This window comes from Azonexus sp. (genome assembly GCF_041909095.1).
Taxonomy (GTDB): Bacteria; Pseudomonadota; Gammaproteobacteria; order Burkholderiales; family Rhodocyclaceae; genus Azonexus.
In genome coordinates, this window is sequence record NZ_JAYREB010000002.1 from 1 (window position 1) to 229,115 (window position 229,115).

General features: G+C 64.3%; 199 protein-coding genes, 9 tRNA genes, 1 pseudogene and 2 riboswitches (1 of these 211 running past the window's edge). Of the genes and pseudogenes, 135 read left to right on the forward strand and 74 right to left on the reverse strand.

The features are described from left to right. Positions 1–110: 110 nt before the first annotated feature. From ACE3OV_RS06840 to ACE3OV_RS06865, 6 genes are all read left to right on the forward strand, one after another. Entirely contained in the window at positions 111–12,611 is a 12,501-nt protein-coding gene (locus ACE3OV_RS06840) for a tandem-95 repeat protein (RefSeq protein ID WP_374326246.1), read from the forward strand. 167 nt (positions 12,612–12,778) lie between these two features. Then, entirely contained in the window at positions 12,779–14,449 is a 1,671-nt protein-coding gene (locus tag ACE3OV_RS06845) for a TolC family protein (protein ID WP_374326247.1), read from the forward strand. Positions 14,450–14,488: 39 nt separating this feature from the next. After that, entirely contained in the window at positions 14,489–16,294 is a 1,806-nt protein-coding gene (locus ACE3OV_RS06850; RefSeq protein ID WP_374326248.1) for an efflux RND transporter periplasmic adaptor subunit, read from the forward strand. Between the two features lie 11 nt (positions 16,295–16,305). Continuing rightward, positions 16,306–18,453, forward strand: coding sequence for a peptidase M50 (locus ACE3OV_RS06855; RefSeq protein ID WP_374326249.1), 2,148 nt, complete (start codon positions 16,306–16,308; stop codon positions 18,451–18,453). Then, positions 18,446–20,434 (forward strand): preprotein translocase subunit SecA, encoded by a 1,989-nt coding sequence (locus ACE3OV_RS06860; protein WP_374326250.1) that lies wholly within the window; start codon positions 18,446–18,448, stop codon positions 20,432–20,434. The genes ACE3OV_RS06855 and ACE3OV_RS06860 overlap by 8 nt, the downstream gene beginning before the upstream one ends. A gap of 25 nt (positions 20,435–20,459) precedes the next feature. Further along, entirely contained in the window at positions 20,460–20,648 is a 189-nt protein-coding gene (locus ACE3OV_RS06865; protein ID WP_374326498.1) for a hypothetical protein, read from the forward strand. Here the strand turns inward: ACE3OV_RS06865 and ACE3OV_RS06870 are convergent. From ACE3OV_RS06870 to ACE3OV_RS06890, 5 genes and pseudogenes are all read right to left on the reverse strand, one after another. After that, positions 20,640–20,804: pseudogene (locus tag ACE3OV_RS06870) on the reverse strand (DUF6538 domain-containing protein); the annotation flags it as partial. The gene ACE3OV_RS06865 and the pseudogene ACE3OV_RS06870 sit on opposite strands and share 9 nt — an antisense overlap. A 54-nt stretch (positions 20,805–20,858) precedes the next feature. Continuing rightward, positions 20,859–20,935, reverse strand: a tRNA-Asp gene (locus tag ACE3OV_RS06875). A gap of 141 nt (positions 20,936–21,076) precedes the next feature. Continuing rightward, positions 21,077–22,237, reverse strand: coding sequence for a M23 family metallopeptidase (locus ACE3OV_RS06880; RefSeq protein WP_374326251.1), 1,161 nt, complete (start codon positions 22,235–22,237; stop codon positions 21,077–21,079). Between the two features lie 293 nt (positions 22,238–22,530). Next, positions 22,531–22,606: transfer RNA gene (locus tag ACE3OV_RS06885), tRNA-Glu, on the reverse strand. A 27-nt stretch (positions 22,607–22,633) separates the two neighbouring features. Continuing rightward, a tRNA-Ala gene (locus tag ACE3OV_RS06890) sits at positions 22,634–22,709 on the reverse strand. A 301-nt stretch (positions 22,710–23,010) separates the two neighbouring features. Between ACE3OV_RS06890 and ACE3OV_RS06895 the strand changes: the two genes are divergently transcribed. Then, positions 23,011–24,114 (forward strand): sugar phosphate nucleotidyltransferase, encoded by a 1,104-nt coding sequence (locus ACE3OV_RS06895; RefSeq protein ID WP_374326252.1) that lies wholly within the window; start codon positions 23,011–23,013, stop codon positions 24,112–24,114. A 9-nt stretch (positions 24,115–24,123) separates the two neighbouring features. Here the strand turns inward: ACE3OV_RS06895 and parC are convergent, their stop codons facing one another. Next, positions 24,124–26,523 (reverse strand): DNA topoisomerase IV subunit A, encoded by a 2,400-nt coding sequence (gene parC, locus ACE3OV_RS06900; protein ID WP_374326253.1) that lies wholly within the window; start codon positions 26,521–26,523, stop codon positions 24,124–24,126. A gap of 150 nt (positions 26,524–26,673) precedes the next feature. On the opposite strand from parC, the gene ACE3OV_RS06905 reads away from it, so the two are divergent. Then, on the forward strand, positions 26,674–28,029 hold the full coding sequence (locus tag ACE3OV_RS06905; protein ID WP_374326254.1) for a sodium-dependent transporter: 1,356 nt from the start codon (positions 26,674–26,676) through the stop codon (positions 28,027–28,029). 10 nt (positions 28,030–28,039) lie between these two features. On the opposite strand, the gene ACE3OV_RS06910 is transcribed toward ACE3OV_RS06905, so the two are convergent. Together ACE3OV_RS06910 and ACE3OV_RS06915 are read right to left on the reverse strand one after the other, a co-directional pair. Then, positions 28,040–29,626 (reverse strand): diguanylate cyclase domain-containing protein, encoded by a 1,587-nt coding sequence (locus ACE3OV_RS06910; RefSeq protein ID WP_374326255.1) that lies wholly within the window; start codon positions 29,624–29,626, stop codon positions 28,040–28,042. After that, a complete protein-coding gene (locus tag ACE3OV_RS06915) occupies positions 29,623–29,946 on the reverse strand; it encodes a hypothetical protein (RefSeq protein WP_374326256.1) in 324 nt (107 codons plus the stop codon). Before ACE3OV_RS06915 ends, ACE3OV_RS06910 begins: the two co-directional genes overlap by 4 nt. Positions 29,947–30,124: 178 nt before the next feature. On the opposite strand from ACE3OV_RS06915, the gene ACE3OV_RS06920 reads away from it, so the two are divergent. Continuing rightward, entirely contained in the window at positions 30,125–30,613 is a 489-nt protein-coding gene (locus ACE3OV_RS06920; protein ID WP_374326257.1) for a tetratricopeptide repeat protein, read from the forward strand. 20 nt (positions 30,614–30,633) lie between these two features. Beyond that, on the forward strand, positions 30,634–31,467 hold the full coding sequence (locus ACE3OV_RS06925; RefSeq protein ID WP_374326258.1) for a hypothetical protein: 834 nt from the start codon (positions 30,634–30,636) through the stop codon (positions 31,465–31,467). Positions 31,468–31,522: 55 nt separating this feature from the next. On the opposite strand, the gene ACE3OV_RS06930 is transcribed toward ACE3OV_RS06925, so the two are convergent. Next, positions 31,523–33,439, reverse strand: a complete 1,917-nt coding sequence (locus tag ACE3OV_RS06930; protein WP_374326259.1) for a radical SAM protein — start codon at positions 33,437–33,439, stop codon at positions 31,523–31,525. Positions 33,440–33,644: 205 nt separating this feature from the next. Here ACE3OV_RS06930 and dinB point away from each other — a divergent pair, with 205 nt between their 5' ends. The 4 genes from dinB (at position 33,645) to ACE3OV_RS06950 (ending at position 37,093) form a co-directional block, all read left to right on the forward strand. Next, positions 33,645–34,793 carry a DNA polymerase IV gene (dinB, locus tag ACE3OV_RS06935; protein ID WP_374326260.1) on the forward strand — a complete coding sequence of 383 codons (1,149 nt, stop codon included), beginning with the start codon at positions 33,645–33,647 and terminating at the stop codon, positions 34,791–34,793. 53 nt (positions 34,794–34,846) lie between these two features. Continuing rightward, positions 34,847–35,716, forward strand: coding sequence for an EamA family transporter (locus ACE3OV_RS06940; RefSeq protein WP_374326261.1), 870 nt, complete (start codon positions 34,847–34,849; stop codon positions 35,714–35,716). Between the two features lie 85 nt (positions 35,717–35,801). Next, positions 35,802–36,899: a methyl-accepting chemotaxis protein gene (locus tag ACE3OV_RS06945; protein WP_374326262.1), complete on the forward strand. Its 1,098-nt coding sequence runs from the start codon at positions 35,802–35,804 to the stop codon at positions 36,897–36,899. Beyond that, positions 36,899–37,093, forward strand: coding sequence for a DUF3079 domain-containing protein (locus ACE3OV_RS06950; protein WP_374326263.1), 195 nt, complete (start codon positions 36,899–36,901; stop codon positions 37,091–37,093). The genes ACE3OV_RS06945 and ACE3OV_RS06950 overlap by 1 nt, the downstream gene beginning before the upstream one ends. On the opposite strand, the gene ACE3OV_RS06955 is transcribed toward ACE3OV_RS06950, so the two are convergent. The 5 genes from ACE3OV_RS06955 to ACE3OV_RS06975 all read right to left on the reverse strand — a co-directional run bounded on the left by ACE3OV_RS06955 (position 37,087) and on the right by ACE3OV_RS06975 (position 42,322). Then, entirely contained in the window at positions 37,087–38,124 is a 1,038-nt protein-coding gene (locus ACE3OV_RS06955) for a patatin-like phospholipase family protein (RefSeq protein ID WP_374326264.1), read from the reverse strand. The two genes, ACE3OV_RS06950 and ACE3OV_RS06955, sit on opposite strands and share 7 nt — an antisense overlap. A 41-nt stretch (positions 38,125–38,165) precedes the next feature. Further along, on the reverse strand, positions 38,166–38,432 hold the full coding sequence (locus tag ACE3OV_RS06960) for a biotin/lipoyl-containing protein (protein WP_374326265.1): 267 nt from the start codon (positions 38,430–38,432) through the stop codon (positions 38,166–38,168). Between the two features lie 11 nt (positions 38,433–38,443). Next, entirely contained in the window at positions 38,444–39,337 is an 894-nt protein-coding gene (locus ACE3OV_RS06965) for a patatin-like phospholipase family protein (protein WP_374326266.1), read from the reverse strand. A gap of 120 nt (positions 39,338–39,457) precedes the next feature. Continuing rightward, a complete protein-coding gene (gene parE / locus ACE3OV_RS06970; RefSeq protein WP_374326267.1) occupies positions 39,458–41,407 on the reverse strand; it encodes a DNA topoisomerase IV subunit B in 1,950 nt (649 codons plus the stop codon). Positions 41,408–41,494: 87 nt separating this feature from the next. Further along, positions 41,495–42,322 (reverse strand): hypothetical protein, encoded by an 828-nt coding sequence (locus ACE3OV_RS06975; RefSeq protein WP_374326268.1) that lies wholly within the window; start codon positions 42,320–42,322, stop codon positions 41,495–41,497. A 275-nt stretch (positions 42,323–42,597) separates the two neighbouring features. On the opposite strand from ACE3OV_RS06975, the gene ACE3OV_RS06980 reads away from it, so the two are divergent. Continuing rightward, the gene (locus ACE3OV_RS06980; protein WP_374326269.1) at positions 42,598–44,886 is read left to right on the forward strand and encodes an autotransporter domain-containing protein; all 2,289 of its coding nucleotides are present in this window, start codon (positions 42,598–42,600) and stop codon (positions 44,884–44,886) included. Between the two features lie 279 nt (positions 44,887–45,165). Here the strand turns inward: ACE3OV_RS06980 and ACE3OV_RS06985 are convergent, their stop codons facing one another. Both ACE3OV_RS06985 and ACE3OV_RS06990 read right to left on the reverse strand, forming a co-directional pair. Continuing rightward, positions 45,166–46,995, reverse strand: a complete 1,830-nt coding sequence (locus tag ACE3OV_RS06985; RefSeq protein ID WP_374326270.1) for an ATP-binding protein — start codon at positions 46,993–46,995, stop codon at positions 45,166–45,168. Between the two features lie 4 nt (positions 46,996–46,999). Next, complete coding sequence (locus tag ACE3OV_RS06990) at positions 47,000–48,208, reverse strand: hypothetical protein (RefSeq protein ID WP_374326271.1); 1,209 nt, start codon at positions 48,206–48,208, stop codon at positions 47,000–47,002. Between the two features lie 15 nt (positions 48,209–48,223). On the opposite strand from ACE3OV_RS06990, the gene ACE3OV_RS06995 reads away from it, so the two are divergent. Both ACE3OV_RS06995 and nfsB read left to right on the forward strand, forming a co-directional pair. Then, complete coding sequence (locus ACE3OV_RS06995; RefSeq protein WP_374326272.1) at positions 48,224–48,850, forward strand: LuxR C-terminal-related transcriptional regulator; 627 nt, start codon at positions 48,224–48,226, stop codon at positions 48,848–48,850. Positions 48,851–48,911: 61 nt separating this feature from the next. Further along, the gene (gene nfsB, locus ACE3OV_RS07000; protein WP_374326273.1) at positions 48,912–49,565 is read left to right on the forward strand and encodes an oxygen-insensitive NAD(P)H nitroreductase; all 654 of its coding nucleotides are present in this window, start codon (positions 48,912–48,914) and stop codon (positions 49,563–49,565) included. 3 nt (positions 49,566–49,568) lie between these two features. Here nfsB and ACE3OV_RS07005 read toward each other — a convergent pair whose 3' ends face one another. Then, on the reverse strand, positions 49,569–50,081 hold the full coding sequence (locus tag ACE3OV_RS07005) for a GNAT family N-acetyltransferase (protein ID WP_374326274.1): 513 nt from the start codon (positions 50,079–50,081) through the stop codon (positions 49,569–49,571). Between the two features lie 86 nt (positions 50,082–50,167). Between ACE3OV_RS07005 and ACE3OV_RS07010 the strand changes: the two genes are divergently transcribed. Further along, positions 50,168–51,205 carry a serine endopeptidase gene (locus ACE3OV_RS07010; RefSeq protein WP_374326275.1) on the forward strand — a complete coding sequence of 346 codons (1,038 nt, stop codon included), beginning with the start codon at positions 50,168–50,170 and terminating at the stop codon, positions 51,203–51,205. Here ACE3OV_RS07010 and chrA read toward each other — a convergent pair. After that, entirely contained in the window at positions 51,202–52,383 is a 1,182-nt protein-coding gene (chrA, locus tag ACE3OV_RS07015; RefSeq protein WP_374326276.1) for a chromate efflux transporter, read from the reverse strand. The two genes, ACE3OV_RS07010 and chrA, sit on opposite strands and share 4 nt — an antisense overlap. A gap of 118 nt (positions 52,384–52,501) precedes the next feature. On the opposite strand from chrA, the gene ACE3OV_RS07020 reads away from it, so the two are divergent. From ACE3OV_RS07020 to ACE3OV_RS07030, 3 genes are read left to right on the forward strand one after another with little or no spacing between them, the layout of a single operon-like run. Then, entirely contained in the window at positions 52,502–54,382 is a 1,881-nt protein-coding gene (locus tag ACE3OV_RS07020; RefSeq protein ID WP_374326277.1) for an AsmA family protein, read from the forward strand. A 43-nt stretch (positions 54,383–54,425) separates the two neighbouring features. Further along, positions 54,426–54,854 carry an acyl-CoA thioesterase gene (locus ACE3OV_RS07025; RefSeq protein ID WP_374326278.1) on the forward strand — a complete coding sequence of 143 codons (429 nt, stop codon included), beginning with the start codon at positions 54,426–54,428 and terminating at the stop codon, positions 54,852–54,854. After that, positions 54,851–55,735: a radical SAM protein gene (locus ACE3OV_RS07030; protein ID WP_374326279.1), complete on the forward strand. Its 885-nt coding sequence runs from the start codon at positions 54,851–54,853 to the stop codon at positions 55,733–55,735. Before ACE3OV_RS07025 ends, ACE3OV_RS07030 begins: the two co-directional genes overlap by 4 nt. A gap of 1 nt (position 55,736) precedes the next feature. On the opposite strand, the gene ACE3OV_RS07035 is transcribed toward ACE3OV_RS07030, so the two are convergent. Next, positions 55,737–56,945 (reverse strand): MFS transporter, encoded by a 1,209-nt coding sequence (locus tag ACE3OV_RS07035; protein ID WP_374326280.1) that lies wholly within the window; start codon positions 56,943–56,945, stop codon positions 55,737–55,739. Between the two features lie 89 nt (positions 56,946–57,034). On the opposite strand from ACE3OV_RS07035, the gene ACE3OV_RS07040 reads away from it, so the two are divergent. Both ACE3OV_RS07040 and ACE3OV_RS07045 read left to right on the forward strand, forming a co-directional pair. Beyond that, positions 57,035–57,844, forward strand: coding sequence for a helix-turn-helix domain-containing protein (locus ACE3OV_RS07040; protein ID WP_374326281.1), 810 nt, complete (start codon positions 57,035–57,037; stop codon positions 57,842–57,844). A gap of 1,129 nt (positions 57,845–58,973) precedes the next feature. After that, complete coding sequence (locus ACE3OV_RS07045) at positions 58,974–59,669, forward strand: UPF0149 family protein (protein WP_374326282.1); 696 nt, start codon at positions 58,974–58,976, stop codon at positions 59,667–59,669. 18 nt (positions 59,670–59,687) lie between these two features. Here ACE3OV_RS07045 and ACE3OV_RS07050 read toward each other — a convergent pair whose 3' ends face one another. From ACE3OV_RS07050 to ACE3OV_RS07075, 6 genes are all read right to left on the reverse strand, one after another. Next, a complete protein-coding gene (locus tag ACE3OV_RS07050; RefSeq protein ID WP_374326283.1) occupies positions 59,688–59,870 on the reverse strand; it encodes a hypothetical protein in 183 nt (60 codons plus the stop codon). Positions 59,871–59,939: 69 nt separating this feature from the next. Continuing rightward, complete coding sequence (locus ACE3OV_RS07055) at positions 59,940–60,965, reverse strand: cyclic nucleotide-binding domain-containing protein (RefSeq protein ID WP_374326284.1); 1,026 nt, start codon at positions 60,963–60,965, stop codon at positions 59,940–59,942. Between the two features lie 69 nt (positions 60,966–61,034). Then, the gene (locus ACE3OV_RS07060; RefSeq protein WP_374326285.1) at positions 61,035–61,973 is read right to left on the reverse strand and encodes a hypothetical protein; all 939 of its coding nucleotides are present in this window, start codon (positions 61,971–61,973) and stop codon (positions 61,035–61,037) included. Between the two features lie 83 nt (positions 61,974–62,056). Continuing rightward, positions 62,057–63,517, reverse strand: a complete 1,461-nt coding sequence (locus tag ACE3OV_RS07065) for a Do family serine endopeptidase (protein WP_374326286.1) — start codon at positions 63,515–63,517, stop codon at positions 62,057–62,059. 168 nt (positions 63,518–63,685) lie between these two features. Further along, positions 63,686–65,206 carry a fumarate hydratase gene (locus ACE3OV_RS07070; protein WP_374326287.1) on the reverse strand — a complete coding sequence of 507 codons (1,521 nt, stop codon included), beginning with the start codon at positions 65,204–65,206 and terminating at the stop codon, positions 63,686–63,688. A gap of 14 nt (positions 65,207–65,220) precedes the next feature. Continuing rightward, on the reverse strand, positions 65,221–65,769 hold the full coding sequence (locus tag ACE3OV_RS07075; protein ID WP_374326288.1) for a TIGR00645 family protein: 549 nt from the start codon (positions 65,767–65,769) through the stop codon (positions 65,221–65,223). A gap of 259 nt (positions 65,770–66,028) precedes the next feature. Here ACE3OV_RS07075 and acs point away from each other — a divergent pair, with 259 nt between their 5' ends. The 11 genes from acs (at position 66,029) to ACE3OV_RS07130 (ending at position 80,127) form a co-directional block, all read left to right on the forward strand. Continuing rightward, positions 66,029–67,993, forward strand: a complete 1,965-nt coding sequence (gene acs / locus ACE3OV_RS07080) for an acetate--CoA ligase (protein WP_374326289.1) — start codon at positions 66,029–66,031, stop codon at positions 67,991–67,993. Positions 67,994–68,326: 333 nt separating this feature from the next. After that, complete coding sequence (locus tag ACE3OV_RS07085) at positions 68,327–68,521, forward strand: hypothetical protein (protein ID WP_374326290.1); 195 nt, start codon at positions 68,327–68,329, stop codon at positions 68,519–68,521. Next, entirely contained in the window at positions 68,522–71,233 is a 2,712-nt protein-coding gene (locus ACE3OV_RS07090; RefSeq protein ID WP_374326291.1) for an ATP-binding protein, read from the forward strand. Positions 71,234–71,250: 17 nt separating this feature from the next. Beyond that, positions 71,251–71,622 carry a response regulator transcription factor gene (locus ACE3OV_RS07095; RefSeq protein WP_374326292.1) on the forward strand — a complete coding sequence of 124 codons (372 nt, stop codon included), beginning with the start codon at positions 71,251–71,253 and terminating at the stop codon, positions 71,620–71,622. Between the two features lie 70 nt (positions 71,623–71,692). Then, positions 71,693–73,846 carry an exonuclease domain-containing protein gene (locus tag ACE3OV_RS07100; protein ID WP_374326293.1) on the forward strand — a complete coding sequence of 718 codons (2,154 nt, stop codon included), beginning with the start codon at positions 71,693–71,695 and terminating at the stop codon, positions 73,844–73,846. Between the two features lies 1 nt (position 73,847). Beyond that, a complete protein-coding gene (locus ACE3OV_RS07105; RefSeq protein ID WP_374326294.1) occupies positions 73,848–74,891 on the forward strand; it encodes a DUF294 nucleotidyltransferase-like domain-containing protein in 1,044 nt (347 codons plus the stop codon). A gap of 62 nt (positions 74,892–74,953) precedes the next feature. Next, a complete protein-coding gene (locus tag ACE3OV_RS07110; RefSeq protein ID WP_374326295.1) occupies positions 74,954–76,897 on the forward strand; it encodes a DUF294 nucleotidyltransferase-like domain-containing protein in 1,944 nt (647 codons plus the stop codon). Between the two features lie 2 nt (positions 76,898–76,899). Next, entirely contained in the window at positions 76,900–77,562 is a 663-nt protein-coding gene (locus tag ACE3OV_RS07115; protein WP_374326296.1) for a hypothetical protein, read from the forward strand. 7 nt (positions 77,563–77,569) lie between these two features. Beyond that, positions 77,570–79,603, forward strand: a complete 2,034-nt coding sequence (locus tag ACE3OV_RS07120) for a sodium:solute symporter family protein (RefSeq protein ID WP_374326297.1) — start codon at positions 77,570–77,572, stop codon at positions 79,601–79,603. Then, positions 79,600–79,851 carry a sodium/substrate symporter small subunit gene (locus ACE3OV_RS07125; protein WP_374326298.1) on the forward strand — a complete coding sequence of 84 codons (252 nt, stop codon included), beginning with the start codon at positions 79,600–79,602 and terminating at the stop codon, positions 79,849–79,851. Before ACE3OV_RS07120 ends, ACE3OV_RS07125 begins: the two co-directional genes overlap by 4 nt. Before the next feature lie 3 nt (positions 79,852–79,854). Then, positions 79,855–80,127, forward strand: coding sequence for a hypothetical protein (locus tag ACE3OV_RS07130; RefSeq protein WP_374326299.1), 273 nt, complete (start codon positions 79,855–79,857; stop codon positions 80,125–80,127). Here the strand turns inward: ACE3OV_RS07130 and ACE3OV_RS07135 are convergent. From ACE3OV_RS07135 to ACE3OV_RS07180, 10 genes are all read right to left on the reverse strand, one after another. Beyond that, a complete protein-coding gene (locus tag ACE3OV_RS07135) occupies positions 80,119–80,427 on the reverse strand; it encodes a CZB domain-containing protein (protein WP_374326300.1) in 309 nt (102 codons plus the stop codon). The two genes, ACE3OV_RS07130 and ACE3OV_RS07135, sit on opposite strands and share 9 nt — an antisense overlap. Before the next feature lie 107 nt (positions 80,428–80,534). Further along, on the reverse strand, positions 80,535–80,705 hold the full coding sequence (locus tag ACE3OV_RS07140; RefSeq protein WP_374326301.1) for a hypothetical protein: 171 nt from the start codon (positions 80,703–80,705) through the stop codon (positions 80,535–80,537). Positions 80,706–80,858: 153 nt separating this feature from the next. Further along, the gene (locus ACE3OV_RS07145; RefSeq protein WP_374326302.1) at positions 80,859–81,251 is read right to left on the reverse strand and encodes a DUF6858 family protein; all 393 of its coding nucleotides are present in this window, start codon (positions 81,249–81,251) and stop codon (positions 80,859–80,861) included. 99 nt (positions 81,252–81,350) lie between these two features. Then, the gene (locus ACE3OV_RS07150; protein WP_374326303.1) at positions 81,351–81,746 is read right to left on the reverse strand and encodes a NifB/NifX family molybdenum-iron cluster-binding protein; all 396 of its coding nucleotides are present in this window, start codon (positions 81,744–81,746) and stop codon (positions 81,351–81,353) included. A gap of 8 nt (positions 81,747–81,754) precedes the next feature. Continuing rightward, the gene (locus ACE3OV_RS07155) at positions 81,755–82,060 is read right to left on the reverse strand and encodes a cyd operon YbgE family protein (RefSeq protein WP_374326304.1); all 306 of its coding nucleotides are present in this window, start codon (positions 82,058–82,060) and stop codon (positions 81,755–81,757) included. After that, the gene (cydX, locus tag ACE3OV_RS07160; protein WP_374326305.1) at positions 82,050–82,175 is read right to left on the reverse strand and encodes a cytochrome bd-I oxidase subunit CydX; all 126 of its coding nucleotides are present in this window, start codon (positions 82,173–82,175) and stop codon (positions 82,050–82,052) included. Before cydX ends, ACE3OV_RS07155 begins: the two co-directional genes overlap by 11 nt. Before the next feature lie 11 nt (positions 82,176–82,186). Further along, entirely contained in the window at positions 82,187–82,810 is a 624-nt protein-coding gene (gene petA, locus ACE3OV_RS07165; RefSeq protein WP_374326306.1) for a ubiquinol-cytochrome c reductase iron-sulfur subunit, read from the reverse strand. 10 nt (positions 82,811–82,820) lie between these two features. Beyond that, complete coding sequence (gene cydB / locus ACE3OV_RS07170; protein WP_374326307.1) at positions 82,821–83,963, reverse strand: cytochrome d ubiquinol oxidase subunit II; 1,143 nt, start codon at positions 83,961–83,963, stop codon at positions 82,821–82,823. Between the two features lie 9 nt (positions 83,964–83,972). After that, positions 83,973–85,541: a cytochrome ubiquinol oxidase subunit I gene (locus ACE3OV_RS07175; RefSeq protein ID WP_374326308.1), complete on the reverse strand. Its 1,569-nt coding sequence runs from the start codon at positions 85,539–85,541 to the stop codon at positions 83,973–83,975. Further along, entirely contained in the window at positions 85,531–85,704 is a 174-nt protein-coding gene (locus tag ACE3OV_RS07180; protein ID WP_374326309.1) for a hypothetical protein, read from the reverse strand. Before ACE3OV_RS07180 ends, ACE3OV_RS07175 begins: the two co-directional genes overlap by 11 nt. Before the next feature lie 217 nt (positions 85,705–85,921). On the opposite strand from ACE3OV_RS07180, the gene ACE3OV_RS07185 reads away from it, so the two are divergent. The 4 genes from ACE3OV_RS07185 (at position 85,922) to ACE3OV_RS07200 (ending at position 90,089) form a co-directional block, all read left to right on the forward strand. Then, positions 85,922–87,220: a sigma-54 interaction domain-containing protein gene (locus ACE3OV_RS07185; protein ID WP_374326310.1), complete on the forward strand. Its 1,299-nt coding sequence runs from the start codon at positions 85,922–85,924 to the stop codon at positions 87,218–87,220. A 105-nt stretch (positions 87,221–87,325) separates the two neighbouring features. After that, positions 87,326–87,889, forward strand: a complete 564-nt coding sequence (gene ahpC / locus ACE3OV_RS07190; RefSeq protein ID WP_374326311.1) for an alkyl hydroperoxide reductase subunit C — start codon at positions 87,326–87,328, stop codon at positions 87,887–87,889. Positions 87,890–87,983: 94 nt separating this feature from the next. Further along, entirely contained in the window at positions 87,984–89,540 is a 1,557-nt protein-coding gene (ahpF, locus tag ACE3OV_RS07195) for an alkyl hydroperoxide reductase subunit F (protein WP_374326312.1), read from the forward strand. Between the two features lie 78 nt (positions 89,541–89,618). Continuing rightward, complete coding sequence (locus ACE3OV_RS07200) at positions 89,619–90,089, forward strand: hypothetical protein (RefSeq protein ID WP_374326313.1); 471 nt, start codon at positions 89,619–89,621, stop codon at positions 90,087–90,089. Between the two features lie 75 nt (positions 90,090–90,164). Here ACE3OV_RS07200 and ACE3OV_RS07205 read toward each other — a convergent pair whose 3' ends face one another. Next, positions 90,165–90,785, reverse strand: a complete 621-nt coding sequence (locus ACE3OV_RS07205; protein WP_374326314.1) for a cytochrome b/b6 domain-containing protein — start codon at positions 90,783–90,785, stop codon at positions 90,165–90,167. After that, positions 90,782–92,440, reverse strand: coding sequence for a tetrathionate reductase family octaheme c-type cytochrome (locus tag ACE3OV_RS07210; RefSeq protein WP_374326315.1), 1,659 nt, complete (start codon positions 92,438–92,440; stop codon positions 90,782–90,784). The genes ACE3OV_RS07205 and ACE3OV_RS07210 overlap by 4 nt, the downstream gene beginning before the upstream one ends. 241 nt (positions 92,441–92,681) lie before the next feature. Between ACE3OV_RS07210 and ACE3OV_RS07215 the strand changes: the two genes are divergently transcribed. Together ACE3OV_RS07215 and ACE3OV_RS07220 are read left to right on the forward strand one after the other, a co-directional pair. Then, positions 92,682–92,915: a DUF3567 family protein gene (locus ACE3OV_RS07215; RefSeq protein ID WP_374326316.1), complete on the forward strand. Its 234-nt coding sequence runs from the start codon at positions 92,682–92,684 to the stop codon at positions 92,913–92,915. A 46-nt stretch (positions 92,916–92,961) separates the two neighbouring features. Beyond that, positions 92,962–93,171, forward strand: a complete 210-nt coding sequence (locus ACE3OV_RS07220; RefSeq protein WP_374326317.1) for a DUF3460 family protein — start codon at positions 92,962–92,964, stop codon at positions 93,169–93,171. 68 nt (positions 93,172–93,239) lie between these two features. Here the strand turns inward: ACE3OV_RS07220 and ACE3OV_RS07225 are convergent, their stop codons facing one another. Together ACE3OV_RS07225 and ACE3OV_RS07230 are read right to left on the reverse strand one after the other, a co-directional pair. Further along, positions 93,240–95,936 carry a GNAT family N-acetyltransferase gene (locus ACE3OV_RS07225; RefSeq protein ID WP_374326318.1) on the reverse strand — a complete coding sequence of 899 codons (2,697 nt, stop codon included), beginning with the start codon at positions 95,934–95,936 and terminating at the stop codon, positions 93,240–93,242. Between the two features lie 113 nt (positions 95,937–96,049). Then, on the reverse strand, positions 96,050–96,457 hold the full coding sequence (locus ACE3OV_RS07230) for an OsmC family protein (protein WP_374326319.1): 408 nt from the start codon (positions 96,455–96,457) through the stop codon (positions 96,050–96,052). A gap of 28 nt (positions 96,458–96,485) precedes the next feature. Here ACE3OV_RS07230 and ACE3OV_RS07235 point away from each other — a divergent pair, with 28 nt between their 5' ends. After that, the gene (locus ACE3OV_RS07235) at positions 96,486–96,998 is read left to right on the forward strand and encodes a class I SAM-dependent methyltransferase (RefSeq protein WP_374326320.1); all 513 of its coding nucleotides are present in this window, start codon (positions 96,486–96,488) and stop codon (positions 96,996–96,998) included. Here ACE3OV_RS07235 and ACE3OV_RS07240 read toward each other — a convergent pair. Then, positions 96,991–97,593: an arylesterase gene (locus ACE3OV_RS07240; protein ID WP_374326321.1), complete on the reverse strand. Its 603-nt coding sequence runs from the start codon at positions 97,591–97,593 to the stop codon at positions 96,991–96,993. The genes ACE3OV_RS07235 and ACE3OV_RS07240 overlap by 8 nt on opposite strands. On the opposite strand from ACE3OV_RS07240, the gene ACE3OV_RS07245 reads away from it, so the two are divergent. Further along, entirely contained in the window at positions 97,592–98,266 is a 675-nt protein-coding gene (locus tag ACE3OV_RS07245; RefSeq protein ID WP_374326322.1) for an ABC transporter ATP-binding protein, read from the forward strand. The two genes, ACE3OV_RS07240 and ACE3OV_RS07245, sit on opposite strands and share 2 nt — an antisense overlap. Here ACE3OV_RS07245 and hpnE read toward each other — a convergent pair. From hpnE to hpnC, 3 genes are read right to left on the reverse strand one after another with little or no spacing between them, the layout of a single operon-like run. Continuing rightward, complete coding sequence (hpnE, locus tag ACE3OV_RS07250; protein ID WP_374326323.1) at positions 98,242–99,462, reverse strand: hydroxysqualene dehydroxylase HpnE; 1,221 nt, start codon at positions 99,460–99,462, stop codon at positions 98,242–98,244. The genes ACE3OV_RS07245 and hpnE overlap by 25 nt on opposite strands. Before the next feature lie 4 nt (positions 99,463–99,466). Continuing rightward, positions 99,467–100,300, reverse strand: coding sequence for a presqualene diphosphate synthase HpnD (gene hpnD, locus ACE3OV_RS07255; RefSeq protein ID WP_374326324.1), 834 nt, complete (start codon positions 100,298–100,300; stop codon positions 99,467–99,469). Between the two features lie 4 nt (positions 100,301–100,304). Beyond that, the gene (gene hpnC / locus ACE3OV_RS07260) at positions 100,305–101,114 is read right to left on the reverse strand and encodes a squalene synthase HpnC (RefSeq protein WP_374326325.1); all 810 of its coding nucleotides are present in this window, start codon (positions 101,112–101,114) and stop codon (positions 100,305–100,307) included. A gap of 53 nt (positions 101,115–101,167) precedes the next feature. On the opposite strand from hpnC, the gene ACE3OV_RS07265 reads away from it, so the two are divergent. Then, positions 101,168–101,252, forward strand: a tRNA-Leu gene (locus ACE3OV_RS07265). A gap of 82 nt (positions 101,253–101,334) precedes the next feature. Further along, the gene (locus ACE3OV_RS07270; protein ID WP_374326326.1) at positions 101,335–102,681 is read left to right on the forward strand and encodes a cytochrome P450; all 1,347 of its coding nucleotides are present in this window, start codon (positions 101,335–101,337) and stop codon (positions 102,679–102,681) included. 10 nt (positions 102,682–102,691) lie between these two features. On the opposite strand, the gene ACE3OV_RS07275 is transcribed toward ACE3OV_RS07270, so the two are convergent. Beyond that, positions 102,692–103,462, reverse strand: a complete 771-nt coding sequence (locus ACE3OV_RS07275; RefSeq protein ID WP_374326327.1) for a hypothetical protein — start codon at positions 103,460–103,462, stop codon at positions 102,692–102,694. Positions 103,463–103,554: 92 nt separating this feature from the next. Further along, a complete protein-coding gene (locus ACE3OV_RS07280) occupies positions 103,555–103,755 on the reverse strand; it encodes a SlyX family protein (protein ID WP_374326328.1) in 201 nt (66 codons plus the stop codon). 227 nt (positions 103,756–103,982) lie between these two features. On the opposite strand from ACE3OV_RS07280, the gene ACE3OV_RS07285 reads away from it, so the two are divergent. The 15 genes from ACE3OV_RS07285 (at position 103,983) to rpoS (ending at position 115,445) form a co-directional block, all read left to right on the forward strand. Then, positions 103,983–104,059, forward strand: a tRNA-Val gene (locus tag ACE3OV_RS07285). 134 nt (positions 104,060–104,193) lie between these two features. Further along, complete coding sequence (gene thrS, locus ACE3OV_RS07290; RefSeq protein WP_374326329.1) at positions 104,194–106,113, forward strand: threonine--tRNA ligase; 1,920 nt, start codon at positions 104,194–104,196, stop codon at positions 106,111–106,113. A 25-nt stretch (positions 106,114–106,138) separates the two neighbouring features. After that, positions 106,139–106,660, forward strand: coding sequence for a translation initiation factor IF-3 (infC, locus tag ACE3OV_RS07295; RefSeq protein WP_374326491.1), 522 nt, complete (start codon positions 106,139–106,141; stop codon positions 106,658–106,660). A 90-nt stretch (positions 106,661–106,750) separates the two neighbouring features. Next, complete coding sequence (gene rpmI, locus ACE3OV_RS07300) at positions 106,751–106,948, forward strand: 50S ribosomal protein L35 (protein WP_028995804.1); 198 nt, start codon at positions 106,751–106,753, stop codon at positions 106,946–106,948. An 11-nt stretch (positions 106,949–106,959) separates the two neighbouring features. Continuing rightward, entirely contained in the window at positions 106,960–107,319 is a 360-nt protein-coding gene (gene rplT / locus ACE3OV_RS07305; protein ID WP_374326330.1) for a 50S ribosomal protein L20, read from the forward strand. A gap of 76 nt (positions 107,320–107,395) precedes the next feature. After that, a complete protein-coding gene (pheS, locus tag ACE3OV_RS07310; RefSeq protein ID WP_374326331.1) occupies positions 107,396–108,442 on the forward strand; it encodes a phenylalanine--tRNA ligase subunit alpha in 1,047 nt (348 codons plus the stop codon). Between the two features lie 22 nt (positions 108,443–108,464). Then, complete coding sequence (gene pheT, locus ACE3OV_RS07315) at positions 108,465–110,849, forward strand: phenylalanine--tRNA ligase subunit beta (protein WP_374326332.1); 2,385 nt, start codon at positions 108,465–108,467, stop codon at positions 110,847–110,849. A gap of 10 nt (positions 110,850–110,859) precedes the next feature. Next, complete coding sequence (locus ACE3OV_RS07320) at positions 110,860–111,168, forward strand: integration host factor subunit alpha (RefSeq protein WP_374326492.1); 309 nt, start codon at positions 110,860–110,862, stop codon at positions 111,166–111,168. Further along, the gene (locus ACE3OV_RS07325) at positions 111,152–111,532 is read left to right on the forward strand and encodes a MerR family transcriptional regulator (RefSeq protein ID WP_374326493.1); all 381 of its coding nucleotides are present in this window, start codon (positions 111,152–111,154) and stop codon (positions 111,530–111,532) included. Before ACE3OV_RS07320 ends, ACE3OV_RS07325 begins: the two co-directional genes overlap by 17 nt. 33 nt (positions 111,533–111,565) lie before the next feature. Then, positions 111,566–111,642 (forward strand) — tRNA-Pro (locus tag ACE3OV_RS07330). A gap of 249 nt (positions 111,643–111,891) precedes the next feature. Continuing rightward, positions 111,892–112,206, forward strand: coding sequence for an H-NS family nucleoid-associated regulatory protein (locus ACE3OV_RS07335; RefSeq protein ID WP_374326333.1), 315 nt, complete (start codon positions 111,892–111,894; stop codon positions 112,204–112,206). Next, the gene (surE, locus tag ACE3OV_RS07340) at positions 112,206–112,946 is read left to right on the forward strand and encodes a 5'/3'-nucleotidase SurE (protein ID WP_374326334.1); all 741 of its coding nucleotides are present in this window, start codon (positions 112,206–112,208) and stop codon (positions 112,944–112,946) included. Before ACE3OV_RS07335 ends, surE begins: the two co-directional genes overlap by 1 nt. A 26-nt stretch (positions 112,947–112,972) precedes the next feature. Further along, positions 112,973–113,605 (forward strand): protein-L-isoaspartate(D-aspartate) O-methyltransferase, encoded by a 633-nt coding sequence (locus ACE3OV_RS07345; RefSeq protein WP_374326335.1) that lies wholly within the window; start codon positions 112,973–112,975, stop codon positions 113,603–113,605. Continuing rightward, positions 113,602–114,510, forward strand: coding sequence for a peptidoglycan DD-metalloendopeptidase family protein (locus tag ACE3OV_RS07350; RefSeq protein WP_374326336.1), 909 nt, complete (start codon positions 113,602–113,604; stop codon positions 114,508–114,510). Before ACE3OV_RS07345 ends, ACE3OV_RS07350 begins: the two co-directional genes overlap by 4 nt. After that, positions 114,507–115,445, forward strand: coding sequence for an RNA polymerase sigma factor RpoS (rpoS, locus tag ACE3OV_RS07355; protein ID WP_374326337.1), 939 nt, complete (start codon positions 114,507–114,509; stop codon positions 115,443–115,445). The genes ACE3OV_RS07350 and rpoS overlap by 4 nt, the downstream gene beginning before the upstream one ends. Before the next feature lie 10 nt (positions 115,446–115,455). Here the strand turns inward: rpoS and mltB are convergent, their stop codons facing one another. Genes mltB through ACE3OV_RS07375 form a run of 4 tightly spaced genes read right to left on the reverse strand, consistent with a single transcriptional unit; the run spans position 115,456 to position 120,321 of the window. Next, complete coding sequence (gene mltB / locus ACE3OV_RS07360; RefSeq protein WP_374326338.1) at positions 115,456–116,475, reverse strand: lytic murein transglycosylase B; 1,020 nt, start codon at positions 116,473–116,475, stop codon at positions 115,456–115,458. Beyond that, entirely contained in the window at positions 116,472–118,418 is a 1,947-nt protein-coding gene (locus tag ACE3OV_RS07365) for a DUF3488 and DUF4129 domain-containing transglutaminase family protein (protein ID WP_374326339.1), read from the reverse strand. The genes mltB and ACE3OV_RS07365 overlap by 4 nt, the downstream gene beginning before the upstream one ends. Then, positions 118,415–119,368: a DUF58 domain-containing protein gene (locus ACE3OV_RS07370; protein WP_374326340.1), complete on the reverse strand. Its 954-nt coding sequence runs from the start codon at positions 119,366–119,368 to the stop codon at positions 118,415–118,417. The genes ACE3OV_RS07365 and ACE3OV_RS07370 overlap by 4 nt, the downstream gene beginning before the upstream one ends. 5 nt (positions 119,369–119,373) lie before the next feature. After that, positions 119,374–120,321, reverse strand: a complete 948-nt coding sequence (locus ACE3OV_RS07375) for an AAA family ATPase (RefSeq protein WP_374326341.1) — start codon at positions 120,319–120,321, stop codon at positions 119,374–119,376. A 124-nt stretch (positions 120,322–120,445) separates the two neighbouring features. Between ACE3OV_RS07375 and ACE3OV_RS07380 the strand changes: the two genes are divergently transcribed. The 12 genes from ACE3OV_RS07380 to ACE3OV_RS07435 all read left to right on the forward strand — a co-directional run bounded on the left by ACE3OV_RS07380 (position 120,446) and on the right by ACE3OV_RS07435 (position 130,429). After that, a complete protein-coding gene (locus tag ACE3OV_RS07380; protein ID WP_374326342.1) occupies positions 120,446–121,372 on the forward strand; it encodes a histone deacetylase family protein in 927 nt (308 codons plus the stop codon). Between the two features lie 80 nt (positions 121,373–121,452). Next, positions 121,453–122,673: an aspartate kinase gene (locus ACE3OV_RS07385; RefSeq protein ID WP_374326343.1), complete on the forward strand. Its 1,221-nt coding sequence runs from the start codon at positions 121,453–121,455 to the stop codon at positions 122,671–122,673. A gap of 57 nt (positions 122,674–122,730) precedes the next feature. After that, positions 122,731–122,823 (forward strand) — tRNA-Ser (locus tag ACE3OV_RS07390). A 249-nt stretch (positions 122,824–123,072) separates the two neighbouring features. Then, on the forward strand, positions 123,073–124,413 hold the full coding sequence (locus ACE3OV_RS07395; RefSeq protein WP_374326344.1) for a Na(+)-translocating NADH-quinone reductase subunit A: 1,341 nt from the start codon (positions 123,073–123,075) through the stop codon (positions 124,411–124,413). A 2-nt stretch (positions 124,414–124,415) separates the two neighbouring features. Next, on the forward strand, positions 124,416–125,633 hold the full coding sequence (locus ACE3OV_RS07400) for an NADH:ubiquinone reductase (Na(+)-transporting) subunit B (protein ID WP_374326345.1): 1,218 nt from the start codon (positions 124,416–124,418) through the stop codon (positions 125,631–125,633). Beyond that, positions 125,620–126,405 (forward strand): Na(+)-translocating NADH-quinone reductase subunit C, encoded by a 786-nt coding sequence (locus tag ACE3OV_RS07405; RefSeq protein ID WP_374326346.1) that lies wholly within the window; start codon positions 125,620–125,622, stop codon positions 126,403–126,405. Before ACE3OV_RS07400 ends, ACE3OV_RS07405 begins: the two co-directional genes overlap by 14 nt. 2 nt (positions 126,406–126,407) lie before the next feature. Next, positions 126,408–127,079: an NADH:ubiquinone reductase (Na(+)-transporting) subunit D gene (locus ACE3OV_RS07410; RefSeq protein ID WP_374326347.1), complete on the forward strand. Its 672-nt coding sequence runs from the start codon at positions 126,408–126,410 to the stop codon at positions 127,077–127,079. Position 127,080: 1 nt separating this feature from the next. Continuing rightward, entirely contained in the window at positions 127,081–127,689 is a 609-nt protein-coding gene (gene nqrE, locus ACE3OV_RS07415; protein WP_374326348.1) for an NADH:ubiquinone reductase (Na(+)-transporting) subunit E, read from the forward strand. A 10-nt stretch (positions 127,690–127,699) separates the two neighbouring features. After that, positions 127,700–128,926 (forward strand): NADH:ubiquinone reductase (Na(+)-transporting) subunit F, encoded by a 1,227-nt coding sequence (gene nqrF / locus ACE3OV_RS07420; RefSeq protein WP_374326349.1) that lies wholly within the window; start codon positions 127,700–127,702, stop codon positions 128,924–128,926. An 18-nt stretch (positions 128,927–128,944) separates the two neighbouring features. Beyond that, positions 128,945–129,175: a (Na+)-NQR maturation NqrM gene (gene nqrM, locus ACE3OV_RS07425; protein ID WP_374326350.1), complete on the forward strand. Its 231-nt coding sequence runs from the start codon at positions 128,945–128,947 to the stop codon at positions 129,173–129,175. 8 nt (positions 129,176–129,183) lie between these two features. Then, positions 129,184–129,549: a CBS domain-containing protein gene (locus tag ACE3OV_RS07430; RefSeq protein ID WP_374326351.1), complete on the forward strand. Its 366-nt coding sequence runs from the start codon at positions 129,184–129,186 to the stop codon at positions 129,547–129,549. Positions 129,550–129,553: 4 nt separating this feature from the next. Then, complete coding sequence (locus ACE3OV_RS07435) at positions 129,554–130,429, forward strand: arginase (protein WP_374326352.1); 876 nt, start codon at positions 129,554–129,556, stop codon at positions 130,427–130,429. Positions 130,430–130,433: 4 nt separating this feature from the next. Here ACE3OV_RS07435 and ACE3OV_RS07440 read toward each other — a convergent pair whose 3' ends face one another. The 4 genes from ACE3OV_RS07440 to ACE3OV_RS07455 all read right to left on the reverse strand — a co-directional run bounded on the left by ACE3OV_RS07440 (position 130,434) and on the right by ACE3OV_RS07455 (position 133,203). Continuing rightward, a complete protein-coding gene (locus ACE3OV_RS07440) occupies positions 130,434–131,921 on the reverse strand; it encodes an esterase/lipase family protein (protein WP_374326353.1) in 1,488 nt (495 codons plus the stop codon). A 24-nt stretch (positions 131,922–131,945) separates the two neighbouring features. After that, the gene (locus tag ACE3OV_RS07445) at positions 131,946–132,275 is read right to left on the reverse strand and encodes a hypothetical protein (RefSeq protein ID WP_374326354.1); all 330 of its coding nucleotides are present in this window, start codon (positions 132,273–132,275) and stop codon (positions 131,946–131,948) included. 14 nt (positions 132,276–132,289) lie between these two features. Beyond that, positions 132,290–132,742, reverse strand: a complete 453-nt coding sequence (locus tag ACE3OV_RS07450) for a hypothetical protein (protein WP_374326355.1) — start codon at positions 132,740–132,742, stop codon at positions 132,290–132,292. An 86-nt stretch (positions 132,743–132,828) separates the two neighbouring features. Then, entirely contained in the window at positions 132,829–133,203 is a 375-nt protein-coding gene (locus ACE3OV_RS07455) for a hypothetical protein (RefSeq protein ID WP_374326356.1), read from the reverse strand. 138 nt (positions 133,204–133,341) lie between these two features. Here ACE3OV_RS07455 and ACE3OV_RS07460 point away from each other — a divergent pair, with 138 nt between their 5' ends. Next, positions 133,342–133,545: a hypothetical protein gene (locus ACE3OV_RS07460; protein ID WP_374326357.1), complete on the forward strand. Its 204-nt coding sequence runs from the start codon at positions 133,342–133,344 to the stop codon at positions 133,543–133,545. A gap of 6 nt (positions 133,546–133,551) precedes the next feature. Here ACE3OV_RS07460 and ACE3OV_RS07465 read toward each other — a convergent pair whose 3' ends face one another. Beyond that, on the reverse strand, positions 133,552–134,088 hold the full coding sequence (locus ACE3OV_RS07465; RefSeq protein WP_374326358.1) for a DUF2946 family protein: 537 nt from the start codon (positions 134,086–134,088) through the stop codon (positions 133,552–133,554). A gap of 226 nt (positions 134,089–134,314) precedes the next feature. Here ACE3OV_RS07465 and ACE3OV_RS07470 point away from each other — a divergent pair, with 226 nt between their 5' ends. The 3 genes from ACE3OV_RS07470 to ACE3OV_RS07480 are packed head-to-tail and all read left to right on the forward strand — an operon-like array spanning position 134,315 to position 136,064. Further along, positions 134,315–134,992, forward strand: coding sequence for a CsgG/HfaB family protein (locus ACE3OV_RS07470; RefSeq protein WP_374326359.1), 678 nt, complete (start codon positions 134,315–134,317; stop codon positions 134,990–134,992). A 29-nt stretch (positions 134,993–135,021) separates the two neighbouring features. After that, complete coding sequence (locus ACE3OV_RS07475) at positions 135,022–135,387, forward strand: DUF4810 domain-containing protein (protein ID WP_374326360.1); 366 nt, start codon at positions 135,022–135,024, stop codon at positions 135,385–135,387. Then, positions 135,384–136,064 (forward strand): DUF799 domain-containing protein, encoded by a 681-nt coding sequence (locus ACE3OV_RS07480; protein WP_374326361.1) that lies wholly within the window; start codon positions 135,384–135,386, stop codon positions 136,062–136,064. The genes ACE3OV_RS07475 and ACE3OV_RS07480 overlap by 4 nt, the downstream gene beginning before the upstream one ends. A gap of 65 nt (positions 136,065–136,129) precedes the next feature. Here ACE3OV_RS07480 and gcvP read toward each other — a convergent pair whose 3' ends face one another. From gcvP to gcvT, 3 genes are read right to left on the reverse strand one after another with little or no spacing between them, the layout of a single operon-like run. Next, on the reverse strand, positions 136,130–139,021 hold the full coding sequence (gene gcvP, locus ACE3OV_RS07485; protein WP_374326362.1) for an aminomethyl-transferring glycine dehydrogenase: 2,892 nt from the start codon (positions 139,019–139,021) through the stop codon (positions 136,130–136,132). A 12-nt stretch (positions 139,022–139,033) separates the two neighbouring features. Then, positions 139,034–139,420, reverse strand: a complete 387-nt coding sequence (gene gcvH, locus ACE3OV_RS07490; protein ID WP_374326363.1) for a glycine cleavage system protein GcvH — start codon at positions 139,418–139,420, stop codon at positions 139,034–139,036. 22 nt (positions 139,421–139,442) lie between these two features. Next, positions 139,443–140,534, reverse strand: coding sequence for a glycine cleavage system aminomethyltransferase GcvT (gcvT, locus tag ACE3OV_RS07495; protein WP_374326364.1), 1,092 nt, complete (start codon positions 140,532–140,534; stop codon positions 139,443–139,445). 77 nt (positions 140,535–140,611) lie between these two features. Further along, positions 140,612–140,701, reverse strand: a riboswitch (glycine riboswitch). A 7-nt stretch (positions 140,702–140,708) separates the two neighbouring features. After that, positions 140,709–140,797, reverse strand: a riboswitch (glycine riboswitch). A 110-nt stretch (positions 140,798–140,907) separates the two neighbouring features. Here gcvT and ACE3OV_RS07500 point away from each other — a divergent pair. The 14 genes from ACE3OV_RS07500 to pnp all read left to right on the forward strand — a co-directional run bounded on the left by ACE3OV_RS07500 (position 140,908) and on the right by pnp (position 155,485). Then, positions 140,908–141,747 carry a 3',5'-nucleoside bisphosphate phosphatase gene (locus tag ACE3OV_RS07500; protein WP_374326365.1) on the forward strand — a complete coding sequence of 280 codons (840 nt, stop codon included), beginning with the start codon at positions 140,908–140,910 and terminating at the stop codon, positions 141,745–141,747. Between the two features lie 3 nt (positions 141,748–141,750). Beyond that, complete coding sequence (locus ACE3OV_RS07505; protein WP_374326366.1) at positions 141,751–142,377, forward strand: L-threonylcarbamoyladenylate synthase; 627 nt, start codon at positions 141,751–141,753, stop codon at positions 142,375–142,377. A gap of 11 nt (positions 142,378–142,388) precedes the next feature. After that, positions 142,389–143,036 (forward strand): site-2 protease family protein, encoded by a 648-nt coding sequence (locus tag ACE3OV_RS07510; RefSeq protein WP_374326494.1) that lies wholly within the window; start codon positions 142,389–142,391, stop codon positions 143,034–143,036. Between the two features lie 12 nt (positions 143,037–143,048). Then, a complete protein-coding gene (locus tag ACE3OV_RS07515) occupies positions 143,049–144,251 on the forward strand; it encodes a tryptophan--tRNA ligase (RefSeq protein ID WP_374326367.1) in 1,203 nt (400 codons plus the stop codon). A gap of 43 nt (positions 144,252–144,294) precedes the next feature. Beyond that, positions 144,295–145,164: a ScpA family protein gene (locus ACE3OV_RS07520; RefSeq protein WP_374326368.1), complete on the forward strand. Its 870-nt coding sequence runs from the start codon at positions 144,295–144,297 to the stop codon at positions 145,162–145,164. Next, positions 145,133–145,678: an SMC-Scp complex subunit ScpB gene (gene scpB / locus ACE3OV_RS07525; protein WP_374326369.1), complete on the forward strand. Its 546-nt coding sequence runs from the start codon at positions 145,133–145,135 to the stop codon at positions 145,676–145,678. The genes ACE3OV_RS07520 and scpB overlap by 32 nt, the downstream gene beginning before the upstream one ends. After that, entirely contained in the window at positions 145,665–146,678 is a 1,014-nt protein-coding gene (gene rluB, locus ACE3OV_RS07530; protein WP_374326370.1) for a 23S rRNA pseudouridine(2605) synthase RluB, read from the forward strand. Before scpB ends, rluB begins: the two co-directional genes overlap by 14 nt. A 150-nt stretch (positions 146,679–146,828) precedes the next feature. Then, positions 146,829–147,269, forward strand: coding sequence for a ribosome maturation factor RimP (gene rimP, locus ACE3OV_RS07535; protein WP_374326371.1), 441 nt, complete (start codon positions 146,829–146,831; stop codon positions 147,267–147,269). Between the two features lie 21 nt (positions 147,270–147,290). Then, entirely contained in the window at positions 147,291–148,763 is a 1,473-nt protein-coding gene (gene nusA / locus ACE3OV_RS07540) for a transcription termination factor NusA (RefSeq protein ID WP_374326372.1), read from the forward strand. A gap of 17 nt (positions 148,764–148,780) precedes the next feature. Then, positions 148,781–151,555 (forward strand): translation initiation factor IF-2, encoded by a 2,775-nt coding sequence (gene infB, locus ACE3OV_RS07545; RefSeq protein ID WP_374326373.1) that lies wholly within the window; start codon positions 148,781–148,783, stop codon positions 151,553–151,555. Further along, positions 151,555–151,935: a 30S ribosome-binding factor RbfA gene (gene rbfA, locus ACE3OV_RS07550; RefSeq protein WP_374326374.1), complete on the forward strand. Its 381-nt coding sequence runs from the start codon at positions 151,555–151,557 to the stop codon at positions 151,933–151,935. Before infB ends, rbfA begins: the two co-directional genes overlap by 1 nt. A 7-nt stretch (positions 151,936–151,942) precedes the next feature. Continuing rightward, positions 151,943–152,848 (forward strand): tRNA pseudouridine(55) synthase TruB, encoded by a 906-nt coding sequence (gene truB / locus ACE3OV_RS07555; RefSeq protein ID WP_374326375.1) that lies wholly within the window; start codon positions 151,943–151,945, stop codon positions 152,846–152,848. Positions 152,849–152,952: 104 nt separating this feature from the next. Continuing rightward, positions 152,953–153,222: a 30S ribosomal protein S15 gene (gene rpsO / locus ACE3OV_RS07560; RefSeq protein ID WP_028995750.1), complete on the forward strand. Its 270-nt coding sequence runs from the start codon at positions 152,953–152,955 to the stop codon at positions 153,220–153,222. Between the two features lie 136 nt (positions 153,223–153,358). Then, on the forward strand, positions 153,359–155,485 hold the full coding sequence (pnp, locus tag ACE3OV_RS07565) for a polyribonucleotide nucleotidyltransferase (protein WP_374326376.1): 2,127 nt from the start codon (positions 153,359–153,361) through the stop codon (positions 155,483–155,485). Between the two features lie 158 nt (positions 155,486–155,643). Here the strand turns inward: pnp and dksA are convergent, their stop codons facing one another. Further along, the gene (dksA, locus tag ACE3OV_RS07570; protein WP_374326377.1) at positions 155,644–156,069 is read right to left on the reverse strand and encodes an RNA polymerase-binding protein DksA; all 426 of its coding nucleotides are present in this window, start codon (positions 156,067–156,069) and stop codon (positions 155,644–155,646) included. 165 nt (positions 156,070–156,234) lie between these two features. On the opposite strand from dksA, the gene ACE3OV_RS07575 reads away from it, so the two are divergent. The 5 genes from ACE3OV_RS07575 (at position 156,235) to ACE3OV_RS07595 (ending at position 162,398) form a co-directional block, all read left to right on the forward strand. Next, a tRNA-Pro gene (locus ACE3OV_RS07575) sits at positions 156,235–156,311 on the forward strand. A 22-nt stretch (positions 156,312–156,333) separates the two neighbouring features. Then, positions 156,334–156,410 (forward strand) — tRNA-Arg (locus ACE3OV_RS07580). Positions 156,411–156,513: 103 nt separating this feature from the next. Further along, on the forward strand, positions 156,514–159,111 hold the full coding sequence (locus ACE3OV_RS07585) for an ATP-binding protein (protein ID WP_374326378.1): 2,598 nt from the start codon (positions 156,514–156,516) through the stop codon (positions 159,109–159,111). A gap of 27 nt (positions 159,112–159,138) precedes the next feature. Further along, entirely contained in the window at positions 159,139–160,146 is a 1,008-nt protein-coding gene (gene galE / locus ACE3OV_RS07590; RefSeq protein WP_374326379.1) for a UDP-glucose 4-epimerase GalE, read from the forward strand. A 170-nt stretch (positions 160,147–160,316) separates the two neighbouring features. After that, positions 160,317–162,398, forward strand: a complete 2,082-nt coding sequence (locus ACE3OV_RS07595) for a putative bifunctional diguanylate cyclase/phosphodiesterase (protein WP_374326380.1) — start codon at positions 160,317–160,319, stop codon at positions 162,396–162,398. 4 nt (positions 162,399–162,402) lie between these two features. Here ACE3OV_RS07595 and ACE3OV_RS07600 read toward each other — a convergent pair whose 3' ends face one another. Further along, the gene (locus ACE3OV_RS07600; RefSeq protein WP_374326381.1) at positions 162,403–162,774 is read right to left on the reverse strand and encodes an Mth938-like domain-containing protein; all 372 of its coding nucleotides are present in this window, start codon (positions 162,772–162,774) and stop codon (positions 162,403–162,405) included. Between the two features lie 71 nt (positions 162,775–162,845). Between ACE3OV_RS07600 and ACE3OV_RS07605 the strand changes: the two genes are divergently transcribed. From ACE3OV_RS07605 to ACE3OV_RS07630, 6 genes are all read left to right on the forward strand, one after another. Next, a complete protein-coding gene (locus ACE3OV_RS07605) occupies positions 162,846–164,093 on the forward strand; it encodes a pyridoxal phosphate-dependent aminotransferase (RefSeq protein WP_374326382.1) in 1,248 nt (415 codons plus the stop codon). Positions 164,094–164,096: 3 nt separating this feature from the next. Then, a complete protein-coding gene (locus ACE3OV_RS07610; protein ID WP_374326383.1) occupies positions 164,097–165,407 on the forward strand; it encodes a homoserine dehydrogenase in 1,311 nt (436 codons plus the stop codon). A 143-nt stretch (positions 165,408–165,550) separates the two neighbouring features. Then, positions 165,551–165,823, forward strand: coding sequence for a DUF2249 domain-containing protein (locus ACE3OV_RS07615; protein ID WP_374326384.1), 273 nt, complete (start codon positions 165,551–165,553; stop codon positions 165,821–165,823). After that, positions 165,820–166,944, forward strand: a complete 1,125-nt coding sequence (locus ACE3OV_RS07620; RefSeq protein ID WP_374326385.1) for a hypothetical protein — start codon at positions 165,820–165,822, stop codon at positions 166,942–166,944. The genes ACE3OV_RS07615 and ACE3OV_RS07620 overlap by 4 nt, the downstream gene beginning before the upstream one ends. Before the next feature lie 36 nt (positions 166,945–166,980). Beyond that, on the forward strand, positions 166,981–168,408 hold the full coding sequence (gene thrC / locus ACE3OV_RS07625; RefSeq protein WP_374326386.1) for a threonine synthase: 1,428 nt from the start codon (positions 166,981–166,983) through the stop codon (positions 168,406–168,408). Next, positions 168,405–169,028: a cyclopropane-fatty-acyl-phospholipid synthase family protein gene (locus tag ACE3OV_RS07630; RefSeq protein ID WP_374326387.1), complete on the forward strand. Its 624-nt coding sequence runs from the start codon at positions 168,405–168,407 to the stop codon at positions 169,026–169,028. Before thrC ends, ACE3OV_RS07630 begins: the two co-directional genes overlap by 4 nt. Positions 169,029–169,037: 9 nt before the next feature. On the opposite strand, the gene nadC is transcribed toward ACE3OV_RS07630, so the two are convergent. After that, complete coding sequence (gene nadC, locus ACE3OV_RS07635) at positions 169,038–169,901, reverse strand: carboxylating nicotinate-nucleotide diphosphorylase (RefSeq protein ID WP_374326388.1); 864 nt, start codon at positions 169,899–169,901, stop codon at positions 169,038–169,040. 125 nt (positions 169,902–170,026) lie between these two features. On the opposite strand from nadC, the gene ACE3OV_RS07640 reads away from it, so the two are divergent. After that, positions 170,027–170,254, forward strand: a complete 228-nt coding sequence (locus tag ACE3OV_RS07640; protein ID WP_374326389.1) for a DUF2789 domain-containing protein — start codon at positions 170,027–170,029, stop codon at positions 170,252–170,254. A 16-nt stretch (positions 170,255–170,270) separates the two neighbouring features. Here the strand turns inward: ACE3OV_RS07640 and ACE3OV_RS07645 are convergent, their stop codons facing one another. From ACE3OV_RS07645 to ACE3OV_RS07660, 4 genes are all read right to left on the reverse strand, one after another. Then, on the reverse strand, positions 170,271–172,466 hold the full coding sequence (locus tag ACE3OV_RS07645; protein ID WP_374326390.1) for a phospholipase D-like domain-containing protein: 2,196 nt from the start codon (positions 172,464–172,466) through the stop codon (positions 170,271–170,273). A 103-nt stretch (positions 172,467–172,569) separates the two neighbouring features. Next, the gene (locus tag ACE3OV_RS07650) at positions 172,570–174,057 is read right to left on the reverse strand and encodes an NAD(P)H-hydrate dehydratase (RefSeq protein WP_374326391.1); all 1,488 of its coding nucleotides are present in this window, start codon (positions 174,055–174,057) and stop codon (positions 172,570–172,572) included. A 60-nt stretch (positions 174,058–174,117) separates the two neighbouring features. Further along, positions 174,118–175,023: a histone deacetylase gene (locus tag ACE3OV_RS07655; protein WP_374326392.1), complete on the reverse strand. Its 906-nt coding sequence runs from the start codon at positions 175,021–175,023 to the stop codon at positions 174,118–174,120. A 16-nt stretch (positions 175,024–175,039) separates the two neighbouring features. Then, a complete protein-coding gene (locus ACE3OV_RS07660; protein WP_374326393.1) occupies positions 175,040–175,894 on the reverse strand; it encodes a tetratricopeptide repeat protein in 855 nt (284 codons plus the stop codon). Positions 175,895–176,020: 126 nt separating this feature from the next. On the opposite strand from ACE3OV_RS07660, the gene ACE3OV_RS07665 reads away from it, so the two are divergent. From ACE3OV_RS07665 to ACE3OV_RS07690, 6 genes are all read left to right on the forward strand, one after another. Continuing rightward, positions 176,021–177,661: a CTP synthase gene (locus tag ACE3OV_RS07665; RefSeq protein WP_374326394.1), complete on the forward strand. Its 1,641-nt coding sequence runs from the start codon at positions 176,021–176,023 to the stop codon at positions 177,659–177,661. Further along, the gene (kdsA, locus tag ACE3OV_RS07670; RefSeq protein ID WP_374326395.1) at positions 177,658–178,497 is read left to right on the forward strand and encodes a 3-deoxy-8-phosphooctulonate synthase; all 840 of its coding nucleotides are present in this window, start codon (positions 177,658–177,660) and stop codon (positions 178,495–178,497) included. The genes ACE3OV_RS07665 and kdsA overlap by 4 nt, the downstream gene beginning before the upstream one ends. A 49-nt stretch (positions 178,498–178,546) precedes the next feature. Continuing rightward, positions 178,547–179,830 (forward strand): phosphopyruvate hydratase, encoded by a 1,284-nt coding sequence (eno, locus tag ACE3OV_RS07675; RefSeq protein ID WP_374326396.1) that lies wholly within the window; start codon positions 178,547–178,549, stop codon positions 179,828–179,830. A 6-nt stretch (positions 179,831–179,836) separates the two neighbouring features. Then, complete coding sequence (gene ftsB / locus ACE3OV_RS07680; protein WP_374326397.1) at positions 179,837–180,148, forward strand: cell division protein FtsB; 312 nt, start codon at positions 179,837–179,839, stop codon at positions 180,146–180,148. 70 nt (positions 180,149–180,218) lie between these two features. Next, entirely contained in the window at positions 180,219–180,689 is a 471-nt protein-coding gene (locus ACE3OV_RS07685) for a peroxiredoxin (protein WP_374326495.1), read from the forward strand. Continuing rightward, positions 180,686–181,186 (forward strand): peptidylprolyl isomerase, encoded by a 501-nt coding sequence (locus ACE3OV_RS07690; RefSeq protein WP_374326398.1) that lies wholly within the window; start codon positions 180,686–180,688, stop codon positions 181,184–181,186. Before ACE3OV_RS07685 ends, ACE3OV_RS07690 begins: the two co-directional genes overlap by 4 nt. A 24-nt stretch (positions 181,187–181,210) precedes the next feature. Here ACE3OV_RS07690 and ACE3OV_RS07695 read toward each other — a convergent pair whose 3' ends face one another. Both ACE3OV_RS07695 and mutS read right to left on the reverse strand, forming a co-directional pair. Further along, complete coding sequence (locus ACE3OV_RS07695; RefSeq protein ID WP_374326399.1) at positions 181,211–182,158, reverse strand: metallophosphoesterase; 948 nt, start codon at positions 182,156–182,158, stop codon at positions 181,211–181,213. Beyond that, positions 182,155–184,731, reverse strand: a complete 2,577-nt coding sequence (gene mutS / locus ACE3OV_RS07700) for a DNA mismatch repair protein MutS (protein ID WP_374326400.1) — start codon at positions 184,729–184,731, stop codon at positions 182,155–182,157. Before mutS ends, ACE3OV_RS07695 begins: the two co-directional genes overlap by 4 nt. Before the next feature lie 148 nt (positions 184,732–184,879). On the opposite strand from mutS, the gene ACE3OV_RS07705 reads away from it, so the two are divergent. Continuing rightward, a complete protein-coding gene (locus tag ACE3OV_RS07705; RefSeq protein ID WP_374326401.1) occupies positions 184,880–188,020 on the forward strand; it encodes a DUF3427 domain-containing protein in 3,141 nt (1,046 codons plus the stop codon). 99 nt (positions 188,021–188,119) lie between these two features. Here ACE3OV_RS07705 and ACE3OV_RS07710 read toward each other — a convergent pair whose 3' ends face one another. Both ACE3OV_RS07710 and lplT read right to left on the reverse strand, forming a co-directional pair. Further along, entirely contained in the window at positions 188,120–188,488 is a 369-nt protein-coding gene (locus tag ACE3OV_RS07710) for a cupin domain-containing protein (RefSeq protein ID WP_374326402.1), read from the reverse strand. A 61-nt stretch (positions 188,489–188,549) separates the two neighbouring features. After that, entirely contained in the window at positions 188,550–189,812 is a 1,263-nt protein-coding gene (gene lplT, locus ACE3OV_RS07715) for a lysophospholipid transporter LplT (protein WP_374326403.1), read from the reverse strand. Between the two features lie 342 nt (positions 189,813–190,154). On the opposite strand from lplT, the gene ACE3OV_RS07720 reads away from it, so the two are divergent. From ACE3OV_RS07720 to ACE3OV_RS07830, 23 genes are all read left to right on the forward strand, one after another. Next, positions 190,155–191,144, forward strand: a complete 990-nt coding sequence (locus ACE3OV_RS07720) for an ImpA family type VI secretion system protein (protein WP_374326404.1) — start codon at positions 190,155–190,157, stop codon at positions 191,142–191,144. Positions 191,145–191,175: 31 nt separating this feature from the next. Continuing rightward, on the forward strand, positions 191,176–191,742 hold the full coding sequence (tssB, locus tag ACE3OV_RS07725) for a type VI secretion system contractile sheath small subunit (protein WP_374326405.1): 567 nt from the start codon (positions 191,176–191,178) through the stop codon (positions 191,740–191,742). A 17-nt stretch (positions 191,743–191,759) separates the two neighbouring features. Next, positions 191,760–193,265 carry a type VI secretion system contractile sheath large subunit gene (gene tssC, locus ACE3OV_RS07730; RefSeq protein ID WP_374326406.1) on the forward strand — a complete coding sequence of 502 codons (1,506 nt, stop codon included), beginning with the start codon at positions 191,760–191,762 and terminating at the stop codon, positions 193,263–193,265. A gap of 80 nt (positions 193,266–193,345) precedes the next feature. Then, the gene (locus tag ACE3OV_RS07735; protein WP_374326407.1) at positions 193,346–193,870 is read left to right on the forward strand and encodes an Hcp family type VI secretion system effector; all 525 of its coding nucleotides are present in this window, start codon (positions 193,346–193,348) and stop codon (positions 193,868–193,870) included. 55 nt (positions 193,871–193,925) lie between these two features. Next, on the forward strand, positions 193,926–194,396 hold the full coding sequence (locus ACE3OV_RS07740) for a GPW/gp25 family protein (RefSeq protein ID WP_374326408.1): 471 nt from the start codon (positions 193,926–193,928) through the stop codon (positions 194,394–194,396). After that, positions 194,393–196,243, forward strand: coding sequence for a type VI secretion system baseplate subunit TssF (tssF, locus tag ACE3OV_RS07745; protein ID WP_374326409.1), 1,851 nt, complete (start codon positions 194,393–194,395; stop codon positions 196,241–196,243). The genes ACE3OV_RS07740 and tssF overlap by 4 nt, the downstream gene beginning before the upstream one ends. Beyond that, positions 196,243–197,310: a type VI secretion system baseplate subunit TssG gene (locus tag ACE3OV_RS07750; protein ID WP_374326410.1), complete on the forward strand. Its 1,068-nt coding sequence runs from the start codon at positions 196,243–196,245 to the stop codon at positions 197,308–197,310. Before tssF ends, ACE3OV_RS07750 begins: the two co-directional genes overlap by 1 nt. Positions 197,311–197,323: 13 nt before the next feature. Next, positions 197,324–199,984 (forward strand): type VI secretion system ATPase TssH, encoded by a 2,661-nt coding sequence (tssH, locus tag ACE3OV_RS07755; RefSeq protein ID WP_374326411.1) that lies wholly within the window; start codon positions 197,324–197,326, stop codon positions 199,982–199,984. After that, on the forward strand, positions 199,975–202,179 hold the full coding sequence (gene tssI, locus ACE3OV_RS07760; RefSeq protein ID WP_374326412.1) for a type VI secretion system tip protein TssI/VgrG: 2,205 nt from the start codon (positions 199,975–199,977) through the stop codon (positions 202,177–202,179). The genes tssH and tssI overlap by 10 nt, the downstream gene beginning before the upstream one ends. 23 nt (positions 202,180–202,202) lie before the next feature. Then, positions 202,203–204,464, forward strand: a complete 2,262-nt coding sequence (locus ACE3OV_RS07765) for a DUF2169 domain-containing protein (protein ID WP_374326413.1) — start codon at positions 202,203–202,205, stop codon at positions 204,462–204,464. After that, positions 204,464–205,552, forward strand: coding sequence for a pentapeptide repeat-containing protein (locus ACE3OV_RS07770; protein ID WP_374326414.1), 1,089 nt, complete (start codon positions 204,464–204,466; stop codon positions 205,550–205,552). Before ACE3OV_RS07765 ends, ACE3OV_RS07770 begins: the two co-directional genes overlap by 1 nt. 14 nt (positions 205,553–205,566) lie before the next feature. Then, positions 205,567–206,115 carry a DUF3540 domain-containing protein gene (locus ACE3OV_RS07775; protein WP_374326415.1) on the forward strand — a complete coding sequence of 183 codons (549 nt, stop codon included), beginning with the start codon at positions 205,567–205,569 and terminating at the stop codon, positions 206,113–206,115. Positions 206,116–206,181: 66 nt separating this feature from the next. Continuing rightward, the gene (locus ACE3OV_RS07780; RefSeq protein ID WP_374326416.1) at positions 206,182–206,565 is read left to right on the forward strand and encodes a DUF4150 domain-containing protein; all 384 of its coding nucleotides are present in this window, start codon (positions 206,182–206,184) and stop codon (positions 206,563–206,565) included. Between the two features lie 4 nt (positions 206,566–206,569). Further along, positions 206,570–207,097 (forward strand): hypothetical protein, encoded by a 528-nt coding sequence (locus ACE3OV_RS07785; protein WP_374326417.1) that lies wholly within the window; start codon positions 206,570–206,572, stop codon positions 207,095–207,097. A gap of 14 nt (positions 207,098–207,111) precedes the next feature. Further along, on the forward strand, positions 207,112–208,473 hold the full coding sequence (gene tssK, locus ACE3OV_RS07790; protein ID WP_374326418.1) for a type VI secretion system baseplate subunit TssK: 1,362 nt from the start codon (positions 207,112–207,114) through the stop codon (positions 208,471–208,473). Further along, entirely contained in the window at positions 208,470–209,909 is a 1,440-nt protein-coding gene (gene icmH / locus ACE3OV_RS07795) for a type IVB secretion system protein IcmH/DotU (protein WP_374326419.1), read from the forward strand. The genes tssK and icmH overlap by 4 nt, the downstream gene beginning before the upstream one ends. Positions 209,910–210,018: 109 nt before the next feature. Continuing rightward, positions 210,019–213,489, forward strand: coding sequence for a type VI secretion system membrane subunit TssM (gene tssM / locus ACE3OV_RS07800; RefSeq protein WP_374326420.1), 3,471 nt, complete (start codon positions 210,019–210,021; stop codon positions 213,487–213,489). 74 nt (positions 213,490–213,563) lie between these two features. Further along, a complete protein-coding gene (locus tag ACE3OV_RS07805) occupies positions 213,564–213,920 on the forward strand; it encodes a DUF6277 family protein (RefSeq protein ID WP_374326421.1) in 357 nt (118 codons plus the stop codon). Positions 213,921–214,008: 88 nt separating this feature from the next. Then, complete coding sequence (secB, locus tag ACE3OV_RS07810) at positions 214,009–214,473, forward strand: protein-export chaperone SecB (protein WP_374326422.1); 465 nt, start codon at positions 214,009–214,011, stop codon at positions 214,471–214,473. Positions 214,474–214,583: 110 nt separating this feature from the next. After that, complete coding sequence (locus ACE3OV_RS07815; protein WP_374326423.1) at positions 214,584–215,486, forward strand: LysR family transcriptional regulator; 903 nt, start codon at positions 214,584–214,586, stop codon at positions 215,484–215,486. After that, positions 215,483–216,577, forward strand: coding sequence for an alanine racemase (gene alr, locus ACE3OV_RS07820; protein WP_374326424.1), 1,095 nt, complete (start codon positions 215,483–215,485; stop codon positions 216,575–216,577). Before ACE3OV_RS07815 ends, alr begins: the two co-directional genes overlap by 4 nt. Continuing rightward, positions 216,578–217,936 (forward strand): DNA repair protein RadA, encoded by a 1,359-nt coding sequence (gene radA, locus ACE3OV_RS07825; protein ID WP_374326425.1) that lies wholly within the window; start codon positions 216,578–216,580, stop codon positions 217,934–217,936. Further along, positions 217,933–220,413: an ABC transporter permease gene (locus ACE3OV_RS07830; RefSeq protein WP_374326426.1), complete on the forward strand. Its 2,481-nt coding sequence runs from the start codon at positions 217,933–217,935 to the stop codon at positions 220,411–220,413. The genes radA and ACE3OV_RS07830 overlap by 4 nt, the downstream gene beginning before the upstream one ends. Here the strand turns inward: ACE3OV_RS07830 and ACE3OV_RS07835 are convergent. Further along, positions 220,401–220,823, reverse strand: a complete 423-nt coding sequence (locus ACE3OV_RS07835) for an ATP-binding protein (RefSeq protein WP_374326427.1) — start codon at positions 220,821–220,823, stop codon at positions 220,401–220,403. The genes ACE3OV_RS07830 and ACE3OV_RS07835 overlap by 13 nt on opposite strands. Before the next feature lie 20 nt (positions 220,824–220,843). Here ACE3OV_RS07835 and ACE3OV_RS07840 point away from each other — a divergent pair, with 20 nt between their 5' ends. Together ACE3OV_RS07840 and ACE3OV_RS07845 are read left to right on the forward strand one after the other, a co-directional pair. Continuing rightward, on the forward strand, positions 220,844–221,302 hold the full coding sequence (locus ACE3OV_RS07840) for a FecR domain-containing protein (protein WP_374326428.1): 459 nt from the start codon (positions 220,844–220,846) through the stop codon (positions 221,300–221,302). Continuing rightward, on the forward strand, positions 221,295–221,876 hold the full coding sequence (locus ACE3OV_RS07845) for an OmpA family protein (protein ID WP_374326429.1): 582 nt from the start codon (positions 221,295–221,297) through the stop codon (positions 221,874–221,876). The genes ACE3OV_RS07840 and ACE3OV_RS07845 overlap by 8 nt, the downstream gene beginning before the upstream one ends. On the opposite strand, the gene ACE3OV_RS07850 is transcribed toward ACE3OV_RS07845, so the two are convergent. Genes ACE3OV_RS07850 through ACE3OV_RS07860 form a run of 3 tightly spaced genes read right to left on the reverse strand, consistent with a single transcriptional unit; the run spans position 221,863 to position 225,295 of the window. Further along, the gene (locus ACE3OV_RS07850) at positions 221,863–223,989 is read right to left on the reverse strand and encodes a CHASE2 domain-containing protein (RefSeq protein ID WP_374326430.1); all 2,127 of its coding nucleotides are present in this window, start codon (positions 223,987–223,989) and stop codon (positions 221,863–221,865) included. The two genes, ACE3OV_RS07845 and ACE3OV_RS07850, sit on opposite strands and share 14 nt — an antisense overlap. Further along, positions 223,986–224,948, reverse strand: coding sequence for an MBL fold metallo-hydrolase (locus ACE3OV_RS07855; RefSeq protein WP_374326431.1), 963 nt, complete (start codon positions 224,946–224,948; stop codon positions 223,986–223,988). The genes ACE3OV_RS07850 and ACE3OV_RS07855 overlap by 4 nt, the downstream gene beginning before the upstream one ends. Continuing rightward, a complete protein-coding gene (locus tag ACE3OV_RS07860; protein ID WP_374326432.1) occupies positions 224,945–225,295 on the reverse strand; it encodes an STAS domain-containing protein in 351 nt (116 codons plus the stop codon). Before ACE3OV_RS07860 ends, ACE3OV_RS07855 begins: the two co-directional genes overlap by 4 nt. 169 nt (positions 225,296–225,464) lie before the next feature. Between ACE3OV_RS07860 and ACE3OV_RS07865 the strand changes: the two genes are divergently transcribed. Continuing rightward, positions 225,465–227,609, forward strand: a complete 2,145-nt coding sequence (locus tag ACE3OV_RS07865) for a YgiQ family radical SAM protein (RefSeq protein WP_374326433.1) — start codon at positions 225,465–225,467, stop codon at positions 227,607–227,609. A gap of 14 nt (positions 227,610–227,623) precedes the next feature. Next, the gene (locus tag ACE3OV_RS07870) at positions 227,624–228,016 is read left to right on the forward strand and encodes a group II truncated hemoglobin (RefSeq protein WP_374326434.1); all 393 of its coding nucleotides are present in this window, start codon (positions 227,624–227,626) and stop codon (positions 228,014–228,016) included. A gap of 4 nt (positions 228,017–228,020) precedes the next feature. Here ACE3OV_RS07870 and ACE3OV_RS07875 read toward each other — a convergent pair whose 3' ends face one another. Both ACE3OV_RS07875 and ACE3OV_RS07880 read right to left on the reverse strand, forming a co-directional pair. Next, the gene (locus ACE3OV_RS07875) at positions 228,021–228,977 is read right to left on the reverse strand and encodes a PHB depolymerase family esterase (protein WP_374326435.1); all 957 of its coding nucleotides are present in this window, start codon (positions 228,975–228,977) and stop codon (positions 228,021–228,023) included. A 3-nt stretch (positions 228,978–228,980) separates the two neighbouring features. Beyond that, positions 228,981–229,115, reverse strand: partial view of an AI-2E family transporter gene (locus ACE3OV_RS07880; protein WP_374326436.1) — the 3' end only. Its footprint extends 987 nt past the window's final position; only the last 135 of its 1,122 coding nucleotides appear in the window; its start codon lies off the right edge, out of view; it ends in the stop codon at positions 228,981–228,983.

Below are 229,115 nucleotides of genomic sequence, written 5' to 3' on the forward strand. Positions count from 1 at the left end.
CCAGCGATCAAGGCTGGACGCTGACGGCTACGAGTAGCAGCGGTGATCGCGCCGACTCGCTGATCCGTCAGGGTACTAAACTCTACGACCAGATCACCGGCCTGCCCTGGGTGCCGACCGGCTACACCCTGACCGCGCCCGACGGCACGCGCTACCACCTCGACACCGACGGCCGCATCAGCAGCGTTGAGTTTGCCGACGGCGCGCAATGGATCGTCTCCGACGCCGCCATCGTCGCCGTCACCGGCAAGGCCAGCGAACGCGTGGACTTCATCCGCGACGCGCAGGGCCGCATCACGCGCGTCAGCGGTCCGGGGGCCAGCATCGCCTACAGGTATGACGAGAGCAACCGCCTGGTCCAGTCCCGCCGGCTCGACGCCGCCGACATGGGCACGCCCTACGCCTATGACCGCAATGGCCAGTTGCTTGGCGATACGATCAGCGCCAATCTCGGCGCCGCCGTCAATTGGGCCAGCGCCAACGCGTGGCAGGGCAGCCTCACCGCCGGCCAGACCACCAGCATCGCCTTCGCCGTGCGCGAATCCGAACTCGCTTCCAGCATCAAGACCTCCGGCGCCCAAGGCGCCGTCATCGTCGCCCTGAGCATCGAAGGGGCGGGCACGGTCGAAGTAACCGGCAGTACGGTGGTCGGCGACACATTGGTGAATGGCAAGCGCACCTTGCTGTTGCGCGTCACCGAAGCCGGCGTCAAGCTGATCCGCCTGACCGGCACGGGCAATGCCAGCGTGGCCGTCACTCTGGCCGGCGACATGGATCGCGACGGCAGGATCGACGGCAACGACAGCCAGGCCTGGGAAGCCGCCTTCGCCAACGGCGCCGACATCGGCGACCTTAACGGCGACGGCCAGGTGAATGCCGGCGATCGCCAGATTCTCTATGCCAACTACGGCTGGCGCGCCAACACCGCGCCGGTGACGGGTACGACTACCGAGATCAAGACCCACGCCGACCTGTCGGTACAGGCCGCGCTCGACGCCATCGCCCACGACTTTGAAGGCGACCAGATCTTCTGGCGCGTGCTCGGCACCACGCACGGCACGGCGGCCTTCACCACCGACGGCGCCCACCTGATCTTCACGCCCGAAGCCGGTTACACCGGCCAGGCCACGATCACCGTCCAGGCCGACGACGGCTTCGCCACCGGTGCGCCCATCGACCTCAGCGTCGACGTCAGCAGCGCCAAACTGCTGGCCATCCATCTCGCGCCGCTGACCGACTTGCGCGTCGGCGAAGCGGCCCAGGTCAAAGCCACGGCCGACTTCGAAGACGAGCTGGGCGTCGATGTCTCCAGCAACGGCGCCTACCTCACCGTGGAGAGCCAGAGTCTGATCGGCCTCGGCGCGCTCGGCGCCAGCCCCCTCGCCGTCGACGACAACCGCGACCTCGTCCGCGCCACCTCGACCGGCCCCGTGCTGATCCTCGTCAAGCGCATCGACAGCGACGGCCGCACCGTGCAAGCCGTGGCCACCCTGAATACCCAGGCCGCGCCGGTGGCGGTGGCGGCCGACGGCAGCGATAGCGATAGCGATAGCGATAGCGAATACGGCAGCCCCGACCCGGTCCTGGCCGCGCTCGACATCTACCCCGGCACGCTCACCCTCGTCCCCGGCGGCACGCGGCAGATCAAGGTCATTAACGACGTCGGCACCGCCGTCCCCGTCGCCAGCCTGTACCCGACCACCGTGCGCTATATCGTCAGCGACGCCAGCATCGCCACCGTCAGCGACACCGGCCTCATTACCGCGCTGACCGAAGGCAGCGTCACCGTCTCCGTGATCCACCTCGCCAGCACGGTCGACGAGTTCGGCAAGGTCATCGAACAAGTCGTCGGCCAGACCGACGTCGCCCTCAGCGTGCAAGTCGCGCAACTCGTCGACAACGACGCCGCCACCCCGGCCCCGCAAGCCGTCGTCGTCAGCGCCGACCACGGCGGCGCCGTCTCCGCAGCGACCGGCGAAACCGTCCTGATCGGCGCCGGCGCCCTGGCGCAAGACACCAGCGTCGCCATCGAACGCAAGGATATTGCCGACATTCAAGCCGCCTACGGCATGCCCGCGCCAGCGAGCGAAATCTTTAGCGCCCTGGGCGGCTTCCATCTCTCGCTGGGCGGCGCCAGCGCCAACGTCCCCCTGCAAGTGGCCATTCCGGTTCAAGGCAACGCCGGCTTCACGGCTGGCGACGAGGTGTTCTTCTTCCGCAAAGGCAAGGTGCTCACGCCCACCGGCGAGCAGGACACCTGGTGGCTGGTGGATAACGGTTTCATAAGCGTGGACGCCAATGGCGTGGTGGCGGCACGTACCGCCAGTTCTCCCTACGAAGGCATGAAGGAAGAGGGAGACTATATGGTGTGCAGACACATTCCAGGCGTCATCGGCTATGGCGATGTGGGCACCGTGACGGCTCCTGTCGGTGTTGGCAGCGCGGCCCTGGCCTGCGCCACGTTCGGGTTTACCGGCGCCAGCGTCAGTCTGGCCGGCGCGATGACCGATCTCGCCATCCTCGGCATCCTGATGAGCATGTCGAGCAACATCAGCGTCCTCCAATACCACTTTGGCGTCCCGCACTTTGCCAACGCCACCCCGCAACGCGCGGCGGACAACAGCCTCGTCCTCGACATCCCCCAGGCCATCGGACCAACTAAAACGATTTGGGGCAATGTCAGCCTGCCCAACCTCAGCGGCGCCACGGTGGCGGACGACGGCACCGTGACCTTCAACATGGAAGCGATCGCACCAGACGGATTCAAGGGTGAAACAAAACTACGAGCGCTTCTGGTCAGTGGCGACCCCCTTGACATAAAAGTCGCCAGCGGCGATTCCGTCACCATCAGCGCCGAAGACATCAAGAATGCCGTCAAAGGCAAAGACATCGCCCCGTTTGCGGTGGGCAGTGTGAAATGGCAGCTCGTGCGCATCATCACCGAGAAGGAACTCAGCAACGGCGAGACCAAGAGCGGCGCAAGCCATCCCTTTTGGGGCAACACCCTGAGCGTCAAACCCCAGCCCAACATGGCCGCCGTGCTCACCCGTAGCGGCGTTTCTTTCTACCGCGAACAGAAGGAGATCGGCTCGACCCTGCTCGATGTCATCGGTCAGCCCAACAGCTTCGATGGTTACCTCACCGGAAAAAAGGTGCAACCGGTCGCCTACTCGGGGGATCTCACCCGCGTCTATGTTGCCGGCAACGGCAAGATCTACGTCATCGACACCATCACCTACCAACTTATCGAAACCGTCCAAATCCCCGCCGGACAGAACATCTCAAGCCTGGCCGCCAGCGGCAACCTGCTGATCGCCGGCGAGGGCGTGAGCTACGGCCAAGCCGGCAACTACCGGCTACTGATGATCGACATGACGCCCGGCCTGAAAGCCGAAGAGCGCGTGCACACCATCCAAGGCACCGGCATCGAGGCCATGCCGCAAGGGGTTTCCGGCATGGCCATCGCGGACGATGGGCACACCCTGGTCGTGGCCGCGCCGCGCCTACAGATCCAGACCGGCGAGTTGCCCAGGCCCGGCAATACGGGCAACCTCTACGTCATCGATCTTGCCAAGTTGGATAGAAAGACCGGCAAGATGAAGGAGGGGGGCGCGCCCATTAAGGTCAAGATTCCCGACGAATACACCGGACGTACGCCGCAAGTCGTGACCCCGGTCAAGGGCGACCCCAACCGTTTCCTGGTTGGCAACATCTCCGACTACGACCGTGGTCTGGGCGTCCTGACCATCGAGCGCGACGGCACAGGCAAAGTCACCGCGGCCAAGATTGCCTCAACCAGCATGGGCCAGGAAAAAAAGCAGGTCGTGGTAGACCGGCTCGACATCCAGCGCGCGCAAAGCGCCGTGTTGATCAACTATCAGGGCGTCGAATACGCCATCGTCGGCGACGACAACTACTACTGGATCGACCAGTACTGGAAATCCATGTACGAGGCGCCGAGCTTCATGTTCCTGCCCGGCAGCGGCGGTTTCGTCGCCTACGGTGGCTCGGCCAGTGCCCAGAAGGTGGCGCTGGGCGGCAAGCTCGGCATCGTCAAGGATCCCTTCGGCAAACAGGGCACCCCGCAGTATCTGGGCGCCACCGTGCCCTTGGACGGCTATGGCGTGCGCGACCTTGCGCTCTCGGCGGACGGTAAAGTCCTGCTCGGGCAATTCATCAGCTACGGCAGCTCCAAACTCGACGCAACCGGCACCCTGCCGCACCGGAATGTGGCCTGGAACGTTACCGCCCTCATTCAGGCCGCCGTCGATCAAACCGCCAAACTAACCGAAAAAGAGATTCTCAAGAAGCACATCACCATCCCGGCAAGCGCCCTCATCAACCTGGGCAGTTCGGGCGCCAACTGGAGCCAGACCGGCTGGCCGATCGGCACCGCCTTCAGCGGCGATGCCGGCCCACTGGAGTACACCGGCAACATGGGCGACGTCATCACGGTCGACGTCAAGAAGATCGTTGCCTGCCAAATCCTCAAATATCCTCCGATGGGTAGCAGCGCCTGGAACGCGCTCGACAAGGCCGTGCAAAAGCAATATGAAGCCGAAATCGAAAAGAAAGTCGCCGAAATCGGCCATGTCACCGTCGACGCCGCCGACTGGAAACGGCTGACCGACACCAACCCGGAAAACAACAGGACGGGCATGCAGGTCGTCACCACCGGCGACAAAGCCAGCATCACGGGCGGAAGCGAAGACATCGCCAACCTGATGTCGAAGGACGGCAAGGCCTATAGCGGCGGTTCCGGCATCTTCTACCTTGTGCCCAATCTGACCTCCGCGGATATGGACACTCTGCGTCGGGGCAACCGGATCGCCACCGACAAGAAGGCGAGCTTCACCGTCAGCTACACGTACAACGGCGAAAGCTACAGCGCGCAACTCAACGTCTCCGCCACCGACTTCAAGGAAACCCAGGGACGGGTCTTCTTCGGGGATAGGCCGACGGACGATCCGGGGTACTCAACGTTTACGCTGAATGGCGAGGTAAGCACCTGCGCGGGAAACATCAGCGTACTCGACGTGTTTCGAGTTGAGCAGCGGTTGAAGTATTTGGGGTATCCGGCGTTCTGGAGTCGGCTGAGTACTCAGGCGGGCGATCAAAACACGCCCAAGACTCCGGTCGAGTTTGTAGTCGACGGTGTGTTTGGCGTAAATGAAGAACTTGCCCTGCGTGGTTTCTATGCCGCAACGCATTACACCAATCCCACCGGGCCGAAAGGCGACACCTCAAGCGGCAAGAAGGGCATGCAAACGACAACGAACAACTACCCGGCCGCGCGTGTCACCGCCAACGATGCCAACAGCAACCTAGCCTGGCTCAACGCCTATAACGCGCCGCATTGGGTGAATGCATATAGGGTCCTAGGGATATCCGAGCGCAAGAGTGTTGGGAGCACAGACTTCCAAGATGGCACCGATATCACGATGGAAGTCTACGCCACAAGTTGGACTGCCGATTTGCTCTTGGCGGCAAAGCTCTACCGGAAGGATCAAGTAGTTGCGGATAAGGATGGAAACGCGTTGGGCACGCTGAATCCGCAAACTGGTACCGGACAGAAGCAAATTCGGATTAATGGATTGGGAGCATCGACAGAGTTACAGGGAGAGACTCACGCGAAAGGCGCGCACAGTGTAGGCATGGGGATCGACTACGGATTTACAGATATCTATATTGCAAGAAACAATCAAGGTGCTCAATCCAGTGAACCCAGTACGGTCGCCAAGCCTACCGACATCAAGGGAACTGGCTGGAGCATGAATAACGCCTATGCCTGGGCCAACCAGCTTCCCAAGAGCGTTGGCAACGACCAAGCCGGTGCTTTGCGCAGTTTCCTATCGTTCTACGCGTTGACGATCAACGACGGCATCCCCAACAACGGCACCTGGGAGGACTTGAAGATCGTCAACGACGCGGCCGGAAGCAACGTGGTGCGCAAGTCGCTATTTGGTAGCGGCACACAAAATGCAACCCAGATGTTCCAAAACATCTGGATAGGAGACCCGGCTGCCAATACATACAAGCGTATCCGGTACATTCTTGGGCAACTTGGCATGAAAGATAGGCAGGACAACAACGCCCTCAGTCATGGCTTGACCTACGATACCCAGGCGACCCACAAGAATCACTTCCATGTGGATGTGCGCCCTCCAGCGCTTGAGCCGATTAAGCCAACGCAGCAACTTGTAGTGCAGAATTCGCCTGCGGCGGATGAAGCCTTGCCCGAGCAAGCGTTGTTGTCAGATACCATTGCCGAGTGGCGTCAGGCGTTTGGATTCGAAGAGGAGATGGTGATGTTCGTTCCCGATATACCAGTAGTTCCCGAGCAATACCAGACGATTCTGGTGGCTGAGGCCAGTACGGCGGCTACCGTGGCTGTAAGCAAGATACTTACGGTGGGAGTGTGTTTCCCGGTACAAAATACGGTGGATGTACCTGTGGGACCGGATTATGGCCACGGCCTTAATCCGGCGGGCGGGGCATTGAGCGCCCTAGATAAATTTGATGGGAGCTTTAGGCGTTTGCCGATTGATCAACAGCAAGCGGCATTTGATACTTGGGGGGAAGCCGCCAAGATTACATTGCTTGAGCCTCCGCATCGGGGGCAAATTTCTCGGACCGTTGAGGCTTTCCCGACGCCGTCCAACGATAGTTACTTCTATAGCCCACTGAAGCGGGGCGATATGAGTAAAGACAGCGCTGTTTTCCTGGTAGAGATGGGGGGGTATACCGTCAAACTGATCTATACCTTCTATCTCACGGAGAATGGTGGTGGCCCTGAAACTGACAAGCTGTACTGCGGCAAACGTGGCACGCTCTACCGCATTGTTGACGAGGCCAAGAAGCGCTCCGCACTTGATCCGGCGATATTTGCCGAGAGCATCGGGCTTGGCTCAGGAAATGCGTTGCCCGGCCTCGTGATCCAAACCGCCGACCTCGCTGGCTCGACCCTCGCCCAAACCACCGGCACCTCCATCACCCTCGACCCCACCGCCGCCGGCTACAGCTGGTTCATCGACTACACGCCCTACCTCAACAACGAATACCTCCCCACCAGCAACCCCAACCTCTGGGTTGCCAAGGAAGGCAGCGAAGCCGCCGGCAAGATGGACATGCTCTCTGTCCTCCTGCACGAATACGGCCACGCCCTTGGTTTGGAACACAGCGCCGACAGCAACGACTACATGGCCGCCACCCTGCAACCCGGCGTCCGGCGCATGCCTTCCAGCGACGAACTCGCCCTCATGGCCAAACTCGTCGCCGAAGCCAAGGGCAGCTACGACACACCGCTACCCACCGACCCCATCACCCCCGACCAACCCGGCGCCCCGCTGCCCAGCCGCAGCAACGTTAGAACCACCCGCGCCCGCATCAGCCGCTACGGCACCACCATCCTCAACGCCGACGGCAGCGAAAGTCAGTCTTCGCAGGACGCCACTCAGTTTGCCATCGTGGCCAACCCGACTTTGACCGACGCCAAGCTCCAAAACGGCACTGGGTGGGAATCGACCGGTAAGGTCGCCATCGGCAACGGTGCTGCTACGCTCTCCGAAACCACGTCCAGCCAGACCCGCCTGAACCAGGCCTTCGTGGTCGGTCCGACGGACAAGTATTTGAGCTTCACGCTGGCCAACATCGGCCTGGACGATGTCGACAATGCTCCGGACGACGCCTTCGAGGCGGCGCTGATCGATGCCAACAGCGGTGCTTCGCTGCTTGGTACGACCGGGCTGACGCGCAACGATGCCTTCCTCAACTTGCAAGCCGATGGTAGCGAGCACATTGGCCAGACGGTGACCAGCAAACGCAATGCCGACGGCAGCCGCACCTATGTGGTCGATCTGTCGGGCATTGCCGAGGGCACGGCGGTCAATCTGTCTTTCGATCTGATCGGCTTTGGCGCGGCTGGCAGCCATGTCACGGTGCGCAACATTCGCCTGGGCGCGGAGGCAGCGAGCGAAATGCCGCAGTTGCTGGATGACAGCGCCAGCACGGCCGAGGATCAGGCAGTCGACATCCGTGTTCTGGACAACGACATCAACGCCCAACTGGCGGGTTTCGCGCCCGCCGTGCTCACCGGCCCGAGCCACGGCACGCTGACGCTGAACACCGACGGCAGCTTCCGTTACGTGCCGCAGGCCGACTGGAGCGGCAGCGACAGCTTCAGCTATCAGTTGAGCGATGGATCGGTGGTCTCGAACGCGGCCACGGTCAACATCACCGTCACGCCGGTAAACGACGCCCCGGTGGCCGCCGACCTCAAGCTCACCACAACGGAAGACACATCGCTGACCATCGACCTGCTGAGCGGCGCTCATGACATCGACAGCACGGCCCTGACCGCCGAAGTGGTCGCCGGCCCCGCCCATGGCCAGTTGCAGCAAGGCACCGACGGCCAGTGGCGCTACACGCCGGACGCCGACTGGTTCGGCACTGACAGCTTCACCTACCGGATCGGCGATGGCGACTTGTTCTCCAACGTTGCCACGGTGACGCTGACCGTGACGGCGGTGAACGACGCGCCTGTGGTGCCGCCGCTCAAGGCCGAGACGGATGAAGACCAGCCGCTGGCGCTGGATCTGCTGGCGGGGGTGGTCGATGTCGATGGCGACCTCTTGAGCGTCACCATCAAGCAAGGCCCGCTGCACGGCCAACTGATCGCAGGCACGAACGGTCAATACACCTACACGCCCGACGCCAACTGGAACGGCAGCGAGCGCATCGATTACGAAGTCAGCGACGGCACCGTCTCGGTTTCGGCCAGCGTGCTCATCACCGTCAAGCCGGTGAACGACGCGCCGGTGGCAGCCGATCAGGCGGTGGCGATGGACGAAGACGGTCAGGCGCAGATCGATGTGCTGACCGGTGCGCAGGATGTCGATGGCGACACGCTCAGCGTTCGTCTGGTCGCTGGTCCCACGCATGGTCGTGTCGAACTGGGCGCGGACGGCAGCTTCGTCTATCACCCTGCCGCCGACTATCACGGCGACGACAGCTTCACCTATGCGCTGAACGACGGCCAGGCCGACTCGAACATCGCCACGGTGCGCATCAGCATCGCGGCGGTGAACGACGCCCCGGCCGTAGCGCCGCGCACCCTCACGCTCGACGAAGACAGCCAGTTGGTGATCGATCTGCTGGCCGACGCGACGGATGTCGATGGCGATGTCCTGAGCGCCAGCATCACCGCGATGCCCAAGCATGGCAGCCTGACGCAGAACGCCGACGGCACCTGGACCTATGTGCCGGCCGCCGACTGGAACGGCACCGACGCCATCGAGTACGAAGTGAGCGACGGCCAGGTTAGCACGTCCGCGCGCCTGGAGCTGAAGGTCAAGCCGGTCAATGACGCGCCGGTCATCACGCCGATTGCCACGACGCTGCTGGAAGACGGCAGCGTGGTCATCGATCTGCTCGGCGCCGCCAGCGATGTCGATGGCGACGCGCTGACCGTGACCGCCGGCACGCCCGGCCACGGCAGCCTAGTGCAAAACGCTGACGGCACCTGGACCTATCGTCCGGCCGCCGACTATGCCGGCGACGACAGCTTCGACTGGCGCGTCAGCGACGGCACGGCCAGCACCCAGGGCGTGGTGCGCCTGACCATCACCGCGGTCAATGACGCGCCGGTGGCGGCCGACGACAGTTTCACGGTTGATGAAGACCGCAGCATCACACTCGCCGTAATGAGCAACGACCATGACGCTGAAAACGATACGCTGACCCTGCGCCTGCTGAGCCAGCCGGCACACGGCACGCTGGTGCAGAACGCAGACGGCAGCTTCGTCTATACGCCGGCTGCCAACTGGAGCGGCGAAGACAGCTTCACCTACGTGGTGAACGACGGTCAGGCCGACTCGAACGTCGCCACCGCCCGGCTGATCGTCAATGCCGTCGCCGATGCGCCGACCCTGGTGCTGACCGGCAATGGCGGCGAGACGCGCGAGCTGTTCCGCACCGGCTGGGAAAGCGCGGCCAATGCAAGCAGCGACTCGACGCTGGTCAAGCAAAGCGTGTTCGAGGGCTGGACCCTGCTCACCACACCGGACGCCAAGTCGGGCGGCGCCAACGGCTTTGAAATCTGGAGCACCGGCGACAAGATGGCCAACGCCTCCGGCCGCCTGACCACCGTCAGCGCCGGCACCGACAACGGCAAGAACTGGCTGGAACTCAACAACGCCACCGGCAGCATGGCCCAGACGCTGGGCATAGCACGCAGCGTCGACACCGTGGCCGGCGCCACCTACACGCTGAGCCTCGATCTGGCCGGCCGCCTCGGCTACAGCGCGGACTACACCCGGATCGGCATCTACGTCGATGGCGTCAAGGTCGGCAGCGACCAGAGCACCAGCGGCGCCAGCGCGCTCAACTGGCAGACGAGAAGCTTCCAGTTCGTCGGCAAGGGCGGCGCGCAGACGATACGCATCGTCTCGGAAGCGACCAGGTTCGATGCCAACGGACGCGGCATGATGATCGACGACATCGCCCTGAGCGTGGTCCAGCCGGCCAACACCGGCCTGGAAGACACGCCCATCCGGCTGTCGGCGATCAGTGCCGCGCTGACCGATACCGATGGTTCGGAAACCCTGGCCATCACCGTCGAAGCCTTGCCGGTGGGTGCCACGCTCAGCGACGGCACGCGCAGCTTCACCGCCACGGCCGGCAACACCACGGCCAACGTCAGCGGCTGGGATTTGGGCAAGCTGACGCTGTTGCCGCCGCAGGACTACCACGGCAGCTTCACGCTCACCGTAGCGGCCACCGCGACCGAGCAAGCCAATCAGGCTCAGGCCAGAACCGAAGCCGCACTCCCGGTGACGGTACTGCCGGTCAATGACATGCCGACGGCCAAGGACGAAACCGCCAGCCTCGACGAAGACGGCAGCGTGATCCTGAGGCCGCTGGCCAATGGCGCCGATGTCGACGGCGATGCGCTGACGCTGCGCATCGTCAGCCAGCCGGCCCACGGCACCTTGACGAAGAACGCCGACGGCAGCTACACCTACACGCCGGTGGCCAACTGGAGCGGCGAAGACAGCTTCACCTACGTGGTGAACGACGGCAAGCAGGACTCGAACGTCGCCACCATGCGGCTGATCGTCAATGCCGTGGCCGACGTCCCGGTACTGACGCTCATCGACAAGGGCGGCGCCAGTTGGGAACTGTTCCGCACCGGCTGGGAAAGCGCGGCCAATGCCAGCAGCGACTCGACCCTGGTCAAGCAGACCACGCTGGAAGGCTGGACCCTGGTGACCACGCCCGACGCCAAATCGGGCGGCGCCAACGGCTTTGAAATCTGGAGCAGCGGCGACAAGATGTCCAACGCCTCCGGCCGCCTGACTACCGTCAGCGCCGGAACCGGCAACGGCAAGAACTGGCTGGAACTCAACAACGCCACCGGCAGCATGGCGCAGACGCTGGGCATAGCACGCAGCGTGGATACCGTGGCCGGTGCCACCTACACGCTGAGCCTGGATCTGGCCGGTCGCCTCGGCTACACGGCGGACTACACCCGGATCGGCATCTACGTCGATGGCGTCAAGATCGGCAGCGACCAGAGCACCAGCGGCGCCAGCGCGCTCAACTGGCAGACCAAGAGCTTCCAGTTCGTCGGCAAGGGCGGCGCGCAGACCATACGCATCGTCTCCGAAGCCACCAAGTTCGACGCCAACGGCCGCGGCATGATGCTCGACGACATCGCGCTGAGCGAATCGCTGCCGGCCAACACCGGCTTCAAGAACACGGCCATCCCCTTGTCGACCATCGCCGCCGCGCTTACCGACAAGGACGGTTCCGAGACGCTGAAAGTCAGCATCGAGGATATCCCCGTCGGTGCCGTGCTCAGCGACGGCACGCGCAGCTTCACCGCCACGGCCGGCAACACCACCGCCGACGTCAGCGGCTGGGATCTGGGCAAGCTGAGCCTCCAGCCGGCGCCCGACTACAGCGGCAGCTTCACGCTCAAGGTGGTGGCGACCTCGACCGAGCAGGCCAACCAGTCGCAAGCGAGCAGCGAAGCCCGCATCGACGTCACGGTGCTGGCGGCCAACGGCGGACCGCAAGTGAAGGGCGCCGCCTATCAGGTCGAAGCCGGCAAGAGCGTGACTATCGACTTTGCCAGCCTGGCCACGGATGCCGACGGTGATGCGCTGACCCTGGCGCTGGGCGAAGCGGCCCACGGCAAGCTGACGCGCAATGCCGACGGCAGCTATCGCTATACCCCGGCGCCCGGCTTCAAGGGGAGCGACAGTTTCGTCTATTCGGTCAGCGACGGTATCCGTACTGCCAGCGCGACGATCACGCTGAGCATTACGGGCCAGGGACGACGTGGGCATGACCATGATCTGGGTTGCTTGGGCGGGGGAAGTGAGGGTCGTACATCGCACCTGCTGCTCCAGTCGCAGCTCTCTTGTCCTGCGCCCGCTTGCCTCTCGCCGGCCCCGGTTTCGTCGGTGATTTCGGTGGACTGGAACGCAGCCGTGCCCAGCCTCGGTCAGGCGCAGGATCCGGCCTGGCTGAGCGACTATTTCCTTGACCGATGCAACGAGGACAAGCGCAGCCTGGCGGAAATCACCGGCTTGCGGATCAAGCGCTGACGCGAAAAGGTTTGGCTTGCAGCAGCGGCATCTTCAGGCAATACGGGAGGCGCACACACCGAGTTTCGGGGTGTGCGCTTCTATCTTGCCTGTCGCTTGGCCTCAATGCTGACTGATGTATGCTCTTGGGGTATAGTGCGGGGCGAGTTTCAATTCTGTGGTTTGGGTTGCCGAAGAGCCCCGGAAAAAAATTTCTTACTGATGTCATGCCTGGTTTGGCCCGGCCTTGTTCTTCGCGGAAGCATCCCTTGTTTCAATCTTCCTTCCCTCGCTTGAGCGCTGCTGGCTTCGACTGGCGTTTCCCTGTGTTGGCGCTGCTTCTGGCCTTGGCCGGGGCGGCGCAGGCGCAGTCGCTTTCGGTTTTGCTCGAACGCGCCCGCACCGGGGAGCCAGGCTACCTGGGCGCGAAGACCAATGTGCAGGCCGCCCAGGCGCGCAGCAAGCAGGTGTTTGGCGCGATGTTGCCGCAAGTCAGTGCGACGGCCAGTTACAACGACAACGACCGCAAGTACAAAACGCGCGGCTCCAGCGTTCCTGAGGCGCGCGACAAGTACGACAGCAATTCGGCCCAGATCAGCCTGACCCAGCCGCTGCTGCGCTACGCCAATATCGTCAGCCGGCGCCAGGCGCAGGCGGTGGTCGGGCAGGCCGAGCATCAGTTGGCCTGGGCCGAGCAGGAACTGCTCGCCAAACTGGTCAGCGCCTGGTTTGACTTGCTGGCATCGCGCGATGCCGTCGCTTTTACCGAGCGTCAGGCGGAAGCGCTGCAGCGGCAGTGGGACATCGTCAGTCGCGGAGAGGAACTGGGTATTTACAGCCTGCCGCAGGTCGATGAAGCGCGGAGCAAGCTGGATCAGGCCTTGGCGGATGCTGTGGTGGCAGAAACCGAGGTGCAGTTGAAGCGCGCGGTGCTTGAGCAACTGGTGGGCAGCTTGCCGGAGAACGAATGGCCTTACCTGTATGCTGACGCAGAGCTGGCTTCGCCTACCAGCGATTCACTGGCCAATTGGCTGGCCGTCGTCGATGCCGGCAACCCTAACATCCTGGCGGCAGCCCAGGCTTTCGAAGCGGCGTCGGCCGAGGTGAGCAAGCAGCGCGCCGGGCATTTTCCTACCCTCGACCTGGTGGCCAGTTACGGCAAGAACGCCCAGACAGTAGGCGGTTTTCCCGGGCAGGCTGGTTACGGTATCGTGCAAGGAACGGTCGGCCTGCAGTTGAATGTTCCCTTGTTTTCCGGTTGGACACAGTCGGCCAAGGTGGATGAGGCGCAGGCGCTGAAGGAAAAGGCCAGGCTGGATCTTGAGCTGGCCCGGCGGACGGCAATCCTGAATGCCAAACAGGCCTGGTTTGGCTGGCATGGCGCATTTGCCCGAACGCGTGCCGGCAAGCAGGCGGTCAAGTCGGGGCGCTCGGCACTGGCGCAGGCCAAGGCCGGTGTCGCAAACGGCTTGAAGACGGAATTCGATGTCCTGCAGGCCGAGCAGCAGTTGCTGGCCGGTCAGCGCGATTTTCGCAAGGGGCGCTACGATCAGGTGGTGGCCTTCGTTCGTCTGCTGGCGGTCAGTGGCAGGCTGACGGACGGCGATGTGGTGGCGCTCGATAGCCTGCTCGTCAACTCGCCGGCGCTCGCCGAGACTGAGGCCACGGCAAGCGTCGCCAGGGAAACCGTGGCTGTCCCGGCTGACAAGGCGGAACAGGCGGTGCAGCAGGATCATCCGGAATTCAGCTTCAGCTTCAGCTACAGTTGCTCTGCCCTTTGCCATGTTCCGGGCACTGGATTTTGGCAACAGGATCCCTGCTTTTTCGCCTTGCCGCTTGTTTCAACGGCAGGTTTCTAAGGTGATCAAGGTGTCCGGACGATGACGGCAAAGGAAACCATGCCCCCCGAGTTTCTGGCTTGGGAGGCTTTTGTTTCGGCGCAGACTGCGGAAGGGCGCGGCCATGCCTGGCTGGCCCTGGTCTGCGGCAAGGTTCAGGGCGCCCGGGCGGCGGCGGTATTGATCGAAAACCCGCTCGACCACACTTATGTGCCGATGGCAGTCTGGCCCAAGGCCAGCCCGGATCTCGGCCGACTGAGTGCGGTTGTCGAGGCGACGCTGCGCGAGCGGCGTGGCATCGTCAAGCCGGTGGCCGAGTCGCCGGGAACGACGCAAATTACTTATCCGCTGATGGTCAATGACGACGTGGCGGGCGTCGTCGCGCTCGAAGCGGATTGCCCGGAAAACGCAGTCGGCGGCGTTCTGCGCGAAATTCACTGGGGCAGTGCCTGGCTGACCAATCTGCTGGCCGGTCGAGCCTTGTCCGATGCCCTTGCGGCTCGCGAGCGCGTCGGTTCGGTGCTGGAGACGACGGCGCTGGCCCTGCGCCACGGCAAATCGCGCCAGGCCTTGTTCGAGGTGGCCAATACGCTGCGCCAGCGTTTCGCCTGTAGTCGCGTCGCCATCGGCCTTGTTTCGGCAGCCACGGTCAAGCTGCTGACGCTGTCCGAGGCGGCGGTTTTCGAGAAGCACGCTTTCCTGGTCAAGGCCTATGAAGAGGCCATGGAAGAAGCTTACGACGAGGGTGGCGCGGTTCGTTCAACGGCTGCGGCGACTGCGGAAGCGCGAACCTGGCCGCAACACGAAGCCTTGCGCGCTGTCTCCGGGGCCGGCGCGGTGCTTTCCTTCCCCCTGAAGATGGGGGCGCAGGCGATTGGCGTGCTGACCCTGGAGCGTGAAGCGACACCGTTTTCCGACGACGATCTGCTTTGGCTGGAAGCTTTCGCTGCCCTTGTGGCGCCGATCATCGAGCAGCGCCAAGCGGCCGAGCGCGGCGCGTTTCGTCGTCTCGGACGCGATCTTCGCCAGGTGCTGGAAAAGATATTCGGGCCGCGCCACCTGACGTGGAAGGCGGGGGCGGCGAGCGTGCTGCTGCTTTGCGCCATTCTGGTCCTGGTGCCGATCAGTTATCGGGTGTCGGCGAGGACGGTGATCGAGGGCGAAATCCAGCGCGTCGTGGCGGCGCCTTTCGAGGGGTTCGTGGCTGCCGCCTACGTGCGGGCCGGGGATACGGTCAAGGCCGGACAAACCCTGGCGCAGCTCGATGACCGCGAATTGCGCATCGAGGAGGCCAAATGGTCGAGCGAACGTGACCAGTACGACAATCGTTTGCGCGAGGCGATGGCCAACCACGATCTCACTGCAATGCAGGTGCTCGATGCCCAACTGCGCCAATCGTCGGCGCAACTCGCCCTGGTGAGCGACAAAATCTCCCATGCCAGCTTACGCGCCCCCTTCGACGGGATAGTGGTGGCTGGCGATCTCAGTCAGCAGATCGGCGCGCCGGTCGAAACCGGCAAGAAGTTGTTTGAGGTTGCGCCGCTGCAAAGCTACCGCATCATCCTGCAAGTTGATGAGCGCGAGATTCGCCACATCCGCATGGGGCAGGCGGGGCGTCTGCTGATGACCGGCATTGCCGGCGAGTCGATGAATTTCCGGGTGGCGAAGGTGACGCCGGTGGCGACGGCTCAGGAAGGCAAAAATTTCTTCCGGGTCGAGGCTGCATTGGCCGAGGCATCGCCCCGTCTGCGGCCAGGCATGGAAGGGGTCGGCAAGATCGAAGTCGGTGATCGTTCGTTGTGGTGGGCCTTGACCCACAGTTTTACCGACTGGCTGACGCTCACATTGTGGGGCTGGCTGCCATGACTGTCCATGACATGACGCGTAGCCTGTTCAGCTCGTCCTGGCACAGCGTGGCCGATCTTCGGCCCCGCCTGCTGCCGCAGGCGCGTATCTACCGTCACGTCTATCGCGGCCAGGTCTGGTATGTCGTGCAGGACCAGACGGGGGGGCGCTATCATCGGCTTTCGCCGGCTGCCCACAACCTGCTGCTCGGCATGGACGGCACGCAGACGGTGCAGCAGCTATGGGAGAAGGCCAACCAGTCGGGGCCTGGCGATGCCTGCACGCAGAACGAGATAGTCGATCTGCTGGTGCAGTTGCATGCCACCGATCTGCTGCAGGCGGATACCAATGCCGATTCGGCGGCGCTCTTCGATCGCTATCGCAAGAAGCGCCATGCCAGCCTCAAGCAGTTTTTGCTCAACCCGATGAGCCTGAAGCTGCCGTTGTTCGATCCGGATCCCATTCTGTTGCGGTGGGCGCCTTATTTTGCCTGGTGCTTCTCGCGGGCCGGCGCTTTGGTCTGGCTGCTCTGCGTTCTGCCGGCTCTCGTTCTGGCGGGGCAACATTGGTCGGAGTTGACCCGGAACATGTCGGATCAGGTGCTGTCATCGAGCAATTTGCTGGTCATGGCTTTTGTCTTCCCGCTGGTCAAGCTGTTTCACGAATTCGGGCACGCTTTCGCCAGCCGGGTATGGGGCGGGCCCGTGCACGAAATGGGGGTGATGTTTCTGGTCTTTGCGCCGGTCCCCTATGTCAATGCTTCGGCATCATCGGTTTTTCCGTCGAAATGGCGGCGCACGGTAGTGGCGGCCGCCGGCATGCTGGTCGAGCTTTTTCTTGCCGCCCTGGCGCTCTATGTCTGGTTGCTGGTCGAGCCTGGCCTGGTGCGGGCCGTCGCCTACAACGTGATGGTGGTCGCCGGGGTGTCAACCCTGATCGTCAATGGCAATCCGCTGTTGCGCTATGACGGTTACTACATTCTGGCCGATCTCATCGAGATGCCGAATCTCGCCCAGCGCGGCCAGAAGTATCTGGCCTACCTGTGGGATCGCCATGTGTTTGGCGCGCATGATGTGGAGGCGCCGCAAGAGGGGCCAGGCGAAAAACGCTGGCTGGTTTTATATACGCCGCTTGCCTGGTGCTATCGGGTGTTCGTCACGGTCTCGATCATCTTGTTCGTGGCTGGACAGTTTTTCATTTTCGGTGTGCTGATCGCCCTCTGGGGCTTGGTCTCCCTGATCGGCATGCCGCTCTGGAAAGCGTACCGGCACGTTGTCCGTGGCCCCGCCCTGCAACGCCATCGGGCTCGCGCTGTGCGGATTTCGCTGGGGCTGCTGAGTCTGCTGCTGTTTCTGCTCTTCGTCGTGCCGATGCCCTTGCGCAGTCGCGCCGAAGGCGTTGTCTGGTTGCCCGATCAGGCGATCGTGCGGGCTGGGGGCAATGGTTTTTTCCGGCGCTGGCTGGTTGAGCCGGGAAGGTCGGTCAGCAAGGGAGAGGCCTTGTTCGAACTGGAAGATCCCTTGCTGAGTACCGAACTGGAAGTGGCGCGGGCCAAGGTCGCCGAAGCCGAGGCGAAATACCGCTCGGAACAATTCGTGGATCAGGTCAAGGCGGCCCAGTCGGGGCGCCAGCTCGAACAGGAAGAAGCGGTGCTGGCCAGGCTTGAGGAGCGGGCGGGCAAAATGATTGCCTATGCCGAAACCGAGGGCGTGCTGGCCGTCGCCGCTGCGCAGGATATGCCCGGGCGCTATCTGAAAAAAGGCGAGCTGGCCGCTTATGTTCTCGAACAGAACTCGCTGATCGTACGGGTCGTCGTGCCGCAGAGCGATATCGACCTGGTGCGCAGCCTCTTTCGCTCGGCCGAGTTGCGGCTGGCTGACCGGGTGGGAGAGAGCCATACGGCAACGCTGGCCCGCATGCCGGCCGGCGGGGTCGAGGAGTTGCCAACGCCGGCACTTGGCATTGCCGGGGGCGGCCAGATTCCGACACTGCCCAGCGACGCCGATGGCGTCAAGACGACGGAGCGGATTTTTCTGGTTGACCTGGCCTTGCCGGCCGATGTGCCGGCGACCGCTTTTGGCGAACGGGTTCATGTGCGTTTCGGGCATGGCTGGGAGCCGCTCGCCTGGCAGGGCTTTCGCCGTCTACGCCAGCTTCTGTTGAGCCAGTTCAATGTCTGATGTCCGTGCCCTGCTGATCGGTCGCGGCATCGAGCTGGGCGACGGCGCTTATCTCGAGCGTGCCGATCAGCCTCCGCACGCCGTTGAAGCATGGCTGCGCGACTTGCTTGCCCGCTTTGCCAGCGGTAGTGTCAGGCGCAACGGCAGTTTCGTGCGCCAGGTCAATGCCCTGGAAAACGAGATCAAGGCTTTGACGGATGATGCCCTGCGCACGGCGATGCGCTTGGTCTCGGCGCGGATGTCGGCGGCCGGATTCCGCGATGACTTGCTGGCTCGCGCTTTTGCCATGGTGCGCGAAGCGTCGAAGCGAACCCTGGGGATGCGCCACCACGACGTCCAGTTGCTGGCCGGGCAGGCTTTGCTGCGCGGCCGCATCGCCGAGATGGCTACCGGCGAAGGCAAGACGCTGGCTGCGACCTTGGGCGTGTGTGCTGCTGCCATGGCGGGCGCCGCCGTGCACGTCGTGACGGTCAATGATTACCTGGCAGAGCGCGATGCCGAGGACAACGCGCCGTTATTCGCGTTCTTTGGCCTGAGCGTCGGGGTGGTCAAGCAGGATATGTCGATTGAAGACCGGCGCGTGCTGTATGGCCGCGACGTCGTCTATGTCTCCAACAAGGAACTGACTTTCGATTATCTCAAGGACCGGATCGCCCTGGGGGCAACGCTTGCGTCACAAATCAAGCTGCGTCGCCTGAGCCGGGGCGGAGGGGTGCCTGGCGGCATCCTGCGCGGCTTGCATGTCGCCATCGTCGACGAGGCCGATAGCGTGCTGATCGACGAGGCGAGAACGCCGTTGATCATTTCGGAAACCCTGCCCGATGATCTGGGCGAGGAGGTTTATCAGCAGGCCATCGCTGTTGCCGGGCTGCTTCAGCCAAAGCTTGATTATGTCCGGGGGACGCAGCGCGACATCTGGCTTTCGGCCGCCGGGGAGGCTACCGTGGCGGAACTGGTCAAGGATTTCGGCGGTGTCTGGAAATCGCCGTTGTGGCAGAAGGAACTGATCGGCAAGGCGCTCTCAGCCTTGCACCTGTTTCAGCCCGACCAGCACTACATCATTGCTGAAAACAAGGTGCAGATCGTTGACGAGTTCACCGGCCGGGTCATGCCCGACCGGACCTGGGAGCGGGGTCTGCACCAGATGATCGAGGCCAAGGAAAAATGCACGATCACCGGGCAGCGTCGAACCTTGTCGCAAATCACCTATCAGCGCTTTTTTGGACGTTACCTTCTGCTCGCCGGTATGACGGGAACGGCAAAGGAAGTCGGGCCGGAACTCAAACGGGTCTATGACCTCGACGTGACGCGCATTCCGACACATCAGCCGACGCGTCGCCAGCGCCTGCCTGACCAGCTTTTCCGGACATCCGACGAGCGCTGGCTGGCGGTGGCGGCGCGTGCGCAGGCAGTGGCCGATGAAGGGCGGGCCGTGCTGGTCGGTACACGTTCGGTTGAAGCTTCCGAGCTTCTGAGCCAGTTACTGGCTGCGCGCGGGGTTGAGCATACGGTCCTGAATGCCCGCCAGGACAGGGCAGAAGCCGATGCGGTGGCGCAGGCCGGCCAGCCCGGTCGAATCACCGTGGCGACCAACATGGCTGGGCGCGGCACCGATATCAAGTTGGCGCCGGAAGTCGAAGCGCGTGGTGGCTTGCATGTCATCCTGACCGAATTTCACGAGAGCGCGCGGGTTGATCGGCAGTTGTTCGGGCGTTCGGCCCGGCAGGGCAATCCAGGTTCCGTCGAGGCCATCGTCAGCCTGACCGACGAACTTTTCCAGCGTTACGCCCCGACGCTGCTTCGCCTGGGGCTGCCTTTCCTGCCCGGTGCCGAAAGGCCGAGCGCGCTGCTGCTCAAGGGGCTGGTCCGCTTTGCCCAGAGCCGAGCCGAAACGCAGAATCGGCGTATTCGTCTAGACACCATCCGGCGTGATCGCCAGTGGCTGAAAGCGCTGGGCTTCGTCGGCAGTGAGCGCAAGTAAGGCGCCGTGGCATCCTGGCGATCGTTTGCTTACCGCTGACTTCCCCAAACGCATTCCGCGCGAGCAATTCCCCCTTGCCCTCGTCGGGCTGCGCAGTGCGCTCCAGCCGTTCAAAAAGCGCTTGGCACTGGTTTCCGGTAAAGATGGCTTTGTCGGCCTCGACAGCGACTTTCTTGCAGAGGCTGACGGCTTCGGGGTAATTCCGACCCAGTGACTTTTTGATTTCCCGCTTGCCGATGAGCGAACGAAGCTCTTGAGGAATGCTTTGGCGGAAATAGTAGGTATGGTTCCTGAGGGTCATGTAGGGAGGCATGTCCAGTCCCTTCTGACTGAACTTTGTACCCTGTCTTTGTACCCTTTTGCTCCCCATGGTGACTGATTGTGTCAATATAATCAGTCACTTGGGAATGAATTGGGAATGAATTGGCGGAGTGGACGGGGCTCGAACCCGCGACCCCCGGCGTGACAGGCCGGTATTCTAACCAACTGAACTACCACTCCGCGCTAAACCTTGGCTTGCTGACTGCGCCGGTTGTGAAACCGGGCTGCGGCTGGGATACGCCGTGCAGCAACCGAAGCCGCGCATTATAGTGAACTCGGTCGGGTTGCGCAAGGTGATTTTTCATTTCTGCGTTTGCCCCCTCAGGATTTTCCCTGCCAGCTGCGATCGATGGTCAGTTGCAGCGCTTGATCCTGCTCCAGGCGCGCGAGCAGGGCGCGGGCCTGCTCACTGAATTGCGCGAGATGGGCGGGGTCGATTTTCTTGCCGGGGAGGAATTTCTCGTTGAGCGGGTTGACGAACTTGCCTTCGTGCGCGACCCGGTAATCGAGATGCGGGCCGGTGGAGATGCCGGTCGAGCCGACCTGGCCGATGACCTGCTTCTGCTCGACGCGGGCGCCGCGACGGATACCCTTGCCGAGGCGCGACAGGTGGTTGTAGTAGGTTTCGTAGCCGGCGCGGTGGCGCACCCTTACCTGGATGCCGTTGCCGCTGTTGCGGCCGGCGAAGGTGACGACGCCATCGGCCACAGCCCACACCGGCGTGCCGGCGGGGGCTGCGTAATCGATCGCCAGGTGCGGTCTGACGCCGCCGAGCACCGGGTGCGGGCGGCGGTAGGTGAAACCGGAGCTGATGCGCGAGAATTCCAGCGGTGAGCGCAGGAACATCTTTTTCAGAGAATTGCCTTGGGCGTCGTAATAGCTCAGCCGTTCCGGATCGCTGCCGGGCGCGGCAAAGCCGATGCCGGTCAGGGTCTGCTCGCCGCTGATGTACTGGGCGGCGAGGATGCGTCCGAAATCGACCGGCGCGCCATTGGCGTAGCGCGCTTCGACCAGGATGCGGAAGCTGTCGCCCGGTTGCGTGTCGGCCGTGAAGTCGAATTCGGATTCGAAGATCTGCACCATGCTGAGTAGCGCCGAAGGGGCGACGCTGCCATCTTCAACGGCATCCCAGAGCGAGGTCCTGACTTCGCCCTGGCGCACCTCGACGCGGATTTCCGGTTGGATTTCACTGCGTTCGACTTTCCAGTGCCCGTTGCTGTTGATCGCCTTGAAATGCAGCCAGGGGCTTGGCGCGTGAACGAGCATGCTTGCCTGGCCGCTGTCGTCATGGTGCAGCTGGAAGCTGTCGCCCGGGCGCAGAAGGCGCAGGTTGGCGCCGGCCGCCTCAAGCGCGGTGGTGATCTGGTAGGCCGTTTCGGACGGGATGTCGTGGCGCAGCAAGGCGGCGACCATGGTGTCGCCATTGGCGAGGGAAATCTTCTGGCCTGCTGGCTGGGTCGCTGAAGGCTGCGCGCTTGTCACGGCAGCGGCAGCTGCGGGGGCTTGAAGTCTGGGCGAGCCGGCTGGCCAGAACAGCCAGCCAAGCAGGGCGGCAAGGGCGGAGAGACTGACGGTCGCGCGTGTGAACGCGCGGGAGCGGTGGATCATTGCTTGTCACTTTCTTGCGTCGTGCGATACACGAGGTCACGGAAAGGAGCGCAGATCACTCACGGCGAGGCAGGCTCGCGGGTGTGGATCAGAGAGACGTGGCTCGGTTCCGTATCCGGATGGAAGGTGCCTGAGCATTGTCCTGGGTCAGGTACTTGGCCTGATCTTGGCGTCCCCACGGGGATTCGAACCCCGGTTACCGCCGTGAAAGGGCGGTGTCCTAGGCCTCTAGACGATGGGGACCCGGACATTTTGCAGTGATTCGGTGCCTGGTGGAGGTAAGCGGGATCGAACCGCTGACCTCTTGCATGCCATGCAAGCGCTCTCCCAGCTGAGCTATACCCCCAGTTCCGAGAGACAGCCGAATCATTTTCCAATTTGCCGCCGTGGCGACGAACCGGAAATACAACAAAACCTGCTCTGGAGCGGCGAACCGTAATGGCGCTTTGTTTTTGCTGCCCGGTTGCTGTCTCCAGCGCGGCGCGAACTATAGCACAGCTTTTTCCGGCTTGGGTAGGGGCTGCGCGATTTGATTTGTCGCTGCGCCATCATCTGCCTGCAACATGCGCTCGCTACGCTGATCGTCGCCCGGCCGGCCGGCAGGGGGCGAAGGAAAATTTTGCGGGCGACGGAGGAAGCAGGCAGCAATGGCCAAGGGAATGATACTGGCGGCGGGGCAGGGAACGCGGGTGCGTCCGCTGACCAAGTCGATGCCGAAACCGATGGTGCCGATCCTCGGCAAGCCGGTGATGGAGTACCTGATCGAGCACATGACGCGTTACGGCGTGCGCGACGTCATGGTGAACGTCGCATTCAACCATCGCAAGATCGAAAACTACTTCGGCGACGGCCGGTGCTGGGGGATGAACCTTGGCTATTCGTACGAAGGGGCGCGCGATCATGGGGAGATTGTTCCCAAGCCGCTGGGTTCGGCCGGCGGCATGCGCAGGATTCAGGATTTCGGCGGCTTCTTCGACGAGACGACGTTGGTCATTTGCGGCGACGCGCTGATCGACCTCGATATCGCGGCGGCGTTGCGCGAACATCGCGAGAAGGGCGCGCTGGCCAGCGTGGTGACGCTGGAAGTGCCGCTGGCCGACGTGCCGAACTACGGCGTGGTGGTCGCCGACGACGACGGGCGGGTGCTGTCCTTCCAGGAAAAGCCGCAGCCGGAAGTGGCGAAGTCACGTTTGGCGAGCACCGGCATCTATATTTTCGAGCCGGCAGTGCTCGAGCTGATTCCGCCCGGCGTGCCCTTCGATATCGGCAGCGAACTGTTCCCGCTGCTGGTCGAGAAAGGCTTGCCCTTCTACGCCCAGCGGCGCCCTTTCAACTGGATCGACATCGGCCGCCTGAGCGATTACTGGGAGGTGTCGCAGCGCGTGCTGCGCGGTGAGGTCGAGCAGATGGAGATGCCGGGCGAGGAAGTCGCGCCCGGGGTCTGGGTCGGCCTCAACACTTCGGTCGCCTGGGAGAGCGTGAAGCTGGTCGGGCCGGTCTATCTGGGGGCCAACGTGCGCATCGATCCCGGTGTGTCGATCATCGGTCCGGCCTGGATCGGCCATGGCAGCCACATCCGTTCCGGGACACGCATCGAACGCTGCGTCGTCTTCGAATACACGCGCATCGGCGAGACGCAGCAACTGCGCGAGATGATCGTCTCGCCGCAATACTGCGTCGGCCGCGATGGTGTCGCGCACTACCTGGGCGAGGACGACTCGCCCTACCGTTGGGGTGACGCGCGCGGCTGAAGCAGCGCCTTACTTGCGCGTCGCGCGCAGCGGCTTGCCCTTGCCACCGCGATTGCCCCGGCAGCTCTCCAGGCGTTCGCCCTTGAGCTTGCCGGCGACGCCGTCGACCACCGGCTCGATCGCTTCCAGCGCGGTCTTGCCGGGCGCCGCGTCGATCAGCTTGAGGCCGCGTCCTTTGCCGAGCAGGCGGAGTTCCTCGATCGGGAAGACCAGGGCGCGACCGTCCTTGGTGAACACGGCGATCTCGCCATCGGCCGGGGCCGGCTGGAAGATGGCGGGCGCTTCGCCGGCGTCGAGCGTCAGGAAGGCCTTGCCGGCCTTGCCGCGCGACAGCAGGTCCTCGCCCTTGACACGGAAGCCGTAGCCGCCTTCGCCGGCGACCAGGTAGGTCTTGTCGGCCGAGATGGCGAGGGCGAGCACCAGTTTGCCGCCGTCCTGAAAGTCGGCGAGCGAGGTGGCGGGAACGCCGTCGCCCTTGCCGCCGGGCAGGTCGGCGGCCGGGATGGAGTAGGCGCGGCCCTTGGTGTCGAGCAGGATCAGGTGGTTGACCGTGCGGCAGGGAATACAGGCGAGCAGGCTGTCGCCGGAGCGGAAGGTGAGTTGCGCCGGATCGATGTTATGGCCAGTGCGTGAGCGCAGCCAGCCGTGCTTGGAGACGATCAGCGTGGTCGGCTCGTCGGGGATCGAGACGTTCTTGGCATCCGACAGGGTGACGCGTTCGGCGGCTTCGATCAGGGTGCGGCGCTCGTCGCCGTATTTCTTGGCATCGGCGTCGATCTCGGCGGCGACGCAGTCGCGCAGCGCGCTTTCGGAGTCGAGCAGCTTGTTGAGGCCGGCGGCTTCCTCGCGCAGTTTGGCGAGTTCCTCGCCGATCTTGATGCCTTCGAGACGGGCCAGCTGGCGCAAGCGGATTTCCAGGATGTCCTCGGCCTGAATCTCGGAGAGCTTGAAGGCGGCGATCAGGTCGGCCTTGGGGGCGTCCGATTCGCGGATCACCTTGATCACCCGGTCGATGTCGAGCAGGATCGCCTGCCGGCCTTCGAGGATGTGGATGCGCCGTTCGGCGGCGGCCAGCCGATGGCGGGTGCGCCGCTCGACGGTGCTCAGCCGGAAGCGGCACCATTCGGCGATCATGTCGTAGAGCGTGCCCTGGCGCGGCGCGCCGGTCAGGCCGAGCAGCGTCAGGTTGATCGAGGCGTTGGTTTCCAGGCTGGTGTGGGCGAGCAGCAGGCGGACCAGGTCGTCCTGGCCCTGGCGCGAGCTGGCCGGTTCGATGACCAGGCGGACGTCGTGTTCCTTGCCCGATTCGTCGCGCACGCCACTTTCGCCGATGGCGGAAAGGAAGGCGGCTTTCAGGTTGAGCTGTTCCGGGGTGAATACCTTCTTGCCGGCCTTTTCCTTGGCCACCGGGTTGGAGCAGGCTTCGATCTCCGACATCACGGTGGCGGTGGACACGCCCGGCGGCAGTTCGGTGACGACCAGACGCCACTGGCCGCGCGCCAGCGCTTCGATCTTCCACTTGGCGCGCACGCGCAGGCTGCCGCGACCGCTCTTGTAGGTGGCGGCGATTTCCTCGGGCGTCGAGATGATCTGCGCGCCGCCCGGGTAGTCGGGGCCGGGCACCAGGCGCAGGACTTCGTCCTCGCTGGTTTGCGGGTCGCGGATCAGCGCGGCGGCGGCTTTGGCGACTTCGCGCAGGTTATGCGCGGGGATTTCGGTGGCCATGCCGACGGCGATGCCGGAAGCGCCGTTCAACAGGCAGAAGGGCAGGCGCGCCGGCAGCAGGCAGGGTTCGTCGTTGACGCCGTCGTAGTTCGGCTTCCAGTCGACGGTGCCTTCGTCGAGTTCGCCGAGCAGCAGTTCGGCGATCGGCGTCAGGCGGGCTTCGGTATAGCGCATGGCGGCGGCGTTGTCGCCGTCGCGCGAGCCGAAGTTGCCCTGGCCGTCGACCACCGGGTAGCGCAGGCTCCAGTCCTGCGCCATGCGCACCATCGCGTCGTAGACCGAGGAATCGCCGTGTGGGTGGTACTTACCGATCACGTCGCCGACGACGCGCGCCGACTTGACGTGCTTCGGGCTCTTGTACAGGCCCATCCGGTGCATCGCGTAGAGGATGCGCCGCTGCACCGGCTTTTGGCCGTCGGCGTTGGCCGGCAGGGCGCGGCCGGTGACCACGCTCATCGCGTATTCGAGGTAGCGGCGGGCGGCGTAGTCGGCCGGTGGCGGAATGTCCTCGGCCGGGCCCTGGGCGGCCGGCGGCAGCGGCGGCAGGTCGGCGTCGTCGCCGAGCGGCGGCGGGGCGGCCTCGGTAACCGCAGCTTCGGGGACGATGGCCGGCGCGGCCGGTTCGGCAGGGGTTTCTTCCGGTACGGCGGGGGCTGGCGAGAACAGGTCGAATTGGTCGTTCATGATGGGACTGCAGGGATTCCGGTCGGGGGCGAATGTATCACGCGGGCCCGGCGCGTGGCGCTGGCACGGCTGCCGTCTAGGTGAAATCCCCAAGTTTGGCCGCGCGCGGGGGCGCGTAGAATCCTGCCCCTTGAAATTCGGGACGGCATCATGACTACCTCGCAAGGGCCGCGCGCCCACTGGTCCAATCGTTGGGCCTTCTTCCTGGTCACCGTCGGTTCGGCGGTCGGCCTCGGCAATATCTGGAAATTCCCCTACATGACCGGCAGCAACGGCGGCAGCGCCTTCGTGCTGGTCTATCTGGCCTGCATCCTGGCCATCGGCGTGCCGCTGCTGATGGCGGAAACCCTGCTCGGCCGCCGCGGCCAGGGCAATCCGGTGGCGACGATGCGGGTGCTCGCCGACGAGGCCGGCGCTACTCGCTGGTGGCAGGTGATCGGCCTGATCGGGATTGTCGGCGCCTTCATCATCCTCTCGTTCTACAGCGTGGTTGCCGGCTGGGTACTGGAATACACCTGGCGCGCCGCGTCCGGTTTCGCAGCACTCCCCAAGGAAGCCTTTGCCGATGCCTTCGGCGCCTTGCTGGCCAGCCCGGGGAAGTTGATCTTCTGGCATACGGTGTTCATGGCGCTGACCGCGGCGGTGGTCCTCGGCGGCGTGACCAGCGGCATCGAGCGGGCCAACAAGATCATGATGCCGGCGCTGTTCGCCATCCTGGTCTTCCTGGTTGGCTATGGCGCGCTGGCCGCCGATCTGCCGGCGGCCTTCCGCTTCCTGTTCCATTTCGACCCGTCGGCGATCAACCGCGGCGTGTTGTTCGCCGCCATGGGCCACGCCTTCTTCACACTCAGCCTGGGCATGGGGGCGATCATCACCTACGGTTCCTACCTTGGCCGCGAGGTGTCGATTCCGCGTACCTGTCTGGCGATTGCCGCCGCCGACACCGGCGTTGCGCTGCTCGCCGGCCTGTCGATTTTCGCCATCGTCTTTGCCCAGGGGCTGGAGCCGGCGGCCGGTCCCGGCCTGCTGCTGCAGACCCTGCCGCTGGCTTTCTCGCAGATGCCCGGCGGGCATGTCGTCGGCCTGGTGTTCTTCGTGCTCGTTGTTTTTGCCGCCTGGACTTCGGCGATCTCGCTGCTTGAACCGGGCGTGAGTTTGCTGGTCGAGCGTTTCGACCTTGGCCGCAAGGCGGCAGTGACGCTGCTCTCATCCGGCGTCTGGCTGCTTGGCGTCGCCGTCGCGCTGTCGTTCAACGAATGGAGCGCTTTCAGCCTGTTCGGGCTCGGCCTGTTCGATCTGCTCGACACGCTGACCACCAAGATCATGATGCCGCTGGCCGGCCTGTTGATCGCGCTGTTTGCGGCATGGACGATGAAGCGCGCCCACGTCGAGGAGGAGGTGGGGCTGCGCGGCGGCGCCTTCCGTCTCTGGTACGGTGTGGTCCGTTACGTTTCGCCGGTGGCGATCGTCCTGATCTTCCTCAACGTCATCGGCATCCTCGGCTGAGCCAGCAGGTTCAGGTCCAGCAGTAACGGCCGCGTCCCTGTTCCTTGGCGCGGTACATCGCCTGGTCGGCGGCGATCAGCAACTGCTCGCCGTCGGCATCGCCGACGGCGATGCCGATTGATGTCGACAGCCGGCAGTCATGCCCGGCAATCGCGAACTCCGGCGCAAAGATGGCGAGACACTTTTCGGCGACCTTGGCCACGACACGCTCAGCGTTGTCCGTGAGGTCGGAGATCAGGATCACGAACTCGTCGCCGCCGACGCGCGCCAGCGTGTCTTCCTGGCGCAGCATGCCGCCGAGCCGGCGGGCGACTTCAACCAGTGCCTGGTCGCCGGCTTCGTGCCCGAAACGGTCGTTGATCGGCTTGAAACCGTCGAGATCGAGAAACAGGATGGCAATCCGCGTCTGGTTGCGTTGCGCCCGCGCCAGCGCCTGGGACATCCGGTCGGCCAGCAGCTTGCGGTTGGGAAGGCCGGTCAGCGGGTCGTGATGCGCCATGTGGGCGAGTTCGGCGCGACTTTCCAGCAGCTTGCTGAGCATCCGGTTGAAGGCGCCGGTGAGATGGCCGACTTCGTCGTTACGCGCCACCGGCAAGGTGGCCAGCGGGATTTCGCCGAGCGTCATCAGGTCGGCGCGGCGGGCGGTTTCCATCAGCGGGCGCAGCATGCTGCGCATGACGATGACCATGAAGACGATGAAGGCAGGCAGGATGACCGCCGTGTTTTTCAGGATGAAACTGCGCAAGCGATCCAGGGGCGCAAAGGCTTCTTCGGTCGGCTGGCGGGCGACGACAAACCAGTTGCCGCTGGGTACCGAGGCGGTGGCGGCGATTTCCTCGGTGCCGGCAGCGTTGACCGTGATGCCGGTGCCGCGGAAGCCGCGCATCGTCCGGTCATGCATCGGGTTGACGCCGTCGGCCGGCGTCGGGCGCAGCACCCTGCCTTGGTCGGAGGCGGCGACAAACAGCCTGTGTTCCGGCGAAACCAGGAGCAGGCCGCCGCTGTCGCCGATCCGCGTGGCGTAGAGGGCAGCCATGAAATTGGCCGAATGCAGGGCCGAATAACCCACCAGGACGGCCGTCACCGCATCGTTTGCGTCACGCACCGGTACCGCCATCGGCAGGATGGCGCCAGTCGCCGGATCGTCGATGAAAGGTCGGCCGATACTGCTTTTTCCGGCCAGCGCCGTCTGGAAATAGGCGCGCTCGGCGAGCGAACTACCGCTGCGCCCTGGATGCGGGGGGTAGTCGAGTCTGACCCGGCCAGCGCGATCGACCAGCAACATGCCGTGTGAAAACAGGGGGTTCAGGTTCTGGGCCTGGCCGAGCCGGGCCTGCCAGTCGGCCGGGTTGGTGACGCGGCCGAGGTTGCCGGCCACCCGTTCCAGCAGGCGCTGGCGGTCGGCGAGATCGCGCTCGATGTCCTGGGCCACATAGTTGGCGATCGCCAGCAACTGGTCGGCCGTCTGCTTCTGCAAGTCGTCGCGCAGGTAATTGCTCAGCAACACGGTGCGTCCCAGCGCGCCGATCAGCAGCAGGGCGATGCCGAGCAGGATCAGGCGGCTGGTCAGACTGCTGGGGATGAGGCTCGGTTTCATGGGGGTTGGGCCAGGGTCTTGCGTGGCAAGCTTACGCGAGATGCGGCATTTTTGAAAAGTTTCATAAATGCAATATTTGCATTGATTTCGTGGATCTGATTTGCCGCTGCTGCGGCTTGCGGTGTCGCTGCCTGGCAAGTCATGGCCGGAATTCTGCTGTTTATTCCGATGGCAATCCGCGTCTGTTTTGTCCCTGGCATAAAGCAGTGCCGAAAAACTCCGCCGCTTGGATATTCCGCCAATTGAAACGATTGGTAAAAATGAATATCACATACTTGCTGTCCGTCATTCGGTCGCGGATAATCCAAGCGCTTTGGCATATTCCCATGTCAAATTTGTCGGGGTTTCATTTTGCTGCGAGTGGAGGGCGTGATGCCGAGAGCCGGGTTGTTTTCCATGTTGTTGGGTCTGACTGTCCTTGCCGCACACGCACAGGACGCGCCGCCGACCATCAGGATTTGTGACGAAAGCGGTTGTTCCGAACGGCCGCGCGATACCGTGACTTTCCCGCCCCTGCTTGACGCGGCGCCGGCCATGAGCCGCCAGCAGGCGGAACTTGTCGCACTCGCCGATCAGGATCCGCGTGCGGCCTACGATCTCGGGCTGCGGCATTTCCGGGGCGATGGCGTTCCCCAGGACAGCTACCGGGCGCTCGAGTGGATGCGCAACGCGGCATCGCGTGGCTATCTGCCGGCGCAGACGGCGGTAGGGCGTCTCTATCTGAGTGGTCTCGAGGAAATGGGTGCCGATCCGGCAGAAGCGGAAAAGTGGTTGCTGATGGCTGCCGGGCGTGGCGACAAGGAAGCCGGCAAGCTGCTCGCCGAGGCGCAGAAGGCCAAGCAGGACGAGATCGCTTATCAGCGCTGGCGGGAGAGTCAGCGCGAGCAATCCCGGAATTTCTGGCTCGGCATGTACGAATACCAGTGGCAATGGCGCGATGACGATCACTGGCACGAGCGTCACATGTCCCGATCCGGCCGTTATTGAGTTTTGCAGGAGTCTTGAAAATGTTCAAACAGAAGTGCTTTTCCATCCTGGCCCTGTCGTCGCTTTCCTTCATGCTCGCCGCCTGTGTGACGCCCGGTGCCGGCGGTTCGGTGACGACCGGTTCGCCCGATGCAACGGCGGTCGGTGGTTCGGCCAGTGGCTCGACCAGCGTCGGCGCCAATGCCGGTCTGGAGCGTTGCGCCAAGCCCTTGGGCACGCTCGCCTTTGACGACGGACGCGGCAAGGAGTGGTACGGCAGCTTCGGTCGCGCCACCAAGGTGACCCGGATCGATCCGCTGATCCGTCTGGCCGTGCAGCAATCGAACTGCTTCGTGCTGACCTCGATCGGCAACAACCGGACGGAAAGCAAGATTTCGGCAATCACCGACAAGCAGCGCAACTCCGGCGAGTTCCGGAGCGGCTCGAAGCAGCAGAAGGGGCAGCGGGTTGCCGCCGATTACTACATGGAACCGTCGATCGTCATCGACGACTCGCCGACCGGCCGCATTGCCGGCGCGCTCGGCGGCTTGATCGGTCACGGCGGCGCGATCATCGCGGCTGGTGCCGAAAGCAAGGTTTCCGTCGTCACCCTGACCTTGTTCGATATCCGCTCCGGCGTCCAGTTGGCCTCCGCCGAAGGTAACGCGACGGCGAGCAATTTTGGCGCCGCGCTGGGCGCGTTCGGCGGTCGCGCGGCTGGTGGCCTCGGCGGATTCTCGCAGACGCCGGAAGGCAAGGCGACGGTGGCGGCGTTTTCCGATGCCTACAACAAGATGGTGATCGGCCTGCGCAACTACAAGGCGCAGAACGTCGAAGGTGGCTTGGGGCGTGGTGGCAGCCTGCAGGTAAACTGAGCGGCGCACAGCTTGTGCGGACGCCGGCGCTCCCTGTCGAGGGAGTGACCGGCGTTCAGCCGTTTAGGGCGTTCAGCGCACGGGCGATGCAATCCCGCCTGACGCGCGGTTTCGGTACCCGCTCTTCGAACCAGCGGCGCACGTCGTCGTCGAGGCAGATGCCGTGCATGTAGTTGTACAGCGCCTTGTTCAGGCCCCGGCCGAGACCGGCATGGTCGACGCCGGTCGGGTCGCTGAAGGCGACGTCGTTTTTGGCGAAGCCCTTGAACGGCGCCGGCCTCAGTGTGATGCCGTATTCTTCGGGATTGCGCCCGACCGGCGAATGCACGGTGCACGCGAAGCGATGGAAGAAGCCGGACTGGATGCAGCCTTCGGCGAACAACTGGCGCACGTACTCCAGCGCATCGACCGTGTCCTGCACGGTCTGCGTCGGGAAGCCGTACATCAAGTAGGCATGGACCAGGATGCCGGCGTCCGTGAAGGCGCGGGTGACGCGCGCCACCTGATCAACCGAGACGCCCTTTTTCATCAGCGCCAGCAGGCGGTCGGAGGCGACTTCCAGGCCGCCGGAAATGGCGATGCAGCCGCTGTCGGCGAGTTGCAGGCAGAGTTCGGGCGTGAACGACTTCTCGAAGCGGACGTTGCCCCACCAGGAAATCGCCAGATTGCGCCGTTGCAGCTCCTCGGCCAGCGCGCGCAGCGCCTTCGGCGGCGCTGCTTCATCGACGAAATGGAAGCCGCTGTGGCCGGTCTCGTCGATGACGCGCTCGATGCGGTCGACCAGCGTGCTGGCGTTGGCGGCCTCGAAGCGCGAGATGTAATCGAGGCTGACATCGCAGAAGCTGCACTTCTTCCAGTAGCAGCCGTGGGCGACGGTGAGCTTGTTCCAGTGCCCGTCCGACCACAGCCGGTGCATCGGATTGAGCATGTCGAGAAGCGACAGGTAACGGTCGAGCGGCAGGCCGTCCCAGGTTGGCGTACCGACGTCTTCGAAAGCTACGTCCGGTTCGCCGCAGGTGAACCAGCGTACAGCGCCATCGACGCGGGTGAAGGTACGCAGCAGGTTGAGTCGCGGCCGCTGCCCGGCCAGGTGCTCGATCAGCGCCAGCAGCGGCCCCTCGCCATCATCCAGTGTGACGTAATCGACGTAGTCGAAGACGCGCGGTTCGGCCAGTTCGCGCAGCTCGGTATTGACCCAACCGCCGCCAAGGACGATGACGATGTTGGGATTCTTCGCCTTCACCGCCTGGGCGATGCGGAAAGCGGCGTAGACCGAGCCGGGGAAGGGCACCGAAAGTAGCAGGATGTCTGGCCGCTCGCGTTCGACGGCGGCCAGCGCCAGTCGGGTCAGCGTCGTATCGACCAGCGTCGGCGGTGCCGCCAGCGCCTGCGCCAGCGGCTCGAAGCTGGGCTGGCTCTGGGCCAGCGATTCGGCGTAGCGGACGAACTCGAAACGCGGGTCGGCGGCTTCGCGGATGACGTCGGCGAGGTCGTTGAGGAAGAGCGTCGCCAGGTGGCGGGCGCGGTCCTGGATGCCGAGCGCGCCGAAGGCCCAGCCGAGCGGATCGCCGCTGCCGTCGTCGACGTAATGCTCGAGCGCCGCGAAGCGCGGCCCCTCGGGCAGGAAGGCGCGGGTGCAGATGCGGTGCGCCAGCGAGCCGTCGCGCCCCTGCAGCAGCGCCAGCGCCGGCCCGGTGGCGACGCGGTAGCGCTCGAACTGGTTGAGGAAGGTCTTGATCGTCGGCGAGCGCTGCTTGCGCGGCAGCGCTTCCGCCGCCGCCCGCAACTGGTCTAGGCCGGCCGGCGACAGCAGTTCGAGAACGGTGCCCAACGCCAGGTCGGCCTGCGTCGCGTGGAAGCCGTGCGACCGCAGGAAGCCAGTCAGGTAGGCCGTCGCCGGGTAGGGCGTGTTCAGTTGCGTCAGCGGCGGGATCAGCGACAGCAGACGAGGGCGGGCGGGTAGGACAGTCATGGCCGGCAGTTTACCCGGAGCGCGGGGGAAAGGTGAGGCGAAGCCGCTCCGGCTGCCTTGCTTAAAGATTGAGCGACGCAACAAAAGCCCTTCTGCGTCAGTCGGCTAGATTGCCCGCCCAGTGCGCTTCCACAGACTTATCCACAACTTTCGGGGATAAGCTGAAGGCTGGCGTGAGCAGGGTTTCGGGATTTATACTGTGGATATGAACAGTCATCGACGCATTGCCCACCTCGACATGGACGCCTTCTTCGCTTCGGTCGAGCTCCAGCATTACCCCATGCTGCGCGGCCAGCCGGTGGTCGTCGGCGGTCGCCGCGTCGACCGTCCGCTCGAGCAGGCCGACGGCAGCCTGCGTTTCGCCCGCCTGCGCGATTACGTCGGGCGCGGCGTGATCACCACCTCGACCTACGAGGCGCGGGCGCTCGGCGTGTTTTCCGGGATGGGGCTGATGAAGGCGGCGCAACTGGCGCCCGACGCCATCCTGCTGCCGGCCAACTTCGACGCCTATCGCGATTACTCGCGGCGTTTCAAGGCGGCGGTGGCGAGCGTCGCGCCGGTGATCGAGGACCGCGGCATCGACGAGATCTACATCGACCTGAGCGGCATCGCCGAGGACAGCCTGCCGCTGGCCCGGCGGATCAAGCAGGCGGTGTTCGCGGCGACCGGGTTGACCTGTTCGATCGGCATCACCCCGAACAAGCTGCTGGCCAAGATTGCCTCCGACCTCGACAAGCCCGACGGCATCACCATCCTCGGCGCCGACGACGTGCCGACGCGGATCTGGCCGCTGGCGGCGCGCAAGATCAACGGCATCGGCCCGAAGGCGGCCGAGCGGCTGCGCGCGATGGGCGTCGACACGGTCGGCCAGCTGGCGGCGGTGGCCGAGAGCGAACTGGTCCGCCGCTTCGGCGCCAGCACCGGCAGCTGGCTGTGGCGTGCCGCCCGCGGCATCGACGAACGGCCGTTGGTGACTGAGCGCGACCCCAAGTCGGTGAGCCGCGAGAGCACCTTCGAGCGCGACCTCGACGTCGGCCTCGATCGGGCGGCGCTGTCCGAGGCCTTCACCGGGCTGTGCGCCCGGGTTGCCGACGACCTCGCGCGCAAGGGGCTGGTCGCGCGCACGATCGGCATCAAGCTGCGCTTCGCCGACTTCAGCACGGTCACCCGCGACCTGACGCTGCCGGAACCGCTGGCCGACGCCCGGGCGATCCGCCAGGCGGCCGGGCAGTGCCTGAAGCGCATCGCGCTGGGCAAGCGCATCCGCCTGCTTGGTGTGCGCGCCGCCGGGCTGCAAGCGCCAATGGCGACGCCGGCAGCGGCGGCAGTCCAGGCCGAGCTGCAACTCTTTTAGCGCTTATCGCCCCCAGCCATTATCATTCGCGCTTTTTGTCGCTGGCCGTTCTCATGTCCTACCTGCTCATCGTCAACCTGATCTGGTCGTTTTCCTTCAGCCTGATCGGTCAGTATCTCGCCGGCCAGGTCGACAGCGACTTCGCGGTCCTCGCCCGAGTTGCCGTCGCCGCCCTGGTCTTTTTGCCGTTCACCGTCTGGCGCGGCTTGCCGGCGCGGCTGGCGGCGGGCTTCTGGCTGGCCGGGGCGCTCCAGTTCGGCATCACCTACCTCTGCCTGTACCGCAGCTTCAGCGTGCTGACGGTGCCGGAAGTGCTGCTGTTTACGGTGCTGACGCCGATCTACGTGACCCTGATCGAGGACGCGCTCGAACGCCGCTTCAACCGCTGGGCGCTGTTCGCCGCTGCGGTCGCCGTTGGCGGCGGCATCTTGATCCGCTGGCAGCCGCTGGCCGGCGAATTCCTGTGGGGCTTCGTGCTGCTGCAAATCGCCAACGCGACCTTCGCCGCCGGCCAGGTGCTCTGTCGCCACCTGCTGCTGCGCCACCCGATCGAACTGCCGCTGTATCGCTTCTTCGGCCATTTCTTCCTCGGCGCGCTGATCCTCGTGCTGCCGTCCTTCCTGATCTTCGGCAACCCGGACAAGCTGCCGGTGACGGCGATGCAGTGGGGCGTGCTGCTGTGGATGGGCCTGTTCGCCACGGCGCTCGGCTTGTTCTGGTGGGTCAAGGGTAGTGTTCGCGTCGATGCCGGTACGCTGGCGGTGATGAACGAACTGCATGTGCCGCTTGGCCTGCTGGTCAATCTGCTGATCTGGAACCGCGATGCCGACCTCGCCAAGATCGCGCTCGGCGGCAGCGTCATCCTGCTGTCGCTGGCGATCAACCGCTGCGGGCGGCGGCCGCCGCCGCTGGCCGCAAGCTGACCGCGGTTTTGAGGGATATCAAGTTCGCCGGCTTAATTCCTGAGTAAATTACTCAACATTGATTGAGTGACAGGCAGGAAGCAGCATGTTTGGAATCCGGACCCGGCGCGAGCTGGCGGCAGTGGTGGCCGAGAATCACCAGATCAGGACGCAGTTGCTGGCCAGCGAGGCCGCCGCCGCTGAGTTGCGGTGCCAGCTCGCCGACGACCGGGCGGCGAACCAGGCGCTGCTGGCGCGACAAACGCTGCTCGATGGCGTGCTCGGCAACATTCCCCGTTTCGGCAGTTCGCTGGCCGGTATCCAGCAGTCGTTTTCCGGCCTATCCGGGCAGTTGACCGAAGAAGCGGCGAGCGCCCGCGAGGCCGCCGCCGAATCCGACGCCAATCGCGCCGCCTTCGAGCAGATCGCCGCCAGCCTGCACGCGATGTTCGGGCGCATCAGCGCCGCTGGCGACAGCGTCGAGAGCCTGACACGGCGGGTCGGCGAGATTGGCGGCATCGTCCGGCTGATCCAGGAAATCGCCGAGCAGACCAACCTGCTGGCGCTCAACGCGGCGATCGAGGCGGCCCGCGCCGGCGAGGCCGGGCGCGGCTTCGCGGTGGTCGCCGACGAGGTGCGCAAGCTGGCCGAACGCACCGCCCGGGCGACCACCGAGATTGGCACGCTGGTTGTCGGCATTCAGGCCGAAACCGCCCAGGCCAAGGCGACCATCGATCTCGGCGCCGGCGAGGCGGCCCGCCACGGTGCCGAAAGCGAGGCGGCGACGCAGAGCATGCAGCGCCTGCTGGCGATGTCGCAGCAGATGCAGGCGGCGATCGCCTCGTCGTCGCAGGTGGCCAGCGCCGAGCTGGCCAACGTCGAGGAATTGCTGCTCAAGCTCGAGGTGTACAAGGTCCTGCTCGGCCTCTCCGACCTTGCTCCGGAGGCCTTGCCGGACGAGACCGAATGCCGGCTCGGTCGCTGGTACTACGAGGGCGAGGGCAAGGCCGGCTTCTCGCGGCTGCCCGGCTACCGCGAGATGGAAAGCCCGCACAAGGCGGTACACGACCACGCCCGCCAGGCCGTCGCCTGCTATCGCCGCGGCGATCCGGCCGGCGCGCTGCAGGCGCTGACGCGGATGGAAGAGGCCAATCTGGCGGTGATGCGCGGCATGCAGCAGATCCTCAACGGCGGGCACGGCTGATGGCCAAGAAGTTTCCGCTACATCCGAAGCACCCCGAGCGCATCTGCTGGGGTTGCGACCGCTATTGCCCGGCCGGCGAGATGGCCTGCGGCAACGGCTCCGGGCGCACCCAGCACCCGGCCGAACTGCTCGGCGACGACTGGTACACCTTCGGCGACTGGGGCATCGTCGTCGAGGAACCGCCAGCTCAGTAGAACAGCGCGCCGAGGTCGAGCGTCGGTTGCCGGCCGAGCGCTTCGCGCTTGCCGTCCAGCCAGCGGCGGGCGACCGCCCGGCCGAGCGCGTGCAGTTCTTCGAAGAACTGGCGATTGACCGCCAGCTTGCTGTCGCCGGGCAGCTCGCCGAGTACGCTGTCGGCGCTGATGGCGTGGAAGCGCAGGCGGGCGAAGCGGCGTTCGAGGCGGGCGATCGGCAGGCGGTCGAGCAGCCAGTCGGGGAGCGGATTGCTGTCGCCGATCTGCTCGCGCAGGTGGGCGAACATCCGCATCTCGCGCAGGAAGGTCGAATTGAAAGCGAGTTCGCGCAAGCGTTCGCGGATTTCCTTGGCGCTCTCCGGCGTTTCCGAATAATGCAGCGGGGTCAGCAGGACCAGCATCAGGTCGGCCGACTGGCAGTGATAAACCAGCGGGAAGACCGCCGGATTGGCGCTGTAGCCGCCGTCCCAGTAGGGTTCGCCATCGATCGTGATGGTCCGGTGGACGGTCGGCAGGCAGGCCGAGGCAAGCAGCACGTCGGCCGACAGTTCAGGGTTCTGGAACAGGCGCAGCTTGCCGGAGTTGGCGTGGGTGGTGGCGATGAACAGCTTGACCGGGCTGCCGGCGCGCAGGGCGGCGAAGTCGATCTGGCGTTCGATGACGTCGCGCAGCGGGTTGAGGTCGAAGGGATTCAACTGCTCCGGGCTGAGGTGGTCGGTCCATTGCAGCATCATCTTCAGCGCCGGCGCCATGCTCGCCACCTGGTTGCCGGCGAATTGCGCCGGCAGGGTGTCGGCGATCGCCAGCCAGAAATCGGCCAGCGCCTGCCGCGCGCCGGCGCGGCCGCCGTGCAGCAGGCCGTGGGCGAGACAGACGGCGTTCATGGCGCCGGCACTGGTGCCGCTGACGCCCTCGAAATCGATCGATTCGTCCTCGAGCAGCGCGTCGAGCACGCCCCAGGTGAAGGCGCCGTGGGCGCCACCGCCCTGCAGGGCGAGGTTGATCCGGGCGGGCAGGGCTGGACTGGACATCGGCAGGGACTCCGCGGTGACGACGCCCCGATGATAGCCGCTTAATCGCTCTCCAGCGTGACCAGCGGCGCGCCTTCGGCGACGTGGTCGCCGGCACTGACATGGACTTCGACGACGCGGCCGGCGTAGGGCGTTGGTATGTCGAGCGCGACCTTGCCGGTTTCCAGGGTCAGGATGTTGTCGTCGCGCCGCATCAGCTCACCCGGCGCGACCAGCACTTCCAGGATGAAGACGTCGCCGCTGGCGCAGGAGCCGCAGCTTTGCCAGCACTCCGGGTATTTCGGCATGTGGACGGTGCGCAGGGTCATGGCGCTCCGCCTCAGCGCGCCAGCTTGCGGCGGATCGTCGGCAAGGCGGCGAGCGCCGCCTTTTCGCCCTCGATCATCGCCTCGTGGCGGGCGTTGAAATCCCAGGACTTGACGTAGGGCAGGCGCGGGCGGATCACCGCGTCGGCCTCGGCCAGTTCGGTCTTGCCGATGACGCTGCCCATGATCGTCGTCGTCTGCCAGAGGATGGCGCTCATGCTGTCGACCGGCTGGCCCTCGGCGACCGCCGAGATGTCGACGGCGATGACGAAATCGGCGCCCATTTCGCGCGCGGCGCGCACCGGCACCGGGCTGGTCAGCCCGCCGTCGACGTACTGGTGGCCGTTGATCGTCACCGGCTGGAAGACGCCGGGAACGGCCGCCGAGGCGCGCACCGCCATGCCGCTGTCGCCGGTCCGGAAAACGACGCGCTCGCCGCTGTTGAGGTCGGTGGCGACGGTGCCGAAGGGCAGCTTGAGCTTTTCCAGCGGGCGCCGCTTCAGGTTCTGGTTGACGAAGGATTGCAGCGCCTCGCCCTTGAGCAGACCGGGGCCGCGCAGCGTCCAGTCGGCGAACAGCGTCTCGTCGAGCTGGATCGCCAGCTTCTGCATGGCGAAGGCGTCGTAGCCACCGGCGTACATCGCGCCGACGACGGCACCGGCACTGGTGCCGACGACGAGGTCGGGGACGATGCCCTGCGATTCCAGCATCTTGATCACGCCGATATGGGCGAAGCCGCGCGCCGCACCGCCACCCAATGCGAGGCCGATCTTCGGTTTGTGGGCGGTCGGTGGTGGTGTCGGCGGCGCGGGCGGCGGGGCCGGCTGGGTGGTGACGCAGGCGCTGAGCAGGAGGGCACCGGCGACAAGCAGGCTGCGGCGCGAAAGTGAAGAAAGGGGCGTTGGCATGGTGGGGAGCATCATAACCGCTGGACATCCATGGCGAATTGACCATGCTGCGGCTTTGTTAGAGGGTTTTGTAACGCTGACGCCGGTGCTTGGCCAGGCATCAGCGATTGCCCCGGTGGCTTACACGTCGGTTTCCACCAGCCCGCCGTCCTTCTCCATCCACTGCCGGCGCCCCGAGGCTTCGCCCTTGCCCATCAGCAGGGTGAAAGTCTGGTGCATGCGGCGGATCGTCTCGCGCTCGGCCTGGAACGGTACCAGGCGGCGGGTGTCCGGGCAGAGGGTGGTTTCCCAGAGCTGGTCCGGGTTCATTTCGCCCAAGCCCTTGAAGCGCGAGACGGTGATCTTGTTTTCATTGATGCCTTCGTCGCGCAGCTTGCGCAGGGTCTGTTCCTTTTCCGCTTCGTCGAGGCAATAGACCTTGCGCGTGTGGCCCTTGGCTTCGACATCGACGCGAAACAGCGGCGGCTGTGCGACGTGGATGTGGCCGCGTTCGACCAGCGCCGGGAAGTGCTTGAGGAAGAGCGTGAACAGCAGCACCTGGATGTGCGAGCCGTCGACGTCGGCGTCGGACATGACGATGATGCGGCCGTAGCGCAGGCCGCTGAGATCGATGCTGTCGAGCTGCTCAATGCCGTGCGGATCGACGCCGACCGCCACGGAAATGTCGTGCACTTCGTTGTTCTTGAACAACTGGTCGCGCTCGACTTCCCAGGTGTTCAACACCTTGCCGCGCAGCGGCAGTACCGCCTGGGTTTCCTTGTCGCGGCCCTGCTTGGCCGAGCCGCCGGCGGAATCGCCCTCGACCAGGAAAATCTCGTTGCGCGAAATGTCGTCCGATTCGCAGTCGGTCAGCTTGCCGGGCAGGGTGGCGATGCCTGAGGACTTCTTCTTTTCCACCTTCTGCGTCGATTTCAGGCGGTTCTGGGCTGCTTTCACCGCCAGCTCGGCGATCTTCTTGCCATGGTCGGCGTGGTTGTTCAGCCACAGCTCGAACGGGTCGCGCACCATCTGCGACACCAGCTTGTAGGCGTCGCGCGAGGTCAGTTTCTCTTTCGTCTGGCCCTGGAACTGCGGGTCGAGCACCTTGGCCGAGAGGAGGAAGGTCATCCGGCCGCAGACGTCTTCCTGCGCCAGTTTCACTTTCGCCGGCAGGATCGCGTGGTGCTCGGCGAAGGCCTTGACCGCGTCGAAGACGCCGGCTTTCAGCCCGGCCTCATGGGTGCCGCCGTCGAGCGTCGGGATCAGGTTGACGTAGCTTTCCGGCTTGCCGCCGCCTTCCTCGAACCAGGCCAGCGCCCAGGTCGCGCCTTCGCCGACGGCGAAACCGTTTTCCACCTCGACATACTTTTCGCCGACGAAGATCGGCGCCACCGGCGTGCCGGCCATCATCTCGGCCAGGTAGTCGGCCATGCCGTTGCGGTAGCACCAGGTCTTGGTTTCCTGGCCGTCGACCGCCAGTTCGACGGTGACGTTGGGCATCAGCACCGCCTTCGAACGCAGCAGGTGTTCGAGCTGGCCGAGGTTGACCTTGGGCGAATCGAAATACTTCGGGTCCGGCGCGATGCGCACCGTGGTGCCGGTGGTGCGCGGGCCGACCTCGCCGATCTTCGCCAGCGGTTCGACGACGAAACCGTCGGCGAAGACGATCTTGTGCACGCCACCGCCGCGCTTGATCTCGACTTCCAGCCGGGTCGACAGCGCGTTGGTCACCGAGACGCCGACGCCGTGCAGGCCGCCGGAGAAACGGTAGGCGTTGCCGGCGTCCTTCTTGTTGAACTTGCCGCCCGCGTGCAGCTTGCAGAAGACCAGCTCGACCGCCGGCCGGCCTTCTTCCGGGTGAATCTCGACCGGGATGCCGCGCCCGTTGTCGGAAACTTCGATCACCCCGTCGGCGCCGACGCGCACCGCGATCTTCTTGGCAAACCCGGCCAGCGCCTCGTCGGCGGCGTTGTCGATGACTTCCTGGACGATGTGCGTCGGGCAGGTCGTCCTGGTGTACATGCCAGGACGTTCCTTGACGGGTTCGAGATCCTTGAGAACGCGGATCGAGGCGGCGGAGTAATCGGTCATCGGGCGGTTTCGGTGAGGCGCGGCGGTAACCGCGGGATGTTCAAAACCGCCCGATTCTAACGTCAGGCGTCGGGCGTCGCCAGTTGATCAGGCGATTTCCAGCTCGCCGATGTAGAGTTCGGCGGCATCGCCGAGCTTGTCTTCCACAGCATCGCGCAGGCGGGCGTAGTGCTTGGCGTTGAAAGTCATCTTCTGGGCGGCGGTCCACAATTGCACCGAGCGCTCGCCCCAGGAGAGGAACAGGAAGCGGCGGCGCTGGTCGTCGGCGGTGAAGTGGAAGGCGCCGAGTGCCATCGAGATGACGCCATCTTCTGACTTCTGCACGGCGCCGATCTGGAAGTTGCCGCTGCTTTCGGCGGTGGTGTGGAAGTCGAACAGGCGGATCGCGCCGTCTTCCTCGGCCAGCGCCTTGAGCGCGTCGAGCGACTGGTTGAGCACGGCGAGCTGGTTCTGCGTGGCGATGGCGGCGATCACGGCGAGCGCGGCCTGGTCCATGCGCAGTTCGCCCTCGGCCTGCTCGTACTTGCTGAAGGCGAACTGCTCGCTGGTCCAGCCGAGTTTTTCCAGGGTTTCGATGTACTTGCCGTACCAGGCCTCGGTGTCCTTGAAGCGGTCGAACAGGGCGCTGGCGCTGCGCGAGGCCAGTTGCACCGAGTACAGCGCATCTTCGCGTTCCTGCGGGGTGACGCCGACGACGAAAGAAAGCAGGGCGTTGGCGTCGACGGCCGGGGGCGGCTTGGGCTGGCGGCGTTCCATCAGGTTCATGCCGAATTCGAGGAGCGAGGCCTGGTCGCTGGCCTCGTCCAGCGGCGCGGTGCTTGCTCGCGACTCGAATCCCGCTTCTTCCGCTGGCGACAGCGGCAGCAATTCGGTGGCGAGGGCGAGTTCCTGAACGTAGTTTTCTGCTGTCGACACGCTGATCTCCAGTTATGCGAAATGACAAATCTGGAGTATGCCGAAGTGCTAGCTATTTGTCGTGCCGTGAGCATTTACAAGAGCGCATGGATTTCCCGGGGAAGGGCAGGGAGATCGCGCGTTTTGCCGATCTCGGCAGCGGCTCGGCCAGCCCGGCGCGACGCTTGCCGGGGCCAGGAAATGCGGGCCTCCCCCCCGTTTGCGGGGTAGTGGCCAGGGCGGCTTCTGAAGATACTTGCCAGGGTTTACAACAATTTACATTTCAGGGGTTGGCAATGACATTTACGCCGAAACGTCTGGTCGCCGCGCTGTTCTCCTGCGGGCTGGTCAGTTTGCTGCACGGACCGGCCATGGCTGGTGTCGACGGGCTGGATTACAACCTGCCGACCAATGTCGGCAGCGCAGTGATGGGCTTGTCCGGCGACGGAAATGTCGCAGTCGGAGTGGTCCGTCTCGATGCCTTCAATTACCGCGCCTACAAGTTTTCGCCGGGCAGCAGCACGCAGCTCGACGGTCCGGCCGGCTACGAGCAGGTGGTCGCCCAGGCGGCGTCGACCGACGGCTCGGTGGTTGCCGGCTGGGCGCTGCCCAGCTACAACAGTGCGAGCGCGCGGGCGCTGGTCTGGAACGGCGCCACCATGACCCAGTTGCCGGACCTGGCGAGCGGGCCGGGTACCGTCGCCAGCCAGGCCTGGGCGATTGCCGGCGACGGCCGCAAGGTGGCGGGCTTTAGCTATGTCAACGGCGGCTACCACGCCGCGCGCTGGCTCGACGGCGGCGCCGGCTGGTCGGTCCAGGATCTCAATGGCGGCGCCTTTACCAGCAGTTTCGGCCGCGGCATCGATGCCAGCGGCGACACGGTCGTCGGCTACGGCAGCACGATGGTTCTCGGCTACCAGGGCAATAATATCGTCCATATCAGCGGTCTGGTCGAAGAGGCCTTCGTCTGGACGCCGGGTGGTGGCATGCAGGGCCTGGGCGTGCTCGCTTCCGACAACGATCCGGTGGTCGGCACGATGACCCCGAGCAGCCGTGCCTACGCGGTGTCGGCCGACGGCAGCACGGTGGTCGGCATATCGCGTGGGGTCGGCGCTGGCGATATCCCCGAAGCTTTCCGCTGGACCAGCGCTGGCGGCATGGTCGGCCTCGGCATCCTGAACGGCGGCACCTACAGCATCGCCAACGGCGTCAATGCTGACGGCAGCGTCATCGTCGGCAGTGCCGACCAGCCGACGCCGCTGATTCCCAGCATCCGCGGCGCCTACGCCTTCCGCTGGACGGCCGCTGGCGGCCTGCAGACGGTCAGCGACTGGCTTACCGCCAACGGCGTCGCCGTCGGCAGCAACACCTTCAGCGACGCGGTGGCGGTCGATGCCAGCGGCAATGCCGTCATCGGCAAGGGGCAGATCGATGGCCGGACCCAAAGCTATCTGGCGCGGGTGAGTGGCGGCAGCACGGGCGGCGGCAACACCGGTGGCGGTAACACGGGAGGAGGCAACACGGGAGGAGGCAATACGGGAGGAGGCAATACGGGAGGAGGCAATACAGGAGGAGGCAATACAGGAGGCGGGAACACCGGAGGCGGTAATACGGGCGGTGGTAACACCGGTGGCGGTACCGGCGTCATCGGCCTGACCGACTTCAACCGTTCGTTGGTGTTGTGGCAGCAGGCGTTGAACGCCATCTCGCAGCGCTTCGGGCTCAACCTGTGGGGCGCGCACCACCGGACGCTGATGGATTCAGGCGTTGCCGGCGAGCGTGGCCTTGGTCTCTGGGCGACCGGCGACTACGCCCACGAGCGGGACGGCGACGGTCGCCAGGTGCTCGGCGAGTTCGGCGTCTATCACGATCTGTCGCCGAACCTGCGCTGGGGCGTCGGCGTCGGCCGCAATGACTATCGGCAGGATCAGGCCTTCACCGGCCGCAGCAAGGCCGATGGCAGTTATCTGGTGCTCGAGGGGGATTACGCGCCGGGCGCCAGCCGCGACTGGGTGTTCAGCCTGACCGGGCTGTACGGCCGGATGGATACGAATCTGCGCCGCGGCTACCTGAATGCCGGCGTCGCCGATGCGTCGACCGGCACGCCGGACGCGACGAGCTGGGCGCTGCGCCTGCGCGTCGATCGCTACGATGCGTGGCGGAGCGGCGCGGTTTCCTGGAGCCCGTTCGTTGCCTATACCCACGTCAGCAGCAAGCTCGACCGCTATACCGAAACCGGCGGCGGTTTCCCGGTTGCCTACGGCAGCCAGCAGCGGCGCAGCGACGAGTTGCGCGGCGGCCTGGTCGGTCGCCTGGCGCTGGGCGCCAATACCGACCTGCGGGCGAGCGGCGAACTGGTCGTCGCGCGCAACCGCAGCGGCAGCAGCAGCGGCCAGTTGCTGGGGGTCGGCGGCTTTGCCTTCAACACCGGCAGTTCGCGCGATACCGAGACCTGGGGCCGGCTCGGGCTGGAAATCGACCACCGGCTGACGCGTAGCGCGGCGCTGGCGACTTCGGTCAATGTCGCGTCGGACGGCAACGATCCGCAGTGGTCGGGCAGCGTCGGGGTGCGCGTCGCTTTCTAGGGCGTGTTCACAGTAACCTGCGGGACGGCGTTTGCCGTGGCGGGATGGGCGCCAAGGCGCGAGGCGATGGGAATGGTTGTTCCATTCCCGAGCCGAGTAACGCCGGCGACCGCCCGCCACGGCAAACCCGAAGGGCAAGGGGTTGGCGGGGCGCATTGCCGCGTTGCCGCTCGCTTGTGCAGATCACTGCACGGCGCGACCGGCGCCTTGCACTGCCTCCCCGCCAACCCCTTGCGCCGCCCGCTGCTTACTGTGAACACGCCCTAAACGCGCTGAGGTTCAATTGACGGGGGCAGCGAGCGGGACGCGCAAGGCGATCCGGCAGCCGCCCCCGTCGCCATTGCGGTGTTGCAGTTCGCCGCCCAGGCGCTGGGTACGCGCCTGCATGTTGCGGATGCCGCGGCCGCGCGGCCGTTGCTCGTTGGCGAGGCCGCGGCCGTCGTCGGCGATGCTGAGCAGCAGCGTCGCCTCGCCGGCTTCGAGGCGGATGCGCACGGTCGTTGCGCCGGCATGGCGGATGACGTTGGAGATCGCCTCGCGCAGGATGCGGCCGATGTTCAGCGCCTGCGGCTGGCTCAGCGCCTCGGCGGCGCCGTCGCTCTGCCAGTCGAGGCGGAGGCCGGCCTCGCTCAGACGCTGCTCGCATTCCGAGCGCCAGTCGGCGGTCAGTTCGTCGAGCGCGTAGCTGGCGGCGCCGGTGCGCGAGACGACGTCGCGCAGGTCGCGCAGCGCCGAACGGGCGAGGTCGGCGTCTTCCGGACGGTGGGCGCGATGCACCAGGGAGAGCAGCTTGGCGCCGACGTCGTCGTGCAGGTCGCGGAAGATGCGCTCGCGCTCTTCGGTCACCGCCCTTTCGGTTTCCAGTTCGCGCATCCGCGCGTAACTCTCCTGCAACTGCAGGTGCTTGTCCTGGACGCGGCGGTCCAGTTCGTCGGCCAGCGCCTCGTATTCGTTGAGGGCGCTGACGTAGCGCCCGGTCATGATGAGGCCGAGGGCGAGGAAGACGAGCGGCGCGCTGTAGTGCAACAGGAAGACGTCGGTCAGCGGCCAGGCGGTGCGCCCCTGCCAGATGTGCTGGCTGTGGATCAGCCAGTCGTGCAGGCCGAACAGGACGACCAGCCCCATCGCGCCGACCAGGAAGCGGGCGTCGCGGTTGCCGCCGCGCCAGGCGGTGTGCAGCAGCAGGCCGAGGGTGGCCAGCGCGGCGAGCAAGGTGTAGAAGTGCCAGCCGGCGGTCAGCGGCAGATACCAGGCGGCGGGCGCCAGCCACAGGCTGAGCGGTGCGGCGACGATGCCGAACCACAGGGCGCCGACCAGCCGGCGCTGTTGCAGGCCGATGAAGCGCAGCAGCGAGATGAGCAGGAAGCCGGAGAAGATCTGGAAGCCGGAGTTGCTCAGGATTTCCCAGTGCGCGGTGTCGAAAGGGACTTCGCGCAGGTAGAGGTTGGTCGCCTGCAGGGACCAGACCACGGCCGACAGCCCGAAGTAGCCGTAGGCGGTATCGCGGCGCCGGCGCAGCCAGAGGTTGAGGGTGAGCACGCCGATGGCGGCGATCAGCAGGCCGGCCGTCTGGTTGAGCGTGACGTTGAGGAAGAGGGCGCGTTCGTAGGCCGGGCGCAGCAGGTTTTCCGGGCCGAGTTGCAGCGGATGCAGCGCCGCCTGCGTGTAGGCGTGGCCGAGCAGCCGGACATGCAGCACGTTGTCGCCGGGGCGCAGCAGTTCGCCGGGTACCGGGAAGAAGAGCGGACGGTTCCAGTTGCGGGCGATCGGTTCGCTGAAGCTGCCGCCGTCGCCGATCGCTTCGCCGTTGAGGAAGACGGCGGCGTTCATCACCAGCTTCGGCAGATAGACCGCCTGCAGGCCGGGGTCGGGGCGGTCGATGCGCAAGCGCAGCCGGTACCAGCCGTTGCCGGCAACGCCGGGCCGCGACAGGCGCCACTGGTCGGGCAGCGTCACCGTCTGCCAGGGGGCGCTGTCGGGCGGCGGCGTCGCGCTGTCGGCAAGGACGAAGTCGGCCTGGGTGAAATCCAGGAGCGGCGCCTCGCCGGCGCGGACGGCGCCGGTCAGCCAGACGAACAGCAGCAGGAGGAGCAGGAAGCGGCGCGGCACGGGCTCAGAAGGAGGTGCTCAGCCGCAGGTAGACGTCGCGGACGGCGACGAAATTCTGGCCGCGCACGGCGTCCTGGACTTCCAGCTTGACCACCAGCGGCATTGGCAGGCGGCCGCCTTGCCAGGCTTCGATGCCGCTCCAGCTGAGCGCCAGCCGCATCTGGTCGGCGCGGGTGTCGGTGTGTGCCGAGAGGGCGCTGGTGTCGGCGCCGGACGGCGAGCGGTAGCGGTCGGGTTTTTCCTGATAGCGGTGCCAGGTCGCCGACAGCCGCCAGTTGCCGAAACGCTTGCCGATTTCGACGTCCGATTCCCAGTAGTCGCCGAGGTTGCGGCGCAGGCGTTCGACGCTGGCGGTGGTCAGCGGGTTGCCGGGGCGGGCGCGGACGTGGTCGGGCAACTGCACCTGGTATTCGGCGAGCAGGTGGAGGTCGAAACACCGGCCGAGGTCGCGGAAGTACTCGAAGCGGCTGCGCAGGTCGGTGCTGCCGTCGCCGGGCGGGATGTCGAAGAGGTCGTTGGGGTCGTCGTCGCGGGCGATGCCGAAGCGCACGCCGAAGCCGAGGATGGCGCTGTCCACCGGGCTCTTGTGGAAACGCCAGAGGACGCCGACGGTCGGGTCGGCAAAGCCGGCGACGCTGACCGTGCGCGGCGTCCGGTAGCCGAGGCCGGCCAGTACCGCCTGCATGCCGGCGTTGCCGATGCCGCCATCGACGCCGAAGCGGACGTGGGTCGTCGTTCGTGTGTAGGGGACGATGATGCCGACCGTCAGGTCGTCGCTGACGCCGTAGCCGAGCAGCAGTTCGGTGTATTCGGTGACGGCGCGGGTGTCGAGGCGCAGGGTGCCGCTCAAGCCGGGGTTGAGGCGGGCGAGGTCGAGGCCGTTGTAGTCGCGGTCGAGGTCGACGCGCCGGCCGCGGTTGTCGAAGCGATGGTCGTAGCCGTTGCGCAGGACGGTCAGGCGGGCCGCCCAGTGGCCGCCCGGGGCCATGCCGTCGAGACCGAAACCGGCAGCGGTCGGGATCGGCTCGGCGCCGGCCGCGCCGGACAGGCCGGCGAGCAGGGCAGCGAAACAGGACAGGATCGAAAAGCGCGTCATCACCGGCACCAACGGAAAAGCGTAAAAGAGACGGATTCTCCCGCGTCCGCCAGCCGCCGCCACCCCCGCGTTCATGGGGGCGCGGGCGCCGCCGGCGAGGTTATCATTGCCCGTCACCTCCCGGAAATCCCGATGCGTACCGGTTTCATCCTCGAAGACGTGCCCGAATCCCAGGACTGGCTGCGCCAGGCCCTGGCCGAAAGCTTTCCCGGCATCGCCATCGACGTTGCCGAGACGCTGAGCGAGGCGCGCCAGCAGTTGCGCGGCGGGCCGGCGCCGGACATCGCGCTGATCGACCTCGGCCTGCCCGATGGTTCCGGGATCGAGATCATCGACCTGATCCAGCAGACTTCGCCGGCGACGCTGTGCGTCGTCGCCAGCATCTACGACGACGATGGCCACGTCTTCCCGGCCTTGCGCGCCGGCGCCCGCGGTTACCTGCTGAAAGACCAGCCGGTGTCGGCCATCGTCGTCGCGCTGCGCGGCATCGCCGCTGGCGAGCCGCCGCTGTCGCCGGCCATCGCCCGGCGCATGCTGGCCTTCTTCAACCGGCCGGTGACGCCGCCGGTGGCCCTGACCGCGCGCGAGACCGAAGTCCTGCGGCTGATCGCCAAGGGCATCACGCAGGCCGAGACGGCGCGCCTGCTGGCGATTTCGCAGCACACCGTGGCCGGCTACGTGAAGGACCTCTACCGCAAGCTCAACGTTTCGTCGCGCGCCGAGGCAGCGGTGCTGGCGCGCGACATGGGCCTGATCTGAAGCGGCGAACTTCCTGCTAAGCTCGCTGACCAAGTCGCGTCCCACAACAGGAGAACCCTTCATGAACGTTGCCGAAATCGCCACCAGCCGCCGCACCTGCAAGGCCTTCGATCCGAGCCGCAAGATCGATCCCGCCGCCATCGAACAGTTGAAGACGCTGCTGCGCTTCGCCCCGTCGTCGGTCAATTCGCAGCCCTGGCACTTCATTGTCGCCAGCACCGCCGAAGGCAAGGAGAAGATCGCCGCGACGCTGGCCGGGCGCTTCGAGTACAACGCGCCGAAGGTGCGCAACGCCTCGCACGTGGTCGTCCTCTGCGTCCGCCGCGATCTCGACGACGCCCACCTGCAGGCGCTGGTCGATCAGGAAGATGCCGACGGCCGCTTTGCCACCCCGGAAGCCAGGGATACCCAGCACAATGCGCGCAGCTTCTACACCAACCTGCACCGCGACCAGTTGAACGACCTGCCGCGATGGACGGAAAAGCAGATTTACATCGCGCTCGGCGCGCTGCTCTTCGGCGCCGCCGCGCTCGGCGTTGACGCCTGTCCGATGGAAGGTATCGACGCGGCGGCGATCGATGCCGCGCTCGGCCTGGAAGCCCAGGGGCTGCGCTGCGTCGTGCTGACCGCGCTGGGTTACAGCAGCGCCGACGATTTCAACGCCAGGCTGCCGAAGTCGCGCCTGCCGGCGGCGACGGTGATCAGCGAGATCTGAGGCTCAGTCGAGCTGGCGCGTCATGTAGCGCGCCGGCCCGGGATAGCTGGCGAGCGCCGCCTGCGCGGCCGGCGCCAGCGTTGCCGGTGCGCTGAAACCCTGGCCTTGCCAGAAGGCGTAGGCGTCCTGCACGCAGACCAGCGCGGCGTGCCGCCAGCCGTGCTGGCGGGCGGCGGCCAGCGCGCCAGCGACCAGGCGCGCGCCGAGGCCGCGCCCGGCGGCGGCCGGCGCCACCGCGAGGTCGTGCAGGTAGAGGCAATCGGCGTCGGCGGCGAGCGCGAAAGCGCCGCCCAGCGGCGTCACTTTGCCCAGATGCGACGGGTAGGTGGCGAGATAAGCGCCGACCTTGCCCGCCACTTCGCCGACCCAGACGAAATCGGCGGCGGCGGCCAGGCGCCCGGCCCAGGTGGCGCCGTCCTCGTTCATCGACGGCAGGTAGCACTGGCGCTGCACGGCGAGGATGGCGGGAAGATCGGCGGCTTGCGCGGGGCGCAGGTGAAAGAGGGTTTCCTGCATGGCGGCGATTTTAGGCGGCGGCCGGGCGAAGTCAATTCCCGGTCATGCGCGTATCATCGACCCGTCGCCACCTGCGGAGAAAGAGGATGAGCAAGGCATTGCGCTGGTCGGAACGCTGGTTCCGCTTTGGATTGTGGCTGGTTGCGCTGGCTTTCGGCAGCTTCCTGATCGGGCTCGGCGGCAACATCGTCGAGAACCTGCCGCGCGTCGAAACGGCGCTGACCCTGGAGAATTTTCTCGACCCGGCAGCCGCCGGCAAATTGCGCGCCGAGATCGACACCGCCCAACAGGCGCGCCAGGCAGCGCAGGACGCGCTCGACCAGGCCGAACTGAAACTGAACGTCGCCCGTGCCGACGCCGCCACCGCCCGCGACACCTTCGCTAACTGGCTGGCCACCCGGCGCGCCACCGAGCGCCCCGAGCAGGATCGCGAACTGATCGCCCGCACCGCCCAGCTCGATGCCCTGAAGGCCGCCGAGCGCAAGGCGCTGGCCGCGGTGCAGGCGCAGCAGCAGGTGCTGCTCGACCAGCAACAGGCAGAAGCGCGCGCCCAGTCGGCACTGGGCGAACTGCGCGCGGCCGCCGCCGAACGCTACCACGATGAAATGCGCAGTCAGGAACTGCGAGTCTTCGGCTATCGCCTGGCACTGACCCTGCCGCTGCTCGGCGTCGCCGGCTGGCTCTTCGCCAAGCAACGCAAGAGCACCTGGTGGCCGTTCGTCTGGGGCTTCATCTACTTCGCGCTGTTCGCCTTCTTCGTCGAACTGGTGCCCTACATCCCGAGCTACGGTGGCTGGATCCGCTACAGCGTCGGCATCGTCCTCACCGTGCTGGTCGGCCGCTACGCGATCCTGGCGCTCAATCGTTACCTCGAACGACAGAAGCAGGCCGAGGCGTTGCCCGACGTCGAGCGGCGCAAGGAGCTGTCCTACGACGTCGCGCTGGCGCGGCTGGGCAAGAAGGTCTGCCCGGGCTGCGAGCGCAGCGTCGATCTGAGCAACACGGCGATCGACTACTGCCCGCACTGCGGCATCTGCCTGTTCGACCACTGCACCGCCTGCAACGAGCGCAAGAGCGCTTTTGCGCGCTTCTGCCACGCTTGCGGTGCGGCGGCGAAAAGCTAGAGCAGCAGCGCCCCGCCCAGCGCGCAGCCAGCGACGACGCGCCACGGTGGCTGTTTGCCCCAGGTCAGCGCGGCCAGCGCGATGGCGGCCAGCGCCAGTTCCCGCGGGCCGTGGATGGTGCCGGTCCATAGCGGATCATAAAGGGCGGCGAGCAGGATGCCGACCACCGCCGCGTTGATCCCGGCCAGCGCCGCCCGGGCGCGGGCGTTGGTGCGCAGCGCGTCCCAGAGGGGCAGGGTGCCGGCGACCACCAGGAAGGCCGGGGCGAAGATCGCCAGCAGCGCCAGCAGGCCGCCGGCCCAGCCGTTCGGCGTGGCGCTGCCGGCGGCGCCGAGGAAGGCGGCGAAGGTGAACAGCGGACCGGGCACCGCCTGGGCGATGCCGTAACCGGCCAGGAAGGTCTCCTGGTCGATCCGGCCGAACTCGCTCATGGCTGTCTGCAGCAAGGGCAGGACGACATGGCCACCACCGAAGACCAGCGCGCCGGCGCGATAGAAGGCATCGACCAGGGCCAGCGTCGGCGCGGCGAAGGTCGTGGCCAGCCAGGGCAGGCCGAGCAGGCCGGCGGCGAAAAGCGCCAGCCAGAGCATTGCAGCGCGCCGGCCGATGCCGGCGGCGAGCCGCTCCGGACGGGCGACCGGGACGGAGGTGCCGAGCGCCAGGCCGCCCAGCGCGCCGCCGCCGATCACCGCCAGTTGCCCGGCGGCGCCCGGCCAGGCCAGCAGCAGTGCGGCGCCGAGCAGGGCAAGCAGGCGTCGCGGCCAGTCCGGGCAGAGGCTGCGGCCCATGCCCCAGACCGCCTGGGCGACGACCGCCACGGCGACGATCTTGAGGGCGGCGAGCAGGCCGTGTGGCAGGCGTTCGCCGAATTCGGCCAGGCCCAGCGCGAAGACGATGAGCAGCAGTGCCGACGGCAGCGTGAAGCCGCACCAGGCAGCGAGCGCGCCGCGGTAGCCGGCGCGCTGCAGGCCGAGCGCCAGCCCGACCTGGCTGCTTGCCGGGCCGGGCAGGAACTGGCACAGCGCGACCAGGTCGGCGTAGGCAGCATCGCTCAGCCAGCGGCGACGGTGTACGAACTCGTCGCGGAAGTAGGCGAGATGGGCGACCGGCCCGCCGAAGGCGGTCAGGCCGAGGCGCAGGAAGGCGACGAAGATTTCTCGGGTTGGGCTGAGCGACATGGCGGAAGTTTAGCGCTGCCGAATGACGCGACGGCGACCGCCTTACATTTCCGAACAGCCAGTGACGGCAGCTTTTGTTAGGCTGTCGCCTGTCGGATTTTCAGGGAGTGCTGTGAACATGTCAGTCCTGCGCAAACTTGCCCTGGCGCTCGCCGCGCTGATCGCCCTGCTCGGGCTCGCCGCCGGCGTCGCTTACGCGCTGTTCGATGCGGCGGCGATCAAGCGTCACCTGGTCGAACAGGTGGCGCTCAAGTCCGGTCGCACGCTGAATATCGCCGGCGACGTGAGCCTGTCCTTGTGGCCGGAGGTGGCGGTCAGCGCCGGCCAGGTCAGCCTCTCCGAAGCTGACGGCAAGACCGAGTTCGCGGCGCTTGAATCGTTGCGCGTCGCCGTCGCGGTGATGCCGCTGCTGGCCGGCAAGGTCGAGGCGCGGGAAATCGGCATCGACGGCCTGGCGCTGACCCTGGTCAAGCGGCGCGACGGCAAGCTCAACATCGACGACCTGACGGCTGGCGAAGCCGCAGCAAAGCCCGCGGCCCAGGAAGAAAAGACCGCGGCCGACGGTGGCCAGCCGTTGCAGCTCGACATCGCCGGCCTGGCGCTGCGCGACGCGCGCTTCACCTGGCGCGACGAAATGGCGGGCAAGACCACCCAGCTATCGGCGCTCGATTTTTCCACCGGCCGCGTCCAGGCCGACAGCGCTGCCGGCAGCCTCGCCATCGACCAGCTCAAGCTGGCGGCGCGTGGCAGCAGCGGCGACGATCGTTTCGAAGCGAACATCGAACTGCCCGCCATCAAGTTCGCCGAGCAGCGCCTGGCCACGCCATTCGCCGGCAAGCTCGCGCTGAGCAGCCCGGCCATGCCGATGGGTAGCGTCAAGCTGCCGCTGTCCGGCAAGCTGGCGCTCGACCTCGGCAAGTCGACCGCCGATCTCACGCTCGACACCCAGCTCGACGCCTCGAACATCGCGCTGAAGCTGGCGGTCGAACGCCTGTCGCCGCTCTTCTTCAATTTCGACCTCGACATCGACCAACTGGACGTCGATCACTACCTGCCGCCGGCCAAGCCCGGCGCGGCCGGCGGTGATGCTGGCGCGAGCGGCAAGGCGGAGAAGCCGGCGGCGAAGATCGACCTGAGTGCGCTTGAGGCGCTCAATTTCCGCGGCAAGCTGGCCATCGGCCAGTTGCAGGCGAAGGGCCTGAAACTCTCGGCGCTGACAGCGCGCCTGGCTGCCGCCGATGGCCGCTTCGACGTCTCGTCGATGCAGGCGAAACTGTACGGTGGCAGCCTCGACGGCGCGCTCGGCGTCAATGCCCGGGGCAATGTGTTCACCGTGCGCCAGAACCTGTCCGGTATCGACATCCGCCCGCTGCTTGCCGATCTGATCCAGAAGGAACCGCTGGAAGGCCGCGGCACGGTGACGCTCAACGTCAATACCCGTGGCGCCACGGTCGACGCGCTGAAGCGCGGGCTGGCCGGGCAAGCTTCGCTGGCACTGAAGGATGGCGCCATCCGCGGCGTCAACCTGGCCAAGCAGTTGCGTGATGCGAAGGCGCTGCTGCGCGGCGGCAAGAGCGCAGCAAGCGCCCCCGACGCCGCCGAGAAGACCGATTTCTCGGAACTGATCGCCACCTTCCGGATCGCCAACGGCGTCGCCCACAACGACGACCTGGCGATGAAATCGCCCTTCCTGCGCCTGGCAGGCGCCGGCGACATCGATATCGGCAACAGCCAGATCGACTACCTGGCGAAAGTCAGCGTCGTCGAAACCTCAAAGGGGCAGGAAGGCAAGGAGCGCGACGAATTGCGCGGGATCACCGTGCCGGTCCGCCTGCGCGGGCCTTTCGACAATCTTTCCTATTCGCTGGAGGCCGGCGAACTGCTCAAGGATGCGGCGAAAGCCAAACTCGACGAGAAGAAGAACGAGCTGAAGGAAAAGGCCGGCAAGAAGCTGGAAGAAAAACTCGGCGACAAGCTCAAGGGCCTGTTCGGCAAATGAGCCGCCGGCCTAGAATGCCGCCTTTATCCGCCGGATTGACGCCATGCCCCGCATCAAGATCGCCCTGCCCGAGAAGTTCGTCTTCAGCACCGAGATCCCGATCTACATCCAGCACATCAACTACGGCCACCATCTCGACAACGCCGCGCTGCTGATGCTGGTCGCCGAGGCGCGGGTGCGCTTCTTCAAGCATTTCGGCTGGAGCGAACTCGATGTCGGCGGGCCCGGCATCGTCGTCGCCGACGTCGCCGCCCAGTACCGTTCCGAAGCCTTCCACGGCGAGACGCTGGTGATCGCCTTCGCCGCCGCCGATTTCCACGATTACGGCTGCGATCTGGTCTGGCAACTGAAGGAGCAGGCGAGCGGCCGCGAAGTGGCGCGCGGCAAGCACGGCATCGTCTTCTTCGACTACGCGACGCGCAGCAAGGTCAAGGTGCCGGCGGTCTTCGCCGCAAGGATGGCCGGCGCATGATCCCGATCCGCTACGTCGAGCCGGTGTTCCGGCCGCCGTCGGAAGCCGAATCGCTGATCCTGCCGCTGACCGACGGCTGTTCGTGGAACCAGTGCACCTTCTGCGAGATGTACACCGCGCCGCAGAAGAAATTCCGCGCCCGCGACGAGGCCGAGGTGCTGGACAGCATCCGCGCCACCGGCGAGCGCTACGCCGGGCACATCCGCCGCGTCTTCCTGGCCGACGGCGACGCGCTGGTTCTGCCGACCCGCCGTCTGCTCACCGTGCTCGAGGCGATTCGCACCCACCTGCCGGCGGTGCGGCGAATTTCCAGCTACTGCCTGCCGCGCAACCTGAAGAAGAAAAGCCAGCAGGAGATCGATGAACTCGCCGCCGCCGGGTTGAGCATGGTCTACGTCGGTGCCGAATCGGGCGACGACGCGGTGCTCGCCGCCGTCAGCAAGGGCGAGACCTTCGACTCCACCGTCGACGCGCTGAACAAGCTCGGCGCCGCCGGCATCAGCCGTTCGGTGATGATCCTTAACGGTCTCGGCGGGCGCGAACTGTCGCGCCAGCATGCGGAAAACTCGGCGCGCCTGGCCAATGCCAGCCAGCCGGAATACCTGGCGACGCTGGTGGTCAGCTTTCCCAAGGGCGAACAGCGCCTGCGCGCCGGTTTCCCCGGCTGGGAGCCGCTGACCCAGCCGGAGCTGTTCGCCGAGATGGAGACCTTCCTGAGCGGGCTGGAACTCAAACGCACCGTCTTCCGTTCCGACCACGCGTCGAACTGGCTGGTCCTCAAGGGCACGCTCGGCGCCGATAAGGAACGCCTGCTCGCCCAGGTGCGCCAGGCCATCGCCGGTGAGGCGCCGCTGCGCCCGGCCTGGGCTCGCGGCCTGTAACTCAGCCGGCCTTGCCGACGCGCAGCGCGGTGAAGATGGCCAACGCCTGGAAGATGGCGATGCCGAACAGCACGCCGCTGAAATTGCCGCCGTCCATCAGCCGCCCGAAGATCAGCGGCGCCGTCGCCAGGCCGAGGTCGAGCCCGGAATAGACGAAGCCGTAGATGCGCCCGAACGCCGCCTGGCCGAAGCGGGCGGTGGCGGCGCGGCGTACCAGCAGGTCGCGCGAAGGGCCGGCGACGCCGGTGCAGAAACCGATCGCCCCCATCAGCGGCAGGATGCTCCAGGCCGGCGGCAGGCCGCTGGCGAGCAGCAGGGCGAACAGCGCGGCGACGCCGAGGGCGCCGGCAATCAGCCCGTCGTGCGCGTTTTTCTGCGCCAGGAAACCGCCGAGGACGATGCCGGCGGCGCCACCGAGCAGGTAGGTGGATAGCGCCGTCGCCGCGCTGCCCAGGCTGAAGGCGTAGAGCGCCTGCAGGATCGGCGTCGCGAAGTTCTGGATGGCGCCAAAGGCGGCGGTGATCAGGAAGAAGAACAGGAAGCACAGCCAGACCGCCGGCACGCGCAGGAAAGCGAGCGGCGGCACGGCTTCGCTGCCCGCCTTGGCGGCGTGTTCGGCGAGCGGATTGGCGATCGCCTGGCGGCGCCAGCTCAACACGCCGAGGGCGACGACGGCGACGACACTGGCGCCAAGCGCCGCTTCGCGCCAGCCGGCGACGGCAGCGATGCCGGTCATGAACACCGGCGCCGCCGCCCAGCCGAGGTTGCCGGACAGGCCATGCACCGAGAAGGCATGACCGAGGCGCGGCTGCGAGACGCGTCGGTTGAGCACCGTGAAATCGGCCGGATGGAAGACGCTGTTGCCCAGCCCGGCGAAGGCGGCGGCGCCGATCAGCCAGGGCAGGCCGCTGGCGAAGTGGAGGACGACGCCAGCCAGCACGAAGCAACTGATGCCGGCGAACAGCACGCGGAAGGCGCCGAAACGGTCGACGAAGAAACCGGCGGCGGCCTGGCCGATCCCGGAAATCACGAAGAAGACCGTCATCGTCACGCCGACGGCGGTGAAGTTGAGGCCGAAATCGGCCATCAGCCACGGAAACAGCGGCGGCAGCAGGAGGTGGAAGAAATGCGAAACGCCGTGCACGAAGCCGATCAGCGTGATCGTCTCGATGTCGCTGGCGGCCGGGCGGGGCAGGGTATCGGTAGTCATGTCGGGGGCAGGGAAATCTATTGTTGTGGCAAGCAGTTTAACGGGCTGCCTATTGACGCGAACGCGATAGTCCGACAAAAATTATCGCAATGCTGACAACCCTGCCTTTCGATCCCTGTCCGCGTCGCGCGCCGACCGCCGCCGAACCGCTCACCGTCAACCTGCGCCGCCTGCCGGCCGACGTCCATGTGCCGGCGCACAGCCACGATTGGGCGCAACTCGCTTTTCCGCTGCGCGGCGCGCTGCGCATCGCCGCCGCCGGCATGGCCTGGCTGGTGCCGGCCTTCCGCGCGGTGTGGATTCCGCCGCACATCGAGCACGAAGTGGTGATGCTTGGTCAGGTCGAACTGCGCACCGTCTACATCGCCACTGAAGCCGCGCCGCTGCCGCTCGACGCCTGTTCGGTGGTCGAAGTCTCCGACCTGATGCGGGCCTTGATCGAGGCGCTGAGCGCGCTCGGCGAAGGCGAAACGGCGCGCCGCCAGCAGATAATCCAGCTCTTGCTCAGCGAAATTGGCGTCGCCCCGCCGCTCTCGCTCGGCCTGCCGCTGCCCCGCGACCGTCGCCTGCAGGCGCTGTGCGGCGCGCTCTTCGACGACCCCGCCGACAATCGCCCGCTCGCCGACTGGGCGGCCCGCGTTGGCGCCAGCGAACGCACCCTGGCGCGTCTCTTCGCCGACGAACTGAAGATGAGCTTCGGCGCCTGGCGCCAGCAGCTACGCCTGGCCCGTGCCCTTGACCTGATCGGTCGTGGCCGCCCCAGCGGCGAAGTCGCCACCGAACTTGGCTACGCCAGCCCGGCCGCCTTCTCGGCGATGTTCAAACGCGCCTTCGGCGTCCCGCCGGGGCGGTTCATGCAGAGTCGGGGGATGCAGCAGGCAGAGAATTTGATCGCTTGATCCCTGGGGGCGCCGATATGTTCACGCAAATGCGATGACGAACGGATCTTGATATTTCGTTGGGTATTCGGCAGGATGTTTGCATAAGAACATCTTGGCCCTTTGGCCCCTTTTTCTTCATGAAATATTTGACCGTTGCGTTGGCTTTTTGCGTAATTTCCTTGTCTGTCAGTGCATCAATTGCCGGAGACCCGGTGCTGCACCCCTTGTACGGAAAGTGGGGGTGGGTTTATGCAAGGAATAACTGCCAGGAGATATACCACTTTCGTGGCGACAACACTTCGGCGATAACTAGCGCCGAAGAAGTTGCCGAAAGCCGTTTCACCGTCAGCGAGAAACCCGATGCGAATGGGTTTTATCGGATGACCGATGTGGTAACTCAAACTAACGGTCTCACCGGCTGCGATGGTACTCCCGGTGGGACGCCAGTAGGGGATACGGTAACCTTGTACCTTCTGTTCAACTCGTCCAGGAGCGAAATGCTCATGTGCCAGGAGCCGTCCCTGAAAGCTTGCATGGGGCCCCTTCACCGGCTTTCGGAGTAGATGTCTGCATTACAGCCAAGGCGCGAACTCGCCAGTCATGGCTTCGTCCCTCCAACTCTTGTCTCAATAGATACATGCGCGTTACGCCTTTTCTTCTCACACTGTTCTTGGTTTCCGGTTGTGCTAGCCAGGCACCGGATTACGATCCAAATGCGCGGGAATCTGTCGGGCGGATTGTTTTAAAGACAGCAGTTGGGGAACGAGTTCAAGCAAGGGCGGATTCCCCGAACATGGGGCCGGCATTGGCAGGCGGATTGGGTGGGTTGGGGTTGGTCATTGGTGCCGTTCTGCAAAAAAAGACAACTTTGCCTGTTTTTGAATACCGAATAAGTCTTGAAGATGGGCGGGAGGTCGTTGCGACCTCGGACTACTCCGGGGATTACGTCGGTAAGTGTGTGAAGGTTTTCGAGTCGTCTCAACCGACCTACCCGAGGTTCGTGTCTTCTGATCAATGCTCGGTTCGTTCCACACCATAAGATCATTTGGGTTTGGGATGCATACTGCTAGGTATCATCTGCGCCGCGCATGGTTTCCGGGCGAGCGGCAATCTGGGCTATGATTCAACCATTCCCGAGGAACTGCAGATGAACCCGAATCCATTGACCGAAGCCGATCTCGACCGGCTTGAAGAATTGCTCGAGGCAGAAGTTTTCGGCGACGAGGCGATGCGCCTCGACGAAGCGCAGGCGCTGATCTGCGCCGTTGTCAGTTGCCCGCAGCCAATCCCGCCGGGCGAGTGGCTGTCCGAGGTGCTGGGGGCCGGCATCGAGAAGGGCGACGATCCGCTGGTTGGCGAAACCGTCGAGCTCTTGATGCGTCTGAACAACACCATCGCCGCCTCGCTATTGGCCGATGAAATGGTTTCGCCGCTGCTTTACCCGGTCGATGAAGGTTCCGAAGAATACGATTTTGCGGCCTGGGCCGATGCCTACATCTACGGCGCGGGGCTGGGCGGCGACTGGTACGAACTCGCCGGCAAGCATGCCGACGATCTCGACGAACTGCTCGAGCCGCTGTTCGTGCTCAACGGCATGCTCAAGGAAGATGCCGAGAAGAACGGCGAGCGTTGGTTCCCGCCGGCCGAGGAAGCACGGTTGATTGCCGACATCCAGGAAAACCTGCCGGTGATCGTCCAGACCCTGTACAACTTCTGGCGCGCCAAGCGTGGCGGCGGCACGGTGCAGCGCGAGGAACCGAAGACCGGCCGCAACGATCCCTGCCCCTGCGGCAGTGGCAAGAAATTCAAGCAGTGCTGCGGCAGTCCGGAAAAGCTGAACTGATCCGCCGGCTACGGCCGCTTAGCGGCCGTAGCGCTGTTTCTGCTCGAAGGCGATGGCGCGCTTCAGGTATTTGCTGAAGCTCTGCATCGCTTCCGGGTGGTTGCTGTAACCCTTTTCCTGAACTTCGGCATCGACCAGGGCGTCGAGTGCCGGCGGAAAGGAGACGGCGGGGTAGGTGGTGCGGCGTTTGGCGGATTTCATGGCGGTTTTGCGGCAAAAGCCGCGCACTTTACCCGAGTTTTGCGTTTTTTTCGGGGGTTTTTCCCGATCTCAGGCCGGACCATCGAGGGCATCCAGTCCGCCGCTCAGCACCCGCGCATCGAATCCGCGCTGCGTGAGCAGGAAGGCGGCGGCGCTGCTGCGGCGTCCGCTCTGGCAAAACAGGATGCAGGGGACGCGGCGGTCCAGGCTGTCGGCTTTCAGACGCAGCAAGTAGAGAGGGATGTTACTGCTGCCCTTCAGGCTGCCGGCGGCGAACTCTGCTTCCAGGCGAACGTCGATCAGGCGGGCGCCCTGCTTGATCAGGCGGGCGCCTTCGAGCAGCGTCACCTGGCGGACCAGCGGCGCGCGCAGCAGTGCGTCGAAATCGGCTGCCGGCAAGCGCATCAACTGGCCGGCGCTGGTCATCGTCACCGTCGCGTTGCGCGGTTCGCCGGAGAGCAGGGCTTCTTCGCCAAAGCCCTGACCGGCATCGAGCGTGGCCAGCACGATTTCCCGCTGATCGTCCAGGCGGCGGGTGACACGGGCGCTGCCGGAACGGATCAGGTAGTAGTCGTTACCGGGCTCGCCCTGGCGAACGACGATCTTGCCGGCGGCAACTGGAAGCGCTTCGAAGCGGCCGAACAGGCGGTGCAGATTACCCGGCGGCACCTTGCTGAAAGCGGGATTCCTGAGCACGTCGAACATCCATTGCGGATCGTCGCCTTCGAACTCGGTGACTTCGTAGGCGGTGGCCTGGTCGCGGGTCAGCAGGTGGTCGAGGTCGTCGTCGCCGAAGATCACCAGCTGCGCACGGGACACTGCCCGACAGCTGAAGGCGCGCGGCTTCTGCCGGGCCAGCGGGTGGCGCGCGGCGGGCGTGCCGGCGGCCAGGCGGGTCGGCGTCGAGCCGTCCTCGCGGTCGAGGGCGACTTCGCCGGACAGCAGATAGTAGCTGTGCGCATCGGCGCTTTTCTGCGCGAAGACGAGTTGCCCCGGCTCGGCGACGAAGGAGCGGGCCAGCGCGCAAGCCTGGGTCAGGGCGGCGCTGGAGAGGTCCGAGAGAGGAATCAGGTGGGCGAGATGTTGCGCGTTCATGATGGGTGTTCCGGCATGGCAGATCCGGGACGCGTGCTTGCTACCAGAAAGCCGAAGAAAGTATAGCGGTCAGCGCTTGCCGTGACGATGGCTTTCAGGATGAGCAGTCTGCCAGGCGTGGTTGACGAAGCTGGCGAGATAGGGGGACAGGCTCTGGCCGCAACGGGGGTTGATTTCCAGCAGCATGGGGCGGCCATGCCACACTTTGTAATTGATGCAGCAGATGCCGGAAAAACCTGCTGCAGCAAGAATTGCGGTGAAGATGTCGTTGTAGCGGGAACGGCACAGATAGCGATGTTCTTCCTTGTCCCGGCCTTTTACCGAGAGCGTTTGCTTGAATACGAAACGCAGGGTGATGGCATCGACGATCCGCCCGTCGATGAAAAGGATGTGGCTGCTGAATTCCTCCGTGCCTGGTATGGCTTGTTGGGCAAAATAGTCAGCAGTCGGCAGGCGTGCCAGCAGGGTGCTTTCTTCCGCTGCGTCACGAACGATATGGGTGTTTTTCCCCCATTCGTCGATCTTCTTCTTGAAATAGTAGGGGTGGCTTTCCTGCTTGCCAGTCTTCGGCAGGTAGTCGCCGAAGCCGAGTTCGGTCAGGCGGCAGGCGAAGGCATGTTTGTCGTCGCAAAGATGGATGACTTCCGGGCTCGGTAGGGGAATCGGGGAATCAGCGAAGGATTCCCGCCGGGAGTTCAACGCCAGGAGATCGGGGATGGTCAGTGGAATGATCAGGTCATGTTCGCCTGGCCGGGCTTGCGAAAGATCGGCGAAGGCAAGCTGGTGAGGAGTGTGCTTGAACCCTTCGAGTATCCACTTTTCCCATTTGGGTTTCTTGTTCGAGATCAGGATGTTCAGCGCGCGGATTCCGTCACCTTGCAATCGCCGCGCTCGCGTCCTTGCATGCCAGGCATGCTCGAGTTCGTGAAATCCGGCAAGTAGTCGGACGTAAGCGCTGTGAAGCGATATTGGCATTTTGGATGAACCGGGTTCGTTGAACTGGGCCACCTCTTGCTGGCGAGCCTCATTGCCGATGATACGAAAAAGGGCCGACTTTTTGTCGGCCCCTCCTGCTATCCGTTGCTCCGTGTTTATCCCAGTTCGACCGGCACGAAAAGCCTCGCCTTGCCGCGTTCGATCAGCAGGGCGACCTTCTTGCCGGACTTGCCGATCAACTGGCGCAATTGCTCGGTGTCGTTCACCGCCTCGCCGTTGATCGACAGGATCACGTCGCCCGGCCGGATGCCGGCACGGGCGGCAGCGCCGCCCGCCTGTTCGACGAGGAGGCCGCCGGCGATACCGCTTTGCCGGCGTTCTTCCGGGGTCAGCGCACGGACGGCGACGCCGAGGCGTCCCTTGTCGGCCTTGGCCGGTTCGGCCGCGGCGACCTTGTCGTCCTGGAAGGCGCCGACCTTCACCGTGATGTCGCGCGCCGCCTTGTTGCGCCAGACCTGCAGGCGCACCGTTTCGCCCGGCCGTTTGGCGGCGATGATCGACGGCAGTTCGCCGGAGATTTCGACCGCCTGGCCATCGATGCCGAGGATCACGTCGCCGGCTTCGAGGCCGGCACGGCCGGCCGGGCCGTCCTTGTCGACCGAGGAAACGAGGGCGCCGGCGGGGCGGGCGAGGCCGAAGCTGTCGGCCAGCGCCTGGTCGACTTCCTGGATGGCAACGCCGAGGCGGCCACGCTCGACCTTGCCGTGGGCGACGATCTGCCGTTCGACGTTCATCGCCACCTCGATCGGGATGGCGAAGGAGAGCCCTTGATAGCCGCCGCTGCGCGAGTAGATCTGCGAGTTGATGCCGATCACTTCGCCGCGCATGTTGAACAGCGGGCCGCCGGAATTGCCGGGATTGACCGCGACGTCGGTCTGCAGGAAGGGAACGTAGCTGCCGTCGGGCAGGCTGCGCGACTTGGCGGAGATGATGCCGGCGCTGGCGCTCGACTCGAAACCGTAGGGCGAGCCGATGGCGAGCACCCATTCGCCGACCTGCGATGCCTTGGCGCTGCCGATGCGCACCGTCGGCAGGTTCTTGCCGTCGATCTTGAGCACAGCGACGTCGCTGGCCGGGTCCATGCCGAGGATCCTGGCCTTGAATTCGCGCTTGTCGTTGAGCTTGACGATCACTTCGTCGGCGTCGGCGACAACGTGGGCATTGGTCAGCACGGTACCATCGGGGCTGACGATGAAACCGGAGCCGAGGCCGCGCACCGGCGCGCTGTCCTGCGGCACCATGCCGCGGAAGTGGCGGAAGAACTGGAAGAAGGGATCGTCGGGATCGATCTGCGGCATGCCGGGAACGTTGGCGGCGGTCTTGCGGTTGCCGCTGACGCTGATGTTGACGACCGCCGGCCCGTTGCTGGCGACAATGCTGCGCATGTCGGGGTAGCCCGCCGGCACCGGCGCGGCGAGCGGGGCGACGACGGGGGTTGGCGGTGGTGCCACCGGTGTTGCGGCGGCAACGGGTGACTGGCCCAGGGCCCAGGCACCGCCGATGGCGGCGGAGACGGCAATGGCGGCAACGGTGAGCTTCAGGCGGTTGAGTGACATGCAGTCCTCCTCGGGGTGATGGATACGGCCCGTATATTTGCGCTCGCCGGCGGTTTTTCCATCACCCTTCGTGCGACGATTTGTTACGAAATTTTTCCGGATCGGCTTCCACCCAGAAAAAAGGCCGCCCGCGCAATGCGGGCGGCCTTTGCCGGAAACGGCGCCGGATCAGCTCTTGACCGGGATCTTGCCGATCTTGATCTGCCATTCCTTGGGGCCGCTCTCGTGCACGTTGTTGCCGCCCGAATCGACGGCCACCGTCACCGGCATGTCCTGGACGTCGAACTCGTAGATGGCTTCCATGCCGAGATCGGCGAAGCCGACCACCTTGGCCGACTTGATCGCCTTGGCGACCAGGTAGGCGGCACCGCCGACGGCCATCAGGTAGGCGCTCTTGTTGTCCTTGATCGCCTCGATGGCGACCGGGCCGCGCTCGGACTTGCCGACCATCGAGATCAGGCCGGTCTTTTCCAGCATCATGCGGGTGAACTTGTCCATCCGCGTGGCGGTGGTCGGGCCAGCCGGGCCGACGACTTCATCGCGCACCGGATCGACCGGGCCGACGTAGTAGATGATGCGGTTGGTGAAGTCCACCGGCAACTTCTCGCCCTTGGCTAGCATGTCGCTGATGCGCTTGTGCGCGGCGTCGCGGCCGGTGAGCATCTTGCCGTTCAGGAGCAGCTTCTGGCCGACCTTCCAGGAAGCGACTTCTTCCTTGGTCAGGGTGTCGAGATTGACGCGGGTCGCCGACTTCAGGTCAGGCGTCCATGTCACGGCCGGCCAGTCTTCCAGCTTCGGCACTTCCAGCTTGGCCGGGCCGGAGCCGTCGAGGTGGAAGTGGCAGTGACGGGTGGCGGCGCAGTTCGGCACCAGCGCGACCGGCAGGTTGGCGGCGTGGCAGGGATAGTCCAGAACTTTCACGTCGAGCACGGTGGTCAGGCCGCCCAGACCCTGGGCGCCGACGCCAAGGGCGTTGATCTTCTCGAACAGTTCAAGGCGCAGTTCCTCGGCACGGTTCTTCGGGCCGCGCGCCTTCAGTTCATGGATGTCCACCGGCGCCATGATCGATTCCTTGGCCAGCAGCATGGCCTTTTCCGGCGTGCCGCCGATGCCGATGCCAATGATCCCCGGCGGGCACCAGCCAGCGCCCATTTCCGGAATCTTGTGCAGGACCCAGTCGACCAGATCGTCAGACGGGTTGAGCATGGCGAACTTGGACTTGGCTTCCGAGCCGCCGCCCTTGGCCGCGCAGATGACCTCGACGTGATGGCCTTCGACGATCTCGAAGTGCACCACGGCCGGGGTGTTGTCCTTGGTGTTCTTGCGGGCGCCGGCCGGGTCGGCGAGCACCGAAGCGCGCAGCGGGTTGTCCGGGTTGGCGTAGGCGCGACGCACGCCTTCGTTGATCATTTCCTGGATGCTCATGGTGGCATCCGGCCAGGTGACCTGCATGCCGACCTTGATGAAGACCATGCCGATACCAGTGTCCTGGCAGATCGGGCGATGGCCTTCGGCGGCCATCCGGGAGTTGGTCAGGATCTGGGCGATGGCGTCCTTGGCAGCGGGGGCTTCCTCGCGCTCGTAGGCTTCGCCGAGCGCCTTGATGTAGTCGAGCGGGTGGTAGTAGCTGATGTACTGGAAGGCATCGGCAACGGACTGGATCAGGTCTTCCTGTTTGATGGCACTCATGCGCGGCTCCGGGTTTAGTGGTTGTTATGTTGAAGAATGAGGGTCTGGGTCATGATCTTGTCGACCAGGGCCATGGCGACGGCCGAGACGATGAACACCAGGTGGATCGCCACCTGCCAGTAGAGCGTGTGTTCGGGCAGGTTGCCGGCGTTGATGAAGCTTTTCAGCAGATGGATCGACGAGATGCCGATGATCGCCGTCGACAGCTTGATCTTCAGTACCCCGGCGTTGACGTGGCTGAGCCATTCCGGCTGGTCCGGATGGTCCTCGAGTTCGAGGCGCGAGACGAAGGTTTCGTAACCGCCGACGATGACCATGATCAGCAGGTTGGCGATCATGACGACGTCGATCAGGCCGAGGACGATCAGCATGATGTCGGCTTCGGTCATCTTGTGCGGGCCGAAGGCGCCGGAGACCAGATGGCTGAGCTCGACCATGAACAGCCAGACGTAAACCAGCTGGGCGACGATCAGGCCGACGTAGAGCGGGGCCTGGATCCAGCGACTGGCGAAGATGAAGGATTGCAGGAAGCGGGCCGGTGTGGCGGCAGTATTCAAGGACATCTTGGTTTTATGGTGAGGCTGGGTGTCGGGGGCGCAAAGTTTAGCATGCGGCGGCGGGCTTGCCCGAAACCGCCGAATGCTGCGCCGCAGCGTGATTTCGTAAGGCCTTTGTAAGATTATCGAAGTGTAATTAGGGCTTGACGCTGCGCCGGGGATCGAGGTGGCGACGGCGCGCAGGCCTTGCTGCAATCCGGGGTATCCCCCGAGGCCCGACCGGTTGTTTTCAACACAAATGCGATGTAACGCAGAGGAGAAGAATATGTCGAATGAGTCCGTGCAGCTTTACTATCCGTCTGACGAAATCGTCAAGAACGCGGCGGTTTCCGGGATGGACGCCTATCGGGCGCTGTGCGCGGAAGCGGAGGCCGACTACGAGGGGTTCTGGGCCAAGCGTGCCCGCGAATTGATCACCTGGAAGGAACCCTTCACCCAGGTGCTCGACGAGTCCAACGCGCCGTTTTACAAGTGGTTTGCCGACGGCAAGCTGAACGTCTCCTACAACTGCCTTGACCGTCAGGTCGAAGCCGGCAAGGGTGACAAGGTCGCGATCATCTTCGAAGCCGACAACGGCGACGTCACCAAGGTCACCTATCAGGAACTGCTGGTCAAGGTCTGCAAGATGGCCAACCTGCTCAAGGCCAAGGGCGTCCAGAAGGGCGACCGCGTCGTCATCTACCTGCCGATGACCGTTGAAGGCGTCGTCGCCATGCAGGCCTGCGCCCGCATCGGTGCCACCCACTCGATCGTTTTCGGCGGCTTCTCCGCCCAGGCCCTGCGCGATCGCATCAACGACGCCGGCGCCACCCTGCTGATCACCTCCGACGGCCAGTTCCGCGGCGGCAAGGCCCTGCCGCTCAAGGCCATCGCCGACGAAGCCATCGCCCTTGGCGGTTGCGACACCCTGAAGGGCGTCATCGTCTTCAAGCGCACCGGCATGGACGTCAACATGGTTGCCGGCCGTGACGAATGGCTGCACGAAGGTCTGGCCAGCCAGCCGGAAACCTGCGAGCCGGAATGGGTCGATGCCGAGCATCCGCTGTTCCTGCTCTACACCTCGGGTTCCACTGGCAAGCCGAAGGGCGTCCAGCACTCGACCGGCGGCTATTTGCTGCACGCCATCCTGACCATGAAGTACACCTTCGACATCAAGGATAGCGACACCTTCTGGTGTACCGCCGACATCGGCTGGGTCACCGGTCACACCTACATCACCTACGGCCCGCTCGCCTGCGGCGCCACCGAAGTCGTTTTCGAAGGCGTGCCGACCTATCCGGACGCCGGCCGTTTCTGGAAGATGATCCAGGACCACAAGGCGACCATCTTCTACACCGCGCCGACCGCCATCCGCTCGCTGATCAAGGCTGCCGATGCCAATCCGGCCGTGCATCCGAAGAGTTACGACCTGTCCAGCCTGCGCATCCTCGGTTCGGTCGGCGAGCCGATCAACCCGGCCGCCTGGACCTGGTACTACGAGAACGTCGGCGGTTCGCGCTGCCCGATCGTCGATACCTTCTGGCAGACCGAAACCGGTGGTCACATGATCACCCCGCTGCCGGGTGCAACGCCGCTGGTGCCGGGTTCCTGCACGCTGCCCTTCCCGGGCATCCAGTTCGCCGTGGTCGATGAGACCGGCGCCGAACTGCCGTGGGGCCAAGGCGGCATCCTCGTCTGCAAGAAGCCGTGGCCGTCGATGATCCGTACCATCTGGAACGACAACGAGCGCTTCGTCAAGTCCTACTTCCCGGCCGACTTCCAGGGCCAGCTGTACCTGGCGGGCGACGGTGCGATCCGTGACAAGGACACCGGCTACTTCACCATCACCGGCCGTATCGACGACGTGCTGAACGTTTCCGGTCACCGCATGGGCACGATGGAAATCGAATCGGCGCTGGTTGCCAATCCGCTGGTTGCCGAAGCTGCCGTCGTCGGCCGCCCGGACGACCTGACCGGGGAAGCGATCGTCGCCTTCGTCGTGCTCAAGGGCCAGCGTCCGACCGATGCCGAAGCGACCAAGAAGATGGTCAAGGAGCTTTCCGACTGGGTGGCCAAGGAAATCGGCCCGATCGCCAAGCCGAAGGACATCCGTTTCGGCGACAACCTGCCGAAGACCCGTTCCGGCAAGATCATGCGTCGTCTGCTGCGTGGCCTGGCCAAGGGCGAGGAACTGACGCAAGACATCTCGACCCTTGAAAACCCGGCGATTCTCGAGCAACTCAAAGGCTAAAGCGCTTGTTCCGGGTTTCGCCGCCAGGCAAAACCCGGCGATTCTCGAGCAACTCAAGGGCTAAAACGGTTGTACCGGGTTTCGCCGCCAGGCAAACCCCGGCGATCCTTGAGCAGTTGAAGGGCTAAGCAACATCGGCGACCGGCTTGACGGCCGGTCGCAGCAATCACGGAGCAGTGCGCTTGCCAGGCTGCTTCGACAAGACAAAAAGGGCAAGGAGGAGACAATGGTCGCCCATAAGGTGGCCGCCGATGCGGTCGCACCAGACTGCATGCCAAGAACGGCTGACACGCCTGGCGTGTCAGCCGTTTTTTCATTTTTTCCGGGGATGACATGAAGCGTAGCGGACCGATCCGGCAACGCCTGACGGCTGTCGCACTGGCGGCGCTGCCGCTGCTGACCTTCCCCATGCTCGGCCTGCCGCAGGGCGAGTGGTTCGGTTTTCCGGCCGGCCTCGTTTATCTGTTGGGTGTCTGGGGCGGGGCGATCGCATTGGCCGCCTGGGTTGCCGAAAGGCAGGGACGCTAGGTGCTGTCGGGCGGCTTCGTCGCACTGGTCACGGTGGCCTATTTCGGCCTCCTGTTCGGCGTCGCCCGCTGGGGCGACGCGCGCGCCGACGCCGGGCGCTCGATCATCAACGCCAATGTCTATGCGCTGTCGCTCGCCGTCTATTGCACCTCGTGGACCTTTTTCGGCAGCGTCGGTCGCGCCACCTCGGGCGGACTGTCCTTCCTGACCATCTATCTCGGGCCGACGCTGATGCTGCTCTGCGTTGGCGTCGTCATCAAGATGATCCGCATCGCCAAGGCGCAGCGCATCACCTCGATCGCCGATTTCATCGCCGCCCGCTATGGCAAGAGTCCGCTACTCGCCGGCCTGGTGACGGTGATCGCGGTGATCGGCATCGTTCCCTACATCGCGCTGCAACTGAAGGCGGTGGCGGCCAGCCTCGACATCCTGTTTCCCGATACCGGGACCGCCGCCGGCTTGCTCGGCATCGATTCGACCTTGCTGGTGGCGGCGGTGCTGGCGCTGTTCACCATCCTCTTCGGCACCCGCCACCTCGACGCCACCGAGCGCCACGAAGGCATGGTGGCGGCGATCGCCGTCGAATCGGTGGTCAAGCTGGTGGCGTTCTGCGCCGTCGGCCTCTTCGTCACCTATGGCATCCATGACGGTTTTGCCGACGTCTTTGCCCGGGCGACGGCGCAGCCAGCGCTGAGCGGCTTGTTCGCCCCGGATGCGGCGCGTGCCGGCAACTGGACGGCGCTGATCCTGCTCTCCGGCCTGGCCATCCTGCTGCTGCCGCGACAGTTCCAGATCATCGTCGTCGAGAACGTCGACGAGTCGCACCTCCGGCGCGCCGTCTGGCTGTTTCCGCTCTACCTGCTGCTGATCAACATCTTCGTCCTGCCGCTGGCCGCCAGCGGGCTCACCGATCCGCTGCTGGCCGGGCAGAATCCGGATACCTTCGTGCTTACGCTGCCGCTCGCCCACGGCGCCGAGGCGCTGGTCCTGCTCGCTTTCGTCGGCGGCCTGTCGGCGGCGACCGGGATGGTCATCGTCGAGACCATCGCGCTGTCGACGATGGTCTGCAACGACCTGGCGATGCCGGCGCTGCTGCGCTCGACCTGGCTGGCGCGGCGTCAGAAAGCCGATCTTTCCGGGACGCTGATCGCCATCCGGCGCGTTGCCATCGTCCTCATCCTGCTCCTTGGCTACGTCTACTTCCGCGCCGCCGGCGAAGCCTACGCGCTGGTCGGCATCGGCCTGATTTCCTTTGCCGCCGTCGCCCAGTTCGCGCCGGTGCTGTTCGGCGGCATGTACTGGAAGCAGGGGACGCGGACCGGGGCGCTGGCCGGCCTGCTCGCCGGCTTCGTCGTCTGGGCCTACACCCTGCTGCTGCCGTCGTTTGCCCGTTCCGGCTGGATCGGCAACGGCTTTGTCGAGCACGGCCTGTTTGGCATCGCATGGCTGCGCGCTCAGGCGCTGTTCGGCCTGAGCGGTTTCGACGAGATTTCGCATTGCCTGTGGTGGAGCCTGTTTGCCAACCTCGGTGCTTACGTCGCGGTTTCCCTGCTGTCTACGCCGGATGCGGTCGAGGCCGGGCAGGCCGAGCGTTTCGTCGATGTCTTCCGGCACGGCGAGCGGGCGCCGGACGCTCGCTTGTGGCGCGGTGACGCATCCTTGCCGGAGATCACCGGCCTGCTCGAACGCTTCCTCGGGCCGGCGCGGGCGCGCCAGCAACTGACCGCCCATGCACGGACGCGCGGCCTCGGCGACTGGCGCAGTCTGCCGCCGGACGCCGGCTTCGTGCATTTCGCGGAAACCGAACTGGCGGCGGCGATCGGTTCGGCCAGCGCGCGCGCGCTGATGGCCGGCGTCACCCGCGAGGAAAACCTGCGCCTCGAGGAAGTCCTCGACATCCTCGACGAGGCGAGCCAGGTGCGCGCCTACAGCCGCGAACTGGAAAGCAAGCAGCGGGCGCTGGAGGCGGCGACCAAGGAACTGCGCGCCGCCAACGAGCGCCTGCGCGAGGTGGACCGGATGAAGGACGATTTCATCTCGACGGTGACGCACGAACTGCGCACGCCGCTGACCTCGATCCGTGCGTTGTCGGAAATGCTCTACGACGATCCGCGCCTCGAACTCGAACAGCGGACGCGTTTCCTCGGCGTCATCGTCAGCGAGACCGAGCGCCTGACGCGGCTGATCAACCAGGTGCTCGACATGGCCAAGCTCGAATCCGGCCGCGCCGAATGGACGACCGGTGAGGTCGACGTCGGCCAGGTGGTGCGCGAGGCGCTGGCGGCGCTGGAGCCGCTGTTCCGCGAGAAGAAGGTGAATCTCACGCATGCCATCGCCGCAGATTTGCCGAGCGTGCTGGCCGACCGCGACCGGCTGATGCAGGTGGTCGTCAACCTGCTGTCGAACGCCGTCAAGTTCGTCCCCGGCGACAGCGGTCAGGTTCGTGTCAGCGTCGTCCGCGACGATGCCGTCTTGCGCGTTGCCGTTGCCGACAACGGGCCGGGACTGACCGCCGGGGAGTGCACGCAGGTGTTCGAGAAGTTCCGCCAGGGCGGCAACACGATGACCGACAAGCCCCAGGGGACCGGCCTCGGGCTGCCGATCAGCCGGCAAATCGTCGAGTATTTTGGTGGTAAGCTGTGGGTGGAAAGTGCGCCGGGTGCCGGTGCCACCTTCGTTTTCACGGTGCCCTTGCCGGCGCCGGATGCATAAGTAGGGAGACAAACCTAATGTCCAAGAAAATACTCATCGTCGACGATGAGCCCAACATCGTCATGTCGCTCGAATTCCTGATGAAGAAGGAGGGATTCGAAGTCGCCACGGCCAGCGATGGCGAACAGGCGCTGGCCCAGGTCGCTGCCTTCGCCCCCGATCTGCTGCTGCTCGATGTCATGATGCCGAAGAAGTCCGGGTTCGAGGTCTGCGAAACCCTGCGCGCCGATCCTGCCCAGGGCGGCTTGCTGATCGTCATGCTGACCGCCAAGGGGCGCGAGACGGAAGTCGCGAAGGGGTTGGCAATTGGTGCCGATGCCTACGTGACCAAGCCGTTCTCGACCAAGGATCTGGTCGCGCGGGTCCGCCAGATGCTCGGCCTGGCCTGAGTTTCCATCCGGCAGCCTGGCGCTGCCGCGTGTCCGATGCTTGCCGCCGTTACTTCCAGGGGTCGTTGAGATGAAGGCCAAAGCCCGTTTCCTGATTGCCATTGCCGTTCTCGGTTTGCTGATGACCGGGCCCTTTGTCGTGACCACTTTCCTGATCTGGGTGGAGATGCAGGAAACCGAACGCAAGCAGTTGCTCGACCTGCTGCTGTCGCGCTTGCCGATCGGTACCTTGATGACCCTGTTCGGCTTTGCGATCGGCGTTGGCGTCCTGCACAACCTGTTCAAGCAGTATGTCGAGGGCTTGCGCGGCATGGCCGAGCAGTTGCGCCTGATGCTCGGCGCCAACCGCAATTTCCGCGTCAAGCTGCAGGGACCACCGGAAGTGCAGAAGGTGGCACAGGCGGCCAATGACCTGGCGGCACAACGTGATGCGCTGATCGACGACGTCGAGACACGCATCGCCGAAGCCAATGCCTCGGTCGAGGCGGAGAAGAACCGGCTCGCCGCGCTGATGTCGGAGCTGGCGCAGGCGGTGGTCGTCTGCAACCTCGACGGCCGCATCCTCCTCTACAACAACCGTGCCCGCCTGCAGTTCAAGGCCTTGTCGCAGGGGCCGACGTCGGCCGCGGGCGGGGCGCTGATCGGGCTCGGGCGTTCGATTTTCTCGATCCTCGAGAAGAACCAGATCGAGCATTCGCTGGAAATCATCCGCCAGCGCCTGATCGGGGGGAAATCGGCGCTCGCCAATTTCGTCACGACGACGCGCGGCGGCCAGCTGCTGCGGGTGCAGATGGTGCCGGTGCTGTCGGTTGCCGGCGACGAGGGCGAGCCGGCGATGGGTGGCTTCGTGCTGACCGTGGACAACATCACCCGCACGCTGGAGGAGGAAGCGCGCCGTGACAACGCGCTGCATTCGCTGACCGAGGGCAGCCGGGCGGCGCTGGGCAGCATCCGGGCGGCGGTCGCCAACCTGATCGACTATCCGGACATGGACCAGGAATTGCGCGAGCGTTTCGTCAAGGTCGTCGATGACGAGGCGTCGCGGATGAGCAAGCGGCTCGACCAGACGATGAACGAGTTTGCCGATGCGATGAAGACGCGCTGGCCGCTCGAGGATGTGCTGGCGATGGACATCATCAGCGCCGCCCAGCGGCGCATCGAGGACAAGCTGAAGCTGCCGACGAAGACCGAGGAAGTCGACGATAGCCTGTGGATCAAGGCCGACAGCTTCTCGCTGGTGTTCGCGCTGGTCTTCATTGCCGAACGCCTGCAGGATCATTACCAGATCCGCGACCTGCGCTTCCGCACCGTCTGCGAGGGCAAGCTCGCCTATCTCGACCTGATCTGGATCGGCCAGGCGATTTCTTCGGAAACCTTCTATTCCTGGGAAATGGAGACCATGCAGGCGCTCGGCGAGACCTCGTCGCTGTCGCTGCGCGACGTCATCGACCGCCACGGCGGCGAGATCTGGTATCAGCGCGAGAAGGCGGCGCACCGCGCTTTCTTCCGTTTCGTCCTGCCGGTGGCGGTGCCGGTCACCGAAGTTGCCGACGAGCGCAGCACGGGGCGGCCGGAATACTACGACTTCGACCTCTTCAAGTTCGAGGACAAGTCGATCGACCTCGACCGCAAGCTGTCCGAACTGACCTATACCGTCTTCGACACCGAAACCACCGGGCTGGAGCCGTCGAACGGCGACGAGATCATCCAGATCGGTGGCGTACGCATCGTCAACAACCGCCTGCTGAAGCAGGAAATCTTCAACCAGATCGTCGATCCGGAGCGGCCGCTGAAACCGGAGTCGATCCCGATCCACGGCATCACCGAGGACATGGTGCGCGGTCAGCCGAACATCGACATCGTTCTGCCCGGCTTCCATGCCTTTTGCGAGGAAACCGTGCTGATCGCGCACAATGCGGCCTTCGACATGCGCTTCCTGCAGTTGAAGGAGGAGCGCACCGGCATCCGCTTCACCCAGCCGGTGCTCGATACCCTGCTGCTGTCGGCGGTGGTCAGCCCGAACCAGGAGTCGCACAAGCTCGATGCCTTGCTCGAGCGCCTCGGGATCAGCATCAATACCCGGCACAACGCGCTCGACGATGCGCTGGCGACCGGCGAGGTGTTCCTGAAGCTGCTGCCGCTGCTTGAGGAGCAGGGCATCGTCACCGTCCGTCAGGCGCTGGAAGCCTCGGAAAAGACCTATTTCTCGCGCATCAAGTACTGACATGGGTATCACCGATCCCGGCCCGGCGCTCACCGCCATCGAGGCGGAATTGGCGGGGCTCGCGCGGATCGAGCAGGCGCCGGCGATCGCCGCCCGCTTGCGCGAATTCCTGGCCGGGGTGCCGGCTTTCGGGTTTTCCGGTGAACTGGCGACACGGACCATTTCCCGGCTCAACGACAGCCTGACCCGGCGCGTTGTCGAACTGCTGGCCGCCCGCCACCGCTTGCCGCCAACCGCCTGGTGCTGGCTGGCGATGGGCTCCGAGGGGCGCGACGAACAGACCCTGGTCAGCGACCAGGACAACGGGCTGGTCTTCGTCGCCGACGGCGCCGCCGAAGCGCGCGCCCTGCGCGAACTCTTCCTGCCTTTCGCGCAGGCGGTCAATACCCAGCTTGCCGCTTGCGGCTTCACCCTCTGTCCCGGCCAGATCATGGCCGGCAACGCGCAGTGGTGCCTCTCCTACGACGAATGGAGCGAGCGCTTCTTCGATTGGGTGCGTTGCCCCGATCCGACGGCCTTGCTCAACGCGACGATTTTCTTCGACCTGCGCCCCCTGTACGGCGAGTTGTCGCTCGGCTGGCGCCTGCGGCGGCGCATCGCCGACCTGAGCAGCGACAACCCGGCCTTCCTGCACCTGATGGCGGCCAATGCGCTGGTCGTTCATCCGCCGCTGGGGATGCTCGGCGATGTCGTGGTCGACGACGAGGCGAACCTCGACCTCAAGAAGCTGGGCAGCCGCATCTTCGTCGACGTCGCGCGCATCCTGGCCTTGGCCGCCGGCAACACGGCGGTCAACAGCTTCGAGCGGCTGCGCGAGGCGGGGGTGGCCGGCAGCATGCAGCCGAAGGAAATCGCCGCCGCCGCCAAGGCCTTGTCCAGCCTGCTCGGCCTGCGTCTCGAACGGCAGGCGACGGCAAGCGCCGGGCCGGGCGACAGCGCGTTCCGGCCGGGCGAACTGAACGAGTTCGACCTCGCCGTGCTCAAGGAGTCCTTGCGCCAGGCCAGGCGTCTGCAGCAAAGACTCAAGTTAAACTACCTACTTTGAAAGTCCATCGGCAGGGGATTGTCGTGAGCCAAAAACAAGAAACAGTGGAGACGGGGGAAGTCATGGATGTTCAACAGCTCGAGGCGATGCTCCGGCAGGCCGGGCAGCAGCGGGCGGCGGCGACGACCCAGGCCTTCCTGGTCCGCCATGCGCCGTTCAACAAGATGGCGCCGGCCGCCTTGCAGCATTTCGCCGACAAGGCGCACGTCGCCTTCTATCCCGCGGGCAGCGTGATCGTCGGCCCCGATTCGGGCAACGTCCGTTTCTTCTACCTGATCGAATCGGGCAAGGTCCAGGCGCGCCAGGCCGGCGAGGTGACGGTGACCGAGTATTCCATCCTCAGCCTCGGCCCCGGCGAGAGTTTCCCGATCGGCGCGGTGACCGCCGGCCGGCCGTCGACCAACCTCTACACCGCGGTCGACGATACCTTCTGCTACCAGCTACCGGCCGAGGATTACCTGACGCTGATGGCGACCAGCCCGGAATTCAACCTTTTCTGCACCCAGTACATCGCCAGCCTGCTCGACCAGTCGCGACGCCAGTTGCAGGCGCAGTTCGCGCAGAAGGCGAGCGAGCAGCAGACGCTGAACTCGCCGCTGGCCGGCATCGGCGCCCGCAATCCGCGGGCGGTGCAGCCGGAAACGCCGCTGCGCCAGACGCTGCAGACGATGTCGGAAGCCGGCATCGGTTCGATGGTGGTGGTCGATCCGGCGGGCAAGCCGCTCGGCATCTTCACCCGCAGCGATCTGCTCGACCGCGTCGTCCTCGCCGGCCTGCCGCTGGAATCGCCGATCAGCGCGGCGATGTCGGCGTCGCCGCTGACCCTCGACGAGCACGCGACGGCCTACGACGCGATGCTGGCGATGGCGACGCACGGCATCCGCCACGTGCTCGTCACCGACCACGCCGGCTGCCTGTCCGGCGTCGTTTCCGAGCGCGACCTGTTCGCGCTGCAGCGCGTCGGCCTGCGCCAGATTCGCCAGGCCATCGAGGCGGCGCCGAATGTCGCGGCGCTCAAGGCGTCCGCCGCCGACGTCCGCCAGCTTTCGTTCAACATGCTGGCGCAGGGGATCGGCGCCGAGCAACTGACGCAGTTCATTTCAGCGCTCAACGATGCGCTGACCCGGCGCGTCATCCAGCTCAACCTGGAAAACCACGATTTCACGGGCATCGACTGGTGCTGGCTGGCCTTCGGTTCGGAAGGGCGCGACGAGCAGACCTTCAGCACCGACCAGGACAACGGGATCGTCTTCACGGTGCCCGAAGGCGAGGACAGGGACGCGCTGAAGCAGCGTTTCCTGGACTTCGCGCTGGCCACCAACCAGGACCTGGACCAGGTCGGTTTCCCGCTGTGCAAGGGCAACATCATGGCCAGCAACCCGCAGTGGTGCCTGACGCTGGACGAATGGAAGGCGCAGTTCAGCAAGTGGATCCGCACGCCGGAACCGGTGGCGCTGCTCAACGCGACGATCTTCTTCGATTTCCGGCCGCTCTACGGCAAGGTCGAACTGCCGGACGCGATGCGCCGCCATCTGCTGGACCAGGCGTCGGCGACGCCGATCTTCCTGCAGGCGATGGCGCGTAACGCGCTCGAGGTCGGGCCGCCGCTGGGCAAGATCCGCGATTTCGTCACCGATCTGGAGCCCGATCATCCGGGCAAGATCGACCTCAAGAAGTACGGCTCGCGCATCTTCGTCGATGTCGCGCGCATCTACGCGCTCGCCGCCGGCGTGCACGGGACCAACACGATCCAGCGCCTGCGCCTGTCGGCGCAGAAGATGAACATCCGCGGCGAGGAGATCAACGCCGTCCTCGACGGCCTCAACTTCATCCAGTTACTGCGCCTGCAGCATCAGTATCTGGAAGGCGAGCCGGGGCGCCAGGGCGACAATCTGATCGATCCGGAAAAGCTCAACGAGCTGGATCGCCGCATCCTCAAGGAATCCTTCCGCCAGGCACGCAAGATCCAGTCGCGCCTGAAACTCGACTACCAGGTAAATAACTGATCATGTTCGGGATCAAGAAACTCCTGTTTGGCGAGGGCGCCAGCGAGAATCTGCCGGCTGACGTACGGGATGCGGTCAACGCATGGCTGGTCAGCGAGGCTGAGGTACTCGAGTCGTCGCACTTCCTGACCCGCTATGTCGTCGTCGATGTCGCCACTACCGGCCTCGACCCGGAACGCGACCGCCTCATCGGGATTGCCGCGACCGTCCTGCACAAGGGCGTCATTGCGCCGGCGCAGAGTCTGTGCATCGACCTGGCAGCGGCTGATGAACCGGCAATGCTCGACCGCCAGCTCGCTGCCTTCCTGCATTTCGTGGGCAAGTCGCCGCTGGTGGCCTATCACGCGGCTTATGTCGCGAGCTTCCTGCAACCCTTGATCCGCAAGCGCCTGGGCGTGAATTTTCAGCCGCGCTGGGTCGATCTGGTCTGGCTCTTGCCGGCGATGTTTGGCGAACGGAGTGCCAAGCCGCTACCGCTCGACGACTGGCTCGTCGCTTTCGGGCTCGATGCCGGCGAGGGGCGGCGTACGCCGGTCGCCAACAGCATGTTGCTGGCGCGTCTGATGCAGATGCTGGTGGTGCGCGCCCATCGCAAGGGAATCGATACGGTCGAGGCGCTGATCGACGAGTCGAAAGCCAGCAGCCACTTGCGCCGAACCCACTGATCCCGGCATGTTCGCTTCCCTGACCCGGCTGCAGCGCTACTACCTCTACTACACCGGGATCTTCCTGGCTTTCGTCGGGCTGCTGGCGCTGCTCGAACGCGCCGGCATGCCGCCGCGCTGGGTCGGCTATGCCTTCCTCGTGTTCACCGTCTCGATGTACGCGTTGATCGGTGTTTTCAGCCGGACCACCGACGTTTCCGAGTATTACGTCGCCGGTCGCCGGGTGCCGGCCTTCTTCAACGGCATGGCAACCGGTGCCGACTGGATGAGCGCCGCTTCCTTCATGGGGCTGGCCGGCACCCTCTACCTGCAGGGTTTCCAGGGGCTGGCCTACGTCATCGGCTGGACAGGCGGCTTCGTCCTGGTCGCCTTGCTGCTGGCGCCTTACCTGCGCCGCTTCGGGCAATACACGATTCCTGATTTCCTGTGTGCCCGTTACGGTGGTAACGGAATTCGCCTGATCGCCGTGTTCGCCGCCATCCTCGCTTCCTTCGTCTATGTCGTGGCGCAGATCTACGGGGTTGGTGTCATCACCAGCCGCTTCGTCAGCCTGCAGTTCGAGGTTGGGGTCTTCGTCGGTCTCGCCGGTATCCTGGTCTGCTCCTTTCTCGGCGGCATGCGGGCGGTGACCTGGACGCAGGTGGCGCAGTATCTGATCCTGATCGTTGCCTACATCACGCCGGTGGCCATCCTGTCCTGGAATGTGACCGGCGTACCGGTGCCGCAGGCGGTGTACGGCAAGGTGCTGGCTGAAGTCACCGAACTCGAGAGAAAGCTCTTCGATTCCCCCGAAGAGGTGGCGGTACGCGCACTGTATGCCGAGCGGGCCGACCTCTACGCCCAGAAGATCATGCAGTTGCCCCATTCGTTGACTCAGGAGCGCGAGCGCCTGGCGATGGAAATCAACGCCCTGAAGGCGTCGGATGCGCAGATGCGCGACATCGTCGCCCTCGAACGGCAGCGCCGTGAGTTGCCAGCCGACCCAGTGCAGGCGAGGGGCAAATGGGAAAAGGACATGTTCCTCGCCCTTGAGCGCAGCAGGCCGCCGATTCCGCACGCCGAAGCCTTCCCGGGGGCTACGCCGGAGGAACGGAACGCGCAGCGGATCAACTTCCTGGCCTTGATTTTCTGCCTGACCGTCGGTACGGCGGCGCTGCCACATGTGCTGATGCGCTACTACACGACGCCGACCGTGGCGCAGGCAAGGCAATCGGTGTTCTGGTCACTGCTCTTCATCGCGGCCTTGTACGTGACGGCGCCAGCTTACGCCGTGTTTGCCAAGTTCGAAGTGCTGTCTCACCTGGCCGGCATCCCGATCGCCAAACTGCCCGGCTGGGTGGCGGCCTGGAGCAAGGTCGGCCTGGTGTCGATCGAGGACATCAACCTCGACGGCATCCTGCAATTTGCCGAACTGTCGCTCAATCCAGACGTGATCGTGCTGGCAACACCGGAGATCGCCGGCATGCCCTATGTGGTTTCCGGTCTGGTCGCCGCCGGCGGCCTGGCGGCGGCCTTGTCCACCGCCGATGGCCTGTTGCTGACGATAACCAGCGCCTTGTCGCACGATGTCTATTACCGGGTTTTCCGGCCGCAGTCGTCGACCCAGTTCCGGCTGGTGATTGCCAAGTCGCTGCTACTGCTCGTTGCCGTGCTGGCGGCGACGGTTGCCGCGCAGAAGCCGGGGACCATCCTGTCGATGGTCGCCTGGGCCTTTTCGATCGCCGGTGCGGCGCTTTTCCCGGCACTGGTGCTGGGTATCTTCTGGGTCCGGGCAACACGTGCCGGGGCCGTTGCCGGCATGGTCGTCGGTCTGCTGATGACGCTTTATTACATCCTGCGTCTCGAGTTCGGCGGTTATTCCTGGCTGGGTTTCGCCGACGGTACGCTCGATCCCTGGTTCCATCTGAAGTCGACATCGGCCGGAGTGTTCGGCATTGTCGCGGGTTTTGCCACCAACATCGTGGTCAGCCTGCTCACCCCGCAGTCGCCGCAGTCAGCAGATTTCCTGGCCAGGATACGCGAACCGGGGGAGGGGGCATGAAAGGGTCGGTTTCAACCTACTGGCGCAAGACACGACGACTGACCGCCTGGCTGCTGCTGCTGTGGGCGATCCTGACCTTCGTCGTCATCTGGTTCGCCCGAGAACTCAATGAATACCAGTTCTTTGGCTTCCCCTTCGGGTTTTACTTCGCAGCACAGGGAATACTGCTTTGCTATCTGGGGATCATTGTCTATTACAGCTTGCGCATGAGTGCGCTTGATGCGGCGCATGCGATCAAGGAAGAATAGCCAGTGCTGCTGTTCCTGATTGGCGCTGCGCGCGCCATCATCGAGATGCTCGGCTTCAGCCTGCTTGGTCTGGCGGCGATGACATTGCTGGCTGGTGAGCGCCGCCAGGAAAATCCGATCTACCGCTTGTTCGAACTGATTACCCGGGCGCCGCGCCGTCTTGCGGGATACCTGATCCCCGGGCGCGAAAGCCCCCGGTTGGCCGGTTGCTTGTGTTTCGGGCTGCTCTTCGCGGTCTGGATTCTTCTTGCCGCCTGGCGGCTGGCGCTAACGTAGCTGATCGAGTGCCGCTGCGAACTGGTGGGCGGCTTCGTTGAGTTCGGGCAACAGGAGGTCGGCAGAGTCGCCCAGCCCGCTCTGGCTCAGTTCGATGATTTCGTCGGCCAGCGCATGAAAGCGTCGATGCAGCCTGGCAATCTCCGGGGGCAGGCCGGTTTCCTGAGGGAGCAACAGACAGCAGGCGCGGTGGTCGGAAAGCGGCATGTCGACATAACTGCCTCCAGCAAAGGCATTGAGGAACTGACGCCGCCATTTGCCGTGCAGTCGTATGGTGTCGTCGATATCGATGGCCTTCATCTGCAATTCTCCCCCTGGTAATGGCGACTGCCGGATCGCTTCGGAGCGCCATTATGCCGCAGCTTGCCGTCAGCTTTGCAAGCTGCAGCGGGTTTACGGGGGGAGGATCAGCGCGTCGCCGTGCGGACATGAATCGCTCGCCGCCAGCAGGCCGGGGTTGCCAGCGCGCCGAGGTCTGGCCCGTTATGACGGAAGATGGCCTGGGCCATGGCTTGTCGCTGGCGTTCGCTTTCAGAGATGCCGGCGAGGATGTCGAACCATTTCTGGAGTTGCTTCATGAGGGCCTCCTGCACAATGACTGGATGGATGAACAGTTGTTGTAGATTATCAAACAACTGTTGTTATGTACAGTATTTGATCGTTGCAAGGGCGGCCGAAAAAAAAGCCCGGCACAAGGCCGGGCAAAGCGTGTTGCGGAGGTGGTACAGGGGTCAGCCGGCGTTGCGCAGTGCCAGGGTCCAGGCTTCCATGGCCTGGTTGGCCGGGGCCATCGGGGCTTCCATGAAGCTGATGACGAACTTGTCGCCAAGGTCGGCAATGCCGATCGAACGGGGGCGTACGGCCAGCACTTGCGGGTTGGGCAGCGCAAAGCCAAAGCAGAAGATGACATCAACGGCGGCCTGCAGGCCGCTCATGATCTCGCCGCCAATTTTTGAGGTGTGTGCGAGGTGGTCGAAGATGCCAATGAACTGGACTTTCGGGTTTTCGGCGATCTTGGCCTTGTAATAATCGACCAGAGCCGGCACCGACTGGAAGGTGGTTTCGTTCTTGGCGATTTCGGCGACGAAAACCGGGTATTTGTCGTTGAGCAGGGTTTGTTTCATTGTCTAGAACCTATACGGAAAGTTGTTGGGGAAATTTATTTGCCAATGGCATGCTCGGGGATTCTAGCAGAGCCCCCGGCGGGCGGCCAGCACCCGGCCTTAGCGATGATGGCCGTGCCCGTGCCCGTGGCCATGTTCGTGATCGTGATCGTGGTCGTGACAGCCTCCCTCGAGCGAATGGGTTTCCAGCTTGCCGCTGAGGAAGTCGGCGACGGCGCGATCCGGGTCAACTTCGTCGGTGAGCAGGGGCTGAATGCCGAAACCGATCAGTCGCTGATAGAGATTGCCGCCCATGCCACGGCTGATCAGGACGTCGATGCCGGTGAGTGCTTCGGGCAGGCCGTGGCTGGCATGAAAGCTCTGCTCGATCGGCAGTTCGACCAGCTGCCGTTCGGCAGGCTGCTCCTGCTCGATGTTGTAAATCCAGAATTTCCGGCATTTACCGGCGTGCTCGGTGATTGTCTTGCGATTCTGGCTGGTGATGGCGATACGCATGATGGACCTCATTGGGTAAGCAGGGGGTTGCCGGCGGCGTCGAGCCTGAGCAGTGCCAGGAGCAGGGCGATCAGGCTGGCTTGGGCAGAGATCAGCCAGCGCGGCAGCCAGTGACGGGGGACGAAGCCGAGACCGCGGGCGAAGCCCGCGGCCATGGCCCAGAACATCAGCCAGATGGCCGCGGTGTCAGCCTGGCCGGCAGCATTGGCAGTGATGCCGGGGTGCGTGGTCAGCGCTACCAGAACGAGCAGCGCCACGCACAGCGGCAACCAGGCCATGCCTGGCCAGGCGAGCTGGCGAGGGTCAGCCGGCATCGTGGCGGGCAGGGTTTTCCTGCGCGCGGTTTTCCTCGTAGTCACCCCACAGGGTGTTGAGGATGGCGAGCAGCACGGCAAAGCCGATGCCGAGTACCCAGGCGAAATACCACATGTTGATTCCTTTCAGGATGGATCGAATTCGTCGCTGCCGATGACCAGACGGCTGTCCGTCAGGTAGCGGTGCGGCGGAATTTCAAGATTGGTAGGGGCCGGCTTGTTCTTGAAGACACGGCCGGCGAAGTCGAAGGTCGAGCCGTGGCAGGGGCAGAGAAAGCCTCCCGGCCAGTCGGCGCCGAGCGCCGGGTCGCCCGGCGTGAAGGCCGCCGACGGCGAGCAGCCGAGATGGGTGCAGATGCCGATGGCGACCAGCATTTCCGGAACCCGCGAGCGGGTTGCGTTGGCGGCGTAGGCGGGTTGTTGCGTCGCGACCTCGGAGGCCGGGTCGGCCAGCATCGGTTCCGCCTTCTTCAGCGCGGCGAGCATTTCCGGCGTCCGGTTGAGGATCCATACCGGCTTGCCGCGCCATTCGACAACCATCATGTTGCCGGGGGCCAGCTTGCCGATATCGACCTCGACCGGGGCGCCGGCCGCCAGCGCCCGTTCCGACGGCATCAGGCTGGAAACGAAGGGGACGATGGCGGTCAGCGTCAGGACGCCGCCGGCACCGGCCGTCGCCATGATCCACTGGCGACGGGCCGGGCTAGCGCAAACGGAGAAGGATTCTCCCTGGCAGGTACAAGTGGTCATGGCGTTTTCCTCAGTAGGCAGCGTGATCGTTTTCGCGGATGTAGGCAGCCGTCACCTTGCCGGCCATCACCTTGTACGCCCAGCTGGTGTAGGCAATGATGATCGGCATGAAGATGAGCGTCGCACCGAGCATGATGAACAGCGTCAGCTGGCTGGAAACGCTGTCCCAGACGGTGAGGCCGGAACGCAGGTCGGTCGACGACGGCATCACGAAGGGGAACAGCGAGACACCGGCGGTACCGATGACGCCGACGATGGCCAGCGACGAGGCGACGAAGGCGGACAGCGTCGCGCCGTTGACCGCCAGCAGCATGGCGGCCAGCGTGCCGGCATAGGCCAGTGCGGGCAGTGCCATGGTCGCCGGGTACTTGTCGTAGTTGGCAAGCCAGGCACCGGCCTGACGGACCACTTCCTTGTCGAGCGGATTGGGCAGCGCGGCAGGATCGACGGTGGAGGCGATGGCGTAGCCGTCAATGCCCTGCCACAGCCAGACGCCGGCGGCCGAGAAGGTGACCAGGAGCAGGCCGCCGAAGGCAAGCATGGCGGTCTGCGTGCGGCGGTAGACGTCGCCTTCGGTGCGGTGCATCAGGTAGGTGGCGCCCTGGAAGGTGATCATCGCCGTCGACACGATGCCGCAGAGCAGCGCGAACGGATTGAGCAAGCCCCAGAAGCTGCCGGTGTAGATCGGCATCAGGTTGCTCTCGAAGTGGAAGGGGACACCCTGGAACAGGTTGCCGAAGGCGACGCCGAAGATCAGCGGCGGCACGGCGCCGCCGACGAACAGGCCCCAGTCCCAGGTCTTGCGCCAGGTCGGGTTGGCGATCTTGCTCCGGTAGTCGAAACCGACCGGGCGGAAGAACAAGGCCCAGAGTACGGCCAGCATCGCCCAGTAGAAGCCGGAGAAGGCGGTCGCGTAAACCAGCGGCCAGGCGGCGAAGATGGCGCCGCCGCCGGTGATGAACCAGACCTGGTTGCCGTCCCAGTGCGGGCCGACGGTGTTGATGACGACGCGGCGCTCGACATCGTCCTTGGCGACGAAGGGGAGCAGGGTGCCGACGCCCATGTCGTGGCCGTCCATGATGGCGAAGCCGATCAGCAGGACGCCGACCAGCAGCCACCAGATGAGTTTCAGGGTTGGATAGTCGAAGATCATGGTTGTTCCTCAGGCGTGTGCAGGTTCGTGAGCGATTTCATTGGCGTAGCGGCCGGTGCCGAGACTGCCCGGGCCTTGCTTGGCGAAGCGCACCATCAGGTACATCTCGACGATCAGCAGCACGGTGTAGAAACCGACGAAACCGGCGAGCGAGCCATAGATGCTGGCCACCGAGAGATTGGAAACCGACAGGTGGGTCGGCAGCACGCCGTAGATGGTCCAAGGCTGACGACCGTATTCGGCAACGAACCAGCCCATTTCACAGGCCAGCCACGGGACCGGCAGCATCCACAGGGCCCAGCGCAGCAGCCAGGGTTTTTCGGCGAAGCTGCCCTTGACCGAGTACCACAGGGCAATGCCGAACAGCGCCAGCATCAGGAAGCCGAAGGCGACCATGATGCGGAAGGTCCAGAACATCGGGGCAACCGACGGGATGGTGTCGGAGACGGCCCTGTCGATCATTTCCGGCGTTGCCTGACGCACGTCGGTGACGTACTTCTTGAGCAGCAGACCGAAGCCGAGATCCTTGACGTGCTGGTCGAGCAGGGCGCGCGATTCGCTGTCGGCCGGATTCTTGCGCAGGGTTTCCAGCGCAGTGACGGCGATCTGGCCGGAAAGGATGCGCTGGCGGTTGGTTTCGCGGATTTCCTTGATGCCGGGAATCTGCTTGTCGAGCGAGCGCGTGCCGATGATGCCCATGACCCAGGGAATCTCGATCGCGAAGTCGTTCTTCATTTCCTTTTCGTTGGGAATGGCGACCAGATTGAAGCCGGCCGGTGCCGGTTCGGTTTCCCACATCGCTTCCATCGCCGCGAGTTTGGTTTGTTGCGCTTCGCCGATGCTGTAGCCGGCTTCGTCGCCGAGCACGATGACCGAGCAGACGGAAGCAAAACCGAAGGCGGCGGCAACGCGGAAGCTCTTCTTGGCGAATTCGACGTCGCGGCCGCGCAGCAGGTAGAAGGACGAGATGGCGAGGACGAAGATGGCACCGGTGGTGTAACCGGCCGACACGGTGTGGACGAACTTGGCCTGGGCATCCGGGTTGAACAGGACGGCCCAGAAATCGACCATTTCCATGCGCATCGTCACGTAGCTGAACTCGGCGCCGACCGGGTTCTGCATCCAGCCGTTGGCGATCAGGATCCACAAGGCGGAGAGGTTGGTGCCGATCGCCATGAAGATGGTGACCATCAGATGCTGGCGGCGCGACAGGCGGTCCCAGCCGAAGAAGAACAGGCCGATCAGCGTCGATTCGAGGAAGAAGGCCATCAGGCCTTCGATCGCCAGGGGCGCACCGAAGACGTCGCCGACATAGTGCGAGTAGTAGGCCCAGTTGGTGCCGAACTGGAACTCCATCGTGATCCCGGTGGTGACACCGAGCGCGAAGTTGATCCCGAACAACTTGCCCCAGAAACGGGTCATGTCCTTGTAGATGGTCTTGCCGGTCATCACGTAGCTGGCTTCCATGATGACGAGGATCCAGGTCATGCCGAGGGTCAGGGGCACGAACAGGAAGTGGTACAGGGCGGTGATCGCGAACTGTAGCCTGGACAGGTCGACGAGCTGCTCACTGAGCATCGGTTTCTCCTTGTGATGCGGTGGTGAAATGGCGGGCCGGTGGCGACTGGTCGGCGCTCGGTCCTGCCTTGCGGATAAAAAACCACTGCGCGCTGCGGCGGTCGAAGCGGGCGATTGCGTTGGCAAGGGGATTGCCTCGGGCAGATCGTTGGTTCGGGTCCATGACAGTTACCAGTGGTTGTGTAACAGTCTTTACTTATCAAGAGGCGTGCCAGTTATCCATATCGTCAACTCCCACGCCAAGTCATTGATAGATATGGCCTGCGACAATTTGCCGCAGGGGGTTTCTGGCAGTCGAATCTGTCAGTTGGCAGGAGATTGGCAGACAGTTTTGGCGGTTGATGGCAGAATGTCTGGCAGTATGTTTGAGGGAAGCGAAGATGCTGAGTGAACTGATTTCATTTCTGGAAACCTTGCCCGAGCCTCATATCCTGTGTGATCGGGAAAACCGGATCATTGCCGCCAACGATGCCTACCGGAATATCTGGCTCGACCAGCAGGAGGTGGTCGGCCGCAAGTGTTACGAGGTTTCGCACCGTTACGAGGTGCCTTGCAACGAAGCCGGCGAGTTCTGCCCCTTGCAGCGCAGCCTGCGTTCCGGTCAGCGCGAAAGGGTGTTGCACCTGCATCACACGCCGTCCGGCGAGATTTTCGAGAATATCGAGTTGTCGCCGATTCGCAATGACAGCGGCGAGATCGTCTATTACATCGAAAAGCTCGAACCCTTGCCCGGCGCCCGCAGTCAGGCCCACGCCCAGGGACTGATCGGCCGTTCGGCGCCTTTCCTGCACATGATGGAAATGGTCGCCCGGGTTGCGCCGTCGGATGCGGCAGTGTTGCTGCAGGGCGAATCGGGAACCGGCAAGGAACTGGTCGCCAGCGCCATCCACCGGATGAGCAAGCGCGCCGAGCAGCCCTTCGTGGCCGTCGACTGCTCCGGCTTGCCGGAAACCCTGTTCGAGAGTGAACTCTTCGGTCACGAGCGCGGTGCCTTCACCGGTGCTTCAGCACGCAAGACCGGGCTGGTCGAGGCAGCAGCGGGGGGGACCCTGTTCCTCGATGAGGTCGGTGACATTCCGCTGTCGATCCAGGTCAAGTTGCTGCGCCTGCTGGAAACCGGCACCTATCGCCGGGTTGGTTCGCCGGAACTGCGCAAGGCGGAAATCCGCATCGTTTCCGCCACCCACCGGCCGCTGGCGGAAATGGTCGATAACGGCAGCTTCCGCCAGGATCTTTTTTTCCGGCTCAACATCTTTCCCATTTTCCTGCCGGCGCTGCGCGAACGCGGCGACGACATCCTGCTGCTTGCCGAGGCCTTGCTGGGACGGGTGGCAAACGGTCGTGCGCTGGTTTTGTCCAATGCGGCCAAGGCCTGGCTGGCTGCCTATCACTATCCAGGAAACGTGCGCGAGTTGCGTAACATCCTGGAGCGCGCCTGCCTGCTCTGTGACGGCGAGGTGATCCAGCGGGAACATCTGCCCGGCGCCGCCTACGCCCAGTTTTCACTGGCTGCGGTAAAGGCTGCCACGGCGCCCCAGCCGCGTGCGGCGGAGGATCTGGAAACCCAACTGCGGGCTCATGGTGGTAACCGCAAGGCGCTGGCAGAAAAGCTCGGCATTTCCGAGCGGACCTTGTACCGGCGGCTGCAGGCCTTACGCGAGGGGAAACTCGCTAGATAGCCTGTATTGATTGATCGGATTTGCTTAATCAATTGGATTGATTGCTGGCGCTTTCCTATGATCTCTCCTGTCGCAGCAATTCAACCACCGCTCAAGGAGAAACCCATGTCCATCATCAACACCAAGATCAAGCCCTTCACCGTTCAGGCCTACCAGAACGGCAAGTTCATCACCGTTTCCGACGCCGATCTCAAGGGCAAGTGGTCGATCTTCTTCTTCTACCCGGCCGACTTCACCTTCGTCTGCCCGACCGAACTCGGCGACATGGCCGATCTGTACCCCGAATTCCAGAAGCTGGGCGTCGAAGTCTATTCGGTGTCGACCGACACCCACTTCACGCACAAGGCCTGGGCCGACGCTTCCGACACGATCAAGAAGATCCAGTACGTGATGCTCGGCGACCCGACCGGCACCGTCACCCGCAACTTCGACGTGATGATCGAATCGGAAGGCCTGGCGCTGCGCGGCACTTTCGTCGTCAATCCGGAAGGCGAGATCAAGGTCGCTGAAATTCATGACCTGGGCATTGGCCGCGACGCGTCCGAACTGCTGCGCAAGGTCAAGGCCGCCCAGTACATCGCCTCGCACCCGGGCGAAGTCTGCCCGGCCAAATGGCAGGAAGGCGCCGAAACCCTGAAGCCGTCGCTCGACCTGGTCGGCAAGATCTGATCCTGACTACCGCCGGGCTGCCGCCCGGCGGATGGCAGCGCAATGGCGCAGCGCCATTGCCGTGCCATCCAATACCGCTAACAGGGAGAAAACCATGCTCGACAGCTCCATCAAGGAACAACTCAAGGCTTACCTCGAACGCTTGCAACGGCCGATCGAACTGGTCGCTGCGCTCGGTGACGACGCGAAGTCGCAGGAAATGCGCGCCTTGCTCAACGACATTCTCGATTGCTCGGCCAAGGTCAGCTTGCGCGAGGAAGCGCATGCCCGCATTCCGTCCTTCGGCATCGCCGTTCCCGGCGAAGCCGCCCGCGTCCGTTTTGCCGGGCTGCCGATGGGCCATGAATTCACTTCGTTGGTGCTGGCCCTGCTGCAGGTCGGCGGCTACCCGCCCAAGGTCGAGCAGGCGGTGATCGAGCAGATCAAGGGCCTGACCGGCTCCTTCGACTTCGAAACCTTCATCTCGCTGTCCTGCCACAACTGCCCGGACGTCGTACAGGCGCTCAACCTCATGGCAGCGCTCAACCCCAATGTGACGAGCACGATGATCGACGGCGCGCTGTTCCAGGGCGAAGTCGAGGCGCGACAGATCATGGCGGTGCCGACCGTCTTCCTGAACGGCGCCGAATTCGGCCAGGGCCGGATGACGATCGAGGAAATCCTGGCCAAGGTCGATACCGGCGCCGCTGCCCGTGCGGCCGAGGAAATTGCCGCCAAGGCGGCGTTCGACGTGCTCGTCGTCGGCGGCGGTCCGGCCGGTGCGGCGGCGGCGATCTACGCGGCGCGCAAGGGCATCCGCACCGGCGTCGTCGCCGAGCGTTTCGGCGGCCAGGTGATGGATACGCTGGGCATCGAGAACTTCGTCTCGGTCAAGGAAACCGAAGGGCCGAAGCTCGCCATGGCGTTGGAAGAACACGTCAAGGCTTACGACGTCGACATCATGAACCTGCAGCGCGCGGCAAAGCTGGTGCCGGCGGCCGAGGAGGGTGGGCTGGTCGAAGTGCAACTGGAAAACGGTGCGGCGCTCAAGTCGAAGTCGGTGATCATCGCCACCGGCGCCCGCTGGCGCGAGATGAATGTGCCTGGCGAGAAGGAATACAAGGCCAAGGGCGTCTGTTTCTGCCCGCATTGCGACGGCCCGTTGTTCAAGGGCAAGCGCGTCGCAGTGATCGGCGGTGGCAACTCCGGCGTTGAAGCGGCGATCGACCTGGCTGGTATCGTCGCCCATGTCACCTTGCTCGAATTCGCCGACACCTTGCGCGCCGACGCGGTGCTGCAGAAGAAGCTCTATAGCCTGCCCAACGTCACCGTGATCAAGTCGGCGCAGACCACCGAAGTCACCGGCGACGGCCAGAAGGTCAACGGCATCACCTACAAGGATCGCGTCTCGGGCGAGGAGAAGCACGTCGAACTGGAAGGTATTTTCGTCCAGATCGGCCTGCTGCCGGCGACCGACTGGCTGAAGGGTACGCTCGCCCTGAGCCGTTTCGGCGAAATCGAGATCGACGCCAAGGGGCAGACCAGCGTGCCCGGCGTCTTCGCCGCCGGCGATTGTACGACGGTGCCGTACAAGCAGATCATCATCGCCATGGGGGCGGGGGCGACGGCATCGTTGTCAGCCTTCGATCACCTGATCCGCAGCGGTAGCTGATTTGCCGGCTGCCGATTCATGGCCCCTGCGTCAGCAGCGACGCAGGGGCATTGGTTTTTTACTCCTGACGGTGCTTCCATGAAGAAAACCCTGCTTTCCCTCAGTCTGGTCTGCCTCACCTTGCCCGCGCTGGCGCAAGTTCCCAGCTTGCGCGCTGGCGATCCCATGCCTCGCCTGCAACTCAAGGATCAGCATGACAAGCCGGCCAGCATTCCCGCTGATCTGCAGCAGGTCGTTTTCGCCGCTGACAAGGCTGGTTCGGCGCTCGTTACCGACTGGCTCGACCAGCAGCCGGCCGACTGGCTGGCGCGGACCAAGCGTGTCTATCTGGCTGACATCCACAAAATGCCCGGTCTGGTGACGCGCATGTTCGCCTTGCCGAAACTGCGCGACAAACCCTACGCCATCGTTCTCGGGCGCGAAGCCGGTGATCTGGCGATGTTCCCGGCGCGCGAGAACTGCGTCACCCTGCTGCCGGTGACGGCGGGCAAGGTCGGCGAGGTCAGCCATGCCTGCGACGCGAATAGTCTGCAAGGTGCGTTGAAGTAAGCTGCTGCCCGGCGGCAGGGCAAAAAAATGGCGGGGAAAATCCCCGCCATAAACACGCAAGGTAAATCGTTTCGCTCAGTGCGCCTTGTGGTGCTCGTCGACTTCTTCCCAGCCGGTGACCATCGCCTTGATGTGGGCGAACACGGTGTGGCCGGTGGTCGTCAGATAGACGTGGATGAAGAAGAAGGCCGCCATCATGAAGGCGCCTGCGGTATGGGCGAGTGCCACCCATTCCAGGGTCAGGTACTGATCGATGCCCAGGTCGCGCCAGTTGCCGTAGAACAGGTAGAACAGGCCGGACACCCAGATCATCGGCGAGATGAAGGCGAGCAGCGCGAGGTAGGCCAGACGCTGCAGCGGGTTGTGCTTCTGCACCACGGTCTTGCGGAACGGATGCGGCGCGTCGCGGAAGATGCCGATCAGGTAGTAATTGACCATCGCCAGCACGTTCTTCAACGACGGCAGGTATTGCCGCCATTCGCCGGTGGTGAATTGCCAGAAGATCGTGAAGGCCCACAGCGTCAGTAGCGTCCAGGCGGCCAGCGTGTGCAGCTGGACGGCCTTCTGGAAGCCGAGCAGGGCGTAGGTGCCGTGCACTTCGAAGCCGGTGATCATCATGCTGACGATCAGAAAGGCTTGCGACCAGTGCCAGAAGCGCTCGTAGCGCTTGTAGATGTAGATGCGTTCACCGCTCATTGATTTTGCTCCTTGCGACGACGGGTGATGATGCGGACCAGGCCATGGATCAGGCCGCCGCCGATGGCGCCGGCAACTGCCAGACCGCCGAAGACGTCAAGCAGGGTATTGCGGTCGCGGCCGGGAAGGTAGATGTCGGTAATCGATGCCAGACGACCTTCTTCCGAACGGGTATGGCATTCCGCGCAGGGCACGGCCTTTTCCTTGGGCGCCACCATGTGGGTGATGAACCAGTTCATCCGCGTTTCGATGAAGTCGAACTTGCCGCTATAGGGTAGTTCGGCGTAGTCCATGCCGGCCTTGATCGCCTTGGCGAAGTCATAGTTCTTCCACAGCGCGGTATCGTCGTCGCCGAACACGTGGTTGACCACCAGCGTATTGTTGACCGGGTCGTAGGCCTGTTTGCCGTGCATGACCTTGAACGGCCAGATGCGCGCATTTTCGTCCTTGGCCGACCCCTGGATGCGGTTCAGTTCCAGCACGCCGTCCTTGCCGATGTACGGGTCAAGCTTGTCGATGATCGAAACCTGCTCGACGGTGCCGTTGTACCACTTGTATTCGGGACGGACGTTTTCCCCGTACTCGAAGTCGCCCTTGGCGGCCGAGTACTTCAGATGACCGTGATCGTCCTTGATGAACAGCGGCTTGCCATCGGGGCCCATCTTGCCGGCCGTCGACCAGTCCCAGACCATCTTGGTGGCGATGCCGCCGCGGGCGAATTCAGGGATGTGGCAGGTCTGGCAGGCGACCTTGTTGGCGTGGTTGTTGATCTTGGCCTGCTTGTGCGGCGTCTGGCCGTGACAGGATTCGCAGGTGGCGCGGTTGTGGTCGTCCTTGGGCAGGTCGAAGCCATGCGTGTCCTTGGGGTTGACCGCGTAGCGGCTGCCCGAGGGCTGGTGGGCGTTGAAGGTATGGCAGTCGGAGCAGGCCATGTTGGCGCCGTCCTTGGCCATGTGGACGTCGAGCTCACGCGGCGGATTTTTCAGCGAGGAGTCGAGGTCGCCGTGCTTCACCGCGTCGCCGCCGCCGCCGTTGAAGTGGCAGCTGCCGCAGTTGCCGCGGCCAGGCTGGCCTACATGCTGGGCGATCTTGGTCAGGTCCGGTGCCTTGAACGGCTTCTTGCCCGGAGGGCCTTCCATCGGTTCGAATTCCCGATCGGCGTACAGGGGGTGGCCGGCATCGGTACTGAACTTCTTGTAGGTGCCGGTGGTGTCGTGACAGGCCAGGCAGTCGACGTTCTCCTGCTTGGTGAAGTCGAAATTCTTGTCGGCCCAGCCATAACCGGCGTGACAGCTGGTGCAGCGCGGTTCATTGGAAATCGGCGAGCCGCAGAAATTGTTGGCCGCCCATTTCTTGCCCAGTGTCTTGCCAGTGGTCTTGCTGGTGGCTTCCCAGGTCCAGTGGATGCTGTTCATGACCTGGTGCCCTGCCATGTTATGGCAGGAAAGGCAGGCCTTGGTCACTTCGGGGCCGCTTTTGAACGGGCCCTTCAGCGCTTCGAGCTTGCTGTGGTCGGTGGTTGACTTGGCGGGCGCCTTGACGGCGGCTGCGGCAGCAGCTGCCGCCGCTGGTGGTGCGGGTTCCTGGGTGCCGTGCGCGAACAGTGCGCAGAACGACAGGCAGGCGCCCACGACATAATGCACATGAATCTTCATGTGGATTTCCTCAGGCTTTTCGTTATGTGCGCGAGCGTCCGACCTCCCCAAGCCAGAACATCCCGCAATCGCAGGCTTACCGGGCGGATTATAAGCGAAAACTGATGATTGGCAAGATGTAGGTTGGCGCTATGTGTAATCAATTGCACCAAGGTTAATTTTTTCTGGTGGCGTGTCCAAGCCTTGAAAAAGCCACTCCTGGGCCGTAATTAGCATCATGGGTCCGACCAAGGAGTGCATGATGAACATTTTTTACGACAGCGATCATTTTTCCGTACTGGCTTACCCGTCCTGCCAGGGCTTCGAACTGGTGGACAAGGACAGTCGACGCATGTTGTTCCTGCATGGCATCGAGGCTTGGAGTTTCCGGGCGGCGATCGACGGTATTCCCGAGGCGGCGCGCGACGTCGAAACCATCGACGCCTTCCTCGACGAATACTGCAACGGCGTTGCAACACCGATCGTCGTCCATTGACGTGCTAGAATCGCGCCCATTCTTCAATCCGTCAGAGGTTCGCAACATGGGTGTCGTCGATAGTGGGTACGTGTCCGATCACACGCGCTGGATGAACGAGCAGCTGGAAAAAAATCCGCAGTGGGTCGCCGACCAGAAGGCCGGGCGCGCGCTGTGGTGGGACAAACCGCAGGATGTCGAGACGACGGCACGCAATGCCGAGTCGAAGGTGGCGCAGAAGCCCTATCCTTACGACATCAATTTCTTCGGCGAATAAGCCACAGCCGTTCCACCAATGAAAAAGCCGGGGTCGCGACCCCGGCTTTTTCGTGCGCTTGATTCCGCTCAGCCGGTCAGTGGCTTGACCACCCGCTTGACCGCGGTGTCTTCCGGGTGCGGGTGGATGGTGAAGCCGAGGCTGGTCATCAGGCGGAACATCTTGGTGTTGGTCGACAGCACGTCGCCGACGACGGCGCGGTAACCCTTGGTGCGGGCGCAGTCGATCAGCGCCGTCATCAGCTTGCGGCCGACCCCGTGCTTTTGCCAGTCGTCGCCGACGGCGAGCGCGAACTCGACCGATTCGCCGTCCGGATTGAGCACGTAGCGGGCGACGCCGATCTGCTTCTCCTTGCCCGTTTCGTCGTCGGCGATAGTTGCCACCAGTGCCATTTCACGGTCGTAGTCGATCTGCGTGAAGCGGACCAGCATGGTCTGCGTCAGTTCGCGCAGGGTGTCCATGAAACGGTAGTAGCGCGATTCGTCGGACATGTTCTTGACGAATTCCTGCTCCAGGTCGGCGTCTTCCGGGCGGATCGGGCGGACGGTGACGACCTGGCCGTCGTTCATCGTCCATTCCTGGACCAGATGCACCGGGTAGGGATAGATCGCCATGTGCGCATAGCGGTCGCCGTTGTTGTTGCTGGCATGGTCGATGACGATGCGGGCGTCGGCGGCGATGGCACCGTGCTCGTCGACGATCAGCGGGTTGAGGTCCATCTCGATGATCCACGGCAGTTCGCAGACCATTTCCGAGATGCAGAGCAGGACTTCCTTGAGCGCTTCGCGGTCGACCGGCGGCATGTTGTGGAACTGGTCGAGGATCTTGGCGGTACGCGTCGAATCGATCAGGTCCTTGGCCAGGAACTTGTTCAGTGGCGGCAGGGCGACCGAGCGGTCGGAGAAGATTTCGTTGTCGAAACCGCCGGCGCCGAAGGTGATGACCGGCCCGAAGATCGGGTCGCGCAGGACGCCGATCATGATTTCGCGGCCGTGCGGCCGGGACAGGAAGGGCTCGATCGAGACGCCGTTGATCTTGGCGTCCGGGTTGCGCTTCTGCACCGTTTCGATGATGTCGTGGTAGGCGTTACGTACCGCCGGTGCGTTCTGGATGTTGAGGCGGACGCCGCCCGCGTCGGACTTGTGCGGCAGGTCCGGCGAATCGACCTTCATCGCCACCGGGAAACCGATCTGTTCGGCCAGCAGTAGCGCTTCGGTGGCGGTACGGGCGACCATGGTCTGGGCAACCGGCACCTTGAAGGCGCGCAGGATCGCCTTCGATTCCATTTCCGACAGCACCTTGCGCCGCTCGGCGAGCAGCGCCTCAATCAGCATCTTGGCGCCTTCAGCCTCGGGGCGGTTGTGCTGGCGCGTCGGTTCCGGCGTTTGCAGCAGCAGTTTCTGGTTGCGGTAGTACTTGGAGATGTGGTGGAACAATTCGATCGCCGTTTCCGGCATGCGGAAGGCCGGGATGCCGGAATCCTCGAGCAGCTTGCGCGCTTCGCCGACCTGAGCTTCGCCCATCCAGCAGCAGATGATGCGGCGGTTGAGCTTGTCGGAGATCGAGACGATGGCCTGGGCGACGCCGAGCGGATCGGTCATTGCCTGTGGCGAGAGCATGACCAGGGTGCTGTCGACGTTCGGGTCCTGGGTGATCGACAACAGGGCATCGCGATAACGTTCGGGGGTTGCGTCGCCGCCGATGTCAATCGGGTTGCTGTGCGACCAGTTGGCCGGCAGCACCTTGTTCAGGTTACCCATCGTTTCGGCAGAGAGTTCGGCGAGCGGAATGCCGAGGTCGCCGGCGCGGTCGGCCGCCATCGCGCCTGGGCCGCCGCCGTTGGTGATGATCGCCAGGCGGTCGCCTTGCGGCCGGAACTTGGAGGCCAGCGCCTTGGCGGCGTAGAACAGTTGGCCGACATTCTTGACGCGGACGACACCAGCACGGCGCACGGCGGCATCGAAGACGGTGTCGGAGACGGCCGCCATCCCGGAATGGACTCGGGCGGCGTGCGAGCCGGCCTCGTGGCGACCGGCCTTCAACAGAATGATCGGCTTGATCCGTGCTGCCGAACGCAGGGCGCTCATGAAGCGGCGGGCATTGCGGATGCCTTCCACGTACATCAGGATGTAGTGGGTGCGGTTGTCGTAGATCAGGTAATCGAGGATTTCGCCGAAATCGACGTCGGCGGTCATGCCCAGCGAAATCACCGAGGAGAAACCGACCTGATTGGCCTGGGCCCAGTCCAGCACGGCCGAGCACATGGCGCCCGATTGCGAGACCAGGGCGAGGTTGCCGGGGGCGGCCGAAATCTTGGTAAAGGTGGCGTTCAGTCCGAGTTCCGGGCGGATGATGCCCAGACAGTTGGGGCCGAGGACGCGCACGTTGTAGGAGCGGGCGATTTCCATCGCCTTGCGCTCGAGCGCGGCGCCGATATGGCCGGCTTCCGAGAAGCCGGAAGCGATGACAATGACGTTGCGCACGCCGCTGCGGCCGCACTGTTCGATGATCTGCGGTACCGTCTGTGGCCGGGTGGCGATTACCGCCATTTCGACGCGGGCGCCGATTTCCTCGATCGACTTGTAGGCCTGTTGCCCCTGGATCGTCTCGTGCTTCGGGTTGATCGCATACAAGCGACCCTTGTAGCCCGAACTGAGGATGTTCTTGAAAATGACGTTGCCGACAGAATTTTCGCGGTCGGAGGCGCCGATAACGGCGACCGACTTCGGCTCGAAAAGCGCGGTGAGATAGTGCTGTTCCAACATGGCTGGTCTCGCTTAAGGCGATGATATTTTAAGGATGCTGCAGTGCGGTATTCTCGCATGGCAGCCCGGGTAATACCACGAATCGCCTATTGGTATTTACCCTCGGAAAACACTTAGTCGTTCAGCGCGCAATCGAGCAGGAAGGATTGCGCCAGGGCGCGGTGCACCGGACACTTGTTGGCGATCTCCAGCATCCTTTGCCGCTGTTCCGCGCTCAACTCGCCGTCGAGCGTGATCTGGCGGTGGATGCAGTTACGGGCGACGCCGTCGACGTCGACCTTGTGCAGCGACAGTTCGACCTTGACCTCGCGCAGCGGCAGGCCCTTGCGCTCGGCGTACATGCGCAGGGTGATCGAAGTGCAGGCACCAAGGCCGGCCATCACGTAATCGAAAGGGGCTGGTCCGGCGTCGTCGCCGCCCATCTCGGCCGGCTCACCCGCCAGCAGGTGGTGCTGGCCGGCGATGACTTCCTGCTGGTATCTTCCCAATCCGTTTTCCCTGACGGTGACGTTCCCTGACATGTTTGTTTCCTCCGATGAATTGCCGGGCATGATACGCCCATCCCCTTGGGTCGAACATTACAGCACCCTGCTGCCGGCGGGCGGTGAGGTGCTCGACCTGGCTTGCGGCAACGGCCGTCACGCCCGGCTGCTGGCGGAGATGGGGTATCGGGTATGTGCCGTTGATCGTGACGCGCTGGCGCTCGACAGGTTGGCCGGCGTGCCGGGCATCACCACCAGCTATGTTGATCTCGAAGGGGATGTCTGGCCGCTGGTCGGCCGCCGTTTCTCTGGCATCGTCGTCACCAACTATCTCTGGCGGGCGCGCTTGCCCGACCTGCTGGCGCTGCTGCTGCCCGGCGGCGTGCTGATCTACGAAACCTTCATGGACGGCAACGCGGTGTACGGCAAGCCATCGAACCCCTATTTTCTGCTCCGGCCCGGCGAACTGCGCGCGGTCGCGGCGGCGGCCGGGCTGCTGGAGATCGCCTACTTTGAGGGCTACGCGAGCGAGCCGAAACCCTGCCAGCGCCAGGCCATCGTTGCCCGCCGTCCTATTTGAGTAACGGGCGCAGCGCCGGCCAGACGTGGTCGAGCAGCAGCGGCTGGGCGGCGGCGGTCGGGTGCAGGCCGTCGGCCTGGAAGAGGTCCGGGCGGCTGGCCAACGGTTCAAGCAGGAAAGGCAGGTAGGCGGTCTTTTCCGCCTTGGCGATGGCGCCGAAGCGCCGGTAAAACTGATCGGCGTAAGGCCCGTAGTTCGGCGGCAGGCGCATGCCGGCGAGCAGCACGCGGGCGCCGGCCTTTTTGGCGGCGGCAATCATCGCTTCCAGGTTGTTTTCCATCTGCTGCAACGGCAGGCCGCGCAGGCCGTCGTTGGCGCCGAGCGCCAGGATGACCACAGCCGGCCGGTGCTCGGCGAGCGCGGCGGTGAGACGGGAGCGGCCGCCGGCCGTGGTTTCGCCGGAGATCGACAGGTTGGCGACGCTATAATCTGGGCGTTCGTCGGCCAAGCGCTCGGCAAGCAACGACGGCCAGGCCTGCTGGGGGCGAATGCCGTAACCGGCGGAGAGTGAATCGCCCAGCACCAGGATGGTCCTGGCGGCGACGGCAGACGGGGCGAAAACGAGTAGCGACAACAGAAACAGGAAAGCACGCATGGCGGAAAAACCGGTGGTTGAAGTGGCAGGCTTGGGCAAGACCGTCGATAACGGCGGCGAACCGCTGACGATTCTGCAGGATATTTCCTTCACGGTCATGGCGGGCGAGACGGTGGCCATCGTCGGCGCTTCCGGTTCGGGAAAATCCACCCTGCTCGGACTGCTCGCCGGGCTCGATGTTCCCACGGCCGGGGAAATCCACCTCGACGGCGTCTCGCTCGCCGCGCTTGACGAGGACGCGCGCGCCGTCCAGCGTGGCCGCCTGCTCGGTTTTGTCTTCCAGTCCTTCCAGTTGTTGCCGGCACTGACTGCGCTGGAAAACGTCATGCTGCCGCTCGAACTCGCCGGGCGCAAGGATGCGGCAACGCTGGCGCGCGACTGGCTGGAACGCGTCGGTCTCGGTCATCGCCTCAAGCACTACCCGAAGCACCTCTCCGGCGGCGAGCAGCAACGCGTTGCGCTGGCCCGCGCCTTTTCGCCGGCACCGCGGCTGGTCCTGGCCGACGAGCCGACCGGTAACCTTGATGCGGCGACCGGTCAGCAGGTCATCGAGCTGATGTTCGACCTCAATGCCAAACAGGGCACGACGCTGATTTTGGTCACCCACGATGAGGCGATTGCCGCCCGCTGCGGCCGCGTGCTTCGGATTCAGGCCGGCCGGCTGGCCGACTGAAAGACCGTTGCTGCGGCGCGCCGGCCGCTCCTGACGGCGCCTTCGAGCGTCGCCGGGTAATCGGCCCAGGTGTGGTCGCCAGCCAGCACGAGGCGCGGGTCGGCGGTGTGCCAGTTTGGCCGCGCCTGGTTTGGGCGACAGGAAAAGGTCGCCCGCTTTTCCCGGATCACCTGCCGCCAGTCCGCGACGCCGAGGCCGAGCGCGGTTTCGATTTCCGCCGCCAGCGCCTCGTCGGACAGGGCTTCCCAGTCGCCGTGGCCGCTGATCGCGCAGCCGAACAGGCCGTGACCGCGGTCGATTGTCCAGGCGCCGGTATTGCCGCCGAGGTGCAGGAGTGGGAAGGGCAGTTGGGTATTTGCTGCAAATTGCAGGTAGACCGTGGCAATCGGCTCGTAAGCGAAGCGGGTGTCGACTTCAGGTAACAGCGCGCCGACGTGTTGCGGCGCGACGGCGACGACGACCGCATCGAAGGTCTCGCCATCGACGCAGGCGTCGTTGATGCTGCGCACCCGGTGGCCAAAACGCAGCGTTGCGCCGTTTGCCGCCAGCCAGCGGCAGGCCGGTTCGGGCAGTAGTTCGCCGAAGGGCACGCGCGGCAGCAGCAGGTCGGTGTCGGCGCGGCGCGGGCTGCCCAGGCTGTCGCGCAGGACATTCGCAAACAATTGCGCCGACGCGCGTTCGGCCGGGGTGTTGAGCGCTGCTAGGCAGAGCGGCTCCCACAGCTTTCTGCGCAGGACGCCGCTCTGGCCGGCGGCGTCGAGCCAGTCGGCGACGCTCTCGTCGCGCGTCAGGCGAAAGCCGCGCCATTTGACGCGCTGCATCCAGAGCGCGGTTTTCAGCTTTTCCGGCAGGTCGACCGTGGCTGCCGTGAGCAGGCCCCAGGCGACGTTGAACGGCGCCGGCCAGCGTGGCAGCGCCAGGCAAAAGCCGTCGCGGTCGACGACCTGCAATGGGCGGCAGTCGAACAGCGTGTCCGGATCGGCGCCGACGCTGCGCATCAGCGCCAGCGTTTCACGGTAGGCGCCGAGCAGCAGGTGCTGGCCGTTGTCGAGCGTGTGTCCGTCAATCGTGACCGAACGCCCGCGCCCGCCGGCGACGCGGCCGGCTTCGTAGAGGGTGACGGCGGCGCCGCGCCGGGTCAGGTCGACGGCGGCGGCGAGCCCGGCCCAGCCGGCGCCGACGACGGCGACTTTCACGTGCTCAGCCCTTGATCCAAGTCTTCGCCGCCAGCCACAGCTTGCGCGTCGCCGGCAGCGAGATGCGCTGGTGCAGCACCTGGAAGTTCTCGCCGCGGATTTCTTCGAGCAGGGTGCGATAGATCGCCGCCATGATCAGCCCGGGGCGCTGGTTCTTGCGGTCGGCCGCCGGCAGCAGCGCGAATGCCTGTTCGTAGTAGCGCTGGGCGCGCTCGTACTGGAACTGCATCAGTGCCGTGAAATTGTCCGAATATCTGGCGTTGAGGATGTCGGCGGCGGGCACGTTGAACTGCTTGAGTTCGTCCATCGGCAGGTAGATGCGGCCGCGCCGCGCGTCTTCGCCGACGTCGCGGATGATGTTGGTGAGTTGGAAGGCCATGCCCAGGTCGTGCGCGTATTTCTGCGTCTGCCGGTCCTGGTAGCCGAAGATCTCGGCGGCGAGCAGGCCGACGACGCTGGCGACGCGGTAGCAGTAGAGCGACAGCCCCTTGAAGTCGAGGTAGCGCGACTGCTGCAGGTCCATCTCCATGCCGTCGATGATTTCCAGCAACTGCTCGCTCGGCAGGTTGATGCCGGGGGCGACCGCCTGCAACGCCAGGCCGACCGGGTGGGTGGCCTGTTTCTCGGCGATGCGTTGCACTTCCATCCGCCACCAGACCAGCTTGGTCGAGGCGAGCGAGAGGTCGGAGCATTCGTCGACGACGTCGTCGACCTCGCGGCAGAAAGCGTACAGCGCCATGATCGCCTGGCGGCGTTCGGGCGGCAGGAAGAGGAAGCTGTAATAGAAGGAGGAGCCGCTCTTGGCGCACTTCTCCTGGCAGTATTGGTCGGGGCTCATGGGCTCACATTCTAATGGAACGGGCGAGCAGCACGAACCAGTCGGCCTGGCCCAGCTTGGGCCGGTGGCGGAAGACGTCGCCGCGCACGTGCTCGATGCGCTCGAGGATGCGCAGGCCACCCTGCACGGTGAGGCGGATTTCCCAGCCGATCCGCCCAGGCAGCGCATGGACCAGCGGCGCGCCGCGCAGCATCAGGGTGCGGGACCGGTCGACCTGGAAAGCGATCAGTTTTTCCCAGCCTTCGCTACAACGGCCAGCGGCGATGTCGTCCTCGCTGACGCCGAAGCGCTGCATCTCGACCTGCGGCAGGTAGATCCGGTCCTTTTGCCAGTCGATGGCGATGTCCTGCCAGAAGTTGATCAGCTGCAGCGCGGTGCATATGCAGTCGGACTGCATCAGTTGCGTGTCGCCGGTGCGCTTGAACAAAGCCAGCACCAGCCGGCCGACCGGGTTGGCCGAGCGCCGGCAGTAATCGACCAGCGCGGGGTAATCGGCGTAGCGCGTCTTGACCACGTCCTGGGCGAAGGCGTCGAGCAGGTCGCGGAAGAGCTGGACGGGCAGGGCGTGGGCGGCGATGACTTCGGCCAGATCGACGAACAACGCTGTCTGCGGCGGGGTGCCGGCGGCGATGCGGTCGAGTTCGGCCTGGTAGGCGGCAAGCTCGGCCAGGCGCTGGGCCGGCGTCGCCTCGCCCTCGTCGGCAATGTCGTCGGCGCTGCGCGCGAAGCGGTAGATCACCTCGATCGGCCGGCGCAGCGGCGCCGGCACGAGGAAGGAAGCGACCGGGAAGTTTTCGTAGTGATCGACGGGCATGGGGCGGCAAGTATAGGGGGCGGGGCGACTAAGTGCTAGAATGCGGCCCGCCTGCCCAGGTGGCGAAATTGGTAGACGCACCAGATTTAGGTTCTGGCGCCGCAAGGCGTGGGGGTTCGAGTCCCTTCCTGGGCACCATGGCAAGCTACTGTTCTTGCCTTGCCGCAATATTAACGCTGACGGCCCGTGGCGCCCGTGGCTGAACTGACAAGGATTCGGCATGCTGATGCGAAGTTTACGCTGGCTAGGTTATCTGACGATCAGCATCCCTGCCTGGTGTCGGTGGCTGGTTCGTTCCTTTCCCGATCCAATGCGTCTTCTGGGGTGGATGAACCAGGAAAAAAGCATGCCGGTATACGATATTCCGGCTGGCCGGATCGCCCTGGTCAACGATCTGCGTTGCGCAGAAACCGTATTGACCGACCGCGCAGGCATCTTCCCCAAAAGCTCGGTTCTCGAAGCTTTGCTGCGTCCCTTGATCGGCAGTGGGGTCTTCGGGCAGGGTGGTGGGGAGGCGGTAAAGCGTCGGCGCAAGACTTATCTCAAGGTTCTCTCGAAGATTGGTAATGACGAGGTCGAGCGGGTTTCCCGCCAGCTGGTGGGCGAATACCTGGGGCGCTGGCTGTCGGTACGGGAAGGCGTGGCCGTGCCGCGTGAATTGTCGCGTCTGACGGTCGATATCGTGACCACGATGGTTTACGGTGAGCGCTTCACCGCCGAAGAAAGCGAACGCTTCGTCGATCTGTTCTTCGAATACCACCGTCGTTGCAATCCTGGCGTGGCATTTTTTCTGCCGAGAACCGAGGAGAGCATGAAGAAGTATTTTTCCGGCATGGCTCTGGAGGAAATCGGCGGTGCCATGCGCGACATGATGCGCGAACGTTTTCTGTCGCCGGGCGGCGCCTCCCGCGCAGAAGGACTGCCGGGCTTTACGCGGGCCTTGCTGGAAGAGGTAGGTGGCGACGATGTGGAGCGTGCTCAAAGTCTTTTGCTTGACGAAATGTCGGTGATGATCCTGGCTGGCCATGAAACCTCGGCGTCGGTTCTGAGCTGGTTGTTCTGGGAGGTTTCCGGCAAGCCGGCTCTGTTTGATGAGGCGCTGCAGCATCGGGATGATCCATCGGCTTTTCGCGCCCAGATCGATGCTCTGGTGCAGGAGGCGTTACGCCTTTATCCGCCGATTGCCTTCTACTTGCGTGAGGTTGTCGAACAGAATGCCGAACTGGACGGCCAGGTTCTCGATAGAGGTGTTTTTGTTGCCATTTCGCCCTGGGCCATTCAGCGCAACCGAAAACTGTGGCCGGATGCTGCCAGTTTCTGTCCGATGCGCTGGTTGCGTAAATCTGCCGATGCCGAAGAGCCGCGGGCGCGTTTCATGCCCTTCGGTTTCGGTTCGCGCTTCTGCCCTGGAAAGTACTTTGCCGAAGCCGAAATGCGTGCCATCGTCGAAGAGGTTGCTTTGCGCGCGCGGCTTGAGCGGGTATCCGATCGCCAGCCGCTACCGCTAGGCAAGCTGACTTCCCGACCGGATCACGATTTCCGTCTGCGCTTCTCGCGTCGCGACTGAGTTGTCGAAGTTATTTGCCGCTGGCGATCCGGTGGTTTGTGTCGCCACAATGGCCGGGAAGACGGACGAGCTTTTCTTCGCTGGCTAGCGCCACGGTAACCAGGTACTCAAGCAAGGCGCCGACCTTGCTGGCGTCAGTTTCATTTGCTTGTATCGAGCTGCGCAGGGCTTCAAGCATGCCAAAATGGTTCCAGTCTTCACCGAAATCCTCGGCATGCATCACATACACTTTCCCGGAATCGAGCAGCTTCTGCGAGAACCCGGATATGCCCGGGCGCAGCATCGATCTTTCAGCAGAGAGTATGACAAAGATGTAGCCGATTTCCGGCGCGTCGATATCCAGAACGTTTTCGATTTCGCCGATTCCGGAAGGGTCGATCATGATTGCGTGATACCGCAAGGGGAGTCCACGGGCGGTTGCTGCTTGGTGGGTGGCTTCAATGCTGGCGCGCAGGTAGTGCGGATTGCCCCCCATGCTGTAGTGGATGCCCACGAACTGCGTTCCGGGGTCCTGCAACATGTGATCGCGCACTGGGGCGGCGCTGCGGTCGCGGACTTCGATGACGCGTCCGGTGTAGGCTTTCTTGTGCAGAAAGTCACCGGCTTCCATCGCCAGGCTGCGGTCCCAGTCCAGATTGGAAAGCAGCAGGCCAGGGTGTATGAAAAGGCTGTTCGAGCGGTTCGGTGAATCTGCTTTCAGTATTCCTTGAACGCATTGCAAGAGCCTGGAGGGGTCTATTTCGCCCGGGGGCTGTGCTGGATTCGCTTCTGTAGTTGCCATCTTGCTGGATAGCCGGCCACTGGTACAGCCAGTATTGATGAGCAGGCTGCAGGCGAGGAGGAGATTCGGTAGGAGTCTGGGGGGCATGGCGTTCAGTAATGCGGCGGAATCTCGTCGCGCAGATTGCGTCGCTCCACGGATTGGCCGTTGTTGACCTGATCGCGCAGGTGGCGCAGTTCGGCGGCGAGTAGTTCGATCTGGCGCTGCTGCTGGTAAATGATTTTGTTCAGTTCGTCGATCTGGTCTTCATTGAAGCTGATCTTGATTTCCAGTTCGGTGATCCGGGATTCCATGCGTTGTTCCATGTTTCAGCGTTGGGGGGGGGGCAATGAGCGGCGATGTTCATGAAGCAGGGGCAGGGTGGCGCCGATCAGGGTCAGGGCGCATAGTCCAAAAACGATCCAGCCGGGGTTCATGGTTGAATTATCGGGATGTCGAGAGGCGAATGTTACTGTGGATCGAAATAGTCTGGAACAAATGTTGACAAATTCCCTGGTGGGTCTATAATGCGCGCTTCTTCAGGCGGTTAGCTCAGTTGGTTAGAGCGCCACGTTGACATCGTGGAGGTCGTTGGTTCGATTCCAATACCGCCTACCAAATTCCTGACGGAGTCGTTTTGATCACTTTCCGAACTTGCACTGCAGTTCAGAAACTCTAATCGAGTCGGCTTTCGTTCATTCAAAAAAAGTGCGGCTCAGCCCGCACTTTTTTTTCGTCCAGAGAATCCTGTCATGCCCGATATCAAACTTCCCGATGGTTCCATCCGCTCGTTCGAGCAGTCGGTGACGATTGCCGAAGTCGCCGCCAGCATTGGCGCCGGACTCGCCCGTGCCGCACTGGCCGGCAAGGTGGACGGACGCCTGGTCGATACGTCGTTCCGCATCGAGAACGATGCCGAACTGGCGATCATCACCGAGCGCGACGCTGAAGGGCTGGAGGTCATCCGCCATTCGACCGCCCACCTGCTCGCTTACGCGGTCAAGGAACTGTTCCCCGAGGCGCAGGTGACCATCGGCCCGGTCATCGAGAACGGCTTCTATTACGACTTCTCCTACAAGCGCCCGTTCACCACCGAAGACCTGGTTGCCATCGAAAAGCGCATGGCCGAACTGGCGAAAAAGGATATTCCCGTCTCGCGCGAGGTCTGGGCGCGCGACGACGCGGTCAAGTTCTTCCTTGGCCTCGGCGAGAAATACAAGGCGGAACTGATCGAGGCGATTCCGGCCGATCAGCAGGTTTCGCTCTACCGTGAAGGCGATTTCGTCGATCTGTGCCGTGGACCGCACGTGCCGAGTACCGGCAAGCTCAAGGTCTTCAAGCTGATGAAGGTGGCCGGTGCCTACTGGCGCGGCAATTCGAAGAACGAGATGCTGCAGCGCATTTACGGGACTGCCTGGGCGAAGAAGGAAGACCTCGAGGCCCACCTGCACATGCTGGAAGAAGCCGAGAAGCGCGATCACCGTCGTCTCGGTCAACAACTCGATTTCTTCCATTTTCAGGAAGAGGCGCCGGGTTCCGTGTTCTGGCACCCCAAGGGCTGGACGCTGTTCCAGACCCTGATCGGCTACATGCGAGAGCAGCAGGAAAGGGCAGGTTACGTCGAGGTCAATACGCCCGACGTGATGGATCGTTCGCTGTGGGAAACCTCCGGTCACTGGTTCAACTACCGGGAGAACATGTTCACCACGACCACCGAAGACGAGCGCGTCTTTGCGCTGAAGCCGATGAACTGTCCCGGTGCCGTCTCGCTGTTCAAGCACGGCCTCAAGAGCTACCGCGACCTGCCGTTGCGTATGGCCGAGTTCGGCAAGGTCCATCGCTACGAACCGTCCGGTGCCTTGCATGGTCTGCTGCGCGTGCGTCACTTCACGCAGGACGACGCCCACGTCTTCTGTACCGAAGAACAGATGGAAGCCGAGTGCAAGGAAGTCGTGCGCCTGATCCTGGACATCTACAAGGACTTCGGTTTTGAGAACGTGCGCATCAAGCTGTCGACCCGTCCGGAAAACCGTATCGGCAGCGACGAAACCTGGGACAAGCTGGAAGGCGCCCTGTCGTCGGCGCTCGACAGCATGGCCATGGCCTACGAACTGTTCCCGGGGGAGGGGGCGTTCTACGGTCCCAAGCTCGAATTCGTCCTGCGCGATGCTATCGGCCGTGACTGGCAATGCGGCACCTTGCAGGTCGATATGAACCTGCCCGAGCGTTTCGACATCAACTATGTCGCCGAGGACAACAGCCGCAAGCGTCCGGTCATGCTGCACCGCGCCTTGTTCGGTTCGCTGGAGCGCTTCACCGGCATCCTGATTGAGAACTACGCGGGGGCGTTGCCGCTCTGGTTGTCGCCGGTACAGGCTGTGGTGCTCAATATTTCGGAACGGCAGGCGGATTATGCCGATGGTGTTGCGAAAATGCTGCGCCGGGCGGGTATTCGGGCCGAAAGCGATTTGCGCAACGAGAAAATTACCTATAAAATCCGCGAACATAGCTTGAACCGGTTGCCTTATCAGCTTGTCGTCGGCGACAAGGAAAAGGAAGCCGGACTGGTGGCCGTGCGTACACGCGGCGGTCAGGATCTCGGACAGATGACGGTCGAGGCACTGATCGAGCGACTCCAAGGGGAAGTCGCGGCGCGGAGTGGCACGGCTTAATTATTGATATTTCGGGGGTTTTACCATCGCTCAGAACAAGGCCCATCGTTTAAACGATGAGATTACGGTGCCGGAGATTCGTCTCCAGGGTTTGGAAGGTGAACAGCTAGGGATCGTCAGCATCCGTTCCGCGCTGCAGATGGCCGAAGAGGCCGGTGTCGATCTGGTCGAGATCGCGCCGACGGCGAAACCGCCGGTCTGCCGCATCATGGATTACGGCAAGTTCAAGTACCAGGAACAGAAGCGCGCACACGAAGCCAAGCTGAAGCAGAAACAGGTGCAGGTCAAGGAAATCAAACTGCGCCCGGGTACCGACGAAAACGATTACCAGATCAAGCTCAGGAACATGACGCGTTTCCTGGAAGAAGGCGACAAGGTCAAGGTGACCCTGCGCTTCCGGGGCCGCGAAATGGCGCACCAGGAATTCGGCATGCGCCAGCTGGAACGGATCAAGGCAGACCTCGACGCCATCGGTGCAGTCGAGCAGATGCCGAAGATGGAAGGGCGCCAGATGATCATGATCATCGGGCCGGCCAAAAAGAAGTAAGTGCAGTAAAAAGCAGTTATTAGTGCTTTCGGGTAGTACAAGCGTTCCCGCCGGGAACCACCTGACGGCATGACATTAAGGAGCATCAAAATGCCCAAGATGAAGACCAAGAGCAGCGCCAAGAAGCGTTTCTCGGTCCGCGCTGGTGGTTCCATCAAGCGTGGCCAAGCCTTCAAGCGTCACATCCTGACGAAGAAGACCACCAAGGTTAAGCGTCACCTCCGCGGTGCCGCAGCAGTGAACGAGCGTGACGTCGCCTCCGTTCGCGCCATGATGCCCTACGCGTAAGGAGATAGCACATGTCCCGAGTCAAACGTGGTGTAACGGCACGCGCCCGTCACAAGAAGGTCCTGGCCCAGGCCAAGGGTTATCGCGGTCGTCGCAAGAACGTCTATCGCATCGCCAAGCAGGCGGTGATGAAGGCCGGTCAATACCAGTACCGTGACCGTCGTCAGCGCAAGCGCCAGTTCCGTTCCCTGTGGATCGCCCGTATCAATGCCGCCGCTCGTGAGCTGGGCATGAAGTACAGCACCTTCATGAACGGTCTGAAGAAGGCCAACATCGAAATCGACCGCAAGGTCCTGGCTGACCTGGCCGTTTTCGATCAGCCGGCTTTTGCCGCCCTGGCTGCGCAAGCCAAGGCCAAGCTCGGCGCCTGAGCTTAAGCTCTTGAATAAAAAGGAGGCGCAAGCCTCCTTTTTTGTTTCCTTGTGTTGTAACCGTTGGTAGAAGTCCATGGACAATCTTGAGCAGATCGTTAGCGAAGCGCGTGCTGCATTCGCTGCCATTTCCGACCCGGATGCACTGGAGCAGGCCAAAGCCCGTTTCCTGGGCAAGAGCGGACAGATCACCGAACTCCTGAAGGGCCTGGGCAAACTGCCGCCCGAAGAGAAAAAAGTCGCCGGGGCGGCGATCAACGTCGCCAAGACTGCCGTCGAGACGGCGCTCAACGAACGCCGCGAAGCGATCCGCCGGGCGGCACTGGCTGCCCGCCTGGCCGAAGAAGCGCTCGACATCACCTTGCCTGGCCGCAGCGAATCGCGTGGCGGGCTGCATCCGGTGACGCGCACGCTGGAGCGTATCGAATCGCTGTTCGCCTCGATCGGCTTTGAGGTTGCCGATGGCCCGGAAATCGAAGAGGATTTCTTCAACTTCACCGCGCTGAACACGCCCGAGGATCATCCGGCGCGTTCGATGCACGACACTTTCTACCTGCAGAACCCGGACGGCTCGCTCGCCGACAAGGTGCTGCTGCGTACGCACACCAGCCCGATCCAGGCGCGCTACATGCAGGCGCACGTGGCCAAATACGGCCAACTGGAAACCATGCCCGAGATTCGCATCATTGCGCCGGGCCGTGTCTATCGCGTCGATTCCGACGCGACGCACTCGCCGATGTTCCACCAGGTCGAAGGCCTGTGGGTCGGCGAGAACGTTTCCTTCGCCGATCTCAAGGGCGTCATCGCTGATTTCCTGAAGAGTTTCTTCGAGACCGACGACCTGACGGTGCGCTTCCGTCCGTCCTTCTTCCCGTTCACCGAGCCATCGGCGGAGATCGACGTTGCCTTCATGAGCGGCGCGCTGAAGGGCCGCTGGCTGGAAATCGCCGGTTGCGGCATGGTCCATCCGAACGTGCTGCGCCACGCCGGCATCGACCCGGAAAAGTACACCGGCTTTGCCTTCGGCTTCGGCCCAGACCGCCTGACCATGCTGCGCTACGGCGTCAATGACCTGCGCCTGTTCTTCGAAGGCGACCTGCGCTTCCTGCGCCAGTTCGCCTGATCCCCTTTTTCGGAACACGTCCATGAAATTCTCCGAATCCTGGTTGCGTACCTTCGTCGATCCGGCCTTGTCGAGCGACGAGCTTTCCCATTTGCTGACCATGGCCGGCCTCGAAGTCGAGGACCTGTCGCCGGTCGCGCCCGCCTTCAATCAAGTGCTCGTCGCTCAGGTGCTCGAAGTCGTCAAGCATCCCGATGCCGACCGTCTCAACGTCTGTCAGGTTGATGTCGGTACCGGCACGCCGCAGCAGATTGTCTGTGGTGCGCCCAATGTCGCCGCCGGCCTGAAAGTGCCGTGCGCGCTGCCCGGCGCCGAACTGCCCGGCGACTTCAAGATCAAGGTCGCCAAGGTGCGCGGCATCGAATCCTCGGGCATGCTCTGCTCGGCCAAGGAACTCGGTATTGCCGAAGACGCCTCCGGCCTGCTCGTGCTGCCTGCCGACGCACCGGTCGGCCAGGCGATCCGCGAATACCTCGATCTCGACGATCAGGTTTTCGAGATCAAGCTGACGCCGAACCGCGCCGACTGCCTGTCCTTGCTCGGCGTCGCGCGTGAAGTCGGTGCCATTACCGGCGCCACAACCAAGCTGCCGCAGATCGACGACGTGCCGGCCAGCATTGCCGATACGCGTGCCGTCGTGCTCGACGCACCGGCCGCCTGCCCGCTCTACTGCGGTCGCATCGTCAAGGAAGTCGATGCCAAGGCGCCGACGCCGGAATGGATGAAGCGCCGCCTGGAACGCAGCGGCATCCGCTCGATTTCCGCGCTGGTCGATATCACCAACTACGTCATGCTCGAACTGGGCCAGCCGCTGCATGCCTTCGACAACACCCACCTTGAAGGTGCGGTGCATGCACGCATGGCCTTGCCGGAAGAAAAGCTGCTCCTGCTCAACGAGCAGATCATTGCGGTCGACGCCGACATCCTGATGATTTCCGACGACGCCAAGCCGCTCGCCATGGCCGGCATCATGGGCGGCGAGGAGAGCGGCATCACGCTGGAAACGCGCGAACTGTTCCTTGAATCCGCCTTCTTCGCGCCGGCCGCCATTGCCGGCCGCGCCCGCCGCTACGGCTTCGCGTCGGATGCCTCGCACCGTTTCGAACGCGGCGTCGATTTCGGCGGCACGCGCCGTGCCATCGAACGCGCCACGCAACTGATCCTGGAAATCTGCGGCGGTCAGGCCGGTCCGGTTGTCGAAGCCAAGGCCGAACTGCCGGCCCGCCAGCCGGTCCGCCTGCGTACCGCCCGGGCTGAAAAGGTGCTTGGCCTGCCGCTCGGCGCCGAACGCATCGCTGGCCTGTTCAAGGGCCTGGCCTTGGACTTCACGCAAGAAGGCGATGAATTCCTCGTCACGCCGCCAAGCTGGCGCTTCGACATGGAAATCGAGGAAGACCTGATCGAGGAAATCGCCCGCCTGTACGGCTACGACAACATCCCGTCGCCGGCGCCGCGCGCCCGCATGGCGATGCTGCGCCAGCCGGAAGCGCAGCGGCCGGCTTACCGCATCCGCCAGATGCTGGCCGATCGCGGCTACCAGGAAGTGGTCAACTTCGCCTTTGTTGAATCCGCCTGGGAAGCCGATTTTGCCGGCAAGCAGGACGAAGCGGATCTGATCCGGCTGGCCAACCCGATTGCCAGCCAGATGGCGGTCATGCGTTCGACGCTGATCGGCGGGCTGGTCGCCAACCTGGTGACCAACCTCAAACGCAAGCAGACCCGCGTCCGCCTGTTCGAAGTGGGGCGTAGCTTCCATCGCGATGCTGCTGCCCGGCCGGTGGCCGGATATCGGCAGCCCTGGCGCCTCTCCGGCCTCGCCTTTGGTGGCGCCTTGCCTGATGGTTGGGCAAGCGGCCCGCGCAAGGTCGACTTCTTCGATGTTAAAGGCGATATCGAGGCGCTGCTGGCGCCGGCGGTCTTGCGTTTCGAAAGGCTCGAGCACCCGGCGCTGCATCCCGGTCGCGCTGCCCGCATTCTGATCGACGGTTATGAGCTTGGCTGTCTGGGCGAATTGCACCCGGAGTGGGTGCAGAAGTACGAGCTGACTGCGCCGCCAGTTCTGTTCGAGCTCGATTTCGATGCTCTGAAAGCGGCAAGCGTGCCGGCCTATGCCGAGGTTTCCAAGTTCCCGGCGGTGGTGCGCGACCTGGCGGTTGTTGTTGATCGTGAGCTGACCTTGCAGGCCTTGGTTGATGGCGTGAAAAAGGATCTTCCGGCCCTGATTACCGACCTCCAGTTGTTCGATGTTTACGCCGGCAAAGGGGTCCCTGAAAACAAAAAAAGTCTTGCGTTACGGATAGTTATGCAAGATACTCAACGCACTTTGCAAGATTCGGATGTTGATGCAGCGATGCAGCAACTGATCGTTAGCCTGGAGCAGAACTTCGCTGCCCAGCTGCGAGCTTGAGTAAGAATAGATAACGATGACGCTGACCAAAGCCGAACTCGCAGACCTGCTTTTCGAGAAAGTGGGTCTCAACAAGCGCGAGGCCAAAGACATGGTTGAGGCCTTTTTCGAAGAAATCCGCAATGCTCTGGAAACCGGTGACGGGGTCAAGCTCTCCGGTTTTGGCAACTTTCAGTTGCGTGACAAGCCGCAGCGCCCCGGACGCAATCCGAAAACCGGGGAGGAAATTCCCATCACCGCGCGGCGCGTCGTCACCTTTCATGCCAGCCAGAAGCTGAAGTCTGATGTTGAAGAAGCTTTCGATGGAGTTACCGCCTAAGATGTCAGGCAAGGACGAACTGCCGCCGATTCCAGCCAAGCGCTATTTCACCATCGGTGAAGTCAGTGAGTTGTGCGGCGTCAAGCCGCATGTGCTGCGTTACTGGGAGCAGGAGTTCAACCAGCTCAAGCCGGTGAAGCGTCGGGGGAATCGGCGCTATTACCAGCATCATGAAGTTCTGTTGGTTCGTCGTATCCGGGAATTGCTTTACAATCAGGGTTTTACGATAAGTGGTGCACGGAATCGCCTGGACGAGGGGGCTCCGCTTGAGCAGCTTGAAGTTACCGAGACTGAATCTGCAGGCAAGACCTCGGGTACGTTGCGCGCCGAATTGCAGGCAATAATCGACATGTTGGCTGTTTGAAAAGGCGATATTGCGGTATAATGCTCAGCTTGTCGGGGCGTAGCGCAGCCTGGTAGCGCACTTGCATGGGGTGCAAGGGGTCGCGAGTTCGAATCCCGCCGCCCCGACCAAAAACATAAAAGCCAATCTCCGGATTGGCTTTTTGTTTTTGGTCTGGATTGCTGGCCTTGCTTGCGGTTGTTTCGGCATTTGCCCTTTGCTCAGCGGTCGGTGTTTTACGGGGCCGGAGCGTCCTGAAACGGATACCGGAAAGATATTCCCCGGATAATATTGAGCAGCTTTTGGGGGATTCGGTTTATTGAATATTATTTTTTGAATTCTGGCCTATAATTGCAAGCTCTTTGCTCAAGGAGGTTGTTATGGATCTGTCTACGCTTACTCTCGCCCAGCTTCGTGATCTGCAGCAGCAAATTCCCGCCGAATTGAAGCGGCGCGAAGCTGCTGAAAAGGTGAATGTCCTCAATGAAGTGCGCGCTTTTGCCAAGGCCCGCGGTTTTGCCATCGAGGAATTGCTGGCCAAGGAAGTCAAAACCCGCGTCAGTGCTGGTGGCAAGGTCAAGGTCAAGTACCGTCATCCGCAGAGCGGTGAGGAATGGACCGGTCGCGGTCGCAAGCCGAAATGGGTTGAAGCCTGGTTGGCGGAAGGCGGTGCCATGGATGCGCTGCTGGTCTGATGCGTATCCTGCTCAGTAATGATGACGGTTATTTCGCGCCGGGGCTTGCCGCTCTGGCGGAAGCCCTGGCCGATCTGGGGGAAATCGTCGTCGTCGCGCCGGAGCAGAATCGGAGTGGTGCCAGTAATTCGTTGACGCTGGATCGGCCGTTGCTCCTGAAACAGGCTGCCAACGGGTTTTATTTCGTCAATGGCACACCAACCGATTGCGTCCATCTGGCGGTGACCGGAATGCTGGATGACCTGCCGGATATCATCGTTTCCGGAATTAATTCGGGCGCCAATATGGGTGACGACACGATTTATTCGGGAACCGTTGCCGCCGCCATGGAAGGTTATCTGCTCGGCATTCCGGCGATTGCCATGTCGATGACCAGTTTTGACGGATTGAATTTTGCGACGGCCGGACGGGTTGCCCGCGAACTGGTCGAACATTATCTGGATAATCCGATCGAGGCGCCGGTCCTGCTGAATGTGAATGTGCCGGATATTCCCTACGAGCAATTGACCGGACGGGAAGTGACCCGTCTCGGGCGACGGCACAAGGCGGAACCGGTGGTACGCATGACCTCGCCGCGCAAGGAAACGGTTTATTGGATCGGCGCTGCGGGCGCTGCTGCCGACGCCGGGCCTGGAACTGATTTTCACGCGGTTGAGCAGAAGCGGGTGTCGATCACGCCGCTGCAAATCGATCTGACGCAGTTCAGTCAATTGCCTGCGATACGGGCCTGGTTGCAATGACGGTTCGTAGCTTGCAGGGGATCGGTATGACGTCGCAGCGCACGCGTGCGCGGATGGTCGACCGCCTGCGGGAAAAAGGCATCCGTAGCGAGAAAGTGCTGGCGGCGATGGCGGCGGTGCCGCGCCATGCCTTCGTCGAAGAGGCGCTGGCCTCGCGGGCTTACGAAGACACGGCCCTGCCTCTGGGCATGGGGCAGACGATTTCCCAGCCCTACATCGTTGCCCGGATGATCGAGTTGTTGCTCAACGGTCGTCCCGCTCTGGGCAAGACGCTCGAGGTGGGCGCCGGTTGTGGCTATCAGGCGGCGGTGCTGGCGCAGTTGAGCAAGGACGTGTTTGCGCTCGAACGCATCGGGCCACTGCTCGAGAAGGCGAAGGCCAACATGCGGACCTTGCAGCAGTTCAACGTGCGCCTGAAACTGGCCGACGGCAATTTCGGTTTGCCGGAAGCCGCCCCTTTCGACAGCATCATCGTCGCCGCTGCCGGTCCTGTTATTCCAACGGAATTACTGCGTCAGCTGGCGCCCGGCGGCCGAATGGTCTTGCCTGTCGGGGGGCAGGAGCAGTATCTTTGCCTTGTTGAACACACCCCCAACGGTTTCACGGAGACGCGACTGGACCCCGTCCGGTTCGTTCCTCTGTTATCCGGAACACAATGATCAGACCCCTTTTCCTGGTTTCACTCCTTCTTTCCCTCGCTGCCTGTTCCCAGGCGCCTGCGCCGGTTGCCAATTCTTCGCCGACGGCGCAGAGCCGCACCGCCGGCCCCGGTGAGTACCTGGTCAAACGTGGCGACACCCTGTATCGCATCGCGCGCGAGAACGGGCTCGACCATGCCGAGCTTGCCGCGCTGAACAACATTGAAAATCCCTCGGCCCTGCGCGAAGGGCAGATCTTGCGCCTGCGTCCGGCGGCGACCGGCGCAACGACCTCCGCTACGGTATCGGTGGCCAGCCCGATCGGCATTGATAGCGGCGTCGAGTCGCGGCCACTTGACGGGGCACCGAAGAGTGGCGGCACGGTGGCAGCGCCGGCAAAGGGCGAAATCAGCGAACCGCGCGGCGGCAAGGAGCCGTATTCGGACGAAGCGCATGCCCGCCTGAACAACTTGCCGGCGGCCGTTCCTGCCAGTACTCCGGCAGCAGCTGCGCCGGCCGCTTCTGCTGCAACGCCCGCTACCGCGCCGACGGAAGCCGAGGCCGGGCAGTGGGCCTGGCCGAGCGCAGCGACGGTCAAGGCCGGGTATAACGGCAGCAGCAACAAGGGCATCGACTTCGGTGGCAAGGCCGGCGACCCGGTGCAGGCAGCGGCTGACGGCAAGGTGCTCTACGTCGGTGACGCGCTGGCGGGGTATGGCCGACTGGTGATCGTCAAGCACAGCACCGACATCCTCTCGGTCTATGCGCACAACCGGCGCATCCTGGTCAAGGAAGGGCAGGCGGTCAAACGCGGCCAGAAAATTGCCGAAATGGGCGATACCGGCACCGACAGCGTCAAGCTGCATTTCGAAATCCGCAAGCAGGGCAAGCCGGTCGATCCGCTGCCCTTCCTGCCGAAAAGATGAGTTTGGCTGAGGATGACGAAGACGAAGCGGCGCTGACCGGCGCCGCGGAAAGCGATGGCTTTCAGCAGGCGCTGGACGATCTGCCCTTGGCCGAAGGCAGCCTGATCGAGGATGTCACCCAGATCTACCTCAACGAGATCGGCGCCAAGCCGCTGTTGACACCGGACGAGGAACTGGCCAAGGCGCGCCAGGTGCGCGGCGGCGACTTTGCCGCCCGCCAGCAGATGATCGAGCACAACCTGCGCTTGGTGGTGAATATCGCCAAGCATTATCTGAACCGCGGCGTCCCTTTTCTCGACCTGATCGAGGAAGGCAACCTCGGTCTCATCCACGCGCTGGAAAAGTTCGATCCCGAGCGCGGATTCCGCTTCTCGACCTATGCCACCTGGTGGATCCGCCAGGGCATCGAGCGCAGCATCATGAACCACGCGCGGACCATCCGTCTGCCGGTGCATGTGGTCAAGGAAATCAACCTCGTGCTGCGTGCCATGCGCCACCTGGAGGCCGCCGACGGCCGCGAATCGACGGTCGAGCGGGTGGCGACCCTGCTCGACCGGCCGGTCGCCGACATCCGTCGCATCCTGTCGCTCAACGAGCATATCGCGTCGCTCGATGCGCCGCTCGACATCGATCCCAACCACACGATGGCCGAGTTCATCACCGACGACAGCGGGGCCGCCGACCCGGAACTGCTGCTGCAGTCGAACGAGGTCGGTGTCCTGCTTGAAAGCTGGCTGGGCGAATTGAGCGAGCGTCAGCGCCAGGTGATCGAGCGCCGTTACGGCCTCAACGGCAACGAAATCGCCACCCTCGACACGATCGCCGGCGATCTCGGCCTGACCCGCGAGCGCGTCCGGCAAATCCAGCTGGAAGGCCTCGAGCGCCTGCGCCGCATGATGCGGCGCGGCAAGGTGACGCGCGACTCGGTGCTGTAGGCGCCGCCGCCTACTGCGCCTGGTTGAGCGCCGTCTGCATCTCGGTGCGCGCCTGGCGGATCGCTTCGGCCAACTGGAAAACCGACATCGCGTAGAAGCTTGAGCGGTTGTAGCGGGTGATCACGTAGAAATTCTCGAAGCCCAGCCAGTATTCGGTCGGCGCTTCCGGCGTGACCAGGTCGACCAGCGTTACCGTCGCTTCCGCCGGCGCCTCGGCCAGGATGCCGCGCTCGAACAGATCGCTGGCCCGCAGGCTGGGCCGGATGCCGGCTTCGATCAGCGAGGCGTCCGGCGTTCCCGGCAGGTTGGCCGCTACAGCAACCGGCTGACCGGCCTGCCAGCCATGCTGCTCGAGGAAGCGGGCGACGCTGCCGATCGCGTCGTCGACGCTGTTCGCCAGATCGATGCGGCCGTCCCGGTCGAAATCCACGGCAAAGCGGCGCTGGCTGCCGGGCATGAACTGCGGGATGCCGATCGCGCCGGCGTAGGAGCCGCGCACGCTCAGCGGGTCGAGGCTGTTTTCGCGGCTGAGCAGCAGGAATTGTTCGAGTTCGGTGCGGAAGAAATCGGCCCGTCGCGGGTACTGGAAGGCCAGTGTCGCCAGCGCCTCAAGCACGCTGAAGCCGCCGGTGTTGCGGCCATAGACGGTTTCGACGCCGATGATGGCGACGATCACCTCTTCCGGGACGCCGTAGATGACGCGGGCGCGGGCCAGGGTTGCCGCGTGCTCCTGCCAGAAATCGACGCCACCGGCGACGCGCTGAGGATTGACGAAGCGGGCGCGGTAGCGTGTCCACGAACGCTGCGTCGGCAGCGTCGGCGGAGCGATCAACGACAGCACGCTGGCGTTTTGTTTGACCTGGGCGAACTGGGCGAGCAGTTCGCTGGCGTCGAAACCGTGGCGTTGCGCCAGGTCGCGGGCGAAGGCTTCAGCTTCCGGTAGTTCGGCGATATTGCCGGGCGCGGCGATGGCGCATTGGCTGAAGGTGGTGAGGGCGGTGAAGGCGCAGGCGGCTAGGGTCTTGATCAAACGAATCTCCGTCGGGGCAGGCGATTGACGGCGGCGCGCAGCGCCGCCAGGTGTTCGGGATCGGTGCGGGCATAGCGGGCAAGCAGATAATGGCGGACGACCGCATCGACAGCGGGGGCCAGCGCCGGATCGGTCCTGCGCACGCGCTCGGCAAATGCCAGCGGGGTTTCCTGAGGCGCGCAGTTTAACCCGATTCGGCGCTGGGCACGACGCCAGAGGCGGCGCGCTTCGTCGACGCGCGGCCGGTGCCACAGGTTGAGCAGCAGGATGGCGGCGAGCACGCCGCTGCCGGCAATGCCGAGCAAGGTGGCGAGCAGCCGCCAGTCCACGTTGGCGAAGCCCAGTTGCGACAGGAACTGGCGCTGGCGTTCGCCGTCGTAGCCGAGGATGTACTGGTTCCAGGCGTTATTCACGGCTTCCCAGCGGTGGCGCAGGTCGCGCAGCCAGTCGGCGCGCTCGAGCAGGAAGGCGGGCAGGGGCTCGCCGGCCGGCAGGGCGCTGGCGATGCCTTGCTCGATGCGCTCCGGGGCGACCGCCGCGGTCGGGTCCACCCGCGTCCAGCCGCGCCCTGCGAACCAGACCTCGGCCCAGGCGTGGGCTTCCGACTGGCGTACGACCAGGTAGCCATCGAGCGGATTGAACTCGCCGCCCTGGTAGCCGCTGACGACGCGCGCCGGCAGGCCGGCGGCACGCATCAGGAAGACAAAGCTGCTGGCGTAGTGCTCGCAGAAGCCGCGCCGGCTGCGGAACAGGAAGTCATCAATGGAGTCGCGCCCGAGCAGCGGCGGACGCAAGGTGTAGTGAAAGGCTTCCCGGTTGAAGTGGCGCAGCGCCAGATCGACCAGTTCCGCCGGGGCGCGCGCCTGCTGCTGCCACTCGCGGGCGAGAGCACGGGCGCGGGGATTGCCAGCCGTCGGCAGGCGGAGGTTGTCGGCCAGGGTTGCCGGCGCTTCCTGCGGGTTGAAGCGGAAAGCGGTGGCGGCGCGCAGGCGGAAGCGCTGGCGGCTGTCGATCGCCTGGGCGGCGAGCACCGCCAGCCGCCCGTCCCGGCTGGCGCCTTCGGGCAGCGTCAGCGGCGCGTCGAGGGCCAGCAGCCAGCGCTGGCCATGAGCTTCCAGCGTGGTTTCGTAGGCGATCTCCGGACCGTCGGCCTGCACCACTTCCGCGGGCAGGCGGCGCGGTGAACGCTGCCAGCTCGTGCCATCGAAATCTTCCAGCACCGGCCCGCGCCAGTAGAGCAGGCGGCGTGCCGGCGGCGCGCCGTCGAAACGGACCCGGAAGGCGACTTCGCCGCTGCTCACCAGTTCGGCGATGCTGCCCGGATTCATGCGCTCGGACAGCCCGGTGCGGCCGGTGTTGGCGTCCGCTGGCAAGCCCCAGAGCGGGCCGCTGATGCGCGGGAAAAGCAGGTAGAGGACAAGCATCAGCGGTAGCGACTGGAGCAGCAGCGTTCCCGCCAGACGCAAGTTGTCGCGGCGCTCGATGGGGCCGGCATGAAGACGGGTCAAGGCCGCGGTGACCAGCCACAGGGCGACGATCAGCCAGAGTACGACAATGATCTCCTGCGAGTGCAAGTAATGCGTCAGCAACAGGAAATAGGCGAGCATGACGACGACCACGGCGTCGCGTCGGTGGCGCATTTCCAGCAGCTTCAGCGCCATGAACATGACCAGCAGGGCAACCCCGGGTTCGCGCCCGAACAGGGTCCGGTATTCGGCGAGGATCGCCAGGTTGCCGGCAACGGTCAGCACCAGCAGCACCCAGCGCCCGGGCAGGCGCCGGTCTTCCCACCACAGCCAGCCGGCCCAGGCGAAAAGGACGACGGCGAACGCTGTCAGCCATGGTGGCAGCGCCAGCGCATGTGGCGCCGTGGCGGCGATGGCGGCGGCAAACAGCCAGGGCGGCTGCTCGCGGCTGAGGCTGGCGTCGCGTTTCTGGTTCATGCCGGATACAGGGCGAGCGCTTCGAGACAGCGGCGTTGCTGCTCGCGGCCGCTGGCGGCCGGGATATCCACGCCGGGCAGGGCGAGGGCGAAGGCAAGCTGGCGCTGGGCGGCATCGATCACCCAGCCGGCGAGCAGCGAAAGCCGGGTTTCGGCGGGCAGGGCGGGGTCGGTCGCCGCCCAGTCGAGGCGCAGTTCGCTGTCGCTGCCGCCGGCGAATTCCTTGATCAGCAGCGGTCGCTCGTCGCCCTGGCGGATGCTCGCCTTCCAGGCGACGTGGCGCAACGAATCGGCCGGTTGGCGTTCGCGAAAACCGGCGAAATCCTCCTGACCGCCCTCGCCATGGCGGGCGCTGCCGTTCGGCAAGGGGCGGCTGGCCGGCAGCGGGGTGAAGATCGGGCTCGGGTAGACCAGGCAGCGCATCGCCGGCCGCAGCTGGCTCCAGGCGGTGAACAGGCCGAGCGGGTAGCGGGTATCGAGGCGGACCGGCGGCAAGGCTAGCCAGCCGCGCCGTTGCGCCGGCACCGGTACGGCGACCGTCGTCCGCCCGTCGGCGTCGACCGCTGCATTCACCGGCAGCCCGGCGACGGCGGCAAAGACCAGGGCGCGGCGCGCATAGGGGCGGTCGTTCTCGAGCGTCAGCTCGAACTCCGCCGTCTCGCCGACATGCACCGGCGCGGCCCGTCCCGGCAGCAGGCGTAGGCGGTGCAGGTTGCGGAAACTGTGCACCATGCCGGTCAGGCCGAGGCTGGCGAGCAGGAAGACCAGGGCGTGGCCGAGCGCCAGGTTGTAGTTGATGGCGCCGATCAGCATGACGATCACGGCCAGCGCGTAGAGCAGCCCGGTGCGCGAGGGCAGGATGAAGATCCGCCGGCGGTCGAGGACGATCGGCGCCTCGCCGTCGCTGCGCTTGCCGAATATGAATTCCTGCAACCGGTCGAGCAGGCGCATCGCGGTCAGGGAATGGCGACGCCGGCGAGCAGCGCGCCGATGTCGCCGGCGGCGGCCATGCCGTCGCCGTGCGCCGCCAGCAAGCGATGCCGGGCGACTGCCGGGAAGACCGCCTGGACATCGTCGGGCAGCACCATGTCGCGGCCGGCCAGCCAGGCCCAGGCGCGGGCTGCCGCGAGCAATGCCAGTCCGGCGCGCGGCGAGAGGCCGTGGCGGAAGGCCGGATTCTGCCGGCTGGCCTCGACCAGCGCCTGCACGTAGTCGATCAGCGGATCGGCGGCATGGACGGCGGCGACGGCTTCCTGCAGGGCCGGCAACTGCGCCGCCACCAGCAGCGGGGCGAGACTTTCCGCAGCCTGGCGACGACCGCCGCTGCGCAGCAGTTCGCGCTCCGCGTCGCGCCCGGGATAGCCGAGTTCGATGCGCATCAGGAAGCGGTCGAGCTGCGATTCCGGTAGCGGAAAGGTGCCGATCTGGTGCGCCGGGTTCTGTGTCGCGATGACGAAGAAGGGGCGGGGCAGGCGGCGGGTTTCGCCCTCGCTCGTCACCTGGCCTTCTTCCATCGCCTCGAGCAGCGCGCTCTGGGTTTTCGGCGTCGCCCGGTTGATCTCGTCGGCCAGCACCAGTTGCGCGAAGACCGGGCCGGGGACGAAGCGGAAGGTCGATTGCGCGCGGTCGTAGATCGAGACGCCGGTGATGTCGGCCGGCAGCAGGTCGGCGGTGAACTGGATACGCGAGAAGTTGAGCCCGAACAGCGCCGCCAGGGTATGCGCCAGCGTGGTCTTGCCGAGGCCGGGCAGGTCCTCGATCAAGAGGTGGCCGCCGGCCAGCAGGCAGGCGACGGCGAGGCGGATTTCCTGCGCCTTGCCGAGGATGATCCGATTGGCGGCGGCGAGGACGGGGGCAAAGTCCGGCGAGTGGTCGCCCGCGGCAGAGGTATTTGTGTGGGTCATGCGTTCAATCCGTCAGGGGGTGCGGGGCATGGCCCATTCTAATGCTTGAAGCGGCCGCCGGAATGAGATGATAATGAGCCACAGAGGAGCGCTGCACAGGCGCAAAACCGCAGAGAGAGAACAAGTGACAACAACTGCCTTCATCACCCATCGCGACTGCCAGTTGCATGACATGGGAACGCATCACCCGGAATGCCCGCAGCGCCTGACCGCCATCAACGATCACCTGATCGCTCAGGGCATCGACGCCTATTTCGTCTATTACGATGCGCCGCTCGCCACCTTCGAACAATTGCTGCGCGTCCATCCGGCCTCGCATCTTGAACGTATCAAGCGCGCCTCGCCCGAACTGGGTGTCGTCCATCTCGATCCCGACACGGCGATGAACCCGCATACCTGGCAGGCCGCGCTGCGCGCCGCCGGTGCCGGTTGCCAGGCGGTCGATCTGGTGCTTAGCGGCGAATGCGAAAACGCCTTCTGCGCCGTTCGCCCGCCCGGCCACCATGCCGAGCGCAGCACGCCGATGGGCTTTTGCTTCTTCAACAACATCGGCGTCGCCGCCATGCACGCGATCAAGGCGCACGGGCTGGAACGCGTCGCCATCATCGATTTCGACGTGCATCACGGCAACGGGACCGAGGATTGCTTTGCCGGCAACGACAAGGTGCTGATGTGCAGCATCTTCCAGCATCCGTTCTATCCTTATTCAGGCATCGACAATCCGGCCGCCAACATGTGCAACGTGCCGCTGGCCGCCGGTTGTGGCGGCGAGGAATTCCGCGACGCCGTGCTGCAGGTATGGACGCCGCGCCTGAAGGAGTTCCAGCCGCAGATGATCTTCATCTCGGCCGGTTTCGACGGGCACTACGAGGACGACATGGGTGGCCTCAAGCTGGTCGAGAAGGATTTCGCCTGGTGTACCGAGCACCTCAAGAAGCTGGCTGCGGAAATGTGCGGTAAGCGCATCGTCTCGATGCTCGAGGGCGGCTACGTGATGACCTCGCTGGCGCGCAGCGTCGGCGCCCACCTGCGGGCGCTGGCTGACCTCTGAGCAGCGCTTTCTTTTAGAAACGGACGGGCTGGGTTAAAATCCGGCCCTTTCGTGTTTCCAACGTTTTTACGGATGAATCCATGGCGTTGATTGTTCAGAAATACGGCGGTACTTCCGTCGCCAACCCGGAGCGCATCAAGAATGTCGCCCGGCGCATCGCCCGCTTCAAGGCGCAGGGACACCAGATTGTCGTCGTCGTCTCGGCGATGAGCGGTGAAACCAACAAGCTGATCGCGCTAGCCCGGGAAATGCAGGCCCAGCCTGATCCCCGCGAACTCGACGCCGTCGTCAGCACCGGCGAACAGGTCACCACCGGCCTGCTCGCCATGGGGCTGAAAGCGATCGGTGTCGATGCCCGCAGCTATACCGGCGGCCAGGTCAAGGTCCTGACCGACAACACCTTCACCAAGGCGCGCATCCTGTCGATCGACGAGGAGAACATCCGCCGCGATCTCGATGCCGGCAAGGTCGTCATCGTTGCCGGTTTCCAGGGCGTGGACGCCGACGGCAACATCACGACGCTCGGCCGCGGCGGTTCGGACACCTCCGGCGTTGCCCTGGCGGCCGCGCTGAAGGCCGACGAGTGCCAGATCTACACCGACGTCGATGGTGTGTACACCACCGACCCGCGCGTCGTGCCGGAAGCGAAGAAGCTCGACACCATCACCTTCGAGGAAATGCTGGAAATGGCCAGCCTCGGCTCGAAGGTGCTGCAGATCCGCTCGGTCGAATTCGCCGGCAAGTACAAGGTCAAACTGCGCGTTCTTTCCAGCTTCGAGGACGAAGGGGAGGGTACGCTGATCACTGTTGAGGAAGACAAGAACATGGAACAACCGATCATCTCGGGTATCGCCTTCAATCGCGACGAAGCCAAGCTGACCATGCTCGGCGTTCCGGATACCCCGGGCATCGCCTACCGCATCCTCGGCTCGATTGCCGACGCCAACATCGACGTCGACATGATCATCCAGAATATCGGTCACGACGGCACCACCGATTTCTCCTTCACGGTGAATCGTGGCGAATACGCCAAGGCCCAGGCCATCCTGGAAAAGGTCAAGGCCGAGCTGGGCGCCCGCGAGATCGTCGGCGACAACAAGATCTGCAAGGTCTCTGCGGTCGGCGTCGGCATGCGCTCGCACCCGGGCGTCGCCTCGAAGATGTTCAAGGCGCTGGGCGACGAAGGCATCAACATCCAGATGATTTCCACCTCGGAAATCAAGATTTCCGTCGTTCTCGACGAAAAGTATCTGGAACTCGCCGTGCGCGTCCTGCACCGCACTTTCGGTCTGGATCAGTAAAGGTTTGACCAAAGGGCGCGGAGGCTATATCATCCGCGCCTCGTCGCTGAACGGACTGGAGACGTGGCCGAGTGGTCGAAGGCACACCCCTGCTAAGGGTGCATCCGGGCAAAACCTGGATCGAGGGTTCGAATCCCTCCGTCTCCGCCAGACGACGAAAGAAAAACACCCGCCAGGGTGTTTTTTTTCGTCCAGCGCATTCGTATTGCTCTGCCCGATGGAATATCACGATTCCATTATCTGCAGCCCGACGGTTCCAGCCAGCCGCCGTCGCCGGTAAACTCCCGGCCTTTGACGTTGTTGCATGCAAGGTCGCAAGGACGGGAGCGGCGCCCGGGGCAGAGTCCGGGCGAGATGAAATCCCGCCTTGCGTGGTCAATTTCAATTCGGGCTAAGCGAATGATCAGAATTAAACGCGGTCTGGACTTGCCCATCACCGGGGCGCCTGAGCAGCGTATCGAGGCCGCCAGGCCGGTACGCAGCGTGGCGGTCATCGGCTTCGATTACCACGGGATGAAGCCAACGATGGCCGTACAGGTCGGTGATCGGGTCAAGCTGGGGCAGGTGCTGTTCTCCGACAAGAAGACGCCAGGCGTCAATTTCACGGCGCCGGGTGCCGGCGTCGTCAGTGCCATTCATCGCGGCGAGCAGCGGGTCCTGCAATCGGTGGTGATCGCGCTGGAAGGCGACGAGGCAGTCAGCTTCGCCAGCTATCCGGAGGCGCAGATCGATCGGCTGAGCAGCGAAGCGGTACGTGACAACCTGCAGCAATCGGGGTTGTGGACCGCGTTGCGCAGCCGTCCCTTCAGCCGGGTGCCGGCCGTCGATGCGGTGCCGGCGTCGATTTTCGTGACGGCGATCGATACCCATCCGCTGGCCGCCGATCCGGCCGTCGTGATCGCTGAAGCGGCGGCCGATTTCACCCGCGGGTTGCGTGTGCTGGCCCGCCTGGCCAGGGTTTTTCTGTGCGTTGCCGACGGCGCCGCGATTCCCGGCAGCGGCCTGGAGCGAGTTCAGGTCGAGTCCTTCCGCGGGCCGCATCCGGCTGGTCTCGCCGGGACGCATATTCATTTCCTCGATCCGGTGGGGCCGCACAAATCGGTATGGACGATCGCTTATCAGGACGTGATCGCCATCGGTCGCCTGTTCGCCACCGGCCAACTGGCCGTCGAGCGCGTCGTCGCCCTTGGCGGTCCGCTGGTCGCCCGGCCGCGTTTGCTGCGCAGCCGCCTCGGCGCCAGCCTGGACGATCTGACGGCGGGCGAACTGACTGCCGGCGCGAAGCCGCGCCTGATTTCCGGTTCGGTCTTCGGCGGCCGTACCGCACGCGGCGCCTGCGCCTGGCTCGGGCGCTACCATCAGCAGGTTTCCTGCCTGGCCGAGGGGCATGACCGGGAATTCCTGCACTACCTGCGGGCGGGTGTGGACAAGCATTCGGTGATGAACCTCTACCTCTCCAAGTTGATGCCCGGCAAGCGTTTCAACTTCACGACCAGTACCAACGGCAGTCCGCGGGCAATGGTGCCGATCGGCAACTACGAGGCGGTGATGCCGCTCGACATCCTGCCGACGCAGCTACTCCGCTACCTGATTGTCGGCGACACCGAGATGGCCCAGAAACTGGGCTGCCTGGAACTCGACGAGGAGGATCTGGCACTGTGCAGCTACGTCTGCGCCGGCAAGTACGAGTACGGTCCCATCCTGCGTGACAACCTCACGCGCATCGAGAAGGAGGGTTGAGCATGGGGCTGCGTTCCTGGCTCGACAGCATCGAGCATCATTTTCACAAGGGCGGCCGCTACGAGAAATGGTATGCCCTCTACGAGGCGGTCGATACCGGTCTCTTCAAGCCGTCCAGCGTCACCCGGACCACCGCACACGTACGCGACGGTCTGGACCTCAAGCGGATGATGATCACCGTCTGGCTCTGCACTTTCCCGGCCATGTTCTTCGGCATGTGGAACGTCGGTTTTCAGGCCAACACCGTCTTTGCGGCCCAGCCGGAATTGCTGGCCGCGCAGGACAACTGGCGGCTCGCCCTGATCGCGCTGTTTGCCGGTTTCGATCCGGCCAGCCTGTGGGACAACCTGGTGCATGGGGCGGCCTATTTTCTGCCGATCTACGCCGTCACCTTCATCGTCGGCGGTTTCTGGGAGGTGCTGTTCGCCACGATCCGCGGCCATGAGGTGAACGAGGGTTTCTTCGTCACCTCGATTCTCTTCGCGCTCATCCTGCCGCCGTCGATTCCCTTGTGGCAGGTGGCGCTAGGCATCAGCTTCGGGGTGGTGATCGCCAAGGAGGTGTTCGGCGGCACCGGCAAGAACTTCCTCAATCCGGCACTCGCCGGGCGGGCTTTCCTGTTCTTCGCCTATCCGGCGCAGTTGTCCGGCGATGCGGTGTGGACGGCGATCGACGGTTTCACCGGCGCCACCCCGCTGGCCACCGCGGCAGCGGGCGGTGTCGCGGCGGTGACGGCAGGCGGTCTGAGCTGGTGGGATGCCTTCCTCGGCACGATCCCGGGCTCGGTCGGCGAGACCGGTACGCTGGCCATCCTGATCGGCGGTGCCGTCCTGTTGCTGAGCCGGATCGCCTCGTGGCGCATCGTCAGCGGCGTCATGCTGGGCATGGTCGGCTGCAGCCTGCTGCTCAACAGTGTCGGTTCGGCAAGCAATCCGATGTTCGCCATGCCCTGGCATTGGCATCTGGTGCTCGGTGGCTTCGCGTTCGGCATGGTGTTCATGGCCACCGATCCGGTATCGGCGGCGATGACCGATACCGGCAAATGGATTTTCGGGGCGCTGATCGGCGTCATGGTGGTACTCATCCGCGTCGTCAATCCGGCATTCCCCGAGGGCATGATGCTGGCGATCCTGTTCGCCAACCTCTGTGCCCCCTTGATCGACCACTTCGTGGTCACGGCCAACATCAAGCGGAGGGCGGCGCGCCATGTCCAGCAATAAGGAATCCACGCTCCGCACCCTGCTCGTCGCGCTGACCGTCAGCCTGGTCGCTTCGGTTTTCGTCGCCGGTTCGGCGGTGGCGCTGAAGCCGGTCCAGCTCGAGAACCGCCTGCTCGACAAGCAGCGCAGCATCCTGGCGATCGCCGGGCTGGGCGACAAGCTGTCGTCGGCACAGGTCAAGGAAGTGTTCGGCAGCCGCATCAAGGCGCGGGTGGTCGATCTCGATACCGGCGAGTATCAGACGGCGTTCGATCCGCTCGGTTTCGATCCGCTGAAGGCCGCCAAGGACCCGAAGATGTCCGCCGCACTCAGCAGCGAGGCGGACAAGGCGCTGATCAAGCGGCGCGAACGCTTCACCACCGTGTACATGGTCGAGCAGGAAGGCCGGATCGAATCGCTGATCCTGCCGATCCGCGGCTACGGTCTGTGGTCGACGCTGCACGGTTTCCTTGCGCTGAAAGCCGACCTCAATACCGTGGTCGGTCTCGGCTTCTACCAGCATGCCGAAACCCCAGGGCTCGGCGGCGAAGTGGACAATCCGAAATGGAAGGCATTGTGGCCGGGCAAGACGCTGTTCGACGATGCCGGCCGGCCGATCATCAAGGTGGTCAAGGGCGGGGTCGATCCGGCCAGCCCGGATGCCGGCCATCAGGTCGATGCGCTGGCCGGTGCGACGCTGACCAGTAATGGCGTCGACCGTTTGTTGCAATTCTGGCTGGGCGAGCAGGGCTTCGGTCCCTATCTCGCCAGGCTGCGTCAGCAGGGAGTCTGAGCATGGCACAACCAGCTACCGTCAAGGAAGTCCTGTTCAATCCGGTCTTCAACAACAATCCGATCGCCTTGCAGATCCTCGGCATCTGCTCGGCGCTGGCCGTTACCTCCAACCTCAAGACGGCGCTGGTCATGGCCATCGCGCTGACGCTGGTGACGGCTTTCTCCAACCTGTTCATCTCGCTGATCCGGGCGCAGATCCCGGGGTCGATCCGGATGATCGTGCAGATGGTGATCATCGCCTCGCTGGTCATCGTCGTCGATCAGGTGCTGCGCGCCTACGCCTTCAGCCTGGCCAAGCAGCTATCGGTGTTCGTCGGCCTGATCATCACCAACTGCATCGTCATGGGCCGGGCCGAAGCCTTCGCCATGCAGAACCCGCCGCTGCTGTCGTTCTGGGACGGGATCGGCAACGGTCTCGGTTACAGCACGATGCTCGTCGCGCTCGGCGTCATCCGCGAACTGTTCGGCGCCGGCAAACTGCTCGGCATCGAGATCCTGCCGCTGATCAAGGACGGCGGCTGGTATCTGCCCAACGGTCTGCTGCTGCTGCCGCCGTCGGCCTTCTTCCTGATCGGCCTGTTCATCTGGGCGCTGCGTAGCTGGAAGAAGAACCAGGTCGAAGCACCGGCTTTCCGCATGGCTCCGCAGGTCAGCGACCGGGAGGGGTACTGAAATGGAACATCTGTTGAGTCTCTTTGTCCGCACCGTGTTCATCGAGAACATGGCGCTCTCCTTCTTCCTCGGCATGTGTTCGTTCATCGCCATTTCGAAGAAGGTCGAAACTGCCATCGGCCTCGGTATTGCGGTCGTCGTCGTCCAGGTGATCACGGTGCCGGCCAACAACCTGGCCTATACCTACCTGCTGCGCGACGGTGCGCTGGCCTGGGCCGGCATGCCCGATGTCGACCTGTCCTACCTCGGCCTGCTCACCTACATCGGTGTCATCGCGGCGATCGTCCAGATCCTCGAAATGCTGCTCGACAAGTACGTGCCCAGCCTGTACAACGCGCTCGGCATCTTCCTGCCGCTGATCACCGTCAACTGCGTGATCATGGCCGGTTCGCTGTTCATGGTCGAACGCGACTACAACTTCTCGGAAAGCGTGGTTTACGGCTTCGGTTCCGGTGCTTCCTGGGCGCTGGCCATCGCGCTGCTCGCCGGCATCCGCGAGAAGCTGAAGTACAGCGACGTGCCCGCCGGCCTGCAGGGCCTGGGCATCACCTTCATCACCATCGGCCTGATGTCGCTGGGCTTCATGTCCTTCTCGGGCATACAACTGTAAGGGAGCGAGGATGAACATTCAGGAAATCCTGCTCGCCATCGGCATGTTCACCGGCATCGTGCTGGCGCTGGCGGTCTTCATCATCGCCGCCCGGGCCCGGCTGGTGTCGTCCGGCGACGTCGACATCGAGATCAACGGCGAGCGCACCATCACCGTGCCGGCCGGCGGCAAGCTGTTGCAGACGCTGGCCGCCAACAACATCTTCCTGTCCTCGGCCTGCGGTGGCGGCGGCACCTGCGCCCAGTGCAAGTGCCAGGTTCACGAAGGTGGTGGCGACATGCTGCCGACCGAGGAGTCGCACTTCAGCAAGCGCCAGGCCAGGGAAGGCTGGCGCCTCTCGTGCCAGACGCCGGTCAAGCAGAACATGAAGATCGAAGTCCCGGAAGAGGTCTTCGGCGTCAAGAAGTGGGAATGCACGGTCGAATCCAATCCGAACGTCGCCACCTTCATCAAGGAACTGACGCTGCGCCTGCCGGCGGGCGAGAACGTCGACTTCCGGGCCGGCGGCTACGTCCAGCTCGAATGCCCGCCCCATACCGTGCATTACAAGGACTTCGACATCCAGCCCGAGTATCGCGGCGACTGGGACAAGTTCAACATGTGGCGCTTCGTGTCGAAGGTCGATGAGCCGGTGATCCGCGCCTACTCGATGGCCAACTATCCGGAGGAGAAGGGCGTCGTCAAGTTCAACATCCGCGTCGCCTCGCCACCGCCCAACCGCGACGACATCCCGCCAGGCAAGATGTCTTCCTTCGTCTTCAACCTGAAACCGGGTGACAGGATCACGGTCTATGGGCCATTCGGTGAATTTTTCGCGCGCGATACGGAGAACGAGATGGTCTTCATCGGCGGCGGTGCCGGCATGGCGCCGATGCGCTCGCACATCTTCGACCAGATGAAGCGCCTCAAGTCCACGCGCAAGATCAGCTTCTGGTACGGTGCGCGCTCGATGCGCGAAGCCTTCTATGTCGAGGAGTTCGACAAGCTGGCCGAGGAGAACCCGAACTTCAGGTGGCATCTGGCGCTGTCCGATCCCTTGCCGGAAGACAACTGGACCGGTTACACCGGCTTCATCCACAACGTGCTCCATGAGCACTACCTCAAGGACCATCCGGCACCCGAGGACTGCGAGTTCTACATGTGCGGGCCACCGATGATGAATGCCGCGGTGATCAAGATGCTGCTCGATCTCGGCGTCGAGCGCGAGAACATCATGCTCGACGACTTCGGTGGCTGAGCGGGAAAGGAGGATGCCATGCAGACATTTCTGGTGACTTTCGGAATCATCGCCTTCCTGGTCCTGATCATGGCGATCGGCGTCATGTTCGGTCGCAAGCCGATCGCCGGCAGTTGCGGCGGCTACAAGGCGCTCAACCTGGATTGCGCAGCCGGTTGCAAGGAACCCTGTGAAAAACGCCTGGCCCGGATGCAGGCCGGGACTGAAGAGCAAGCGGAGGAAGCGTCATGCTCAGATCGTTGCTCGTAAAGGATTACATGACCGCCGATCCCCTGGCTTTCAGCCCGGAGATGGAAGTACTGAAGGCGGTGCACCTGCTGCTCGAACACCGCCTCAGCGGTGCGCCGGTGGTTGATGGCGATGGCCGCCTGCTCGGTTTCTTTTCCGAGAAGGACGGCCTCAAGGTGGCACTCAACGCCTCCTACTACGAACAGCCGGGCGGCCCGGTCGGCCAGTACATGACCCGCGAGGTGCTGACCCTGACGGCATCGTCGTCGATGGCCGATGCCATCGAATTGTTCGTGGCGCATCACTATCGCTGCTATCCGATACTCGACGGCGGACGGCTGGTTGGTCAGTTGTGCCGGCGCGATGCGCTGATGGCGCTGGAAAAGCTCTGGTAGGCCGATGGGCGAGGGCCGTCGGGTACGCGTGACCGGTGCCGCCAGCGGCATCGGCGCCCAGGACGTGGCCTGTGCCGACGGGCCGGTCGCCTTCCATCATTCGCAGGCCTGGCAGGCGCTCGCCCGCCACCCGGCGCTCGATTGGGGACGCACCCTGTTTGCGCCGGACAGCGAGCGGCTGTCGCGCACGGCGCGGATCGCCGCCCTCTGCCGGGCGCTCGCCGACGAGGTCGAAACCACCCTGAGCCAGGGACTGTTTCCGCTGGTCATCGGCGGCGACCATTCGGTGGCGGTCGGTACCTGGAGCGGTGTCGCCCGCGGCCTCGGGCAGCCGCTGGGTTTGTTGTGGATCGACGCCCACCTCGACAGCCATACGCCGGAGAGCAGCTATTCCGGCGCCGTCCATGGCATGCCGCTGGCCTGCCTGCTCGGCCAGGGCGACCGCCGTCTGGTGAGTATCGGCCTGCCCGGGGGACAACTCAGTCCCCGGCATTGCGTCGTGCTTGGCGCACGCAGCTACGAGCCGGAGGAAATCGATTTTCTGAGCCGCCAGGGCGTGCGCATCTTCGACGGTGAGGAAATTGCCCGCCGCGGCTTCGCCGCCTGTCTCGACGAGGCGGCCGGCATCGTCGCCAGCGCGCCGGCCGGCTTCGGTGTCAGCCTCGACCTCGACGCCATCGATCCGCGCTTCGCGCCCGGCGTTGGTAGCCCGGAACCGGATGGTCTACCGGCGGCCGACGTGCGCACGGCCTGGCGCTGGCTGGCCGGCTTGCCTGGCCTGCGCGCCCTGGAGATCGTCGAGTACAACCCGGATCGCGACCGCCACGGCATGACCGCGCAACTGATCGCCGACCTGATCGGCGAGACGGTGGCGGGCTGAGGGTTCAGCCGGAACGGCTGACGCTCAGCCGGAGCTGGCCGCGGAATCCCTTGCTTGAGGTGAGCGGGATCAGGTACTGGTCGCCCGTGGGGTCGACCAGCCGTCCCTGGCCTTCGCTCCAGTTCTCGTCCGAACTCAGGTAGCGCAGCCGGAAGCCGTCCTGTCCCAGCGTCAGCTTCAGCGTCAGGGTGTCGCGGAACAGGTATTCGCCTTCGATGTGCTGGTCGAGCCAGAAGCTGTCGTCGATGGTGTAGCCGGTGCTGGAGACCGCCAGTTCGACCGAGAAGACCAGGGTCTTGCCGACGGTGATGCGCTTGCTGTCGAGGAAGGTCGAAAACAGGGCGGGCGAGCGCGGTGCATCGCGGCCGGCGCGGTCGACGCGCAGCAGTTCGTCGTAGCGGCGCAGGACGGCGCTGTAGGTGTCGCGGCGGCGCTCGGTCAGTTTGGCGCTGAAACTGCCGCGTGGCGCGACCGTCGCCTCGAAATAGTAGGAGCCACGGATCTGCTTGCCGGCGTCCTTGGCCTTCTGCACCGAGGGCGGCAGGGGCAGGGCATCGACATCGAGACTGCCATCGACGCGCAGGTCGCCGAACAGGAAGCGGACCAGGTTCTGGTAACCCTCTTCCGAATTGACGACGCCGAACGGGCCGCTGTGGCTGCGGTAGGCGAAGGCGCGCGGGGCGCCGCTGACGGTGGCGTTCTCGATCTTCACCAGTCCGTCGCTCATCTCACCCGCCAGCAGGCGGGAAACGCCGAGCGCGGCGGCGTAGTCGCGGTGATTGGTGCCAACGAAGCAGAAGAAGCGTTGCGGGTCGAATTTGCCGTCCAGCGAGTCGACCCGCTCCGGCTTTCCGGGCAGGCCAAGGTATTTGGCCATCTGCTGGCGGTTGAAGTTGTTGATGTCCCACAGGCCGAGAACCGCCGGCACGTTGATGCCTGCCATCTCGATTCCGTTGTGCGGCGTGCCGTAGGTGAACACCTTGGCGACCAGGGCGCGGTCGGCCGGGGTGCTGATCGCATCGTTCTGCAGGAAGGCGCGGATCACCAGTCCGCCCATCGAATGGGCGACCAGATGGACCTTGAATTCGGCGAGCAGTTGGCTGTCGTCGCCGCAGACCTGGCGACGCACGCGCTGGATCAATGCCTGCAGGCCGCGCGCCGCTTCGGGAATCGACAGCGTCTTGCCGTCGCCGAGGTCGCTGTCCGCCGTCTCGTAATAGCGATAGATGACGATGCTGCGCGCCGGCAGGCTGCCGCTGATCTCGGCGCCGTCGGCGAAACAGTCGCGGTAGTCGTATTCCTTCATCAGGCGGATCAGCGGCGACTCGAAGATGTGCTTGGTGACGCGCCCGTCCCAGGCCTGACGCAACTTGGTCGCCCCCTGGTTGAAGCCCATGTAGGGCATCGATGCGGCGTCGGCGATCTCGCCGGGCGTCATCGCGTAACCGCGGACGTAAATGATCGGGTAGTACGGTGCCATCGTCTTTGCCATGATCGTCTCCTCGGGGGTATGGACTTACAGCAGGGTGAAGCCGAGCGCGCCGTTGACCGTTTCGCGGATCACGTCCAACGCTGCGTCGAGCGCGGCTTCAACGGCGAGCAGGCCGAGTCCTTCGAGCGTCAGCAACACGCTGCGGCAGGCGTTCTTCTGGATTTCCAGATGCAGGGCGGCCTGTGCCGGCGTGATCTTGCCCGACGCCTGCAGGGTTTCGATCATGACCAGCGTTTGCGCCAGCTTCCTTGCCTCGGACTCGCCGTAGGCGCGGATTTCCGGCCATTGCTCGCGCAGGCTGCCCTGGAATGCGCTCAGGATGGCCTGGCTCAGTTGTTCGGTGTCGAGAGTCATCCTTGCCTCCTGGCTCAGGGATTGCGCCGTTTCGCCAGTTCCAGCCTGAGGATGGCGGTGAAGCTGCTGTTGAACTGGCTGCGCAGGATGGCGATCTGTTCCGTTGACAGGCAGTCCAGGCGGTGCAACTGGCGCAGGCTTTCAAGGCTGGCGAGGAGCAGTGTCGTCTGTTCGGCGGTGCGCTCGTTGCCGGGAATGGCGGCGGTGCGCACGGCGAGGGCGCTGATGTCGATGCGGGCGTCGGTATAGAAGCGCTGGTGGTGCGCGAAGGCGCAACTGGGCGTGCCGGCGGCCGCCTCGAGCGCGATCAGGTGGGCTTCGGTCTGCCGCTGCAGGGCGCTGACGCTGCGGTCGGTCACTTCATCGTAAGGGGCGAGCAGGCGCGGCGTACAGGCGGTCAGCGCCAGTAGCACGACGGCGGCCGAAAATGAGCGGGCAATGGCGGTGAGATGCGGTCGCTTCGGCATGCAGACTCCCGGCTGGCGGTGATCGACGATGGACTTGTCCGCATCATATACCGCGTCCGCCGCTCAGGCATGACAAAGACAAACTTCTAGGCTGCTGTGGGGCGCTCGGCGCTGTCGCGGTACAAGATGCCAGCCTCGCGCAGGCGGGCCTTGAAAGCCTTCATCACCGGGCGCGAGAGCATGGTTTCCGCCAGCAGACGCTGTTCGTAGATGCGCATTTTCAGGTCGTCGTCGCAATGCCGACGCGCCTCGGCGATCAGCCTGTGACAGCCGGCGGCATCGAGGCGGCACAGCGGTCGCTGGCCGACGGCGTCGTAGAGCTGGCAGGCGACCTGCTGGTCGGCGTCGCTCATTTTGCATTTGCCGTCGAGTATCTTGAGCATCAGGGTGATGACGCAGTCGATGTCGAGCGCTTCGACGATATTGTTGCTTGCCCAGATGGCGATTTCAGGAGGAGTCATGGCGGTGTGTGATGGTGATTGGCGCCAGAGGTGCAGCAAGAACAAGGCCAGTCGCCCGGGCGCCCGTGCCGTTCGGGGCTTGTCCGGCAGCGGCAGGAGCGGGATACTCGGGGCGTTTGTAAAAAAGGTGACAGACGCATGACACACGACGACATCCGCGCCGCGATCCGTTCCGGCCTGCCTTTTTTCGGCGTCACCCGGCAGGGCCAGGTGATGGCGCGTTACCTGCCGTTCGGGCCGGTCTATCGCTGGAAGCGCAACCAGATGATTCCGGCGCCATTGCAGGGCGAGGATCTGTTGTGGTGGCTGCAGGCAAGCGACGACGACCCGGGCGAACCCTGAGCGCGCTTACGGGCGCGGTTGTTTGAGATAAGCGTAGCGCTGGGCCAGTTGGTCGGCCGCGATGTATTGCAGCGGCAGGTCTTGCCAGCGGATTTCTCCGCCGTTGCCCGCCATCAGGCGCAGCAGGCTGGCCTCGTCATGGGGCAGGCATTCCTCGAAAAAGGCGGCCAGGTCCCGGTCGTCGAGCAAACCGATGCCGAGCGCCGCGTCAAGGTAGAGGCTGCCGTCGCCGTCGATCAACACGCTCTTGATCGCACCGGCCGGGGCGCCGGTATGGGCGATGAAGGCCGCGCCGTCGCGGTGGAAGATCCATGGCGTTGCGGCGAGATCGACATAGACCCGTTGCGGACCGTTCTGGACGAACCAGCGGCCCGCTTCGTCGCTGGCGTATTGCCGGTTCATGAAGTCGATCAGGCCGCGGTGCGTCACCCGCTCTCCCTGCAATCGCCAGTCACCGCGCCGGTCGAGCGAGAGCCACTCGTAACAGTCGGGGACGTTCGGCCATCTGGCATGAGCGGAAAGCTGGGCGGCGGCTGAAGTCATTGGATTTCCCGATGTCGAATGCGACCGATGTTATGTGTCTTTGGGCGCGCAGTCGATCTTTTCTGTTGCTGAAACCGGGTCTCCAAGGCTGGATTTCGCTTTGCCAGCGGAACTCCCTGTTGCCGGGATAGCCCGAGCTGGCGGACAATTCAAGGATTACAGCGGATTTCGTTTGGCAATTTGTCTGCTTTTACCAGTAATTATTTTAAATTTTCAGGAGCTTGCGGTGAAATTCAAGAAAAACGCCGTGGTGATTTCCGCAGTGGGTCTGGCTCTCATGCTCTCGGGGTGCGCCACCGAAACCTCTCGTCCGATCGAAGCCCAGCAAACTGCCGCTGCTGCCCGGCCATACGCCGGCGAACGGCAGCCGGTCTCGGTAGGCAAGTTCGACAATCGTTCCAGTTTCTTGCGCGGGGTGTTCTCCGATGGCGTCGATCGCCTCGGCAGTCAGGCGAAGACGATCCTGGTTGCCCACCTGCAACAGAGCAACCGTTTTTCCGTCCTCGATCGCCAGAACCTGAGCGAGACCAAGCAGGAAGCGGAGATCGCCCGCAAGCAGCAAGTCCTGAAGGGGGCGCGTTATGTCATCACCGGCGATGTCACCGAGTTTGGCCGGAAGGAAGTTGGCGACCATCAGCTTTTCGGTTTGCTCGGTCGCGGCAAGCAGCAGGTGGCCTACGCCAAGGTGGCGCTGAACGTGGTCGATGTCGAGACATCGGAAGTCATTTATTCGACCTTCGGTGCCGGCGAATATGCCCTGTCGAATCGCGAAGTGATCGGCTTTGGCGGTACCGCCAGCTATGACTCGACGCTGAACGGCAAGGTTCTCGATCTGGCCATCCGGGAAGCGGTCGATGCTCTGGTCAAGGGCGTGGAAAGCGGCGCCTGGCGTCCGGCACACTGATTGCAGCAGGGGGGTTTATGACGGAAGTAATGACCAGCCAGAGATGGCTGCTGTCGGCATGCGCCTGTGCGCTACTGTTCACGGGCTGTGCCCAGCAGCGCCAGCCGCTATACCACTGGGGAGATTTCCAGACCGTCCAGTACGGTTATTTCAAGGGTGACAAGGGGCCGGAGGAAGGCATTGTTGCGCTCGAGAAGGTGCGCGAGGAGGCAAAAGCGAGCGGTCGCAATGTCCCGCCGGGTTTGCAGGCGCATCTCGGCATGCTCTACGGTCTGACCGGGCGCACCGATCTGTTCGAGCAGAATCTTCTGGCCGAAAAGCAGAGCTTTCCGGAAAGCTCGGTCTATCTCGATTTCCTGCTCAAGAAGAACCAGAAAACGGAAGGTGCGCGATGAAAAAGCGGTCGTTTATTATCAGGCGCCTGCCCTTCCTGGCGCTTGCCCTGGCCATGCTCGGTGGCTGTGCGACGCAGCAGGCGTACGATTACACCGCATTTCGGGCGGCGCGCCCGGCGTCGATCCTGGTATTGCCGCCGATCAACCAGTCGCCGGACATCAAGGCAAGCTACAGCATGCTTTCCCATGCCACGGTGCCGCTGGCCGAATCCGGCTATTACGTCTTTCCGGTCACCCTGGTCGATGAGACCTTCAAGCAAAATGGGCTGACGATACCGAACGACATCCATGACGTCGCACCGGCGAAGCTGCGGGAAATTTTCGGTGCCGACGCTGCGCTTTACATCAATGTCAAGGATTACGGCACGTCCTACAAGGTGATTGCCAGCGAAACGCGGGTCACGGCGGAGGCCAGGCTGCTCGATCTGCGCACGGGGACTTTGTTGTGGCAAGGCTCGGCGACGGCATCGAGCGCCGAGGGTGACAGCAACAGCGGCGGTCTCGTCGGCATGCTGATCAAGGCGGTCGTTCGGCAGATCATCGAAACGGTCAGCGAGCAAGGGCACGCGATCGCCGGCCAGACGAGTTCGCGCCTGCTGAGCGCCGGCATGCCCAACGGCATTCTTTTCGGCCCGCGTTCGCCGCAGTACCAGAAGGACGGGCAGGCCTTGCGCTGAAGCGAAATCACCGCAATTGAAAACGGCCTCTTGCGAGGCCGTTTGTATGTTCACCGGGAGCGTTTTCAGTCCTGGTAAGCCGACAGCGGCGGGCAGGCACAGTTCAGGTTGCGGTCGCCGTACACATCGTCGATGCGGTTGACGCTCGGCCAGAACTTGTTGGCGGCCACCCAGGGTAGCGGGAAGACCGCCTGTTGCCGGCTGTAGGGATGGCGCCACTCGGCGTCGACGAGGTCGGCCTGGGTGTGTGGCGCGTTCTTCAGCGGGTTGTCGGCGGCGCTCCAGGTGCCATTCTCGATCTCGCGGATTTCCGCGCGGATCGCCACCATGGCTTCGATGAAACGGTCCAGCTCGGCCTTCGATTCCGATTCGGTCGGTTCGACCATGATCGTGCCGGCCACCGGGAAGGATACCGTCGGGGCGTGGAAGCCGTAGTCCATCAGGCGCTTGGCGATGTCGATTTCGGCGATGCCCGCATTTCCTCCTGTTGCGGCCTTGAGCGGGCGGATGTCGAGGATGCACTCGTGCGCCACGCGGCCGTTCTTGCCGACGTAGAGCACCGGGTAGTGGTCCTTGAGCTGGCTGGCGACATAGTTGGCGTTGAGGATGGCGAACTGGGTCGCCTTCTTGACGCCTTCGCCGCCGAGCATCGCCAGGTACATCCAGGAAATCGGCAGGATCGAGGCGGAGCCGAAGGGCGCTGCGGCAACCGCGCCCTGGCCGCCATGCGGGCCGTCGATCGGGGCCACCACGTGGTTGGCCATGAACGGTGCCAGATGCGCCTTGAGGCCGATCGGGCCCATGCCCGGTCCGCCGCCGCCGTGCGGGATGGCGAAGGTCTTGTGCAGGTTCATGTGGCTGACGTCGGCGCCGATGTGGCCGGGCGAGGTCAGGCCGACCTGGGCGTTGAGGTTGGCGCCGTCCATGTAAACCTGGCCGCCTTTGGCGTGGACGATGGCGCAGATGTCCTTGATCGCTTCCTCGAAGACGCCGTGCGTCGACGGGTAGGTGATCATCAGGCAGGCGAGGTCGTCCTTGTGTTGCTCGGCCTTGGCCTGCAGGTCGCTGACGTCCACGTTGCCGTTGTCGTCGCAATCGACGACGACGACCTGCATGCCGGCCATCTGCGCGGTGGCCGGGTTGGTGCCGTGCGCCGACTTGGGGATCAGGCAGATCTTGCGGTGGCTGTCGCCACGGCTGGCGTGGTAGCGGGCAATCGCCACCAGGCCGGCGTATTCACCCTGGGCGCCGGAGTTCGGCTGCATGCAGATGGCGTCGAAGCCGGTGACGGTCTTCAGCCAGTCGGTCAGGCTATCGATCATTTCCAGGTAACCCGGCACCTGGTCGCGCGGTGCAAACGGGTGGATGCCGCCGAATTCCGGCCAGGTGACCGGGATCATCTCGCTGGTCGCGTTCAGCTTCATGGTGCAGGAGCCGAGCGAGATCATCGAGTGGTCGAGCGCCAGATCCTTGTTCTGCAGCGACTTCAGGTAGCGCAGCATCTCGTGTTCGGTGTGGTGTGTGTTGAATACCGGGTGCGACAGGATCGCGTCGCTGCGCAGCAGCGCCGCCGGCAGGGCGGGCGTGGCGGCGGCGAGCTGGGCGTCGAGGCTGGCCATGTCGAGCGTGACCTGGGTGATCAGCTTGAACAGTTCGGCGACATCGCCGCGCGTCGTCGTTTCGTCGAAGGAGAGGCCGAGGACGCCGACCGCGACGCGGCGCAGGTTGTAGCCGGCGCTGAGGGCTGCGTGGTAGATGCTTTCGGCGCGGGCGCCGAGATCGATGTGGACGGTATCGAAGAACTGTCCGGTGAGCAGCTTGACGCCGGCCCGCTTCAGGCCCTCGGCGAAGATGGCGGTCAGGCGGTGGATGCGCGCAGCGATCGTCTTCAGACCCTGAGGGCCGTGATAGACGGCGTACATGCCGGCCATGTTGGCGAGCAGCACCTGCGAGGTGCAGATGTTGGAATTGGCCTTTTCGCGGCGGATGTGCTGTTCGCGCGTCTGCAAGGTCATGCGGTAGGCGGTGTTGCCGCGGGCGTCTTTGGAGACGCCGATGATGCGGCCCGGCATCGAGCGGACGAAGGCTTCGCGGGTGGCGAAGAAGGCGGCGTGCGGGCCGCCGAAGCCCATCGGGATGCCGAAGCGCTGGCTCGAACCGAGCGCGATGTCGGCGCCCATGGCGCCCGGTGACTTGAGCAGCACCAGCGCCATCAGGTCGCAGGCGACGGCGACGGTGGCGCCGCGGCCCTTGAGGCTGGCGATCAGGTCGCTGCGGTCGCGTACTTCGCCGTTGTCGCCCGGATACTGGAGCAGGGCGCCGAAGAATTCACCGTCCGCCGCATCGGCGGCAGCGACGACGACCTCGAAACCGAAATAGCCGGCCCGTGTGCGGACGACGTCGATGGTCTGCGGGAAGCAGGCGGCGTCGACCAGAAAGCGGTTGGACTTCGATTTGGAAACGCGCCGCGCCATCGTCATCGCTTCGGCGGCGGCGGTCGCTTCGTCGAGCAGCGAGGCGTTGGCGATCTCCAGCCCGGTGAGGTCGATCACCATCTGCTGGAAGTTCATCAGCGCTTCCAGGCGGCCCTGGGCGATTTCCGCCTGGTAGGGCGTGTAGGCGGTGTACCAGCCAGGGTTTTCCATGACGTTGCGCAGGATCACCTTGGGCGTCAGCGTGTCGTAGTAACCCATGCCGAGGCAGGACTTGGCGATGGTGTTCTTGCCGGCGATCGCCTTCAGGTCGGCGAGCGCCTCGTGTTCGCGGCGCGGCGCCGGCAAGGGCAGATCGGCCGGCAGGCGGATCGCCGCCGGCACGGTCTGGTCGATCAGCTGATCGAGGCTGGCGGCGCCGATGGCGGCCAGCATTTCGGTCGTCTCGGCGGCGCAGGGGCCGATGTGACGGTCGATGAACTCGTCGTGCTGTTCAAGCACCGAGAGCGTTTGGTTGAGCGGCATGGGCGGTCCTTCTCAGGCGGCGTCGGCGACGGCCTGGTAGGCGGCGGCGTCGAGCAGCGCGTCGACATCGGCCAGGTTGTCCGGCGTCATCTTGAACAGCCAGGCGGCATAGGCGTCCTGGTTCACCGATTCCGGCGCGTCGGCGGCGGCCGAGTTGACTTCGGTGACGGTGCCGGCGATCGGCGCATAGACGTCAGCAGCGGCCTTGACCGATTCGACGACGGCGATTTCCTTCTCGGCGTCGTAATGCGCGCCGACTTCCGGCAGTTCGACGAAGACCAGATCGCCCAGCGCTTCCTGCGCGTGATCGGTGATGCCGACGGTGACGGAGCCGTCTTCGTTCTTCAGGACCCATTCGTGGGAGGCGGCGTACTTGAGGTTGGACGGGACGTTGGACATGGTTTTTCTCCTGAATGGGGATTTATTGAACAGCCTTGCCGTTGCGGGCAAAAACGGGTTTGGTGACCTTGGCCTTGAGCAGTTTGCCGCGGATGTCGACCTCGACTTCGTCGCCGACGGCAACGCCGAGCGGCAGCCGGGCGAGGGCAATGGACTGCTGCAGCGTTGGTGAGAAACTACCTGAGGTAATCTCTCCATCGCCTTGTTTGGTAACTACTTTCTGGTGGCCGCGCAGCACACCCTTGTCGAGCAGAAGCAAGCCGAGAAACTGCTTCTGCTGACCATTGACGGCCAGTGCGGCACGGCCGACGAAGTTGCGTTCGTCCTTCATGGCGACGGTCCAGGCGAGGCCGGCGTCGAGCGGGGAAACGCTCTCGTCCATGTCCTGGCCGTAGAGATTCATGCCGGCTTCCAGACGCAGCGTGTCGCGGGCGCCCAGGCCGCAGGGGGCGACGCCGGCAGCCTTCAGCGCGTTCCACACGGCTTCGGCTTCGCCAGCCGGCAGCATGATTTCGTAACCGTCCTCGCCGGTGTAGCCGGTGCTGGCGATGAAGTATTGGTCGACCTCGGCGGCGAAGAAGGGCTTCAGGCCTTCGCTTGCTGCCTTGACCTGCGGTAGCACCTGCCAGACCTTGGCGCGGGCATTCGGGCCCTGCACGGCGATGATGCCGAGCGGCAGATTGCCGTCGCGGCGCGGGGTGATGCTGACGTCCAACTGCCATTCGGCTGCCTTGGCCTGCATCCAGGCGATGTCCTTGTCGGCGGTGCCGGCATTGACGACGATGCGGAAACGAGTGTCGGTCAGGAAGTAAATGATCAGGTCGTCAATGACGCCGCCGGCTTCGTTCAACATGGCGGCGTAGAGCGCCTTGCCGGAAACCGTCAGTTTGGCGACATCGTTGGCGACCAGGCGCGACAGGAAGGGGCGGCAATCGGCGCCGAGCAGATCGACCGGGCACATGTGCGAGACGTCGAACATGCCGCAATCGTTACGGACGGCGTGGTGTTCCTCGATCTGCGAACCGTAGTTGACCGGCATGTCCCAGCCGCCGAAATCGACCATCCGGGCGCCAAGCGCGCGGTGGGCGGCATTGAGAACAGTTTTCTTCAGCATATCAATCCTTTACTGGCTTTTATTAAAGCCGTTTCTGGAAACGGAAAAGGGGTGAAACGAAAAACTTGCGTCTTGCGTTTCACCCCTCTGTCCTTGATACCTGAGAGATTTGCCCCATCGGTGGATGGCAGCCGGGCAGGCCGTCATCGCTCTCCAGAGTTTCAGTGGCCTGCCACTGGTTCCGCGGTCCTTTTGCCTGAGCGTTTTCGGGTGAAATTGCGCCTTCGGCGGCAGCTTGTGCTGCGCTCTCCCATGGAACGGTTGGCACTATAGCCGGTGATCGATGTCCAAGCAACTTGTTGCGCCGCACAAGGGACGGCGGCCGCTTCACACCTTCGTGATAAACTCCCGGTTTGCTTTTTTAACGATTTCCGTGACCCCAGCCAATTTCGATTTCCATTGCCATTCCTCGGTTTCCGACGGCCTGCTGGCGCCAGCGGAGGTCGCCCGGCGGGCGGCCGCCAACGGTGTCGATTGCTGGGCGCTGACCGATCACGACGACATCGGCGGCCTGGCCGAGGCCGCCGATACGGCTGCGGCGGTCGGCATGGGTTTTGTCAATGGCGTGGAAATCTCGATCGAGTGGCGGGAAATGCCGATCCATATCGTCGGCCTCGCCTTCGATCCCGCCCATCCGGCGCTGGTCGGTGGCCTTGAAGGCCTGCGTGGCGGCCGCGTCGAGCGTGCCCGGCGGATGGGCGAGGCGCTGGCGGCGATCGGCATCCCTGGTGTTTACGAAGGTGCGCTCGGTTATGTGACCAATCCGAACCTGATTTCGCGCGCCCATTTCGCACGTTATCTGGTATCGATCGGCATCGCCCGCGAAATTTCCGGTGTGTTCCAGCATTACCTGACGCCGGGCAAGCCGGGTTACGTCGATCACCGCTGGGCGACGCTGGTCGACGCGGTGAGCTGGATCCGCGCCGCCGGCGGCGTTGCCGTGGTGGCGCATCCGGGGCGCTACAAGATGTCGGGCGGCGACATGCGCAAGTTTCTAGACGAGTTCAAGGATATTGGCGGACAGGCGATCGAGGTTTCGAGCGGCAGCCATTCGCCCGATCATGTCCTGCATTTTGCCCGCCTGGCGCGGCACTATGCCTTTCACGCGTCGCGCGGTTCGGATTTCCACGGGCCGGAAGAAAGCCACGTCGAACTCGGTCGCGCCTTTCAACTGCCCCCGGACCTCAAGCCGGTGTGGCGTCTTTTTCATTGAATCATGGCCCGCGTCGTCAATATCCACCCAGATTCCCCGCAACCGCGTCTGCTCGTCCAGGCCGCGGAATTCATCCGTAACGGGGCGATCGTCGCCGTGCCGACCGATTCCTCGTACGCGCTGGCCTGCCATCTCGGCGACAAGGAGGCGATGGACCGCATCCGCCTGATCCGGCAGATGGACGAGCGCCATCACCTGACCTTGATGGTGCGCGACCTTTCGGAAATCGCCACTTACGCCCGCGTCGATAATGCGCAATACCGCCTGCTCAAGGCGACGACGCCCGGTTGCTACGTCTTCATCCTCGAAGGCAGCAAGGAGTTGCCGCGCCGCGTGCTGCACCCGAAGCGCAAGACGATCGGCCTGCGCGTGCCGGCCCACCCGGTGGCGCTTGCCTTGCTCGAAGAGCTGAACGAGCCCCTGTTGACCACCACCTTGCAACTACCGGGTGACGACGCGCCGCTGACCGAGGGCTGGGAAATCCAGGACCGTCTCGACGAGCAACTGGAACTGATCCTTGACAGCGGTCCTTGCGGCATCGAACCGACCACCGTCGTTGATCTGACCGGGCCTTCGCCCGAACTGATCCGCGCCGGGCGCGGGCCGCTGGCGCCGTTCGGGCTGGACTGAACATGCTCGACATCAACGCGCTGATCCAGACCATCGCCATCGCTGCCTTGCCGGTGGTCTTCGCGATCACCCTGCATGAAGCGGCGCACGGTTACGCGGCGCGCCATTTCGGCGACCCGACCGCCTGGCAGCTTGGGCGCATCAGTCTCAATCCGCTGCGCCACATCGATCCGGTCGGAACCGTGCTGATTCCGCTGGCGATCCTGCTGTTCTCGGCGGGGAACTTCATGTTCGGCTACGCCAAGCCGGTACCGGTCGATTTCACCCGCCTGCGCCAGCCGAAGAAGGACATGCTCTGGGTCGCTGCCGCCGGTCCGGCGGCCAATCTGGTGATGGCCTGTTTCTGGGCGCTGATGTTCAAGCTGTCGTGGGTGGTGCCGAATTTCTTCGCGGTGCCGCTGGCGCGTATGGCCGAGATCGGCATCATCATCAACTGCGTGCTGATGGTCCTCAACCTGCTGCCGCTGCCGCCGCTCGACGGCGGGCGCATTGCCGTCAGCCTGCTGCCGCATCGGCTGGCCTGGCAGTTCTCGCGCATCGAGCCGTGGGGCTTTCCGATTTTGCTGGTCCTGCTGTTCACCGGTATCCTCGGCGACATCATGAATCCTCTGGTGCTCTTCACGGCGCACGCCATCGAATTCCTCTTCGGTCTTTACTAAACGACAACCGCTATGTACGCAGAACGTGTCCTTTCCGGCATGCGTCCCACCGGGGCGCTGCATCTCGGCCATTACCACGGCGTTCTCAAGAACTGGGTCCGCCTGCAGCACGAATATCCCTGTCTCTTCTTCGTTGCCGACTGGCACGCCCTGACCACCAACTACGACAACCCGCAGAGCATCGAAAAGGCGACCTGGGACATGGTCATCGACTGGCTGGCGGCCGGCGTCGATCCCAAGCAGGCGACGCTGTTCATCCAGTCGCGCGTCCCGGAGCACGCCGAACTGCACCTGCTGATGTCGATGATGACGCCGCTTGGCTGGCTGGAGCGGGTGCCGACCTACAAGGATCAGCAGGAGAAGCTGGCCGGCAAGGACCTGACCACCTATGGCTTCCTCGGCTATCCGCTGCTGATGAGCGCCGACATCCTGATCTACCGCGCCGACAAGGTGCCGGTCGGCGAGGACCAGATTCCGCACGTCGAATTCACCCGCGAACTGGCCCGTCGCTTCAACCACATGTACGGCCGCGAACCCGGTTTCGAGGACAAGGCACGCGACGCGGTGAAGAAGCTGGGCGGCAAGAAGGCTCGCCTCTACGAGGAATTGCGCACGCGCTTCCAGCAGGAAGGCGACAAGGAAGCGCTCGAGCAGGGCAAGGCGATGCTCAATGAAATCCAGCACCTGTCGGCGATCGACCGCGAACGCCTGTTCGGCTTCCTGGAAGGCACCGGCAAGATGATCCTGGTCGAGCCGGGCTACCTGTTGACCGAAGAATCGAAGATGCCGGGGCTCGACGGGCAGAAGATGTCGAAGTCGTACAACAACACGATCACCTTGCGTGAGTCCGAGGAATCGGTGGCCAAGAAGATCAAGTCGATGCCGACCGACACCCAGCGCGTGCGTCGCACCGATCCCGGCGATCCGGCACGCTGCCCGGTCTGGCAACTGCACCAGGTGTATACCGACGCGGCGACGCGCGAGACGCTGGCGCAAGGCTGCCGTACCGCCGGCATCGGCTGCATCGACTGCAAGCAGCCGGTGATCGAAGGCATCCTGCGCGAGCAGGCGCCGATGCGCGAGCGCGCCCAGCAGTATCTCGACGATCCGGTGCTGGTCAAGAACATCATCGCCGACGGTTGCGAGAAGGCGCGCGAACTGGCGCGCGAGACGATGCGCGACGTGCGCGAGTCGATGGGGCTGGAATACCACTGATGGCGAGTGCGGTGCTCCGCCACTGCCGTCCGGCGGTTGCCGCATGAATCTTGCGGTCGACCTGCCGCAGGCGTCGCTGTTCGAACCGGTCGCCCGCATTTACGGCGAGCCGCTCGAAACGCTGCCGTTCGACCTCTACATCCCGCCGGATGCGCTCGAGATCATGCTCGACGCCTTCGAGGGGCCGCTCGACCTGCTGCTCTACCTGATCCGCAAGGCCAACGTCGATATCCTCGACATCCCGATGGCGCCGCTGACCCGGCAGTATCTCGACTACGTCGAGGCGATGCGCGCCAGCAACCTCGAACTCGCCGCCGAGTACCTGGTGATGGCGGCGATGCTGATCGAGATCAAGTCGCGCATGCTGCTGCCGCGCCCCAAGCTGCCCGGCGACGACGAGACCGAGGATCCGCGCGCCGAACTGGTGCGCCGGCTGATGGAATACGAGCAGATGAAGCTCGCTGGTCAGCGGCTCAATGCGATGCCGCAGGCGGAGCGCGAATTCTTCTGGGTCGAGACGCTGCTCGAGAAATCGCTGATCGAACGTCTGCCGGAAGTCTCGGCGGCCGATCTGCGCGACGCCTGGATGGCGGTCGTTCGCCAGGCGGCCTTGAAGCGCAACCACAAGATCAGCCGCGAGGAGTTGTCGGTGCGCGAGCACATGGGCATCATTCTCCGGGCTTTGCAGGAAAAGGGCGGTTTCGTCCAGTTCGAGACCCTGTTCGACCCGGCGATGGGGCCGCCCGGCCTGGTCGTGCATTTCATCGCGATGCTCGAGCTGGGGCGGGAAAAGCTGATCCGCATCACGCAGACCGAGGCCTTCGCGCCGATCTACGTCAATCTGTGCGACGGCGAGGAGGAAGCGATGCTGGAGGAGGGCGATGGCGGCGAGCCTGATCAAGAAAGTGCTTGAAGCGGCGCTGCTCGCCTCCCGCGAGCCGCTGACGACGCACGACATGAAGAAGCTGTTCGACGAGGAATTGTCGTCGGAAACACTCAGGAAGCTGCTCGACCAGATTCGCGCCGAATGGGCCGAGCGCCCGGTCGAGCTGGTGCAGCTCGCCTCCGGCTGGCGCTTCCGGACGCGCGCCGAGTACCTGCCCTACCTGGAGCGCCTGAACCCGGAAAAGCCGCCGAAGTACTCGCGCGCCGTGCTGGAAACCTTGGCCATCATCGCCTACCGGCAACCGGTGACACGTGGCGACATCGAGGAGATCCGCGGCGTCGCGGTCAATCCGAACGTCGTCAAAACCCTTGAAGAGCGTGGCTGGATCGACGTCGTCGGCCACCGCGACACCCCCGGTCGACCGGCGCTGTTTGCCACGACCAAACAATTTCTCGATGATCTGGGCCTGCGTAGCGTCAGCGAACTGCCGCCGCTGGAGCAAATCAGCCAGACACTGGAGCTGACTCATGAAAACCCATAAACGTACTCCCTTTCGTGCCCCGGGTGGGGCTGCCGAAGCCCCGGCCGGCGCGCGACCGCGTCGCGGTGCCGGGCGCAACCAGCCCTTGCCCGCCGGGCGCGCGCCGGATGCCGGCGACGAATTGCCGGACGCCGTCGAGGCGGCGCCCAAGCCGGCGCCCCGACGCCAGGGCAAGCCGCAAACCGGGCGCGCCAATCGTGGCAACATCGGGCGCAACGGCAAGCCGCTGATCGAAGCCAAGCCGGAGCGTCTGCAGAAGATCCTGGCCCAGGCCGGCGTCGGCTCGCGGCGCGAGATGGAGGAATGGATCGCCGCCGGCAAGGTCAGCGTCAATGGCGAGGTGGCGACGCTTGGCCAGTCGGTGATTCCGACCGACAAGGTGAAGGTCGGCGGCCGCCTGATCAACATCCGCTTCACCGGCGCGGGCGCCCGTGCGCCGCGCGTGTTGATGTATCACAAACCGGAAGGCGAGATCGTCTCGCGCGACGACCCGGACGGTCGCCCGTCGGTATTCGCGGCCTTGCCGCGGATGCGTGGCGGGCGCTGGATCGCCGTCGGCCGTCTCGACTTCAACACCTCCGGCTTGCTGCTGTTCACCACCTCCGGCGAACTGGCCAACAAGCTGATGCACCCCAGTTCGGAACTGGTGCGCGAGTACGCGGTACGCGTCCTCGGAGAGCTGACCGACGAAGCGCAGCAGCAACTGCTCAAGGGGGTCGAGCTCGAAGACGGTCCGGCCAGCTTTGCCAGCCTGACCGATGCCGGTGGCGAAGGCGCCAACAAGTGGTACCGCGTCAGCTTGTTCGAAGGCCGCAACCGCGAGGTGCGGCGCATGTTCGAGGCGGTCGGGTGCACGGTCAGCCGACTGATCCGTGTCCGTTACGGTCCTTTCGTGCTGCCGCCGCAGTTGAAGCGCGGCCGTTGCCACGAGCTTGAGGAAGGCGAGGTCAAGGCGCTGATGCGCGAGCTTGGCGCAGCCAAGGCGGCGCCCAAACCCTGACCGGGAAGGCGCGCCGGACGGCGGAAAGCGGCGAAAGCAATTGTCGGGAGGGAATAAACCCGTTATAATTCACGGGTTTGTTTCTCCTGCAATTTTGCAGGCATCTTATTTTTCTGAGGTGGGCGTTTCGCCCATTTTTTATTTGTGCCTATGGATTTGAATACGCTGCTTGAAACCACGGTGACCGGCCTCGGCTACGAGCTCGTCGATGTCGAGATGTCGCCCCGCGGCAGAACCATCCGCGTCTTCATCGATGCGCCGACCCGCGAGGGAGGGATCGATGTCGAGGATTGCGCCAAGGTCTCGAACCAGTTGTCGCGCGTCTTCGAGGTCGAGAACATCGATTACGACCGGCTCGAGATTTCCTCGCCGGGCATGGATCGCGTGGTCAAGAAGGAAGTTGATTTCGCCCGCTTCGCCGGACAGTCGATCCAGATCAAGCTGCGCATCCCGCACAACAACCGCCGCAACTTCCAGGGGCTGCTGCTCGGCTGCGAAAACGGCAAGGTTGGTCTTCGCCTCGACAAGGAAGACGTGGAACTCGAATTCAACAATATCGAAAAGGCACGTCTGGTGCCCAAATTCGACTGAAGTCCCTGGAGGTCTTAGCCCATGAGCCGTGAACTGTTGCTGCTGGTCGATGCCCTGGCCCGCGAAAAGAACGTCAACAAGGAAATCGTTTTCGGTGCCCTTGAACTGGCGCTCGCTTCGGCGACCAAGAAGCGTATCCACGACGAAGCCGAGGTCCGGGTCGCGATCGATCGCGCCACCGGCAATTACGACTCCTTCCGCCGCTGGCAAGTGGTGGCGGACGACGAATACGTCAACGAATATCTCCAGATTCCGCTGTCGGATGCGCGCAAGGACGACGCCGATATCGAGGCTGGTGATTACCTGGAAGAGCCTCTGGAGCCGATCGATTTCGGCCGCATCGGTGCCCAGGCCGCCAAGCAGGTGATCCTGCAGAAGATCCGCGACGCCGAGCGCGAGCAGATCCTGCAGGACTTCCTGGAGCGCAAGGAACATGTCGTTTCCGGCACCATCAAGCGCATGGAGCGCGGCAACGCCATCGTCGAGGCCGGCAAGGTTGAGGCCCTGCTGCCGCGCGATCAGATGATCCCCAAGGAAAACCTGCGTGTCGGCGACCGCGTTCGCGCCTACCTGCTGCGCATCGATCGCGGCGCTCGCGGTCCGCAGATCATCCTGTCGCGCACGGCGCCGGAATTCGTCATCAAGCTGTTCGAACTGGAAGTTCCGGAAATCGAGGACGGCTTGATGGAAATGAAGGCTTGCGCCCGCGATCCCGGCATGCGCGCCAAGATCGCCGTCAAGTCGAACGACCCGCGCATCGACCCGATCGGCACCTGCGTCGGCCTGCGCGGCTCGCGCGTCACCGCCGTGCGTAACGAAATCGGCGGCGAGAACATCGACATCGTGCTGTGGTCGGCCGATCCTGCTCAGTTCGTGATCGGCGCCCTGTCGCCGGCCGAAGTGACGTCGATCGTCGTCGATGAGGAAAAGCATGCGATGGACGTCGTCGTAGACGAGGACAACCTGGCGATCGCCATCGGTCGCAGCGGTCAGAACGTCCGTCTGGCGTCCGAGCTGACCGGTTGGACGATCAACCTGATGACCCAGGATGAATCGGCCAAGCGCGCCGAGGCTGAATACGCGGTGACCCGCGTGGTGTTCATGGAAAAACTGGACATCGACGAAGAACTGGCCGACCTGCTGATCGAGGAAGGTTTCTCGACGCTGGAGGAAGTGGCCTACGTGCCGCTCGCCGAAATGCTCGAGATCGACGGCCTCGACGAAGACATCGTCAACGAGCTGCGCAATCGGGCGCGCAACGTGCTTCTGACGGAAGCCATCGCCACCGAGGAGAAGCTCGAAAGCGTCGCCGAGGACCTGATCGGTCTCGAAGGCATGACCAAGGAACTGGCGGCCAAGCTGGCCGAACACAACATCAAGACACGTGACGACCTCGCCGAACTGGCGGTCGATGAGCTGCTGGAAATCGCCGGCATCGATGAAGCGCGTGCCAAGGAACTCATTCTCAAGGCTCGGGCTCACTGGTTCGAGTGAGCGGGGAGGTAGCAAGTATGTCCGCAACAACCGTTTCACAATTTGCCGTCGAACTCAAGATGCCGGTCGAGGCGCTGCTCGAGCAGCTCAATCGCGCCGGTGTCGGCAAGTCCGGTGGCGGCGACACGCTGACCGATCAGGACAAGGCCAGTCTGCTCGATTATCTGCGCCGCTCGCATGGCGACGCGCAGCCGAAGAACAAGATCACACTGACGCGCAAGCAGACGTCCGAAATCAAGGCGACCGATGCCCACGGCCGGGCCCGGACGGTGCAGGTCGAAGTGCGCAAGAAACGTGTGCTGGTCAAGCGCGATGTGCCGGATGCGCTGGGCGAAACTGCCGGTGAAGGCCTTGATGAGCAGGAGCTCATCGAATCGGCTGGCGAGTTGGCGCCGGAAGACGTGATCGAAACGGTGGCGGAAGTCGCTGCGCCGGCGGTGGTCGAGCCGGAACCGGAGGTCGAGCCGGAGCCGCAACCCGAGCCGGAACCGGAGCCTCAGCCAGAGCCGGAACCCGAACCAGAGCCGGAACCCGTAGCCGCGGCTGATGCCGAGCCGGTTGCCAAAGCCGCGCCGAGCGAGACGCTGGCCGTCCGTCGTCCGCTGGACCGGGCTGCGATCATCGGTGAAAAGGAACTCAAAGCCCGCGAGGAAGAGGCACGTCGCTCCAGCCGCCTGCGCGAGATTCAGGAACGCGAACTGCGCGAAAAGCAGGCCCGCGAAGCCCAGCTGGTGCAGATGCGCCAGCAGGCGGAAGCCGCTGCTGCCGCTGCCAAGCTGGCCGAACAGGCGAAACAGCAGGCGGCCGCCCAGGCGAAGACTGCCGAAGGCGAAAAGGGCACCCTGCACAAGCGTCCGGATGCGCCGAAGAAGGGCGAGAAGGTCGGGCGCGCTGCCGATGACGGCAAGAAGAAGGGCGGTCTTAAGACCCGCGGTTCGGACGTTGGCGGTGGCTGGAAGGACAATCGTCACGGCCACAAGAAATCGCACAAGTCGGACGACGGCCAGGGCAGCTTCCAGGCGCCGACCGAGCCGATCACCCGCGAAGTGCACGTGCCGGAAACCATCTCGGTTTCCGACCTCGCCCACAAGATGGCGGTGAAGGCCACCGAAGTCATCAAGACGATGATGAAGATGGGCTCGATGGTCACCATCAACCAGGTGCTCGATCAGGAAACGGCGATGATCGTCGTCGAGGAAATGGGTCACAAGGCGCTCGCCGCCAAGCTCGACGATCCCGATGCCTTCCTCGAGGAAACCGGCGAGCACAAGGACGTGCCGCTGGAGCCGCGCGCCCCGGTGGTTACCGTCATGGGCCACGTCGACCACGGCAAGACCTCGCTGCTCGACTACATCCGCCGCGCCAAGGTTGCCGCGGGTGAAGCCGGCGGCATTACGCAGCACATCGGTGCCTACCATGTGGAAACCGATCGCGGCATGATCACCTTCCTCGACACCCCGGGTCACGAAGCGTTTACCGCGATGCGGGCGCGTGGTGCCAAGGCCACCGACATCGTCATCCTGGTTGTCGCGGCCGACGACGGCGTGATGCCGCAGACCAAGGAAGCGATCCACCACGCCAAGGCGGCCGGTGTGCCGCTGGTGGTGGCCGTGAACAAGATCGACAAGCCGGATGCCAATCCGGACCGCGTCAAGCAGGAACTGGTCGCCGAAGGCGTGATTCCGGAAGAATACGGCGGCGATTCGCCGTTCTGCCCGGTGTCGGCCAAGAAGGGCACCGGCATCGACGAACTGCTCGAACAAGTGCTGCTGCAGGCCGAAGTGCTCGAACTGACGGCGCAGAAGGACGCGCCGGCCAAGGGCCTGATCATCGAAGCCCGTCTCGACAAGGGGCGCGGCGCGGTGGCGACCATGCTCGTCCAGTCCGGCACACTGAAGCGCGGCGACGTCGTGCTGGCCGGCCAGGTCTTCGGCAAGGTGCGCGCCATGCTCGACGAGAACGGCAAGCCGATCAACGAGGCCGGGCCGTCGATTCCGGTCGAGATTCTCGGCCTGTCGGATGTACCGGCGGCTGGCGAGGAAGCCATTGTCCTGGCCGACGAAAAGAAGGCGCGCGAAATCGCCTTGTTCCGTCAGGGCAAGTTCCGCGACGTCAAGCTCGCCAAGCAGCAGGCGGCCAAGCTGGAGAACATGTTCCAGCAGATGGAAGAGGGCCAGGTCAAGACCCTGCCGCTGATCGTCAAGGCCGACGTGCAAGGTTCCCAGGAAGCCCTGGTGCAGACGCTGGCCAAGCTGTCCAACGAGGAAGTCCGCGTCCAGATCATCCACGGTGCGGTCGGTGCGATCAGCGAATCCGACGTCAACCTGGCACAAGCCTCGGGCGCCGTCATCATCGGCTTCAACATTCGCGCCGATGCCGGTTCGCGCAAGCTGGCAGAGAGCTTCGGCGTCGATATCCGCTACTACAACGTGATCTACGACGCGGTCGATGAGGTCAAGGCGGCGTTGTCCGGCATGCTGTCGCCGGAGAAGCGCGAGCAGATCACCGGCATGGTCGAGATCCGCCAGGTCTTCCACGTTTCCAAGGTTGGCGCGATCGCCGGCTGTTATGTGCTGGAAGGTATCGTCAAGCGCAATTCCCGCGTCCGCCTGATCCGCAACCACACGGTCCAGTGGGATGGCGAACTGGATTCGCTGAAGCGCTTCAAGGACGACGTCAAGGAAGTGCGTTCCAATTTCGAGTGCGGTCTGTCGCTGCGTGGCAACAACGACATCCAGGAAGGTGATCAGCTCGAAGTGTACGAAATCCAGGAAGTGGCGCGTTCGCTGTAATGAAGAAGCAGGGACCCCGAGGATTCCAGCGTAGCGATCGGGTCGCGGAGCAGGTGCGCCGCGACCTCGCCGACCTGATCCGTACCGAGCTGAAGGACCCGCGCGTCGGCATGATCAGCCTGACTTCGGTCGAGCTGACGCCGGACTACGCGCACGCCAAGGTTTTCTTCACTACGCTCAATGCTGATCACCTGCCCGAAATCGAGCAGGGTCTGAAGCGCGCCGCCGGTTTCCTGCGGCGTGAGCTGGGCCGGCGTATCCACATCCATACCCTGCCGGAACTGCATTTCGTCTACGACAGTTCCCTGGAATACGGTGCCAGCATGACGGCGCTGATCCAGCAGGCCAACGCGATCAGCGACCAGACGCCGGAAGACTAGGCTCATCATGGAGCCGAGGGTCAAGAAAACCTGGAAACAGGTGGACGGTGTACTGTTGCTCGACAAGGCGCCGGGAATGAGTTCCAACGACGCCTTGCAGAAGGCGCGGCGCCTGTTCTCCGCCGCCAAGGGCGGTCACACCGGCACCCTCGACCCGCTGGCCACCGGCCTGCTGCCCTTGTGCTTCGGCGAGGCGACCAAGTTTTCCGCCGATCTGCTCGACGCCGACAAGACTTACGAGGCCGAGCTCCGGCTCGGGGTCAGCACTGACTCCGGCGACGCCGAGGGCGTCGTCACGGCGACCGCCGAGGTCAATGTCACGCCGGCCGACATCGCCCGCGTGCTGCCGCAATTCACCGGTGACATCGAGCAGGTGCCGCCCATGCATTCGGCGCTGAAGCGCGACGGGCGACCGTTGTACGAACTCGCCCGGCAGGGCATCACCGTCGACCGCGAAGCCCGACCGGTGACCATCCACGTCATCGAGTTGCTGGCCTTTTCGGGTGATTCTCTGCGCCTGTCGGTCAGTTGCAGCAAGGGCACCTATATCCGCGTACTCGCCCAGGACATTGGTGCCGCGCTCGGTTGCGGCGCGCATCTGACCGCCTTGCGGCGGACCCGGGTCGGCGATTTGCTGCTCGATGGTGCGCTGACTCTGGCGCAGATTGACGGCATCGAGGAGGGCGCGCGCGTCGCTTGCCTGCGTCCGGTCGATGCGCTGCTGCAAAGCCTGCCCCGGGTTGATCTGAGCGGTGAAGCTGCGCAACGCTTCAGCCACGGTAATCCGGTCGACCTGCCGGAAGGCTTGAGCGGCAAGATTCGCGTCTATGCCGAGGACCGGCTGATCGGTGTCGGCGAGCCCCGGCCGGGCCTGCGCCTGTGGCCGAAAAGACTGGTGCAACTGGCGCTGTAAGCTGCTACAATCCGCTGCTTTCCGATAGCGTCGGGAAAATTTTCCAACAGGCGTTCGCTCTATCAAACCGGGGCTGCGTCGTTTTCATGAAAGAGGGTTTTGAAATGGCCGTTACCACCGAACAAAAGGCGAGCATCGTCGCCGAATACGCACAGTCCAAGGGCGACACCGGTTCTCCGGAAGTCCAGGTTGCTCTGCTGACCGCCCGCATCAACGACCTCCAGCCGCACTTCAAGGAGCACAGCAAGGATCACCACTCGCGTCGTGGCCTGCTGCACCTCGTCTCGCAGCGCCGCAAGCTGCTCGACTACCTGAAGGGCAAGGACGTCGAGCGTTATCGCACGCTGATCACGAAGCTGGGCCTGCGTAAATAAGCGGCACGGCGTAGCCACGAAAAGCGGCCCGGAAAATTCCCGGCCGCTTTTTTGTTTTTTGTTGTTCCGTTGTTCTTTGTTGTTGTGTAAGTCGTTGTTATTGTTGCGTTAATGTGATGAGAGAGAAAGGAAATCAATGTTTAATGTCGTGAAAAAGACCTTCGCCTACGGCGAACACCAGGTCACCCTGGAAACCGGCGAAATCGCCCGCCAAGCTGGCGGCGCTGTCGTTGTCTCGATGGAAGAGACCGTCGTTCTGGTGACCGTTGTCGGTGCCAAGAATGCCAAGCCCGGTCAGGATTTCTTCCCGCTGACCGTCGATTATCAGGAAAAGGTTTACGCTGCCGGCCGTATCCCCGGTGGCTTCTTCAAGCGCGAAGGCCGTCCTTCGGAAAAGGAAACGCTGACCTGCCGTCTGATCGACCGCCCGATCCGTCCGCTGTTCCCGGACGGTTTCTACAATGAAGTTCAGGTGGTCGCCACCGTCATTTCGCTGAACCCGGAAATCGATTCCGACATCCCGGCAATGATCGGCGCTTCCGCCGCCCTGGCCATCTCCGGCATCCCCTTCGCCGGCCCGATCGGCGCTGCCCGCGTCGGCTACATCAACGGTCAATACGTGCTCTGCCCGACGCTGTCGCAGCTCAAGGACAGCCAGCTTGACCTGGTTGTCGCCGGTACCGAAGCTGCCGTGCTGATGGTTGAATCGGAAGCTGACCAGCTGTCGGAAGAAATCATGCTCGGCGCCGTGGTCTTCGGCCACACCGAAATGCAGAAGGCGATCAACGCCATCAACGAACTCGTTGAAGAAGCCGGCAAGCCGGAATGGGACTGGCAAGCGCCGGCCAAGGACGAAGCCCTGGTCGCCCGCCTGAAGGATCTGGTCGGTGCCAAGCTGGAAGAAGCCTACAGCATCACCTCCAAGCAGGCCCGCAGCCAGCGCGTCAAGGAAATCTCCGCCGAAGCCGTTGCTGCCCTGTGCACCGGCGAAGAAGGCGCGCCGGATGCCAACACCGTCGGCAACCTGTTCTTCGAACTTGAAGCCGGCATCGTCCGCGGCCGCATCCTGTCCGGTGCGCCGCGTATCGACGGTCGCAACACGCGTACCGTGCGCCCGATCACCATGCGTTCCGGCGTTCTGCCGCGCACCCACGGTTCGGCCCTGTTCACCCGCGGTGAAACGCAGGCGCTGGCGGTTGCCACGCTGGGTACCAACCGCGACGAGCAGATCATTGACGCGCTGGCCGGCGAATACCGCGACCGCTTCATGCTGCACTACAACATGCCCCCGTACGCCACCGGCGAATGCGGTCGTGTCGGTACGCCGAAGCGTCGTGAAATCGGTCACGGCCGTCTGGCCAAGCGCGCGCTGCTGGCCGTGCTGCCGAAGCCGGAAGACTTCTCCTACTCGATGCGCGTGGTTTCCGAAATCACCGAATCGAACGGCTCCTCGTCGATGGCTTCCGTCTGCGGCGGCTGCCTGGCGCTGATGGACGCCGGCGTGCCGCTGAAGGCGCACGTAGCCGGTATCGCCATGGGCCTGATCAAGGAAGGCAATCGCTTCGCGGTGCTGACCGACATTCTCGGCGACGAAGATCACCTCGGCGACATGGACTTCAAGGTGGCCGGCACCACCAGCGGCATCACCGCGCTGCAGATGGACATCAAGATCCAGGGCATCACCAAGGAAATCATGCAGGTTGCCCTGGCGCAAGCCCAGGAAGCCCGTCTGCACATACTCAACCTGATGCAGGAAGCCGCTGCCGGCCCGCGTGAAGAAATGTCGGCCTACGCCCCGCGTCTGTACACCTTCAAGATCAATCCGGAAAAGATCCGTGACGTGATCGGCAAGGGCGGCGCCGTGATCCGCAGCATCACCGAGGAAACCGGCACCACCATCGACATCCAGGACGACGGCACGATCACCATCGCCGCCACCTCGGGCGATGCCGCTGCCGCTGCCCGCGCCAAAATCGACGCGATCACCGCAGAAGTCGAGATCGGCAAGATCTACGAAGGCACCGTGCTCAAGATCCTCGATTTCGGCGCGATCGTTTCGGTCCTGCCGGGCAAGGACGGCCTGCTGCACATCTCGCAGATCGCCAAGGAGCGCGTCAACAAGGTCGAAGACTACGTCAAGGAAGGCCAGGTCGTGCGCGTCAAGGTTCTCGAGACCGACGACCGCGGCCGCGTCAAGCTGTCGATGAAGGCAGTGGCCGAGGAAGAAGGCGCTGCCCAGCAGGAACAGCAGCAACAGCAGTAATCGCCTACCGGCAAAAGCCAAGGGCACCGCGAGGTGCCCTTTTTTTATCCGCCTGCTTGCGCGAAGCGCTTGTTCGGTAAGTCTGTGGCGATTACTTCGCCATTTGCTTTTAGCTGCGACTAACCTGAAGGTAAGTCTGCGCTGAAAGCAATTGGCGATTACTTCGCCATTTGCTTTTCCTTCAGTTCGTCGAGCGTCTTGCAGTCGATGCACAGGGTGGCCGTCGGCCGCGCTTCCAGGCGCTTGATGCCGATCTCGACGCCGCACTTGTCGCAAAAGCCGTAATCGCCTTCGTCGATGCGGGCGAGGGTTTCGTCGATCTTCTTGATCAGCTTGCGCTCGCGGTCGCGGTTGCGCAGTTCGATCGCCATGTCAGTTTCCTGGCTGGCCCGGTCGTTGGGGTCGGCAAAGACCGTCGCTTCGTCCTGCATGGTATGCACCGTGCGATCAATGTCTTCGCTCAGTTCCTTTTTCAGGGACTCCAGAATTTTCCGGAAATGACCGAGTTGCTTGTTGCTCATGTAATCCTCACCAGCCTTCGGCTCGTAAGGAGAGAAATGTTTGTGAAGCAGGTCTTCTGCCATTTTGTGAGCGCTTCCAGTGACGAAAAAAGCGATTAAATATCAGAAAGGCTGGAGCGAGGCAAGGAAAAGCCATGCTGCAGCGCAATGTGTCGATGTCATGAGCTGGCGGCTTTCGCTGTATTGCTGGCGTCGCGGCGATCTCGCTGATACAATCCGCAGCCTTGTCGGGGCGTAGCGCAGTCTGGTAGCGCATCTGCTTTGGGAGCAGAGGGTCGTGAGTTCGAATCCCACCGCCCCGACCATCCTCTTCCGGCGGCAACCCGCGCGCCCGTAGCTCAACTGGATAGAGCAATTGCCTTCTAAGCAATAGGTCGGGGGTTCGAGTCCCTCCGGGCGCGCCAGACAATCTTTCGCCGCCTGATCCGGCATTTACTGCCGGGCGCCGATGGAAATGTGATAATCGAACTTTCCGTCATTTCATCGCCCGGCACTGCCGCTTCATCAATGTCTGCCCACCATCGTCCTGAGCCAGCTCCGGTTACGCCTGCTCCCGGTGCCGGGCGGCGTTTTCACCACTGGCTGGTGCTTGGGGTGTTGCTGCTCAACCTGTTGATGGTGGCGATCGCCGCGACCACCCTGCAGGCCAGTCGGCAGCGGGCACTGTCTCAGGTCAGGGACGATGCTGCCAATCTGGCCGCCCTGCTTGAGTTGGGGGTCGGCGATTCGGTCCGGCGCATCGATCTGAGCTTGCTGGGCATCGTAGATATGCTCGAGTGGCTGGCGAGCGAAGGGCAGTTGTCCGACGCAAGAATCGAACAGGTGCTGCAACTCCATCTCGGTCGTCACCGGGCGATCGATGCCTTTCGTCTCAGCGATGCCGAGGGATACTTGCGCTGGGGCAAGGGCGTCGACCGTCAGGCCCCGGTGTCCTTGACCGACCGGCCATTCTTCGCCGCCCATCGAGCAGCACCTGGTGCGCAATTGCTAGTCGCCGAGCCGGTCCTCGGCAGGGTGTCGAAAATCCCCGTGGCCGCTTTCACCCGTTCCTGGCGGCGGGCTGACGGGGAATTCGGCGGGATCGTGACGGCGGCAGTCACGCTCGATCATTTCACCCGCCAGCTGGCGCCCCTGCAATTGGGTGCCCACGGCGAAGCGGCAATCCGCTATCTCGATCTCAATTTGTTGACCGCCCATCCCGCAGCCCCTGCCGGTGTCACTCCGTTTCTGCCGCAAGGCCTGGCCAGCCGGCTCGACGCCGGCCTGACCGACGGTGTGCTGGCCGATACCGGAAACGATGGGATGGAACGTGTCTATGCCTTCCGGCGGATTCCGCAAACGCCTTTCCTTCTGACCGTGGCGATGGCGCCGCAGGATTTTCTGGCCGATTGGCAGCAGGAGTTGCAACGCACCCTGGTCCTGCTGTTTGCCTTTTTCCTGGCCACCCTGTGTGCAGCCTGGCTGCTGCGGCGTTCCTGGCGGCAACTCGGCGATCAGGCAGCTTTCCTCCATACGCTGATCGAAAACCTGCCGATCCCTTTTTTCTACAAGGATCGCACTGGCCGTTATCGTGGTTGCAACCGCGCTTTCGAGCAATTGCTCGGCAGACGTCGCGACGAGATCATCGGGTACAGCGTGTTCGACATGGCGCCCCCGGAAATCGCCGAGCGTTATGACGAAATGGACCGTCGCCTGTTTGCCGTGCCGGGCACGCAGAGTTACGAATGGAGCGTGATGGGGCCGGAGGGGCGGCGCCAGGTGATTTTTCACAAGGCCACCTTTGCCGATGCTGACGGACAGATTGCCGGCCTCCTGGGCGGCATCACCGACGTCAGCGAACTGAAGCGGGTGCAGGAGGAACTGCAGGCGCACCGCGACAATCTGGAAGCCCTAGTCGTCGAACGGACCGCCGAACTGGTTCGGGCGAAAGCCGAAGCCGAGTCGGCGAGTCGGGCAAAAAGCGCCTTCCTCGCCAACATGAGCCACGAATTGCGGACGCCGATGAACGGCATCATGGGCATGATCGAGCTGGTCTGGCGCAAGACCGTCGACCCTCGCGACCGGGAGCGTCTGAGCAAGGCGCGGCAGTCATCGGCGCATCTGCTCGACCTGATCAACGGCATTCTCGATATCTCGAAGATCGAGGCAGAGCGGATGACCCTGGAAAAACGGCCGTTCCGTCTCGCCGAGATCGTCGACAATGCCCTGGGCGTCACCGCGCACCGGGCCGAGGAGAAGGGTTTGCAGCTGCGCGTCGAACCGCTGCCGCTCGCCGCCCGCCAGGCCTTGCTGGGCGATCCCCTGCGTTTGTCGCAGGTGCTGATCAACCTGCTCGGTAACGCCCTGAAATTTACCGAAGCCGGTACTGTCGGTCTGCGTTTCGACTTGCTTGAGGAAAGCGAGGCGCATCTGCGTCTGCGCTGCGCCGTCAGCGATACCGGCATCGGTATCGCCGCCGACGCCCTGCCGCGCTTGTTCACACCTTTCGAGCAAGCCGATTCCTCGATGACTCGCCGTTTTGGCGGTACCGGGCTGGGGCTGGCGATCAGCCGGCGCCTGGTCGAGTTGATGGGCGGCGAGATTGGCGTCGATAGCGAGCCTGGTCGGGGCAGTTGCTTCTGGTTTGTCGTGGTGCTGGACAAGCTGCCGGTGTCTCCGGGCGAAGCAGGGGCCTGCCTGGTCGCCGAATCGCCGGAACTGGCGTTGCGCCGCGACTTTCTTGGCGCCCGCATTCTGCTGGCCGAGGACGATCCGATCAACCGGGAGGTCGCCTGCGATCTGCTCGAGGACGTCGGCTTGGTCATCGATCTCGCCGACGATGGTGAGGCGGCGGTGCGCATGGCCCGGGAAAATCGCTATGACCTGATCCTGATGGACATGCAGATGCCCAAATGTAACGGCGTTGAAGCCGCTGCGGCAATCCGTGCCGGATCGTCGAACCAGCAGACACCGATCCTGGCCATGACCGCCAATGCCTATGAGGAAGATCGTCGGGCCTGTCTGGCAGCCGGCATGAACGATCATCTCGGCAAGCCGGTCGAGCCTGCGGTCCTGTTTGCTGCCTTGCTGCACTGGTTGCGTCGCAACGGTCGGTCGGCGGAGTGAAGGAAAATTTTTCATGAAGGAGAAAGCATGATTCTGGTCACCGGGGGAACCGGCTATATCGGTTCACACACCGTCGTTGAACTGCTCGCCCGTGGCGAGTCGGTCCTCATTCTCGACAACCTCAGCAACAGCAGCCTGAAGGTGCTCGACCGGATCGAAGCCATCAGCGGCCGGCGGCCCGGCTTCGTACAGGGCGATATCCGGGACCAGGCGCTGCTGGCGCGCCTGTTTGCCGAAAATCCGATCGCTGCGGTGGTTCATTTTGCCGGTTTGAAGGCGGTCGGCGAATCGGTCGCCAAGCCGCTTGCCTATTACGACAACAATGTCACCGGCAGTCTGTGCCTGTTCCGCGCCATGGCCGAAGCGGGCGTGCGCAAGCTGGTCTTCAGTTCGTCGGCGACGGTTTATGGTGATCCGCACACGGTGCCGATCCGCGAGGACTTTCCGCTGCAGGCGACGAATCCCTACGGGCGCAGCAAGCTGATGATCGAGGAAATCCTGCGCGACCAGCTGCGTGCCGATCCTGCCTGGCGGGTGGCCATCCTGCGCTATTTCAATCCGGTCGGCGCCCACCTCAGTGGCCTGATTGGCGAGAGTCCGAACGGCATTCCAAACAACCTGATGCCCTTCATCTCCCAGGTCGCTGTCGGTCAGCGTCCGGAACTCTCAGTTTTCGGCAACGATTATCCGACCCCGGATGGCACAGGCGTGCGCGACTACATCCACGTCGTCGACCTGGCGCTTGGTCATCTTGCCGCCCTCGATGCCCTGGCTCGTGCGCCGGGCGAGCTGACGGTCAATCTGGGAACCGGCCAGGGTTACAGCGTGCTCGAAATGATCCAGGCGTTCGAAAAGGCGAGCGGGAAACCCGTGCCGTACCGGATCGTCGCCCGACGTCCGGGCGATATCGCCAGTTGCTACGCCGATCCGGCCAACGCCGAAGCCAGGCTGGGCTGGCGGGCGAGGCGCGATCTGGCGACGATGTGCGAGGATGTCTGGCGCTGGCAATCGAACAATCCGCAAGGCCTGGCATAGGCCAGGAAGGGCCCGCCGACGGGCGGGTATGACCTAGGTTGTATTGGTTTTTCGGTCTGTCGCAGGTAAATTCCGCGATTCATTTTATGCAATGCGGAAGCCCCCTTGACCTGTCTGGCGACTGACTTTTCCAACTCTTCCAGCGCCTTTGCCGGCCTGCGGTGACTGCGATGATGCCGGAACCGTCCGTTGATCTGGCTTCTTTGCGCGTACTGATCGTCGATGGCGATGTCGTGCGGCGTCAAGCCTTGCTCGACTGTGTTGGCACGCAGGTTCGTGCCACCTCGTTCACTGACACCATGGAAGCCGGTCTTGCCCATTGCGCGACGCAAGATCCGGACGTCATCTTTGTTGCCGAGACGCTCCCGGATGGGGATGGCCTTGCCTTGTGCGACAAGGCAAGGCAGCTGGATGCTGAAGTTGCAGTCATCGTGACCACGGCAGCCGCCGACCTCGCCTTGCTCGACCGTGTCATCCGCGAGGGAATCGACGCTTATCTGACGTTACCGCTGGATTCCGAGCAATGCCTGGCAGCCTTGCAGCGCTGCGCCCGTCACCGGGAGCGGATGATTGACCGCAAGCTGGCACAGATGGTCTTCGAGGCCGCCAATGAAGGCATCCTGGTGACCGACGAGGAGACCCGGGTGCTCGCCGTCAATCCGGCTTTTACCGTGCTGACCGGCTACCGGCCGCGCGACATCGTCGGCCAGCGCACGCACATCCTGTCTTCCGGCCGCCATGGTCCGGAGTTTTACCGCGCGATGTGGGACAGTCTGCTGCACCACGGCCGCTGGTCGGGCGAACTGACCAACCGCCGCCGTGACGGCAGCCTGTACGAGGAGTGGTTGTCGATTGTCGCGGTCAATGGCGACGGGCGGCGAACCCGACGCTATGTCGGGCTGATTTCGGACATTACCGAACGCAAGCGGGAAGAGGAACGGATTCGCCGCCTGGCGCATTTCGACAGCCTGACCGGCCTGCCCAACCGCGTCCTGTTCGAGGACCGCCTGCAGCGTGCCATTGCCCGTGCCCAGCGCTACCGCCACAAGCTGGCAGTGCTTTACCTCGATCTCGATCTGTTCAAGGAGGTCAACGACACCTGGGGGCATGGTACCGGCGATCAGGTGCTGCAGGTGACTGCCAGTCGCATGCTGCACTGCCTGCGCCAGACCGACACCGTCAGCCGTCGCGGCGGTGACGAGTTCGTGCTGCTGGTCGAGGAGCACGAAGGCCTCGACAGCTTGCGCAGTATCTGTGCCAAGCTTCTGGAAGAGATCGCGTTGCCGATCGTTGTTGCCGGACACAGCGTGCAGGTTGGTGCCAGCATCGGCATTGCAATTTATCCGGACGACGCACAGCAGCCGGACGAATTGCTCGCTGCCGCTGATACCGCGCTGTACGAAGCCAAGGCGGCAGGCCGGGGGCATTGCTGCTTTTTTCACCCAACCTTGCCCCCTGGCGGCAGTCGTTTCGACATGGAGCGCGAATTGCGTGACGGACTCGAAGACTGGCGCTACAGCCTGCTTTATCTGCCGGAAATCTCGCTGCGCTCGGGGCAGGTGGAGTACGTCGAGGCCCTGTTGCGTTTCCAGCACCCCGAGTTCGGTCTGCTCGATGCCGGCCGCTTCCTGGAGATTGCCGAATCGATCGGCATCATGCCCGAGCTCGGCCGGCGCGCGCTGGCCGAAGCGGCTGCCGCATTGAAGGGCGGCAATGGTGATTTTGGTCTGGTGGTCGATCTTTCGCCAAGGCAGCTGGCCGACCCGGATGCCGTCGAACATCTGCTCGATACATTGACCGAGGTCGGTGTGCCGCCCCACCACATCACTTTCGAGTCGACCGAGCTGGCGCTGGGTGGCAGTCCGCAAGCGATGGCAAGCTTGTCCCGCCTCGCTGACGCCGGCTGCCGTTTCTCGCTCGACGATTTCGGCGCCGGCTACTGCTCGTTTGCGCTGCTGGCCCAGTTGCCGCTGGACACGATCAAGATCGACCGCTCCTTCGTCAGCGAAATCGTTGGCAACCGGGCGATCCACGAACTGGTCGCGGCGCTGGTCGCCTTCGGTCGGCGGCTTGGTGCGCGGGTGGTCGCCGAAGGCGTCGAAACGGCAGCGCAGCTTGCCCTGTTGCGCGAGATGGGATGCGACGCCGCGCAGGGTTTCCTGTTTGGTCCGCCCGCCGATTTGGCCTCAGTACCCGACGCCGCCGGGATCATGGAGCGATTACTGGCAACACTGGGCCGCAGCGGCGGCTAGACAATCAGTCGAAGAGCAGGGCGGCCGCCACCTTGCGGCCTTCGCTGGCGAGGATGTTGTAGGTCCGGCAGGCAGCCTGCAGGTCCATCACTTCCAGGCCGATGCCGGCCGGCGCGAACGGGCGCATCAGCGCCGGCGCCGGAAAGCGCAGCCGCTTGCCGGTACCGAGCAGGACGACCTCGACGCCCAGGCCGAGCAGCGCTTGCATGTCGCTTTCCTGCAGGCTGCCGACGTTGGCGCTGGTCCACGCGGCGAGCAGGCGGTCCGGCAGCACGATCAGGCTGCTCTGGTGTTTTTCGTGGTTGACCGCAACGTAGTCGTCGCCATAGGCGGTGAACAGGTTGAGTCCGGCAGTCGGGGTGATATGGAGTTTCACTTTGCGGTGCAGCAAACGTAATAGTAGGATTATACCTTTGGCCAAAACGCCGCCAATCCGGACATTCTCCCATGAAGCACGTCAAGAAATCCGCCAAACTCGCCAACGTCTGCTATGACATCCGCGGCCCCGTGCTGCAGATGGCGAAGCAGATGGAGGAAGAAGGCCACAAGATCATCAAGCTGAACATCGGCAACCTCGCCGCCTTCGGCTTCGATTCGCCCGAGGAAATCCAGCAGGACATCATTCGCAACCTGCCCAACGCGGCCGGCTACACGGATTCGAAGGGCATCTTCGCGGCGCGCAAGGCGATCATGCACTACACCCAGCAGAAGGGGATCAAGGGTGTGACGCTGGAGGATATCTACGTCGGCAACGGGGTTTCCGAGCTGATCGTCATGGCGATGAACGCGCTGCTCGACGCCGGCGACGAAGTGCTGGTACCGGCGCCCGACTATCCGCTGTGGACGGCGGCGATCAGCCTGTCCGGCGGCAAGCCGGTGCATTACCTGTGCGACGAGGAAAAAGGCTGGCTGCCCGATCTGAACGACATTCGCAGCAAGATCAACAAGAACACCCGCGCCATCGTCATCATCAACCCGAACAACCCGACCGGCGCGCTCTATCCGGACGACCTGCTGCACGAGATCATCGCCATCGCCCGCGAGCATCACCTGATCGTCTACGCCGACGAGGTGTACGACAAGGTGCTTTACGACGGCGTCAAGCACACCTCGATTGCCGCGCTTTCCGACGACGTGCTGACCATCACCTTCAACGGTCTCTCCAAGAACTACCGCTCCTGCGGTTACCGCGCCGGCTGGATGGTCGTTTCCGGCGACAAGCGGCACGCCAAGGATTACATCGAAGGTCTCGACATCCTCGCCTCGATGCGCCTGTGCGCCAACGCGCCCGGCCAGCACGGCATCCAGACCGCGCTTGGCGGTTACCAGAGCATCGACGACCTGGTCGGCGAGGGCGGGCGCATGCGCCGCCAGCGCGATATCGCGCATGAACTGATCAACGCGATTCCGGGCGTGTCCTGCGTCAAGCCGAAGGCGACGCTGTACATGTTCCCGCGGCTCGATCCCAAGATCTACCCGATCAAGAACGACCAGCAGTTCATCGCCGAACTGCTGCAGGAAGAAAAGGTGCTGCTGGTCCAGGGCACCGGCTTCAACTGGCCGCACCCGGACCACTTCCGCCTGGTCTTCCTGCCGCACGAGGACGACCTCAAGGAAGCGGTCGGCCGCCTGGCGCGCTTCCTCGAAAATTATCGCAAACGTCACAACACCAACCATCTCATCAACAAAGACTGACCTATGAAACCCATCAATGTTGGCCTTATCGGCATCGGCACCGTCGGCGGTGGCACCTGGACCGTACTCAAGCGCAACGCGGAGGAAATCACCCGTCGCGCCGGCCGGCCGATTCGAATTACCGCCGTGGCCGACAAGAACGTCGAGCTGGCCAAGCAGGTCACTGCTGGTGAAGCCCGCATCACCGACGATGCCTTCGCCCTGGTCAATGATCCGGAAATCGACATCATCGTCGAGCTGATCGGCGGCTACGGCGTCGCCAAGGAATTGGTGATGCAGGCGATTGCCGCCGGCAAGCATGTCGTCACCGCCAACAAGGCGCTGCTCGCCGTGCATGGCACCGAGATCTTCACCGCCGCCCAGGAGAAGGGCGTCATGGTCGCTTTCGAAGCCGCCGTCGCCGGTGGCATCCCGATCATCAAGGCGCTGCGCGAAGGCCTCACCGCCAACCGCATCGAATGGGCCGCCGGCATCATCAACGGCACCACCAACTTCATCCTCTCCGAGATGCGCGACAAGGGCCTGTCCTTTGCCGACGTGCTCGCCGAGGCGCAGCGCCTGGGTTACGCCGAGGCCGATCCGACCTTCGACATCGAAGGCGTCGATGCCGCCCACAAGGCGACGCTGATCGCCTCGATCGCCTACGGCATCCCGGTGCAGTTCGACAAGGCTTACGTCGAGGGCATCACCAAGCTGGAAGCCTCCGACATCAAGTACGCCGAACAGCTCGGCTACCGCATCAAGCTGCTCGGCATTGCCAAGCGCCGCGAGCAGGGCATCGAGCTGCGCGTGCATCCGACGCTTATCCCGGCCAAGCGCCTGATCGCCAACGTCGAAGGCGCGATGAACGCCGTCGTCGTCAAGGGCGACGCCGTTGGCACCACGCTCTACTACGGCAAGGGTGCCGGCGCCGAGCCGACCGCCTCGGCAGTGATCGCCGACCTGGTCGACGTCACCCGTCTGGCCACCGCCGATCCGGAACACCGCGTGCCGCACCTGGCCTTCCAGCCGAACGCGATGTCCAAGCTGCCGATTCTGCCGATGAGCGAGATCGAGACCGGCAACTACCTGCGCCTGCGCGTCGAGGACAAGGCCGGCGTGCTCGCCGACGTCACCCGCATCCTTGCCGATCAGGGCATCTCGATCGACGCCATGCTGCAGCGCGAGCCGGAAGAGGGCGAGGGCGAGACCGACATCATCATCCTCACCCACGTCTGCAGCGAAAGCGCCGCGCTCGCTGCGGTCGCCAAGGTCGAGGCGCTGGCCGCGGTCAAGGGCCAGGTCAAGCGCATTCGCCTGGAAGAACTGCAGTAAGCTGAAATCCGCCAGGATGGAAAAAGGGGGCTGCGGCCCCCTTTTGTTTTTTTGCGCTGGCGACATGGATCAAGGAAAATCGGCTGCCCGGCCCGCAGACTGCGGATTCCCGCCCGCGAGGGCTTATTGACCAAGGAATCACCATGACCCAGACCCTGCATGCCTGCGACCACCCGACGCCGGAAGCCCTTTACCCCTTCGATGCGCGCGGCGTTGCCAAGCGTTTCCGCCACGCCGCCATCTTCGGCGCGCTGGAGTCGCTGATGCCCGGCGAGACGATGCGTTTCTGCAACGACCACGACCCGCTGCCGCTGCTTGCCCAGATGCAGCAGCGCTACGGCGAACAGGTGTCGATTGCCTACGTGCAGCGCGAGCCGGGCGCCATCGTCATCGACTTCAAGGTGATTGGCAGTTGACGCGGATCGCCGTCGCCGCGCTGTGCTGTCTCGTGCTCGCCGGCCTGGCCGGCGCGACCGGGGTCGGCTCGACGGTGGCGGTGGCCCATCTGGCCTTTGCCGGCGGCATCGTGCCGCTGATCTTCGCGGCAATGATCCACTTCGTGCCGGTGCTGACGCGTACCGGCGACGCGCCGCCCGCCGTCCGCCGGCTGCCCTGGCTGGCGCAGGCTACTGGCGGGCTCGCCATCGCCGGTTTTTTCGGCATCCTGCCTTACCCGGCCGTGTTTCTCGCGGCTTGCCTCGACCTTGTTCTGGCGGCCGTGCTTTTTGCCTGGATCCTGCGCCGGGCGCGTGCCGCGCTTGGTACGCCGCATCCCGGCTGGCGCTGGTACGCGGCGGCTTTGCTGCTGTTGATGACGGCGCTGTTCGCCGTGCTGGCGATGGCGGTCTGGCCGGAACACTGGCTGAACTGGCGGCGCCTGCATCTGCACCTCAATACCCTGGGCCTGGTCGGGCTGGCGGCCTTCGGCACGCTGCCGCTGCTGCTGCCGACCGCGCTCGGTCAGCCCGATCCCCAGGCCGCCGGCTGGCTGCGGCGCCGACTGTGGCCGCAAGTCGCCGCCGTTCTCCTGCTGGCGGTCGGCAGTGCGCTGTACTGGCCGCTGGCGGTGGCCGGCGCGGCGATCCTCTTCGTCATCGCGCTCGGGCTGGTCGCCCACTGGCTGCGCCGTTTCAAAGCTGCCGCCTTGCTCGGCGACGGCGCCGTCGCGGTGCTACTGGCGGCTGTGTGTGGCTGGTTGCTCTGTCTGTTCGCCGGCGCCTTGCACGGCGCCGGCCTGATTGCTGCGCGGCCGACCCTGGCGGCCTGGGCGGCGGCTTTCCTGCTGCCGCTGGTGAGCGGCGCGCTGACGCAATTGCTGCCGGTCTGGTGCCACCCGGGCGTGCGCACGCCGGCGCGCGACGCGATGCGCGACTGCCTGGCCGTCGGCGGGCGCTGGCGCGGCCTGCTGTTCTTTGCCGCCGGCCTCGCTTTCATCGCTGACCTCGCCATGCTGGCTGGCCTCCTGACCGGCTGCGCGCTGGGCTGGTTCGTGCTGCGCCTCATCATGGCCATGCGTATCGCGCGCTCGACGCGGTAAAATCCCGGTTTTTTCCGCTTTCCAGGTTCCGACGCCATGCGCTACATCTCGACCCGCGGCCAGTCCGCGCCCCAGGCTTTCTGCGACATCCTCCTCGGCGGGCTGGCGCCGGACGGCGGGCTTTACCTGCCCGAAACCTATCCGCAGGTGACGCGCGCCGAACTCGACGCCTGGCGCCAGTTGTCCTACGCCGACCTGGCGTTCGAGATTCTGTCCAAGTTCATCACCGACATCCCGGCCGCCGACCTCAAGGCCATCGTCGCCAAGACCTACACCGCCGACGTCTATCGCTTCACCCGCAACGGTGGCAAGGCCGCCGAGATCACGCCGCTGACCAAACTGGAAGACGGCCTGTACACGCAGGAACTGTCGAATGGCCCGACGCTCGCCTTCAAGGACATGGCGATGCAACTGCTCGGCAACCTCTTCGAGTACGTGCTCGACCAGCGTGGCGAATCGATCAACATCCTCGGCGCCACCTCCGGCGACACCGGCTCGGCGGCCGAATACGCGATGCGTGGCAAGCACAACGTCAAGGTCTTCATGCTCTCGCCGGACGGCAAGATGAGCGCCTTTCAGCGCGCCCAGATGTACTCGCTGACCGACGCCAACATCTTCAACATCGCCGTGCGCGGCATGTTCGACGACGCCCAGGACATCGTCAAGGCGGTATCCAACGACGCCGCGTTCAAGAAACAGTACAAGATCGGCGCCGTCAATTCGATCAACTGGGCACGCGTCGCGGCGCAGATCGTCTATTACTTCCAGGGCTATTTCCTGGCCACCCAGTCGAACGACGAGACGGTGTCGTTCTGCGTGCCGTCGGGCAATTTCGGCAACATCTGCGCCGGCCACATCGCCCGTCAGATGGGCCTGCCGATTGCCCGCCTGGTACTCGCCACCAACGAGAACGACGTGCTCGACGAGTTCTTCAAGACTGGCGTCTATCGCCCGCGGACCTCGGCGGAAACCAGCGTGACGTCGAGCCCGTCGATGGACATTTCCAAGGCCTCGAACTTCGAGCGCTTCGTCTTCGACCTGGTCGGCCGCGATCCGGTGGTGATCCGCGATCTCTGGTCGCGCGTCGACCAGGGGCAGGCTTTCGACCTGAGCACGACCGTGTACTGGAAGGACCTGCCGAAGTTCGGCTTCGTCTCCGGGCGCAGCACGCACATCGACCGCATCAACACGATCCGCTTCGCCCAGGGGCGTTACAACGTGATGCTCGACACACACACCGCCGACGGCCTCAAGGTGGCGCTCGAACAGCGCCAGCCGGGGCAGACCATGATCGTGCTGGAAACCGCGCAGCCGGCCAAGTTCGAGGAAACCATCCGCGAGGCGCTGGGCAGCGAGCCGGTGCGCCCGGCCGAACTGGCCGGTATCGAGAAGCTGGAACAGCACGTCGTCGTCATGGACCCGGACGTCGCGGCGATCAAGCAGTTCGTTGTCGAACGCGTGTGAGCTTCGACCACGAGGCCTTCTGGTCGGCGCGCTATCGCGATGCCGGCGACGATTACCTCTTCGGCACCGCGCCGAACGCTTTCCTGAGCGCCCAGGCCGGGCGCTTTGCCGCCGGCATGTCGGTGCTGGCGGTGGCCGACGGCGAAGGGCGCAACTCGGTGTGGCTGGCCGAGCAGGGCTGTGCCGTCACCGCCACCGAAATTTCGCCGGTGGCCTTGGCCAAAGCCGCCAAGCTGGCGCGTGCCCGGCAGGTGGCGGTCGATTTCATCGAGGCCGATTTGCTACGCTGGGATTGGCCGCTTGCCGCCTTCGACGCGGTAGTCGGCATTTTCATCCAGTTTGTCGGGCCGGCCGAGCGGGAAATTTTGTTTGCCGGCATGCAGGCGGCGGTCAAGCCCGGCGGCCTGCTGCTACTGCAAGGCTACACGCCGAAGCAGCTTGAGTACCGGACCGGCGGCCCGTCCGCCGTGGAAAACCTGTACACCGCCGAACTTCTGCGCCGCGCCTTCGCCGGCTGGGAGGCGCTCGAACTGCGCGAGCACGAATCAGTGATTGGCGAAGGGCGCGGCCACGCCGGGCGCGCCGCGCTGATCGACCTGGTCGCCCGCAAACCGGCCTGAGGCAGGCGCTCAGTCGACGAAGCGCAGCGACAGGTCGAGCGCCTTGACGTCCTTGGTCAGCGCGCCGACCGAGATGCGGTCGACGCCGGTTTCGGCGATTTCGCGGATGCTTTCCAGGCTGACGTTGCCCGAGGCTTCGAGGATGGCGCGGCCGGCGTTGAGCGCCACCGCTTCACGGAGCAGGGCGCAGGAGAAATTGTCGAGGAGGATCATCGTCGCCCCGGCAGCGAGCGCCTGGTTCAACTCGTCGAGGTTTTCGACTTCCACCTGGATGAACTTGCAGCGGTCGGCCGCCGCTGCCGCGACTTGTTGCGCAGCGGCCATCGCCTGGGCGATGCCGCCAGCGGCGTGGATATGGTTTTCCTTGATCAGGATCGCGTCCCACAGCGCCAGCCGGTGATTGCCGCCGCCGCCGGCACGCACCGCGTATTTCTGGGCGATGCGCAGGCCGGGCAGGGTCTTGCGCGTATCGACCACCTGCGCCCGGGTGCCTGAAATCGCGTCGGCGTAGATGCGTGCCTTGCTCGCCACCGCCGACAGCAATTGCAGGAAGTTCAGCGCGCTGCGCTCGGCGGTGAGCAGGGCGCGGCCGTTGCCATCGATGGTGCACAGCAGTTGGTCGGCGCCGATGCGCTCGCCATCGGCCGCCTGCCAGGTGACCGTGGCGGTCGGGTCGAGACGGTGCACGCATTCGTCGAACCAGGCGGTGCCGCACAGCACGCCTGACTCGCGCGCGATGACGCGGGCGCGGACGTGGCGCTCGCCGGGAACGAGGGCTGCCGTCAGGTCGCCGGCGCCGACATCCTCGGCGATGGCGGCGGCAACGTTGCGGGCGATTTCAGCGGCGAGTGGATAGTCGAATTCGATGGACATGGCGGGGTGGGCGGGAAAGTTGCGGGTGGCGCATTGTAACGCCCGGTGACGCTGGCCAGAAGCCGGGAACCGTTGCCCGGTGCGGATGATCCAACAGCCGCCAGTCCCGCCACAGGAGTCAAGTCATGGATGCGATGCATACGCTGCCCCAGTTGTTCGCCCAGCTCGGTTTGCCGTCCGAGCCGCCTGCCATCGACGCTTTCGTCAGTGCGCACCGGCCGCTGGCCAACGACGTTGCGCTTTACCGGGCGCCGTTCTGGACGCCGGCCCAGCGCAGTTTCCTCAAGGAGGAAATCATCGAGGACGCCGACTGGGCGGCGGCCATCGAGGAGTTGAACGCCCGCCTGCACTGAGCGGCGGGGCTGTACCTCAGATTGCCTTGAACAGCGCGTTGAACTGTTCGGCGGCGTCGCGTTCGCCGCGCAGGATGCCGCGCGACAGGTCGTAGACCCGCTGCGCCGCGGCGCGTACGTCGGCGCGCAACTTGGCTTGCTGTTCGGCGCTCAGGCGCTCGCCAGCGTAGCGGGCGAGCAGTTGGTCGAGGTGGGCGTCCATCGCGGCGAGCAGGGTGTCGCGCTCGCTGCCGAGGTCCGCTGTGCGGTCGGCGACGCGGCCGGGCGCGGCGAGGATTTCGCGCAGCCATTGCCGGTAGCCGCCGGCGAAAACGGGCGCGTTGCGGATGAAGACGCCGTTGTTGCTGTCCATCATCAGGCTGCGCACGTCGGCGTTGGCCGAGCCGATGAAGACGTCGTCGCCGAAGACCATCACCTTGCTGTGCAGCGACAGGCGCTGGTCGGTCTGCGCCAGGTATTCGTAGTAGCGCAGGTGGGCGGCGCTGCTGCCCGGCGCCGATTCGCGCAGGTGATCGGCGAGCGCCTTCATCTGCCAGACGGCGAGCAGGTTGACGACGCTGAGGTCGGTGGTGGCCAGCGAATTGGTCAGCATCGTCAGCGTGACGCCGGAGCAGGCGCGGCTGCCGTCGAGGGCGGCGCCGATGTCGCGCAGCAGGTTGGCCGGCAGGAAGAAGTAGGCGTTGTGGATGTAAACCTCGCGCGTCGTCCCGGCGCCTTCACAGACGGCCTGCAAGGCCGAGCGCCACAGGCCGTGAATCTGCTTGCCGTGCGCCGCTTCGTCCTGCAGCGGGGCGCCGTAGCTGCGCCGACCGTCCACCATCGGCAGGTTCTGCAGGTAATGGATCGCCGCCTGGGCGTCGATCGGTCGCGGCGCGGCGGCGATCGCCGGGCGGTATTCGCTGCGGAAACGCTGCAGGTTCTCCCGGTGCTGGCGGGCGATCGTTTCCATGCGCTGTTCCAGCGGGCGCAGGTGACGGGCTAGGTAACGGTCGACGCAGACGGTGTCGCTGCCCTTGGCGCAGGCTTCCTGGGCGGCGTCGAAAACCGCGAAGTTGGCCAGGTGCTCGTTTGGCGCATGGCGGCGCACCTGGGCCAGCGTCGTGTTCATCGGCAACTGCCAGAGATTGTCGAAACTGGCGGCGAGGGGCGCGTCGGGCGCAGTCAGGCGCAGCCGGACGTCGGTGTCCATGAAGTTGTATTTGGCGGAAAGCGGTCCCGGATGCAGGTGGTAGGCATCCTCGACGTTGCGCCCGCCGAGTACCAGCTGGCGGCGGTCGGCGAGCAGCAGCTTGTGGTGGAGGAATTCGCTCAGGTAGTCCCAGTCCCGTTGCGCGGCGGCGTTGTTCTGGCGCGCCAGCGGCAGGTAGGTGCCGACCGTTGCGAACACCGGGTTGACCTGCTCGGCGAAGGCGAGGCGGACGAAGGCGAGCTTCAGGCGGGCACTCAGGGCATCGACGCCGCCGCTGTAGCGGGCCTTGAAATAGAGCTTGCCCAGTTCCATCAGGCGTTCGCCCTGTGCCGGGTCGGCCTTGCCGGCGCTGGCGGCGAGCGCCTGCGGATCGATGCCCTGGCCGCGGCTGATGGCGTAGGCCAAAAGTTGCGGATGCTTGCCGTAGAGGGCGGAAAGGAAGAGGCCGGAGCCGGCGACGGTGGTTTCCGCCGGGTCGCTGCCGGCGGCGGCGAGTGCGCCAAACTGCTGCTCGATCGCGCGCTGCTTGGCGTCGTCGCATTGCTGGCCGGCGACGCCGACGTCGGCACAACTGGTGGTCAGGTAGGCGGCATCGCGGATGATCTCGGCGGTCGGCCGGTTGTAGAGGCGGACCTCGAGCTTGCCGCCGCCTTCGCGTTCGAGCCAGCTCAGGCGGTCGAGATCGCCGTAGGCGCTGAAATAGTCGAGCAGCAGGCGGACCCGGACGCCGCGCCGGGTGGCGTCGAGCAGCGCCTGGGTCAGCGCCGCCGAACTGTAGTCGTCGGCGAAGATGTAGTAGGCGAGGTCGAGGCTTTCCTTGGCATCGGTAATCACCGCCAGCTTTGCGGCGAAGGCGACGTCGTTGTCGGTCAGCACCTGTCCTTCGGCCAGCGCCAGTGGGCCGGCGCTGGTGTGAGCGGCAAGGGTTTCGGCGAGCGGCACGGGGCGGTTCGGGGCGAGGCTGGTGCAACCGGCAGCGAGCAGCGCGGCCGAAATGAAGAGGGAGAGCAGGGTGCGTTGCATGGTTGGACCTCCTGGGCAGCGGGCGGCGGAAAACGGCATGGCCGGTTTGCGCACTCTACCGGAGAAAACCCGTTTGCATAAGCCTGCGGCGGCGGGCGTCGCTTCAGCCTTGGCGGCCGACCAGCCAGCCGTTGAAGACCTGGCGCGCGGCGTCGATCACCTCGCTGGCGGTGAGGCCGGCCGGGCCGTGGCCGCTGGCGACCAGCGCGTCGGCGGCGGCGCCATGCAGGTGGACGGCGGCGAGCAGCGCCTGTTCGGGCGACCAGTTCTGGGCCAGCAGGGTGGCGATCATGCCGCTCAGTACATCGCCCATGCCGGCGCTGGCCAGGCCCGGGTTACCCGTGGTGTTGATCCACCAGCGCCCGTCGCTGGCGGCGATCACCGTGCCGCAACCCTTGAGGGCGACCGGGCTGGCGTAGCGCGCGGCCATTTCGCGGGCGGCGCCGATCCGGTCGTCCTGCACTTCGCGTACCGAACTGCCGAGCAGGCGCGCCGCTTCCGCCGGGTGCGGGGTGAGGATGGCGGGCGCGATGCGGTTGTAGAGATTGCCTTCCAGCCGGCCGTCGACCGCCAGGATGTTCAGCGCGTCAGCGTCGAGGACCAGCGGCAGCGGACATTTCAGCGCCTGTTCGACGTACTGCACCGCTTCGCTGGTGTGACCCAGGCCGGGGCCGCAGACCAGCGCCTGGAGGTCGGCCTGGAACAGGGTGTCGACGCGGCGGATCATCAGTTCCGGCTGCACCGGATCGACGGTCGGCGCGTCCGGGTCGAGCAGGCCGAGATAGACGCGGCCGCTGCCCAGACGGAGCGCGGCGCGGCCGGCGAGCAGCGCGGCGCCGCTCATCGACTTGCCGCCGCCGAGGATGCCGACGCTGCCGAAACTGCCCTTGTGCGTGTTGCGCCGGCGCGGCTGCAGGCGTTCGGCGAAATCGGCCTGGCTGACACGGTGACCGTCGGCTTCGTCGATGGCGAGGTCGAGCGTGGCGACCCGGATTTCGCCACTATGGTCGGGGCCGTCGGCGGTGTACAGGCCCGGTTTGGCGGCGATGAAGCTGATTGTGTGCGTTGCCGCGATGCACGGGCCGGGGCGCCGGCCGCTGTCAGCGTCGAGTCCGGACGGGCAGTCGAGGGCGAGCAGCGGGCAGGCGTCGCGCTGCGCCAGCCAATTGGCGGTGGTGATCCACTCGGCGTAGCGGCCCGCCGGCGCGCGCCTGAGGCCGATACCGAAGATGCCATCGACGATCAGCCCCCAGGGCTCGATCTCGGGAATTTCATTCAGTGTGCTGCCGCCGCCGGCGAGGAAAGCTTCGCGCGCCGCCGCCGCATCGGTCGGCAGGGCGGCGGGATCGCCGGCGAAGACGAGATGGACGGCGAAGAAGCGCTCGCGCAGCCGACTGCCGACGACGAAGGCGTCGCCGCCGTTGTTGCCGGGGCCAGCGAGGATGAGGACCGGGCGGTTGCGTGGATCGGCCAGCTCACCGGCGAAATCGGCGGCCGCCAGCCCGGCGCGCTGCATCAGCGGCAGATCGGCGTGGCGGGCTTCGATCCGGCGCAGCGTGGCGCTCAGGTAGAGGTCGCGGGCGGTGTCCATGGCGGGATTTTAGGGCATCTTCACAGCAATCAGGCGCCCGCTGCTTGCCATGAACATGCGCTAGCCCCACATGGCGCGGGCGAGGCGGATCGTCGCCGCGTGGATGGCGACCGTGTCGTCGATCTGGCGGGCGTAGCCGCCGGCCATGGCGATTGCCAGCGGCAGGCAGCGTTCGCGGCAGCGGGCGAAAACCTGGCGGTCGCGCTCGCGCAGGCCGGCCATGCTCAGGGCCAGCCGGCCGAGGCGGTCGTCGGCGTACGGGTCGGCGCCGGCCAGGTAGATGACGAGGTCGGGGCAGGCGAGGTCGAAGGCGGTGTCGAGTCCGTGGCCGAGTTGCAGCAGGTAGGCGTCGTCGCCGCAGCGGTCCGGGAGTTCGATGTCGAGGTCGCTTTCTTCCTTGGTGAATGGGTAGTTGCGCGCGCCGTGGATGGAAAAGGTGAACACGCTGGTGTCGCCCTTGAGGATGGCGGCGGTGCCGTTGCCTTGATGAACGTCGCAATCGACGATCAGGACGCGCCCGGCGCGTCCTTCGGCCTGCATGGCGCGGGCGGCGACGGCGGCATCGTTGAAGACGCAGAAGCCTTCGCCGTGATCGCGAAAGGCGTGGTGGGTGCCGCCGGCGAGGTTGGCGGCGACGCCGTTGCCTGCAGCCAGCGCGGCCCGGCAGGCGGCGAGCGTGGCGCCGGCCGAGCGGCGCGAACGCTCGACCATGGCGGCGCTCCAGGGAAAACCGATGGCTTTCTGTGCCGCTTCGTCGAGGTGCCCGTTGGCGACCCGGGCGATGTAGGCCGGGTCGTGGGCGCGTGCCAGCTCGTCATCGCTGGCGGCCGCCGGCAGCCGGAAATCGCTTGCCTGGAATTCGCCGCTGTCGAGCAGCGCCTGGCGCAGCCGGGCGTACTTTTCCATCGGGAAACGATGGCCCGGCGGCAGCGGCAGGACGAAGACGTCGGTGTAGAAAAGCTGCAAGACGTCCGGCGGCGGATCAGTTGAGCGCGGCCGACAGCTTGCGGCGGAATTCGCGGACGAGGTCGTCGTACTGTTCGCCGGACAGCGCCTCGAAGAATTGCAGCAGCGTCTTGCGGCCGGCACCCTCGTCGAAGAAGCGGTCGCGGCGCACCACTTCGAGTGCCGCTTCGAGCGCCTCGCGGAAACGGCTCTGGGCGGCGTAGGCGCGGGCCAGTTCGAGGCGGGTGGCGTGATCGTCCGGGCTGGCGGCGAGCTTCGCTTCGAGCGGCGCGGTGTCGGCGGCACCCTGAGCGAGCGCCAGGCGGGCGCGCAGCGCGGTGGCGCGAGCGGGTTCGTTCGGGTACTCGCCGGCCAGCAGCTGGGCGGCTTCGTCGTTGCGGCCGAGCTGCAGCAGGACGTCGATGGCGTCGAGCTGCACCGCCTGGTCCTGCGGGTCGGCCTGGCTGGCGGCGACCAGTTTGGCCAGTGCTTCTTCCAGTCTGCCTTCGCCGACCAGGGCGGCGGCTTCAGCGCGCAGGTCGGTCTCGTTGCCACCGGGCAGGGCGATACGGTCGAGGAATTCGCGGACCTGGCCCTCGGGCAGTGCGCCGTTGAATTCGTCGACCAACTGGCCCTGATAGACGACCTTGACCGAGGGAATGCTGCGCACGCCAAAGTGGCCGGCCAGTTCCGGGTTCTCGTCGGAATTGACCTTGGCCAGCAGAAAACGGCCCTTGTATTCCTCGGCCAGCTTTTCCAGCATCGGCTTCAGCGTCTGGCAGGGACCGCACCAGGGTGCCCAGAAGTCGACGACCACCGGTACTTCAAGCGATGCCTGGAGGACCTTGGCTTCGAAATCTTCGAGGGCGACGTCAAAGGAAAATTGGGACATGAGCGGACTTCCGGGTGGTTTTTCAGGAAGCGACAATTCTAGCTGACTCGCTTTCATGGTGGCGGACGGCTTTCGCTGCGGGGGGATTTTCAGCTATCATTCTGCTTTCCCGCAGCCTGTCTTTCCATGACCAAATACGTTTTCGTTACGGGTGGTGTCGTGTCCTCCTTGGGCAAAGGCATCGCCGCCGCGTCGCTGGGGGCCATTCTGGAATCCCGCGGCATCAAGGTTACCCATCTCAAGCTCGACCCCTACATCAACGTCGACCCCGGCACGATGAGCCCCTTCCAGCATGGCGAAGTATTCGTCACGGAAGACGGCGCCGAGACCGACCTCGATCTCGGGCACTACGAGCGCTTCACCAGCGCCAAGATGGCCAAGCGCAACAACTTCACCACCGGTCAGATTTACGACACGGTGTTGAAAAAGGAACGGCGCGGCGAGTATCTCGGCAAGACGGTGCAGGTCATTCCGCACATCACCGACGAGATCAAGGGCAAGGTCAAGGCCGGTGCCGAAGGCGCCGACGTGGCCATCGTCGAAGTCGGCGGCACGGTCGGTGACATCGAGTCGCTGCCCTTCCTGGAAGCGATCCGTCAGATGGGCATCGAGGAAGGCCGCAATAACGTCTGCTACATGCACCTGACGCTGCTGCCCTACATTCCGACGGCCGGCGAACTGAAGACCAAGCCGACCCAGCACTCGGTCAAGGAACTGCGCGAGATCGGCATTCAGCCGGACATCCTGCTCTGCCGTGCCGACCGCTCGATTCCGGTGGAAGAGCGCCGGAAGATCGCGCTGTTCTGCAACGTCATGCCGGAAGCCGTCATCGAGTGCCTCGATGCCGATTCGATCTACAAGATCCCGGGCATGCTGCATGAGCAGATGCTCGACGAGATCGTCTGCCACAAGCTCGGCATCCTGGCCAAGGCCGCCGACCTGTCGGTCTGGGAAAAGCTGATCGACGCCATGGAGCACCCGCTGAACACGGTGCGCATCGCCTTCGTCGGCAAGTACGTCGATCTGACCGAGTCCTACAAGTCGCTGATAGAGGCGATCAAGCACGCCGGCATTCATACCCGCTGCAAGGTCGATATCGAGTACATCGATTCCGAGAATATCGAGAAGGAAGGCACCGGCGTCCTCGAGACGATGGACGCCATCCTGGTACCGGGCGGCTTCGGCCGGCGCGGCACCGAAGGCAAGATTGCGGCGATCCGCTATGCCCGCGAGAACAAGGTGCCTTACCTCGGCATCTGTCTCGGCATGCAGATGGCGGTCGTCGAATTCGCCCGCGACGTCGCCGGCATGAAGGATGCGCATTCGACCGAATTCGTTGCCGACACGCCTTACCCGGTGATTGGTCTGATTACCGAATGGCTCGACGCTTCCGGCAAGGTCGAGAAGCGCGGCGAGGATTCCGACCTCGGCGGCACCATGCGCCTCGGCGGCCAGGTCTGCCGGCTCAAGGAAGGTTCGCTGGCGCGCCAGATCTACGGCAAGGCGGAGATCACCGAACGGCACCGCCATCGCTACGAAGTGAATAACACGCTGCTCTCGCAACTCGAAGCCAAGGGCCTGGTCGTCGCCGGCCGCGCGCCGGGCACCGATCTTTGCGAGATGGTCGAACTGCCGTCCGACGTCCATCCGTGGTTCGTCGGCTGCCAGTTCCACCCGGAATTCACCTCCAACCCGCGCCAGGGTCATCCGCTGTTCACCTCCTACGTGCAGGCGGCGCTGACCAGCAAACAGGGTAAATCGGCATGAAGCTGTGCGGATTCGAGGCTGGTCTTGACCAGCCTTTTTTCCTGATCGCCGGCCCCTGCACGGCGGAATCAGAACAGTTGTGCGTCGATGTCGCCGGCCGAATGAAGGAAGTCTGCGCCCGGCTCGGCATCAACTACATCTTCAAGGCCTCGTACGACAAGGCCAACCGCAGCTCCGGCACCTCGGTACGCGGCCCCGGCATCGACGGCGGACTGAAGATCCTGGAGAACGTCCGTGCCCAGGTCGGCGTGCCGGTATTGACCGACGTGCACAGCGAAGCCGATGTCGCCCAGGTGGCGAGCGCCGTTGACGTCCTGCAGACGCCGGCCTTCCTCTGCCGGCAGACCGATTTCATCCACGCCGTGGCGTCCTGCGGCAAGCCGGTGAACATCAAGAAAGGCCAGTTTCTGGCGCCGGGCGACATGAAGAACGTTGTCGCCAAGGCGCGCGAGGTGAACGGCGGTGCCGACAACCTGATGGTCTGCGAGCGCGGCGCCAGCTTCGGTTACAACAACCTGGTGTCCGACATGCGCTCGCTGGCGATCATGCGCGAGACCGGCTGTCCGGTCGTCTTCGATGCCACCCACTCGGTGCAGTTGCCGGGCGGGCAGGGCACGGTTTCCGGCGGCCAGCGCGAGTTCGTCCCGGTGCTGGCGCGGGCTGCGGTTGCCGTAGGGATTGCCGGCCTGTTCATGGAAACCCATCCCTGTCCGGAAAAGGCCTTTTCCGACGGCCCCAATTCGTGGCCGCTGGACCGCATGGAAAGCCTGCTAACCACCCTGTTTGCCCTCGATCGGGCGGTCAAGGTGGCTGGTTTCGAAGAGCTGAAAATTTAAAGTTTTTGTTTAAGAAGTATCTTTAACCTTTTGTTTACAAGGAAGAGACATGAGTTCTATCGTTGATGTCGTCGCCCGCGAGATTCTCGATTCGCGCGGCAATCCCACGGTCGAGGCCGATGTGCTGCTGGAAAGCGGCGTCATGGGCCGCGCCGCGGTGCCGTCCGGCGCCTCCACCGGCTCGCGCGAAGCCATCGAACTGCGTGACGGCGACAAGGGCCGTTACCTCGGCAAGGGCGTCATGCAGGCGGTCGAGAACATCAACACCGAAATCTCGGAAGCGATCATCGGTCTCGACGCCCAGGAACAGGCCTTCGTCGACCAGACGATGATCGAGCTCGACGGTACCGACAACAAGTCGCGTCTCGGCGCCAACGCCATCCTCGCCGTCTCGATGGCGGTCGCCAAGGCGGCCGCCGAAGAATCCGGCCTGCCGCTCTACCGCTACTTCGGCGGTATGGCGCCGATGCAGATGCCGGTGCCGATGATGAACATCATCAACGGTGGTGAGCACGCCAACAACAGCCTGGACATCCAGGAATTCATGATCATGCCGGTCGGTGCCAACACCTTCCGCGAAGCCCTGCGCTGCGGCGCCGAAATCTTCCACGCGCTGAAGAAGCTGCTCGACAAGGCCGGCCACTCGACCGCCGTCGGCGACGAGGGCGGCTTTGCCCCCAACCTGGGCAGCCATGCCGAAGCCCTGCAGATCATCATGCAGGCAATCGAGGCCGCCGGCTACGTGCCCGGCCAGGACGTGCTGCTGGCGCTCGACTGCGCCGCTTCCGAGTTCTACAAGGACGGCAAGTACCATCTGGCCGGCGAAGGTCTGCAACTGACCTCGGCCCAGTTCGTCGACTACCTGGCCAACCTGGCCGACCAGTTCCCGATCGTCTCGATCGAGGACGGCATGTCCGAAGCCGACTGGGACGGCTGGAAGCTGCTCACCGACCGCCTCGGTTCCCAGGTGCAGATCGTCGGCGACGACGTTTTCGTCACCAACACCCGCATCTTCAAGGAAGGCATCCAGAAGGGCATCGGCAATTCGATCCTGATCAAGATCAACCAGATCGGCACCCTGTCGGAAACCTTCGCCGCCGTCGAAATGGCCAAGCGCGCCGGTTACACCGCGGTGATTTCGCATCGCTCGGGCGAAACCGAAGACAGCACCATCGCCGACATCGCCGTCGGCCTCAACGCCGGTCAGATCAAGACCGGTTCGCTGTCGCGTTCCGACCGCATCGCCAAGTACAACCAGTTGATCCGGATCGAGGAAGACCTCGGCGACACCGCGTCCTACCCGGGCCGCGAAACCTTCTACAACCTGCGCTAAGCATTCATGCGCTGGCTGACGGTCGGCCTCCTCGCCTTGATCGTCCTCCTCCAGTACCCATTGTGGCTGGGCAAGGGAGGATGGTTGAAGGTATGGGAGTACGACCGCCAGCTCAAGGTAGAGAAGGAAGAGACGCGCCAGCTGGAAATCCGCAACGCCGGCCTCGACGCCGAAGTGCGTGACCTGAAGCAGGGTTACGAGGCGATCGAGGAGCGGGCGCGCTTCGAACTGGGCATGGTGAAGCAGGACGAAATCTTTGTCCAGATCCCCGAGCGGGCCGCTGTTGCCGCCCCGGTCGAATCCCCAAAAACCCAGTAGCCACGGGCAAATCGCTCAGTTAGAATCGTCTCCAGCAGTCTCGCACCGAGCGCTGAAGGAGAACGACATGCTGCTCAAGATTGGCGATAGCGCCCCGACATTTTCCCTGCCGGATGCCGACATGGAGACTGTCGATCTGGCCGGCTATCTCAAGCGCGATACCATCGTCCTGTTTTTCTATCCCAAGGATTGCACGCCCTGCTGTACCCGCGAGGTCACCGATTTTTCCGATCACGAGGGGGATTTCCAGCGGCTGGGCTGCGTGCTGTTCGGCATCAACCGCGACGACTGTCTGAAGCATCAGGAATTCCGCGACCGCGAGGGCATCGGTACCCGCCTGCTGTCGGATGCGGAAGGCAGCGTCTGCCAGCAATACGGGGTATGGCAAGCCCGGGAAGTGGATGGCCAGAAGAAATTCGGCATCGTCCGTTCCACCTTTGTCATCGATCGCAACGGCCTCATCCGCCATGCGTTGTACAACGTCAATTACAAGGGCCATGCACTGGATGTGCTGCGCCTCGTGAAGGAACTCGATTCATGAACCTGCAGGTTGCCAAGAATACCGTCATCACCCTCGACTACCACGTCACCAACCCGGACGGCGAGGTCGTCGACGAAGGGCGTGATCCCATCATCTACCTGCATGGCGGCTACGACGACATCTTCCCGAAGATCGAGGAAGCCCTGCAGGGCAAGATGGTCGGCGAGTCGGTCCAGGTCAAGCTGCAGCCGGACGAAGCCTTTGGCGAATACGATCCGGAACTGGTGCAGATCGAACCGCGCAAGGATTTTCCCAAGGAATTGCAGGTCGGCATGCAGTTTGAAGGCGGCCCGGAAGACGGCGGCGATGACGATTTCGTCATTTACCGCGTCACCGACATCGCCGACGACAAGGTGGTGCTCGACGGCAACCATCCGCTGGCCGGTAGCGCGCTGGTGTTCACCTGCACGGTGACGTCAATTCGCGCCGCCAGTGCCGAAGAAGTCGAGCACGGCCACGTGCACGATGCCGACGAAGACGGCGAAACCTGCCACTGAGCTGGCAGCCGCCCGCCGCGGCGCTCAACGTTGCGGCGGCCAGGGGTGGGTTTCGAAACGCAGCAGCGTCGGCGCCTCGCTATCGACGATGACGCGGGTCCAGCCCATCAGCGGGTAACCGAAGGTTTCGATGCGGGTGAAACGCTCGATGCGGCGGCCCTTGTTGTCGCGTAGCGGGTGATCGATGCGGTTGATGTGGGTGTCGCCGTGGACGGCGACGACCTGACCGTCGAAATTGAGCGTTTCCTCACGCAACAGCTTGAGGAAATCGCGGAATCCCCGGTGCGGAAAACCTTGCGCCAGATGCGTGAAGCCCGGGTTGGCCTGGAACAGCAGGACGATGCCGCGCAGCCTGTCGCGTCTGGCTTGCGCAAAACCTTCCTTCAGCCAGGCTAGTACCTGCGGGTTGCGCGCCAGGTATTCGGCTCTCGGCTGTTCAGTCATACCCCAGTTGTTGTTGCCGCCCGGCAGGTTGAGCGTGACGAAAAGCAGCGGACCGAGCCGGAAGCGGGCGTGTTCCGGATAGGCGGCGGACTGGCGCTCCAGCGTCAGCTTGTGTTGGCCGAGTGATTGCCGGTCTGGCCAGAACAGGCTGCGCAGCTTGTGCAGACGTTCCTGCGGGTCGTAGCTGCCGTTGCTCAGGCGATCGCAATCGGCCCATTCGTTGTCGCCGGGAACAAAGACGAAGGGTACCCGGCTGCTATCGAACAGTTGTCGGCGATCCTCGAAGACGGCGTCGTCGCAACGATCCGCACCATGCTTGATGTCGCCGATGTGGGCAATGAAATCGACATGGCTGTCGGCGATCGCCGTCAGCATCTTCGGCAACTCGGCGCGTTCGCTCTCCGAATAGGGTATATCGCCGATCAATGCGAAGCGCCAGAGTTCGGCCTGGGCGCTGGCGGTGAGCAGGAGCAGCACGCCCAGCACGGCGCAGCGCCGGCAGCTGGCAAGCACTCGGCAGTGGATCAACGGAGCAGGCCTTTCAGGGCGTACAGCGCATCGAGTGCTTCGCGCGGGGTCAGGCTGTCCGGGTCGATGGCGGCGAGCTGGCCGAGTACCGGGTGCGGTTCGGCAATTTCGGGTTCCGGCGCGGCCTGCGTGAACAGATCGGGTTGCAGCGGATCGACCGTTGCCCGCTGTTCGAATTCACGCAATTGTTTTTTCGCCGCGCGTACGACGCTGGCCGGAATCCCCGCCAGTGCCGCGACCTGGATCCCGTAGCTCTGGTTGGCCGGACCTTCCTCGACGGCGTGCATGAAGACGATGCGGTGCGCGTGCTCGACGGCGCCGAGGTGCACGTTGGCCAGTTCGGAATATTCGTGCGAAAGCCGGGTCAGTTCGAAATAGTGCGTGGCGAACAGCGTCAGGCTGCGGTTCTTGTCGATCAGGTGGCGCAGGATGGCGAAGGCCAGCGCCATGCCGTCGAAGGTCGAGGTGCCGCGACCGATCTCGTCCATCAGCACCAGGCTCTGATTCGTCGCGTGGTGCAGGATGGCGGCGGCTTCGGTCATCTCGACCATGAAGGTCGACCGCCCGGACGCGAGGTCGTCGGAGGCGCCGATGCGGGTGAAGATGCGGTCGAGCGGGCCGAGCGCGCAGCGCGTCGCCGGCACGTAGCTGCCGATGTGGGCGAGCAGGGCGATCAGCGCGACCTGGCGCATGTAGGTCGATTTACCGCCCATGTTCGGGCCGGTGATCAAGAGCAGTCGGCGCTCGTCGGCGAGCCGGCAGTCGTTGGCGATGAAGGTCTCGGCGCTTTGCGCCAGTTCGTTCTCGACCACCGGGTGGCGGCCGCCTTCGATGGCGAGGCAGGTCTCGGCGACGAACTCCGGCTTGCACCAGTTGCGTTTCAGCGCCGACTCGGCGAAGCCGGCCAGCAGGTCGAGCTGGGCGACGGCACGGGCAATGGTTTGCAGGGTCGGGACGACCGGCAGCAGTGCGTCGAGGATGCCCTCGTAGAGCAGTTTCTCGCGCGCCAGCGAGCGCTCCTGCGCCGACAGCGCCTTGTCCTCGAAGGCCTTCAGTTCCGGCGTGATGTAGCGCTCGGCGTTCTTCAGCGTCTGGCGGCGGCGGTAGTCGTCGGGAATCTTGTCGACATTGGCGTGCGTGACTTCGATGTAGAAGCCATGCACCTTGTTGTACTCGACCTTGAGGCTGGCAATGCCGGTGCGCTCGCGTTCGCGCACCTCCATGTCGACCAGGAAGGCGCCGCAGTTGTCGTTGAGCGAGCGCAGCTCATCGAGGTCGGCGTCGTAACCCGGCGCGATGACGCCGCCGTCGCGTACCTGGGCGCCCGGTTCAGCGGCGATGGCGCGCACCAGCAGGTCAAGCGTTTCGGCCGGTACAGCCAGTTCGTCGTAGGTCTGCGCCAGCAGGTCGGCGTTGGCCTCGGCCAGCGGCGCGCGCAGTTCCGGTAGGCGGGCGAGCGACTCGCGCAGGCTGGCGAGGTCGCGCGGGCGGGCATTCCTCAGCGCGATGCGGCCGGCGATACGCTCGATGTCGGCGATGCCGCGCAGGCTCTTGCGGACGGCACCGGCCAGGCGGCCGTAATCGTCGAGCAATGCTTCGACCGCGCCGTGGCGTTCGGCGGGAATCGCGCGGGCGCGCAGCGGATGGTGCAGGGTGTGACGCAAGAGGCGCGAACCCATGCTGGTGACGCAGTTGTCGAGCAGAGAGAAGAGCGTCGGCGATGGCTGGCCGCGTAGCGTTTCGGTCAGTTCCAGGTTGCGCCGGGTGGCGAGGTCGAGACCGAGGTAATCGCCCTCGATTTCGACGCTCAGCCCGCGCAGGTGCGGCAGCTTGCCCGACTGCGTCGCCTGCGCGTACTGGAGCAGGGCGCCGGCCGCGGCAATCGCCGGCTTCAGGCCCTCGGCGCCGAAACCGGCGAGCGAGGCGACCTCGAACTGCTCGCAGAGCAGGCGCTTGGCCGAGTCGAAATCGAAATACCAGTCCGGTTGCCGGGTGCGCGCCACGTCGATGCCGAAATTCGGCGTCCAGCTTTCCGGATAGAGGATTTCCGCCGGGCGGATGCGCTCCAGCGTCGCCGCAATCTGCTCGGCCGCCACCTCGATCAGGATGAATTCACCGCTCGCCAGGTTGAGACGGGCGATGCCGGCGGTGTTGCGCAAGGTGGTCACGGCGAGAAGCCAGACATCCTGCTTATCGTCGATCAGCGCCGCGTCGGTCAGCGTCCCCGGCGTGACGATGCGCGACACGGCGCGCTCGACCGGCCCCTTGCTGGTCGCCGGATCGCCGATCTGCTCGCAGATCACTGCCGACTCGCCCATCTTCACCAAGCGCGCCAGGTATGGCTCCAACGAATGGAAAGGTACGCCCGCCATCTTGATCGGCACCCCGGCCGACTGCCCGCGCGTGGTCAGCGTGATGTCGAGCAGCCGCGCCGCCTTCTCGGCATCCTCGTAGAACAACTCGTAGAAGTCGCCCATGCGGTAGAAGAGCAGGGTGTTCGGGTGCTTGGCCTTGAGCCCCAGATACTGCTGCATCATCGGGGTGTGCTTGGGGCTGTCGGCGGGTTTGCTCATGGCTTGGGGGTATCGCAAAAAAGGACGAATTGTAGCAACGAGGCGCCCAGTTCAAGGTTTTGCTTCTCTTGTTCTTCTTGTGGGATGTTTTTTTGTATTTCACACCGGCAAGTAGAATGACATAAAGCTAATCGCAAGGGGGCAAGACATGGCATTACCCGAAGGTCTTTATGACCTTGTGCTGACGGAAGCGCTCTCGCATGCACTTTCCCGAACAACGCTTCCTGGAAGTAGGGTTCTGAACTCGCTGGCGCTAGAAGATGCGCCGGCTTGCCTGGCTGATGCCTTGGCACTCCAGCTCAGAAAAATCCTGGAAGACATGCAGGGAGAGGGAAAAGAAAAGCTCCTCGGTCAGCTGGATCTGGTCAATTCCCTGCTGGTCAGCCTGCGCCAGCGTCTTGAGCCTGAGACAGCTGCCGCAGCGGTGGATATGGTGGCTACTCCGCCGCAGGTACTGCGGGCCATCTATCGGCAATCGGTGCCCCCTGAGATGCCAGCAACCGGCCTGGCACTGCCGTGGTTATTCACAGCGGGCAAAGGTTCCCCCTCGCTTTTGACCGAGTTACGTCGGGAACTCGCAGCTTGCGATCAGGTGGATATCCTGGTCAGTTTCATTACCCATTCCGGGGTGCGCAAGCTGCTCGATATCCTGCAAACCGTCACTGCGCTGGGGGCTGATGGTCTCCCGCGTACTCGCCTGCGGGTGTTGACCACGACCTACACCGGGGCCACGGAAATTCTGGCGCTCGATGAACTGGCTAGCCTGCCGGGCTGCGAAATCCGGGTTTCCCTTGATGGCCGGCGGACCCGGCTACATGCCAAAGCGTGGCTGTTCCGGCGCCGGACCGGATTCGGCGCGGCCTATGTGGGTAGCGCCAATCTGTCTGGCGCCGCCTTGATGGGCGGTCTGGAATGGACGGTGAAATTCACCGAGCGTGGGCAATCAGACCTGTTTGAACGAGCCCGGGCGCACTTTGAAACGCTCTGGGAAGACAGCGAATTCCAGCGTTATGATCCGGCCAATCCGGCGCACCGCCAGGCGCTGGGCGAGGCGCTCAAGCGCGAGTCGGGCGAGGACCTTGTCGCTCGTCCGACCTATTTTGACCTTGAGCCCAAGGCCTATCAGCAGGAAATGCTCGATCAACTGCATGTCGAGCGTGAACACGACCGCTGGCGCAATCTGGTGGTGGCGGCTACGGGTACGGGTAAGACGGTGGTGGCTGCCTTCGACTACCGGCGCATCTGTCAGCAGGAGGGAGGGCGGCCGCGCCTGCTGTTCGTCGCGCATCGCGAGGAAATCCTCAAGCAGGCCCTGCGGACTTACCGCGAGGTGCTGCGCGACCACGCTTTCGGTGAGTTGCTGCTCGGTGGCGCAGTTCCGCAAAGTTTTGATCACCTATTTGCCACCATCGACAGTGTAGCGGCGCGGGATTTATTGGTGCGTTGCGGTGCCGCACACTGGTACGTTGTCGTGGTGGACGAGTGTCATCGCCTGGCGGCAGAGCGTTTCGAGGCATTTGTTACCACGGTCCGGCCACGTATCCTGTTGGGGCTGACAGCGACGCCGGAACGCAGCGACGGCAAGCCGATTCTGGGGTACTTCACCAATCGCCCGGATGGTTCGCCTGCCGTTGAGTTGCGGCTCTGGCATGCCCTCGAACAACAATTGCTGGCGCCCTTCGAGTACTACGCCTGTGATGACGACACCGATTTTTCCGAAGTGCCTTGGCAGCAGCCGGGGGAACTCGCGGCGGTAGATAGGCTGGTGACTGGTAACGATGCCCGTGCCCGTCTGGTGCTCAATGAATGGCGCCGGCTGGCGGGCGATCTGACGCGGGGGCGAGCGCTGCTGTTCTGCGTTTCGGTGGCCCACGCGCAGTTCATGACGGAGAAGCTGAATCAAGCCGGTATCAAGTCCTTGTGCGTGGTGGGCGATACGCCCCTTGAAGAACGGCGACGCGCACCGGAAAGGCTGGCCCGGGGCGAGGTGGCGGCGCTCGTTACTTGTGACCTCTATAACGAGGGCGTGGACCTGCCGCTGGTCGATACGCTGTTGCTTCTTCGTCCGACCCAAAGCCCGGTGCTGTTCCAACAACAGATCGGCCGCGGGTTGCGTTTGGCCAAAGGCAAGGAAAGTTGCCTGATCCTCGATTTCGTTGGGCGTCATCGGGAGGAGTTCCGCTTCGATCGCTTGCTGTCGACGATTACCGGGCTTTCGCGCGGTCAGTTGATTGAATCGGTCGAAAAAGGCTTCGGGACACTACCGCCTGGCTGCCATATCCTGTTGCAACGTCAGACACGAGAGCAAGTGCTGCGCAGCCTGAGAAAGCTGGTGCAGCAGAACTGGCGCCGACTGCGCACCGAGTTGCAAGCTTTCGCCGCTTTGCGCGGGCGCAGCAATATCCGCCTGGCCAATTTTCTGCGGGAACAGGGAATTGAACTGGATGACATCTACCGCAGTAGCGGGCGTTCGGGCTGGGCCAATCTCAAACGCGATGCTGGCCTGCTGACGATGTTGGCGGGGGATGAAGATGATTATTTCGGCCGTCGCTTCGGCGACCTGTTACACATCGACGACCCGGCGCGTATCGATACGCTGCTCAGGATCGCCGAGCCGTCGGCGGCTTACCAATGCGTTGATGCACGAGAGCAGTGCCTGCTGCAGATGCTTGCCTATCAGGTGGATGCGCAACAGCAGCAACTGGGTACTGGCGAAGCGTTTCTTGAAAGATTGCGGTCTCACCCGGCGCATCTTGCCGAACTGGCGGAAATCGGCGAGGTGTTGCAAGCCAGAAGCGTGTTGAGGCAGCGCGCTGTGCCTGGATTGGAAGATGTTCCCCTCTGTCTGCATGGTGCTTACGGAATCCGCGAAATCCTCACCGCCGTCGGCTGGCTGACGCCGAATAAACGCGCCCCCTTCCAGGCGGGTGTCCTTGCGCTACAGGATCGCAAGGTCGAACTGCTGTTTGTAACCCTCGATAAAAGCGAGGGCTACCATGCGCAGATCGCTTATCACGACTATGCCATCAGCGCTGATTTGTTCCATTGGCAGTCGCAGAACGCTGCCGGCCCGAACACGATGGCGGGACGTCGCTACCTGGAGAGCCCCGATAACGGCTGGCGTTTCCAGCTTTTTGTCCGGACGACCAAAGGGGCGCCGTACCGTGCTTGTGGTCCGGTCATGCTGGAGCATGCAGAAGGGCAGAAACCGATGAATATTCAGTGGCGTCTATCGGTGCCATTGCCGGGAAGCTTGTTCCGGGAATTCAGCATTCTGCGCGGGGAGTAGCTGGTAAATTGCCAGTACCTTGTTCAGAACATGTCGTCGCCGACGACGGATCAAGGAAACCTGTCGATATTTCCGCAAAAGATCGACACATTCTCGGGTTCAGCCCTGCAGCAACTCGGTATCCGCATGATCGTAAGCCGGTGAGCAGCAGCACAGCAGCTTGAGCGGCGCGTCGCCGACGGCTTCGATGCAGTGCGGTGTGCCGGGCGAAATGCAGACGGTGTCGCCGGGCTGGACGAGAAACGTCTCATCGCCCAGCCTCATCCGGCCATGACCGGCAGTGATGTGATAGAGCTCCTCGGTCTGCGCGTGGCGGTGCAGTTCGGTTCGGCTGCCGGGCTGGAGGCTGGCTTCGGCCAGGCTCTGGTTGCGGTTGCCGTGAACCCTGGGGTGCATCAGTTCGCGGATCTCGGAGCTGTCCTTGGTGATGTAGGGCGTGACGGTGGCGTAGGCTTGCAGTTGGGGCATGGCGGGGGCTCGGGCGGCGCGGATTGCTGCCCGGAGTATGCCGCAACTGCCCGGCGTTCGCTCAGTGTGTCGTGTCGTCGAGGTGGATCACGTCGTCGTTCTGGCGCTGGTTGGCCAGGTGACGCTGCCGGATCAGGTACATGAGGCCGCTGACGAAGAGGCCGAACAGGGTCAGGACCCAGTAGATCGACAGGTCGGCACGGATCATCGCGTAGTAGAGGCCGGTCATGATCAGGATCGACAGGTTCTCATTGAAGTTCTGGACGGCAATCGAATGCCCGGCGCCCATCAGGATATGGCCGCGGTGCTGGAGCAGGGCGTTCATCGGCACGACAAAGAAGCCGGAAAGGCCACCGATCAGGATCAGTAGCGGGATCGCCAGCCAGATGTCGCGCACGAAGTTCATTACCAGGACGACGATGCCCATGGCGATGCCGAGCGGGATCACCTTGAGCGATTTGCGCAGGGTGATGAAGCGGGCAGCGACGATGGCGCCGCCCGCCACGCCGAAGGCGACCACGCCCTGCAGCATGGAGGACTTGGAGAGGTCGAGGCCGAGCGCCACTTCCGACCATTTGATGACGATGAATTGAAGGGTTGCGCCGGCGCCCCAGAACAGGGTGGTCACGGCCAGCGAAATCTGGCCGAGGCGGTCGCGCCAGAGCAGGCTCAGGCAGTGGTTGAATTCGTGCAGCAGATAGAGGGGGTTCTTCTTCAGCGGCTTGTGGTCGACCCCGGTGTCCGGCACGTAGAGGTTGAACAGGGCGGCGATCAGATAGAGCAGGATGATCACGGAAATGGCGACTTCGCCCGCCGTGTCGAAACCGGTTTCGATGAAGGGCAGATCGAAGGCCAGCAGTTTGGCGGCGATGCCGGGCTGGATCAGCAGTCCGCCAATGACCACCCCGAGGATGATGGCGCCGACGGTCAGTCCTTCGATCCAGCCGTTGGCGACGACCAGCAGGCGATGTGGCAGATATTCGGTGAGGATGCCGTACTTGGCCGGCGAATAGGCGGCGGCGCCAAGGCCGACGATGGCGTAGGCGAAGAGCGGATGAACATGGAAGAACATCAGCGCGCAGCCGAAGACCTTGATGCTGTTGCTGATCAGCATGACGCGGCCCTTGGGCATTGAATCGGCGAAGGCGCCGACGAAGGCAGCGAGGACGACGTAAGAAAGTGTGAAACTGGTCTTCAGCAGCGGTTCGTAGGATGCCGGAGCGTGCATTTCGCGCAGTGCAGCGATGGCGGCGATGAGCAGTGCGTTGTCGGCCAGCGCCGAGAAGAACTGCGCAGCCATGATGATGTAGAAGCCGAACGGCACGGAACGGGTCTTTCTCGTATTACTTTGGGCGAGGTTTATACCACGTAATGATCGTGGGCGTCCCGGCCAGCTGCTTTCTTTTGTGGCGTCGCGGATCGATTATCTGCCGGCAAATTATCTGTGCATGCAGGAGGGGTTGGGTGGCCTCTTGGCTGGATTTAGCACATGTGAATTTATGCTTTGTAGAAATTTGTAAACCCTCTCCTGCTCTGTGTTTACAAATCTAAATATCATCATCGAATGCTTTTGATATATTGGCCGTAAGTACTAAGCATATTAGAAATACATAAATAAGCCCCCCCAGCAGAACAGAGACGACGTAGCAAACAGGGGCATGAATTGTTGGCAGGGGAACAAGCAAATATCGATCTCGAATTCGACGAGCGCTTTCTGATCATCGATCAGTTGATCAGCGAGCACGAAACGGATTTCGATGCGCCATTGCGCAAGGGGAAGGATCCCTTTGACTGGGCGAAGATCGCCGATGATTGCGCAGCACTGGCGCGCGAAACCCGGGATTTCCGGGTTGCCGTGTGGTGGTTGCGGGCCAGGGCCGAAGTTGGCGGCCTGACGGCTTGGGTCGATGGCCTGAGCTACATCCTGGAATTGCTGGAACTGCCCGAAGATGCGGTCTACCCGCAGGGCGATGCCGAGTTGTCGAGCGGCGAACTGCACGCCACCGTGCTCAATTGGCTGACTTCCTCGCGTAGCCTGGCTGCATTCCGGAAACTCTCCCTGACCAGCGATGCGGCGTGGAGCATCGCCGCGCTGTTGCCTGATGTCGGCGGTACGCGCTATGCCACCGAAAGTGAGCAGGGAAAACTCCGCGAAGCCTTGCGTGCCGACCAGGCGCGCAGCGATCTCAATTGTGCCTTGCTCAACCGGGCTCGCGCCTGTCTCGAAGAAATCGCGCTGCGACTCGACGAGCGGGCGGGCGACGCCAGCGGCGATTTCAGCGAACTGATCGGGGCCGTCGGCCACGCCGCGCATCGTCTGGCGCCGCTGACGACGCAGTCCCAGCAAGCCGACGCCGCTGCCGTAGAGGGCGAGGTGTCTGAAACCGGGAGCGAATCCGTGGCCGACGTGCCTGCCAGTGTCGGCAGTGTGCGTCTGGTCAGCGAAGGCTTTGCCATTCATGGCCGTGACGAAGTGCGCATCGTGCTGGCGGCACTTGAACGCTACTACCGTGACCACGAAAGCGGCCATCCGGCGCCGATCTTCATCCAGCGCCTGCAACGGATGGTCGACATGAGTTTTGAGCTGCTGATGCGGGAGTTGTTTTCCGAATCGGACAGGCTCCTGGATCGGCTGGTGAAACCGGCTTCGAATTGATTTTTCACCTTTTTATCGACGGAGAGTAGGTGTGGCTAAACATTACGACGGTCAGAAATTCATCGGAAAGCAACGTGCCCCCCGGGTGCAGATCGAGTACGACGTTGAAATCTACGGCTCGCAGAAGAAAGTCGAGCTGCCTTTTGTCGTGGGGGTGATGGCGGATCTTTCCGGCGAAAACCGCGAATCCCTGGCACCGATCGAGGAGCGGGACTTCATCGACATCGATGACGAAACCTTCGACAAGCGGATGGCGCAGATTGCGCCGAAGGTTGCCTTCTACTGCGAAGACACGCTGACCGATGACGATCCCGGCGCCCTGATCGACGTCAATCTGACCTTCAACTCGATGCAGGACTTCGAGCCCGGCGAGATCGCCCGGCGCATACCGGAGCTGGCGGCGCTGCTCAAGGCGCGCAACGAGCTGAAGGAACTGACCACCTACATGGACGGCAAGATGGCCGCCCAGGATCTGATCGAGCAGATCCTGACCAACACCAAGTACACCGGCAAGGAACTGGAAGTTCGCGATGACGCCGACTGGCCGAAGGCACCGGAAGAAGATCTGCCCGCGGCCCAAGACAAGCAACCCGAGTGAACGAAAGAGTAAACGCGATGAGTACCGTATTCGAAAGCCAAGCCGATGCAACCCAGGTCGTCACCCTGGAGAACGACAGCGAACTCAAGGAGCTGCTGAAGAAATCCTTCCGTCCCCGCACCAACGAGGCCGCCGAAGCCGTGCAGACGGCGGTCAACACGCTGCTCCAGTTCGTTCGCCGCGACAAGGTCGTTGTTTACAAGGACGTGCTGAAAACGGTCGATGAGCTGGTTGCCGAGATTGACGCCAAGATTTCCAAGCAACTGACCAAGATCCTGCATCACCCCGAAATGCAGAAGCTGGAAGGCGCCTGGCGCGGCTTGCATTACCTGGTCTCGAATACCGAGGTCAGCGCCAATCTGCGCATCCGGGTGATGAACATCAGCAAGAAGGAACTGGGCCGTACCCTGCGTCACTACAAGGGCGGTGCCTGGGACCAGAGCCCGATCTTCAAGAAGATCTACGAACAGGAATTCGGCCAGTTTGGCGGTCAGCCCTTCGGTTGCATCGTCGGTGATTACGAATTCAACCACAGCCCGCACGACGTCGCACTGCTCACCGAAATGGCGAAGATCGCCGCTTCGGCCCACGCCCCCTTCATTTCGGCGGCGGCGCCGGGGACCATGCAGATGGACTCGTGGTCGGAACTGGCCAACCCGCGCGACATCTCGAAGATCTTCCAGGCCGTCGAATATGCCGCCTGGCGCCGGCTGCGCGAATCGAACGACTCGCGCTACCTGTCGCTGACCCTGCCGCGTTTCCTGGCCCGTCTGCCGTACGGCGCTCACACCCACGAAGTGCCGGAATTCGCCTTCGAGGAAACCACCGATCCCGACAGCGACAAGGATTTTTGCTGGGCCAACTCCGCTTACGCGATGGCCGCCAACATCACCCGGGCCTTCTCCGAGTACGGTTGGTGTACCAAGATCCGCGGTGTCGAATCCGGTGGTGCCGTCGAAATCCTGCCGAACTTCGTCTATTCCAATTCGGACGGCGAGAAGCTGCTGTACTGCCCGACCGAGATCGCGATTTCCGACCGCCGCGAACACGAACTGTCGAACGCCGGCTTCATGCCGCTGGTTTTCCGCAAGAACTCGGACATGGCGGCCTTCATCGGCGCCCGCACCATGCACAAGCCGGCCATCTACGAAGACGACGACGCCACCGCCAACGCCAACCTGTCGGCCCGGCTGCCCTACATCTTCGCCACCTGCCGCTTCGCCCATTACCTGAAGTGCATCGTCCGCGACAAGATCGGTTCGTTCAAGTCGCGTGAGGAAACGCAGCGCTGGCTCAACGACTGGATCATGAACTACGTCGATGGCGACCCGACGATCTCGAGCGAAGCGACCAAGTCGCGTCGCCCGCTGTCCGCTGCCGAAGTGATCGTGGACGAACTCCCGGACAACCCGGGGTACTACCGCGCCCAGTTCTTCCTGCGTCCGCATTACCAACTGGAGGGGTTGACCGTGTCCCTCCGGCTGGTTTCCAAGCTGCCGTCTGCCAAGCAGACGAGTCAGTAAGGAAAACCCGGGCGTACTGACAATTTTCAGTCCGCCCGGTCATTCCACGGTTCCATTCATCTTTAATTCTAGGAGCAATCATGGCACAAGCACTTGTTGACTATTTCCTGCAGATCGACGGCGTCGAGGGCGAGTCTCCCGACCAGCAGTATCCTGGCCTGATTCAGCTGCAAAGCTGGCAGTGGGCTGAAGAAAACTCCGGTCGCTGGGGTTTCGGTAGCGGTGGCGGTGCGGGTAAGGTCGAAATGAAGGACTTCGAGTTCCGCATGGTCACCAACAAGGCCTCGCCGAAGCTCTTCCTGATGTGCGCGACTGGCGATCACATTCCGCAAGCCAAGCTGATCTGCCGCAAGTCCGGTGGCACCCAGCTCGACTTCATGACGGTGACCTTCAGCAACTGCCTGGTTTCGTCTTTCACCACCGTCGGCAACCTGCCGGGCGACATGGCCACCAAGTTCGGCGTGACCGAAACGGTGCTGCCGGTTGATGAAATCAAGATCAACTTCGCCCGCATCGAAGTCGAGTACAAGGAGCAACGCAATGACGGCACGATGGGCGCCGTCATCAAGGCGGGCTATGACCTGAAGCTGAACGCAACGGTCTAAACCTCAGTCGGCATTTGGTGCTGGCGAACTTCGTTCGTCGGCACCAAAACAGACCATGAAACCACACAGCCAGATCAAGCATTCCTACACGCCCAACCTGTTCCAGCGGATCAGTCGGGGGGCGGGTAGTCACGCCTCGGTTGCCGATTCCATCCAGGAAGAGGTGCTGCAGCTCCTGCGCCATGCGGCGCGCAGTGCCCGTCCGCGCAGCGACAGTGAAGCGCAGATCTGTTCATCAGTGTTCAATTACGGTTTGCCGATGGCTTCCTTCGGCAGCACCAGTGTTTCCGATGTCGATGCCGTGGTCCGGCATCTGAAGCGGATGATTCCGGTCTTCGAACCGCGGATCGATCCGCGCTCGCTGCAGATCACCACCTCCCTTTCCAGTGACCAGCACTTCCGCGAGTCTGTCCTGTTCGACATCAGCGCCGAAGGGAAGGGGAACGTCGTGGCCTATCTCTCGTTCCGTCTGGCCGTCGATTTCAGTCACGGCGCGGTTCGTCTTGTCCGTAGGCCGAATTTGTGAATCCGAACTTCATCGACCTCTATAACGAAGAACTGCGTTTCCTGCGCGAAGCCGGGCAGCATTTCGCCGATGCCTACCCCCAGGTTGCCGGACAACTGGGAATGCACGAGGACACGGTCAGCGACCCTTTTGTCGAGCGCCTGCTCGAAGGGGTGTCCTTCCTGACCGCGCGCATCCAGGCCAGACTCGACGTCGAGCATGCCGAGTTCGCGCGCCAGATGCTGGCGCGCGTCGCTCCGCTCTGGGATGAATCGACGCCGTCGATTGCCACGCTGGCCTTCACCCCGGATTTCGCTTCGCCCGAGTGTCAGGGAGGCGTCACGCTGGACAAGGGCAGCATCATCCAGGCCCGCCTGCCGGGCAACAACAACGTGCTGCGCTTCACCACCGGGCAGACGATCCAGCTCCTGCCGCTGGAAATCTCCAAGGTGCGCTGCGCCGCCACCATCAATCACCTGCCGCCGCGCATCGCGGCGCAGGCCCAGGAAGCCGCCGGCGTCATCGCCCTGGAGTTTTCCAGCCAGGGCCGGGCCAAGCTCGGCGAACTGAAAACCGACTACCTCGAACTCACCCTGGTCGGCGACATTCCGCTTTGCCATGCCATCCAGAAGCGGCTGCTGCATGATGCCTTCAAGGTTTTTGCCTGGGCCGAGGACAGCGGCGCGCTGGAATATATCGAGATCGGCAAGGAATCCCTGGCCATCGTCGGCGTCACGCCGGAAGAAAGCCTGCTGCCGCCGTCGGCCAGCATGCTGCCCGGGCTGCGCCTGCTGCGCGAGTACTTCGCCCAGCCCAGCCGCTTCCTCGGCGTGCGGATTTCCGGACTGAGCAAGCTGTTCAAGCGTATCGGCGAGCATCGCAAGTTCCATATCGGCTTCCTGCAGAAGAGCGAGCCGGCCAACATCATCAACCGGATCAACGCGCAGTGTTTCCGCCTGTTCGCGACGCCGGTGATCAATCTCTACCCGAAGACCTTCGACCCCATCGTCTACAACCCGGATCGCACCGACCAATGGGTACTGGTCGATCGCCTGCGTCCGCTGGCCTACGACATCCATCACGTCACCGAGTGCCGCGCCATCCTGGAAAACGGGCGCTGCCTCGGTCTGGCTCAGGTGCCGCCGCGCAACGGTTACGCACAGAACGGTTACGAAGGCCATTTCAGCACGCGCAAGCAATACATCACCTACGGTTCGGTCGGCAAGGCGTCGTTGAAGAACCAGTTGCCGATCCGCCATTTCGTCAATGTCGGTCTCGACCCGGACACCGGCATTCCGGAAGACATCAAATCGCTGCAGATCGACGGCTACGTCAGCGATCGCGGCTGGTACCGGGAACACCTCGATCAGGCCGGCTTCTCGCTGACCAGCGCCAGCCTGATCGGCAAGATCGAATGCCTGCGCCTGCCTGGCGAAGCGCGCGACGAACCGCTGCCGGAGCGGCACTGGGAGGCGGTGCAGCTACTCGGCAGCAACCCCTTGCGCCTGCGCAGCCGGAACGACAATGACCTGGTCAACGCCCTGCACCTGTGGCTGGGACTGGCCAGCGACCCGGCGGTGCTGTCCGACCAGCGGCGCATCAGCAGTCTCGACCGGGCGCGCAACAAGATGGGGTATTCCCGTTCGCCGGTTCCCGGGCCGATGTCCTGGGTGCGCTCCAACCGGCTGCGTTTCAACATCGATACCAAGCATCACCCCGATGGCGGGGCCTGGCTGTTTTCCCGGATCGTCTGTCATGCGCTCCTCGATTGCGTCAATTTGAACGATGGACTGGAGGTTGACATTGATTTTGACGGCGAGCCGGGCGATACCTTCACGAATCTTTCGCGTAGCGGAGGGCGGGCTTGATGCAGGTGTCGAGCGACGAATTCGACCGTCTGCATGAAGCCATGGCCTACGTGGATTCCGATGGCAAGCCGCGCCAATTGAAAGCGGACGAGTCCTGGCGGGGAATTTCCAACCGCAAGACCTTGCACGAATTGCTGCGTCGCCTCGAGTCGCTGGTCGCCAACGACGGTTACGGACTGCGCCCGGGCTGGGATCAGGGCTGGCTACGCCTCGAGCAGGCGGCTGAGCTCTATTTCTCCGGTAGCGAACTGCAGGACGTCCGCCTTGAACCGGCCAAGGAAAAAGGGGGACGCGACGCCGAACACGATGTGCTGCGGGTGCGCATGCGCCATTTCGGCCTGTTCGCCCCCTACGGCCCGCTGCCCATCCACGTCACCGAACACGCCAAGTACGAGCGCAGCTTCGAGCGCAACGCCGGCTTCGAAGCCTTCCTCAATCTCTTGAGCGGGCATCTCGCCGTGCTCGATTACCGGGCGTACGCCAACACCCACCCGGTCATCAGCCTCTACGGCCATCCGCGGCGGGAGGGCTTTTCGCAACGCCTGCAGGATCTTGCGTCGGGCTGGATGGCCGGTCATGAGAGCGCTTTCGCCGCGCATATCCAGCGTTGCCGGCTGGCCGAGAGCTGGGCTTACCTGCGCCCGGAACGCAGCCTGCCGGCGCTGGAAACGATCCTCGCCCGTTACTTCGCGATCGACGTCAAGGTCACGCCGCGCCACGGGCGGTGGATCGAGATCGGTGGCGAAAGCGGCGAAAAGCGCCTCGGCCAGTGGCGCGTCGGGCGGCGCATCTTCGATACGCAATCGGCCATTCACGTCAAGCTCGGCCCCATCGATGCCAAGGATTTTCCGCAGTTCCAGCGCGCCTCCGAACGGATGAAGACGATGCTCCGCCTGATCGAGGACTACACCGGCGGCCAGGTCAATGCGCGCATCGACGTCGATGTCCGGACTTCGCCAAGCCTGCGCGCCGCGCTGGGCAAGACGCGCATCGGGCAGAACACCTGGATCAAACCGTCTGACGAACTGAAGACGATTTGTACCCACAACCCATACGAATTACTTTGATGGAGTCATTTGCATGAATCGAGAGCGGTTATTTGGTCGTCTTGGCACCCTGGCCTATGAAGCGGTCGTCGAGGCAACCGCGCTGTGCAAGCAGAGCGAGCACGAGTTCATCGAACTCGAACACTGGCTGATTTCGGTACTGCGTCGCGAACAGAGCGACATTTCCGAACTGCTCTCGCATTTCAAGGGCGATCCCGGCATCCTGCTCAGCCAGTTGCAACGCCAGCTGGCGCGCTTCCCGCGCCGCCACGGTTGCGCCATCGACATTTCCTCGCGTCTCGACCAGGCGATGGAAAGTGCGCTGGCAACCAGCCAGCTGATCGCGCCGGCGCAACACATCCGTTCCGGTCACGTTCTGCTCGGCCTGCTCGAAAACAGCCAGACGCGGCAGACGCTGTACCGGATCAGTTCGCAGTTCGAGCGGATCCAGTGGCCGGACGCCAGCCGGGTCTTCGAACAGGTTGGCCGCGGCTGGCGTGAAGCCCGCGATCGGCCGATGAGTTCGCCGGAAATCCCGCTCGACGTCGAAGGCGAACAGGCCGCCGACAGCGACGCCCTGACCCGCTGGGCGACCAATCTGACGGAACAGGCCAAGCAGGGCGGGCTCGACCCGGTGATCGGCCGTGACAACGAATTGCGCCAGGTGATCGACATCCTGCTGCGCCGTCGCCAGAACAACCCGATCCTGGTCGGCGAGGCCGGCGTCGGCAAGACCGCGATCGTCGAGGCGCTGGCTCAGCGCATTGCCGACGGCATGGTGCCGGGGCTGCTTGCCGAAGCGCAGGTCTGGGTGCTCGACCTGGCCCGCCTGCAGGCCGGCGCCAGCATGAAGGGCGAGTTCGAGGCGCGTCTCAAGTCGGTGGTCGATGCGATCGAGAAATCGCCAACGCCGATCATCCTCTTTTGCGACGAAGCCCACACGCTGGTCGGCGCCGGCGGCCAGGCCGGCACCGGCGACGCGGTCAACATGCTCAAGCCGATGCTGGCCCGCGGCAAGTTGCGCATGGTCGCGGCGACCACCTGGAGCGAATACAAGCAGTTCATCGAGCCCGATGCCGCGCTGACCCGCCGCATGCAGCCGGTGGTCGTCGACGAACCCGGCGAAAACGAGGCGATCACCATGCTGCGCATGATCGCCGAGCGTTTCTCCAAGCACCACGGCGTGCGCATCACCAACGACGCGCTGGTTGCCGCCGTCAAGCTGTCGAAGCGCCACCTGCCGAGCCGCCACCTGCCGGACAAGGCGATCAGCCTGCTCGACACGGCCTGTGCCCGCGTTGCGATGAGTCGCGTCGCGCCGCCCGCCGCGCTGGAGCGCGAGCGCCAGGCCGTGGTGGCGATGGACCTGCAACTGGCCTGGGCCGAGCAGGACGAAAAGCTGGCGATCGATTGCGGTTTCGACCGCGAAGCGCTGCAGCAGAAGCGCGCCGAACACCAGGCCAAGGCCGAGGCGCTGGAGCAACAGGTCAACCAGGCCCGGCAACTGGTCGGTCAGGTCGGTGAATTGCTGGCCCAGCCCGCCGCTGCCGAAGGCAACAGCGCGTTGGCCGCATTGACCGGCGAACTCGACGAACTGCAACAGGGCAAGCCGCTGGTTCAGCCCTGGGTCGATCAACGCACGGTTGCCGCCGTCCTCTCCGAATGGACGGGGATTCCCGACATCGACATGGTGACCGACGACATCGAAGCCACGCTGCAACTGCGCGAACGGCTGGAAAAGCGCGTCTTCGGCCAGACCGGCGGCATCGTTGCGCTGAGCAAGGCACTGCAGGTGGCGCGCGCCGGCATCCACGATCCGCAGCGGCCGCTCGGCGTCTTCATGCTGACCGGGCCGACCGGCACCGGCAAGACCGAAACGGCGATCGCGCTCTCGGAACTGCTGTTCGGCGGTTCGCACAACCTGATCCAGTTCAACATGAACGAGTTCCAGGAAGCGCACACCGCCGCCACCCTGAAGGGCGCCCCGCCGGGATACGTCGGCTACGGCAAGGGCGGCGTGCTGACCGAAGCAGTACGGCGCAAGCCTTACAGCGTCGTCCTGCTCGACGAATTCGACAAGGCCCACCGCGATGTCCACGAAGTCTTCTATCAGGTCTTTGACCGGGGCTGGATGGAAGATGGCGAAGGACGCCGGGTCAGCTTCCGCAACTGCCTGATCCTGATGACCAGCAACATCGGCGCCGAGGAAATCGAGGTTGCCGCGCTGGCCGAACAACCGGCCACCTACGGGCAACTGGTGCAACTGGCGCAGGGCAGCCTGCAGCGCCATTTCGCACCGGCGTTGCTGGCCCGGATGCAGGTGCTGCCGTTCTACCCCCTGGGCCTGTCGGCCTTGCAGTCGATCGCCGAGCACCAGTTCCAGCGCCTGGCCGATCGTCTGGAAGAGCAGGGGGTGACGCTGGAGATCGACACTTCCGCCGTCGAGTGGGTGGCCAATACCGCGGCGGGTCATCCGCATCGCGGGCGTGCCATCGAAGACCTGATCCGCGCGACCGTGCTGCCGTCGCTCGCTCAGGAGTTGCTTGCTGCCAAGCGGGACGGCTTGCCGCTCGGCAGGGTGAGGGTGGTCGCCGACGGCGGCCTCTCCCTCGAACTGCTGGATCGCGAGAGCGAGCCGGAAAATCTTTCAGAACCCAATGATGCCGACCAACAGGAGGTTACGTCATGCGCTTGATTGAAATCAGAAGCCCCGTATTACTGGATGCCGATTCACTGGCACTCAGCTTCACCGCCAAGGAAGAAATGTCATGGACGCCCAGCTATGAGCTGGAAATCATCAGCAAGCGTCCGGATCTCGATCTCGACGGCCTGCTCGGTGACACCGTCGCCGTCGATATCTCGCTCGACAAGGGCAACGACATCCGCACCTTCCACGCTTATGTGCTGGAAGGGGTTGATACCGGGCAGCGCGACGAGCAATACACCTACAAGCTGAAGCTCGGCAGCTGGCTCTCCTTCCTCGGCCAGAACCAGAACTGCCGGATCTTCCAGGACCTGTCGGCGCCGGAAATCGTCGAAGAGGTGTTCCGCGGCTATGGCTTTGCCAAGTTCGAAATGGACCTCAAGCGTACTTACGACAAGCGCGAATACTGCGTTCAGTTCAAGGAAAGCGATCTCGCCTTCACCAGCCGTCTGCTCGAAGATGAAGGCATCTACTACTTCATCCGTCACGGCCAGGACGAGCACACCGTCGTCATCAGCGATTCGCAGGTCTTCGTTGACCAGTCCGGCATCTACGGTCAGCTCGACTTCAACCCGGACGGCGAAGAAGGCCGCCCCATCCTCGACCGCGAAAGCGTTCAGCGCCTGCAGCGCAGCCGCAAGGTACGGCCGAACAACATCGTGCTGCGCGACTTCAACTACCACGTGCCGACCGACGTGCTGCAGACCAACGCCCAGGAAGACCAGGCCACGCTGGCCGGCGTCCAGCTCGAGCATTACGACTATGCCGCCGGTTACGGCGAATCGCAGCGCGGCGAATTCCTGGCCAAGATGCGCCTGCTCGCCTGGCAAGCGGAAGCCCGCATCCTGAACGGCAAGGCCAACGCCAAAGGCGTGACGGTGGGCGAAGCCTTCTCGCTGCAACTGCACCCGGACAGCGCCCGCAACCGCCGTTATTTCATCCTCAGCACCAAGTACGAATACACCAACGACATCGACAGCACGACCAAGGGCGAAAGTGCCGTCTGTACTTTCACCGCGCTGCCGGACGATGTCGAATTCCACCCGCTGCGCCGCTACAAGAAGCCGACCGTTCCCGGCATCCAGAGCGCGACCGTGGTCGGTCCGGAAGGCGTCGAAGTGCATACCGACGAACTGAGCCGGATCCGCGTGCACTTCCACTGGGACCGCTACACCACCAAGGAAGAGGATTCCTCGTGCTGGCTGCGCGTCTCGCAGGCCTGGGCGGGCAAGGGCTGGGGCGTCATCGCCATGCCGCGGGTCGGCCAGGAAGTCATCATCACCTATGTCGATGGCGACCTCGACCGCCCGTTGATGACCGGCATCGTCTATAACGGCGACCTGCCGCCGCCCTACGACCTGCCCAAGGACATCCGCTACACCGGCCTGGTTTCCCGCTCGCTCAGCTACGGCGGTCCGGAGAACGCCAGCTCGATCACCTTCGACGACCTGCGCGGTGCCGAACGCGTGATGATCCACGCCGAACGCGATTATCAGCAGACGGTCGAGCGCAATTCGGCGACCAGCATCGGTCAGGACCGCTACATGATGGTGACGCGCACCATCACCCAGACCTCGACCACGCAGATCGTCATGCAGGCAGCGCTGATTGACATTACCGGCGTGCGCGCGCTATTCACCGGCGCCCAGCTCAATTTCACCGGCATCTGCGCTTCCTTCATCGGTGCCAACATCGAGGCGATGGGACTGAACGCCCAGTTCATCGGTTCCGACATCAAGATGATCGGCAGCGAGACCGCCTTCATCGGTAACGAGATCGTCGCCACCGGCATCCAGACCCACATGACCGGCATCACGCTCAAGCTGACCGGCGAATCGATTGGCGTCACCGGCATCTCGGCACAGATGACCGGCGTACGGCTCGACATCACCCTGGTCTGGCTGCGCATCACCGGTGCCTGTATTGACCTCACCGGACTCTGGGGCCGCATCACCGGCATGTCGATCGACGCCACCGGCATCGCCCTGGCGCTCACCGGCATGGCGGTGATCGCCTTCGGCATGCACCTGGAGCTGAAGGGGGTGACGATCGAGGCGACCTCGCTGGCGATCAAGGCAACCGGGGTGGAGGCGCGGGTGACCGGCCTGTGGGCCAAGATCACCGCGGTCGACATGGACATCGGCCTGCTCAAGCTCGCCATCCGTGGCCTCAGCATCTACATGTAGGACGGCGGGACCCGGAAAGCCTCATGAAATTCTCGAAACCGCAGCATCTTCTGGTTCTCACCGCGCCGGTCAAGTTCGGGCGGTCATCCCATCTTGGGGTGACCGTCGGCTTCGGCTTCCGTCTCAGCGACCCCCGCATCCTGGCGCACGAGACGGAAATCTGGGCCGCGCTGGAGAGTGCGCCGATGTCGTTCAAGGCGCTCGACGAGGCGATGCCCAAGCCTTTTGCCGAATGGCTGCTGGCCGGGCATGCCCGGCGTCCGGCAAACCTCGAGGCGGACGGCAAGTGGCGCGTGCAGCTTGGCGTTGACGACTGCCACAAGGAAATCTTCTGTCACCTGCCGGGGGAGCAGGCCGCCGCGGCCGACGCGGCAATTCCCCTCGATTATGTCAATGCCTTCGGTGGCGCCGGATTCCTGGCCAATCCGGTCGGCATGGGCCATGAATCGGCAGAACGGCGCGACAAACCCTTGTTGCGCCTGCCTGATCGCTATGGCCAGGAAAACGAATTCCTGGCCGCCACCGGCCCGCTCGACACCCGATGGGCGCAGCGGGCGGCTCATGTCTCGCGCAAGAAGAAGGACCTGACGCTGGACACCGACCACCGTTCGCATCTCGGCTGGCCGGAAACGATGGATCGCCGCTTCTTCCAGATGGCGCCGCGCGATCAGTGGGCGCGCGGCGATAGCTGGCCGGTGACTTGTGCCTATTCGCTGCACGGGGTGGGCGAGGGTGGCGCCGGTTTTGTCGGGCAGATTCCGCCGCTCGAAGCACAGGCGATCTATCGCCGGGCCGACAGCCAGGAATTCGCCGAGTTGCCGCTGAAGCGCCAGACCCTGTGGTTCTTCCCGGATCGCGATGTCGGGGCGGTGCTGTTTACCGGTCTGCTCGACGTCGACGACATGCTGGGCGACGAGATCGGCCATCTGCTGGTGGCGCTCTCGGAATTCGGTACGCCTTATCCACTGAATTACCTGTCGGTCGTCGCCCGGCGGCGCGAGGACAGCAGTTGCAACCAGATCGAAGGCATGCGTGACGAAGTCCTGCTGCCGCCGGCCGGCCGCGGCTGGGCCTGGGAATACCTGCTGCTGCCGGAGGATCATCCGCGCGTTGCGCAACCGGCGCGCCCCTATGCGCGGGTTCGCGAGCGCATGCAACATTACCTCGGCATGGTCGCCGCCGCGGCCGAAGCGACCGACAAGGCCAAGACCCAGGATATCGCCCAGGTCAAGGAGCAGACCCGGGCGCTGATCCGCGGCGAGGGCCTGCCCGAGACGGAAGCCGACAAGATGGACTGGCGCCGGCAACTCGCCGCCTGGCCGCGGGAGCGGCGCCGCGACGATCTGATCATCCGCAACGCCGATCTTTCCGGGCTGGATTTCTCGGGGCAGAGCTGGCAGGGATCGCAACTGATCAATGTCGACCTCAGTGGTTGCCGTTTTGTTGACGTCGATCTGCGCAACATGCTGATGCTCGGCTGCAAGCTTGACGGCGCCAGTTTCGAGAATGCCGTGTTCGACAGCTGCCATCTCAGCGAATGCAGTTTGACCTGGACGCGCTGGAAAGCGACGCAACTGGCGACGGTGCAGTTCATCGAATGCGATTTCACTGCCTGCACGGTTCAGGAAAGTCAGTGGAAGACGACCTTCTTCAGCGAGTCGCGGGGCAGTCAGCTGAGTTTTGCCAGGGTGGCCTGCGATAGCGTGCAGATGCAGAAATGCAGTTTCCCGGCGCTGTCGTTCGCGGAAAGCACGGTAGACGGCCACGTCTTCCTCGATTGTCAGCTGCCCGGGTTACAGGTCAGCCAGTCCGTCTGGCGCAAGACCAGTTGGGTTGCCTGCCAACTGGCTGGTAGCCAGTTCGTCGACAGCCGCTTCACCACTGCCGTTCTCGCCGACGCCTGCGACATCTCCGGTTCGCGCTGGACGCAGTGCCTGTTCGAGAAGGTCTTTCTCGGCGCCGCCCGCTTTAACGGCGGGATTTGCGAGCGCTGCACCTGGGTCGAGGCGACGATGAATGCCTTGCAGGCCAGCGGCAGTCAGTGGATTGGCTGCGACCTGCGGCAGGGCAACCTGATGCATGCCGATTTCTCCGGTTCCCGCTTCCAGGCCAGCGCGCTGCGCGACGCCAACCTCTACGGCGCCGATCTACGCGCCAGCGAGATCCACGCGAGCAACCTGATCGGCGCCAACCTCGGTTACGTCAGGCGCGAGAAGAACTGGCAGAAGAAGTGGAAAGACAACCTGATGGGACGGGTGATCGAGGTTCCAAGGAGGCAGGACTGATGTTTGACAAGCTCACCGGGATGCCCGAATTCGATACCTCGTCGATCAGCGGCATGCCGACCAAGGAAAAGAGTTTTGCCGGCCAGCGCTTTCTGGCGCCGCCCGCCGGCACTCACTTTGTCGATTGCGACTTTTCCGGGACTTACTGGGATGGCGTGACCTTCGAAGGCCAGTTGTTCACGCGCTGCAATTTCAGTGGTGCGCAATTCGTCGGCTGCATTCTGATGACTGTCCGCTTCTTCGAGTGCGCAGCTGCCAGCGCCCGTTTCCAGCGCACGCTGACGACTGAATGCCACTGGGAAAGCGGCGCCTGGGGCGACTGCCAGTGGCTGGAATGCCGGCTGGCACGCCAGATGATCAACGCGGTGCGCGGTGGCAACTGGGAATTCAGGGTCTGCGACATTTCCTTCTCCACCCTGTCATCGCTGGCCTTGACCGGCTTGCGCGTCGAAAGCTCGTTGATCCGCGACCTGTCGCTGGTCGAAAGCAAGGTTCATGACCAGTGCTGGCAGGAGTGCGTGATGGAGCGCGTGATCTCGGCCAATGCAACCTTCGGCGGCGGTCAGTGGCTCGGCTGTCAGGGCATCAACAACCGCTGGATGGGGATCAAGGCCCGGCATCTGGCCTATCAGTCCTGTCATTTCCAGCAGTCAGCGTGGTCCAGCTGCGAAATCGCCGGCGGCGATTTCCTGGCGAACGTGCTGCACATCGCCCACTTCGACAGCGGCAAGCTGCACCGCCTGCATTTCAGGGGCAACACCCTTTACGCGATTGCCTTCGATGCTTCCCTGCTGTGCGAATGCGAGTTCCGCGAACGCGAGGTGTCGCACTTCTCGCTGCGCAACGCCCGTCTCGAATCCTGCGATCTCAACGGCCTTACCGGCAGCGATCTCGATGCTCGCGGTTGCTCGATGCAGGGAACGACGGTCAACGGTGCGCGTTTCGTCGATGCCAATGTCGCCGGTCAGCAGCCCGCAGACTGGCGCGGTGCCGACCTCGATCTGGCGCGTTTTGAAATTCCCGAAGAGCTGCAGGACCTTGATTGGTGGAAAACCTGCCGCCCCGGGGTGACCAGGAGTATCCAATGAAATTGCTGGAACCCATGACACAAGCCTCCGTTGCGCCGCTCGGCCAGCGGCCGGCGACCGCCAGCTATCCGGGCCTGATGCCCGGCACCAGCTACATGACGCGGATCCGCCGTGGCGAGAAGGGCTGGCAACTCGAAGGCGAGGCATCTCTCCCGGTGCGGGTCGCCGTCAGTTGTCTGGTCGAGCCGCTCGATGGCGACCAGGTGCTGGTCGCCGGCATCAACGGCGTTTGCTATGTCCTCGCCGTGCTTGAGCGGGACTGGCAGCAGGGGCAGCGGATCGACGTCGACCTGGGCGGCGGCGAACTGCACCTGAAGGCTGCCAACATCGTCGTCGAGGTCGAGCGCAACCTCGACCTGCAGGCCGAGAACTTCCGGCTCAACGCCGAACTGTCGGTGCAGAACGCATCGACGCAGGTGGTCAATGTTGCCGGGGTCAGCGTGCTCAATGCCAACTCGATTGCTCTCGATGGCAAGCAGAGCCTGACCATGCACACCAGTCTGGGTGCCATTCAGGCCAGCGCATTGTTGAAGATCGACGGCACCCAGATGCATTTCGGGTGATTTTGGGGAAGCGGCGGGTTGGACTGTTGCTTGGGATGTTCAATATTGTTTTAGGAAGAGGCTCGTATGTTTGCCAATAGCTCCGCAGGTGGTATCGATATTTCTCCGGCCGATGTCTGCAAGACGCCGCCCTTGTGCATTCCGATTCCCTATCCCAATCTGGCTTTCGGCTCGATGGCCATCCCCAACGTGCCGAACATCCTCTATTGCGGTGGTCCGGTGCATAACCTGGCGACCATCATTCCGGTCACATTCTGCGATGAACCGGGCGCCTGTGGCGGCATCATTTCCGGTACCGTCAAGGGTCTTTCCATCCATTGCACGGCCAAGCTGAACTTCCTGGTCGGCGGTGCGCCGATCACCCGGATGACCAGCATCAACCTGCCGAACACCTTGAACACGCTGGGCGTTCGCCTGGTGCCCAGTCAGTTGAAGATTCTGGTCATCTGATCCCATGTCCTGGAAAGCTGTACTGATTGCTGCCTGCCTCGCAGCGGGCATCCAGGGCTGCACGATCGGCGATGCGACGCGGGTGTTGTTCCGGGGCATGCCGGATCGGCTGATCCCCGAGAAACGGAACATCTCGCTGACCATCCACGGTGGCCCCAAGCTCAACGCCAAGTTCGAAGGCGACGTCGCGCGACCGCTGCGCCTGTGCATCTATCTGCACAAGCACGAAGACTGGAATCCGCCGATGGATCTGAGCGCGCCCTGTGCCGAGCAGGATTCCCGGGTGAGCAAGGCGCAGAAGGTCACCTTGCTTGCCGACCGCGTCGCCTACATCACGGAATCGATGCCCTACGGGGATGCCTACTGGATCACGGTGACCGGCGATTTTTCGGACCAGGGAGGTAATGGCAAAGGCATTCTCAAAGTCTATTCGCCGGCCGATCTCAATAGCTGCCACTGGCTGAACATCGACCGCAACCAGATTCAGGAAGTCAAGAAAAACAGTGCGGGCAATCAGCCCACATGTAAATAGGGGTTCACTTCTTCATGGCAACACACAATATCAACAGGGTGGTCTGGACCGATGGTTTGCTGGTTGAGGCGCAGCATTTTCAACAACAGGAACGCTACATCGAACACCAGGTGAACAGCCGCCTGTCGCAGATCACCAACCTCGGTTGGGGATTCAGCGAACTCGAAATCGACCAGGATTTGCTGCAACAGGGACTGCTCGCCATCATCCGGGCACGCGGGATTTTCGACGACGGTACCCCATTCTCGATTCCGACCTGCGACGCCATCCCGGAAGCGCTCGATCTTTCCGATGCGCCGATCGGCACGAAGATCTGCCTGGCGACCGTGCGCAGCGATGTGGTCAATAGCTCGGTCGGTTTCGGCGAGGCCGAGTCGGCAGCACGTTACAAGGTAGTCGAGGCGGAAATTCAGGATGCCAATGTCGGTCTCGATCCGGAAGGCTCGCCGCTGCGTATCCACATGCAGGTCGGGCAGTTGCGCACCCGTTTGTGCCGCGAGGATCACGTCGGTGCCAACGAAACCTGGCAGCCGATCGCCCGCCTGGCGGCACGCCAGGGCAACCGCGGCATCGTCCTCGACAGCGATTTCATCCCGGCGATGCTCGACGTCCGCGCCCATACCCGGCTGCTGGCGATCTGCAACGAATTCCAGGGGCTGCTGCAGCACCGTTTGAGTGCCTCCGCCGGCCAGCGCCTGCTCGCCAGCGGTGGCGGGCTGGCCGATCTGATCGAGATGCTGGCAACGCAGGCCATCTCCGAATACCGGATGCGCCTCGACCATCTGGAAGCCTACGATCCCCTGCATCCGGCTGATCTCTACCTCGAACTGACCGGCCTGCTTGGCCGCCTCTCCGTGCTGCCCAGCGTCGAGCCGATGCTGGCGGCACAGAAATGGCGTTACCAGCACGACGACCTGCAGGCCTGCTTCACTGCGCTGGCCCATGCGCTGCGCCGGGCGCTGGCGTTGATCATCGAGTCGCCGGTGATCCCCTTGCGTTTCGAAGACCGCGGCGATCAGGTTTATCTGTGCATCAACGATCCGCAGTGGAAGCTGCAGAAGATGGTCTTTGCTTTCTCCTCCGCCATGCCAGGCGAGAACCTGCGCCGCATGCTGCCAACCCAGGTCAAGTTCGGCCCGGTCGAGCACATCAACAAGCTGGTCGATCTGCAACTGCCGGGCGCGCGCCTGGTGCCGGTCTCCGCCGTGCCGCGCAATCTTCCCTTCTACGCGCAGAGCGTCTATTTCGAGGTCGAATCGGTCGATCCCTACTGGAAGGAAACAACGCGCGGCGCGGCGATGGCGCTGCGCGTGGTCGGCGATTTCCCGCAACTGAAGTTCGAAGCCTGGGGGCTGCGTGAAGGGAAAGTGGCATGAGGGGCATCAATGAAATCATGAGCGCGCTGCGCAACATCCCGACTTCCGGTGGTGTTTCGTCGATGGGCGCCCTGGGTGACATCGCCCAGCGCATTTCCAGTTCGATGCCACGCGGCGCCGACAATCCGCAGCCTTTCGGCAACCTGCTCGAACACAGCGACGACAAGGAGACGCAGCAGGCGCCGGTCGATCTGCCGGTGAGCAAGGAAAAACCGGTCGATCGCTCGGTCGGGGCGGTGGCCATGCTGGGCATGCGCAACGCCATCGCGCGCCCGGGCGTTGCCGCGTCGAAATGGCAGAACCCTTACATCTCGGCGGCGATCCCGCCGCTCTTGCTGCTGCATCGCCTGGAAGACCAGGGGATCACCTTCGATACCTCGCTGCGCGGGCAACTCGGCCTGGAAGTGCGGATGTTCCGCGAGAAGCTGGCGAGCAGCGGCGAGGAGTCGCGCTGGATCGACGATGCGTCCTACCTGCTGTGCACGCACATCGACGAACTGCTCAACGAAGCCTGCCGCAAGCAGGATCTGCCCTTGCCGGAAAAATCCCTGCTCGTCGAATTCCACGGCGACGCCTGGGGTGGTGAGGACTGCTTCATCAAGCTTGACATGGCGATGAACCAGGAACGGCCGCCGATCGCCCTGCTCGAACTGTACGAAGTGATCCTGGGTCTCGGTTTCCAGGGGCGTTTTCAGGTCATTGATCGCGGCGACGTGCTGCTGCAGGATTTACGCAGCAAGCTGCACCGCATGATCTGGGATCGTGCACCCGACGGCCTGGCCCTGCGTTCGGGGCTGCCCAAGGTGTTCAAGCCGCGCTGGCTGACGCCGTTCCGGCTGTTCATGATCGGCGCCGTGCTGCTGCTGATGGGCTATCTGGCCGGCGTCTTCGACATCGCCATGCGCGGCAGTCCGTTGCGCGAGGCGCTGGCTGCTTACGAACCGCCGGTGCGCGAAATCAACATCTCGGAAACTCTGCCGCCACCGTTGCCCGAGCTGATCGCCGAAGGCTGGCTGACGGCCGAGCGGCGGGAAAATGGCTGGCTGCTGATCTTCCGCGCCGACGGGGCGTTTGAGCCCGGCAAGGCGGAAATCCGGCCCGAGTTCCTGCCCAACCTGACCCGGCTCGGCGCCGCGTTTGCGCCCTGGCCCGGCGATCTCGAAATCATCGGCCATACCGACCTGACGCCGATCCTGGCGAGCAAGTTCCCCTCCAACCAGGCACTTTCCGAAGCGCGCGCCCGCGAAGTCGCCAAGCTGATCGAGCAGCAGGTCATCGGCAGCAAGGTGCAGCGGCAGGTGACGGCATCCGGGATGGGGGAGAAGGCACCGGTCATTTCCGAAATCAATCCGGCAGCCAACCTCAAGAACCGTCGAGTCGAGGTCTTGTGGAAGGTGGCGGCAACCCGACGCGTGGTGACGGAAATCATCCGCTGAGCGGAATCAGGGCAGGCAGCGATTCACGGTCCGGTCACGGGCCAGGGTTCATCCAAGTTGATCAGCGCAGGGATTTTGCAGGCCAAACCCTGGGTTGGGAGCATCAGAAATGTTGAGAAGTTCGTTACGCATCGTCATCTCCGTCATTCTTGCCGCCGTCGTCTGGTGGATCGGGCCGATGGTCGCCATCGGCCGCTACCATCCATTCGGCTGGATGTGGCTGCGCCAGCTGCTGGTCGTGCTGTTGCTGTTCTGGGGCTTCTATCCCTTGCTGCGCTGGCTGCTCGGCAAGTTCCTCTCGCTTTTCCGCCGGCGCAAGCAGAAGGCGCCGACGGTGGACAACGACCGCATCAGCAGCCGCCTCGCCGACCTCGAGCTGACCCTGCGCAAGATCTGGGTCGATCGCCAGAAGGGCTTCTTCCGCCGTCTGACCTATCGTCTGCGCAAGGGGCATCTGCGCGAACAGCCCTGGTTCATGCTGCTCGGTTCGTCGGGGGCGGGGAAAACCAGCTTCCTCAACCACACCGGCCAGAATGCCCTGCCTGGCGAAGTGGCCGGCCTGCCGCGCCTCGGCGAATCGCTGGGACAGACCGAGGATTGCGGTTTCTGGGTCAACGACAAGGCGGTCTGGATCGACAGCAGCGGACAGTGGGCCGAGCGCGAAGCGCTCGGTGAATCCGGCTTCAGTGCCTGGAAGAAGCTGCTTGCCGGGGTCCGCCGCATGCGCGGCGGCGCCGGCCTCGATGGTCTGGTGCTCTGCGTCGACCTCGACTGGATGCTGAAAGCCAGCTCGGAGCAGCGCAAGCGGCTGGCCGACACGCTGCGCGGCCGGGTCCTTGAACTCGCCGACTGGTTCGACGCCGAACTGCCGGTCTATATCGTCCTCACCCACGTCGATACGCTGCCCGGCGGCGGCGCCATGCTGGCCGCCCTTGAAGACGAGACGCTGGCCGATGGCATGGGCTTCGAGGCGCTGGCGGAGGGCGGTGTCGATGCCTGGTACGAGCGTTTCGAACATCGCGTGCAGCGCGTCGTCCAGTTCGTCATCCCGCAGATGGCGGATGCCAATGAGGGCCAGCAACTGCTGCATTTCACCGAAAGCCTGGGACGCCTGCGGGCACCGCTGCTCGAGTTCGTCAAGTCGGTGGCGATGCACGCCTCATCGGTACGCGGCGGGCAATTACGCGGCATGTGGTTCGGCACCTCGGTCTATCTGATGGCCACCGACGAAGCGGTCAATCTGGTGCAGCTCGACGAACCCAACGAGTCGCCGGCCTTCCGTTCCTTCGCCAAGACCTTCTTCGCGCCGATCGGCCAGGCGATCGAGGAGCGCAACATCCTGCGCTTCGGCGACAAATCGCTGGCTTCCCGCGGCAAGCGGATGCTGCGCTGGGGGATCAGCGTCGTTGCGCTGTGTCTGCTGTCGGTCTGGCTGTTGCTGACCTATTTCGATCAGCGCAGCTACATCGACCTGATCTGGGCGCAATTCGGTGAAGGCAAGCGTCTGGCCCAGCAACTGGCCGACACGCCGAGCGCCGATATTGCGTTGATGGATGTCTCCAGCCAGATGCGCTACGCCGGCAATCAACTGGGCGCCAACTTCTCGATGATCCCGTCGACCTTCTTCGAGCACTCGCGGATCCGCAACGTCGCCTACGAGACCTATCGTCGTCACCTGTTCAAGAGCTTCATGCCGGAGATGTTCAAGTACGTCACCGTGCAGTTGAAGAACGAAATGACCGGTGGCACCGGCGATGTCTATGAGACGCTGCGCCTCTACCTGATGCTGGTCAAGCCGGAGCGGCGGAATCCGGAAATTGCCGTCCGCTGGTTCGACAAGCGCTGGGACAAGATCGCCCCGGCGAATTCCAGCGAGGAAGAAAAGAACGCCTTCCTGGGCCATGTCGCTGCCACCTTCTCGCCGCCCTTCCTGCCCGCCGCACCGGCCGACGAGAACCTGCTGACGCAGGCGCGGGCGGTGGCCAGCGGTCTGCCCAGCGCAATCCGGGTGATCGACAACGTCAAGAGTCAGGCACTGCCGGAAAGCGTCGAGGACGTCTCGCTGTCGCGCGCCGCCGGTCTCAACGCGCCGATGCTGTTGCGCATGCGCAGCGATACGCCGACCACCTCGCCGGTCATCAGCGGCTGGTATACCCGCGCCGGTTACCACGACGTCTTCATGCCGCGGCTGATGAAGAGCGCGCGTGCGATCTTCGAGGAGGAAAACTGGGTGCTGCGCGACGAGAACGGCGCCAAGGGCAATGCCTTCGATGTCGAGAAGAGCGTCCAGGACATGTCCGATGCAGCGCGCCGCCAGTTCCTGCAGGACTACATCCAGCACTGGCGCGGCTTCATCAACGACATCACGGTCCGCCGCTACAGCAGCATGGACGACGCCGCCTGGCTGGCCAAGGCGATGATGGACCCGCAGTCGGCACTGGCGCAGCTGGTCCGCTTCATCGGTCGCGAGACCTCGCTGACCGGCAATTACGAGGGCGATGTCGATAGCTGGATCGATCGTCAGAAGCTCAACCTGGAGCGGACGCGCCGTGCCGTCGTCGGCGAGATCAGCGGTCAGCACTATCGCTACCGCGTCCTGCCCGAGCATGTCGTCGACGACTACTTCAACTCCTTGCGCCGCATGGCCGTCACCCTGACCCCGAATTCCGGGGTGGAAACCGCAGCCAGCCCGCTCAGCCGCCTGTTCGAACCGCTCTACCGGCAGATTTCGGTGGTCAACGGGGCGATGCAGGTCGGCCAGCTGATGCCGGAGTACGACGCCTTCCGCCGCATGCGCGCCGACGCTGCGCGGCAGCCGGAACCGATCCGCGGCATCATGCTTGACCTGATCGAATCCGGCAGCAACGCGACGGCCCAGAAGTCGAGCGCTGAACTGACCAAGGGCGCGACCGGCGCATCGAAGTCGATCTGTCCGCAAACGGTTTCGCGCTATCCGCTGGTCCGCAGTTCGGGCCGCGATGTCGGCTCCGAGGACTTCCGCCGGCTGTTCGGGCCGCGCGGGGTGCTCGACAGCTACTTCAACGAGGAACTGGCGCAATACGTCGATACCTCGAACGTCCCGTGGCGGGCGAAACGGGTCGATGGCATGGCCGGCAGCCTGGTCAATCCGAACATCATCCGTTCGTATGAACTGGCCCGCTCGATTCGCGACAACTTCTTCAACGAAGGCGGGCAGCTCGGATTCTCGGTCATCGTTCGTGCCGTCGATATGGACGCCAGCGTCACCGAAGCGCTGTTCGACATCGGTGGTGAGCAACTGCGCTACGCCCACGGGGCGTCGGCGCCGAAGAAGATCGACTGGTCGCCGCAGCGTTCGAGCATGGTGGTCCGCCTGCACATGCGTTCCGTCGATGGCCGCACCCAGCAGATGGAATTTACCGGGCCGTGGGCGATCTTCCGCTTCTTCGACGCCGGCGAGCCGCTGACCCTGGCCGACGACAAGCGGGTGATGCGCTACAAGACCGCGCTGGGCGCCGTGTCGCTCGAGTTCCAGGCAACGAGCAGCGATTTCCCGCTGTGGTCGCGGACACTGGCCCAGTTTTACTGTCCTTCGAAGTAAGCCGGCGGCGCTGTCTACCGCTGGCAAATGGTGATGCTTTATTAACGAGTTGTTGAATTTAACGGAGGTGTACCATGCTTGATCCCAAGGAAATCATCGCGTCCATCCAGCAGAGCCTGGACAGTTGCAACACCATGCAGTCGTCCACGACGGCCAGCTTCAATGAAGGCGTGCCGGGCTACAACATTGCCGGCCCGGCCAACGCCAGCCTGGTCATCGGCGGCGTTCAGAGCGCCGTCAACTCGATGGTCGAGAACATGAACAACATCAAGCGTTCGATCGACGATCAACTTGATGCCCACCAGACCATGCAGAAGGGCGAGACGACGCAGCAGTTCAACGCCAACATGGACGATCTGCGGCCGACTAATGCGGCAGGCTTCCCGAACGAAATGATGGACAACTTCTTCAAGGCGTTCAAGAACCGCTGAGTACGGGCAGGGCGCCACTGGCGCAGGGTTTATTGAAAGTCGCCGGCATCCTGCCGGCGGCGAATTGCATCATGAATGGGGAACACAGATGGAGCAGGGCAATTTGCAGCCGCAGTTCGGTATCGAGCGTATCTACCTGAAGGACATTTCCTTCCAGGTCGCCAATGCGCCCGAGGTTTATTCGGACAGCCGGCGTTACGACGTCGGCCTGAACATCAACAGCGCCAGCCGCCAGGTCAGCGCCGAGGTTTTCGAGGTCGTGCTGACTGTCGTCGCCACCGCCAAGCAGGGGGAAACCGAGGTCTTCAAGGGCGTCGTCAGCGAAGGCGGCTCCTTCGTCATCCGCAACGTCAAGCTCGATCAGCGTGACGCCATCCTCGGCGTCGCCTGTCCGAACATCCTGCTGCCCTATGCCCGGGAAATGCTCGCTGATCTCAGCACCCGCGCCGGCTTCTCGCCGGTGATGATCCAGCCGGTGGATTTCGAGGCAGTTTTCCTGCAGCAGCGCGAGCAGGCCAGGCAGCAGGCGGGGCAGGGCGCGCCGCTGCAGTAAGCTGTAGCATCACCGAAATCCCGCAGACGACCGTCGAGTTGCCTGCGGGATTATTCATTCCCGGGCGAGTGTGGTTGAATAGCGGTCTTTGCGCAGACGGGAGCCGAACCATGGCTGATCGGCGACTACAGGTTTTTCATGCCGTAGCCAAACACCGCAGTTTCACCCGCGCCGCCGACGCGCTGTTCATGACGCAACCGGCGGTCACCTTCCAGATCAGGCAGCTTGAGGAGCAGTACTCGACGCGCCTGTTCGAACGCCGTCACGGCAGCATCGACCTGACGCCGGCCGGCGAACTGGTGCTCGAATACGCGCAGAAAATCCTCGCTTTGTCCGACGAGATGGACACCCGCGTCGCCGAACTCACCGGCGAAATGCGCGGCCCGCTGCTGGTCGGCGCCAGCACGACGATCGCCGAGTTCATGCTGCCGCGCGTGCTCGGCGAGTTCAATGCGCTCTATCCGCAGGTGCGGGCGCGGCTGATCGTCGCCAACACGGAGAGCATCGAGGGGCAGGTTGCCGAACACAGTCTCGACGTCGGCCTGATCGAGGCGCCCGCCAGGTTGTCCGGGCTGAGCAGCCAGATCTGCTGCGAGGACGAACTGCAGGTGGTCTGCGTTCCCGATTACCCGCTGGCCGAATTCAAGGCGCTGAAGCCGGTTGATCTCGCCGACTACGAATTCATTTCGCGCGAGCCGGGGTCCGGCACGCGGGCGATCACCGACGCCTATTTTCGCGAGCACGGCGTCACGCCCGAGTCGCTCAAGACGCAGATGGAACTGGGCAGTCCGGAAGCGCTCAAGGGCGTGGTGTCGACCGGACTCGGTTTCGCCATCGTCTCGCGCGCCGTTGTCGCCAAGGAAATCCGCCTCGGCGAACTGCGCGGCATTCCGCTCGACCCGCCGCTCAAGCGCAGCCTCTACCTGGTGCATCCGCAGGACCGTTTCCAGTCGAAGCTGCTGTCCACCTTCATCGATTTCGCCCGTCGCAAGCTCAAGGAACAGGCTGCATGAACATCTCACGACCGATCCGGGCCCGTATCCGGCCCGCCGCCATTCTCGAAAACTACCGTATCGCCAAGGCCTGCGCCCCCGACGCCTGGGCCTGGGCGGTGGTCAAGGCCGACGCCTACGGCCACGGCCAGTTGCGCGCCGTCGAAGCGCTGCGCGACGAGGCCGACGGCTTCGCGCTGCTCGAATGCGAGAACGCCGTGCTCCTGCGCGAGCACGGCGTGCGCCAGCCGATCCTGCTGCTCGAAGGCATCTTCGGCGAGGCCGACGCCCGCCGCGTCGTCGACTACGGCCTGCACAGCGCCGTGCATTGCCGCGAGCAGATCGAGATGCTCGCCGCGCACGCCCGCGCCGACCGCCCGCTCAGCCTCTATCTGAAGATCAACAGCGGCATGAACCGCCTCGGCTTCGACGCGGCGACGCTGCCGCAGGCCTGGGAAAGCCTGAAGAAGATTCCGGCGCTCAACCTGACGCTGATGACCCATTTCGCCGAAGCCGACGGCGCGCGCGGCGTGCTCTGGCAGCTCGAACGCTTCAAGGCGCTGGCCGGCGACTGGCATGGTCCGGTCAGCCTCGGCAATTCCGCCGCCATCCTGCGTCATCCGCTGGCGCACGGCGACTGGGTGCGGCCGGGGATCATGCTTTACGGCGCCAGCCCGTTCGCCGACCAGACCGCCGCCGAATTCGGGCTGCAGCCGGCGATGAGCCTGGAAAGCCGGATCATCGGTGTGCAGTCGATCGCCGCCGGCGAACGCGTCGGCTACGGCGGCACCTTCACCGCCGAGCGGGCGATGCGCATCGGCATCGTCGCCTGCGGCTACGCCGACGGCTACCCGCGCTCGGCGCCGAGCGGCACGCCGATCGCCGTCGCCGGCAAGCTGACGCGCACCGTCGGCCGGGTGTCGATGGACATGCTGGCCTGCGACCTCAGCGAGATTCCCGAAGCCGGCATCGACAGCCCGGTGACGCTGTGGGGCCCGGGCGAGGCCGGTCATGTTCCTGCCGACGCGGTGGCCGCTGCCGCCGGCACGATTTCCTACGAACTCTTCTGCGCCGTTGCGCCGCGCGTGCCGGTCACGGTCGACGGGCAATAAATGGCCAAAACCAAGACCCAGTACAGTTGCACCGAATGCGGTGCGACCAGCCCGAAATGGCAGGGCCAGTGCCCGGGCTGCAACGCCTGGAACACGCTGGTCGAGACCATCGCCGAGCAACCCGGCAAGCACCGTTTCGAAGCACTGGCGCCGGCGGCGAAACTGCAGAACCTGGCCGACATCGAAGCCCGCGAGGCTGACCGCATCCCGACCGGCATCGGCGAGTTCGACCGGGCGCTCGGCGGCGGTCTGGTCGCCGGTGGCGTCGTGCTGATCGGCGGCGATCCCGGCATCGGCAAGAGCACGCTGCTGCTGCAGGCGCTGGCCCACCTGTCGCTGGCGCACAAGGTGATCTACGTCACCGGCGAGGAATCCGGCCAGCAGGTCGCGCTGCGTGCCCGTCGCCTCAACGTCGACAGCGGTAGCCTGCCACTGATGGCCGAGATCAACCTGGAACGCATCCTCGCCACGCTGCAGGCGGAAAAACCGCAGGTGGCGGTGATCGACTCGATCCAGACGCTGTGGTCGGACCAGCTTTCCAGCGCCCCGGGTTCGGTCGCCCAGGTGCGCGAATGCGCGGCGCAACTGACGCGGCTGGCCAAGCAGGCCGGCATCACCGTCATCCTGGTCGGTCACGTGACCAAGGAAGGCGCGCTGGCCGGACCGCGCGTGCTCGAACACGTGGTCGATACCGTGCTCTATTTCGAGGGCGACACGCATTCGAGCTTCCGCCTCGTGCGCGCGGTCAAGAACCGCTTCGGCGCGGTCAACGAGCTCGGCGTCTTCGCAATGACTGAGAGCGGTTTGAAGGGGGTCAGCAATCCGTCGGCGATGTTCCTGTCGCAGCACGGACAGGAAGTCGCTGGCTCCTGCGTGATGGTGACGCAGGAAGGAACGCGGCCGCTGCTGGTGGAAATCCAGGCCCTGGTCGACACCGCGCACGGCAACCCGCGCCGGCTGACCGTCGGCCTCGATGCGCAGCGACTGGCCATGCTGCTGGCGGTGCTGCACCGCCACGCCGGCATCGTCTGCTTCGACCAGGACGTCTTCGTCAACGCCGTCGGCGGGGTCAAGATCGGCGAGCCGGCGGGCGATCTGGCGGTGATCATGGCGATTACTTCTTCATTGAAAAACAAGGCATTGCCGGAGAAACTTATAGTATTTGGTGAAGTTGGCCTGGCCGGTGAAATTCGCCCGGCACCGCGCGGCCAGGAGCGTCTGAAGGAAGCCGCCAAGCTCGGCTTCACCCGCGCCCTGATCCCCGAGGCCAACCGGCCGCGGCAGGCGATTCCGGGCATGGAAGTGATCGCCGTGCGGCGCGTCGAGGAAGCCGTGCAGCGTATCCGGGAGCTGCAGTGACGCTGACGCTGGCCTGGCGCATGCTGCGCCGCGAGCTGCGCGGCGGCGAGATGCGCCTGCTCTTCGCGGCGCTGACCATCGCCGTCGCCGCGGTCAGCGCCGTCGGTTTTCTCGCCGACCGGGTTGGCCGGGGGCTGGAGGGCGAGGCGCGGCAGATGCTCGGCGCCGACCTGGTGGTCGCCGCCGACCAGCCGCTGCCGGTCGAACTGGCCGCCGAGGCCGGGCGCCTCGGCCTGCGCACGACGCAGACGCTGGTTTTTCCAAGCATGGTTTTCGCCAACGGCCGGGCGGAGCTGGTCGAGATCAAGGCGGTGGGCGACGCTTATCCGCTGCGCGGCCGCCTGCGCACGGCCGCCGCGCCCGGCCAGCCGGACGTCGCGGTCGACGGCGGTCCGCCGCGGAACACCGCCTGGGCCGACGAGCGCCTGTTCAGCCTGCTCGCGCTTGAACCCGGCGCCATGCTCGGCGTCGGCCAGCTGCAGTTGCCGGTGCGTGCCGTGCTGACCCGCGAACCCGACCGCAGCTTCAATGTCTTCGCGCTGCAGCCGCGCCTGCTGATGCACCTCGACGACATCGCTGGCAGCGGCCTGGTCCAGTTCGGCGCGCGCGTCCGCTACCGCCTTCTGCTCGCCGGCGAGACGGCGGCGTTGGCGCAATGGCGGGCCTGGGTCGAGCCGCGGCTGGGGCGCGGGCAGCGCCTCGAAGGCATCGAAAACGCCCGCCCGGAAATCCGCAACGCGCTCGACAAGGCGCAGCGCTTTCTGGGCCTGGCGACGCTGCTCACCGTGATCCTTTCGGCCATCGCGGTGGCGCTCGCCTCCCGCCGCTACATGCAGCGCCACCTCGACGCCTGCGCCGTGCTGCGCTGCCTGGGCATGACCCAGGGCCGGCTGCTGCGCCTGCATGCGCTGTCCTTCTTCTGGCTGGCTGCGCTGTCCGCCGTGCTTGGCGCCGCTCTCGGCTTTGCCGCCCATTTCGCGCTGGTCGCGGCGATGGCCGGGCTGGTTGCCGGCGAACTGCCGCTGCCCGGCGCCAGCCCGCTCGGCGAAGGGGCGCTGGTCGCCGGCGTGCTGCTCTTCGGCTTCGCACTGCCGCCGCTGCTGCAACTGGCGCGGGTGCCGACGCTGCGCGTGCTGCGCCGCGAGCTCGGGCCGCCGGCACCGCTGGCCGTGCTCGGTTACGTTTTCGGCTTCGCGCTGCTGGCGCTGCTCATCGTCCGCGCCGCCGGCGACCTGCGCCTTGGTTTGTTCGCTGTCGCCGGCTTCAGCGGCGCGCTGGCGCTGTTCTGGGGGCTCGCCTGGAGCACCGTCCGCATCGCCGGTCGGCTGCGCGGCGGCGCCGGTTTCGGCTGGCGCCAGGGACTGGCGACGCTGGCGCGGCACGGTGCCGCCAACACGCTGAAGATCGTCGCTCTCGGCATCGGCCTGATGGCCTTGCTGCTGCTTGGCGTGACCCGGCTCGAACTGGTCGATGCCTGGCAGAAATCCTTGCCGGCCGATGCGCCGAACCGCTTCGTCATCAACATCCAGCCCGAGCAGCGCCAGGCGCTGGCCGACTGGCTGGCTGGCCAGGGCATCGCCGCCGAACTGGCGCCGATGGTGCGGGCGCGCCTGGTGAAGATTAACGAGCGCCCGGTCAGTGCCGCCGACTTTCCCGACGACGAGCGCGCCCAGCGCCTGGTAGAGCGCGAGTTCAACCTGTCATGGCGGCGCGAGCTGCCGGCCGGCAACGAGATCGCCAGCGGCCGCTGGTTCGCCGGTCCGGGCCCGGAAGCCTCGGTCGAAGCCGGGCTGGCGAAGACGCTCGGCATCGCGCTTGGCGACCGCCTGGTGTTCAGCGTCGCCGGTGTCGAGAAAAGCGTCGCGGTGACCAGCCTGCGCCGCCTCGACTGGGATTCGATGCGGGTCAATTTCTTCGTCCTGACGCCGCCCGGCGTGCTCGACGACGCGCCGGCCAGCTACATCACCAGCTTCCACCTGCCGGCCGAACGGCGGCAGGCGGCGGCGCAACTGGTCGAAGCCTTCCCCAACCTGACGGTGATCGACATCGACGCGGTGCTGGCGCAGATCCAGGGCGTCGTCGGCCAGGTCGTCGGCGCCGTCCAGCTGGTTTTCCTGTTCACCCTCGCCGCCGGCGCCGTCGTCCTCTACGCGGCTTTCCTCTCGGCGATCGACGAGCGGCGCTTCGAACTGGCGGTGATGCGCGCGCTCGGCGCCCGCCGCGAGCAACTGCGCGGGGCATTGCTGGTCGAACTGGCGGCGGTCGGCGGACTCGCCGGCCTGATCGCGGCGCTCGGCGCGGCGGCGGTCGGCCAGTTGCTGGCGCGCCAGGTGTTCGATCTGGCGCCCGAGTTTTCCCTGCTCTCACCACTGCTTGCTGCCCTCGGCTGTGGCGCGTTCACGACGCTCGCTGGTTGGCTGGGCATGCGTAGCCTGCTCGGCGTGCCGCCGCTGGTGGCGCTACGTCAGGGCGCCTGATCGGCAGCCGGGTGCAGGACGAGTTCGACGATGTTGTGTTCGTCTTCCCGTCGGTAACTTATCTCGCGGCTCAGGCCGCGGATCAGGCGGATGCCCATGCCGCCGGGAAGGTCGGGCGCGACGGCGGGCAAGGGGCAGGACGACGGGTCAAAGGGAAGACCGTGGTCCTCGTAATGCAGCACAATGTTGTCCTGCCGACGGATCAGGCGCAGGCTGACGACACTGCGTTCGGGGTCCGCGCCGCCATGATCGACGGTGTTGATGAACAGCTCTTCGGCAATGAGTTGCAGGCGCAGGCATTGCGTTTCGCCGACCGCCAGTTGCCGGCAGGCTCCGGCCAGTGTGGCGAGCAGCCCGCTCAGCGCATCATGGCGCGGGGCGACGGAAATCTCCGTAGAATGCGTGTTCATGACTCAGGAAGGAGCTTGGGATGATGATTAGAGCACATCGAGCGCTGGCTTTCATGTTCGCTTTTCTCGCCGGGACCGCAGTGCAGGCGGCGGAAGTGGCCGGCATGGTCAAGATCAGCCGGGGCGAGGCGGCGATCGAACGGGCCGGCGAACGTCTGCCGGCGACGGTGGGGACGCCGGTGCTGGCGACCGATCGCCTACGCACAGGTGCCGACGGGGCGCTCGGCGTCACCTTGCGCGACAACACGCTGCTCTCGGCGGGGCCGAATTCATTGATCGTCATCGAGAAGTTTGCTTTCAACAGCTCGACGCTGGAGGGCGGGATGTCGGTCGGTATCCGCAAGGGGACGCTGGCGGTCGCTTCCGGCAAGATCGCCAAGCGGACGCCGGAGTCGGTCGATTTCCATACGCCGACCTCGGTGCTCGGCGTGCGCGGCACCGAATTTCTGGTCGAGGTGATCGGTGGCAGCGATGAGTAGGGCGTTTCCGGTCGTCGCGCTGTGTCTGCTGCTCGCCGCCTGCGCCAGCGAGCGGGTGGTCCTGCTGCCGTCGACGGACGGCAGGCCGGGCAAGGTCATCGTCCGCGATGCCAGCGGCGAACGCGTCCTCGAACACCCCTACGCGGCGACCGCCCGTCGCCTGGGCATCAACCGGTCGAGCGAGAGCGCGGCAGAGCAGGTCGAGCTGCGCTACGGCGAGACCCTGCGCGCCCTGCCGCCACGGCCGACCAGTTATACCGTCTATTTTGAAACCGGCACCGATACGATGACGCCGGCGTCGGCGCAGGCCTTCGTCGGCGTCAAGCGGGAAATCGCCGAACGGCCGGCGGTCGAGGTCATGGTCATCGGCCATACCGACCGCGTTGGTTCGCCGGCCGAGAACGATCCGCTGTCGCGGCAACGCGCCGAACTGGTGCGCGATCAGCTGGTGTCCGAAGGCGTGGCGCCGGAGAAACTGGAAGTCGCCGGCCGCGGCGAGCGCGAACTGCTGGTGCCGACCGCCGACGAAGTCGATGAGCCGCGCAACCGCCGGGTCGAGATCAGCATCCGCTGAGCGGCGGGCCGTTCCAGCGTAGGAGCATCAAGGTCAGGTCGTCGGCGGCGGCTGCGCCGGCTTCGAAGCGGCGGACGCTGTCGCGGATCTGCCGGCAGACGATGGCGGGTTCGCTTTCCGGCGTCTCGGCCAGGCAGGCTTCCAGCCCGGTGCGGCCGAATAGCTGGCCGTCGTGGCTGGCCTCGCTGACGCCGTCGGTGAACAGGCAGAGCAGGTCGCCCGGCTGCAGCCGGATACAGCCGCTGGCGTAGGGGTAATCGCCCAGCGCGCAGAGCGGCGGGCCCGAAATCTCAGCCGTCGGTAGCGCTTGGAGTTCGCCGTTGCGCTTGAGGAGCGGCGCGTCGTGGCCGGCGCAGACGTAGTCGAGCCGGCCGTCGTCGGCATCGAGAATGGCGACGAAGGCGGTGACGAAGAGCAGCGCCGTGTTGTTGCGGTCGAGTTCGTGTTCGAGGTCGCGGATCGCGGCACCGAGATCATCGTGGCGCCGGGTCAGCGTGTTGCCCAGGGTTTTCGAGATGGCCATGAACAGGCTGGCGGGAACGCCCTTGCCGGACACGTCGCCGATGGCGATGCAGAGGCGGCGCGCGTCGAGCATGAAACAGTCGTAGTAGTCGCCGCCGACCGCCTGTGCCGGTTCGAGGATGGCGGCGAGTGCAAAGCGCGTTTCGTCGGCGAACAGGCGTTCGGGATCGGGCAGTAGTCCCATCTGGATGCGCCGCGCGCTGTCGAGTTCGCCAGCGATGCGCGCCGCCTGCTCGCGACTTGCCTGCAGTTGCCGTTCCGCCGCTTGGCGCCGCTCGTCGGCGCGGATCAGGGTATTGCCGAGCAGGGCCATGAACATCGGGCCGAGCAGCAGGGCCGGCGTGTTGCCGTCGACCAGCCAGCGTCCGCTGAAGTAGGCGAGATGGCCGGCGAGCAGCAGGCTGCCGCCGACGGCGGTGAAGCCGAGTACCGCATAGCGCGGCCGCAAGGCCGGTATGCTGCCGATCAGCAGCAGGCCGCCGGCGAGCAGGGCGGTCAGTTCGAGTATCGGCATCCAGTCCGGCCGGCGCAGGGCGTCGCCGGCAAGCAGGCTCTCGATGACCTGGACGTGCACGTCGGCGCCGGGCAGGCTGTCGCCGAGCGGGGTGATGATGCGGTCCTGCAGGCCGATGCTGTTGAAGCCGACGATCACCAGGCGCCCGGCGAAGGTTTCCGGCGGGTGCTTGCCGGCCAGGACGTCGGCGGCCGACAGGTAGTAATGCGAGCTGGCGCGCCCGAAATGCAGCAGCAGTTCGCCGTTGGCCTGGGTCGGCAGCCGGTAGTCACCCAGACGTAGCGCCGCCATGCCCTTGCCGCCGGCCTCGATGGCGACGGCGCCGCCACCCAGCGCCTGCCTGACCATCTCGAGTGGCAACGAGAGGTAGGGCTGTTCATCGATCAGCGCCAGCGTCGGCACACGGCGCAGGATGCCACGGTCGTGGCCGCCGTTGCGGGCATCCGGCGTGGCGTTGATGAAGCCTTCGCCGCCCGCTGCCGCTTGCAGTTCCGGGCGGCTGGACAAGGCGCTGGCGAAGCGGGGCAACTGGCGGTCGGCGCCCGCTTCGACGGCGATTTGCGGCAGCGGATGGCGCGGCAATCTGGCGCCGGCCAGTGCCTGGGGCAGGCCGACCGTGGCGAGGACGGTCGGCGCCCGGCCGATGACCTCGGCAAATTGCTGGTCGGGATCGGGCAGGCGCTCGAGCAGGCCGGGGTCGATCCCGGGCAGGCGCCGGGCGAGCAGGGCCGGCGCGTGCTGGTCGGTTTCGGCAAAGATGAAGTCGAAGCCGACGGCGAGCGGTTCTCCAGCCTGGATGCGCTCCAGTAGCCGCCCCAGCAGGTCGCGCGGCCACGGCCACTGGCCGTGGGCAAGCAGGCTCTGGCTGTCGATGCCGACGATGATCACCGGTTCGCTGGGCCGCTCGCGCGGCAGCAGGCGCTGGTAACGGTCGAACTGGTTGAGTTGCAGCGCGTGCAGCGGTGTCCGCTCGATATTGCTCAGGAGCAGGGCGCCGATGCCGAGCAGCAGGGCGGGGAACAGCCGTCCGCGCCCGGCGCGCAGCAAGGCAACGAGGGCGGCGGTGGCCCGGCTCACAAGTTGATGGTCAGGCCGTCGTAGGCGGAAACGATGTCCAGCGGCGGACGGTCGCCGCGGGTGATCTGCTCGAAGCGGATCGATTCCTCGAACAGGCGGAAGAGCTGGGCGTCGTCATGCGCCGGTTCGTGGTGGAAGAGGGCCAGGCGCTTGGCGGCGGCGGCCTGGCACAACTCGACGCCGACGACGTTGCTCGAATGCCCCCAGTCGGCCTTGACCGAAGTGGCTTCGGCCAGCGAATACATGGCGTCGAAAATGACCAGGTCGGCCTTGGCGAAGAAGCGGGCGAAACTCTCGAAGGAGGCGAGGTCGTCGAGCTTGTGCTCGGAGTCGGTGCTATAGACCACTGATTTGTCGGCGCTGTCGAAACGGTAGCCGTAGGAGTCGCCGGTATGTAGCTGCAGCTTGGGCGTGACCCTGACGCCGCCGATTTCGTGCGGCAGGTCCGGCGTCATCAGGTCGAAATCGATCCTGGCGCCAGCCTGCGAATAATCGACCGGGAAGCAGGGCGCCCGCATCTGCATGCGCACCGCCTCTTCAAGCTGCTGGTGGCAGCCGTGGATGACGATGTGGTTGCCGGGAATGTACATCGGCGCAAAGAACGGGAAACCCATCAGGTGGTCCCAGTGCAGATGCGAGATGAAAATGTGGTAGGTCTGCGGGTTGGGCGTGCCGTAATGGGCGATCTTGCTCTGGCCGAGCGGTCGGGCGCCACTGCCCATGTCGCAGATCAGGTGGTCGGGGCCGTCGGTGACCATTTCGACGCACGACGAATTGCCGCCGAAAGTGTTGCTGACGGTGAATGGCAGGCCGCCGACGAACTGTTCGAGCGCATCGCGGTTCCGGAAGCTGCGTCCGTTGGCGGCAGCCAGTGCGGCGATGATCTTCTCGCGGATGACCTGCCCGGTCGGCGCCGTCGGCAGCGAGCCGCGGGTACCCCAGAAAATGACCTGCTTCATTGTCCGAGCACCTTGCAGGCGGCGTCCACCGAGGCATGGCAGGGGACGATGAGGTTGAAACGGCTGATCGTGAACACTTCCTGAACCAGCGGCGTCAGCGCGGCGATGGCGAAGCTGCCCTGTTGCGCCTTGGCCTGGCGGGAGGCCATCATCAGCACGCGCAGGCCGGCACTGCTGATATAGGCGACGCCGGAAAAATCAAGCAGCAATGCGGGCTGGCCCTGGCGACAGTTGACCAGCAGGGGTTCGAGCAAACGGGTGAACTCTTCACTGGACGCGTGGTCTATGCGACCGCTGACGGAGACGACCAGAACGCCGGACTGCTCGCGGGTGGTTAGTTGCATCATCGCTGGAAAAGCTTCAGGCAATTGTTTCAGTGGCCAAGTATGCCATGGCCGTCCTCTGACTTAGGTAAAATATTGCATGCTCAATACCAACGTTTCTAGCGCGCCGCGCCCCCTGTTTTCCTGGCGCAAATTCTGGGCCCAGCGTTTTGGTCCCGCCCCTTTCCTCCCCATGTCGCGCGCCGAAATGGACCAGCTCGGCTGGGATTCCTGCGACATCGTCCTGATCACCGGCGACGCCTACATCGACCACCCGAGTTTCGGCATGGCGCTGATCGGGCGCTTGCTCGAAGCCCAGGGCTTCCGCGTCGGCATCATCAGCCAGCCGGACTGGAATTCGGCGGCGGACTTCCGCCGGCTCGGCAAGCCCAACCTGTTCTTCGGCGTCACTGCCGGCAACATGGATTCGATGGTCAACCGTTACACCTCCGACCGCAAGCCGCGTTCGGACGACGCTTACACGCCGAATGCCGAGCCGAACAAGCGACCGGACCGTGCCGTTACCGTGTACGCCCAACGCTGTCGCGAGGCCTTCGCCGGCACGCCGGTGGTGATCGGTTCGATCGAAGCCAGCTTGCGCCGTATCGCCCACTACGACTACTGGTCGGACAAGGTGCGCCGCTCGGTGTTGCCCGATTCGAAGGCCGATCTGCTGGTCTTCGGCAACGCCGAACGCGCCATCGTCGAACTCGCACACCGCCTGGCCAAGGGCGAGAAGATTGCGGAAATCCGCGATCTGCGCGGCACCGCCTTCATGGTCGGGCGCGACTGGTTGCCGTCGGCCGACTGGGACGAGATGGATTCGACCGAGGTCGATACGCCCGGACCGCTGGTCAAACACGCCGATCCCTACGCGATGGACGAGGGAGCCGGCAACAATGCCGGTTCGCCGCCGCCCGCCAGCGACGGCGCCCAACCGGTGCGCCTCGTTCCGCGCGCCGAGCGCCTGGCCGCCCGCCGCGAGCGCCGCGCCCACAGTGTCGTCCGCCTGCCGGCCTACGAGCAGGTCAAGGACGATCCGGTGCTCTACGCCCATGCCTCGCGCACCTTCCACCTCGAATCCAACCCGGGCAACGCCCGCGCGCTGCGCCAGGCGCACGGCGAACGCGACGTCTGGCTGAACCCGCCCCCGCTGCCGCTGACCACCGAAGAACTCGACGCCGTCTATGAGCTGCCTTACGCCCGCCGGCCGCATCCGGCCTATGGCGAAGCGAAGATCCCAGCCTGGGAGATGATCCGCTTCTCGGTCAACATCATGCGCGGCTGTTTCGGCGGCTGCACCTTCTGCTCGATCACCGAGCACGAAGGGCGCATCATCCAGAGCCGTTCCGAGGATTCGGTGATCCGCGAAATCGAGGAAATGCGCGACAAGACGCCGGGCTTCACAGGCATCGTCTCCGACCTTGGCGGGCCGACCGCCAACATGTACCACTTGAAGTGCAAGGACGAGAAGATCGAAGCGGCCTGCCGCCGGCTGTCCTGCGTCTATCCCGACATCTGCGACAACCTCGGCACCGACCATGCGCCGCTGATTTCGCTCTACCGCCGGGCGCGCAGCCTGAAGGGGGTGAAGAAGGTGCTGATCGGCTCCGGCCTGCGCTACGACCTGGCGGTGCGCTCGCCCGAATACATCAAGGAACTGGTCCAGCACCACGTCGGCGGCTACCTGAAGATCGCCCCGGAACACACCGAGGAAGGCCCGCTGTCGAAGATGATGAAGCCCGGCATCGGCAGCTACGACCGCTTCAAGCAGTTATTCGACCGCTTTTCACGCGAGGCGGGCAAGGAGCAGTACCTGATCCCGTATTTCATCGCCGCCCACCCGGGGACGACCGACGCCGACATGGTCAACCTCGCGCTGTGGTTGAAGAAGAACAACTTCCGTCTCGACCAGGTGCAGACCTTCCTGCCGACGCCGATGGCGCTGGCGACAACGATGTATCACAGCGAAAGAAACCCGCTGAAGAAGCTGCACCGGCAGGGCGGGGAAGTGGTCGGCGCCGTGCGCGGTGCGCGTCAGCGCAAGTTGCACAAAGCCTTCCTGCGCTACCACGACCCCGAGAACTGGCCGCTGCTGCGCGATGCCTTGAAGGAAATGGGCCGCGCCGACCTGATCGGCAATGGCAAGAAACAACTGGTGCCGGCCTGGCAACCGGCGGGTACCGGGCTGAAGGCGGCTGCCGCCATCCGCCAGGCGCCAGAAAGACAGGGCGGTGCACCGCGTCCGACAGCGGCCAGGCGTAACGCTGCCGGACCTCGCCCGGCAGCGGGCGGCGCCCGCCAGCCGGGGCCGCGCAAGACAAGATCACCACGATGACGCAGGGAGAAAGCATGGAAGCACAACAGACCACCATCTACGAGAAAATCGGTGGCGCAGCGACGGTCGGCCGGCTTGCCGACCGCTTCTACGAATTGATGGACAGCGTTGCCCAGTTCAAGGAATTGCGAGCAATGCACCCGGCAAGCCTGGCCGGTTCGCGCGACAAGCTGTTCAAGTTCCTGTCCGGCTGGTTCGGCGGTCCCGACCTGTTCGTCCAGGAATTTGGTCACCCGATGCTGCGCGCCCGCCACATGCCGTTTGCCATCGGCACGCTGGAACGCGACCAGTGGGTGGCGTGCATGGTGCTGGCGATGGAAGACGTCGGTATCGACGCGGATGTGCGCAAGGTGCTGCTCAACAACTTTTTCAACACCGCCGACTTCATGCGCAACAAGGAAGGCTGAGCTTTCAGCTTCCCGCGACCTCGACGAAGAAATTCCAGATCGTGTCGTTGGCGTCCAGCGCTTGCGAGGCGTCGGCCTTGCCGCGCCGGACACGCGCCGCGCCCGGCCAGGAATGGCCACCTTCGGCGGTGACGCAGAGCTGGACGCTGGCCGCCGCGCGGCAGCCGGTGTAACGCTCGCACCAGGCGCCGGGCCGTTCGAGGATGCGCCGCGGTGCCGGCTGGCAGCCGTTGCGCCGGACCCAGCGGGCGATCGTTTCCGGCACCGAGACGAAATCCATGACCTGGCGCCGGTCGCGGAAGGCATCGGCGCCGGCGCCGCCATCGAACAGGACGTGGCTGTCGTCGCGCGCGTGAATGTGCAGGATCGGCACCGCTCGTGCCGGCTGGCAACCGGCCACCGCCTCGGTGCCGGCGACAGCGGCGACGGCGCGGAACAGGTCGGCGGCTTCGCAGGCCAGGCGGTAAGCCATCATGCCGCCGTTCGACATGCCGGTGGCGAAGATCCGCTGGCGGTCGATCGGCGTCCGTCGCGCCACGTCGGCAACCACGGCGCGGATGAAGCCGACGTCGTCGCTGCCGGTGTCGCGCGCGTTGCCGCAGCAGCCGCCAGCGTTCCACGTGGCCAGTCGGCCGCGCGGCAGGCGGCTGTGGCCATTGGGGAAGACGACGGCAAAACCGGCGCGCTCGGCCTTGCTGATCAGGCCATAGCGTTCGTCGTCGGCCATGAACTCGGCGTGGCCGCCGCCGCCGTGCAGGGCGACGACCAGCGGCAGTGGCGCGCCCCGGTCGCGATTGCTCGGCAAATAGAGCAGATAACGGCGCAGCGCACCGGCAACTTCCAGCGTCACTGACTGGCTGCGGTCGGCGATTTGCGCTGGAAGATCGGTGCCGGCCGCCAGCGACGCCCCGTTGTTCGATAACGCCAGCAGCAGGCAGAGCGTGCAGACCTGGCGGCGCATGCTTCAGGGCAAGGCGTCGAGTCCGTCCGCCGCACGCCGGTGTCGCAGGCGCATGGCCAGGCGATGGCGGGCGAGCAGGCGGTCATCGTCGAGGATCTGTCCGGCGGCCCGGCCCAGTACGTAGCAGATGCCGGTCAG

Bases quoted from the DNA above. Each gene is read 5' to 3' on its own strand.
- ACE3OV_RS06850 (WP_374326248.1), top strand. From the start codon at position 14,489: ATGCCCCCCGAGTTTCTGGCTTGGGAGGCTTTTGTTTCGGCGCAGACT.
- ACE3OV_RS06855 (WP_374326249.1), top strand. From the start codon at position 16,306: ATGACGCGTAGCCTGTTCAGCTCGTCCTGGCACAGCGTGGCCGATCTT.
- ACE3OV_RS06860 (WP_374326250.1), top strand. From the start codon at position 18,446: ATGTCTGATGTCCGTGCCCTGCTGATCGGTCGCGGCATCGAGCTGGGC.
- ACE3OV_RS06895 (WP_374326252.1), top strand. From the start codon at position 23,011: ATGGCCAAGGGAATGATACTGGCGGCGGGGCAGGGAACGCGGGTGCGT.
- parC (WP_374326253.1), bottom strand. From the start codon at position 26,523: ATGAACGACCAATTCGACCTGTTCTCGCCAGCCCCCGCCGTACCGGAA.
- ACE3OV_RS06905 (WP_374326254.1), top strand. From the start codon at position 26,674: ATGACTACCTCGCAAGGGCCGCGCGCCCACTGGTCCAATCGTTGGGCC.
- ACE3OV_RS06910 (WP_374326255.1), bottom strand. From the start codon at position 29,626: ATGAAACCGAGCCTCATCCCCAGCAGTCTGACCAGCCGCCTGATCCTG.
- ACE3OV_RS06915 (WP_374326256.1), bottom strand. From the start codon at position 29,946: ATGCCAAAGCGCTTGGATTATCCGCGACCGAATGACGGACAGCAAGTA.
- ACE3OV_RS06925 (WP_374326258.1), top strand. From the start codon at position 30,634: ATGTTCAAACAGAAGTGCTTTTCCATCCTGGCCCTGTCGTCGCTTTCC.
- ACE3OV_RS06930 (WP_374326259.1), bottom strand. From the start codon at position 33,439: ATGACTGTCCTACCCGCCCGCCCTCGTCTGCTGTCGCTGATCCCGCCG.
- dinB (WP_374326260.1), top strand. From the start codon at position 33,645: ATGAACAGTCATCGACGCATTGCCCACCTCGACATGGACGCCTTCTTC.
- ACE3OV_RS06940 (WP_374326261.1), top strand. From the start codon at position 34,847: ATGTCCTACCTGCTCATCGTCAACCTGATCTGGTCGTTTTCCTTCAGC.
- ACE3OV_RS06945 (WP_374326262.1), top strand. From the start codon at position 35,802: ATGTTTGGAATCCGGACCCGGCGCGAGCTGGCGGCAGTGGTGGCCGAG.
- ACE3OV_RS06950 (WP_374326263.1), top strand. From the start codon at position 36,899: ATGGCCAAGAAGTTTCCGCTACATCCGAAGCACCCCGAGCGCATCTGC.
- ACE3OV_RS06955 (WP_374326264.1), bottom strand. From the start codon at position 38,124: ATGTCCAGTCCAGCCCTGCCCGCCCGGATCAACCTCGCCCTGCAGGGC.
- ACE3OV_RS06960 (WP_374326265.1), bottom strand. From the start codon at position 38,432: ATGACCCTGCGCACCGTCCACATGCCGAAATACCCGGAGTGCTGGCAA.
- ACE3OV_RS06965 (WP_374326266.1), bottom strand. From the start codon at position 39,337: ATGCCAACGCCCCTTTCTTCACTTTCGCGCCGCAGCCTGCTTGTCGCC.
- parE (WP_374326267.1), bottom strand. From the start codon at position 41,407: ATGACCGATTACTCCGCCGCCTCGATCCGCGTTCTCAAGGATCTCGAA.
- ACE3OV_RS06980 (WP_374326269.1), top strand. From the start codon at position 42,598: ATGACATTTACGCCGAAACGTCTGGTCGCCGCGCTGTTCTCCTGCGGG.
- ACE3OV_RS06995 (WP_374326272.1), top strand. From the start codon at position 48,224: ATGCGTACCGGTTTCATCCTCGAAGACGTGCCCGAATCCCAGGACTGG.
- nfsB (WP_374326273.1), top strand. From the start codon at position 48,912: ATGAACGTTGCCGAAATCGCCACCAGCCGCCGCACCTGCAAGGCCTTC.
- ACE3OV_RS07005 (WP_374326274.1), bottom strand. From the start codon at position 50,081: ATGCAGGAAACCCTCTTTCACCTGCGCCCCGCGCAAGCCGCCGATCTT.
- ACE3OV_RS07010 (WP_374326275.1), top strand. From the start codon at position 50,168: ATGAGCAAGGCATTGCGCTGGTCGGAACGCTGGTTCCGCTTTGGATTG.
- chrA (WP_374326276.1), bottom strand. From the start codon at position 52,383: ATGTCGCTCAGCCCAACCCGAGAAATCTTCGTCGCCTTCCTGCGCCTC.
- ACE3OV_RS07020 (WP_374326277.1), top strand. From the start codon at position 52,502: ATGTCAGTCCTGCGCAAACTTGCCCTGGCGCTCGCCGCGCTGATCGCC.
- ACE3OV_RS07025 (WP_374326278.1), top strand. From the start codon at position 54,426: ATGCCCCGCATCAAGATCGCCCTGCCCGAGAAGTTCGTCTTCAGCACC.
- ACE3OV_RS07030 (WP_374326279.1), top strand. From the start codon at position 54,851: ATGATCCCGATCCGCTACGTCGAGCCGGTGTTCCGGCCGCCGTCGGAA.
- ACE3OV_RS07035 (WP_374326280.1), bottom strand. From the start codon at position 56,945: ATGACTACCGATACCCTGCCCCGCCCGGCCGCCAGCGACATCGAGACG.
- ACE3OV_RS07040 (WP_374326281.1), top strand. From the start codon at position 57,035: ATGCTGACAACCCTGCCTTTCGATCCCTGTCCGCGTCGCGCGCCGACC.
- ACE3OV_RS07045 (WP_374326282.1), top strand. From the start codon at position 58,974: ATGAACCCGAATCCATTGACCGAAGCCGATCTCGACCGGCTTGAAGAA.
- ACE3OV_RS07050 (WP_374326283.1), bottom strand. From the start codon at position 59,870: ATGAAATCCGCCAAACGCCGCACCACCTACCCCGCCGTCTCCTTTCCG.
- ACE3OV_RS07055 (WP_374326284.1), bottom strand. From the start codon at position 60,965: ATGAACGCGCAACATCTCGCCCACCTGATTCCTCTCTCGGACCTCTCC.
- ACE3OV_RS07065 (WP_374326286.1), bottom strand. From the start codon at position 63,517: ATGTCACTCAACCGCCTGAAGCTCACCGTTGCCGCCATTGCCGTCTCC.
- ACE3OV_RS07070 (WP_374326287.1), bottom strand. From the start codon at position 65,206: ATGAGTGCCATCAAACAGGAAGACCTGATCCAGTCCGTTGCCGATGCC.
- ACE3OV_RS07075 (WP_374326288.1), bottom strand. From the start codon at position 65,769: ATGTCCTTGAATACTGCCGCCACACCGGCCCGCTTCCTGCAATCCTTC.
- acs (WP_374326289.1), top strand. From the start codon at position 66,029: ATGTCGAATGAGTCCGTGCAGCTTTACTATCCGTCTGACGAAATCGTC.
- ACE3OV_RS07085 (WP_374326290.1), top strand. From the start codon at position 68,327: ATGAAGCGTAGCGGACCGATCCGGCAACGCCTGACGGCTGTCGCACTG.
- ACE3OV_RS07095 (WP_374326292.1), top strand. From the start codon at position 71,251: ATGTCCAAGAAAATACTCATCGTCGACGATGAGCCCAACATCGTCATG.
- ACE3OV_RS07100 (WP_374326293.1), top strand. From the start codon at position 71,693: ATGAAGGCCAAAGCCCGTTTCCTGATTGCCATTGCCGTTCTCGGTTTG.
- ACE3OV_RS07105 (WP_374326294.1), top strand. From the start codon at position 73,848: ATGGGTATCACCGATCCCGGCCCGGCGCTCACCGCCATCGAGGCGGAA.
- ACE3OV_RS07110 (WP_374326295.1), top strand. From the start codon at position 74,954: ATGGATGTTCAACAGCTCGAGGCGATGCTCCGGCAGGCCGGGCAGCAG.
- ACE3OV_RS07115 (WP_374326296.1), top strand. From the start codon at position 76,900: ATGTTCGGGATCAAGAAACTCCTGTTTGGCGAGGGCGCCAGCGAGAAT.
- ACE3OV_RS07120 (WP_374326297.1), top strand. From the start codon at position 77,570: ATGTTCGCTTCCCTGACCCGGCTGCAGCGCTACTACCTCTACTACACC.
- ACE3OV_RS07125 (WP_374326298.1), top strand. From the start codon at position 79,600: ATGAAAGGGTCGGTTTCAACCTACTGGCGCAAGACACGACGACTGACC.
- ACE3OV_RS07135 (WP_374326300.1), bottom strand. From the start codon at position 80,427: ATGAAGGCCATCGATATCGACGACACCATACGACTGCACGGCAAATGG.
- ACE3OV_RS07140 (WP_374326301.1), bottom strand. From the start codon at position 80,705: ATGAAGCAACTCCAGAAATGGTTCGACATCCTCGCCGGCATCTCTGAA.
- ACE3OV_RS07145 (WP_374326302.1), bottom strand. From the start codon at position 81,251: ATGAAACAAACCCTGCTCAACGACAAATACCCGGTTTTCGTCGCCGAA.
- ACE3OV_RS07150 (WP_374326303.1), bottom strand. From the start codon at position 81,746: ATGCGTATCGCCATCACCAGCCAGAATCGCAAGACAATCACCGAGCAC.
- ACE3OV_RS07155 (WP_374326304.1), bottom strand. From the start codon at position 82,060: ATGCCGGCTGACCCTCGCCAGCTCGCCTGGCCAGGCATGGCCTGGTTG.
- cydX (WP_374326305.1), bottom strand. From the start codon at position 82,175: ATGTGGTATTTCGCCTGGGTACTCGGCATCGGCTTTGCCGTGCTGCTC.
- petA (WP_374326306.1), bottom strand. From the start codon at position 82,810: ATGACCACTTGTACCTGCCAGGGAGAATCCTTCTCCGTTTGCGCTAGC.
- cydB (WP_374326307.1), bottom strand. From the start codon at position 83,963: ATGATCTTCGACTATCCAACCCTGAAACTCATCTGGTGGCTGCTGGTC.
- ACE3OV_RS07175 (WP_374326308.1), bottom strand. From the start codon at position 85,541: ATGCTCAGTGAGCAGCTCGTCGACCTGTCCAGGCTACAGTTCGCGATC.
- ACE3OV_RS07180 (WP_374326309.1), bottom strand. From the start codon at position 85,704: ATGGACCCGAACCAACGATCTGCCCGAGGCAATCCCCTTGCCAACGCA.
- ACE3OV_RS07185 (WP_374326310.1), top strand. From the start codon at position 85,922: ATGCTGAGTGAACTGATTTCATTTCTGGAAACCTTGCCCGAGCCTCAT.
- ahpC (WP_374326311.1), top strand. From the start codon at position 87,326: ATGTCCATCATCAACACCAAGATCAAGCCCTTCACCGTTCAGGCCTAC.
- ahpF (WP_374326312.1), top strand. From the start codon at position 87,984: ATGCTCGACAGCTCCATCAAGGAACAACTCAAGGCTTACCTCGAACGC.
- ACE3OV_RS07200 (WP_374326313.1), top strand. From the start codon at position 89,619: ATGAAGAAAACCCTGCTTTCCCTCAGTCTGGTCTGCCTCACCTTGCCC.
- ACE3OV_RS07205 (WP_374326314.1), bottom strand. From the start codon at position 90,785: ATGAGCGGTGAACGCATCTACATCTACAAGCGCTACGAGCGCTTCTGG.
- ACE3OV_RS07210 (WP_374326315.1), bottom strand. From the start codon at position 92,440: ATGAAGATTCATGTGCATTATGTCGTGGGCGCCTGCCTGTCGTTCTGC.
- ACE3OV_RS07215 (WP_374326316.1), top strand. From the start codon at position 92,682: ATGAACATTTTTTACGACAGCGATCATTTTTCCGTACTGGCTTACCCG.
- ACE3OV_RS07220 (WP_374326317.1), top strand. From the start codon at position 92,962: ATGGGTGTCGTCGATAGTGGGTACGTGTCCGATCACACGCGCTGGATG.
- ACE3OV_RS07225 (WP_374326318.1), bottom strand. From the start codon at position 95,936: ATGTTGGAACAGCACTATCTCACCGCGCTTTTCGAGCCGAAGTCGGTC.
- ACE3OV_RS07230 (WP_374326319.1), bottom strand. From the start codon at position 96,457: ATGTCAGGGAACGTCACCGTCAGGGAAAACGGATTGGGAAGATACCAG.
- ACE3OV_RS07235 (WP_374326320.1), top strand. From the start codon at position 96,486: ATGATACGCCCATCCCCTTGGGTCGAACATTACAGCACCCTGCTGCCG.
- ACE3OV_RS07245 (WP_374326322.1), top strand. From the start codon at position 97,592: ATGGCGGAAAAACCGGTGGTTGAAGTGGCAGGCTTGGGCAAGACCGTC.
- ACE3OV_RS07240 (WP_374326321.1), bottom strand. From the start codon at position 97,593: ATGCGTGCTTTCCTGTTTCTGTTGTCGCTACTCGTTTTCGCCCCGTCT.
- hpnD (WP_374326324.1), bottom strand. From the start codon at position 100,300: ATGAGCCCCGACCAATACTGCCAGGAGAAGTGCGCCAAGAGCGGCTCC.
- hpnC (WP_374326325.1), bottom strand. From the start codon at position 101,114: ATGCCCGTCGATCACTACGAAAACTTCCCGGTCGCTTCCTTCCTCGTG.
- ACE3OV_RS07270 (WP_374326326.1), top strand. From the start codon at position 101,335: ATGCTGATGCGAAGTTTACGCTGGCTAGGTTATCTGACGATCAGCATC.
- ACE3OV_RS07275 (WP_374326327.1), bottom strand. From the start codon at position 103,462: ATGGCAACTACAGAAGCGAATCCAGCACAGCCCCCGGGCGAAATAGAC.
- ACE3OV_RS07280 (WP_374326328.1), bottom strand. From the start codon at position 103,755: ATGGAATCCCGGATCACCGAACTGGAAATCAAGATCAGCTTCAATGAA.
- thrS (WP_374326329.1), top strand. From the start codon at position 104,194: ATGCCCGATATCAAACTTCCCGATGGTTCCATCCGCTCGTTCGAGCAG.
- rpmI (WP_028995804.1), top strand. From the start codon at position 106,751: ATGCCCAAGATGAAGACCAAGAGCAGCGCCAAGAAGCGTTTCTCGGTC.
- rplT (WP_374326330.1), top strand. From the start codon at position 106,960: ATGTCCCGAGTCAAACGTGGTGTAACGGCACGCGCCCGTCACAAGAAG.
- pheS (WP_374326331.1), top strand. From the start codon at position 107,396: ATGGACAATCTTGAGCAGATCGTTAGCGAAGCGCGTGCTGCATTCGCT.
- pheT (WP_374326332.1), top strand. From the start codon at position 108,465: ATGAAATTCTCCGAATCCTGGTTGCGTACCTTCGTCGATCCGGCCTTG.
- ACE3OV_RS07325 (WP_374326493.1), top strand. From the start codon at position 111,152: ATGGAGTTACCGCCTAAGATGTCAGGCAAGGACGAACTGCCGCCGATT.
- ACE3OV_RS07335 (WP_374326333.1), top strand. From the start codon at position 111,892: ATGGATCTGTCTACGCTTACTCTCGCCCAGCTTCGTGATCTGCAGCAG.
- surE (WP_374326334.1), top strand. From the start codon at position 112,206: ATGCGTATCCTGCTCAGTAATGATGACGGTTATTTCGCGCCGGGGCTT.
- ACE3OV_RS07345 (WP_374326335.1), top strand. From the start codon at position 112,973: ATGACGTCGCAGCGCACGCGTGCGCGGATGGTCGACCGCCTGCGGGAA.
- ACE3OV_RS07350 (WP_374326336.1), top strand. From the start codon at position 113,602: ATGATCAGACCCCTTTTCCTGGTTTCACTCCTTCTTTCCCTCGCTGCC.
- rpoS (WP_374326337.1), top strand. From the start codon at position 114,507: ATGAGTTTGGCTGAGGATGACGAAGACGAAGCGGCGCTGACCGGCGCC.
- ACE3OV_RS07365 (WP_374326339.1), bottom strand. From the start codon at position 118,418: ATGAACCAGAAACGCGACGCCAGCCTCAGCCGCGAGCAGCCGCCCTGG.
- ACE3OV_RS07370 (WP_374326340.1), bottom strand. From the start codon at position 119,368: ATGCGCCTGCTCGACCGGTTGCAGGAATTCATATTCGGCAAGCGCAGC.
- ACE3OV_RS07375 (WP_374326341.1), bottom strand. From the start codon at position 120,321: ATGACCCACACAAATACCTCTGCCGCGGGCGACCACTCGCCGGACTTT.
- ACE3OV_RS07385 (WP_374326343.1), top strand. From the start codon at position 121,453: ATGGCGTTGATTGTTCAGAAATACGGCGGTACTTCCGTCGCCAACCCG.
- ACE3OV_RS07395 (WP_374326344.1), top strand. From the start codon at position 123,073: ATGATCAGAATTAAACGCGGTCTGGACTTGCCCATCACCGGGGCGCCT.
- ACE3OV_RS07400 (WP_374326345.1), top strand. From the start codon at position 124,416: ATGGGGCTGCGTTCCTGGCTCGACAGCATCGAGCATCATTTTCACAAG.
- ACE3OV_RS07405 (WP_374326346.1), top strand. From the start codon at position 125,620: ATGTCCAGCAATAAGGAATCCACGCTCCGCACCCTGCTCGTCGCGCTG.
- ACE3OV_RS07410 (WP_374326347.1), top strand. From the start codon at position 126,408: ATGGCACAACCAGCTACCGTCAAGGAAGTCCTGTTCAATCCGGTCTTC.
- nqrE (WP_374326348.1), top strand. From the start codon at position 127,081: ATGGAACATCTGTTGAGTCTCTTTGTCCGCACCGTGTTCATCGAGAAC.
- nqrF (WP_374326349.1), top strand. From the start codon at position 127,700: ATGAACATTCAGGAAATCCTGCTCGCCATCGGCATGTTCACCGGCATC.
- nqrM (WP_374326350.1), top strand. From the start codon at position 128,945: ATGCAGACATTTCTGGTGACTTTCGGAATCATCGCCTTCCTGGTCCTG.
- ACE3OV_RS07430 (WP_374326351.1), top strand. From the start codon at position 129,184: ATGACCGCCGATCCCCTGGCTTTCAGCCCGGAGATGGAAGTACTGAAG.
- ACE3OV_RS07435 (WP_374326352.1), top strand. From the start codon at position 129,554: ATGGGCGAGGGCCGTCGGGTACGCGTGACCGGTGCCGCCAGCGGCATC.
- ACE3OV_RS07440 (WP_374326353.1), bottom strand. From the start codon at position 131,921: ATGGCAAAGACGATGGCACCGTACTACCCGATCATTTACGTCCGCGGT.
- ACE3OV_RS07445 (WP_374326354.1), bottom strand. From the start codon at position 132,275: ATGACTCTCGACACCGAACAACTGAGCCAGGCCATCCTGAGCGCATTC.
- ACE3OV_RS07450 (WP_374326355.1), bottom strand. From the start codon at position 132,742: ATGCCGAAGCGACCGCATCTCACCGCCATTGCCCGCTCATTTTCGGCC.
- ACE3OV_RS07455 (WP_374326356.1), bottom strand. From the start codon at position 133,203: ATGACTCCTCCTGAAATCGCCATCTGGGCAAGCAACAATATCGTCGAA.
- ACE3OV_RS07460 (WP_374326357.1), top strand. From the start codon at position 133,342: ATGACACACGACGACATCCGCGCCGCGATCCGTTCCGGCCTGCCTTTT.
- ACE3OV_RS07465 (WP_374326358.1), bottom strand. From the start codon at position 134,088: ATGACTTCAGCCGCCGCCCAGCTTTCCGCTCATGCCAGATGGCCGAAC.
- ACE3OV_RS07475 (WP_374326360.1), top strand. From the start codon at position 135,022: ATGACCAGCCAGAGATGGCTGCTGTCGGCATGCGCCTGTGCGCTACTG.
- ACE3OV_RS07480 (WP_374326361.1), top strand. From the start codon at position 135,384: ATGAAAAAGCGGTCGTTTATTATCAGGCGCCTGCCCTTCCTGGCGCTT.
- gcvP (WP_374326362.1), bottom strand. From the start codon at position 139,021: ATGCCGCTCAACCAAACGCTCTCGGTGCTTGAACAGCACGACGAGTTC.
- gcvH (WP_374326363.1), bottom strand. From the start codon at position 139,420: ATGTCCAACGTCCCGTCCAACCTCAAGTACGCCGCCTCCCACGAATGG.
- gcvT (WP_374326364.1), bottom strand. From the start codon at position 140,534: ATGCTGAAGAAAACTGTTCTCAATGCCGCCCACCGCGCGCTTGGCGCC.
- ACE3OV_RS07505 (WP_374326366.1), top strand. From the start codon at position 141,751: ATGGCCCGCGTCGTCAATATCCACCCAGATTCCCCGCAACCGCGTCTG.
- ACE3OV_RS07515 (WP_374326367.1), top strand. From the start codon at position 143,049: ATGTACGCAGAACGTGTCCTTTCCGGCATGCGTCCCACCGGGGCGCTG.
- ACE3OV_RS07520 (WP_374326368.1), top strand. From the start codon at position 144,295: ATGAATCTTGCGGTCGACCTGCCGCAGGCGTCGCTGTTCGAACCGGTC.
- scpB (WP_374326369.1), top strand. From the start codon at position 145,133: ATGGCGGCGAGCCTGATCAAGAAAGTGCTTGAAGCGGCGCTGCTCGCC.
- rluB (WP_374326370.1), top strand. From the start codon at position 145,665: ATGAAAACCCATAAACGTACTCCCTTTCGTGCCCCGGGTGGGGCTGCC.
- rimP (WP_374326371.1), top strand. From the start codon at position 146,829: ATGGATTTGAATACGCTGCTTGAAACCACGGTGACCGGCCTCGGCTAC.
- nusA (WP_374326372.1), top strand. From the start codon at position 147,291: ATGAGCCGTGAACTGTTGCTGCTGGTCGATGCCCTGGCCCGCGAAAAG.
- infB (WP_374326373.1), top strand. From the start codon at position 148,781: ATGTCCGCAACAACCGTTTCACAATTTGCCGTCGAACTCAAGATGCCG.
- rbfA (WP_374326374.1), top strand. From the start codon at position 151,555: ATGAAGAAGCAGGGACCCCGAGGATTCCAGCGTAGCGATCGGGTCGCG.
- truB (WP_374326375.1), top strand. From the start codon at position 151,943: ATGGAGCCGAGGGTCAAGAAAACCTGGAAACAGGTGGACGGTGTACTG.
- rpsO (WP_028995750.1), top strand. From the start codon at position 152,953: ATGGCCGTTACCACCGAACAAAAGGCGAGCATCGTCGCCGAATACGCA.
- pnp (WP_374326376.1), top strand. From the start codon at position 153,359: ATGTTTAATGTCGTGAAAAAGACCTTCGCCTACGGCGAACACCAGGTC.
- dksA (WP_374326377.1), bottom strand. From the start codon at position 156,069: ATGGCAGAAGACCTGCTTCACAAACATTTCTCTCCTTACGAGCCGAAG.
- ACE3OV_RS07585 (WP_374326378.1), top strand. From the start codon at position 156,514: ATGTCTGCCCACCATCGTCCTGAGCCAGCTCCGGTTACGCCTGCTCCC.
- galE (WP_374326379.1), top strand. From the start codon at position 159,139: ATGATTCTGGTCACCGGGGGAACCGGCTATATCGGTTCACACACCGTC.
- ACE3OV_RS07595 (WP_374326380.1), top strand. From the start codon at position 160,317: ATGATGCCGGAACCGTCCGTTGATCTGGCTTCTTTGCGCGTACTGATC.
- ACE3OV_RS07605 (WP_374326382.1), top strand. From the start codon at position 162,846: ATGAAGCACGTCAAGAAATCCGCCAAACTCGCCAACGTCTGCTATGAC.
- ACE3OV_RS07610 (WP_374326383.1), top strand. From the start codon at position 164,097: ATGAAACCCATCAATGTTGGCCTTATCGGCATCGGCACCGTCGGCGGT.
- ACE3OV_RS07615 (WP_374326384.1), top strand. From the start codon at position 165,551: ATGACCCAGACCCTGCATGCCTGCGACCACCCGACGCCGGAAGCCCTT.
- thrC (WP_374326386.1), top strand. From the start codon at position 166,981: ATGCGCTACATCTCGACCCGCGGCCAGTCCGCGCCCCAGGCTTTCTGC.
- nadC (WP_374326388.1), bottom strand. From the start codon at position 169,901: ATGTCCATCGAATTCGACTATCCACTCGCCGCTGAAATCGCCCGCAAC.
- ACE3OV_RS07640 (WP_374326389.1), top strand. From the start codon at position 170,027: ATGGATGCGATGCATACGCTGCCCCAGTTGTTCGCCCAGCTCGGTTTG.
- ACE3OV_RS07645 (WP_374326390.1), bottom strand. From the start codon at position 172,466: ATGCAACGCACCCTGCTCTCCCTCTTCATTTCGGCCGCGCTGCTCGCT.
- ACE3OV_RS07650 (WP_374326391.1), bottom strand. From the start codon at position 174,057: ATGGACACCGCCCGCGACCTCTACCTGAGCGCCACGCTGCGCCGGATC.
- ACE3OV_RS07660 (WP_374326393.1), bottom strand. From the start codon at position 175,894: ATGTCCCAATTTTCCTTTGACGTCGCCCTCGAAGATTTCGAAGCCAAG.
- ACE3OV_RS07665 (WP_374326394.1), top strand. From the start codon at position 176,021: ATGACCAAATACGTTTTCGTTACGGGTGGTGTCGTGTCCTCCTTGGGC.
- kdsA (WP_374326395.1), top strand. From the start codon at position 177,658: ATGAAGCTGTGCGGATTCGAGGCTGGTCTTGACCAGCCTTTTTTCCTG.
- eno (WP_374326396.1), top strand. From the start codon at position 178,547: ATGAGTTCTATCGTTGATGTCGTCGCCCGCGAGATTCTCGATTCGCGC.
- ftsB (WP_374326397.1), top strand. From the start codon at position 179,837: ATGCGCTGGCTGACGGTCGGCCTCCTCGCCTTGATCGTCCTCCTCCAG.
- ACE3OV_RS07690 (WP_374326398.1), top strand. From the start codon at position 180,686: ATGAACCTGCAGGTTGCCAAGAATACCGTCATCACCCTCGACTACCAC.
- mutS (WP_374326400.1), bottom strand. From the start codon at position 184,731: ATGAGCAAACCCGCCGACAGCCCCAAGCACACCCCGATGATGCAGCAG.
- ACE3OV_RS07705 (WP_374326401.1), top strand. From the start codon at position 184,880: ATGGCATTACCCGAAGGTCTTTATGACCTTGTGCTGACGGAAGCGCTC.
- ACE3OV_RS07710 (WP_374326402.1), bottom strand. From the start codon at position 188,488: ATGCCCCAACTGCAAGCCTACGCCACCGTCACGCCCTACATCACCAAG.
- tssC (WP_374326406.1), top strand. From the start codon at position 191,760: ATGAGTACCGTATTCGAAAGCCAAGCCGATGCAACCCAGGTCGTCACC.
- ACE3OV_RS07735 (WP_374326407.1), top strand. From the start codon at position 193,346: ATGGCACAAGCACTTGTTGACTATTTCCTGCAGATCGACGGCGTCGAG.
- ACE3OV_RS07740 (WP_374326408.1), top strand. From the start codon at position 193,926: ATGAAACCACACAGCCAGATCAAGCATTCCTACACGCCCAACCTGTTC.
- ACE3OV_RS07750 (WP_374326410.1), top strand. From the start codon at position 196,243: ATGCAGGTGTCGAGCGACGAATTCGACCGTCTGCATGAAGCCATGGCC.
- tssH (WP_374326411.1), top strand. From the start codon at position 197,324: ATGAATCGAGAGCGGTTATTTGGTCGTCTTGGCACCCTGGCCTATGAA.
- tssI (WP_374326412.1), top strand. From the start codon at position 199,975: ATGCGCTTGATTGAAATCAGAAGCCCCGTATTACTGGATGCCGATTCA.
- ACE3OV_RS07765 (WP_374326413.1), top strand. From the start codon at position 202,203: ATGAAATTCTCGAAACCGCAGCATCTTCTGGTTCTCACCGCGCCGGTC.
- ACE3OV_RS07770 (WP_374326414.1), top strand. From the start codon at position 204,464: ATGTTTGACAAGCTCACCGGGATGCCCGAATTCGATACCTCGTCGATC.
- ACE3OV_RS07775 (WP_374326415.1), top strand. From the start codon at position 205,567: ATGACACAAGCCTCCGTTGCGCCGCTCGGCCAGCGGCCGGCGACCGCC.
- ACE3OV_RS07780 (WP_374326416.1), top strand. From the start codon at position 206,182: ATGTTTGCCAATAGCTCCGCAGGTGGTATCGATATTTCTCCGGCCGAT.
- ACE3OV_RS07785 (WP_374326417.1), top strand. From the start codon at position 206,570: ATGTCCTGGAAAGCTGTACTGATTGCTGCCTGCCTCGCAGCGGGCATC.
- tssK (WP_374326418.1), top strand. From the start codon at position 207,112: ATGGCAACACACAATATCAACAGGGTGGTCTGGACCGATGGTTTGCTG.
- icmH (WP_374326419.1), top strand. From the start codon at position 208,470: ATGAGGGGCATCAATGAAATCATGAGCGCGCTGCGCAACATCCCGACT.
- tssM (WP_374326420.1), top strand. From the start codon at position 210,019: ATGTTGAGAAGTTCGTTACGCATCGTCATCTCCGTCATTCTTGCCGCC.
- ACE3OV_RS07805 (WP_374326421.1), top strand. From the start codon at position 213,564: ATGCTTGATCCCAAGGAAATCATCGCGTCCATCCAGCAGAGCCTGGAC.
- secB (WP_374326422.1), top strand. From the start codon at position 214,009: ATGGAGCAGGGCAATTTGCAGCCGCAGTTCGGTATCGAGCGTATCTAC.
- ACE3OV_RS07815 (WP_374326423.1), top strand. From the start codon at position 214,584: ATGGCTGATCGGCGACTACAGGTTTTTCATGCCGTAGCCAAACACCGC.
- alr (WP_374326424.1), top strand. From the start codon at position 215,483: ATGAACATCTCACGACCGATCCGGGCCCGTATCCGGCCCGCCGCCATT.
- radA (WP_374326425.1), top strand. From the start codon at position 216,578: ATGGCCAAAACCAAGACCCAGTACAGTTGCACCGAATGCGGTGCGACC.
- ACE3OV_RS07835 (WP_374326427.1), bottom strand. From the start codon at position 220,823: ATGAACACGCATTCTACGGAGATTTCCGTCGCCCCGCGCCATGATGCG.
- ACE3OV_RS07840 (WP_374326428.1), top strand. From the start codon at position 220,844: ATGATGATTAGAGCACATCGAGCGCTGGCTTTCATGTTCGCTTTTCTC.
- ACE3OV_RS07845 (WP_374326429.1), top strand. From the start codon at position 221,295: ATGAGTAGGGCGTTTCCGGTCGTCGCGCTGTGTCTGCTGCTCGCCGCC.
- ACE3OV_RS07855 (WP_374326431.1), bottom strand. From the start codon at position 224,948: ATGAAGCAGGTCATTTTCTGGGGTACCCGCGGCTCGCTGCCGACGGCG.
- ACE3OV_RS07860 (WP_374326432.1), bottom strand. From the start codon at position 225,295: ATGATGCAACTAACCACCCGCGAGCAGTCCGGCGTTCTGGTCGTCTCC.
- ACE3OV_RS07865 (WP_374326433.1), top strand. From the start codon at position 225,465: ATGTCGCGCGCCGAAATGGACCAGCTCGGCTGGGATTCCTGCGACATC.
- ACE3OV_RS07870 (WP_374326434.1), top strand. From the start codon at position 227,624: ATGGAAGCACAACAGACCACCATCTACGAGAAAATCGGTGGCGCAGCG.
- ACE3OV_RS07875 (WP_374326435.1), bottom strand. From the start codon at position 228,977: ATGCGCCGCCAGGTCTGCACGCTCTGCCTGCTGCTGGCGTTATCGAAC.